Genomic DNA, 230686 nt, shown 5'->3' on the forward strand with positions numbered 1-230686 from the left:
TCTTACCTTTATAGGTCTTCTGGCGGCTGCATTTTATTTGAATTGGAAATTTTCGCTTATAGCCTTTGTGGGCTTTCCTTTGGCGGCTTTTCCTTTGGTGTCTTTTGCAAGAAAAATGCGCAGACAATCAAAAGCCGGACAACAGCAAATAGCGGAAATTTATGCATCTCTTCACCAAATGCTTAACGGGTTTTCTGTTATAAAAGCTTTCAACAGCGAACGGCACGAAGATGACAAATTTCAAAGCGACAATTTAAAATATTACGGAATAGCTTTGGGCTCGGCAAGAGTTTCTGCCCGCTCAAGCCCTACGATGAACTTCATAGGCGCCGTAGCGGTTTCCGTAATCTTATTTTTGGGCGGTAAAGACGTTATCAGCGGAGTTTGGACTGCCGGCGCGTTTATTGCCTTTGTGGCGGCTGTGGGGCAAATGTACGAGCCGGTAAAACGCTTTTCATCCGTAAATTCACAAATTCAGAGCGCAATAACGGCTTATGAAAGGGTGTTTGAAATTATGGACGCGCAGCCTTCCATACAAGATGCGCCTAACGCCGTTGCTTTGCCTATATTCAGCAGTTTTATAGAATATAAAAATGTAGATTTCGGATATTTGCCTGATAAAAACGTAATTGAGAATTTTAACGTTAAAATAAATTTCGGCGAAACGGTGGCATTTGTAGGGCATTCCGGTTCCGGAAAAACCACTATCGCAAATTTGCTTTTAAGATTTTACGATCCTAATTCCGGCGAAGTATTTATAGACGGAAACAATATAAAAAAAGTTACATTGGAATCGCTGCGTTCGCAAGTAGGAATAGTTTCGCAGGATGTTTTGCTTTTTGACGATACCGTTAAATACAATATATCTTACGGAAGTTTTGACGCGTCTATGGAAGATATAATACGCGCCGCAAAAAACGCAAATATTCACGATTTAATAACAAAACTCCCTCAAGGCTACGATACGCCCGTAGGCGAAAGGGGAATGAAACTTTCCGGCGGAGAAAAGCAAAGAATTTCAATAGCGCGGGCAATGTTGAAAAACCCTCCTATTTTAGTTTTAGACGAAGCCACCAGCGCGCTTGATTCCGAATCTGAAAAATTAGTTCAAACCGCCGTAGAAAACTTAATGAAAAACAGAACCGTAATTTTAATAGCTCACAGACTTTCAACAATAAAAAACGCGGACAAAATTATAGTTATGGATTTGGGCAAAATAGCAGAGTTCGGAACGCACGAAGAGTTAATTAAAATTGAAAACGGCGCTTATAAAAAATTAACGCAAACACAAGTTTTGTAATATGAATATTGCACATATATTAGTTGTATTTTTTTTACTGTCCGCATTTACCGTATGCAATGTTTTTGCAAAATCAGCGCCTGTTAGCGCAAACTCTTACGACGGTTTTGCGCCAAGCGCAAGAACTATGGCTATGGGCTCAGCCGGCGCCGGACTTTTATCTGCCGATAAAGATTCTTTTTATTATAACCCCGCAAATCTTGCAAATTTCCAAGGCTCGTTTTTAAACGCAAATGCAGTTTTCTCAATAAAATCAAACGCAAACTCAAATGACGTTGCAATTAACAATCCTTCGGGGCAAGGTCTTACAAGCGCATTTTTAGTTAAAGACTCCGGTTCTTTTTTCTGGGAATCGTTATCGGATAATTCCGTTATATTTGACGCTAACTCGCATGCTGAAATTTCAATAAGCCGCATAGGCGTATCTTTTGCAAAACAAGGCAGCGCGGGGGCTTCGCAGGCAATAAGTTTGTCTTATTTATACGGAAAAATCGGATATGCGTATTTAGACCCTCTAACCGGTCAAAATGCGGATATAATTTCCGGCAACGGATTTTCTATAGATTATTCTTTGTTGTTTAATCTCTCTAAAAATATAAATTTAGGGATAAACCTAAAAAATATCGTAGCCTTTATGTTTTGGAACGATTACGGTTATCAGCAGCAGCCTTTCACAATTAGAGCGGGTTTGGGATACAATTTAAAAGGTTTAAGCATGGCTTTAGACTGGGACAAAAAATATTACAGATCCGGAAATTTAGAAAAAAATGCGCTTCATTTCGGAATAGAACAATATTTGACAAATTTCTTATGCGTGCGCGCCGGCATTGAAAATAATTTTGATTTTCTTGCCGAAAACGCCAAATACTCTTTAGGACTTGGTTTTAAAATAAAAAATATTGAAATATCTTGTGCGGCTTTGCAACAAAAAATTTCAAAACAAGATTTTTATAAAGCGGCGGTTTCTGTCCGCGCGGTAATATAAAATGGAAGAATTAAAAACAGCGTTATCTTATTTAAACGAATCGGATTTTAAGCTTATTGAAAAAGCTTACGACTACGCTTCGTGCGCGCACTCTTACCAAACAAGAGCTTCCGGCGAGCCTTATTTGCGCCACCTTGTAGCGGCAGCGTTAAACCTTGCCGAAATTAAAATGGACGCGCCTACAATAGCCGCGGCGCTTTTGCACGATATTTTGGAAGATACTCTCGTTACCGAACCGGAACTTCAAAAAGAGTTTGGAAATGAAATAACTTCTCTTGTAAACGGCGTAACAAAACTTAACAAATACCAGTTTGACGATAACATAACAAAACAAGCCGAAAATTGGCGCAAAATGCTTTTAGCTGTTGTAAAAGATATCCGTATTATTATAATTAAACTTTCCGACAGACTTCACAATATGCGCACCCTGAAGTATCTTACGCCTCAACAGCAAAAAAATATTGCAAGCGAATCGCTCACGCTTTACGCTCCTTTTGCGCATAGACTCGGCATTTATAAATGGAAAAACGAGCTTGAAGATTTGGCATTTGAAATTTTACAGCCCGAAGAATATCATTTAATAAAAAACCAGCTTGAACAAAGAGCCGAAAACGACATACGAAACCTTACCGAAGTTGAAACCCAGCTTAAAAATAAACTTGCGCCGTCGCACATTGCTTTCAGAACCGCGGCAAGACCTAAAAATCTTTACGGTATTTACAAAAAAATGCAAAGGCAGAATAAACCGTTCTCGGAAATTCAAGACTTATTCGGACTTAGGGTTATTACCGACACGGTTGAAAACTGCTACGCTATTTTAAGCACAATAAATTCCAACTTTAAACTTTTGGAAAATTCATTTACCGATTATATAAACTTGCCCAAACCAAACATGTATCAGTCGCTGCACTTAACAATAATTTCCGACAAAGGCGCAATTGTTGAAACGCAAATACGCACGGAAGAAATGCACCAGCGGGCAGAATACGGAGTGGCTGCTCACTGGCGTTATAAAAAAAATGTTGAAACCGGCGCAACAGGGGCAAAAGAAGACGCAAAAAATATGACGGCGGAAGACAGATTGGACTGGCTAAAAAAGTTTTTGGAATTTAAAGGGGAAACAACGGATTCAAACGAGTTTTTAGACTCGCTGAAAACCGAATGCAACTTTGAACAAATATTTGTTTTTACTCCCGCAAAACAACTTATAAAATTACCTTTAGGAGCAACATGTCTTGATTTTGCTTACGCGGTTCATTCGGATATCGGCGATAAATTCATGGGCGCAAAAATTAACGGAAAAATAGCGCCTATTAACGCCAAGCTAAACAACGGCGACATCTGCGAAATTTTAGTAAGAAACAACATAAGACCAAGCGCAAACTGGTTAGAATTCGCCACAACCGCTCACGCCCGAGCCAGAATAAGAAAATACTTAAGAGAACACGAAACAACAAAGTGAAAAGTGACACACTTGTGTGTCATTGCCGAAATCCGTAATCGGCAATCCACGTTTGCTAAATATTAGATGTGCTCATTACATCTTTTAAAGTGAAAAGTGGAAATAAACAAAAAAAACAAACACTGAATTTTCAGTGTTTGTTTTTTTTGTTATGTTGTTGTCGTTATTTTAACTTTTCACTTTCAACTTTTCACTTTGCCGTTCTAAATTGCCTTTTTAACTTTGTTTGACTTTATGCATGAGGTGCAAACATACTCGCGGGTTTTTTTGCCGTCAAGCAAAATATTTAAGCTTTGAAGATTAGGTCTGAAAAGTCTTTTTGAAGCCTTATGTGAATGGCTGATTGTATTTCCAGATGATGAACCTTTTCCGCAAACTACGCATTTATAAGACATTTTTTACTACCTCCGATTATTGTTGCAAATAACTTTTTGAGAGTATATAAAATTTTGCCTGATTTTGCAACTTATTGTATAATGAAAGCAATGAATTTAAACAGCGATGTAAAGTATATCAAAGGAATAGGTCCTAAAAGGGCTTTGGCGTTTCTAAAACTCGGCGTTAAAAGCGCGGGAGATCTTCTTACTTTATTTCCGGCTCAATATCAGGACAGAACGCAAACAGCGCCCATTTCAGAAGCCTACTTTACGCCTCACGCATGCATATCGGGCAAAATCGGCAAATCCTACGAAAGAAAACTTTCCATGGGACTTTCTATTTTAGACGTGGAAATTTTTGATTCTTCAGGCATGACTTACGTGCGTTTTTTCAGAAAGAAAAGCTCGTATTCCAAAGTAGATGTTTTTGCTTCAATAAAAAATTCATTTGCGCAAAATAAATTTGCTTATATTTTCGGAGACGCCAAAGCGGAGATAGGCGCGCGCTACATAAACGTTCAAGATTATGAAATAACGGATTCGCCTGACGCAAAACCTGAATTTTTCAACAAAATAATTCCCGTTTACCCTGCAACGGAAGGTTTAAGCCAAAAAGTAATAAGAGCCGCCGTAAAATCTGCAGTAACTTCTCTTGCGGATATTTATTACGACATATCGGATATAATACCGCAGTTTGAGCAATGCAAAATATCCGCGCGCGAAGCTCTAAAAAAAATACATTATCCGCAAAGTATGCAAGACGCCGAAAACGCAAGACGAGCATTTGCCCTGCAGGAGTTTTTTGTTTTAGAGTCCGCGCTTGCGCTTTCAAGAGCGCACATAAAAAAAGATCCGAAAAAACAAAAATATGAAATTAAAAAAACTCTTTTAACGCCCTTTAAAAATAACCTTACATTTGAGTTTACAAAAGCGCAAAAAAAAGCCATCAATGAAATTTTTACCGACATGCAAAACGAACTGCCAGCAAACCGAATGATTATGGGAGACGTCGGTTCCGGCAAAACCGTAGTAGCTTTAAGCGCAATACTTCTTGCGGCGGAAAACGGCTACCAGTCTATGATTGCCGCGCCCACGGAAATTCTTGCCCAGCAGCATTATCTTACAATATCAAATATGTTTGAAGGTCTCGGCGTGCAAACGGTTTTAGCCACTTCTTCAACGCTTAAGAAAAAAAGCGACAGAGATAAAATTCTTTCTTCAATAATAAGCGGAGAAACAACGGTAGTCGTGGGAACGCACTCTTTAATAGAAGACAGAATAGAGTTTAAAAATCTTGCGCTCGTAGTTGTTGACGAACAGCACAGATTCGGCGTTATGCAAAAATCGCGCGCGCTTGCGAAAGCAAAAACTCCGGATACCCTAATGATGACGGCAACGCCAATACCGCGAGCTCTTGCAATGACGCTTTACGGCGAAATGGATATGACGACAATAAACGAACTTCCTCCCGGAAGAATACCGATAAAAACTTATATTGTTTCCGAATCCGCGGCTTATGCAAACGCCGTTAAAGAACTTAAAAGCGGCGGGCAGGCGTATATCGTATTTCCGTTAATAGACGAGTCCGACAAAATAGAACTTAAAGCCGCAACCGTTGAAGCCGAAAAACTATCCGAAAGCTATTTTAAAAATTTCAAAGTAGGTCTGCTGCACGGAAAAATGAAACCGGCTGAAAAAAATGCGGTTATGAAAAGTTTCAAAAACAAAGAGTTTGACGTTTTAATTGCCACAACGGTTATTGAGGTTGGCATAGACGTTCCTAACGCCACAGTTATGATAATTCAGCATGCCGACAGATTCGGGCTTTCCGCGCTTCATCAGCTTCGCGGACGCATAGGAAGAGGGAAAAAACAATCTTACTGTTATCTTGTAGGTTCGGTAAAAAGCGAAAATGCGCGCAAAAGGCTTAGCATAATGGCTCAAACAAATAATGGTTTTAAAATTGCCCAAGAAGATTTACAAATGAGAGGTCCCGGAGAGTTCATGGGCACAACTCAACACGGTTTTCCGGAATTTAAAGCCGGAGACCTTATAAAAGACGCCGATATTATAGAGTTTACAAAAGACTGCGCAAGAAAACTTATTGAAGATGATCCCAAGCTTGAAAAGAGCGAAAACCTAACCCTAAAAAAGCTGATAGCGCAAAAATTTGCCGATAAGCTGAAATTTATAAATGTCGGTTGACCGCGCGCTTAAGAATTTAATATAATTTTCAATATGAAAAACAAAAAAATTACCGCCGTATATCCCGGAAGTTTTGACCCTATTACAAACGGTCATTTAGACATTATAACAAGAGCCGCGGACATGTTTCCTAACCTTGTTGTTGCAGTTACCGAAAATGCCAGCAAAAATCACATGTTTTCTGTTGCCGAACGCGTGGAACTGCTTAAAAAATCAACTAAAAATCTAAAAAATGTAAAAGTCATTTCATTTGCCGGACTTCTTGCCGACTATTTGAAAAAAACCGACACTTTTGTTGTTATCAGAGGGCTGCGAGCCGTTTCGGATTTTGAATATGAATTTCAAATGGCTTTAATGAACAGAAAACTGTATAAGAAAATAGAAACAGTTTTTCTTATGCCAGATCAGGCATATACGTTTTTATCTTCAAGCATGGTCAAAGAAATTGCAACGCTTGGCGGAAAAACAGAAGGGCTTGTTCCTGCGCACGTATCAAAAAAATTGCAACAACACATACAACAGAGGAGTAAAAATGGATAAGAAAAACGGTTTCGGCAAAATAGAAATATGCATAGCTGTAATGATAGCGATAATTTTTGCAATTATAGTAATTCCAAAACTGTCGAGCATAATAGAAAAATCTAAAGAAGGCGCAACTAAAGGCTCGTTAGGTTCGTTAAGAAGCGCCATAGCAATGTATTACGGCGATAACAACGGCGTTTATCCGTCAACGGATATTATAAAAGAGCTTACCGACGACAGTAAATATATTGACAAAATCCCTACCGCATATACCGGACATCACCGCAAAACTAACGACATAACTACGTCGGATTTTGACAAAAATCCTGATACCGGAGGCTGGGCGTATAAATCCGACGACGCGCCGGATTCTACCGGCAAAATAAAAGGGCAAATCTGGATTAACTGCACGCACACGGATTCTCACGGAAACGTTTGGAACCAATTATAATGACATTTGCCGCCGCCATATTAACGGTTTTGGTTTTCGGACTTATCATCGGCAATTTTGCCGCAAAAGCGGCAACAGTCATATCTAAAAAAAAGAAAACTCTATATATTTTTATAGAATTAATATCAGCCGCGGCAAGCGTCGCTCTTTTTATAAAATACGGATTTTCTTTTCAGTTTCTTTTTTTTATATTTTTTGCATTTATTTTAATAGTAATATCGGCAGTAGATTACTATGTTAGAATTATACCGGACATATTTTGCATAGTGCTTATTGTTCTCGCCGGAGTGTTTTGTTTTTTTAATATTGAACTCGGCGCAAATTTACAACAGCGATTTTTGAATTCCGGCATCGGGTTGATAACCGGCGGCGCGGTTATGATAATTATGGGCGCTTTAGGCAAGCTTATTTACAAAAAAGAAACCCTCGGCGGCGGAGACGTAAAACTTATGGCAGCCGTCGGAGCGTGGATTGGGTGGGAAAAAGTTTTATTTGCCGTTTTTATAGCGGCGTGTCTTGGAAGCATTGCGGGCATAATTTTAATATTACTTAAAAAAATAAGCAGAAAAAGTTATCTGCCCTTTGCGCCGTTTCTTTCAGCGGCAACTTTTCTAACTATTTTTCTTCCGCCTGCAAATGCGCTGGCAAATGCCGTATTTTCGGCAGAAACCAATTTTTTAAACTCTGTTTTAGGAATATAAAATGCTCAAGAAACATTTTTTTAAAATACTTGCAGGCGTTATAATAAGCTCAGCGCTGATATATTTGACGTTTAGAAATATTGATTTTACGGCAACGTTTGACACTATAAAAAAAGCAAACTGCGTTTTGCTGCTGCTTGCCGCCGCGTTATACGCTTTCACATATATTTTAAGAAGCATTCGTTACTACTTCATGATTTTACCCATTAAACAAACCCGCGTTTTTGAAAATCTTCCTTATACGATTTTAGGATTTTTTATGAATAATATTATCCCTCTGCGCATAGGCGAACTTGTTCGCGCAAAAATTACCGGCGAGAGACTGAAAATTTCAAGAAGCTCAATTCTTGCCACAATTGTGGTAGAAAGACTTTTTGACATAATTATATTTGTAGCGTCTTTCTTTGTAATAATGCTTGTTATGCCGTTTCCCGAAATAATAAAAAAATCTTTTTATGTTTGCGCCGTTGTTTTCGGAATAGGGCTTGTAATTCTTTTTTTAATAACAAAGCATGAAAAAAAAGCGTTACAGCTTGTTTCAAAACTTCCGTTGCCGCACAGAATAAAAAACCTTGTCAGCGAACTTTTTGACAAGTTTACCGGCGGGCTTGCAACGCTTAAGAAACCGTCGGCTTTTTTAATTTCGTTTTTAATGTCCGCGCTGATTTGGCTTACCGAAAGCGCGGTTCTTGTCATAGCCGCGTATGCGTTCGGCATTAATTTGCCGCATGTTATTTTAGGCGGACTTTTTACCGTAATAATAATAGGAATAGGCGCCATAGTGCCTACCGCTCCCGGATATATCGGCGCATTTGAATATTTCGGAAGCAATCTTGCTCTTATACAAGGACTTTCCATAGAGGCGTCAAAAGCGGTGGCGTGTATTTTAACGTATCATTTTATACAGATCGGCGTTATATTTATTTTGGGTTCGGCAAGCATAGTGAAAACTAAAATTTCTTTTAACGATTTGTTCAAGTTTGCAAAAATTGAGGATAATAAAAATGAAAAAGAATAAAGTGATAATAGTTATGCCGGCATACAACGCGGCAAAAACTCTCAAAAAAACTTTAGACGATATTCCGAAAGGAAGTTACGACGAAATAATTCTTGTTGACGATTTATCAAAAGACGACACGGCGGAAGTTGCCAAAAATCTCGGACTTAAAGTTATATCGCACGATGTCAACAAAGGCTACGGCGGAAACCAGAAAACTTGTTATAAAGCCGCATTGGAAGACGGAGCCGATATTGTAGTTATGCTTCACCCGGACTATCAATACGACCCGCGCCTTGTTCCGTTTCTGGCAGGTCTTATAGCCGACGACGTTTGCGACATTATGATGGCAAACAGAATACGCACGCGCAAAGAAGCGCTAAAAGGCGGAATGCCGTTTTATAAATATTTTTTCAACAGATGTCTTACAATAACCGAAAATTTAGTTTTAGGATTAAACTTGGGAGAGTATCACACGGGTTACAGAGCATTTTCAAAAAAAGCGCTTGAAACTGTCCGTTTTGAACTTGATTCCGACGACTTTGTTTTTGACCAGCACATAATTGTTCAGGCGGCGGCATGCGGGCTTAGAATAGGCGATATTCCGGTTACCGCAAAGTATTTTAAAGAAGCGTCTTCAATAAATTTTATAAGAAGTTCTAAATACGGGCTTGAAACGCTTTTAATTTTATTTAGATTTGCGCTTCATAAACTGCATATACTTCCTCAAAAAATATTTAAACCGAAAGCATCGGGAGATAAAATATGAGTTCTGAAATTCTTTATTTGACGGCATTTGTTACGGCATTAATTATTTCAATACTTGCAACGCCTTTATGCAGACTGCTTGCAAAAAAACTGAATGTGTTAGATAATCCGGTAACGGCAGTTAAAACGCACAAAATAAGCACGCCTTACCTTGGCGGCGTAGCTATAGCTTTAGGCTGGCTTGTTTCTTTGTTTGCGGTCAGATATTCAACAAGTTTTCCCGACGGAACTTTAAGAAGTTTGAGAGGAATTATCATCGGAGCGCTCGTCGTTTTATTTTTAGGGCTTATAGACGACGCGAAGTTTAAAGGTCTTGGGTTTAAATCAAAATTATTTATACAATTTGCGGCGGCATGCATTGTAGTTTTTGGTTTTGACATAAGAATAAATTTTATTTCAATTTATTGGCTTTCGTGTCTTGTAAGCATTTTTTGGATAGTGGGAATAACTAACGCTTTCAACATAATAGATATTATGGACGGGCTCTCAAGCGGAATTGCAACTATCGCCGCCCTCGCATTTTTATTTATATCTCTTCCAACGGAACAAATATACGTAAATTTTTGCGCCATAGCTTTGGCGGGCGCATTGATTGGCTTTATGCCGTTTAATCTTTCAAAATCAAAAAAGATTTTCATGGGCGATACCGGAAGTCTTTTTATAGGTTTTATTCTTGCAAGTCTTGCCATGGGCACGGAATACACAAGCATCCACGAAATAGGATTATTTGCGCCGTTATTTATTCTTGCGGTGCCTATTTATGAAACGTTTCTTGTCAGCTGGTTTAGAATCCGCAAAGGAAAACTGCCTTTTATGGGCAGCAAAGATCATTACGCTCTGCGTCTTGAAATGATGGGATTAAAAAGAAAAAATATTCTTCTTATAACTTACGCGGTTTGCATAGCGCTTGCCGTATGCGCATATTTTTTTACAAAACTCAGCGGCGTTTACGCGCTTATGCTTTTTCTGTTTATTTTTATATGTTTATGGGCGGCAAGCATTAAACTTGCGTCGGTTAAGGTGGAATAATGCCAAAAACCGTTATTATAGGCGCCGGAATATCCGGTCTTACAGCGGCATATTTTTTAAAAAAGCCCTACGCGGTTTTGGAAGCAAAACCTTACGCCGGCGGACTTTGCGCATCGTTTTACGAAGACGGATTTACTTTTGACTGCTCGGGGCATTTCATTCATATTAAAGACAAAAAAATAAAAAAACTCGTAGAAAAACTTACCGGCGGCACAGATGAAATAAAAAGAAACGCCGCGATATATTTAGACAAAACGTTTGTGCCGTATCCTTTTCAGGCAAACCTGTATTATTTAAACAATAAAATAAAAAAAGAATGCGTTGACGGAATTTTAAAGAGAAAAGAAATCGCAATATCTACTTCAATGCCGTTTATAGATTGGAGCAAAGCAATGTTTGGCAGCGGCATAACAAAATACTTTATGCAACCATACAACCAAAAACTTTGGAGCTACGACTTAAAAAAAATGACTGCGGCATGGTCGGGACCTTTTGTGCCAAAACCTGACGCCAAAACAATAGTGGAATCGGCATATTCAAAAAACAAAGAGCATTACGGCTACAACAGCGTATTTTACTATCCGAAAAACAAAGGCTGTCAGGCGCTAATTAACGGAATGCTAAAAAAAGTTAAGCCCGAATATAATTCTAAAACAACAAAGATTGATATAAAAAATAAAGTTGTCCATGCAGGCTGCAAACAATACAAATATAATAAAATTATCTCAACGCAGCCTCTTACGGAACTTATAAAACAAATTTCCAACGTGCCTGCAAACGTAAAAAAAGCGGCTGCAAAACTTGTATGCAACTCTGTAAGATGCGTAAATATCGGCGTGAAAGCCGCAACGGGAATCGCGAAAAATTTAAAAGGCGTTCACTGGCTGTATCTTCCGGAATCAAAATTTCCTTTTTACAGAATCGGCGTATATTCAAACGTAAACGCAAAAACGGCTCCAAAAAACTCTTACGGTTTTTACGTGGAATTTTCAAGTTTAAACGGGAAATACAAAAGCAGCCGGAATGTGATAAAAGATTTAAAAAAAGCCGGTTTTATAGGAAACTCCGACGGGATAAGCGCAATAAATATAGTAGATATGCCCTATGGTTATGTTATTTTTGACAAAAACCGCGAACGCGCCCTGCAGGTTATAAACAGCTTTTTAGTTAAACACAATATATTTTCCATAGGCCGCTACGGCGCGTGGGAATACTCTTTTATAGAAAAAAATATAAAAGACGCAAAAGAATTGGCAGAGAAGATAAACGCGGAGAGTTTGTAAACAATGATAAAAGTCTGCTACATAATAACCAAACTTGAGCTTGGCGGCGCGCAAAAAGTTGCGCTTTACACCGCTGAAAATTTAGAAAAAGACACCTTTGAAGATTTTCTTATAACAGGCTCAGGCGGTATTTTAGACGACGAGGCGGCAAAAAAGTTAAAAGTTTTTAAAGTGCCGAGTTTAGTAAGAGAAATATCTCCTATTAAAGATTTGCGCGCATTGCTTAAAATAAGAAAAATATTAAAAAAAGAAAAACCTGAATTAGTTCACACGCATTCTTCAAAAGCGGGAATTTTAGGAAGAATAGCAGCTAAACTTGCCGGCGTTAAAACAATCGTCCACACAATTCACGGGTATGGTTTTAACGAAACTCAAAAGTGGTATGTGAAATATCTATACATATATATAGAAAAGTTTTGCACTTTATTTACCGACAAACTGATAGTTGTAGCTAAAGAAGATATGGATAAAGGGTTGCGCTACAAAATTGCAAAAGAAAATAAATTTACCTTAATACGCGCCGGCATAGACACGCATTATTATAAAACTTTTAATCCAAACCCCGATTTTAGAAAAACTCTCGCCGATGAAAATACAAAAATAATAACCACTATCGGACCGTTTAAACCTCAAAAAAATTTACAAGACTTTATTAAAGCCGCAGGCTTGGTATGCAAATCCGTCGACAATGTTAAATTTTTTATAGTCGGCGACGGAGATTTAAGACCGGAACTTGAAAAATTAATAGCAGATTTAAATTTAACAGATAAAATAATACTTCTCGGCTGGCGCACGGATATTGCCGAAATTCTTTACGCAAGCGATGTGTTTGCCATGACGTCTCTCTGGGAAGGGCTGCCACGCACAATTTTAGAGGCTATGTGCTGCTCTAAACCGGTAGTTGCAAATGCCGTTGACGGCGTGAAAGAAGTTATTCGCGAAGGCAAAAACGGTTTTAAAGTTAATCCTCACAATTATCAATATACCGCTGAAAAAATAATTTACCTTCTGCAAAACCCGACTGTTGTAAACGCTATGGGAAAATCAGCAAAACATTCTATTACAAAAGAATACGATATTAATCATATGGTTAAACAGCATGAAGATTTATACCGCAAACTTCTTCAGCACTATCTTATGGTGTGCGAACTTATTGACGAGAAGGCGCAAAAAAAACATAAAAGAAAGAAAAGAATTGTTATTACTGTTTGCGCAGCCGCTTTAATAGCCGCTTTTTACACATATACGCCATACCCCGTTGCGTATTTTTTAAGAGGGGCGTTTCACATTACAGATTATAAACTTCCCGCAGATTACGCCAACCTTAAAAAGAATGTAATTTTTTACAGAGATATAGATTATAAATCAAACTTCCCAAACGGAAATCTTGATATAATTGCTCCGAAAAGCGACCCCAACGGAAAAACAATTTTTTGGGTTCACGGCGGAGGATACGTAGGCGACGATAATAAAAAAATTGAACATTACATGGTGCAACTTGCAAACAGCAGTTTTACGGTTATAAGCATCAACTACGCTTTTGCTCCGGAACACGCCTTTCCGGTTCAGTTAAAACAAATTGAGCAAGCTTACTGTTTTATAAAAGAAAATGCGGCTAAATACGGAATTAACACGGATAAAATGTATTTCGGCGGGGATTCCGCCGGCGCGCAGCTTGTGGCGCAGTTTATCAATATACAAACTAATCCGATATACGCAGATATGTTAAATGAATATTTGGAAAATATTAAATTAAATGCCGTCGTTGACGTAAACACTCTGCACGGAGCAATTCTTTTTTGCGGCCCTTACGATCTTAAAGATTTAATAGATCCTCCCAAGGGAACGCTTGCTCTTCCGTTTAAGCAAATCGGCAAAGCGTATTTCGGCACCACCGACGAAAATAATGTTTACGTTATTTTAAGCAACGTTACAACAAGACTTTCTAAACATTTTCCGCCGGTGTTTATTACCGACGGAAACACAAGCTCTTTTGAATATCAAGCAAAAAAACTTGAAGATGCGTTAAAACAGAAAGGCGTTTACGTGCAAGGTGTTTTCTATCCAAAAACCGATGAAGAACTAAAACACGAATATCAATTTGAAATAACTACAAAATACGCCCAAAATACTTATAACTATCTTATTGAATTTTTAAACAGAAAAAAATAATATGAAAAAAATACTTGTAATTATCTCAGCCCTTATAGTTTTTGCCGCCGGATTTTATTTTTTCACGCCGTATCCAGCGGTATGGCTTGTTAAGCATGCTTTCAGTTTAACAAAATACACTCCGCCCGAAAATTATTCAGAAATTAAAAGCAACGTTATATTCCACAGAAATATAAATTACAACTCGGCGTATCCTAACGGAAAGCTTGATATTATACAGCCTAAAAACGGCAAGAATGATAAAGTTATCTTGTGGGTGCACGGCGGGGGATACGTAGGCGATGATAAAAAGAAAATAGAACATTATATGGCAATGCTTGCAAACAGCGGTTTTACCGTCGTAAGCATAAATTACGCGCTTGCTCCGAAAGATCACTACCCTGTTCAGCTCAAACAAATTGAAGAAGCTTATAATTTTATAAAAGAAAACGCCGCAACATACGATTTTAACGTAAATAAAATATACTTCGGCGGAGATTCCGCCGGCGCGCAGCTTGTGGCGCAGTTTATTAATATAGAAACAAATCCGGATTACGGCGCAAAAATAAACAGTAATATAAAAAATATGCAAATCAACGCCGTAGTAAATAGAAAAACTATTATGGGCGTAATACTTTTTTGCGGTCCTTACAATTTAAGAGAATTTTTAAACCCGCCGCCTGACGCCATGAAGCTTCCATACAAACAAATCGGCTGGGCGTATTTCGGCACAAAAAATGTTAACGATATAAACGTAAAGCTCAGCAACATTACAAATAAGCTTTCTTCAAATTATCCGCCGGTATTTATTACCGACGGAAACACAAATTCTTTTGAAGCGCAGGCAAAAAAACTTGAAGCGGCGTTAAAAGAAAACGGAATCTATGTAAGAGGCATATATTATCCCAAAAGCGACGCAATATTAGAGCACGAATATCAGTTTTATATGAACACCGAATACGCTAAAAACACATATAAACAATTACTGCAGTTTTTAAATCGTAAAAAATAATTCTTTTACCTTTGCGTTTTTTTCATAATTTTATAATGCAGCCAAATTGAAAACAGAAGAACCGCGCAGCCTATTGTAAGCGTGTAGTAATTTTCAATTTTATTCCAAAATAAAATATTTACCAAAAGCCCTGCGGGAATCAAAGCGTTATTCATAATTCCCAAAACTCCGGCGTCAACAAGCGTTGCGCCTTTGTTCCACAAAAAATAACCAACTCCCGACGCCGCAACGCCAAGCCATATTAAAACGCCCCACTGAACCGGCGTTGCCGATATCTTTGAAAAATCTCCGAAAAGCAAAAATGCCGCTATGGTTGCTATTAAAGCGCCAAAATGAAAATAACCGAAAATATCCATTTGATTTTTCTTAAAGTCCGGATATTTTTCAATAATATACTTATATCCGCTCTGCCCAAGCGCAAATAAAATATTTGCAATCTGTATCAATAAAAACCCGAATAAAAATCCGCCGCTTACATTTTCATAACGGATAATATATGCGCCCAACACGGCGACAGCCGCGCTGATAAGATAGAGGGGGTTAAAGCGCTTGCGTAAAATATCATAAATAAGAGTTACATACAACGGAGTAAATATTGTAAAAAGCAAAATTTCCGGCACGCTCAAAAAATGATAGGCATGATATAAAAATAAATACATTATGCCTATTTGTATTGCGCCTATTGCAAGCAAAGCAAGCTTTAATTTTGAAGGGACGCCTAAAAATTTAGTAAAAGGCGCAAACACGGCAGCCGCAAAAAGTATGCGGATAAACACAGCAAAATAACTGTCCAACCCGCCCAAATACTCGCCGATAAGACTAAAAGAAAACGCCCAAAGCAATGTAACGCCTATAAGATATCCCACAAAACCTCCAAATGTTTTTTATTGTATTTTATAATATATAGAAAAATTGGTCAACCTTATATATTTTACATATGGTTGACTAAAGTCTTTATATGCAATTTTTATTACAATGCGAGTTTATTGCTTCAAAAAATCATTCAAAATTGATATAATTTTCCATATATGAAATTTTTTATAGAAACCATAGGCTGTCAGATGAATATTTGCGATTCGGATGCTCTTTCGGAAACTCTTAAATCTGCCGGCGCTATCAAAGTTTCCGCTTTAACAGACGCCGACATAGCTATAATAAATACGTGTTCCGTTCGCGCGCAGGCAGAACAGAAAGCGTATTCGTGGCTTGGGCGCGCCGAAGAATTCAAAAAAGAAAATCCTCATGTAAAAATAGCCGTTATCGGTTGCATGGCAGAACGCATAGCGCCGAAAATAAAAAGACGTTTCAAGAGCGTAAATTTAATAATAGGCTCAAAAAAAATAGATAATGCCGCCGCGAAAATATTACAATTAGAAACTGCTAAAAGCCAATTGCCGGTTAACCCCGGTATAGAAGCTGTTAATTTTACGACGCCAGATACCGTAAGCTATTTGACAATTATGCGCGGCTGCGATAATTATTGCTCTTATTGCGTAGTCCCTTTTGTGCGCGGACGCGAAGTAAGTTTTGACAGCGAAAAAATTATAAACGATTGCAAAAAGTTAGCTGCAAACGGCGCTCAAGAAATAATGCTTTTAGGGCAAAACGTAAATTCATATAAATATAACGATGTTACGTTCGCAAAACTTTTGCGCGAAATAGTAAAAATTAAAGAGCTAAAACGGCTCACGTTTATGACAAGCCACCCTAAAGATTTAAGCGATGAATTAATAGACGCAATGGCAAACGAGCCTAAAATAAGAAAATACATTCACTTGCCTATGCAGTCGGGTTCCGACAAAATTCTAAACTTAATGAACAGAAAATATTCTTACGCGCATTATAAAAATCTTATAAAAAAATTAAGGGATAAAGTTGCGAATATAAACATTACATCAGACATTATAGTCGGCTTTCCGGGCGAAACAGAAGAAGATTTTTTGGAAACTTTACAAGCCGTGGAAGATATAAAATTCAACGCTCTGTATATTTTTAAATATTCTCCAAGACCAAACACAAAAGCCGCTCAAATGAAAGACGATGTTTCGCTGCAGGAGAAAAAAAGACGACATAATGTAATATTAGAACTGGCAAAGCGGCAAAATAATAACGCATAACAAAAACATGAAAAAAACTTCCGACGCTCTTACGCCGTTAATGCAGCAATTCTGGGATATTAAAGCTAAATACCCCGGAATGATACTTTTTTTCCGTCTGGGAGATTTCTATGAAATGTTCGGCGACGACGCAATTAAAGCATCGGCTGCTTTAGAAGTGGTTCTCACCCAAAGAGCCGGAACTCCCATGTGCGGCGTGCCGTACCACGCCGTAAACTCTTACATAAGAAAACTCATAAACAAAGGTTTTAAAGCGGCAATCTGCGAACAGCTTGAAGAAGCCGGCGCGTCAAAAGGCATAGTAAAACGCGGCGTTACAAGAGTTATCACTCCGGGAACCGTTTTGGAAGACACTCTTCTTGAATCAAAAGAAAATAATTTTTTAATGTCCGTTATATTTGACGAAACAAATCTTACGGCGGCTTTTGCGGCGGCAGATATTTCTACGGGCGATTTTTTTACAGCTCAAACAAACATCGGTCAAATTGAAGCTGAAATTGCAAAATACAACCCGGGAGAAATTATTTTCTCGTTGGCAAATATTCAAAATAAAAAAATATCCGCATTTATCTCAAAACTAAAAAAACCTATATCCGAAGTAAACGACAATTATTTTAATTTGGACAACTCAAAAAGTATTATTGAAGAAGTTTTTAAAACGCAAGCGTTAAAAAGTTTTGGACTTAACCAAAAAGAAACAATAGCAGCTTGCGGGGCAGTGCTGGAATACATCAAAGAAACGCAGCCTCAAAGCCTTTCAATTTTCTCTCAAATAAAAGTTTTAAGAAATTCAGATTTTATGTATTTAGACGGCGTTGCAATAAAAAATCTTGAGTTGTTGGATTCAATGTCCACCGGAAAATCGGAAAACTCGCTGCTTGACGTTTTAGATTCCACAAAAACCCCAATGGGCGCAAGAACCATAAGGCAATGGCTTATAAAGCCTCTTTTAGATATAACAAAAATTAAAAACAGACAAACAATAGTCAGCTTTTTTATAGACAACGCGCAGGTAAGAAAAGATTTAATTGAAAAATTTAAAAGTATTTCCGACATAGAAAGAATAACGGCAAGAATATCATCAGGCTCCGCAAGCCCAAGAGACATAACGGCGTTGAAAGATTCTTTAATTGTCGCCAACGAAATAGCCGCTATTATAAAATCTGCAAACGCGCTAAATATTGATATACCTGAAAACGCGAATATTATAAAAAAGATTTCCGATTTTATAGTTAACGAACCGCCTGCTGCGCTTAAAGACGGCAACGTTATTAAAAACGGCGTTCACGCAGAACTTGACGAATTAAGAAAACTTTCTACCGACACAAAAACTTATATATCCGATTTAGAAGCCAAAGAAAGAGAATCTTCCGGCATAAACAATTTAAAAATAGGATACACGTCGGTATTCGGCTACTACATAGAAATAACAAAAGCAAATATTTCGCTTGCGCCGAAGCATTACATAAGAAAACAAACTTTAACAAACTGCGAAAGATACATAACCGAAGAATTAAAAACGCTTGAAGAAAAAATCTTGTCTGCGCAAGAAAAAACTCTTCGTCTTGAAAGCGATATTTTCAACACTTTAAGACAAGATCTTTCTTTATTTACGCCGGACATATTAAAAACATCGCAAATAATTGCCGAGCTTGATATTTTCTGCGGCTTTGCCTCAAACGCTTTGGAATATAACTACTGCAAACCGGAAATTACAGACGATAAAGATCTTGCCATAGAAGAAGGCAGACACCCTGTTGTTGAGCGAATTTTAAAGCAAGGCGAGTTTGTCGCAAACGACATTTCATTTAACCAAACGTCAAGAGTTTTAATACTTACAGGGCCAAACATGTCCGGTAAATCAACATATTTAAGACAAACCGCGCTTATAGCCGTAATGGCTCAAACAGGTTCTTTTGTGCCGGCAAAAAGCGCAAAAATAGGTTTAATAGACAGAATTTTTACAAGAATCGGCGCGGGGGATAATCTCGCCGGCGGCGAATCTACTTTTATGGTTGAAATGACCGAAACCGCAAATATTTTAAATCAATACACCGACAGAAGTTTAATAATTCTTGACGAAGTCGGAAGGGGAACGTCCACTTACGACGGAATGTCTATAGCGTGGGCAATAATAGAATACATTGCCGATGCAAGTAAAAACGCAAACAAAGGCTCTAAAATTTTATTTGCCACGCATTATTTTGAACTTACCGAACTTGCGGACAAACTTGAAGGCATTAAAAATTTCAGCGTAGATGTTAAAGAATGGAATGACGACGTAGTATTTCTGCACAAAATAAAAGAAGGCAGCGCGGACAAATCTTACGGTATCCACGTCGCAAAAATAGCCGGACTTCCTCATGAAGTAATACAAAAAGCCTATAAAATTCTTACAAAGCTTGAAGCAAATCCGGTTGAACCCGGAAAGCACTCCGGCAAAGACGGGCAAATTGACCTTTTCTCTTCTGTCAAACCTCAAATTTTAGTAGAATTAGAAAAATTAGAACCCGACAACTTAAGCCCAATTGAAGCTTTTAATATTCTCAGGCAATGGAAAGAAAAATACAAATAATTTTTAAGAGGCTCAAAAAAAATGATTGAAAAAAGAAAAAGCCGCAGAATGCCCGTAATAAAATTTGAAGAACCTGTAAATTTAAACATCGGCGGGAAAAAAGTTCCCGGAGTTATTCTTGATATTTCCGCAGACGGAATACAGCTTATGACATACGCCAATATTCCGGTAGGTTCGGAAATATTTTTAGAGTTAGACACAAAATTTCTTAAACTTAAACAGCTTTCGGGAAAAGTTGTTTGGTCGCACTTAAAAGGCGACATGTATCGCACCGGCATTAATATAACTTACATAGACACATTAGACGCAAAACTTTTAAACAGAATAGCCACCGACTATAACGACTGTGAAAAGAAAATTGCCCTTGGCGCGCCCGATGTGTGCAGTAAAAAATGTTCGTATTGCAATCTGTGCGCAAAGACGCAAAAAATTTAAAGTTATTTATATGATAAACGTATTGTCTCAGGAAACCATTAATAAAATAGCCGCCGGCGAAGTTGTTGAGCGCCCGCTTAACGCCGTTAAAGAGCTTGTAGAAAACTCTTTAGACGCCTGCGCTTCTTCAATTACGGTTGAAATTTCTCAAGCCGGTAAAAAACTTATACGAGTTTCCGACAATGGTTTCGGCATGAACAAAAAAGATTTGGAACTTTCAATTTTAAGACACGCTACAAGCAAAATTGAAGATTTTAACGACCTGTCGCACATACAGTCTTTAGGTTTCAGAGGCGAGGCGTTATCATCAATAGCGGCAGTGTCAAATTTTGAAGCGATGACAAGAAAAAAAGGCGAAAGTTCCGGCTGGAAACTTTCCGCAGCGGGCGGAAAAAAAATAAAAGTTTCTCCGTGGGCAGGCGCGCAAGGGACAATTACCGAAGTAAAAGATTTATTTTTCAACACTCCCGCAAGACAAAAATTTTTAAAAAGCGACGCTACGGAACGTTCAAGAATAATTAACTCTCTCGAAGAAACCGCGCTTGCAAACTATGAAATATCTTTTAAGCTTTTATCGGAAAATAAAACTGTTTTTTCAACGCAGCAGACAAATAAAAAAACAGAAAGAATTTCAGATATTTTAGGAAAAGATTTTGCTCAAACTTTAAAAAATGTAAAAGCGGAACACCCTAAAATATTTTTAGACATTTACTTTACGGGCAGGGACAACTCTCTTTCAAACCGTAAGTATCAATATTTTTTTGTAAATTCAAGACCTGTGAATATTCCAAAATGGTTAAGCCACTGCGTATTTAACGCGTATAAAGAATCAATTCCGCACGATAAATATCCCGGATTTTTAATTTACGCCGTAATTGACCCGTCTGATATAGATGTAAACATTCATCCTACAAAAAGAGAAATAAAATTTGCCGATGAAAGCGGCATTTACGATTTAATATATAAAACATTAAAAAGCGCTCTAACAACACACTCTCACCCAAATATAAATGTCATTTCAAATCAAGCCGTTTCCTCGCCCATTGAGGGAGAGGAAATTGCAAAGCAAAACGGTGAGGGGTATGCCGTTAATTCCACCCGTCTTCATAGCTTTGCCCCTGCAGCGCGGCAAACTTTCCAATCTCTAAACGAACCCCAAAAACATTACGGCATTGATAAATACGCCACAATTTTTGCAAAGCAGGAAAATTTCAGCGATAATTTTGACAGCAACATAAAAGTATTAGGTCAGGTTTTTGACACCTATATAATAGCGGAAAACGCCGGCGAGCTTTACATTTTTGACCAACACGCAGCCGCAGAACGCGTTCGTTACGAAGCCTATCTTGCCCAAATGGATAATAAAACCTTAAAACTACAGCAAATGCTTTTACCGGAAAATTTTGAGCTTGCGGTAAGCATTGCGGAACTTCTAAAAGCAAATTTAAAATTGTTTAACGAGCTTGGCATAAGCGTTGAAGAGTTCGGCGATAATTCTTTCAGAGTTACGGCATATCCGGCTCTTCTTGGCAACATTTCAATAGAACATATAATAAAAAAAATAATTGAAGATTTAGAGTTTGAAAAAAATATAGAAATAGAAAAAAAGAGAGATAAAATAATTCGCAGCGCCTGCCGCGTCAGCATAAAAGCCGGAGATAACGTAGCGCCTCTTGAAGCAAAGAAACTAATAAACGATTTATTTAAATGCAGCCATCCGTTTACCTGCCCGCACGGAAGACCAACGGCATACAAACTATCTCAAAACGATTTAGAGAAGTTTTTTAAGCGAAAATAAATGAAAAAAATAATTGTAATATCCGGACCAACCGCTTCGGGAAAAACAAAGTATGCCGTTGAGTTTTGTAAAAAAAATAACGGTGAAATTATTTCCGCGGACTCGCGGCAAATTTACAAATATTTAGACGTCGGCACAAATAAAGAAGGGCAAGCAGGAAGCGGTAAGCAGCAAGGAGTAAGCAGAAATATCAATAATATTGCTCAGTACCTAACAGATATTATAAACCCCGACAAAACTTACAGCGCCGCAGATTTTGCAAAAGACGCAGATTTAAAAATAAAACAAATTTCAGACAGCGGAAAACTTCCCGTAATCGTTGGGGGGACAGGGCTTTACATAAAAGCTTTGCTTTACGGGCTTGACAACATGCCAAAAGCGGACGAAAAGCTTCGTGAAAAATTAAAAAATTATTCTGCCGACGAACTTTACAGGGAATTATTAAAATTAGACCCTGCGGCTGCCGAAAAAAACAAAAAAAACCCGCAAAGGCTTTTAAGAGCGTTGGAAATAAATATTTTATCCGGAAAAAAAGTCGAAGAGCATATTAAGCCGAAAAGCGCGCGCTACAATTTCAAGCATTATACAATTTTAATTCCGAATAAAACTTTATATGAACGCATAAACTCAAGGTGCGCGCAAATGCTTAAAAACGGAATGATTGAAGAGACGCAAAAAGTTTTAGACATGGGTTTTGCCGCAAATGCTCCGGCTTTAAGCGGCATAGGTTACAGAAATGTAATCAAATATCTAAATAAAGAATTTTCAAAAACAGAATTATTGGAAGAGTTTTCAAAAGATACCAGACATTACGCCAAACGTCAAAACACATGGTTTAAAGCGCAGCCTGACACTGAAATTTTAGAATTACCAAAATAACTATGGAACAAGAACATAAAACATTAACAAAAAACGCCGGCAAAACAGCATTCGGCACAACGCTGTCGCGTATTTTAGGATATGCAAGAGATATGCTTGTAGCCAACGTATTTGGCGCGGGCATGTTTGCCGACGCCTTTTACGCGGCGTTTAGAATACCTAATCTTTTCAGACGTTTATTTGGGGAAGGTTCATTCTCGGCGGCGTTTATTCCGGTGTTTAGCCAATATCTGCACGCAAAAGATAAAAGCGAAACGCAAAAAATGTTAAATGCCGTCTTTACGGCTTTGGTATTAGTGTTGGCTGCAATAACTGTTTTGGGAGTGTTTTTCTCGCCGATTCTTGTGAAAATTATCGCATGGGGGTTTACCAACGACCCCGAGAAAATGCAGCTTACAATAGAACTGACAAGAATGATGTTTCCTTTCATTCTGTTTATATGTTTAGCCGCATTTTTGCTTGCAATACTAAACACGCTCCACTCATTTTTTATTCCGGCGTTTACGCCTTCAATGCTTAGTTTTTCTGAAATATTTTACATGCTTGCAATAGCGCCGGCGCTGTATCCGCAAAATCAAATTAAGGGTCTTGCGGTAAGCGTTATAATAGGCGGCGCGCTTCATTTTGGAACGCAATATCCAAAACTAAAAAATCTTGGCTGGCATTTAAAGTTTCAACTAAATTTAAAGCATCCCGCAATAAAACAAATTGCGTTTTTAATGATTCCGTCAATGATAGGGCTTTCCGTAGATCAAATAAACGCTTTTGTAGATAACATCTGCGCGTCTTTCTTGGCAAGCGGTTCAATTACGGCGCTTTATTATTCTAACAGATTAATGCAGCTGCCGCTGGCAATTTTCGGGCTTGCGTTTGCAAGCGTTTCGCTGCCGGCAATGTCAAAAGCTTACGCGCAAAAAGATATGACAACGCTTAAAAGTTCTTTAAACTATTCCATACGTTTTAGCGTTTTCACGCTGCTTCCCGCTGCGGTGGGGTTAACTGTTATAGGGTTGCCAATAACAAAACTTCTTTTTGAACACGGAAAGTTTGACGACATTGCGTCAATAGTAACAAATAACGCTTTATTTTTTTATTCTTTAGGACTGCCGGCTTACGCAATGGCAAAAATATTTGCTAACGCTTTTTACGCTTTTCAAGACACAAAAACCCCTGTAATAACTGCGGCGATAGCTATGGTTTTACATGCTGGATTGTGTTACATCTTAATGTACCCTATGGGGGTTGGCGGGCTTGCGCTTGCAACTGCGGCGGCTTCTTATTTCAATATGATTTTATTGATAATTTATTTAAGAAGAAAAATCGGCAGGCTCGGCATTAAAAAAATTCTATTGTCCGGACTAAAATCTTTATTGGCTTCTGCAGCAACGGGCGTTGCGGCATTTTTTGCATGTAAAGTTTCAGGCAGCTTATTTATTTCGGTTCCTGCGGCAATAGCCGCGGGAGCGGTTGCGTTTTTTATAATAGCAAAACTTTTAAAATCCGAAGAGTTAAGCGTGTTTACGCGCTTATTTAATAAAAATGAACAAACATCTTGAAAACATACCTAAACTTCCGGGCGTATATATTATGCGCGACGGAATCGGTAATATTATTTATATCGGCAAGGCAAAAAGCCTTAAAGACAGAATATCTTCGTATTTTAACGCCGACAGCGAGTCTAAATCAACCGCAATAATTACTTCTATGCGCAAAATAGATTATATTTTGTGCGCGTCGGAAAGAGAAGCTCTGATCATTGAAAGACAGCTTATAAATAAAGTTCAGCCGTATTTTAACGCTATGTGGAAAGACGATAAGTCTTATCCTTACATAAAATTTTCGCTTCAGGAAGATTTTCCAAGACTTACTTTAACAAGAAAAAAACTTAAAGACGGCGCAGAGTATTTTGGTCCTTATCCGCAGATTTTTTATATCAAAAAACTTGTGCGCTGGCTTGTAAAACTTTTTAAAATACGTCCGTGCAAACTTGATTTTTCCGAAGACAAGCTTCCTGAAGAAAAAAAAGTTAAGTCGTGCATATATGTTCACACGGATATGTGTTACGGTCCGTGTCTTGGCAAAATAAGCTCGGCGGATTATAAAAATAAAATTAAAGACATAGAACTTTTTCTAAATGGAAAATTTAAAAAACTTGCCGACGAATGGGAAACTCAAATGAGCGAGTTAAGTTCTCAACTGAAATACGAGCAGGCGCAGGAAATACGCGACAGGCTTTACGCGCTGCAAAACATGTCTGAAAGAGTAATGATTAGCGAAATAACGCAGAATGATATAAATAAATCCGTAGAGCGCGCAGACAGCATCAACGAGCTTAAACAGGTTTTACATTTAAAACATATGCCCGCCGTTATAGAAGGCTTTGATAATTCAAACATTCAGGGAACTAACGCCGTGGCTTCTATGGTTCGCTTTACAAACGGTATTGCGGACAAAAAAAATTACCGCAGATTTAAAATAAAAACAGTCACAGGCGCCGATGATTTTGCAAGCATGCATGAAGTTGTTTTTCGCAGATATTCCGGCATAATAAGAAAGAATGAAAAACTGCCCGACTTAATTTTAATTGACGGCGGCAAGGGACAATTAAGCGCAGCTGCAGGCGCCTTGGAAGAATTGCAGGTGCTAACGCCGGTAATTTCGCTTGCTAAAAAAAACGAAGAAATATTTTTTCCGCAAAAAGATAAACCGCTTGTATTAAGCAAACATTCCGCAGCGCTAAAACTTTTGCAATCCGTGCGGGACGAATCTCACAGATTTGCGGTAAGTTATCACAGAAAGCTAAGAGAAAAAGAGTTTTTAAACGACAAGTAGGAGGATAAACAATGTTTCTTAAATCGTTTTTTAAAGAATTCAAAGATTTTGCCGTAAAAGGCAATGTTATTGACATGGCAGTCGGCATAATTATCGGCGCCGCGTTCAATAATATAGTAAACTCTCTTGTTAAAGATATTATAATGCCGCCGATAGGAATTCTTTTAGGCAATATAGATTTTACAAACTTATTTGTAGTTCTAAAAGACGGGAAAATTTTACCGCCATACAATACTCTTGCGTCAGCGCAATCCGCCGGAGCGGTAACATTAAACATCGGCTCGTTTATCAACTACACTATTTCGTTTATAATAGTTGCCTTTGCAGTTTTTCTAATGATTAAAGCGTTAAACAAATTTAAAGAAAAACCTGCGCCTGCTCCTATAAATACAAAAGAATGCCCGTATTGCGCAACTACAATTCCGCTAAAAGCAATAAAATGTCCAAACTGCACGGAGAATTTAAAATGAAAAAACTTTCAAAAGAAATTTTAGAAAAAATGAAAAACTACCCGCCTTTTTATGTAAAAGTTTGGAAAGAATGTTTCAATATTCCGGCGGGAAAAACATTAACCTATTTGCAGCTTGCAAAAAAGATAGGCGCCCCGAAAGCCGCAAGAGCCGTAGGCACAGCTTTAAGCAAAAATCCGTTTGCGCCTGTTGTTCCGTGCCACAGAGTTATAAGAACCGACGGAAAAATGGGCGGGTTTTCCGCAAAAGGCGGAATAAAACTTAAACTTAAAATGTTGGATTATGAAAAAAGGACGGGTAAAAATGCAAAACTTTCTTAAAGTCTTTTTAGCGTTGTTTATTACATTTTCACTTTTAAGCGCTGCAAACGCGGAAAAAACAGTTAAAGAACTTGAAGAACTCTCCGCCATGGGCGATATAGTTTCGCAATATAATCTTGGATACTATTATTATAAAGGAGAATACGGATTGCCCCAAGATTACAAAAAAGCTTTTGAATATTTTTTGCTTGCAGCTTCTCAGGATGACGCAGAAGCCCAGCTTCAAGTTGCCGTTATGTATAAAAACGGTTTAGGGACACAGCAAGACATACATAAAGCCGTTGAATTCTACGCCAAAGCTTCTTCTCATGGAATTACGTCGGCACAATATAATCTGGCAGTTATATATGAACAAGACAAAAATTATAATCAAGCTTTTAAATATTACACGCTTGCCTCAAACGCCGGCGATGCGCAGGCTCAAAATAATTTAGCTTTAATGTATGAGCAAGCAAGAGGAACTGCCCAAGATTTTGGTAAAGCTGAAAATTTATATTTAAAATCTGCGGCAAGCGGGAATGTAGCGGCACAAAATAATTTAGCGGGTCTTTACGCAATAAAACTTAAAGAACCGCAAAAAGCCATAGAGTGGTATATAAAAGCCGCAAACGCGGGAGTAGTTAGCGCGCAATATAATCTTGGAGTAATTTACGACCAGCTGCAAGATTATAAAAAAGCTTTTGAATATTATTCTTTAGCGGCAGAAAAAAATAATACAGCCGCGCAATATAATCTTGCAATTTTGTATGAAGACGGGAAAGGGGTAGAAAAAAATTACAAAAAAGCCATAGAGCTTTATGCTAAAGCCGCGCAAAGCAACGATTCTGCAGCGCAAAACAATTTGGGCGTTTTAAGCTTTCACGGCGCCGACGGGGTTGAAAAAGATTACAGCAAAGCAGCCGCATATTTTACTCTTGCGGCAAAAAACGGAAACCGGACGGCTGCAAAAAATTTAGAAGAGCTCAATAAACCGTCGCGCGTTAATGCAAATATTGTAAAAGAAAGTTCAAAAGACATAACCAGATAATGCTTTTATTTATTAAAGACAAGCCGCGCAATGCGGCAATGAATATGGCAATAGACGAGGTTATTTTTGACAATCTGCAAGACGATGCAGTCTTAAGAATTTATCTTTGGGATAAAGCTTACACAACAATCGGCTACTTTCAAAAAAATGAGGCTGAAGCCACAAGAAGGCTTACCGGCGGACTTTTGGTTAATCACAAAAATGACGTCTCTTACGGTTTCTGCGCAAACGCTCAAAGCTGGCAGCACATTTACAATCAGGAAGATACTTATAAATATATTCACACGGCAATAAAAAAAGCTCTTAAAGCCTTAGGATACAATTCAAATTTTGCACAGGTAACTTCGCAAAAACAAACGCTGTGCGTTCAAACGCTTTACACGGACGATTTAATGTATAACGGAAAAAAGATTCTCGGCTCTTGCATGCGCAGGAGAGGCAAAAAGATTTTAGTTCAAGGTTCCGTTCACTTGCAGCTGGAAGACGCTGCAATAGAAAAATTTGCAGCGGAATTTGCAAAAAATCTTGCAGAAATACTTGATACAAATTTTAAAGAAATAAAATTAACAGATGCGCATTTGCAAAAAGCAAAAGCGATTGCCGAAGAAAAATATTTAAACGATAGTTGGAATAAAAAGTTTTAACAAGGAATAAAATGAAAAAGTATCTTCTTGATTTCACCGGCGCGCAGTTTAGAGCTGCGGCAAATTCAATAATAAAGCAAGACTACAGATTAAAACAAATTATTGAGTGGGTTTACGTAAAAAAAGCCGCGTCTTTTGAAGAGTTTACAAACCTTCCGAAAGATCTGCGCGAAAAATTAAACGAAACTTTTTTTCTGCGCTCTTTAAAAATAGTAAAAAAAGAAAAATCCATAATAGACGGCACCGTGCGATATACGTTTCAAACATTAGACAAAAAATATTTTTTTGCCGTATTTTTGCCGGCAAAAGGTAAAAACTCAGTGTGTATTTCATCTCAAATAGGCTGTCCTGTTGCGTGCGCTTTTTGCTCTTCGGGTAAAGTTAAACTTGCAAGAAATTTATCGCGCGGGGAAATTATTGAGCAAATTTTGCAAATTGAAAACGACGCAAAAGAAAAAGTTTCCGGCGTCTTATTTATGGGCATGGGCGAGCCGATGTTAAACTTTAACAATCTTGATTTGGTTTTAAAATCGCTTCTCTCAAATAAAGAATTCGGTATCGGCAAAAGACACATAACAGTTTCAACCGTCGGTATTGTTCCAGCTATAGAAAAACTTGCCGACGAAAATTTCGGCGTACGTCTTGCAATTTCGCTTCATGCCGTTGACGAAAAACAGAGAAAAAAACTTATTCCAAATAATTTAGGTTTTAAAATAGAAGAAATTTTAAGCGCCGGAAAATACTATCTTAAAAAAACAAATTCGCGGCTTACAATTGAATACATTCTTGTAAAAGACATCAATGACAACGTTGCCGACGCGCACAAACTTACAAGGCTAATGCGTAAAAACGATCTTATAAATCCGGACGTTCAGGTAAACTTAATACCTTTTAATCCGGTTGCAGACGTAAACTTTAAAACTCCGGCGCAGGAATCTATTCAAAAGTTTAAAAATATTTTAAAAGTTAACGGGATTACAACGAATGTCCGGCAAGCAAAAGGCGCCGATATAAGCGCCGCCTGCGGTCAGCTTGGGTACTAAAATAAAATTTGCCGTTAACGTCTTTTTTTGGTAAAATTACACATCTCAAATATATATTTACGGGGTCTGTGAAATTATGAGCAGCAGAAGAGAAGCAAGAGAATGTTCTTTGCAGATGCTATACGCTACCGACAACTGCGCAATGGATTGCAATGCAGTGTATTCGTGTTTTGACGAATATTACCCCAAAGGCGAGCCTTACAAAGAATTTGCTCTTAAACTTTTTAAAGGCGTCTGCGATAAACGCGAAGAAATAGACGCTCTCATAAACAGCTACGCAAAAAATTGGGATCTTAAACGAATGGCGGCGGTAGATCGCAATATTATAAGACTTGCCGCCTACGAAGTTATAGATATGCCGCAAACACCCATCAATGTTATCATAGACGAAGCCGTAGAAATTTCAAAGAAATATTCCACAAAAGATTCAAGCAAGTTTGTCAACGGTATTTTAGATAAACTAAAAGCCGTCCGAAATAAATAATAAATTACCCTAAAACCTTAAAAGAGGTTTTTTTTATTTTATGAATAAAGACATAAAAAACCGCATACATTATTTAAGAGATGAAATTGAACGCCATAATAAACTTTATTACGGCGCAGATAATCCTGAAATATCAGACGCCGAATACGACATTCTGGTTAAAGAACTTGAAAAGCTTGAAAGAGAAAATCCGGAATTTGCATTAAAAAATTCTCCAACGCAAAAAGTGTCCGGCTTTGCTTCTTCGTCTTTTGAGAAAGTAAAACACGCAGTGCCGATGTTATCGCTTGATAACACTTACAACGAAGCGGAAATCGCCGCATGGTACGATAGAGTTTGCAAGAATTTAATTGCGAATTACCGGTTGCCAACTACCAACAACAATCTTGAATTCACAATAGAACCCAAAATAGACGGCGTAAGCGCAAGCCTTACCTATATCAACGGAAATTTAACAATCGGCGCTACGCGCGGCGACGGGGAAACAGGCGAAGACATTACGGAAAACATAAAAACAATTAGCGAAATTCCGCAAAAACTTAATGTTACAAACCCGCCGCTATTTTTTGAACTTCGCGGCGAAGTTTATATAAACAAAGCTGATTTTGAAAAAATAAACGAAGAAATTTTAGCAGCAGACGGACAAAAATTTGCCAACCCACGCAACGCCGCGGCCGGTTCGCTGCGTCAAAAAAATCCGCAAATTACAGCTCAACGCAAACTAAAATTTTTCGTCCACTCATACGGTAAAATAGAACAACAAAGTGCAAAGTTGAAAGTGAAAAGTGAAAATGCGGAGAAAAACAATTACATAGACCCTACGCCTTTACACAAAACGACAAATAATAACAATCCGGCAGCCGTAAATTCCCCTTTTACAAAAGGGGTGGACGCGAATGCGGACGGGGTATTTTCCGATCAAGCGAAGAGTCAAGGGGACGGTGGTAGTGACACCGCGTTATTCCAAACTCATTCTGACTTTTTAAATTACTGTCAAAAATGCGGCTTCAAGCTTCAAGCAGACATTATAACCTGCAAAACGTTAAAAGAAATTCTTACTTTTATAAATAAAATGATGCAAAAAAGGGAAGAACTTCCCTACGAAATAGACGGGCTTGTAATAAAAGTAAACTCGCAAGCGCAGCAAAAAGAACTTGGCTACACAAATAAAAGCCCGCGCTGGGCTATAGCGTATAAGTTTCCGGCAAAACAGGCTACTACAAAATTAAATAAAATAGAAGTTCACGTAGGACGAACAGGAATAATAACGCCTCGCGCAATTTTAGAGCCGGTAGCTTTGGGCGGCGTAACAATATCGCATGCAACGCTTCATAATTTTGAAGAGATAGAACGCTTAAATGTAAATGAAGGCGACACAATTTTAATAGAGCGCGCCGGCGACGTAATCCCTAAAATAATAAAGGTTGTTATAAAAAACAGCGAAAACTATTTTCAGCCGCCAAAAAATTGTCCGTCGTGCAACAGCAAAATTGTTAAAGAGGACGAGCAAGAAGTTGGCTACAGATGTATAAATCCGGAATGTCCCGCGCAGTTTAGACGCCATTTAATGCATTTTGTAAGCAGAAACGCTATGGACATAGACGGTTTCGGCGAAGCAATAATAGACCAGCTTTTAGAAAAGAAAAAACTTAAAATTTTGGCAGACATTTACCGCTTAACCTTTGAAGATTTTTTAGAACTTGAACTTTTCAAAGAAAAGAAAGCCAACAATTTAATAAAAGCAATCAACGACAGCAAAACCCGTCCGTTAAGCAGATTGTTATTTGCACTTGGCATACGCCACATAGGCGAGAAAGCCTCAGAAATAATCGTCAAACGCTTTAAAACAATTGAAGCCATATATGCCGCCACCGTTGATGACTTCACAAGAATAAACGAAATAGGCGACGTTTTAGCCATATCCTTGAAAGAGTTTTTTGAAGAGCCGGAAGTAAAACACGTAATTGATACATTAATTGCCGCCGGCGTAAACACAACCGAACCCGAAACAACGTCTGCCGGCACAAAATTTGAAGGCAAAACCTTCGTCCTGACCGGCGAACTAATAAACTATACAAGAGAAGAAGCAGGCGCAATAATAAAATCTTTAGGCGGAAAAGTAACAAACTCTGTAAGCAAAAAAACGGATTACGTGGTAACCGGAGAAAATGCAGGAAGCAAGCTGGATAAGGCAAAAGAGCTGGGTGTGAGGGTTATTGACAGTAAAAAATTTGAGGAGCTGTTGAAGTTGTAATCTCCATATTTTGTCACAGTTACAGGGGACATTAATATATAATAAAATTGTTATAAACAAACAGGCGCATAGAAATTTCAATATGCAGTTTGAAAAATAGCAGGTGAAGAAAAAGAGTGTTCCCGGGACGTGGCAAACGGCAGAAAATATTCATCCTCGCAGTTGACATACCCTCATTATTAGTATATACTTTTCATATATACATATAAATACATTGGAGGACATTATGAGCGCAACAATTGCAAAGGTTTTTACAAGCGGAAACTCGCAGGCTATAAGACTGCCTAAAAAGTTTCGTTTTAGCGTTGATGAAGTTTATATATCAAAAGAAAATAATAAATTAATAATTGTGCCTAAAAATAAGAAGTGGGAATCAAAAGAAGAAATTATAAACTTCTTTTCTGCAGTGCATTGCCCTGATTTTAAACTTTCAAGAAAAGATTCAAAACCACAGAAAAGGAATCTATTCTAATGTCAAAAACGTATATCCTTGATACCGATATTTGTAGTTACATTATAAGAGAAAATCCAAAAACAGTGATAGATAAGTTTTGGGAACATAAAAACGATGATTTTTATATAACATCTATAACTCTTGCGGAACTTATGTATGGCGTTGCGCATAAAGGTTCTGCCAAAATTGCAAAACAAGTGGAAGTATTCCTTTCCCGTATGATGATAATAGATTTTAATGATACGGCAGCAGAAGAATACGCAAAAATTCGCTACACACTTGAAAAAACAGGCAATACTATAGGTAATATGGACATGCTAATTGCAGCTTGCGCACTTGCTTGCGACGGAACTCTTATTACAAACAACAAAAAACATTTCTTAAAAATTCCCAATTTAAAAATAGAGCATTGGTTATAAAATGTCAAGCTATCACAAAGGCACATCAAACAACAGAATTTAAGTCTATTCAGATCTATAGTCAAGGAAATGAGCAAAAAACCATGAAACCGCCAATAGAAATTATTTATCAAGACGATAACATACTTGTTATAAACAAACCTCCAAAAGTGTTGGTTATTCCGGATCAGCATACGCATGAGAATAGGACGTTGGTGGGGTTGCTTAAAAAGAAGCTTAATCAAAAAATTTGGGTTGTGCATCGCATTGACCGTGATACCACCGGAGTTTTAGTGTTTGCTAAAAATGCGGAGGCTCATAGAAATTTAAGCATGCAGTTTGAAAAATCGCAGGTGAAGAAAAAATATATTGCATTGCTTTCCGGCGTGTTGGAAGAAGATGAAGGCGCTATAAATAAACCTATTTTAGTTTCCGACAGAGATGTTTCTATAGACGACGAAGGGAAAGATTCTATAACGGATTTTACAGTTTTGGAGCGTTTTAAAAGCTACACATTAGTTGAAGCGCGTCCGCAAACAGGGCGCAGACATCAGATAAGAATACATTTTTGGTCTCTCGGACATCCGCTTGCTATAGACAGCGATTACGGCGTTTACGACCCGATTCTTTTATCTGCATTTAAACGAAACTACAAAGAAAAAGACGGTCAAAAAGAAAAACCGCTTATAGACAGGCTTACGCTTCATGCGGCAGAGTTAACGCTAACGCTGCCCGCCACTAAAGAGCAAAAAACTTTCACAGCGCCGCTGCCGAAAGATTTTGAAATTACGCTCAAACAGCTTCGGAAATATTATAAATAATTATCTGTGTCATTGCCACAACACAAAACGGCATAACAATAATTTAATAGGAGCAAATACAATGTCTTCAAAAGTTTACTTTTTACCTTGGAAGAAGCGTAATGAGTTATATAAGTTTTTAAAAAAAGCAAAAGCGTTTGAACATGTAAAAGCGAGAAATTTTATTGCTATAAAAATTCATTTTGGGGAAGACGGTAATGAGGGGTATATAAAACCTCAATACGTTGCGCCGGTTGTTAAAATTGCTCGGGAAAAAACGGCGTTTCCGTTTCTTACCGACTGCAGCACAATTTATGTAGGCAAACGTTCCGACGCGTATCATCACGCGTTGCTTGCAAACAAGCATGGGTTTACAATAGAAAGCTGCGGTTGTCCTGTTATAATTGCCGACGGTATAAGAGGAAACACAAAAGAATACGTTAAAGTAAATTTAAAACATTTTAAAACAGTTTCTATAGGCAGCGATATTGCGCAGTCGGACGGTTTTATTTTTATGAACCATTTTAAAGGTCATGAAATATCCGGCTTTGGCGGAGCGTTAAAAAATATTGGCATGGGCTGCGGCAGCAAAGAAGGAAAATACGCCATGCATCATTCATCAAAGCCTGCGGTAAAAGTTTCAAAATGCACGGCATGCGGAAACTGTGTTAAACATTGCTATCAGGGCGCGCTAAAACTTGTCAACAAAAAAATAGTTATGGACAAAAAAAAATGCGTAGGCTGCGGTCAGTGTATTGTGTCGTGCGTGTTCGGCGTGTTTGAACTTAATTGGAACGAAAGCCCAAAAGCTGTTCAGGAAAAAATTGTGGAATACGCTGCAGGCGTGTTAAAAAATAAAAAAGCTTCTTACATAAATTTTTTAAATCATATAAGCAAAAACTGCGATTGTTTCTCGGTGAAAAATCCGCCGTTAATGGAAGACGTGGGCATTGTAGCCGGCGCAGACCCCGTAGCCGTAGATCAGGCAAGCTACGATTTAGTAAATAAAGCTTACGGAAAAAATTTCTTTAAGAAAATTTTCCCTGAAATAGATCCAACCGCCCAATTAGAATACGCCGAAAAAATAGGCCTTGGAACAAGGGATTACGAGTTGATTAATTACTAATTAAATATTAAAAATTTAAATGACAAGGATATTGACAAACTGATAGTTATTTCCCCAAGAAAGGTAATAAAGTGAAGAAAATAGCCATTATATCATCTCTTATTTCTTTGTGTCTTTCCTTGCCGTTATTGTTAAGTTTTTTTATAAATATTTATATTAATAATAGTATATATATTATTTTTTATACATTTATTTTAATTGCCTTGTTGATATTATTATTAATTGTAACGGTATTGCTGCTAATTAAAAAAAATAAACTTTTAAAAAATCTTATCGTTGTTATTTTTATGTCGTTTTTAGTATTTTGCATAGTATTTGCAACTGTCATTGCGTTGCCTGACAGCGTGCTTAATGGTTTACCTAAAGGCTCTAACTATCAAAAATTTGATTCATCTATTTGGATAGCGTCTGATTATTTGAGAGGGGATAGAAACAGACAATATATGTTGAAAGATTTGATTGAAAATAATTTGCAAGGAAAAACAAGAGATGAAATAAAGCAGCTTCTTGGTAAACCTGATAAAGAAGAAAAAACTTATATAAGTTACGCAACAGGACCGGAAAGAAGTTTTTTTAGCGTTGATTACGAATTATTAATAATACTTTTTAATGTAAACAACACTTTTGAACGTTATGAAATACGGCAAGGATAACAAATTTTATGTATTCTTTTCAAAAACTTGAAGATTTGATTTCAAAATATTCTAAAGTTAAAAGTTTTACGGGTGGAGTAAATGGCAAAAAAATAGCTTATATAGAAAAAGAATTAAACGTTATTTTACCTGAACAATATAAATGGTTTTTAGCAAAATATGGTTACGGAGGCGTATTAGGTATAGAAATATTAGGAGCAGCCTTAAATAATACTTATCCCGTTATTGAATATACACAAAATTGCAGAGAATATAATCTAAATAAACAATGGATAGTTATAGAAAATTGTGATGAATATTACTATTGCTTATCTTGTGAAGATGGAAAAGTTAGAGATTGGGATTTAAGAAAAAAAACTTATTATGAGTATCCAAATTTTGTAGATTTCTTATACGAAACAATAATGGATAGTGCAGAAAATTGGCAGGAATAACCAATTCTAAAACGCTTTGCAATAATAAATAGGTCGTGAAATAGGGAAAGGATTAAGCTAATAATGCATACTTATGAAGAAATAGAGCATTTAGTAGAAAAGTATAAAAGTGCAGCATTCTTTACCGGCGGAGTATGTGAAAGTAAAATAAAAGATGCTCAACAACAGTTAGGAGTATCTTTCCCTGAACAGTATAAATGGTTTCTATCAAAATACGGACATGGAGGAGTGAATGGAAGTTGGATAGAAGGTATAGGGAAAAGTTCAGAATATCCTGTAGTTGAGCAAACCAAAAGCATTAGAAAATATTCCAGAAAAAATCTCAATAATCAATGGGTTATCATATACGATGTGGATGAATATTACTATTGTTTATCTTGTGAAGATGGAAAAGTTAGAGATTGGGATTTAAGCGGCAAAACATATTATGAAATTGACAGTTTTTTAGATTTTTTATATACGATAATTATGGAATCAGTAGATAATGACGGAAACATATATAGAGATGAATGGAAAAAAATAGCGCTAAAATAATACTCTACAATATCATGTAAACAGACTATCTTATGAAAATAGAAAAACTTGAAAAAGTTCCTACAAGAAAAGAAATATTCAAACTATCCTTTGACAGCGGGGAAAACGTTATTTTATCTGCTGATATTATAGTTAAGTTTAGCCTTAATAACGGAGTTGTAATATCTAAAGAAACTTATAAAGAAGTTTTAGCGGCAGATAAAGCTTACCGCGTAACTTACGACGCGCTTAACTTAATTTCGCGCAGCTCTTACAGCTCTAAAACGCTTTGCGACAAACTCTTACAAAAAGGTTACGAACTTGAAAACGCAAAAGCTGCAGTTGCAAGACTTAAAGAATTAGGCTACATCAACGACGACAAATACGCTTTAGAATATACAAAATATCTTCTGTCAAAAGGAAAAGGGGAATTCGCAATAAAAGCCGCTCTTGCGGAAAAAGGCGCTTCAAAAGAACAAATAAGCAATGCCTTAGAACTTACAAAAACAGAAGAAGAACCTTTTGAACGCATTATAAAAATAATGAAAACCAGATTTAAAAATTTTGACGCGAAAGATCAAAATGAAATCAGGCGCGCCGCGTCATTTTTTTTAAGAAGAGGTTTCACTTCGCAAGACATAGCCAAAGCGTTAAGAGAATACAAAAATATAATAATAGAATAGGAGAACAAAATGCCTACGGCACTGCTTAGCGTTTCAGACAAAACGGGAATTGTAAAATTTGCGCAGGAATTAAAAACTTTGGGGTGGCAAATAATTTCAAGCGGCGGAACCGCAAAAACGTTAAAAGAAAATAATATTGAATGCCGGGAAATATCCGAAGTTACCGGGTTTCCTGAAATTCTTGACGGAAGGGTGAAAACTCTAAATCCTAAAATTCACGGCGGCATTCTTGCAATAAGAGAAAAATCTGAACATGCCGCGCAGCTTAAAAAACACGATATAAACGCAATAGATATTGTTGCGGTAAATCTTTATCCGTTTGAAGAAACCATCAACAAAATACCAAAACCGGAAAATAAAAAAATAAATCAGGAAGTAATTGAAAATATAGACATCGGCGGCGTTGCGCTTTTAAGAGCGGCTGCAAAAAATTATAAAGACGTTTTAGTTATTTGCGACGCAGCCGATTATGACAATGTAATTGAAAAATTAAATTCCAAATCCGCAGACGGCGAGTTTAAACTTGCCCTTGCGGCAAAAGCTTTCCGCCATACCGCTTATTATGATTCTTTAATATCTAATTATTTAACTTATGAAAAATTTCCGTCGCAGGCTTCTATACCGCTTAAAAAACTTTCCGGTTTAAGATACGGAGAAAACCCGCATCAAGGGGCGGCTCTTTACGGTAACGGAACTCAAGCAAATAAGTCTGTTGTAATATCGGCAAAACAGCTTCACGGGAAAGAGCTTTCTTATAACAACTATTTAGATTTGGAAGCGGCATGGAGACTTGTGCACGAGTTTGGCGCGCCCGCTTGCGCAATTATAAAACACAACAATCCTTGCGGCTGCGCCGAGGGAGAAAACGTTAAAGAAGCTTATTTAAAAGCCCTTGAGTGCGACCCTGTAAGCGCGTTCGGCGGCATTATAGCGTTTAACAAACCCGTTGACGCGGACACAGCGCAAGAAATTTCAAAACTTTTTGCGGAGTGCGTTATAACTTCCGAATATTCCAAAGAAGCGTTTGAAATTTTAACAAAGAAAAAAAATATCAGACTGTTGCAACAGCCAATACCTTATGCGGTTGAAAAATCCGAAACCGAATACAGAATGTTAACTTCAGGAATGCTTGTTCAAGACAGAGACAATGAGCTTTTTGCAAAAACCGAAAGCATGACAAAACGCAGCCCGACGCAAATTGAAACGCAGGCTTTAGATTTTGCGTGGAAAATTTGCAAACACGTAAAATCAAACGCAATTATTTTGGTAAGAGGAAGACAAACCGTAGGCATTGGCGCCGGACAAATGAGCAGAATAGATTCTCTTCAAATAGCCCTTAAAAAGATGAGAGAAATTGCAGCTGAAACGGCGGGAAAAGATACTCCGTTAGTTCTTGCTTCAGACGCATTCTTTCCGTTTCCCGACGTTGTTGAAGAAGCCGCAAAGGCAGGCGTTACGGCAATAATTCAGCCCGGCGGCTCTATTAAAGATCAAGATTCTATAAACGCCGCAGACAACAACGGCATAGCAATGGTAGCAACCGGCATGAGACACTTTAAACATTGATAACGGCTTGTCTTTTGCGTTTCCGCTTCGTCGCGGCAATGCCCCCGCAGAAATGCAAAATACTGCACTTAACCGCATTCTAAAATGCAATATTTGTTAAAGTTCCGTAGTTATATAGGTATAACATGGGAGGGAAAAATGAAAAAAATTAATACTATTCTCATATTGTTTGCAATTATGACGCTCTGCTCATCGCAAGTTTTAAGCGCGCGCCATAACAATAATCACCGTCATCGCGGCAATGTAAAAGTTGGCGTGTATTATGATTTTGGCTTTAGACCTTATCACGGATATTGGAATTACGATCCATATTATAATTACTACAAAAACTATTACTACGACACGCAATATCAAAAGAAAAAAGCTATCGCCGCGTTAGATGAAATAAAACTTTTAGAACAAATCAAGGCAGACAGCGCCGCGGCGGAAATTGAACTTTTCAAAATAAGAGTTGTAAAAACAAGATTTTATAAGCAGTATTTTACAGACAGAATCCCTGAATCCACCGCTGAAATTACAGTACAAAACAATAGCGACAAAGAAATAGCGAAACTTTTTTTTCACGGAAAAATTGTTACGCACATATCCGGCAACGTTCTTATAGACGACTATTTTGCTTATGATTTACAAGAACCTCTTGACCAGGGAGAAACGCAAACTTACAACATACCGTTAAACTCTTTTGGCGGATGGGCAAAAGTACAAGCTCCGGATCTTGCCGTATTTAGCGTTGACGTCAACGGATTTATGTCCACAGATGCGGAAGTATTTGCTCCGGCTTGGACTGTAGAAGATCAAAAAAAATTAGACCAGTTGAAAAGCAAATACGTGAAATGAAAACAGCAAAGAAAAAAATAATTATCGCCGACATAGCCGCGCTTAAAAAGAATTTTGCCTATAACGGATTAAACACCGTTTGCCAAAGCGCAAAATGTCCTAATATAGGCGAATGCTATAAAAATAAAACCGCAACATTTTTAATTCTTGGGAAAAACTGCACGCGCGCATGCGCTTTTTGCGGCGTGGATAAATTTACTCCAGAACCGTTAGACGCAGACGAACCTAAACGCGTTGCGCGGGCAATAAAAGATTTAGGACTTTCTTACAGCGTCATAACTTCCGTAACGCGCGATGATTTGCCCGACGGCGGCGCAGAGCATTTTGCGCGCACAATTACGGAAATAAAAAATTCAATTCCAAACGTAAAAATTGAAGTTTTAGTTCCGGATTTCAAAGGCGAGCAAAGTTCGTTAAATATAGTTTTAGCGGCAAAACCTGATGTGTTTTCTCACAATTTGGAAACTGTCGCACCGCTTTATAATATGGCGCGCAAAGGCGCCGACTACAAACGCTCGCTTGACGTGTTAAAATACGCAAAGAGAAAAGGTTTTAAAGTAAAAACGGGCATAATGACAGGGCTTGGCGAAACTTTAAGCCAAATTTTTAATTTAATTGACGACGTGAAAAACGCCGGAATAGATATTTTAACCGTAGGGCAATATCTTGCGCCTACAAAAAAACATCTTCCCGTTGTAAAAGAATACTCGCCCAAAGAGTTTGAAGAAATCGAAAAATACGCGTTAAAAATAAACATTCCTAAAATTGTCTGCGGACGTTATGTGCGCAGCTCTTATCTTGCCGAAAAACACTACAACAGCTAACCTGTTAATTGTTTCAATTTTCAATTATTTTTGACAAAAAAACCATTTTTTTTGTAAAATTACAGAGATTTATCTATAGCGTTGAGTCCGCGTTACCGGCTGGTCTCAAAATTTTCAGAAAACTACAGATAACAAATTACGTTTAAAAGAGGGGATATAATGTCCATTGTAAAAGAAGGTTATCCGTTTATTTTAATTCCGTTTATTGCGGGAGCGGCGTCAGTTTATGCCGGAACGCAAATAAGTTTTGTGTTCTATGTTATCGGCGCAATTTTACTTTTAGCGGCGTTGTTTTGCCTGTATTTTTTCAGAGACCCTAAAATTAAAATAACGGAAGGGGAAAATTTAATTCTCTCGCCGTGCAACGGCACGGTTTTAGAAGTAAGCGAAAATGAAAATGAAAAAGTTATAAGAGTTTTTTTATCTGTTTTTGACGTGCATTTGCAGCGTTCCCCTATAGCCGGAAAAGTTACAAAAGTAGAATATAAACCGGGGAAATTTTTAAAAGCCATGGAGCCCGAAGCGCATATAGTAAACGAACAAAACGTAATAACCATAGAAAATAAAAACGGAACATATCTTGTAAAACAGATAGCCGGAATTTTGGCAAGAAGATGCGTATCTTGGGTAAAAGCCGGCGACGTTTTAAAAACAGGCGACAAAATAGGCGTTATAAAATTCAGCTCGCAGGTAGATTTGCATATGCCCAAAAACATAACGATAAAAGTAAAAAAAGGCGACAAAGTAGTTTCCGCCATAACAGTTTTGGGCTCTATAAATTAAATTGTAAACGTTACGCAGAGGATAAAATGAAAACAACCAGTTTGAAAAAAGGCATTTACATTCTGCCGAGTTTATTTACATGCGGAAATATGACTTTTGGATTTTTGTCAATGTTATCGTCGGTATCGGGACATTTCACGCAGGCGGCATGGCTTTTAATTTGTTCCATAGCTTGCGATATGCTTGACGGCCGCGTTGCAAGAATGACAAAAACCACAAGCGAATTCGGCGTGCAGCTTGACTCTTTAAGCGACTTGATTTCTTTCGGATTAGCGCCGGCAATTATGATTTACATGTTAGGGCTTAAAGATATGGGTAAAATCGGCATTGCCATAGCCGTTTTATTTGTTTTGTGCAGCGCGTTGAGGCTTGCAAAATTTAACGTTAAAGCGCAAGACGGCGTAGTGCACTCGTCTTTTTCCGGACTTCCTACTCCGGCATCAGCGGGGCTTTTAATATCTTTTGTTTTAAGTTTTGAACTTTTAAATACCGGCGGGCAGTCGCTTACTTTTAAATCTATACCGCTGCTTATGAACACAATGCCCACATTTTTTAACGCAATGCCGGTGGTAATGGTTGTGCTCTCGCTTCTTATGGTTTCAAACATACCGTTTGCGTCGTTTAAGAAAATGAAACTTTCAAAACCGCAGGCGCTGCAGGTTCTTGTAATTATAATAGTGCTTTTGGTAATTGTTATAGTTTATCCGCAAAATACATTTTTTATTTTGTTCTCGCTGTATGTTTTGTCCGGCGTTGTAATTTACGCTTTGAAATATCTTAACCGCGTTAAAAATTACGCTAAAAGAAAAACCGGAAAAAGGAAACGCAAACATGAGTAAATTTTTCTTACCTTCAATATATAAAACGCTGCAAGCAGGCATGCCCGGAAATTGGCGACTTAGAAACGACAATTGAAAATTTAGATTTGAAAATTGCCGTATTTAAGGAGACAAACACTATGAAACAAGACAAGATAATATTTTTTGATACAACTTTAAGAGACGGGGAACAATCGCCCGGCGCAAGTATGAATTTTCAAGAAAAGCTGCTTGTTGCAAAACAGCTGGAAACGCTCGGCGTTGACGTTATTGAAGCCGGTTTTCCTATTTCAAGCCCCGGAGATTTTGAATCCGTAAAAGCCATAGCGAAAGCTGTAAAAAAATCGTCGGTTGCCGGGCTTGCAAGAGCTTCCGAGAAAGATATAAAAGCAGCTTGGGACGCCGTTAAATATGCAAAAAAACCGAGAATCCACATATTTTTGGCAACTTCAGATTTGCACATTGAGAAGAAACTTCAAAAAACAAGAGCTCAAATTTTGGAAATGGCCGTAAAAGCCGTTAAATACGGAAAAAGTTTGTGCAAAGACATAGAATTTTCCGCCGAAGACGCAGGACGTTCCGACATGGATTTTTTGTGCAAAGTCGTTGAAGCCGTTATTAACGCAGGGGCGTCAACGGTAAATATTCCCGATACGGTAGGTTACACAATGCCTGCGGAGTTCGGCGCAAAAATTGCGGAAATAAAAAAACGCGTTCCTAACATTAACAAGGCGATAATAAGCGTTCACTGTCATAACGATTTAGGTTTGGCTGTGGCAAACTCTCTTTCTGCAATAGAAAACGGCGCAAGACAAGTTGAATGCACAATTAACGGAATAGGCGAAAGAGCGGGAAACGCAAGCCTTGAAGAAATTGCAATGGCTATTAAAGTGCGTCCGCATTATTATAATGTGGGGCACAATATTAACACAAAAGAAATTTATAAAACCAGCAAACTTGTGTCTTCTTTAACGGGCGTTGCCGTGCAGGTAAATAAAGCCGTAGTGGGCGCAAACGCTTTTGCGCACGAATCCGGCATTCATCAGGACGGCGTTTTAAAATCAAGAGAAACTTATGAAATAATGAACCCCGCGGACGTTGGCGTTCCGGAAAGCTCGCTTGTTTTAGGCAAACATTCCGGCAGACACGCGCTATTTAACAGAATCAAATCGCTGGGATACAAACTTGAAAGCAAAGCTTTGGAGCAAATTTTTGAAAAGTTCAAAGTTTTGGCGGACAAGAAAAAAGTTATTTTTGACGACGACATAGTAGCTTTAATAGAAGAAGACGCCGCTTCCGAAAAAGAAATATTTTCTTTGGTATATCAAAGCGCCACAAGCGGAACCGCAACAATTCCTACTGCAACCGTGCGCATAACAGATAACAATAAAAAGGACAAAGTCCTTCAGGAAGCCGCCTGCGGAGTTGGCCCTGTGGACGCAACTTACAGAGCAATAGATAAAATAACAAAAATGGATATAAAGCTTACGGATTTTTCTTTGAAAGCCGTATCTTCAGGCGTGGACGCGCTGGGCGAAGTTTTCTTAAAAGCCAAACACAAAGGAATGATTTTTTCCGGCAAAGGCACTTCAACAGATATTGTTGAAGCCAGCGCAAAAGCGTATATGCAGGCAATAAATAAAGCAAAAGCGTTTGATAAAAAGAAATAATAAAAAGCTTAGAGAAGCTTGGAAGTTTGGAAGCGCAGCATATGTTTTTGTTGTTTCCAAACTTCTAAGCTGCCAAACTTCTTAACTTTTATAAGGAGCACATTCATGGGAAGCACGATTACGGAAAAAATTCTTGCGGCTCACGCAGGAAAAAAAGTTGTTGAGGCCGGGGAATTTATTGAGCCTAAAGTTGACATAGCTCTTTCTAACGACGTTACCGCGCCGCTTGCGATAAAAGAGTTTAGAAAATCCGGAGTAAAAAAAGTTTTTGACAAAAATAAAATCGCTTTGGTAATGGATCACTTCACTCCCAATAAAGATATTTTAAGCGCCGAACACGTAAAATTTGTGCGCGAATTTGCAAAAGAACAAAAAATAAAACATTACTACGAAGGCGGAAACGTAGGCGTTGAACACGCTCTGCTTCCTGAAAAAGGTATAGTAGTTCCCGGCGACGTTGTTATAGGCGCAGACAGCCACACTTGCACATACGGCGCGCTTGGCGCGTTCTCTACGGGCGTCGGTTCCACAGACGTTGCGGCGGCAATGGCTACGGGGAAAGTTTGGTTTAAAGTTCCTCAATCAATAAAATTTGTTTTAACCGGCAAGCTTAACAAATGGGTTAGCGGGAAAGATATTATTCTTTACATTATCGGTTTGATTGGCGTTGACGGCGCGCTTTACAACGCTATGGAATTTGACGGTCCGCTTGTAAAAAAACTTACAATGGCGGACAGATTTACAATTTCCAACATGGCAATAGAAGCCGGCGGAAAAAGCGGAATTTTTACGCCCGACGAAATAACGGAAAAATACGTTGCAAAAAGAGCGCTTCGCAAATATAAATTTTACAAAAGCGACAAAGACGCTCACTATCACAAAACTTTAGAAATAGACTGCGGAAAACTTTATCCGCAAATTTCTTTGCCGTTTTTGCCGTCTAACACAAAGGCGGCAAAAGACGTTAAAAGAACTTACATAGACCAGGTTGTTATAGGTTCCTGCACAAACGGGCGCATTGAAGATTTGCGCGTTGCCGCAGGAATTATAAAAGGCAAAAAAGTAAATTCTAACGTTCGCACATTAATAATTCCGGCAACGCCTGAAGTTTGGGCGCAGGCGGATAAAGAAGGTTTATTTAAAATTTTCATGGACGCAGGGTGCGTAGTTTCTGCGCCTACGTGCGGACCGTGCCTTGGCGGACATATGGGAATTCTTGCCGCAGGCGAACGCTGCGTTTCAACTACAAACAGAAATTTTGTAGGCAGAATGGGACATGTCCAATCCGAAGTAATTTTATCAAACCCCGCGGTAGCGGCGGCAAGCGCAATTAAAGGATATATTGCAACGCCGGACGAAATTTAAATTACAGAAGACAAGAAGACAAGAAGGCAGGATGTTAAGCAACAACACACCTGACCTCTTGAAACATCTTGTCCTCTTATCATCATAAACTAGGAGCATAAAAAAATGTCAGACATAATTTTAAAAGGTAAGGTTCACAAATACGGGTCTAACGTTAATACGGATGAAATAATTCCGGCAAGATATTTAAATTCTTCCGATGCTGCGGTTTTGGCTAAATATTGTATGGAAGACATAGATAAAAATTTTGTTAAAAATGTTAAAAAGGGCGACGTTATTGTTGCCGAAAATAATTTTGGCTGCGGCTCTTCGCGCGAACATGCGCCTATAGCAATTAAAGCGGCAGGCGTTTCTGCGGTTATTGCAAATTCTTTTGCGAGAATATTTTTTAGAAATGCAATAAATATAGGTCTTCCTATTTTAGAATCTCCGGAAGCTGTAAAAGCTATAAAAAACGGCGACGCAATTGAAATAAATCTTAACAAAGGCATAATAAAAAATATAACAAAAAAAGAAACATACCAAGCCCAGCCCTTTCCTGAATTTATGCAAAAAATAATTAAAGCCGGCGGGTTGCTTGGATACATTAAAAAATAGCAGAGTGCGGTGTCATTGCCGAAAGTTTTAGTCGGAAATGACGGATAAAGATAAAAAAGAATTAAAATATAAGGAGTTGTTAAAATGTCAAAATCGTATAATGTAGCTTTACTTCCCGGAGACGGAACCGGTCCTGAAGTTATTAGAGAAGGGGTAAAAGTTATTGAAGCTGCTGCGAAAAAAAATAACTTTAAATTAAATTTCACCAATTATGATTTGGGCGGCGAAAGATATATGAAAACCGGAGAAGTCTTGCCGGAAAGCGTTATTGAAGAGTTTAAAAAGTTTGACGTTATGTATTTGGGCGCAATAGGTCACCCCGATGTGAAGCCGGGGATTTTAGAAAAAGGCATTCTTTTAAAACTTCGTTTTGAGCTTGATCAATATATAAATTTACGTCCGGTAAAACTTTATCCTAACGTTGAAACTCCGTTGAAAGATAAAAAACCGGCAGACATAGATATGGTAATTGTCCGCGAAAACACCGAAGGCATTTACATTGGCGCCGGCGGGTTTTTGAGAAAAGATACGCTTCAGGAAGTTGCAACGCAGGAATCTATAAACACTCGTTTTGGCGTTGAAAGATGCGTGCGCTACGCGTTTGACCTTACAAAAAAGAGAGCAAAAAATAATAAACTTACTCTTTGCGGAAAAACAAACGTTTTAACTTTCGCTTCAGATTTATGGCAGAGAACTTTCAATGTTGCAGCAAAAGATTATCCTACAATTAAAGGCGATTATGTAAACGTTGACGCTGTTTGTATGTGGCTTGTAAAAAATCCGGAATGGTTTGACGTAATAGTTACCGACAATCTTTTCGGCGATATTATCACGGATTTGGCAGCTATGATTCAAGGCGGCATGGGCGTTGCATCCGGCGGAAATATTAACCCCGAAGGCGTTTCAATGTTTGAACCCATGGGCGGATCGGCTCCTAAATATACAGGTCAAAATATAATTAACCCTATAGCTACAATTAATGCGGGCGCGCTGCTGCTTGAAAATATCGGCGAAGCCAAAGCCGCAAAAGATGTGGATAACGCGGTTATCAAAGCGTTGGAAAGCGGAAAAATAAAAAGCATGTCCGCCGGCAAAATGGGTCTTTCAACAACCGAAGTCGGCGATTTGGTTGCTTCTTACTTATAAAAAAACAACTTTTCGCTTTGTCTTTAAAAAAGGAGTTAATATGTCGGAACATATTTGCCAAAGCTGCGGAATGCCGATGGACAGTGAAGATTTCGGAACGGATGCGGACGGCGCTAAAAACAAAGAATACTGTCACTATTGTTTTAAAAAAGGAAAATTTACCGAAGATGTTTCGCTGGAAGCTTTCATAGAACAATCTTTGCCGTTTTTTTTGAAAGAAGCAAAAACAACCGAAGAGGAAGCAAGAAAACAGCTTCAACAGTTCTTTCCTATGTTAAGACGCTGGAAAAAGAAAATATAAGTTTTACAAAATATAATATAAGGAAAAGTAAAAATGAAAAAGTATAAAGTTGCAGTTGTCGGCGCTACGGGCGCAGTTGGCCGCGAAATGATTAAAATGCTGGAAAGCAGAAATTTTCCGGTTGAAAGCATAAAGTTTTTAGCGTCCGAACGTTCGGTAGGCAAAAAATTACTGTTTAACGGTAAAGAATACCCCGTAGAACTTCTTACTCACGACGGCGGAAAAGGCGTAGATATTGCCATATACTCTGCCGGCGGAGACGTTTCAAAAGAGTTTGCGCCGTCGTTTGCTAAAGACGGCTGCTTTGTTATAGACAACTCTTCCGCGTGGAGAATGGATAAAGACGTTCCGCTTGTCGTTCCGGAAGTAAATCCCGGCGATTTGAAAAAAGATAAAAAAATTATTGCAAACCCTAACTGTTCTACAATTCAAATGGTTGTTGCGTTAAAACCGCTTCATGACGAAGCAAAAATTAAAAGAGTTATAGTTTCAACTTATCAGGCGGTTTCAGGAGCCGGTCAGAAAGGAATAAACGAACTTGACGCACAGGTTAAAGCCTGGGCAAAAGGGGAACCAATTCCCGCGGCAAGCAAATTTCAATATCAAATAGCTTTCAATTTAATTCCGCAAATAGACGTTTTTGCAGATTACGATTACACCAAAGAAGAACTTAAAATGACCAACGAAACAAAGAAAATTATGGGCGATGACAACATTTTGGTTAGCGCAACCTGCGTTCGCGTTCCTGTTTTTCGCGCGCATTCCGAAAGCGTTTGGATTGAAACTGAAAAACCTATAACGCCCGAAAAAGCTAAAGAACTGCTTTCAAAAGCCGACGGCATAGAGCTTATAGACGATATTGCAAACAAAAAATACCCAACGCCTTTATATGCTGAAAACAAGCAGACTACTTACGTAGGCAGAATCCGCAAAGATATTTCAATAAAAGATGACAAAGCCTTAACTTTTTGGGTAGTTTCAGACAATCTTTTAAAAGGCGCCGCGTTAAACGCAGTGCAAATTGCAGAAGCCCTTGTGAAAAACGGACTTGTCTAAATTTTAAAAAATTACATACAAAAACGGCATCGTTAAAAGTAAAACTGTAGTTTACCGCATACAGCAAAAGCTTCCAACGATGCCGTTTCTCATTTCAAAAGGAGATAACACATGTCCATTAGCGGAGTTTTTAAAGTAATAAGCAAAGTTGCAAAAGTTGCAGGACCGCAGATAACAAAGCTTATAGATTACAAAAGAGCCCTGTCAGACCTTAAAGCCGAAAACGAAATTTTGGCAGCCGAAATAATAAAATTAAGAAAGCTTCAGATTATTTCCACCATAGTTATAGCTGCGTTATTTACCGTTTCAGTTATATTTATAGTGCTGTATTTTTCAAAATAATGCCTAATTTCCAACTAATTATTGAGTATAACGGTACAAATTTCAACGGTTGGGGAAAACAACCCCGCTTAAGAACTGTCTGCGGCGAGCTTGAAAAAGCATTTTTTGCTATTTTTAAAACTCCGGTAAATATTACCTGTGCCGGCCGAACGGACAAAGGCGTTCACGCAACCGGTCAGTGTGCAAACATCCGCCTGCCTGATGAAATTTTACCTGAAAAATTATTATTAAGGCTCAATTCCTTGCTTCCAACAGATATAAACGTTAAAATAGTAAAGGCGGTCAACGATTGCTTTGATGCCAGAAAATCTGCAAAATCTAAAACCTACACCTATATTATATACAATTCGCCCATCAGGTCTGCACTGCAAGAAAATCGTTCATGGCATGTTGCGCAGCCGCTTGACATTAAACTAATGAAAACTGCCGCCAAATTTTTGCAAGCCAAAAGAGACTGCTCTGCCTTTGACTCTTACAACAGCGTTTTTGATTACAAAATAGTAGATTTGCAGCATGTAAGCATATCTAAAAATGGCAATTTTATAACAATTTCAGTTACGGCAGACCATTTTCTGTATAAAATGGTTCGAAAAATGGTAGGGGAAATTGTAAAAATCGGCAAAAAAGAGCTGCCTCTGGCAGAATTCAAATCTACAGTCCTGTCCAAAAACTGCAGCAAATCAACCAAACCGGCGCCGCCGCATGGGCTGTATCTAACAAAAGTAAGCTACTAAACCCAAAATTTCAAGGTACTCCAATACCCCAAAAACGCTTAAAACGCAAGCAATAAAACCTCTGTTTTTGAAATATAAAAACAGGGGATTTTTTACATTTAAATTTTAAGCAACGCAACAAGGGTAGCAATAGCCAAAATTAACAAGATAAGTTCCCGCATAATTTTATCCTTTAATTCTCAATTTTCAATTATCAATTCTAAATTGCCGTTAACCATGTGAGTGATACTTTATAACTGTTAAAGTATGAACTAATATAAATGTAAATTTATTTTATTTATAACGATTTATTTACATAAACATAACAATTAACTCAAATGTTAACAAACCTACCAAACCCCTGCTCAACTTAACATAATGTATCTTATCGGACAAATTTTTAGGTAGTTTTTAGGCAAAATTTTACGAAAAAGTTTTGAGAAATTTTTTGGATTTTTAAATTTAAGGTTTTCTTTGGCATGTTAAAATTTAATTTTCAAGGTATCAAAACTATCCGGAAAATTAAATTTCAAATTTTGATTTTTTGAAAATAAAAAAACAGCCCAAAAATTCTGAGCTGTTTTTTTATTTATTTAGTTATTGCAGATTTGCGGTTATTAACCTTAAGGTCATTGACCCCTTTCTATTTTCCCCAAAATTCGGCTAATTTTTTTGCAGCCTCAAAAGGGCTGGCGGCGCCTGCAATTGCGGACACCACAAAAAAGCCGTCAACTTTAGTTTCTTTCAAACCGGCCAAATCTTGTAATTTTACCCCCCCGCCAACAACAACAGGCAAAGGACTTAATTCTTTCAATTTCTTAATTTCGGACAAGGTGCGCTCAACTACAACGCCATCAACCAAACCGCAATCCGGCTTTGTGGCGGTTGCATGCAAAGGACCGGCGCCAAAATAATCAACGGTTCCGGATTTGAAATTTTTAATATATTCAAACAAATCTTTAGAGCGGGCAGAAAGACCTATAATAGCATCTTCACCAAGGATTTTGCGCGCCGATTCAACAGAAACGTCGCTTTGACCCAAATGGACACCATCAATTTTAACGCCATTAAGTCTTAAATCGTAAGCAACATCAACCCTGTCATCAATTACCAAGGCTATTTTGTTTTCCTTTCCGGCAAGTTTAATTTCTTCTGCCGCTATACGCCCTAAATCTGCCAACTCGGCAGCCGAAACAACTTTGGAGCGCACCTGCAAAAACGTTATTCCGCCGGCAATGGACTGTTTAACTACTTCTCTAAAGCCCAAACTGCCCACATTTTCAGGCCCTAAAACAAAATATACCGACAAATCAAACGATTTTCTCAAATGACTCATGTTTTTTTCCTTTTGATATCCCCGCAATGTGTTGCCGTGTCATTCCAGCAAAAGCTTCAATAAACAAAGACGTTGGCAATTTAGCTGTTTATATGGCTTTTCGCATACTTTTCAACTTCGTCGGCATTCAACAAACTTAAATTATCAACAAACGCCGTTTGAAATGAAAAAGTGCCCATGCCTTTTTTTGCGGCGCGTTCTGAAGCATATTTATATACAACAGAACCTGTTAAAGCCGCAGTAAGAGGGTCGGCAACTCCTGCGTAAACTGCAATTACGCCTCCAAGAGAACATCCCGCGCCTGTAATACTTTTAAGCATTGCCGAGCCGCCGCTTATGCGGTAAGTATTATTGATATCTAACACAATATCTGTTTCTCCGGAAATTGCAACAGCTCCGCCTGTCCATTTGGCAAGTTCTAAAGCTGAAGACAGCGCGGCATCTACCGTGTCGGTTGAATCTACGCCTTCAACTTTCCCCTTTTTCTCGGTTTGAATTCCCCAAAGGTTTGCCAAAGCAATAATTTCCGAAGCGTTGCCTCTTATTACTGAAGGTTTATATTGTTTTAAAGCGTTAAGAAGCTGGGTGCGAGTGTCGCCCAAACCTGCCGCCACGGGGTCTAAAACCCAAGGCTTGCCAAGTTCAACGGCAGCTTTCGCCGCTTCGGTTAAAGCTTGCAAAGCGACAGGCTGCAAAGTGCCTACATTAATGTAAGTTGATTTTGATACAAATGCGAGAGGTTTTGCTTCATCAGGTAAGAAACACATTGCGGCGCGCCCGCCAACTGCCAGCTGCGTGTTTGCAACTAAATTTATAGTTACAAAATTTGTCCACGACCCAACTAACGGACATTGAATCTTTGCATCTTTAACGGCGTTTACTACAGACGTTACTTCTTTCATTTTTCCCTCCGCCGGCATTATCCGGATCAAGTTAGAGGCATTCGCCTCTTTGCGGCACTGCCGCTTAACGGTATAATCTCAGCCCTGCTTCTTTACTAAAAGCATACAGCGCATTTCCCACGCGCGGGCACCCGTTGTAAAACAATTGATAATTGAGAATGAACAGTTGAGAATTAAGCTACAGAGACTTATTTATTTATAATTCCTATTCTTAATTTAAGAAAATCATTTCCTTTTATGAGAAGCAAGAAAAATGGTTCCACATCTTTTATTTTTTCATAATAAAAACTTCTTAAGTCTTTCCGCTTCTTGTTTTGATAAATCTTCCAAATAAATAGAAAAATTTTCAACGTTTGACGTTTTTAAAAATTCAAAATATTTGCTTCTGTCTTCCACGGGAATAATGGAAGGCGCTATGTTATGCTTTAACAACTCATAATTTATAATAAGTCTGCCGGTTCTTCCGTTGCCATCGGCAAACGGATGAATTTTTTCAAACTCTATATGGTTGTAAGCAATTTTTTCAAAAATAGACGTATGCTTTGCGTTATTATAATTGTCTATAAAATAAAGCATTTTATTTTGAACTACTTCTTTCTTTGGCGGAATATGTTCAGCGCCGCGTATAAAAACATCAACATTTCTAAAACCTGATATGTCGTTAATGTTTTTATTTATAATTTTTGCAATCTCAATAATAAAACGCTCATCTGCTTCGTTTTGTAAGTTATCTATTACAAAATTTAAAGCATATTTGTGATTTATCGCTTCGTAAATTTCTCTTGGTTTTGCCGAAACTTTAAAAGAATCATCTTTAAAAACAATAGCATAAGTATCGGCATAAGAAAGCGTTGAGCCTTCTATAGCGTTAGAATTATACGTGCTTCTTGTAATATAATCCTCAAAATAACTTTTATTGTTTTTTATGAACGCAACTATATCTAAATTTTTCATATTGAATCAGTTACTTGCTCCTTACTACTTGTTTTTAGTTCTCGGGGCTCTTTTTTTGGAATAGCTCTTTTTTATTGTTTCTGTTGGAAGACCAATATTGTTTAGCAAATCTATAAACGGATCCGGGTCTAACTCTTCAACGTTTACCATGGTTTTTGTGTCCCAGTCGCCTCTTGCAACAAGAATTGCGGCGGCAACTGCGGGCACGCCTGCGGTGTAGCTTATAGCTTGGCTTTCCACTTCTTCATAGCAAGATTTGTGGTCGCAAACGTTGTAAATGAAAAGTTCTTTTTTGCGACCGTCTTTTGTACCTACTATTAAATCGCCAATGCAGGTATTGCCCGTATAGTTTGGCGCAAGAGTTTTTGGATCCGGCAAGCACGCTTTTAAAACTTTCAGAGGAATAACTTCCAAGCCTTCTGAAGTTTTTACTGGTTTTTCAGACAACAACCCGATGTTTTTTAAAACGTTAAAAACGTTTATGTAATGGTCGCCAAAGCCCATCCAAAACCTTATGGAGTTTGCGTCTATGTTTTTTGAAAGCGAGTGAAGCTCATCGTGACCGGTTAAGTAAACGGGCTGTTTTCCCACAACGGGAAAATCGTAAACTTGCTTTTCCGCGTGAACGGCTTTTTCCACCCACTGCCTGTCTATCCACGTCCAAACTTTTTTAAACTCTCTAAAATTAATTTCAGGGTCAAAGTTTGTCGCAAAATATTTGCCATGGCTGCCGGCGTTTACATCCATAATATCTATTGTGTCTATTGTGTCAAAGAAATGTTTTTTTGCGTAAGCAACGTATGCGTTTACAACGCCGGGGTCAAAACCTGCGCCGAGTATTGCGGTTACTGATTTTTCTTTGCAGCGGTCTTTGCGTTTCCATTCGTAGTTTTCATACCATGGCGGATTTTCGCAAACTTTGTCGGGGTCTTCGTGAATTGCGGTGTCTATGTAAGCCGCGCCGGTTTCTATGCACGCTTCCAAAATAGACATATTACAAAATGCCGACGCAAGATTTATAACTATGGAAATTCCCAAATCTTTTATAAGCTTTATAGTTTCATGAACATTTAAAGCGTCAATTCTTTTTGCAGCTATTTTATTTGCAGGGTCTTTGTAATTGTTTTTACGTTCTATACTGTCTAAAATATCGCTACAAGCGTCAAGCGAGCGCGAAGCTATATAAATATTGCCGAACAAATCATTATTTTGCGCAAGTTTATGCGCCGCAACATGAGCCACACCGCCTGCCCCTACAAGTAGAACGTTTCTTTTCATTTCCCCAATATCTCCCTTGAAGACAGGTAATAAATAATAGGTAAAAAATTTTACCTGCCAACATTATCTATTACCTTTTATTTTTTATTTATTACTTGCCGCTATGATAAACTCGTCAGAAAATCATTATATGAAAATTCGCGGATAAGCTCAACTTTTCCGTTGAGCCTTTTAACAACTATAGACGGCATTTGCACGCCGTTAAACCAATTCTTTTTTACCATTGTATAACCGGCAGCGTCCGCAAAACGCACAACAGAACCCGGTTTTAATTTTTTGGAAATTTTATACGAGCCGAAAATATCGCCCGCCAAGCAAGAGCGTCCGGCAATTATGTATTCATTCTTTCCGGATTTTTCTGCAATTTTTGCAGGGATTCTATAAATAAGAAGGTCAAGCATATGAGGTTCTATAGACGCGTCAACAATTGCGGTTTCTTTTTTATTTTTAACAACATCTAAAACAGTGGTAACAAGCTGCGCGCTTTGCGTTATGGAAGATTCCCCCGGCTCAAGATAAACCTGAACGTTATATTTTTGCGAAAACTCTTTTAACTTTTTACAAAACTTATCAAGCGGGTATCCGTTTTTTGTAAAATACAACCCGCCGCCCAAACTTATCCAATTAACTTTATTTAAAACTTTTTCATATTTTGCAGATATTTTATCAAGCATTTTTGAAAAAGAGGCAAAGTCTTCGTTCTCGCAATTGTAATGAAACATAACGCCGTCAATTTTATTTAAAACAGATTCAAGCTCTTTTATATCCGTTATTCCAAGACGCGAATATTTTCTGGCAGGGTCTGCCAAATCAAAATGAGAATAACTTATTCCCGGATTAACGCGCACGCCGACTTTTAAATGTTTTACATCGTTATAAAATCTTTTAAGCTGCGATGCCGAGTTAAAAATAACTTTATCGGCAAACTTCTTAAGCTCGTTAATATCAGACTTACTATAACCCACGCTAAACGCATGCGTTTCCCCTCCAAACTTTTCCTTGCCGAGTTTTGCCTCATACAAAGAACTGCTTGTAGTGCCGTCCATATACTTAGACATTAATGGAAAAACAGACCAAGTAGAAAAACATTTCAAAGCTAAAACAGATTTAGCTCCGGAATGTTTTTTAACATAAGCAACCTTCTTCATATTTTCAAGAAGCTTCCGCTCGTCTATTAAGTAGTAAGGCGTTTTGATTTTATTTTTCATATTTCATAACTCTTCTATTTTAAATTCCGCGTAGCCTTCGTAATAATAACTGATATCTATGCCTTTCATGAAAATTTCTCTTTCGTTTATTTTATCGGTTAATGCATTTTTTAAAATGTGTTTTATTTCAATATCTTTAACTATACTTCTTTCCATTGCCGATAAATACTCTTCTTTATTTACCAAATTCCAATCTATTACTTTTTTTATTTCGCTTTTTAAAATTAAATCCAACCAAATGCGCGCGCTGCGACCGTTGCCTTCTCTAAACGGGTGAGCAATATTTATTTCAACATACTTCTCAATAATTTCGTCAAAATTAGTTTGCGGCATTTTATCAATATTTTCAAGCGATGCCTTAAGATATGTTAATGAAGCAAAACGAAAATTCCCCTTGGAAATATTCACATCGCGGATTTTACCCGCGAAATCATAAATATCCGAAAACAAAAACTTGTGAATTTGGGATAATCCGTTGAAAGTTCCAACTTCTATATCATTAATCTTACCTGTTTCAAATAATTGTTTAGCTTTTTGTTTGCTGATTTTTTCCTCAAACTTATTTAATTCTATTTGATTTGTAATATTTAATTTATTTGCCAAAACCATTTCTATACTCCTTACACAACTATATCAGCTTCAGCGCTTCCCTCACCGGCATTCCGGTTTTTATTCCTGCTTCTTGCGCGAAAGTTGTGGATTTTACTATTTTTGCGTTTAACATATCTTCAACTGTTTTCACGCCTGTGGCTATGGCGGCAATGTTTTTAAATTTTTCTGCGGTTTCAAGGTTTAGATATCCGCACATAATAAAGCCTTTGGCGCCTTTTATAAAAACTAAATTTGTTCCGGGGGCAATCTCGCCTTCAAACGCTTCAAAAGTTTTTCCGTCAACGGTAATTTGTTTTAGCTGCATTTTGCCTCTATTTTTCTATAATGATTTTATCATTTTCCGGCCAAGATTCTACTTCCTGCCCGTTTTCTTCTACTGCTACGTTAAACTCTATTTTTGCATAATCTGCGGGAATGTTAACCGCCCAAAACGGAACGGCTAATTCTATTATGCTGTCGTAAGCCGCGTTTGATAAATCTATGCTTTTTTCCTGACCGCCCGTAACGGCTGAAAATTTTATAATTTGTTTTTGCGAATTAAAAATTAACGAAACTTTAGAATTTTCAGGCGACGTAATATTTAAGTTAAACGACATATTATCAAAATTTCTGCCTATTGCCGACGCGTTTAAATCTATTCTTAAAAAAAGATTTTCATTGTCAACGCCGTAATATAAAAAGTCTATAAGTCCGGCTACTTTATGCATTGCTCCGCCGGAAGATTTTGTAACATAACATCCGGCGTTATGCCATTCCGTAAACGTAGATTCCCTACCGTCTATTTTAGGGCTTATATGCGCCACAGGTTTTAACTGCTGTCTTTTTTTTGCAAATTTATTTATAGGTTCGTAGAAACTTGCCGGAGGAGTAACGCCGAAAAGTTTATATATTTCTATTAAATGTTTTCTGTAAAGATAATCAAAAATATCGTCGCTTGAAGAGGAATGATCGTCGCCATACCACCAATTCCAGTCGGAACCTTCCGCGGCATACAAAAGATCCCACGCTTTTTTTTCCGCGGCGCTTCCTTTGCATTGTGGATTCTGCTCAATATATGTTGTTAAAAAATCTCTTGTAAGGCTTAAATAATCCCACGAAGTATTGTCCTCGCTGTGACCTATCCAAACGTAAAAATTTCCGTTTATCCACGAACCTGCGGTAAGTTTTTTTACTTCGTCTTTAGGCGGAAATTTTTCAAGATAGTCGCTTATGCGCACGGTTTCTATTGTTTCGTCGGCGCTTAATTTTTCGTAGAGTTTAGTTAAAAAATCCCAGCCGTCATTTTTGTAGTATTCCCAACAGTTTTCTCCGTCTAAAATTACGCTTACAAGAGGCGCGTCGTAGTCGTTGCCAACGTAATCGGCAATGCCTCTTATTTTTGAAAGAAAATCATTTGCGGCGTCTTCGGGATTCCATTTGGAATAAACAAAACCTATTAAATCCGAAAGTCCGTGATCTCTAAAAATTATATTCGTATTGCCGGTTTTAAAAGGTCTGAATAAAAATTTTCTGTTCGCGTTAATTTCTTTAACGCTGTTAAATAATACGGCTTCGTCGGTGGCTATCCATTTTACGCCGGCATTTTCTATAAGTTTAACGGCAGCGTCGGAAACGGAACCTTCCGACGGCCACATGCCTTTAGGTTTAAAGCCAAAAACTTTTTCGTAATATGCCGCAGATTTTTCTATCTGCGCCGCAGCATCTTCCGGATGCGTAAATCTTTGCGACGGAAGATCTATATTAGCCGCAGCCTCGCGCGCAGAATTTGTATCGCACAAAAGCGGAAGTATCGGATGATAAAAAGGCGTTACGGAAACTTCAATTTGCCCGTTGTCTTGCGCCTGTTTATATTTTTCTACTACTTTAGCGCATATTTCAATTTGCTTTTGAATAAGCTTTTGTTTTTCTTCTTCGCTGAAATTTTCGCCTTTGGCATATAAGAAAGATATAAACTCGTCGTTTTTTATCCAATACGGATCCATCCACGCCAAATTAAACCAAACCTGCAAGTCTCTGAAATCCTGCTCGGTAAAATCTTTAACGATGTTTGCAACGTGCGGTTGCGCGGTGTTAGAGCCTCTTTTGTTAAATATTTCAAGATAACGTTTATTAGGCGCTATCATATTATCCCAATTTGCCATAAAAAAACGGGTTAGAATAAAAGTTTTTTCGTGATTGTTTAAAGCTGCGGCGTCTTTAAGAGTTAAGTCCATAAAAACGTCTTTTGCTTTTCCAGACGCATATTCTTCAAGCTGAATAAGCAAAGACGGCACAAGATTAAAATTAGCTTTTACCTTCGGAAAGTTATCTAAAGCGGCAACCATATCGTAATAATCTTTAGTTGCATGAAGGCGAACCCAAGGAAGTTCGTATGTGTTGGTTTCGGGATTTTTATATATAGGCTGGTGCTGGTGCCATAAGAACGCTAAATACACTTTCTTCATTTAAAATTTCGCATTTACTTCAAATTGAATTAAATATGAATTGTCGTGATTTGCAAAAACGTTTTTCGGGTCGCTTGGAGGAGCGTAAACGGAAAAATTTAAACCTGCGTCAAAATATTTCTGATAAAAATATTTGACAAAAAAATCAAACTCGCTTCCAAGGTCTGCTTTAGCGCCAAAAACTTCCGCAAGCCCCGCGCCCGAAGCGTCCGGCGGCGCGTCTGAAGCAAAATATAAATATAATCCCGCGCCTGCCTGCAAAAACTTCCACGGAAATATGTCAAACTTTGCGCCTAAAGTATTTATTCCGGCAATGCCGTCGGGAAGAATTAAAAAAGAGTCCGCGTTATTTGCGGCAAATAAATTTCCAAAACCCACCCTGCCTATGCCGTTATATCTTCTTGCAAAAGTAGGATTAAAAACGTTTCCGTTTTTTGAGTCCGTATAAGAAAACAAAACTTCCGCGTTTGAATCCATATTAAAAATTTTTCCGGAGAGTCCGCCTTCAATTAAAATTGCCAAAGAATCATACTTAACGCTTTCGGTAGAACTTACAAACCTTTCCCCGCCCTGCTTTGCAAATTCTATATTATATTTATACTTTGCTTCCTGCGAGTAAATTCTAAAATTGTAAAAAGTTTTATCGTCATATCCTGAAGTTGTGCTTGCGCGAACGCCTTTTTCATACTCCCAGCCGGAATCGTTGTATTCGCGGTAAACTCCAAGTTCAAACGTAGGAACTGTTTTTAATTTTATATTTCCGCCGTAAACGTCAAAATTTGCGGCGTCAACTTTAGATGCAAACGCTTCAAGCGCAAAAAGATTAAAAAAATCCACCTCGCCGCGCATGCCTACAAGACCGTTATTAATTAAACCTATAATTAGTCCGCTGCCCTCGTATATATCTTGTTTGCCCACGTGCAGCGAAAACGGAATTTCAGATTTGCTGTCGCTTTTATACGTTAAATAAGCAGTTTCAAGAAAAACAGGATAGTCGTTATTTAAATAAGGAGATATAAAAACATTATTTGCTCTGCCGGAAATTCCATAGGAAGCAACTCTTGCATTCATATCTATTCTGTTGTCAAACTGTCCGTTAAATTCTAAAGCAAGATATTGCAAAAACATTGTGTCCGATAATTTATCGTTTGACGGGCGGGTGTAATCAACATTTGAATAAGATAACGCGCGAAATTTTAAATCGTAATCTATGAGAAGAGTTATTTTTGAGGAATTATCAGTTTCAACAACAGCAGGCGCAGGCGCCGCCGCTGCCGCGCTTTGGGTAGAAGCCGATTGAGCAAAAAGCTGTGAAGACAGAAATAAAAAAACAGACGCTAAAATTATATGTTTCATATGCGTTAATTATACCTATTTTACAATGAAAAAACAAAAAAAAGCCCCTGCCCAAAAGGCAGAGGCTTTTTATAAAAATACACTATTATATGTATAGTCTTAAACCGATTTCAGGAAAGTATCCCGCATAGGTTCCAAACTGTGTGAAACCGCTGCCGGTTAAAAGTCTTAAACCAAGTTCTGCCGACAATGAAAGATTGTCAACCACAAACCATTCTACGCCAAGTCCCGCGCCAATGGTAAAAAGAGAAGTTGACGAGGCGTCCTGAGCAAGCGACACATTTACAACGCCAAGATTTCCCGCCGCGTAAACATTTAAAACTTTGCTGTAATTTTTCAATACCGTTAACGCTTTTGCCTGAAAAGCAAAAGCACTGTTTCCGTCGCCTGCCGCAAAACCTATGCCGCCGTCTATTCCAAAAGTAGGGCTAATCCAGTAACGAGCTGCAATTGTGGAAAAATTTCCCGCTCCGTCAATTCCTAAATTAAAGTTGGAATACCCCAAAGCAAACATGCCTTCCATATTAACTCCGGAAGTATTTGAAGATTTATTTTGCGCTGCAAACAAAGGCGAAACAAGCAAAGACACAAACAAAAGCGTAAGAATAACTTTTTTCATCTTTACAACCTCCGTGTATTTATTTTTTCATTTCTTTTAATTTAGCTTCCGCAGCATAAGCTTCGTTAGACGCGGGATAGTTTATCAAAATATCATTATAAACGTTTACCGCATCTTCGGTAGCCCCCTGAAGCAAATAATACTCCGCTAAATTTAAATAAATATTTTTTACCATAAAATGCGTCTTATATTTTTTTATGAATTCGGTTGAATAAAGTATTGCGTTGTTGTAATCTTTTTGTCTATCGTAAAGATAAATAACTCTTACCAAAGCCAAAGGGCGCACAGCGGCAGGCTTGCCTTTTGCAATAGTTTCATTAAGAAGAAGCAAAGCCTGATCATAATATTTTTGATCAATAAGAATGTCGGCTTGTATAAGACGCGCTTCATAAGCTGCCGGAGTGTTTTTATATCCGTCTATAATGGTATTAAGCTGCGCATAACCTTCATTTGACTTTCCTGCAGCAAAAAGGTTGTAAGCGTAAGATAAATTATCGGAAGCGTCCTGTTTATTTTTTGCCAATACGTTAAATATTACAATAACCGCAATAATTGCGGCAAAAATAAAACCTATAAGAGTCAAAAAACTTGTTCTGTTTGCTTTAATCCATTTGATTACAACTTCCGCAATATCTGCAAACCTTGATTTTTTAGGCGAAAGATCTACTCCGTGTCCGTGCATTTTCACTTTTAACTCCTTTTATTTATAACTTCTTTTGCATTGCGCTGCATTATTTCATAATAATTTTCAGGAAGCCCCGAAAGAGACAACGTTTTTACAATAGTTTCTTTGTTAAGCAAATTTTCAGGAACGTGAGTGTCCGTATTTAAAACAAGTTTAGCGCCAACCTGCAGCGCAACGCTTGCCACTTCTTTATTTGTTGCGTTATGTCCTGCTCTTGTTGTAATTTCTATTTTTATATCGTTTTTAAGCGCAAACTCCGCCTCTTTAACGGATAAATGTCCGGGGTGAGCAAGCACGTCAATATCTGCCTGCGCCGCATAAAGATTAGTTTCAGGCGGAACGGTTTCCGCAGTAGTCTCGCCGTGCACAACTACAATTTTTGCGCCAAGCTTACGGACTTCTTTGGCCGCAGACGCTATAAGTTTTGGCGGAATATAAGTAAGCTCCGCCCCGGGAAATACTAAAATTTCGTAGTTATCGGTAAGAATTTTTGCCGTTTTTGTAATTTTAGTCAAAACAGATTCCATATTAGAAAAATCTATATGGTCTGTAAGAGCTATTGCCGAATAGCCCTTATATTTAGCTCTGTAAACGAGCTCCGACGCAATTAAGACTCCGTCAGAAAAAAATGTATGCGTATGCAAATCTATCATATTTGCTAATTATACAAATAAAAGAATTTTACGGCAACTGCTTTTTTGCGGAGATTGACGACAAACAAAAAGAAACGGCAGATTTTCGGTTAAGCCGGAAATCTGCCGTTTCTTTTTGTTTCTAATTTGTAATTGTTGTTTCTTGTCGTTACTTACCCTCTTATCTTCTTAACTTCTTACCATCATCGCTTCCTGTCATCATCTTAAAGCATTTTGTAACTCGTCAGGCAAATCGTTCATCTCGTATAATTGCGTTTCGGCGGCGGCTGTCGGTTCAGGGGTTGCCTGGGCTTCTTCTTTGCTTGTTATCTTGTTTGTTGCTGCGCCAAAGTTATATCTTAATCCGGCGTTGCCGTTAATGGTTGTGTAATTATCCGCTGTGTATGCGTTTGCTCCTGCTATTATTTTCAACCCTTCCGCTACTTTTACGCTTCCTCCTATTGCTACTCCCAATATCACGCCGCTCTCTTCATATCCTCGGCTTTGGAATTTTATTTCTGTTCCTTCAAATGCGCTTTCTATTTCGTATTTGTTTCCTGCAAGCAAATATTTTCCTTCCAAGTTTACATATCCTGCCCATTTCTCATTCTCGTAGTTTACTCCCGCTCCTACTCGTCCTGCGCTTCTGAAATAATTTCCTGCTTCCACATTTAAGTTTAGTCCGTTTGCTCCTGTTTCTTTAAAGCTTTCATAACTTGCGTTTTTTACTTCTGCTCCTATATATGGTTTGAAGATTGTATTGTTTGCTATTTTTATTTTTAGCGCTCCTTCCACGTCGCCGCCTATTGTCATTCCTGCGTAACTTCCTTTTGCTTCTCTATCTTCATACCCGGGGAAATATTTGCTTAGCTCTATATTTCTTGTTGTTTCATAGCTGTCTTTGCTTGCGTTTATCGTCGCTTTTATTTCATACTTCTCCGACGCGTAGCCGCCGTATATTCCTCCGCCTATTTTATTTAGCGTTGCTTTATTTGCTTCTTCTTTTATACTGTTGCCTTTATACTTTACATATGCTCCCAACGTTGTTTTATTTAATCCGCTTGTTGGTCCAAAATACACGTCAAAACCTGCCGCTACTCCGTATCCGCTGTCTTTATATTCACCTATGCTGTTTATATCTTTTCCAAACTTTGCGCTTGCCCCTATTGCCTGCACCCACATTGCTGTGGTTGTTTCTTCTACTCCATTCTCTTTCTTTATTCTCTCATACAGCTCAATATTCTCGCTGTCTAACGCTGCGCTTCTTATTACGTTGCTTACAAAATATCCTGATACTGCCGACAGAACTTCTTTCTGCTCTTTCTCTGCCAAGCCCGCTGTTTCCGACATTACATTCATCAAATCATTTCCTATTTCCGGCGCCAGCGACAACGCGTCCCACGTTCTTGCTGTTTCTTTTTGGTTATATGTTAAATTCGGCAGCTCTTGGAAATTTGCGGCGCTTGTTCCGCTTACTATTATTCTTACTATTCCTGTCCAGTCTGTTATATCGTTATATTTTATTTCATACGAAAAGCTGCTTGTTCCTACGTAATCAAACGTTGTTGTTGTAAACGTTCCAAATACTACGTTGTTGCCGGACATTATTAGTTTATATTCTCTGTTATTGTAAAAGCCAAAACGCGCTTTTATATGCAAATTCCCTCCTACTTGCGCCGAGCTTGCATATATTTGGTCGTTTTCTCCGTTTGCAAATATATCCATCAATAAGTTTGTATCGCTTTCAAACAACGTTGTTGCTGTTGCTACGTTTACATGCGTGTTGCTGTCGGTCATGTCAAATTTTGCGCCTCTAAATATCAGGTTGTTTGCCTCAAGCGTTGCGTTTTCTAACAGCGCTACTTTTCCTGCTGTTGCTGTGAAGTCGCCGTTAATTTGGTTGTTGCCGCCTATGTATAAATCGCCGGCTCCTGTTTTGTTAACCGCTATATTTGTTGCGCTGATTGCGCTTTGTATTCCGCCGACTAAACTTATTGTGTTTGTTCCTGCCGTTATTAAATTCAACAAGCTATTGTTATCAAGATATATATCGTTTGGCGCGCTGCCTGCTTTGTTGCCTGTAAATAATATATTGCCGCTTGCGGCTTCCACTGTTACTGTGCTGCCTCCGGTTACGTAGATTGCCCCTCCCGCTGTTGTTGCTTGGTTTCCTGTGAAGTTTCCTTTTCCGGACAATGTTATGCTTGAATTATTGCTTGCATATATGCTTGCGCCTATTAACGATTTATTATTCATAAATGTCATTACTGTGTTCTTGAGGGTTACTATTGCGTCGTCGGCATATACTGCTGCGCCGGTTGAACTTGCTGTGTTATAATTAAGCGCCACTTGCGAATCTTCAAATATTATTTTTGCTTGTCCTCCCGCAGCCATGTTGCCGCTGAAGAAGTCCATATAATTTCCGGCTACATATATTCCTGCGCCGGTTGTTGCTGTGTTGCCGTTTATTGTTACCGTTGAACCTTTAAAATTTATTTCCGCAACGCCGAAAAAGGCGAGATTTATAGCATTGGTCCCTATTCCTGATGACCCTGCAGACACTGAACCGCCTGCAAATATTCCTCCGCCTTCTTCCGCTGTGTTATTATTTATATTAACTTTTGAATTTGTGAAAGTTACTATTGCTGTGCCGCTGTCGGAATCATTAATTCCAACATTATATGCTCCGGCAGATACCGCTCCGCCTACAAACAATCCTCCGCCTTGCGCGGCTGTTCCGTTAATTCCTCTTGCTAACACATTGCTTGTAAAATTTATTGTTGATGATGTAAAGTTTACCACTGCTGTTCCGTTGCGGGAAATATTGTCCCCACCATTACGTATTCCGGCAGATACCGCTCCGCCTACAAATAGCCCTCCTCCTTGCGCGGCGGTTCCCCCGTTTCTACTTGTTACCGTATTGCCTATATAGTTTATTGCTGACAACATAAAGTTTACTACGGTCGTGCCGCTGCTGCTGGAATTGGTTGCTCCGTTACTATATAATCCGGCGGAAACCGCTCCGCCTACAAATAACCCTCCGCCTTGCGCGGCGTTTCCTATATATTCGCTCGTTACCGTATTGCTTGTAAAATTTATTGTTGATGATATAAAGTTTGCTATCGCTGTGTCACTGCTGGAATTGTTTGCTCCGGAATCATATGCTCCGACAGATATTGCTCCGCCTACAAATAGCCCTCCTCCTTGCGAGGCGCTTCCATTGCCTCCGCTCGTTACCGTATTGCTTGTGAAATTTATTGTTGATGATATAAAATTTACTACCGCTGTGCCGCTGCTGCTGGAATTGATTGCTCCGGAACCAGCTACTCCGGCAGAGACCGCTCCGCCTACAAATAGTCCTCCGCCTTGCGATGCGCTTCCAGTGCCTCCGCTCGTTACCGTATTGCCTATATAGTTTATTGCTGATGACGTAATGTTTACTGCCGCTGTGCCGCTGCTGGAATTGTTTGCTGTATCATCGGTATATTCTTCATATGCTCCGGCAGATACCGCTCCACCTACAAATAGCCCGCCGCCTTGTGCTGCGGTTCCATTCATTCTATTTTCTACTGTATTACTTGCAAAGTTTATTATTGACGATGTGAAATCTACTACCGCTATACCGTTGCCGGCATTGTTTGCTCCCTCATCAGATATTGCGGCAGAAACTGCCCCCCCCTACAAATAGCCCTCCTCCTTGCGAGGCGCTTCCAGTGCGTCCACCCTGTACCATATTACCTGTAAAGTCTATTATTGATGATGTAAAATTTACTACCGCTGTGCCGCTACTGGAATTGTTTATTACAGTCCTACCTACTCCGGCAGATACCGCTCCACCTACAAATAGCCCTCCGCCTTGCGCTGCATTTTCACCCGTTACTGTATTGCTTGTAAAATTTATTGTTGACGATGTAAAATTTACTACCGCTATGCCGCTACCGGAATTGTTTACTCCGGTACCCCTTGTTCCGGCAGAGACCGCTCCGCCCACAAATAATCCTCCGCCTTGCCCTACTGTTCTCACCGTTCCAATCGTGTAAGTTGACATATTGCTTGTAAAATTTATTGTTGACGATGTAAAGTTTACTACCGCTGTGCCGCTGCTGGAGTTGTTGGTTCCACCGGTAAATGCTCCGGCAGAGACTGCTCCTCCTACAAATAGCCCTCCGCCTTGCGCTACGCTTCCGATAGCTCCACTCATTAACGTATTGCTTGTAAAATTTATTATTGATGATGTAAAGTTTACTACTGCTGTGCCGCTACTGGAATTGGCTATTCCACCATATGCCCCTGCAGAGACCGCTCCGCCTACAAATAGTCCTCCGCCTTGCGCTGCGCTTCCATAGATATAATCGCTTACAGTTGTTACCGTATTGCCTGTAAAGTTTACTGTTGCATTTGTAAAATCTAACATGGTTGTGCTGTTTGAATAGGTATTATATGCCCCTGCTGCAAATAATGCTCCTCCCTGCGCTGCGCTTCCACTACTACTTATTACTTTTTTAAAATTTTGAAATGTTATGGGTCCATAAAAAAATAAACTGTTTCCGGAAGAAAGAGTAATTCCGGCGTTTGCATTTTGCCCGTCTAACACGTATCCGTTTCCGGTAATTGTTCCGCTTAATACGCTAAAGCCGCCGGTGGAAAATAAGATATTGCCGGTTAAAGATATGTTGTAATTGTTTGTTACGGTTGTTATGGCTATAAAATTGTCAAAGTTGTTTACAGACGTTTGGGCGTAGGCTTTTGGCGCTGCCAAAAACAAGGAAAAAGTAGCAAGGAGTAAGGAGAAAGTAACGGCTTTCCTGCTTCCGTTGAAAATCGGAATCCGTTTTTTATTTAACATGGATACCGTGCCAAGCACGGTATGACGGACGCATACAAAAAATGCAATGGCTGCTCGTAAAATTGTTTTCATTTTTTTCCTCTTTCAAATTGTATTTTTACTTTTTGTTTTATAAATGAAAAAACACTGACTGCCGTTTGGCATTCAGCGCATTCTATTTTATTGGAATTGACAGCAAGGATGTTTTTTTCGGATAACAACACCAACGAAGTATTTAAAGGGTGCGTCTGTCTGTCTGTCTGTCTGTCTGTCTGTCTGTCTGTCTGTCTGTCTGTCTGTCTGTCTGTCTGTAAATCATATTTTTTCTCTTTTTTTAAATGTAATAAAAAGGTTTTAGCAACTTCTTAATTTTTCCAAAAACTCTTCTTTTGTGATTTGCAAAACATTAATAATTTGTTTGCAAACGTAAAACTAAACTTCCTTACCGTGAAAAGGAATAATAATTAGTCTTGCAATTCCTTTGCGTTGAGAATTATAACACAAAAAAATACATTTCGCAATAATACCCTTTCAGTTGAAAAATGGGAATTAACGACAGTACTTTTATTTATTAATTTGTAATTGCCGTTTCGTCTTTGTTGTTATTTTCACTTTCCACTTTCCACTTTTCACTTTACCGTTAAATAATGAACACGTATAATATTTAGCAAACATGGATCCCGGATTAAGACATTCCGGGATGACACTTCGTGTCACTTTTCACTTTGCCGTTTTTGTTATTCTACAAATATTTCTACTCTTCTGTTGTTGGCTCTTCCGGCGGCTGTTTCGTTTGTGTCCACCGACATTCTGTGTCCAAATCCTATTATTCTCACTTTGCTTTCTTCTATTCCTTCTTTTACAAACTCTTCTCTCACGCTCTTTGCTCTTTTCTCAGACAACTCTTGATTTACTTCCGCTTTTCCGCTTGCGTCTGTGTGCCCTTCTATTGTTACCGACGTGTACTCATACTTCTTTATTTCTTGCGCCATCTCTTTTATATCTTCTTTCGCTTTCGGCGTTAACTCTGATTTACCTACTCCAAAACTTGCCGCCTTAATACTAAACGCTTTTATTGACGCTTTCCTTCTTGCTTTGGCTTCTTCTATATCTTTATCTTCTTTTTCTACCGCTGCCGTTGCCGTTGATTCAACAACCGCCGGCTTTGCTTTTGTTTCTACTACTGCTGCTTCCTTTCCCTTTTCCCCTATTCCTATTCTTACTCCTACGTTTGCTCCTATTGCGCTAAACTTTTCCCCGCTCTCTATATTTCCTTGTCCGTATATGTATATATTTTCGCTCACCTTTACATCTATTCCCAACGCTCCTTCAAATCCGCCTCCGCTTATGTTGCTTTCATACCCTACCCCGCTATAACTCATTTTCCCTTTCCCTGCCAGCTCATGGTTATACCCTATTTCTATATACGGCTCATACTTCACTTCCCCGTTTTTCATTACTGCGTAACCTATCAATATATTCGCTTTTCCTTTCACATAATTCGCTTTTCCATACTCCAAACTCCCTACGCCGTTGGTTACCGTTGTTTTATCGTCGCCTGCCATTAGATACTGCACTTCTAACTTCGGTTCTATTCTTATATATTTATTCTCGTCTTCCTCTACCTTGAACGTTTTTCCCGCTTCTATTCCCGTTGCCCATATGTCCCTTTCAGGTTTATACTCCAACTTATCGCCTATTGAACTGTAATTTGCCATATCAAAACTTGTTATGAAATATCTGCTTGCCAAATCTACAAACCAGCCGCTTTCTTCTATCCAGCTTCCATACAACCCTACGCTTACTCCCCTTCCGTTTCCGTTGCTGTTTTCTACACCTAACTTTGTTTTGGCTTCCAATGTTCCCGTATATCCAAACATTCCTCCAACATATATTTTATTCTTTTCCTCTCTATTTACCAAAACGTCAAAACCCGCTTCTATTCCCATTAAACTTAAATTTGTGTCCACCATATCTTTTACTTTCTCGTTTACTCCATATACCCTGCTCCACACGCCCGCTATTCCAACCCCAAAACCTCTTAAATCGCCTAAGCGTTTTTCTAAACTGTTCATTCCCGCTCGCGCCAACAGCACGTTCAATATTGGCATATTCGCCATTGTTTTATATACGTCCGTTAGCACCGGGTTTCCTCCGGCTCCGCTTACTGCTGTTCTTAGATAATAATCCCTTGGGTCTGCCGACGCGCTCCAATCGCTAAACGTTGCGTCGTCCCCTTTATACATTTTTATTTCATATGCTCCGTTATCTATTTTTCCGCCTTCTAAACTAAAATTTCCGTTTATTACTGCGTTCTCCCCGAATTCTACCGCTTTCATTCCATCGCCTGCTGTCAGCGCTCCTATTGTTCCCACTTGTTTGCCCGCTATTTCTATATTCCCTTCATATTTATCTATTATTCTTATTTTATCAGACTCGTCGTCAATTTGCCCGTTTATTTTTACATTCATATATATCTTTTGACTTCCGCTTGCGCTTGCGTCTAATTCGTTTATTGTCAACTGCCTGCCTACGCTATTGCTTCCTGCGCTGTGCAAACTTATGCTTCCTTCTTTAAATTCTAAATTGCTTAAATACGGGTTACTATAATCTAGATATACTACCCCGCTTCCCTCTTTTGTTACTTTTATATTCATGCTGCTTGTTGTCGTATTAAACCCTATTCCGCTTTTAAAATATATATCTTTTGCTCCCCCTAAATTCAACACGCCCCAATCAGCTATGTATATGTCGTTGGGGCTTCCGTTCATTTTATTATTGTCAAACGCTATGTCCCCGTTGTTTGCTATTATGCTTACGCTTGCGCTGCTTGACACGTATATTGCTCCTCCGTAACTTCCCGCTTCGTTTCCTATAAAATTCCCTGACCCTTCTAATGTTATGCTGCTTCCTGCTTGCGCAAATACTCCCCCTCCGGCTCCCGCTATTGCTTTGTTGTTTATAAAATTTATGACGCTGCCGGCTATTTCTACTACCTTATTGCTCCATATTGCTCCGCCGTTGCCGGTATTTGAGGTGTTGTTTGTAAAACTTATACTGGAAGCGTTTACTAAAAATTTACTGTTTGCCCCTTGGGTGTTTACCGCCCCGCCGTTTGTTCCTGCTTGGTTGTCAATAAAACTTATTTCTGCGTTGGTAAAATCTATAAAGCCTGTGTTTACAATTGCCCCGGCAACTGCCAGCGCTTTGTTATTTTGAAATTTCATAGTGCCGCCACTAACACTAATAGTGGAATTATTCATGTTATAAATTGCGCCGCCATTGCCAATCAACGCGTTGTTATTATCAAAAATTACGCTTAAATTAATAAATTGAATCAAAGAATTAGTATTAGTAACAGTTGCGTTTTGACTGGATATATTATTACTAAAACCCACAAATCCGCCATTAAAACTAATAATGGAATAATTGCTATTATAAATAGAGCTACCGGAGGCGTTTATACTGTTGTTACCGGCGAAAGTTACGCTTGAACCGCTAAATTCAATCAAAGAATAACTATTATTGAAAATAGCGCTGCCATTGTAAGTTGAGTTGTTACTGCTAAAATTCACAGACGCGCCAATAAAACTAACAGTGGATCTATCATTATTATAAATAGCGCCGCCGGAATTGCTGGAAATGTTATTAGCAAAAAGCACGCTTGAATTATTAAATTCAAGCAAAGAATAATTATTATTGAAAATAGCGCCGCCATAAGTGCCCACGCTGTTGTCAATAAAATTCACAATTGAATTCTTAAATTCAATTATAGAGGTACTTGAAACAGTAGAAGAATAAGTGTTATGAATAGCGCCGCCTTGAGTTGTTGCGTTATTACTGCTGAAAGTTATTGTGATTATGCCTGCTAACGCTTGAAATTTTATTACTCCGCCATAACCATTGTACACGGCTCCGCCGGCGTTATTAGATAAGTTCACAAATTGCGTGGAGACACTCACGTCAAATTCAGCATAATTGATATTATTTATGCGAGAATGACTCTGACCGTAGATATTGCCAATAAATACAAGCAAACAAGATAACACAAAAACAGAATAAACTAATGTCTTTTTCATTTTTTTCCTCTTTCAAATTGTATTTTTATTTCTTGCTTTATAAACGAAAAAACCGGTTGCATTAAAAATACAACTAGCTTTCTATTGTTGTATATGAAAAATTTACAGCAGCGTTTAAGGGAGTATGTTGTGTTGTGTTGTGTTGTGTTGTGTTGTGTTGTGTTGTGTTGTGTTGTGTTGTGTTGTGTTGTGTTGTGTTGTGTTGTGTTGTGTTGTGTTGTGTTGTGTTGTGTTGTGTTGTGTTGTGTTTTTCATTGTTCTCTCAAGGGCTTCTTCATAATAAGATTTACTTAACACTATTACATAAAATGATTATACAAAAAAGCTCCGGTTTTATCAATTATTTGCTACATGTCGCGCGCTAAAGTAAGCGCAAAAACTTTTTTGGCGCCCGCTAATTTTAAAGCTGCCGCGCAAGTTGAAAGAGTTGCGCCCGTAGTTGCAACGTCATCTATTAAAAGTATATTTTTATTTTTTATAAGCTCTATATTTTTGACCAAAAAAGAATTTTTAACATTTTCAATTCTTGCGCTCTTGGCAAGTTTAAACTGCGGCTTGGTAATTTTCTTTCTGTATAAAACATTTGTGTAAACGGGTTTAGAAATTTTTGACGCCGCGCCAAAAGCCAGAAGCTCCGCCTGATTATACCCTCTTTTAACGCGTCGGACAAAATTTAACGGAACCGGAATTATGCATTCGGTAAGATTGTGAAAATTATTTTTAACGGCGGTGTCCGCCAAAGAGTTTTCAAATTCTTTTGTAAGAAACATTCTTCCGGAATATTTAAATTTTAAAATAAGTTTGCGAACGCCGTCTTGGTAAACATACGGCGATCGCAGCGTGTCAAAAGAAAATCTTTTGCGGTCTTTTAAACACGCATAGCAGTGTTCCCCTCCGTCGGGCAAAAAAACTCCGCATTTTTTACAAATGAGTCCGTCGTTTTTTGTTAACCCCTCAAAACAAGACGGGCACACTCTTTGCTTTGCGCCGCGCGGCAAATCTGTAGAGCACAAAGAACAAGTTATAGGAAACACAAATGATACCGCATGAGAGATGATGCTTTTTATTGTTTTCATGATTTCAAAGGATAATTACGAATTAAAGGCAACAACAAAATACCCCGTCAGGCTACGCCTGCCTCCGGTGCGCTCACCCCGTATTACAACCTTACGGGGCAGGCTCGTTTTTGGATTAACATCTTACTTACAAGCGCCCGTTCGTGGCTCGTGCTCCTTATTCGTCGCACACTCACCCCCTTTGCAAAAGGGGAATTAACCGACTTACCTTTTACCTATTACTTATTCTTTATTACTTGCTCCTTACTCCTTCCTACTTTCTACTTTAACAACTTACCGTTAGAACTGAATGGTCAGTTTGCTTGAAAACGCTAAATCGTAATAATTTAAATCCGGATTGTAAGTGTATTCAAATCTGTCGTATGAAATACCGAGCAGAAATCTGAAATATTTTGAAACTTCGTAATCGGCGTTTGCGGCAATTCCGTAATTTGCATTGTTATCGGTTTCTACGTTTATTGCCGATTCCTGCGCAATATATTTTATGTTTGACAAAAATATTATTCTGTTGTTAAGAGGAATATTCAAATTTATTAAAGGAAGTTTTATTCCGCCGGGAAAAGACATGTCCGCGTTTATCTGTCCCAGATAACTTTGCTTTACAACTTTTGAAGAAAAAATATCTCTGGAATTTTTTTGCCAGTTGTTTTCGTTTTCATATCTTAAACTAAATCTCCACTTTCCAAGGTCGTATCCGCCTTGCCCGGCCCATTTCCTTGCAAAACCGCTTGAAAGAGGCGAAAGGTTTGCATAGTTGGTTTCTCCCGCGTCTGACTGCTCCAACGAAACATACAAATCAAGTTTTTTAAGAATTTTAAATCTGTAATCAAAACCAACCATTGTATTGTCCACGTAAGAAACTCCGAAAGTGGTCATATCTTTATCGGAATATTTAAAATTAATTTGCGTGTCGCTTATCCATTTTGCGCCGCCGAAAAACTTTTCTATTCCCGACATTCCTATAAGCAGTTCCGGCCATATTTTTGTGTAAACGTCCGTCATTGTTCCGGTTATATAAGAGTTTTCGCTTCCTTGCGTATAAGTAAAATTTGCCGTAATAGTATTAATAGGCGACAGATAGCCCTTGAATTTAAACGCTTCAAAAGGCATGTATCTTCCCAAAATTCTTATATCGTTTCTTTTTGAAATTGTTTTCACAATATAAGAAGACGTTGAGTAAGCCGGAAGAATTTCAAGCAGCGGGTTATCTCTTATCCAAATTTTATCCATGGTAAAACCTGTTGAACGAAAATCTTTTGAAACGTTATCGTAAGAATCGGAATCTTGAACCCTAAACAAAGCGGAAAAAGTAAGGCTTTTAAAATAAGGCAGCGAAGCAATATCATACGCGTTTAAATTCCACGAAATTTCTCCCACGCCGTTTCTTTCTATATATTTTTTCTGTCCGGGAATAATAAGATTTGCCGTGTTCGTGCTTGCGTTTATATTGTAGTTTTCTTTTGTGTTTACGCTGTATGTAAACGTAGGAGCAAACCAGTTGGCAACGCCGAATACAAGGCTTGCGCCTATAGTTTGGTTTAAAGTTTTATTGTAATCTATTTCTTCGGCAAAATCTCTGTTTTTTTCGCTTACGTTATCTATTAAATACGACGGAGAAAACGTTATGCCCTGCGAAAATCTGAAAGGAAGCTTTATGGAAAAACTGTCGGACTGCTCAAGAGTGTGGTAATCGGTTATGCCTAAATAATCGTTTATGCTTGAAAGTCCGAGGAAGTCGTTTGAAGTAGGCACAGGCGTGTCCGGATAAACTTTATAATAAGAGTTTGTTCTTCTAACGTTTGCCGTAACATTTTCAGGCAAAAGCGGAAATTCCAAAGGATTGTTATATACAACGTTTCCGCTTACGGTTTCTCTGTCTTCAAGACGTTCAATTTTGGAAGTATCTATTATGGAACGGCTGTATTGAGCGGAAACTTGAGGCAAATCCACGCCGAGATTTAAATTTGTATTAGCATACCCCGTGTAAGAAACCACTTTACCTTCGTCGTTGAGCGATATAAGATTTGAATTATTTTCCATAACCGCCGGCGTTATAGTGCGAACTCGCGAAAGCCCCGCGCTAACGGGAAGAAGCGTAAGCACGTCTGTTTTTACGCCTTCAAAATTTACGTAAGCGCTGTCTTCAAGATAATCTCTGTTGTAAACGCCGGCGGTTATTGTTTGAAAATTTCTGTCTATGGATTTTCTTGCCATGCCGGCGGTAACGGCTCCAAGAGATCTATTTCCGTTCCATCTTAAAGTTCCGTTTAATTTCCACGCCGCGCCGTCTAAAGTTTTTGAGCCTTTAAGATGTATTTCCTTAAACCATATATTATGCGCGCCCGCAGCCGAAGATTCTACGCCAACGGTCAGCTGCGAAACTTTTTCTAAAGACGGCATTCCCGCGGTAGATATTATTCCCGCAGGGTCCGACGAAGACCAGGCTGTCGCCCGCGAAGCGCCGGTTTGATTTATTGTAATAAGTTTCCACGTATTCCAGCTTGGATCTGCGTCTTTTGTTACTTTATATTCAAAATAATTTCCGTCGTTTCCGCCGGCGCGAAACACTATAACATCTCCTACTGCCGCATCTTTTGCATAAACAAAAAATCTTATGCTGTCGTATTTGGATATATCCAAATAATCGCCGGTATATACTGTTTTTACAAGAGCGTTTTCATTTAAACCGGTAAGATTATAATCTATTTTTAAAGCCTGCTCATTTTTGCGAACGCTGCCTTCTATGTCGTATAAATCGCGGTAATAAGAATTATTTAACAAAGAAACATAATTCAGGTCGGATTGTCCTATAGACGAAATGGCATAATCCTGCGAAGAAACTCCGTCCTGTTCCCATTTATTGCCGGTTATTGAAATTTTCCCTATGCTTATTCTTCCCTGCTCGCCGAGATTTTGTATCGCTCTGAAACGCACAATTTTTATATTTTTCCAGTTTTGCATATTTGCCGGCGTTATGTTTAACGGAATTCGTATCTGCTTCCAGCCGTTTGCATTTTCTTTTATTACGGTTCCGGCCGATAAGTAGAAAGTTCCGGCTACGTCTTCCGTTGTGTCTAAAAGTCCGTTGCCGTTTAAATCTTCGGTGTCAAGTTTTCCGTTATGCGCGCCGATAAGGCTTATGCTTGTGTCCGGATTTCTCCACTGTTGTCCGATATCTTCCCACGGACTTATTATTCCGTTGCCGTCTTTATCTTCGGTATCCAATAATCCGTTTCCGTCGGCGTCTTCATTTATGCTGCCGGCATAATCTATGGCAAAAGCCGCTGTTGTGCTTCCGTTATAATTTACCCAAACGTCTATATAAAGTTTCTTTGAAAAATCCAATCCGGAATTTGATATTTTCTGCGCAAACGCAACTTCGCTTCTTGCCGTTACGTTATAATTTATGTCAACAACAAGTTGTTTTTGATCCCTTATAATCTCCAGCTCCGGATCTATATCTTTTATCGGAATTTCTCTGCTTTCCCACGACAAATCGCTTAAAAATCTTTGAACAACGGACGCCGCATTTGCCGAATGAAACCAGTTTTCATTTATCATGCTTGCAAGGTTTTCAGAAACTGAATTATCCATAGACTCTATAAGAGCCTTGCCTGCGGTGTTATCGTTTTGAGAGCTGAAAGCGTATTCCGCTCCCAAATTTACGCGCATATTGAGCATATCTAAATCGTAATCCGTTATTCTTAAATCTCCCTCGCCTACCAAAAGGCTGTTTGGAGTGCTGCGCACGTCGGGTAAAGAGTTTCCTTTTGCCGTAAAATTATAAAGCAATCCGGCGCCGGCGGTAATATTATCGGCTATATTCAAAACGCTTCTTGCGCCTACAAGCGTGGACTCGGATTCCGTGCCGAACATTGAATAATCGTAAGAAACGTCTATTACGGAACTTTCGTGTATTATGCCTTCGTTTAATATTGTAAGAATTCCCAAATCGTAATCTATTATATAGTCGGAGCTTTGCATAAGCGTCCGTCCGTCCACAACAACTTTTTCAGACTGCGGAACTATTCCGGGCCGCAGCGTAAGAATTTTTGCCGTATATTGATATTCTGTTATAAAATTATATTTATGCTCGTTAGAAACGTACAACGAAGGATGCAAAGGTTCGCCGTCAACAGGAGTTAAATTGAAAATACCGTTCTCAAAATCTACGTTAATGTTGGCGGCATATCCGCCTTGCGGAGGATATTTAGGCACTGGGTTGCCTCCGTCTATTATTGAAGGCGCGTCGCCGTTTAAATCTTTCAACTCAAGAATAAAGTTTCCTCTTCCGTCGTCGCGAATAATTTTTAAATTGCCGAGATTGTAAAAAGTTTTCAATTCCTGAGAAAGAGCGTCTGTGTTATTAACATCTTTTATAACAACAGGATAAGAGGCAAAAGCAGGGTCGTCGTCGTGAAGCCACGTATTGTCGGTATATTGATAATCTACGGCCACAACGTAGTTGGAGGCAAGCGTGTTTTTAAACGTTAGAACGCCGGTGTTGTAATCAATAGTATAATCTTGTCCGGCTACAAGCAAAACAAAATTTCCTCTGTATGAAGGAGACGCCGGAGATTTTAAATATCCTAACGGCGTGCCGGTGGTTATTGAAAGATTATATTTCGGGTCAAGTTTTTGATAATCCGCGTAAACCTGCGCGCTGCCCGCTTTTATTGTTTTTGATACGCCTGATTTTAAAATGGAATAGTATTTATATTTTATATAAGAAGTATCGGCAATAGTCATTCTCTGAAGCTGCTTATTGCCGGTATAGCGCTTCATTTCCGACGAGCCTTTGGTTTTGCTAAAAAACATATTGGTCGCAAAATTTTTATATCTTGTATTTACCTTAAGACCGAAAAGTTCTTTGGAATAACTTAAAAATTCCGTGCTTGGAAGCGACACGTTAATATCCCCAAACGCAGCCTCCTGTATAAACTCTTGCGGAAGACCGTTATAAACAAGCGATATATCTTTTTTATCGGTAGTGTCGTCGTAATCTACGTTTATGGCAAGCCTGTTGCCCACTTTTCCCATTATGCGCATTTGCAATTCCTGCTGCATGGTAAAAGTGGAATCGTTCTTTCTTTTTCCGTCTTCCGGTTTGTCGTAAACCCTTGTTTTATAGTCAAAACCTATAAGCTTTCTTCCCGAAAGAGACAGCTGCGACTCAAACGGAAGGCGCGTAAGAAGCCCCGGAGGCAAGTCCGGCTGCTGCGACGGGTTTTGCGTGCTAACTTCTATTTTAAGATTTGCGCTGTCTTTTTGAAGCCATTTTGACGGGGTGTATTTGCTGTTTTTTAAAAGATTGTTTTCAAGATAGTTTATAACTTCCTGACCGGCTAACGATTGAACGCTTTCCGGTCTGCTTTGAGTTCCGTCGTCAGCGGTATAATTATCCGAGATTATGGCGCCGGACGGCTCGTAAGTTTGAATGTTGTCAAACCTGTCATATTCGTCAAATTGATTATAAACATCTTCGTGTCCCGAAAGAAACGACGGTTTTTTCTTCAAAGATTTATAGTCCGCGGCAGATACCGCGGATATTATAAGAAAAAACAATGGAAGAAGTAATTTTATACGTTTCATTTTATGCCGTAATAGTATACTCTATTTCGTTTCATTTTTCCATTATTTTTGATATAATTTTAGGCGATTTTATGATTAAAAAAATACACGCTTACATTATTAAAGAGTTTGTATATTCCTTCCTTTTCGGGTTGGCGGTATTTTCAATGCTGCTGCTTTTAGATCAGGTGTTTCAGCTTGTTGACCTTTTTTTGTCAAAAGGCGTGTCGTTGTTTCTTGTTATTAAACTTTTCGCTTTAATTTTTCCTAATATTTTAACTTTAGCCGTGCCTATGGCGGTGCTGTTTGGAGTTTTGTTGGCTTACGGAAGATTTTCCGAAGATAACGAAATTACCGCAATGAAAGCAAACTGCGTGGACTATAAAACTTTATCGGTTCCCGTAATTGTATTCGTGGCTGTTCTTTCTTTCTTTTTGATTTTTTTCAACCATTTTATTTCTCCCTCCATGCACGGAGATTTCAGAAATCTTTTTAACGAAATAATAACTAAAAGACCTCTTGTAAAACTTGACGAAAAAGCTTTAATTTCCGTGGAAGGCTACAACATTTACGCAAATAAAGTTGACAATAAAAACAATTCAATGTTCGGTATAACAATTTATAAGTTTGCAGATCAAACGAAAAAACAAAAATCTCAAGGCGCAGCTTCCCTTCAAAACGACTCGGGCGAATGGCGCATGTCGGCGTCTTCCGGAACCGTAAAAACTTACTCCAACGGAATACAGCTTACGCTTTATAAAGGATACTGGCAAAGAGCTACGCCGTCAAATATAAAGAATATGACGCACGTTGTTTTTCAATCTTACACCTTTAACATACCTTTTCAAGCAGCACAGGCAGCGCAAACGGTAACCACAAAAGAGATGTCTTCAGTGCAGCTGTTAAAAATGATAAAAGATCATAAAAAACAAGACATTCCATATACGGCATACTCAAGCGAGTATTGGCAGCGGTGGATTTTCGCTTTGGCGCCTATAGCGTTTGTTCTTGTTGCAATTCCTATAGGCATAATGTCCGGCAAAGGCGGTAAGACAATAGGTTTTGGAATGAGTCTGGGCGTGCTTTTGTTTTATTATATGTTGTTTCTTCTTGTTTTAAATCTCGGCGAAAAAGGCAGGGCGCCTTTGGGGCTTATAATTTGGCTTCCTAACATATTAACTTCGGGCATAGGCGCTTATTTGTTTACGAGAATGGTAAAAAAATGACAATTTTATATTCTTACATTTCAAAACAATTTCTTAAAATATTTTCATTTACAACCGTGGCGTTTGCTTTTGTAGTTTTTATATCCGAACTTTTCGGACGTCTTAACTATTTTATGAGCAAAGATGCGGACTTTGGCTCCGTTATGCTTTTTCTTTTGGCAAGCACGCCGTGGCTGGCGCTGCAGGCGTTGCCGGTAGCCACTCTTTTAGCGGTAATGTTTTCACTTGGAGATCTTGCAAAAAAAAATGAAATAACCGCTATAAAAGCCGCAGGAATAAATTTATGGCGCATAATAACTATTTTTCTTTTGATGGGCGTTTGCATTGGCGCTATAGACCTTGCCGCAAGAGAGTTTTTAATTCCCGTTACCGGACAATACAGTTCAAAAATAAGGCGTGAAAAAATAGACAAAAGCGACGAACAGATACAATACGAATTTGCAAATATTGTTGTGTCGCTAAATGACAGTTCGCGTCTTGCAATAGGGCATTTAAACGCAAGAGAAATGACAATGCAAAATATTGTGCTTGAAAAATACGACGAAAACTTTTACATAACAACGCTTGTTTTGGCGCCGGAAGGTTTTTGGCAAAATAACAACTGGGTATTTAAAAACGGAGTTGAAAGAGATTTTAATACAGACATGTGGGACGAAAAATATTTTTCGCAATATGATTCCGGAATACATCTTAAACCGGAAGAGCTTACTCTAAAAAGCGTCAGCTACAGAAATATGAACACAAAAGAGTTTAAAAAATACATAACGCAACTGCGGGTTTTCGGACAAACGGCTTTAAAAGAGCGAATATCTCTTAACGTTAGATACGCATCCGTATTTTGTCATGTTATAGTTATGATGGTAGGAATTCCGTTTGCTTTAGGACTTGGCGGCAAGTTTGGAAAAATACTTAGCTTTACGCTTGCATTAGGAGTGGCTTTTACTTACTGGGGACTGCAAGCCATAACGCAGTCTCTCGGAGAAAATTATTTACTATCCCCTTTCATGGCGGCCTGGGTTCCTAATTTTGTATTCATAGCTTTGGGAATTTACCTACTATCAAAAGTTAAAAAATAACCGGAACAATGGAATGATAAGAAGATAAGCAACAGCCCTTCGCCGTTACTCAACATCTCACCCTCCTAACCTCTTCCCCTCTTTAGTTCTTGTATTCTCTTACCAAATAAATAAGCTTTCCCAAAACTTTATAATCTTTAGGATAAACCGGCGGATACAATGGGTTAGTAGATATAAAAGCTACTCTTCCGGCTGACTTATTATACTGTTTTATTGCGGCTTCGCCTTCTATCATTGCTACAACTATGTCGCCGTTTGTAACCTGATTGCTTTTTGATATTACCACAGTGTCGCCCTCTACTATTCCCGAAGGCTCCATGCTGTCTCCCTTTACTTTTAGCGCAAAACACTCGCGACTTCTTGTTACATCGGTATTTATGTAAACGTAATCCTGCGCGTCTTCAACAGGTTCTAAAAAAGTTCCCGCATGCACGCTTCCTAAAATAGGAACGGGCGCAAATTTTTGGCGGCCTTTTATTTCAATGCCGCGCGCGCGTGAATCTTTTTTATCCAAATATCCTTTTTTTGTCAAAACTTCAAGATATTTTTGAACTGGACCTATAGTTATTTTAAATTTTGCGGCAATCTCTCTTATCGTAGGCATAGTGCCGTTTTCAAGAGAATATTTTTTAATGAAATCTAAAACAGCTTGTTGCTTTTGCGTAAGCTTTTCCATAAAATGCCTCCTGTGAATTTCTATACGACCAATATTTTAACATACAATTGTATTCCAAGTCAAGCGACAGGTTATTTTTTTGCTATAATTATAAATAAAATTGAGAGGTAATTTATGGATTTAAATGCGTTAACAAAACTTCACTACGGCGTTTACATTCTATCTTCCGCCGCCGATGGCAAAATGAGCGGACAAACCACAAACTCCGTCATGCAGGTAACTTCAGACCCTGTGCAAATTGCAGCATGCGTTTCAAAGCAAAACTTTACTTACGAACTTATAAACAAATCCGGAAAGTTTTCAATTTCCGCAATTTCTCAAGAAGCGCCGTTTAAATTTATAGGAAATTTCGGATTTAAATCCGGAAGAAATATAAACAAATTTGAAAATATAGAGCACTACATATCAAACGGAATTCCGGTTGTAACGCAGCATGCAACCGCGGTATTTGAACTTGAACTTGTTCAAAAAATAGATTTAGGCACGCATGAAATATTTATAGGCAAAGTTACGGAAATGAAAATTACAGACAACTCGCAAACCACAATGACATACGAACACTACCACAAAGTTAAAGGCGGTCTTACGCCAAAGAATGCGCCGACTTTCGGAAAATAAAAATTTACACAAAAAAAAGACTCCGGTAAAAAATTCGCCGGAGTCTTTTTTTTATTTATTTTTTAACGCCGCTAAATTACATTCCGGGAATTTTTAATCCGCCGGTAATTTTTTTAGCTTCTTCCGCCATAACTTCCTGAGATTTTTTTGAAGCTTCGGAAAACGCGTTTAAAACAACTTTCTCAATTTTATCTTTGCTTTCTTTAAGCAAATCATCGGGAATAGAAAGTTCTAAAAATTCATTTTTTGCGTTTACTTTAATTTTTATTCCCTTATACTCTATATCCAAAATATGCGCTTTAAGTTTTTTGTCCATTTCGCTGAATTTGCTTCTCATTGACATTGCTTCTTTTGCCATTTTAAAAAGTTCCATTTTAATTTCTCCTATATTTTTTTATTTTTCACAAATTTTTTATCTTTTATTATCAACACGCGCACTATTATCGCAAGCACCGCCCACACGCCCACCAAAATCCAGCCCAAAACCTGTATTTGCTTATACAGCATATAAACGCCCAAGGCGCCGCAAACAGTGGACACTATAAACATATACTTATACAAAACCGCTTTATCTTCCTGTCGCATTTTCGCCCGCCTTTAAAATTTTTAAAATTATAGCATAAAAGACAACGTTTATGATAAGCAATACCGACACAGTTACAATACCGGCTAAAGGGTAAAGCTTAATGCCGACGATAACGCCCGCTAAAATATCCGCAGCAAAAACAAACGCCGATAGTTTTTTGAAAAGAGAAATTCTCATTTTATTATTTTCATTAACGTAGTTCTGTGAAGAAGCGACCCTTTTTTTGACGCGCTTCCAACGTCTAAAGTTGATATAAGCACTTTATTTATAAGATATGTTTTTGAATATTTATCGGTATCTTCGCCGTATCCCCATATTGCGTGAATAACATAAGGTTTGCCGCCGTCTTGACCGGCGTAAAGCATGATATGTCCGGGAAAATAAAAAATTGTTATGCCTGCAACAGCGTTTGAAAGAATTTTTTCGGTTCTTAACTCATCGGAATCTTCTTTTGCAAACTGCGCGCCTAAAACGCCTGCTCTGCTTTGCGCCGTAGAATTTCTGGGAAGAACTATTCCGAAACACTCAAAAACCTGTTTTAAAAATCCGGAACAATCCTGCTCGCCGTTAGAACCGCCCCAGCCGTAAGGATAATTTAAATATTTAAAAGCCTGCTCTAAAACGTTGCGCTGCGTGTATTTAAGATAACCTATTGAAACGTCGCGCGACTTTATAAAAGCTTTTTGAAAACCAAGCGTTCCGTCGGGCTTTACAGCCGGCACTCTAACTTCGGCGCTGTCGCCGTCTAAATTTACCAAAGCAAGTTTTGTGCCCATTTTTACATGATCTAAAAATTTTGTCAGTTTCTCATCGGCGTATATATCCGAGTAAGCCGACACAGTAACGGCAAACACATCCCACTGCGCATAATCTTCTAAAACGTCTTTATCGCAAAACGCCAAAGACCGCGCGCGTATCCAGCCTTCGGCAATTTCAGACGAAACGTAATACCACGCATTATCTTTTGTGGCGTACAAAACCGCAAGAGGAGAACCCAAATTAAGCTGCGTAAGCTGAACTCTGTCCAAATCTAAAGTATCAAGCGAAGAAAAAAGAGGCTTGTCGGAAGGAAGAAGTCTTAACTGCGCGTAGCTTACGGTCATGGCAAACCGAACGTTAACTTTTGAATTTAAAAGTTTAAAATCTATATTATTTTCAACGTCTGAAAAATATTTTCTGCCTACCGGAGAAGGCGAAGTTCCGTCGTAATATTTTGCAAATGCCGCTATAACTTTTTTTTGTTCCAAGGCAAGACCGTTTCTGCGGTATTGCGGTTTGAATTTTAAAACGTTGTTAAGCGCCGCGCTGCCGCTGAATGTTTTTGCATTGAAAGCGTCTATCTCTTTTGCGGTTAAAATAACTTTGTCGGGGGTTGGAATTTTACCTATCCAATATCCGGCGCTTTTCATGCTTCTGTCCACGCTGTCAAAAGACAACGGCGCCGGAGAAATTATAATATTCCCGTTGCGTTCTATGTTATTTGCGGCGCATGAAAAAACAAAGCCGGATAAAACCAGCGCGTAAAAAAATTTCTTCATTTAAATAGTTTCAAAAATTTCATCAATAGGTTTTCTTTTAGGAGTTGCCGGCGACGCTTCTGTTTTGCCGACCGGAATTAATGCAATAAGATGATCCGGAGAGTTAATATTTAAAACTTTTTCAAGCTTATCTTTAGCTATTAAAGGACCCGTCATCCAACACGCGCCGTAACCTAAAGCGTGCGCGGCAAGAAGCATATTTTGTATAGCCGCCGAAGGTCCCTGCATATCCGCAGCTTCAAGAGCTTCGGGAGATATTCCGTATCTTTGCATAATTCTCATGCTAAATGAAGTGTAAGGCGTTTTAATAACCGCAATAACAAGAGGCGCGCTTGAGAAAAACGTAAAAAATCTTGAGTAGGCGTTAAACTCGTTATATGCTCTTTGCGACGTTATAAGCGCTGAATACTCTTTTATCTGCTCTTCAATTGAGCACACAAGTTCTTTTCTTTTATCTTCGGATTTAATGGCTATAAAGCGCCAATTTTGACTGTTTGTGGCGGAAGGCGCCATGGTTGCGGCTTCTATTATTGTGCGCACGTCCGTGTCGGCAACCGGCTCCGGATTAAATTTCCTAACGCTTCTGCGCTGTTTTATTATATCAAGAAGAACGTTGCTTCTTTCTTTTACAAGTTTATCAAAAATATTTTCAGACATTATTTCCCCTTTACTACGGTTCCAGCCGTTATTTTTTCTAAGCCTTTGGGCGTTTTTAAAATAAGTTTGCCGTCGCCGTCAATGCCAAGATTTACGCCTTCTATTATATCAAATCCCGTGTCTATTTTAATACTTTCATTTATAAAAACGATGTTGTCGTTATACTCTTTGACAAAAATTTTAAATCCGGACTTTTTAAAGGCCGCGTAAATTTCGTCAAAAACGCATAAAAACTGCGCAAGCAATTGAGCTCTGCCTACAAACTTATTTAAAATTTCGCCTAATGAAACGGAAATATTTTTTAACTCTTTAGGCAAAACGTTGTTAACGTTTATTCCTATGCCCGCCACAACCCAATTGACAATATCTTGTTCGGCAGACATATCTACAAGTATCCCCGACGCTTTTCTGCCTTTAAACAAAATATCGTTAGGCCATTTTATGTTTGTTTTAACGCCGTATTTTTGTTTAAACACTCTGTTTAACGCCAAACTTATAATAAGCGCAAGTTTTGAAACTTCGTCCGGGCGCAACGCCGGTTTTAAAAGCATTGAAAACCAAAGCCCGCCGTTAGACGAACTCCATTCTCTTTTCATTCTGCCGTATCCGCCCGTTTGAACGTCCGCGCAAACAATAACCCCTTCCCGCGCAACGGCGTCGGCTATTGTTTTAAGTTTTGTTTGGGTAGAATTTATTTTTTTGTAATAGAGAAGTTTTTTGAAAATGCCAAGAGGTTTTTTTACGGCAAGCAAAAGTTCCTGCTCGCTAAGAACATCATCTTTTGCGCAAAGTTTATAACCTTTAGGAGAAGACTCAATTACGTATCCGTTTCTTTTAAGCGTGTTTATCTGCTTGTGCACGGCGGCGCGCGAAATGGACAACGCTTCTGCCAAGTTTTTGCCGGACAAGTATTTTTTGTCGGAAAGTAAATTTAAAACTTTCATTTTAATTTATGGTTGTTTCTAATGTTATGTCTAAAGCGGGCGCAGAGTGGGTTATCATGCCTATAGATATTCTTTCAGCGTTAAGTTTAGCGTATTTTTTTGCGGTTGCTCTGTTTATGCCGCCGGAAAGTTCTATTTCGGGTCTGTAATCTTTTGTGGAATATTTTCTTATAAGTTCTATCATTTTTTTCGTTTGGGCATATCCCATGTTGTCAAGCATAATAATATCTGCGCGCGCCTGCAGCGCGTGACCAACCTGCGCGGAGTTTTCGCATTCAACTTCAACAAGAATATTTTTATGTTTACGTCTGAAATTATTTATTTTTTCGGTAAGATTATTTGTAAGGCTTATATGATTATCTTTTATTAGAACCATATCAAACAAACCCATTCTGTGGTTAGCGCCGCCGCCGCAGCGAACGGCATATTTGGCAAGCTCTCTGTATCCGGGAATAGTTTTTCTTGTGTCGTAAATTTTTGTTTTAGAACCTTTGGCTGCCGTTACAAATTCGTTTGTAATGCTGGCTATGCCGGACAAATGCTGCAAAAAATTTAAAGCCGTTCTTTCGCCCGACAAAATTGCATGCGCTCTGCCGCTTATCTCTAAAATTTTATCGCCTTTTTTTATCTTTGAACAGTCGCCGATATTTACTTTTATCTTACAGTTTTTATCTATAGTTTTAAAAACCTTTATAAAACATTCTACGCCGCAAAGCACTCCGCCTTTGTTTGCTATTAAAACAGCCTTAGCCTTTTTATCTTTAGAGATAAATTCTCTTGTTGTTATGTCGTTAAAAACGCCGTCTTCTTCTAATGCGGAATTGATAATGTTTTGTAGGTTCATGATTAAAAGATTTTATAAAAATTTCATACCTTTTTCAATGATTATTTACCAGCGCCGCAAAAAAAGCTCTGCCGTCGCAAACTGCGACGGCAGAGCTTGAAAACATCGGGGCGACTGGATTTGAACCAGCGGCCTCTCCCACCCCAAGGGAGTGCGCTAGCCAACTGCGCCACGCCCCGACTTTTATTTTTTTAACAGTTTTAAAATTTGCTTAAGCTCTTCTTTAAGTTCTCTTAATATTTTTGAATCCGGACTGTGTTCCGTTTCAGTGCCCGGCAAATCTATTTGCTTTTTTCGCTTATCGGCAAGCAAATATTTTTTTACGCCTTCAATTGTGTAGCGCTTATTATACAATAAATCTTTTATTTTAAAAACCAGCTCTAAATCTTCCTTGCGATATCTTCTCTGCCCGGAACTTTTCCTTGCGGGGCGCAAAAGCTTAAACTCGCTTTCCCAGTAGCGCAAAGTGTGCTTAACAACCTGCGTAATCTGGGAAACTTCGCCTATTGAAAAATATTCTTTATCCGGGATCTGAAGCGTTTCCATGAAAACTCCAAAGTATTATACTTATTTAAACCTATTTGTCAAAAAACTCTTTAGATTGTTTAAATCTTACTTTTTTCATAGGCGAGATAAGAAGGGTTTCTCCTGTTTTAGGATTTCTCCCCTTTTTTGTTTTTGTAACCAGCATATTAAAACTTCCAAAACCTGTGATAACAACTTTCTCGCCGTTTTTTAACGCCGTTTTCAACTCTTCAAAAACTCTGTTGACAGCGTTATCGGCTTCTTTTTTAGAGCTTAAAATATTAGACAATGTTTTTGCAACATCATTCTTGTTCATGTTTGGGAGCCCTTGTCATAAGTTCCGTTACTGCGTCTAAAGCTTTTTTGCCTTTAAATAAAACTTTATAAACTTCATTTATAATCGGAACTTCAACTTTTAGTTTTTTACCTACTTCATAGGCGCTTATTGCATTTTTTATGCCTTCGGCAACCATGCCCAAGCTTTTTTCCGCTTCGTCGGCGCTTTTACCCTTGCCTACCGCTTCGCCGACGGCTCTGTTTCTTGAGTGTCTTGAAAAACACGTTACCATTAAATCTCCTGCGCCGGAAAGTCCGTAAAAAGTTTCTTCTTTTCCTCCCAAAGCAACGCCTATTCTTGCAAGCTCTTTTAAACCTCTTGAAACTATTGCCGCTTTTGTATTATCGCCGAAATTTAAACCGTCAACAATACCCGAAGCTATCGCAAAAACATTTTTAAGCGCGGCGCCAGTTTCAACGCCTATTATATCGGTTTGATTGTAAACCCTGAAGTATTTGTTCATAAAAAGCTTTCTTGTTTTTTCGGCGGCTTCAGCAGATTCCGACGCAGATGTAACCGCGGTAGGCATTTTCATGCAAACCTCTTCCGCGTGGCTGGGGCCTGATAATGCGGCAATATTTTTATAAGTTCCCGGAAAAACTTCATTTATAACTTCGGACATTCTTAACAGCGTTTCGTTTTCTATGCCTTTGGTGGCGCTTATTATAAGTTTTCCGTCTAAAGAAACGCCGTTATCTTTCAAATATTTGCACGTGGAACGCATATACTGCGACGGAACTGCAAATAAAACGGTTTTGCTGTCTTTAAATGAATCTAAAGAGTTTGTCACAAGCAAGTCTTTCGGCAAATCATTTCCCGCCGCGAAAGGTTTTATTTTGCGCGACTGTAAATTTTCGGCTCTTTTTTTATCAAACTCCCAAAGAACGACATCGTTGCCGTTTTCAAACAAAAGCGCGGCAAGAGTAGCTCCCCAAGAACCTGCTCCTAAAACTGTTATTTTCATTTTTTGCCGCTCCCGAAAATTTTAAATCTGTGTTCTGTGCCGGCAATAAGCCTCTTAATATTTTCTCTGTGTTTATAAATTACAAGCGCCGCCGCAAAAAAAGCAAAAACTACATATTCAACAGAATAACTTTTTGAAATAATTGCAGAAATCGGAAGCGAAGCGGCCGCAAAAACAGAACCGAGCGCAACGTATCCTGAACATAAAAAAACCAAAGCAAACACAATTAAAGCATACGCCGCAGGCAAAGGCATAAGCGCCAAGAAAACTCCGCAGCCGGTAGCTACGCCCTTTCCGCCTTTAAATTTTAGGAAAACGGTAAACATATGTCCGGTCATAGCGGCGGCCGCAACCGCAACTAAATAATAAAACGAAGGATTGTCAAAAATAATTCTTGCTAAAAAAACCGGCAGAAAACCTTTTGCCGCATCTAATATAAAAGTTACGCTTCCCGCGCCCGCGCCGACGGTTCTAAAAACGTTTGTCGCCCCGGGATTGCCGGAACCTGCCGTTCTTATATCTATTCCTGCGGCAAGTTTTGCAATTATGTAAGCAAACGGAATTGATCCGCAAAGATAAGTTAAAACAACATAAAGAATTTTTGTAGTCATAAAAACGATGCCCTCATTTATTATAAACATCAGGACTTTCTCTTTCCCCGCAACGACAAAAGAACGGTTTTACCGCCGCTGTTGTCAATTGATATTGCTTTTGCCTGAAATTCTAAAAAACTGTCTAAATTTTAAAACTATCGGCGTTCCGTGAAAGCCAAATCTTTCTCTGAAAAAATTCTCTAAAAATCTTTCGTATGAAAAATGCAAAAGTTCCAAATCGTTGACGGAAAAAATAAATACCGGAGGTTTTACCGCAACCTGCGCGTATTCTTTAAACTTTAAAACTTTTCCTTTTCTCACAAGCGGCTTTCTTGCCACTGCATCGCGCACAAGCGCGTTAAGCTCTTCCTGCGTAAGCTGTCTGTTGTACTGACGGTAAACTATTTCGGCTTCCTGAAATATGCGCTCAAGCCTTTGTCCTGTTTTTGCGGAAATAAAAACTACGTCCGCCCAGTCCATAAATTTTACTCTTTCTCTGAACTGTTCGGTAAAATATTTTGCAGCCTGTTCTTTATCTTCAATTAAATCCCATTTATTTACGGCAACTATTACGGGTTTTCTTTTTTCGTGCAGCAGCCTTGCAATTTTTACTTCCGTTTCGCCTATTCCCTGCGAAGCGTCGGCAACCAAAACCGCAACGTCGGCGTCTTCAATTGCGTAGTCTGTGCTTAAAGTTGAAAGATATTCCATATCGTCTTTCATCTTACTGCCTCTGTGAAGACCTGCCGAATCTATGAGAATATAATCTTTATTGTTGAAGTTAACGTTTACCGTTAAAGAATCCCGCGTAGTTCCGGGAGCGTCGTGAACTATGCTTCTTTCTTCCTTGGAAACCGAATTTACAAAAGAAGATTTTCCGACGTTAGGTTTTCCCACCAAAATAATTTTTAAAACTTCCTGCGCCTGTTTAGTTGTTCTGTCGTATTTTATGTTAGACCAAACTTTATCCAACAATTCGTTTATGCTGCGTCCGTGGTTTGCCGATATAAAAACCACTTCGTCAAAACCAAGACTGTAAAATTCGTAACCTTTGGTTTCTTCAGCTTGCGTGTCTATTTTATTTACAACAAGAATAGCGGTTTTTTTGCTTTGACGTATTTGCTTTGCAATTTCGGCGTCAAACGGATGAATGCCGATTTTACCGTCAACAACAAACAAAATTATATCCGCTTGCTCTACGGCTAAATTAAGCTGGCGTTCCATATCTTTAGAAAATACGGATTCGTCCCCGCTCCACCCCGCCGTGTCTGTTACTATAAACTTTTTATCTTTCCAATTTACTTCGTAATCGTTCCTGTCGCGAGTTGTGCCGGGCGTATCGTGAATGATAGCTTTTTTACGGCCTATAAACCTATTAAATAATGTTGACTTGCCAACATTAGGTCTGCCGACAATAGCAACTTTAGTGAGCATTTTATTTCCTTAAAATTCAAAATTTTTCAAAATTGCGCTTATAACTTCCGACGCTTTAATATCTGCGACATTATCCTTTTTAACAATTGAATGTTTCTCAAGCGGCATAGGCCCCACCTGCAAGGGATCCGTATTGCCGAAAACGCCTACGCATTTTGCGCCCGCGGCAGCCGCCAAATGCATTGCGCCGGAATCTATTCCCGCAAAAAGCGCGGCTTCCTGCAAAAACGCGGCGCTGTCTAATATTCCGTTTTCCGCCGCAAAAATTTCAGGACGGTTTTTACACATTAAAGACAGTTCGGCCATACTCTCTTTTTCAAAAGCGGCTCCCGACAAAACGCACGAAAAACCTTTTGCCGACAGAGCGTCTATAATTTCAGCCCATTTGCCGTTATCAAGACGTTTGCTTTGTCTTTTCTTGCTTGCTCCGGCGGAAACGGCTATAACTTTTTTAGAATCTAAATTTTTATTTTTAAACCATTCGCGGACGCGTTCCGAATTTTCTTTCGGGATTTTTATTATTGACGTATAATCGCTCTGAATATTTTTTAAACCGAAAGCAGCGCCGAGATTTTTATTATTAAACAACGACGGCACGCCTGTTCTTGCGGTTTTATTTGTAAGAAGAAAATTCAAAGAAGCCGTATTAAAGCCGAATCTTTTTGAAATTCCGGCAAGAAACGCTGCCGATAGAGACGACGGAGATTCCGAAAAAAGCACCGCTTTAGAAAATTTTTCACTTTTTATTATTTTTACAAATCTAAAAAACGAAACGCCTTTTTCAATAGTAGCATCAGCAACGCCAGACGAAATTAAAAGAGGCGCAAGCGCAGGCTTAACAACCGAATAAATCTTAGCGCCGGTCTCTTGTTTTGCGGCTTTAAGAACCGGCAAAGAAAAAAGCAAATCACCAAGCTGGTTCATGTGAAAAAATACTATTTTTTCCATTTTTCTATTTCCGCAAAAACTTCCGTTGGAGTTACTTTGTCTATATCCGCAGGATTTTCTTTGTTTATAAGAAGCGAAAACTTCCCTATATAAGGAGCCGTTTCATTTATATCGGAAGCGCCGAAAATAAACACCGACGGAGTTTGCAAAACAGAAGCCAAATGCATAGGTCCCGTATCCGCCCCAACAGCTAAAAAACTTTTTGACAGCACAGCCGCAAGAGAAGAAATATCCGTAGCTCCGCAAAGATCGGTAATTTTATTGTGTTGAAACTTTCCAAAATCTCCGAGCGAACCTAAGACGGCAATTTTTGTATCCGGGTATTTTTCCGCAAACATATCCGTAAGTTCATAATAATTTTCCAAACTCCAATCTTTACCTTTGCCTCTTGCAAAAGGTAAGAAAGAAATAAAATCTTTTCCAAGCTGCGGCTCAAATTGCTTAAACAAAGTTTCGTCGGGAGTTATATTTATTTTAGGTTCGTATTTTTTGCCGGTTAAAAAACGAAGCGGCTCTAAATTTCGCAAAGTTGCATTCATCAACGCATTTTGCGGATAAACCTCTTTTATAAGCAAATTGCTTAACTCTTTCATTCCGGGAACGCCGAGTTTAACTTTCCCTTTTGCAAATTTTGCAAGAAACGCGCTTCGCAGCAACCCCTGCAAATCTATTATTAAATCAAAATCCGTCGCGCGCACTTTTCCTAAAACTTCAAAAAAACCGTTAAGCCCGTTTTTTCTGTCCCAAAAAATAACTTCGTCAATATCAGAGCAAAGTTTCGGCAAATCCTGCCATTGATTGAACACAACCCAGCTTATAAAACAGCCGGGATAAGCTTCCTTAAGCGCGTTTGCGCAAGGCAAAGCTTGAATTATATCTCCAAAAGAACTCGGTTTAATAATTAGTATTTTCATATTTTATTAACTTAAAAAATAAACGCTGTTGCCAAGCTTCCAACCGTCTAAACTTCCAATCTTCCATAAGTATTTTTTACCGCCTCAAAAACTTCTTCAACGCCTATATCATGCATGCAGACGGGATTTTTACAGCTTCTGTTTCTGCACGGCTGACACGAAAATTTGTGTTGTATAATCTGCGTATTTCCGCCGGCATACGGACCTGTTCTTTTTGCGTTTGTAGGACCTAAAATTGCCACTGAGGGAATATTTAAAGCCGTCGCTATATGCATTGGTCCCGCTTCGTTGCCTACAAAAACTTTGCAAAGTTTAAAGAATGCGCACAGCTCTTTAAGCGTAAACTCTCCGGTCATATCGGTTATCTTAACTTTTGACGATGAAAGAATATCTTCGCTTAAACCTTTTTCGCTTAAGCCTCCTTCTTTACCGCCTATAAGAATAATATCCGCGCCGAATTCTTTATTTAATTTTTCCGCAAGCTGCCCGAATTTTACCGCCGCCCACCTTCTTGACGTCCAGCCGCCGCCGGCATGCATTGCGATAATATTTTTTATGTCAACGCCTTTGTTTTCTAATTTTACTTTAACGCTTTCGTAAGCATGCTCGGGAATATATATGGGATATTCAATTTTACCGTCGCACTGCAAATATTTTGCGGTTTCCAAATGCCTGTCTATGCAATGCGCCTGAGCATTCGTATTTTTAATTTCTTTTGAAAAAAACCGCGAAAACTCTCTCATGCCGTTTGTTGAAGACGACGCTATTTTAAATTTTGCGCCCGCAAGCTTAACAAGCATTGCGGATTTTGCCAAACCGTGCAGGTCTATGCTTAAATCAAAACGTTCGTTGCGTAAACTCTTTCTTAATTTTTTATAGTAACCCAAACTTCTTTTGGTTCTGTCCCAAATAAAAATTTTATCAAGAAGCGGGTTGCCTTCAAGTATTTCGTAACATCTCTCGTCAACAATCCAGCTTATTTTTGCATGAGGATATTTTCTTTTAATTGCCGCAAGCGTGGGGAGAGCAAAAATAATATCGCCTATTCTTGACGGCTGCACTATTAAAATTTTAGCCGACGGATTAAGCGATAGATATCTTGAAATATCTTTTTGCCAATAAGCGCTGCTGACAAATTCAAAAATTTTATTTAATTCGTTTTCAACTTCAACCCTTTTTTGTTCTATATCGTCTTCCGGCTTAACGTAAATGGGAGCAGAATAAATCTGAATGACTTTTGTAAACGGTATAGGAATTTCCGTTCTGTCCCAAGAGCGAAGCGTTATTTTTCTTTTGGGGCAGGTTGCAACGGGATATATGGGAAGTCCGCTTTTTTGCGCGGTATAAATTATTCCTGATTTTAATTTATGATAAGGTCCTCTGGGACCGTCGGCGGCATACGCAAGTTTTTTACCTTCAAGCGCAAGACGAACCATTTCTTTTAACGCTTTTTCCGCGCCTCTGCTTGAAGACCCCCTAACGGTGTCAAAACCGAAAGATTTTACCAAGGAAGAAATTAAATCTCCGTCTTTGGAAAGACTGGTCATGATAACAATTCCGCTTTTTTGGTTGTTCATTACCATTTGAAGAGAAGTGCCGTGCCAAAAAGGATACAAAGACGGTTCAGACGCGTATGGTCTGCCGTTTATAAATTTTTTTCTTACCGTTTTATCAAACAGCCAAACGACAAGAAAAACAACTCCCGAAATTATTTTATTTTTCATTTTTAAGCTGCTGCCTTAAATTTTGTATGGTAACGCCAACCGCGCCTTTCTGAGATTTAACGGCGGCAAGCGCGTTTCCCCCCGCCTTAGCCAAAAAATCTTTATCGGAAGCAAAGCGATTTATTTCATAAGCTATATCGTCGGCATTTAACACCGTAAAAGCGCCCTTGTAACGCAGAAGAATTTCAGACTCGGTTTTAAAATTGTCCATATGCTTTCCAAACAGCACGGGCTTTGAATAAGCGGCAGGTTCTACGGGATTTTGTCCGCCCTTATCTACAAGAGAACCGCCTACATAACAAACGTCCGAAACAGAATATATGCTCTGCAATTTCCCGAAAGTATCAACTACAATAAAATTACTGCTTTTAAAACCGGGAAGAAGCGCGCCGTTTAACTCCGACAGCAAAGAATATTTTATTTCATTTTTTTCAAGAATATTTTTAACCTTGCCGATACGCGTTAAGTGTCTTGGCGCTAAAAAGAATTTTATATTCCCACTTTTAGCCGCGGCTTTTTTATAAGCCTGCGCTATAAACTCTTCCTCGCCGTCTCTAACGCTGCCGGCCGTAAAAACAAAATCTTCATCTTTTAAGCCGAAATCTTTTCTGTCGGCGTTAGCGGAAAAATCTCTGTCGTATTTAATATTGCCTGTAACAATAATTTCAGTCTTCCCGCCGCTTAAAACTTTAAAACGTTCGGCGTCGTCTTGGCTTCTTGCAAAAACAATGTCTATAAGCCCCACAAAACGCTTCCAGAAAAACCTCATTTTTTTATACATTTTAAAAGATTTTTCCGACATGCGCCCGTTTACGGTTACAACTTTAACGTTTAATTTCTTTGCCGCATAAAGCATGGAAACCCAAAGCTCCGTTTCAACTATAATAAGTATCTCCGGATTTATTTTTTTTATAGCCTTGAGCATTAACGGATATAAATCTAAAGGAAGAAGCGAAATAAAATCGGCTTTATTTAATTTCTCGGCGTATTGCCTGCCCGTTTTGGTAACTACCGTTAAGACTATAAAAAAATCTTTTCTTAAGTCGTCAATAATAGGTTCGGCGGCGCGGATTTCGCCTAAAGACGCGCAATGCAGCCACACAATTTTTTTACTTCCCCGGTTCGGAAATTTCCATTTTACAAAACGCTCCGGTAAACGATAGAAAAGTTCTTTTCTGTATTTTCCGCTGAAAAGTAAAACTATTAAAAAGAATGGAATTAGTAGAACAGCAAAAAGAGAGTTATATGCTGCCAGAAAAAATTTTGTCATTGATAAGCCCGTTTTATATGGTAAACAAAAACAGCTAAACGCTATTTTTTTGAAGACTTCTTTTTAGAAGGAATCCAGTAAAATACGCCGCAATAAGAATACTGCGGATAAAGCTTGCCGTCAAGTATTTCAACGCCTATTTTATCTATAGGCACGTGCTGCGCGGCGCTTGCATAGAGCTCCGGCGGAATTTCAACGCTTCGAGATAACTCGCAATTTTCATCTTCAGCCTCGGAAGATATAAGTCTTTGAATAAAGTTTTTACCCTGTTCCAAAGCGTCAACGGCAACCGCTGAAATTATTTTTTCGGTGTGCGTCCCGAAAGCTTCCTGATTTTTTTTATACTCTTCCTGCAAACTTGTGCCGATTGTTATAAAAAACAGGCTCTGCGCAACCCATTTTGCCGGAGCGTCTTTTTCATATGAAAAGGCAAGAGCGCCTTTTGCAAAAGCGTCGTAAATTACGCTAACCTTCAAAAGTTTTGAACAGTAATGACACCCGCGCTGAACGGCTTCTTCAAGTTCAACGGGCATATCCGGCGCATTAACGAGCTTTTTTATAACGCGCGAAATTTCTCTCACGCGCAAATTTACTTTAAAATTTTTTATTTTCTTCATTGGTTATTTAGACAATTGCGCGCGTTTACGTTTTCTGGTTTCCCACTCGTAAACAAGCGGCGCGCATATAAAAATTGTGGAGTATGCGCCTAAGACGGTGCCTATAACCATAATATAAGCAAACGTATGCAAAACGTCTCCGCCTAAAAAGAAAAGCGCGCATGCGACGATAAAAACCGTAACGGTTGTAACAACTGTTCTTAACAGAACCTGATTTATGCTGTTGTTTATTATTGTTGCGAAATTTTCTTTTGCAGAAAGCCTTAAATTTTCTCTGATTCTGTCAAATAAAACAATTGTGTCGTTTATAGAATATCCCGCAACAGTAAGAAGCGCCGCGATAACTATAACGTCTATCTCTTTGCTTACAAGCATAACCATTCCGAAAGTTATAACTACGTCGTGAATAATGCCTGCCACGCCGGCAACGCCCCACAACGTGGATTTAAATCTGAAGGCCACGTAAACAATCATACCCAAAAAAGCCAAAAGAAACGCAAGAACAGCTCGGTTTGAAATATATTCTCCTACGGAAGGTCCTACGTATTCTACTTTTTCTACGGTAAGTTTGTTACCCTTAAATGCCGACGAGAGAGCGGATGTAATTTTATTTTCAAACTCCTGCTGCGCGCCTATATTGCCTTTAGCTCTTACCATAACCGTTTTATCGGCAGTTTGAAGTTCAAAAGAAGAAAGCCCTGCGGATTCAAGAGACCCTCTAACGTCTTGAAGTTTTACGTTATTGTCAAAAGAAATCTGTATAAGCATACCGCCGGTAAAATCTATACCGTAGTTAGGACCTTTTAAAATATATGCGCCTAAAGAAACCACAAGCAAAAACACAGATATAAAAAAGAATATGCGGCGCTTGCCTATAAAATCTATGTGCGTATTGTTTATAAAATTCACAGTTTTCCCCCGATTTATATTTTAAATTTTACAATTAAATTTTCTTTAAACAGAAATTCGTATATAAGCTTTGTTACAACTATCGCCGTGAACATGCTTATTATAAGACCTATTGAAAGAGTTACGGCAAAACCTTTTATTGGTCCGGTTCCAAACTGGAATAAAAAAACCGCCGCTATCAAAGTGGTAAGATTTGCGTCAAAAATTGTCCAAAAAACTTTTTGATATCCGGCGTCAACCGCAACGCGCGAAGTTTTTCCGCTTGAAAGTTCTTCCCTGATTCTCTCAAGAATTAGAACGTTTGCGTCAACAGCCATTGCAAGAGTTAATGCTATACCCGCAACGCCCGGAAGCGTAAGCGTAAACTGAAAATATGCCATAAAAGCCATAAGCGCCACAAGGTTTATAACAAGAGCTATGCTTGCAATAACTCCCGAAGTGCGGTAATAAACAATCATAAACAATAAAACCGCCAAAACTCCGACTATTGCCGCCATAAAGCCTTTCTGTATTGAATCGTTTCCAAGAGAAGGTCCTACGGTTCTTTCTTCAATAACTTTTACCGGCGCCGGAAGCGCTCCGGCTCTTAAAACCGTTGCAAGAAGTTTAGCGTCGTCAGCGGTAAAGTTGCCTTCTATTATTGCTTTTCCGTCGGGAATTCTTGAATTAATTCTTGGCGCGGACTGAACTACGTCGTCAAGCACTATCGCAAGATTTCTTTCTCTGTATTTTCCGGTAACATCCGCAAAAGTTTTTGCGCCGTCTTTGTTAAACTCTATAGATACGTGCGGCATGCCGAACTGTCCGTTAAGTTCAACTTTAGCGTTAACCAAAGAAGCTCCGGTTAAAACAGCTTTGTCTAAAACGTAATATCCGCTTGCGTCTTTACTTTCGTAAATTGAAGAACCTGCGGGAAGAAGTTTTGTTATATCGTTATATTTTGAAGGATTGGCTCTGTATTCTTTAGGAGTAATGCCTTTGTCCGACAAAAGCGCTAAAGCCTGTCCGGCTTCTTTGCTATTATCTACTATTCTAAATTCTAACAGCGCGGTTTTACCAAGCAGCTCTTTGGCGGCTTTAGGGTCCTTAATGCCCGGCAGCTGAACCACTATCCATTTATCGCCCTGTCTTGCTATCATAGGTTCGGCAACGCCAAACTCGTCTATTCTGTTTCTGATAATTTCTATAGCTCTGTCAATAGCGTCGCTTACTTTGACGTTTTCGTCAAGCTTTGACGAGTCCACTTCCAAAAGCAAATGCGTTCCGCCTTTTAAATCTAAACCGAGCCTTATGACTCTGTTAAGAATTGTGTCTTTTTCTTTTTCTGCGGTTTCCTTCTTTTCAGCCGACATTTGCGACCATTTTACCGACGGGTAAAGCGCCCACACTGAAAACACCAACAAAACTGCGGTGACCCACAACTTAAAGTTAATCTTGCCCATTAGAGTAATTTCCTCTCGTTTATTATTAATTCAAAATTACAATCCAGAAAATTCGCCGCTCTTCTGCACATAAGCATTCTGGACATAAAAATTTCAAAGTATTCCATTACCTGCGACTTTTGCGTGTCAATTGTAAGCTGTAACGATATTATTTTTTTCTCTTTTAACACTTTCAAAAAAGAACGCTCCACTGCGTCGTTGACTCTGTCGTGAATGTCAAAATCTCCATCGGCGGCGCGGACTCTTGTTTTATGAACGTCCGATTTATCGGCTAAAATTAAAGCGGCCGCAACGGGGTTAACAGGGTCACCGACTTCTTCCTCGTGATTTCCTATTGCGGAAATTACAAGAGCCGCTTCGTCGGGAGTTGCCCCCATATCTTTAAGAAGCCTCATTGATATTAACGCCGCGGACTGCCCGTGATCTTTTCTGTTGACTACGTTTCCTATATCGTGCAGATAGCCGGCTATGGAAGCAAGCTCTTGCAGCCTTTTAGGATAATCAAGGTATAAAAGAACGTTCTCGGCAATGGACGCCACAAGGCTTACGTGCCTTATACCGTGCTCGGTGTAGCCGATTATGCCTAGATAATCGTTTGCGGATTTTATAAACGTATTGACTATGGGGTTGCTTTTAACTTCCGCAAGCGTTACGTTTGAAAATTTATATTCGTTCTCTTTCATTTTTAAACTTTATTTTTTTACAACTTCAACCTGCGCTGCGTCTTCTTCCTGTTTTGTAATTACGGTGCCTATAGACTGTTTTGCAATTTGTATATTTACTCCGTCGGCAATTTTAGCTTCAATGATGTTTCCTTTAACGGATACGACGGTTGCATAAACTCCGCCAGAGGTAATTACTCTGTCGTCTTTTTTCAACGCATTTAAAAGTTTCGCGTGTTCTTTAGCTTTTTTCTGCTGCGGTCTTAAAAGGAACAAGTAGAAAAAAACAAAAATTAAAATAAGCGGCAACAATCCGCCCATGCCGCCGCCGAAAAGTCCGCCCTGCGCCGCTTCGCCTTGCGCGAAAGCAGATGCCGCAAAAACCAATACTAAAACTGCCGAAAAAATACTCTTTTCCATGATATCTCCAATTTAGCGAGTTCCTCTTGAATAATAGTTCTCAAAAAACTCTTTTTTTGCTTCAAGAAATGTATCGTTTTCCAATGATTTTCTTATTTTAGACATCAAGTTTATCATAAAATAAATATTATGTAAAGATAAAAGTCCCAAATAAAGGCTTTCCTGCGCTCTTACCAAGTGGTTAAGATACGCTTTGGAATACCCCTTACACGTAGGACAATTGCACTGCGGGTCTAACGAAGTAAAATCTTCTTTAAACTCCGCGTTTCTTATGTTAATTTTGCCCATGCTTGTAAAAACTTGTCCGTTGCGTCCGTTTCTTGTAGGTATAACGCAGTCAAACATATCTATGCCGCGGCTGACGCCTTCCCATAAATCTTCCGGCATTCCTACGCCCATTAAATACCTTGCTTTATTTTCAGGCAAATACGGCTCTACGGTTTCTATAACTTTTTCTTTTTCTTCTTTCGGTTCTCCTACGGAAACGCCGCCGATTGCATACCCCGTAAAATTCATTTCAGTCATTTCTTGAGCGCTTATTTTTCTTAAATCTTCATAAGTTGAACCCTGAATAATTCCAAACAGCGACTGGGTTTTACAAGCGTCGTCTTTATAAAATTCTTCTCTGCATCTTTTTGCCCATCTTAAACTTAACTCCATGGAATTTTTCGCGTATTTGTAAGTTGCAGGGTAAGGAGTGCACTCGTCAAAACACATTATAATATCCGCGCCTATATCTTTTTGAATCTGCATGGATTTTTCGGGAGAAAAAAAGTGCGACGAACCGTCTATATGAGATTGAAACTTCGCGCCGTCTTCGGTAAGTTTTCTTATTTCGTTAAGGCTGAAAATTTGAAACCCGCCGGAATCGGTAAGCATGGGGCGGTTCCACGAATTAAATTTTTGTATGCCGCCGGCTTTTTTTATTATTTCCGTTCCCGGACGAAGGTATAAGTGATAGGAGTTTGCCAAAATTATCTGCGCGCCCGAATTTTGCAAGTCTTCGTTGGGCACGCCTTTTACCGTGCCTTGAGTTCCCACGGGCATAAATACGGGAGTGTCAATAACGCCTCTTGTAGTGTAAACCTGTCCCAGGCGCGCTTTGCACTGCGATGATTTTTTAATTAATTTATACGAGCCTACTTCCGCCATTACAGTAATTTATCCTCGTTAATATAGAGTTGAAAATTACATCCTAAAACGCGGCTGGCTCGCCGGCAAAAGTTGGTTCTTGCAATAAAAATTTCAAAATAATCCATAACGCTGCAAATGCCTGTGTCTATCTCTATAATCAGCGAAATAGTTTTTGCGTCTTTATCTGCAACAAGATCTGTTCTCTTACAAGCCGCTATAACTTTAGAATGTTTATCGGATTTTTTTACTTCGTCGGTTCTAAGCCTTTCGTGGCGGACGTCTGTTTTATCGCCCAAGACAATGGCTGCGGCAACCGCCGAGATAGGGTCGGTATCTTTATCTTCATGATTTCCTATTGCCGTAGCGACCGCGTAAACGTCTTCGTCAAAATCTTTTTCATCTACAAAATTCAAAAACATTATCGCGCCGCTGTGAGCGTGGTCGTGTTTGGAAATAACGTTTCCTATATCGTGAAGATAAGCGGCAACTTTTGCAAGTTCCTGATCTTTTTGGTCGTATCCGAGCTCTTTTAAAACATATTCGGCTCTTTCGGCGGCATAACGGGCGTGATTTTGCCCGTGCTCTTTATAACCCATGCGCACAAAAGCCTTATCCGTAAAATCAAGATAAGTTTTTATTTCGGGGTTTTTCTTAATGTCTTCAAAACTCATTTTACATTTCATAATTATTTATATTATATCAATTTTATAAAATTATCATAGAGTCGCCGTAAGAAAAAAATCTGTACTTTTCTTTAACGGCTTCTTTATACGCTTTAAGCATTAACTCTCTTGAAGCAAACGCGCTTGCCATCATAAGAGGAGTGGATTTAGGCAAATGCAAATTTGTTATTAAAACGTCCGGAATTTTAAATTTGTATCCCGGATAAATAAAAATTGAAGTTTCGCCGGAATATTCTTTTATTTCGCCGTTAAAAATATTTGCAAGAGTTTCAAGCGCCCTTGTGGAAGTTGTGCCTACCGAGAAAATTTTTTTATTTTCTTTTTTTGCCGCATTAATTTTTTGCGCGTTTTGCGAATCTATAGAAAATTTTTCGGACATCATTTTATGATTATCTATTTCGTCGCTTACAATAGGTTTAAAAGTTCCCCAGCCCACGTGTAAAGTAAGCGTGGCAATTTTAACGCCTTTATCTTTGAGAGCGTTTAAAATTTCTTGCGTAAAATGAAGCCCTGCGGTTGGCGCTGCAATTGCGCCCTGCTGCGCCGCATAAACCGTTTGGTAACGCTCTTTGTCAAAATTTGAAAGCTGCAGGGCAAGACCCTCTTTTCTGTTTATATAAGGAGGAAGCGGCATTACTCCCTGTTTTTGGAGAAAACTTAAAATATCGGCTTTGTTGAATTCTACAACAACTTCGCCCCGAGGCGTTTTATGTTTTATTTCGCACTCGTAACCGTTGTCAAAAAAAACTTTTTTCCCTGTTTCCAAAAAAGGTTTCATTAAAACTTTATAAGAATTTTCTTTGGAATGCGCAACCGGGTCTAAAAATAAAAGTTCAACTTTTCCGCCGGTGGCTTTTTTGCCGAAAAGCCTTGAAGGAACAACTTTAGTGGTATTTATTACAAGGCAATCGCCTTCAGAAAAATATGCGGTTATATCGGAAAAATGTCTGTGCCGAAACTTTCCGCTTTTTCTGTCAACAACAAAAAGACGCGAAGAATCTCTTCTGTCGGCGGGTTTCTGCGCAATAAGTTCCGAGGGAATATCGTAGTCGTAGTTTGTAAGAAGTTTGTCCTGCGTCATTTATATTGAACCTTTTCAAGTTTTGTGCCGGGGTAAAAATGCTTCAAAATTTTCTGATAATTTTTTCCGGATTCAGCCATACCTTTTGCGCCCCATTGGCAAAGCCCTACTTTATGCCCCCAGCCATGCCCTTTAAATATAAAATTGTCGTCGGATTTTTTTATGCCGTCAAAGGTAACGCTTTTTATTTTCCACGCGTCCACGGCAAGTCTGAATTTATAGGCGTTTATTGTAACGGTATTTTTTGAACCGTTGATTACAATTTCTTTTGCAGAACCCGCAGGCGTTTCGCCTTTAACTTTTATAGATTTTATAATTCCTACGTTAAAACCTGCCGCGGAAAGTTTTGAACGTATAAAACTTTCGTCAAGCGATTGTTCCCAAGACGAATGCGGCGCATTTTTGCAATATCCGCATTTAACGCCTTTAAGATATTCCGGCGTATCTTTGGTATCCCAAACGTATTTAGGATCTTCCGTGTGCCCGCCACAGTTAGCGTGAAAAAAAGTATTTGCGAATTTTCCGTTATATGTAAGCACTTGCCCTTCGGTTTGGCTTACGGCTTTATTTGTGGCAGCCGTTTCAACTTCCGCGCCTGCGTAAACCTGACAGTGCGTGGTGGAACACATATCAAAACCTTTATCTTTATGCTTGCCTAAATTTGCAAGAGTATATGTTCTGCTTATAACAGCCTGAGTTTTCAACGCCTCCGCGTGCCAGCCGGCGTTTGCTTCTTTCGGCAAAACGCCTTTAATATAATCTTCAACGGGCAAAACGTTTATTACGTTTACGCTATCTCCGTCTTTATTTATAACAAGACTGCCGCGATAAGCTTTTTTATTAACGTATATAACATTATTTGCGCTCTCTATTTTCACGGGAAAAGACAGAGACTCGTCGTTAAAACCAAGTTTACCGTTTGAATAATAAGAAAACTTTACGTTTCCTTTGCTTAAGGTAAGTTTCTTGCCCGAAGCGTCCGTAACGGAAATTGTTTTTGCGCTTGAAACGGTAAAATACGCAGTATTTAAAACTATGCCTATGCGAACGTATTTATTCTCAACTTCCGACGAGAAAGAAATGTTTGACTGTTTCACCTGCGTGCTTAGGCAAGATGAAAACAACACCGCAAATATAGGCAGCAACAATAAAAATATTTTTTTAATCATTTGTTATTTTTTCTTTCAAGCATTTCCTGAAAAGATTTTTCGCATCCGCAGTATTTTTGCAAGTAGTAGCCTTTAGCCCTTAACGAATTTTTGCCTTCATAAAATTTCGGACGGAAATCTTTATAAACGAAATCTATTTTATATTCTAAAGATAATTTTTGGGAAATTTGTTTTATAAGTTCGTGCTTTTGATACGGACTTGATAAAAGCGACGTTGAAAATGCGTCAAAATTATTATCTTTTGCAAATTTTGCCGTTTTTTCAAGACGGAGTTTATAGCAGTTTTCACAAATCAAAGAGCTTTCCTGTTTCCATTTTTTACCGTCGTAAATAAAACCGTCTTCCTCGTAAAAATTCACGCCAAGCTCTTTTGCGAAACGCTTGGCGTTTTCTTTTCTTATTTCGTATTCTTTTTGGTCGTAAATATTAGGGTTAAACCAGTAGAAAGACACATCAAAGTTATTTTTTAGAACATCCGCCGCGGACGCGGAACACGGCGCGCAGCAAATATGCAAAAGAAGCCGCGTCATTATAAAAGATCTCTCTGAAGATTTTTCGGCGCTTTTGCGCCCACATGTTTAAAACCTGCTTCGGTTACAACTCTTCCGCGCGGCGTGCGGGCAATAAAGCCCGACTGTATAAGATAAGGCTCGTAAACGTCCGTTATGGTGTCAACTTCTTCCGAAAGAGCTACCGAAAGAGTGTCCACACCTACCGGACCTCCGCCGAATTTTTCAATTATTGTCGTAAGCAAAAGTCTGTCCATTTTATCAAGACCGGCTTTATCTACAGCTAAAGCTTCAAGAGCGCCGCCCGCTATTTCGCGGGTAACTTTTCCGCCGGCAACTTCCGCAAAATCTCTGACTCTTTTTAAAAGTCTGTTTACAATTCTCGGCGTGCCTCTTGAGCGTCTTGCAATTTCTTCGGCGGCATCGCTTACAATTTCCACATTCATTATCAGCGCGGAACGTTTTACAATTTGCACAAGTTCCGTATCGTTATAAAAATCTAAATGCTCCACAATGCCAAACCTGTCGCGCAAAGGGCTGGAAAGAAGCCCCGTGCGGGTAGTTGCGCCCACAAGCGTAAAACGCGGAACGGGAAGTTTTATTGTTTTTGCCGACGGACCTTGCCCGATTATTATATCTAATTCAAAATCTTCCATAACGGAATAAAGCGATTCTTCAACAAGGTGATTTAATCTGTGAATTTCATCTATAAAAAACACATCGCCTTCGGATAAGTTTGTAAGAATTGCCGCAAGGTCTCCCACTTTTTTTAAAACAGGACCGGACGTCATTCTTAAATTTCCGCCCATCTCTCTTGCAATTATATGCGACAAAGTGGTTTTGCCAAGACCGGGAGGAGCGTAAAACAAGCAGTGATCAAGAGACTCTTTTCTCTTTTTAGCAGCCTCAATAAAAATTTTTAAATTCTCTTTGAGTTTATTCTGCCCTATAAAATCGTCAAGAGTTTTCGGACGAAGCGAATTTTCAATTTTATCCTCGTCTTGCAATGCTTGCGCCTCTAATATTTTATCTATTTCATCCATTTTTATTCCCTGTTTTGCTGGTTATGATTATTTTTGCTTGACTCAATTCCAACTGAAATTTCTAAATCTTTAAATTCATTGCGTAGTTCAAAAGTGTCTATATCGTCATCAAGCCAGTGCAAAATAAAACAATATGCTATACTTTCGCCTGATGCAAAATTGCCTTTTTTGTGTTCTGCCTCATAGTAAAGTTTTTGTAATTCGTTTACATATTCATAAATTATTTTTTTTAATATTTCTTTTTCAAAATCATCATTTCTAAATTTAAGTTCTGATGGCTTACGCAATGGCAATATTTGCCCGTTTTTGGAGTAATATCCCCATTATAGATATAACGAACGTTGTATTTAATTAGCAATTGTTCAATCAATGTTAATGATTTCACATCAGCAGATAATTCGCCATTTTCATAATCAGTTCTATTAGACTTTATTGCAAATTCATTGTAAAAATCACCAATTATGTCACATATATAATCAGAGAGCATTGCAAACATTACAATCCCCTATCCTTTAAATATCTTTATATAAGTTCAAAGCTTTTTTTATCAGTTTTTCCAAGGTGACGTTTTCGTCTTCGGAATATGCTTGGGAAACGGCGTTGCGCGACGGGAGCTCTTTATATCCTATAGCAATAAGCCCTGCAATTGCCTGAGAAACGACTGAAGTTTGCGAGTAATCTTTAACCCCCGACCATTTTTCCTGCCCGATAATTTGTACGCCGGATATTTTGTCTTTTAATGCTGCAATAAGTTTTTCAGCTGTTTTTTTGGTAAAACCGAAAACGCCGGTAAGAAGCGATGTGTTTTTAGTTTCAACCGCCGTCTTAAAATCCGCGAAAGATTTTGAAATTTTATCAAGATACTCAAGCGCCTTTTTTGCACCCGTTCCCGGAACTTCGTCTTTAATTAAAATGAACATATCTCTTTCTTCGCGCGTTAAAAAACCGTATAAATTTATAACGCCGCCATACATGCCGCTAACGGCTTCAAAAATATAAATTTTAACAAGCTCACCTGTTTGAGGCAGCTTTTCAAAAGTTGAAACAGGCGCATATACCGCGTAACCTACGCCGGAAACGTCAAGCGTAATCTCGTTAGTTGTTTTATGGTTAATAATTCCGTTAAGATAATCTATCATTTACTCACCTTGCAAATAAGACTCCATAAGTTTGCGATCTTGAATATCATTATGCATACGCACCAGCTGGTCAACCGCTTTTGTTCTTATTTTAGGATCTGTTATTGAGTTAATAAAGTTCTCTATGGCATTTACGGCTTGAGAATACTCTCCCGTAGCGTCTAAAAGAATTGCGGCATTGTATCCGGCGGCTTCATTTCCGGTTTCTTTGTAAACAGTTTGATAATAAGGAAGCGCCGCCGCATAGTTATTATTTTTAACGAATTTGTCCGCAATTTCCATTCTCGGATCATCGGACTTATCTTTTTCAAGTTCATAACTTGCAACCGTCTGCCGCGGATGTATTTTCCCTACTATAGTTTTCACGGATTTTTTTACAATGTCTTCCGCAATTGCATATTCCGAAGGATAATATTTGCCCGTATCTTTTTCTCCGGAACTCTTTTGTTGCGATTCTTTCAATAATATTTTACTATCGGACGAGCGCAAAACAATATAAGGAATTTCCAGAGCCACATCAGTGTAATAGTACTGAACTTTTTTCTTTTCGCCGTCTTTATTTTCTTCTGTTTCCCACTCTTTATGCTTATCAACTGAAAATGTTTTTATCTCTCCGCCAATGAAAGCATCCGGAACTCGTTTGTTTTTACTTTTATAGTTACCTTTAGATTGCAACGTATATCCGACAATGTCCGGCAGCGTATCAATATTTGCATTAGAATAATCAATAACCTCGTAAAACCCATATGCGGCAAGTTCTTTGATAATTTGCACGGTGATAAATTTTCCCAATTTATATCTATCCGCCGTATACTCCAGTCCTAAAATATCTAACGCTGCGCTTCCTGCTTTTTTCCCGAAAGTATCCGGCTTATATTGCAGCTCAAACGGCAAAACCGTAATAGTTTTTATTCCTCTCATATCAACAATCGGAGGACGTACAGTATTTACTCTTACCGTTGGTGCGGATGCGCACGAAAAAAGTATTGAGGCAAATGTAATTAAAATTAAATAACAGGAAAATTTTTTCATCTTACTCCGCGCGCTGTTTATTTTAGCATACAAAAAGTATTCTTCGTCAATTTATTGTTTACTGCGTTTTTTTAGAATTTCTAAAATTTGTTTTTCGCTGAAACGGTCGGATTGCGTTCTGTTTTTTTTATACAAATTGTTGAGAGCGTCTTTGGGCAACGCATTAGAATTGTATTTTGTTGAGTTCAAGTGGCATATTGCCATTGCAAGAGCGTCGGCAGCGTCATCGGGACGAGGAATTTCTTTTAAACCGAGAGCAGATTGAACCATTCTCTGCATTTGCTGCTTATCCGCCGAACCGTAACCCGTTAGCGAAATTTTTACGCTGCGCGGATTATATTCGTATAAAGGTAATTTATTTTGCGCTATTGTTAAAACTATTGCGCCTCTCGCCTGACCTACCTGCGCAACCGTGGCGGCGCGCTTTAAGAAAAACAACTGTTCTATTGCAACAACGTTTGGTTTGTATTTATTTATAACTTCCTGAAGCTGTTTGTTAATGCTTTGAAGTCTTTCTATTAAACTTTCTTTTGAAGTCGTAAGAATCGCCCCGTATGAAACGGGAATTATTTTTTCTCTTTCTATGGATTTTACCACTCCCCAACCGGTTGTTTCAATACCGGGGTCAATTCCTAAAACTATCATTAGTCTCCCAATTTTTCCATATCTTCCGCGGAAATATCAAAGTTTGCGTAAACGTTTTTTACGTCGTCGTGCTCTTCAAGTTCGTCCATAAGTTTAAGCATGCTTTTCGCATCGTCGCCGGTAAGCTTAACGTAGGTCTGCGGAATTAGTGAAATTTCCGCGGACTCCGAAGTTATATTTTTTTCTTTAAGCGCTGTTTTTACTTTATCCAAATCCGAAGGAGCGGTTACAATTTCATAAGTTTCGCTGTCGGGCTCGTTTTTAAAATCTTCAGCGCCTGCTTCCAACGCTATATTCATAAGAGTTTCTTCGTCGCCCGCGCTCTTTTGAACGGTTATATAACCTTTTCTGTCAAACATCCAGCCTACGGAACCTGTTTCTCCCAAATTGCCGTTATGCGATGAAAACATTTTTCTTATTTCAGACGCGGTTCTATTTTTGTTGTCGGTTGTAACTTCAACTATTAACGCAACTCCCGCCGGACCGTAACCTTCGTAATTTATTTCCTCATAAACCAAACCGGGGAGTTCGCCGGTGCCGCGCTGTATTGCTTTTTTAATATTGTCTTGAGGCATGTTGGCTACTTTAGCGTCTTCTATAACTTTTCTAAGACGGGCATTGTGCTCCAGCGCGCCGCCGCCTTCTTTTGCGGCTATAACTATTTCTCTGATAATTTTAGTAAAAACTTTACCTTTTTTTGCGTCTGTTGCGGCTTTTTTGTGTTTAATACTTGCCCACTTATTGTGACCTGACATGGTAACGCTCCTGTATTAGTTTTTTCTTTTTAAATTTATTCCCGATTTCAATTCAAAAACCGATTTTTTAAGCTGCGATTCCACCACGGACATATCAACTGAATTTTTTTTCTTTTCTTTTATTTCTTTTGCAAGTTTCATGGCTTTTTCTATTTTTTCTCTGTTTGCGTCGTCTTGAATTGCAAACTCCGCAACTATATTTGTTTTACCGTTAAAAATTTCTATAAACCCGCCGGTAACTATTATTATTTTTGCTCCCGACAATTCCGTTTGAAGAAGAATTTGCCCTTCAACAAGTTTTGTAACAAGGTTGGCATGTCCGGGCAAAACGGTAATAACGCCGCTTGCCGTAGGAAACGACGCCGACAAAACGTTGCCTTTAAAAGAACTTCCTTCAGGAGATAATATTTCAAGTTCAAAAGTATTCATTTAATTAATTTTCTTTTTTTAGATTAAGACTTTCCCGCTTTTTTAATTGCTTCTTCTATAGTTCCCACCATATAAAACGCCTGCTCCGGAAGGGCGTCGTATTTTCCTTCTATGATGTCTTTAAAACCTTTTATTGTTTCTTCGGTTTTAACGTATCTGCCTTCAAGACCCGTAAACATTTCCGCAACAAACATCGGCTGCGTTAAAAATCTTTGAACTTTTCTGGCGCGGCTTACGGTTAATTTATCTTCGTCGGAAAGCTCGTCCATTCCCAAAATTGCTATTATGTCCTGCAAATCTTTGTATTTCTGTAAAATCTTTTTAACCGACATCGCTACGTTGTAATGGTCTTCTCCGACGGTGTTAGGGTCAAGAAGCCTTGAAGAAGAGGTCAACGGATTTACAGCCGGATAAAGTCCTTGTTCCATAATAGCTCTGTCCAAAGTAAGAGTTGCGTCTAAATGGGCAAAAATCGCAACAGGCGCAGGGTCTGTATAATCGTCGGCGGGAACATAAACCGCCTGCACGGAAGTAACGGAACCTTTATTGGTTGACGTAATTCTTTCCTGCAAGTCGCCCATGTCTTTTGCAAGGTTAGGCTGATATCCCACTGCGGAAGGCATTCTTCCAAGAAGCGCGGAAACTTCGCTGCCGGCCTGCGCAAATCTAAAAATATTATCTATAAACAAAAGAACGTCTTCGCCTTTTTCGTCGCGAAAATATTCGGACATTGTAAGCGCCGTTAAAGCGACTCTCATTCTGTTTCCGGGAGGTTCGTTCATCTGCCCGAAAACCAAAACGGTTTTATCCATAACTTTAGACTCCACCATTTCCATCCACAAATCCGTTCCTTCTCTGGTTCTTTCTCCTACGCCCGCAAAGACAGAGTGTCCTTTGTGAACCGCGGCGATATTTCTTATAAGTTCTTTAACGATAACGGTTTTCCCTACGCCCGCTCCGCCGAAAATTCCTATTTTTCCGCCTTTGGTAAACGGTGAAATTAAATCTATAACTTTTATGCCGGTTTCAAGCATTTCCGGCGTAGTTTTTTGATCTATAAAAGAAGGCGCCGCTCTGTGTATGGGGTTTCTCAAAGAAGAAGCGTCTATTTTGCCAAGCGCGTCTATAGGCTCTCCCAAAACGTTAAAAATTCTGCCGAGAGTTTTTTCTCCCACGGGCACTTTTATAGGCGCGAAAGTTCTTTGAGCAATCATTCCTCTTTTCATAGCGTCGGTGGAACCCATGGCTATTGTTCGGACTTCCGAATTATCCATTTCAAACATGGTTTCAAGAACTAAAGTTTTTCCGTCGGGCATTGTAAGCGTAAGCGCTTCGTAAACTTCCGGAACGGCGCCCTCAAAACGCAAATCTACGACGGCGCCCTGAATTCTTATAACTTTTCCCTGAGAACTGTTTTTTTCATTATTTCCCATTTTAATTTTCCTGTTCCTGTTGCCCGTTGGCAAGGTCTAAAAGTTCGTTAGTAATTTTTTCCTGTCTGGACTTGTTATATATATTTGTTAAAGAATCGGATATTTCGTTTGCGTTCTCTTTTGCGTTTTTCATAGCCGTCATTCTTGCCGCCTGCTCGGAAGCGTAAGCGTTCATTACCGCGCTGTAAAAACGCACTTCAAAATAATACGGCATTAAATCTTCAAGAACTTTACCTGCAGACGGCTCAAATATGTAATCTATTCCGCTTTCCGAAAATTTTTCATTCGGCGCTATCGGGAAAATTTCTTCCGCCAAAGCTTCCTGAATAAGCATATTTTTAAACTCCGTATATACTACGGAAACCGCCGCCGCTTCTTTTGACATATAAAAATTTTTCGCAAGCTCTATCATCGGAGCAATATCTTCAAACCTTGGAAAGCTTGAACCTACGTTAAAAGAAGCTATAACGTTATAATTGTATTTCACCGCGTTATGAACGGCTTTTTTACCTATTGCCACAACGTAATCGTCTTTTGCAATATATGCGGAAAGTTTTTTAAAAAGATTTACTACAAGCCCCCCGCACAAACCTTTGTCTGGCGCAATTATAAAAATTAATTTTTTACCTTCTCTTTCTTTTGAAAACAACTCCGTTCCGTCGCTTAAATCTTTATCTGCAAGAATTTTTTGCACGATATGCGTAATTCTTTTTGCATACGGATTATGCTTTTCCACAGCGCTCTGGGCTTTGCGTATTTTAGACGCAGCAATCATCTCCATAGCTTTTGCTATTTGAGCGATGCTTTGCGACGACTTTATTCTTTTTTTAAGCTGCTGTAGATTTTGAGCCATAATTATTTATTTTTTTAAAACTCTTTATTGTATTTTCAATTTCAGATTTTAAAGCGTCGTCAATTTTTGCGCCGGTTAAAAGTTTTTTAACTTGTTCGGGCGCCGTTTTTTTAACGTAAGCAATCATTTCTTTTTCTACTTCTTTAAGTTTGCCGGCGTCTATGTCGTCAAAAAGTCCGTTTGTTACCGCAAATATTGACAAAATTTCCGAAATCTCGTCGTAAGGCGCATATTGCGGCTGTTTTAAAATTTCAGTTATTCGTTTTCCTCTTTCAAGCCTCTTGAGAGTGTCTTCGTCAAGGTCGCTTCCAAACTGAGCAAAAGACTGAAGTTCTCTAAACTGCGAAAGTTCAAGCCTTACGGGGCCTGCAAGCTGTTTCATAGATTTTGTCTGCGCCGCTCCGCCTACGCGCGAAACCGAAAGACCTACGTTAATAGCCGGACGAATTCCCGAGTTAAACAAATCCGCTTCAAGATATATCTGCCCGTCGGTAATAGAGATTACGTTTGTAGGAACATAGGCTGATAAATCGTTGCCTTGAGTTTCTATTATAGGAAGCGCGGTAAGCGTGCCGCCGCCTTTTTTGTCGGAAAGCCGCGAGGCTCTTTCAAGAAGCCTTGAGTGCAAATAAAAAATATCTCCCGGATACGCTTCGCGTCCGGCGGGTCTTTTAATTAACAAGGAAATTTGTCTGTACGCCCACGCGTGCTTTGTTAAATCGTCGTAAACAACCAAAACGTCTTCGCCTTTATCCATAAAATATTCGCCTATGGCGCACGCCGCAAGAGGCGCTATATACTGCATGGAAGCAGGGTCTGAAGCGGTTGCCGCCACGATAATTGTGTAATCCATCGCGCCCTCTTCTTTAAGCTTTGCGGTTATCGCGGCAAGGTTTGACTGTTTCTGCCCTATTGAACAATATATGCATATAACTCTTTTCAAGCCCATGTCCAACTTTTTCTGATTAATTATAGCGTCTATGGCAATAGCGGTTTTACCCGTGCTGCGGTCGCCGATTATAAGCTCTCTTTGCCCTCTGCCTATTGGCGTCATGGCGTCTATTGACGTTATTCCTGTTTTTAAAGGTCTGTCAACCGAACCTCTTTCTATAATTCCGGGAGCAATTTTCTCAACGGGATAACGCACAGGTTTTTCAATTTTAAGCTCTTTGCCGTCTATGGGGCGACCTACTGCGTTAACTACTCTTCCCACAAGAGCGTCTGAAACGGCGACGCTTAAAATATTCCCCGTAGCTTTTATTTTCATGCCGCGGGTTATATGTCCGGAATCCGTAAGCAAAACTATTGATACGTAATCTTCGTCTATATTTAAAACAAACCCGAGAGAACCGTCGTCAAACTCAACTTCTTCGTAATAACCCACGTTTGAAAGTCCGGAGGCTTTTACAATTTCGTCGCCGATAGTTTCTACCACGCCGAAATTTATAAGTTCGGCGGATACTTCTTTTGAATATAATTGTTTTTCAATTTGCTGTATTATCTCTTCGGGTTTCATATATTTTCCTTTACCGAGTCAAGCATTCTTTTTATTATTCCCGCTACGCTGTAATCCATTATAAAATCGCCGTATTCAAAACGGACTCCGGCTATTATATTTTCGTCGTCGCGCTTATAAGAAATATTTTTATTTGCAAAAAGCGCGGATATTCTTTTTTTATTTTCTTCGCTTATTTCGCCGGCAAAATTTACGTTTGCGTTTTTATCTTTTATTTCCCTTGCAAGAAACATGGAAAAAAGTTTTAAATCTTTTCTTTGAAACAAAGAAAAAACGCGCTGCAAATTGTTTTCCGACAATTCGCCGCTTTCAACTACAGCTTTTGCAAGTTCTTTAATTTGGGTTCTTTTCATATTCTTCTATTTTGTCTAAAGCTCGCGAAATTACTTTTTGCTTTTCGTCGCCGGTAAACAAATCCGACAAAACTTTTGAAACAAGTTTTCCTGAAATGTCGGCGGATATTTTGCCTATCTGCTTATTTAAATTTTCAAACTCTGCGGCGGCTTTTTGTTTTGCGTCGTCAACAATTTGCTGCGAACGTTTTTTAGCGTCGTCGGTAAGTTTGATTTTTGTTTCTTCAAGAGAAGCTTTTGCGGCAACAGCCAAAGCGTCGGCGTCTGTTTTTGCGGACGTTAAAATTTTATCTCTCTCTTGACCGGCATTTTCAAGCGCGGCTCTTGCGTCTTGCGCGTCTTGCAAAGACTGGTCAACAATGCGCTTTCTCTCGTCAAGCATTTTCTTAAGAGGTTTAAAAAGAAATTTCTTTAAGATAAACGCTATTATAAGAAAATTAGCAAGCTGAAATAAAAATAAGTTTGTTTCTAAACCGAACTTTTTTATGATTTCCATTTGGGTCTCTTTTTAAATTAGAACGCGAAAATAAGAGAATAAATAGCTATAGCTTCGGCAAACGCCATGGCTATAAGCATGTTTACCATTATTTTTCCGGAAGCTTCGGGATTTCTTCCTATAGCTTCAACGGCTTTTGCTCCGATATAACCAATGCCTAGCGCAGGTCCAAGACCTCCCAGGGCAATGATAATTCCGCCTGAAAATGAAATAGTTGTAATGTCCATTTTTTCTCCTTTGTTAATGCGATTTATCCGTCATTATATGCATAAAAGCCATTGTAAGCATTGCGAAAACTATCGCCTGTATTAATGCCACCATAAGTTCTAAAGCTATAAACGGAACGGGAAGAATTACCGGAAACAAGCCGTACATAGTGCCCATCATTCTTTCTCCGGCGTAAATATTTCCGAAAAGCCTGAACGAAAAAGAAATAAACTTTGTTATTTCGTTTGCAAACTCTAAAATGCCTACAAATAAAAAAATAGGAAACATTTTAAAAGTAATAAATCTTGTTACGTAAGCTTTTATTCCCGTATATTTAACGCTCAAATAATGCGTGACAATAACGGAAACAACTGCAAGAGCAAGAGTCAAATTTAAATCGCTCGTCGCAGCGCGCAAAAAAGGAACGCCGTGCTCGCCGGAGTGCGGCGTAATAAATCTTATAGATTCAAAACCCGGCAGCTGCGCCGCCAAATTTGAAACGACTATAAATAAAAAGAACGTTACCACCCACGGATAAATAAAAGAAACCCGAGAGCCCGCTATTTCCTCCGTAGTGCCGCGAAAGTAATCCACAACCGCTTCAACCGCGTTTTGAAACATGCCCGGTCTTAAAGATAAAACGCGTTTGAACGCAAGCGCAATTACAATAATTATTGCGTCCGTAACCAACGTTGTAACAACTGTGTTGGTTATGTTAAAGCCCGCTATGGTAAACAAAACGTCGGGACTTATCTGCATTTTATTTTAAAACTCCGGCTTTTTTCAAATAATTTATAGCATCGGCATCGTCGTAATCTATCTGATATATTTCTTTCCACTGCTGCAAAGCATTGTTTTTTTCACCGAGTTTTGCGTAAGCAAGCGCAAGATTTTTCTTCATAACAATATATGCGGGAACTAATTTCAGCCCTTTAACGTAAGCGTCCACGGCCGCCTTAATTTGCCCGTGCGACTGATAGAAATTTCCAAGCTGCAAATAAGTTTCGGCGTAATCGCCGTCTCTTCTTTTTGCCCAGCCGCCGTCGGGGGAGTTTCTGTCTTCAACCCAAAGGCTGTGCGGAGGTTTGCTTAAATTCTGCGGATACGCCAAATGCGCGTAGTAAGCTTCTTCCGCGGTTTTTAAATCTCCGACGCTTTCAAAAAGTTTTGCAACTCCGTAGTAAGTAAGCGGATATATCGGGTCTATTGCAATATACTCTTTATAATATTTTACTGCGTTGAAAAATGCGTTTTCTATAACTCTGTTTTGCTGCTCTATAACTTCTTGGGATTTTCCCGAATTTATAAACTCTTGTCTTAATTTTCTGGCGTCGTCAAATATTTTTGAATACATAACGCCCGCAAGATATTTTGACTGCACGTAATTCGGCGCAAGGTGCCACAATCCGATTATTTCAGACCCGCTTCTTAACGGATCTCCGGCATAACCTTTAAACATGCGTTCAGCCATCATAGGGTCGCCGGCTTGCCATCTGTCTATGTAAACGTTAGTTTTAAAATATTTAGACATCGGATACGACGGGTTATTTTTATTTACCGCGTCGTACGTTGCAAGCGCCTTGTTCCAGTTATTCATTTTTGAAAACTGTATAGCCTGCGAGTGAAGAATATCGGCTTTAAAATATCCCGCAAAATATACTATTGCGTAAATAAAAATTACGGCAATAATTATCTGCAAAATGATTTTTACCGGCGAGCTTAAAACATTTTTTAATTTTTCACAATCGCCTTTATTTTTAGCAAGGTGAACAGCTATAGATATAGTTATTCCTATAAGCAGCCACAACATAACGCCCGACGAAACAAACCTTAACGAAACGCAGACGAAATCGTGCGAAAGTTTTGCCGCAAACGCCGATATAACGCCAAGCTGTATGTAAGCTAAAGGTCCGTCGCGGGTTTTATTGGACGAGTTCAAATACAGCGTGTTTTTATATCCGAGAGTAAATACAAACACTATCAAAAGCAGAAATATGCTTATGCCTAATATTCCTTCATCAAACCACACTTCAAGATATTCGTTTTCCGGGTGGTCGCTTTCGGTGTTATGCTTGCCTTCTATAAAAAATATTTGCGGTCTTCTGTATGCCGGATATGTTACGTAAAACGAGCCTATGCCTGTTCCCAAAACGGGGTTTGTGTTTATCATCTCCCAGCACGACATCCATGTAAACACTCTGAAAGATACGCTGTCGGTTCTCTCTTTTGCTTTGGCTATTACGCCGTAAAATGCAATTCCCACAAAAACGCAGACTATAACGCCTATTGCTATAAGAGCTTCTTTTTTTATTTTATCTCTTAAAAATATCAAAACGTAAACGGCGGCAAATGTGAACGTGCCTACGGCAAAACCTATCCATGCGCCTTTGGAGAAAGTAGCTATAACGTTAACAACTATCAGCGCCCACAAAAACAACAGGTAAAACTTTTTTTTGCGCATAAAAAGCGCAAGCACTATAGGGTTCATAACTATAAGAAAATCGCCGAAAAAGTTCGGGTTTCCGAATGTGGACATAACTCTGTATCCGAACGCCTGTCTCCACAAAAACGGATCAAGCCCGCTGCGCGCCGGCACGGGAAACAGCCAGTAATCCAACAGCTGTATAACGCCGTAAACGCACGCCACGTAAGCGGCAAAAATAAGCCAATTTTTTATTCTCAAAAGTTTATTCTCGTCGTCAAACTCGGTTATTACTATTATTGCCAAAAAGCAGTATATAAATCTTCTTGTAAATTCGTTAAAGCTGGTAAGTTTGAAAGGCGAGATTGCATAAGACAAAAGCCCCGACGCAAGAAAAAGCAAAATAGGAAGCAAGTATATTAAGTTGTCTTTGAAAAAACTAAAATCGTTCTCTTCAATTTTTAAAATAAGCCAGTTCATTATAAGAAACAAACCGCCCATCTGCAAAAGAGTTATTTTTATCTGCGCGGAATCGTAAGTTTTAAGATAAAAAGAAACCGCAATAAGAAAATAAAGAATAGGCAAACCGTATAAAATTACTTTCTTTAAAATGTTTTGAAAAAACGTTGGAGAAGAGTTCATTAGACCATCCTTTTTTGATATAAAAATATTGCATAAATTATACTTTTTAGAGACTATTTAGTCAAATAAAATAAGCATTCAAAAGTCAATTAATTAAAAGGCGGAAAAGTTGAAAGTTTGAGCAGTGTTTTTATAAAATATTTTGAATCGGTATTTTACGATAGCGAACAAAAATTTAGGACACATTAATACTAACATAACCGCGTAAATATATACAAACTTCCAGCCACACGAGCATTTCGGCGTTGTAAACCGTATAAATATTGATGTAAAAAAGCCAAAGGTTTGATTTGTGATTAATTTGCAAGCATGGCGCGAATATACCCGATAACAACTGAATACCTTTGACCGCTTTAAAAACAGAAAAACACCGTCGTGGTTTTAAGCTTTTCAACTTTCCCATACGGTGTTTTATTTTCTTCTATTTAGCCGACGATAGGATTTGAACCTACGACCCATTGCTTACGAAGCAATTGCTCTACCAGCTGAGCTACGTCGGCATATAAGAAATTTAAGAGGTTAAAGACAAAGAGATAGGAAAGCTATATTTATCATTTATAAAAACTTTAGTCAAGTTTTAACTTCTCGGGTGAAACTTTTTGTGTTGGGATTTAATTTTAGCATTATCTAAATGGGTATAAATTTGAGTTGTTGAAATGGAGCTGTGCCCAAGCATTTCCTGGACGAAACGTATGTCTGCTCCTCCCGAAAGAAGATGACTGGCAAAAGAGTGTCTAAGCGTGTGCGGCGTAATATTTTTAACGATCCCCGCATTTTTTGCTATGTTTTTAAGTTGGCGCCAAAATTCAATTCTTGATATTTTTTTACCCAGCCGCGTTATAAAAATATTATCTTCCTCGCCGGATTTCGGCTTTCTTTTTTTAAGATAAACGTTTATAAAATCTTTGGCTTTATTGCCAAAAGGTATAAGCCTTTCTTTAGAACCTTTTCCTAAAACCTTCAAAAAACATTCTTCAAGATTTATGTTTGAAAATTTTAAATTTATAAGTTCGGAAACTCTTAAGCCCGTTGCGTATAAAAGTTCAAGCATAGCTCTGTTTCTTATATTTGTTTCGTCCGTTGCGGATACCGAAGTTAAAAGCGCGTCAACCTCTTCGGAAGAAAGCATTCCGGGAAGATGTTCCGGAATTTTCGGAGCCGTAAGATATACAGTAGGGTTTGTTTTTATAAGTTCTTCTACAATTAAAAATTTATAAAACTGCCGCAGCGTTTCCATCATTCTGTATAAAGAACGCGGCTTTAAACCTTCGTTTTTTATTTCCCACAAAAAATCGGTTATGTCGTTATGTTCAAAATTTTCTACGGCAATATTTTTCTTTTGCGCGTAAACAAAAAATTTAGAAAGGTCTGATTTGTAGGCAAGCGCAGTATTTTTCGCCAATCCTTTTTCAATAATTATGTATGAGATAAAATCAGCGATGGTTTTTTTTAAATCAATCATTTTTTAAATACGGGTTATGACGAAGTTCGTTTGCTATTGTAGTTTGACTGCCGTGTCCGGGGTAAACCACTGTTGACGGCGGAAGTTTTTTAAGTTTTTCAAGCGAGCGCGTCATATCTTCATAACTGCTGCCCGGAAAATCAGTTCTGCCTATTGTGCCTGCAAAAAGCGTATCGCCGGTTATTACAAAGCCGTCAAACAAAAGACTCATCCCCCCCGCGGTATGCCCGGGAGTGTGAATAACTTTAAAAACCGTAAAAGAAAGTTTAACTTCCTGACCGTCTAAAAAAAGAATATCGGCTTTTGCCGACTGCGCGGCTGAAAACAATGCCGAAGCATTTATATTAGGGTTAGCAACCATTTCCGCTTCGTCTTTGTAAACGGCAAGAGGAACGGCAAACTCTTTTTTTATTTCATTATCCGACAACATGTGGTCATAATGTCCGTGCGTGTTGATAAGCATCTCGGGAGAAAACCCCGCCGCTTTAACTTCTTTTATAATTTTTGCGCCGTCTTCGCCCGGGTCTATTATTGCGGATTTTAATGTTTGATCGTCGTAAACTATATAACAGTTTACTTCAAGCGGTCCTGAAATTATTTTTTTTACTTTAAGCATTTTGCGATATAACCCTTATAGCCTGTAAAATTAAATTTGCAAAAACTCCGGCAAAAATATCGTCAACGGTTATTCCGAAACCGCCGCGAAAAATTTGCGCTTTTTTTATAAACAGCGGTTTTGTTATGTCAAAAATTCTAAACAAAACAAAAGCGGCAACCAAATACGCAACCGTCTGCGGCAGAAATGCGGCAGCAACCCAAACTCCGGCGACTTCGTCTATAACTATGCGCTGATCGTCTTTGGATTGATAAATATCTTCCGCAAGATGCGAAATAACAACCGAAACAAAAAACATGCATACGACTACAGGAATTTGCGCGTAATAATTTGCCGGCGCAAAAAACGCCCACAGCAAAATTCCTATAATGCTGCCGAAAGTTCCGGGAGCATCTTTAATGTAGCCTACGCCGAAAACAGACGAGAAAAAAAGAGTAATTTTATTCATTTTCTATTAACAATTTCCTGTGTTTAAGTATATAATGCAAGCCGGAATATATTGTAAGAATTGCCGCAATTAAAACAGACCACATAGGCAAAGCGCACAAGAAAGCTCCAAGCGAATGGTAATCTGCAGTATATCTTAAAGATTCTATGGACACGCCGTAAAACTTCAAAAGAGTTTCGTTTAAAATTATAATCAACAAAAGAAGTATTATAACCACAATCTGCGACGTAGTTTTAAATTTTCCGGACTTATCCGCAGGTATTATCACATTTTTTGCCGCCGCAATGCTGCGAAGCCCCGTAATTAAAAACTCTCTTGCGATAATTGCCACAACCATCCACGCGGGAACGTTTAAATACGCAATATTTACAAAACATATAAATGCAGCCGATATTAAAAGTTTGTCCGCAAGAGGATCTAAAAAAATCCCTAAAGACGTTATTGTGTTCTGCTTTCTGGCTATTTTTCCGTCAAAATAATCCGTTATTGACGCCGCGGAAAAAATAATGAGCGCCAGTATTGCAAACCAAAACCCGTCAAGTTCCATAAATAAAATAAAAAACGGAACCATTATAATTCTTGCCACCGTAAGCCTGTTTGCCAAATTCATAGTTTTTGTCGTCATAATAATTCCGCTTGAATGCTGTATCCTTTTATTGTCTTAATTTTTACGCTGCAAAAACTGCCGGACTTTACCGGTTTTAAACTTTCGCATATTACATTGCCGTCAATATCCGGCGCCTGAAAAGGCGCGCGCCCCGTTACGGTATAATTATTTCCCTTCTTAACGCAGCTTTCAACTAAAATTTCAGTCTGCGAGCCCGTTAAAGATTTCATATCTTTCTTAAAAACTTCATATTGAGCGTTTTCAACAAGCACTCTTCTTAAAGACGACGTTTTGCCGTCTATATGTTTTTTTAATTTTGATGAAGCCGCCGTTTTCTGATTAGAATATTCAAACACGCCCGCATAACGAAAATAACCTTTTTGCAAAAAATCCGTAAGAGCCTGCACGTCTTTGTCTGTTTCCCCCGGAAAACCGGTGATTACCGAAGTTCTTAGAATTATATCGGGGTATTTATTTTTTATTTTTTCAATTACTTTCAATGTTGCAAGAGGGCGGTTCATGCTATTTAAAATTTTTTCGCTTGCGTGCTGAATCGGAATATCTATATATTTGCAAATATTTTCACGTGAATTTATTTCTTGAAGCAACGCGTCCGTAACGCTTACGGGATAAGCGTACATAAGCCTTATCCATTTTAGTTTGTCCGTTTTTGAAATTTCAGCCAAAAGCTTGTTTAATGAAAACTTCCCGTAAATATCTATTCCGTAGCTTGTTGTGTCTTGAGCGATAAGAGAAAGTTCTTTAACGCCCGAAGCCGCCAAAGCTTGAACTTCGCTTTTTAATGACGATAAGCTTCTGCTTTTATATTTTCCGCGCAAATTTGGAATGATACAAAAACTGCATTTGTGGTTGCAGCCCTCGGCAATCTTCAGGTATGCACATGGAAGCGTTGAAGATAAAAGTCGGAATTTTGAATCGTTGAGTCCGCCGGCTTCAAGCAAAACGTCTCCGGCATTTTTATTTTGAAGCAAAAGCGGCAGTTTATTTAAAGAACCCGTACCGACAAAACCGTCTATTTCCGGAAAGCATTTTATAAAATCTTCTTTTAAAAGCTGCGGCAAACATCCGCTAACAAAAACTTTTACGTTTTTCTTACGTTTTATTTTCAACGCATCGCTTATACTTTTTTCAGATTCTCTGCGAGCCGCGTCTATAAAAGAACAAGTGTGAATTACTATAACATCGGCGTCATTTGTATCGGCGCAAACGGCAAAATTTTTACTTTGCAGTATTCCCAGCAGATACTCTGCTTCCACCGTGTTTTTAGGACATCCTAAAACTATAACCGCTACTTTTAACATTATTTGCTGCCAACGCGTTTTTTAAGAACAACTGTTTTAACGTCCTGAATTGAACCTGTTTTAACGTCTATTTCCTGCCCGTTAAAAAACACTCTGACTCCGGGAGTATATCCTATTCTTAACACAAAAGAATCGTCGGCAAACAACTCTTGGCGCGCGCCTTTTATTAAAGTGCCCTCAAAAATTTCTTTACCGTCGCCGTCAACTTTAACCCAAACCGTATCTACGGCTTCTAACACAACTTTTTGACGCAAAACATCTGGAGGAGTTATAACGTTTTGAGGCTCTGCCTTTTCTTCAATTTTAACAACTGCCGCCGCAGAAAAGGCGGAAGAGCTTGATATTTTTTTATTAAGATACATAAACGCGCCTAAAAGAACCGCAGCCACAAGCAAAGCCGCAACGGGTTTTTTAATGTCGGTTTTTTTTCTTTCGGGAGTATTCTGCGCATCTTGTTTTGCCGCGTTTTTTTCAGGAGTATTTTTTGACAACTCCTGAATGGGCTGTTGCTGCAAAGAGTCTAAAGGCGGAATTTTTGTCAAATTATGCTCTTTAAGCAAAGCATCTGCGTCAAAACCTAAAAATTTTGCATAAGATCTTACAAAACTTTTATAATAAACTTCCGCGACAAAAACAGTATCGTCGCCGTCTTCAATGGCCTGAAGGTATTTTTCCTGAATTTTAACGGCTTTATGAACCGCGTCAAAAGTAAGCCCTTTTGACAAACGTTTTTCTTTTAACAACTTTCCCAATTCTTTCATTTTGCTTTCTCTTCTAATTAAGTTTTATTACTTCAACGCTCGCAGGCGCCTTAAACTTGAATAAATTTTTATTTAACTCAGGATTTATTTTGTAATTTTTTATTTCCACGGTTACCTGCGCGCCTTCCGAAAGAACTACGGCTTTTGAAGGACGAAGATTTTCTTTAGACACAAAAAGTTTCATGCTCCAATCTTTATTTGTTTTAGGATACACTTCTAAAACGTACGAACTCTCATCTTCGCTTAAATATTTCACAATATTATTTTTGCTTATATTTTTATAATTTGCGCCGAAGTTTACAATAGCTGCAGGAGAAAAATTAGCGTTTATTACATTTTCGTAATTATCTTCCAGCGCCTGAAAATTTTCAGGAGTATAAATTATTATTTTTCTGCCGTTAATATAAATTCTCTGTTCTTGCGGAGTTTTTTGAACTATAACCGCATTGTCGGGCTTCAAATATTTAACGTTGCCGGATATTTTTTGTTTTTCATTTGTTGACGTAAAAAGCAGCTCTTGAATAAAGTCAGCCTCAAGCGTATTTACCTGCGCGTCGTTTTCCTGCATTTTAGAAATAACTCCCTGCGTTTTGTCCGCGTCTTGCGCAAACACAGGATAAATTAAAAACATCATAATAAAAGAGATTAATATTTTTTTCATCTAATTTTCTTTTTCACCTTTACCCCTTGCTTGTCCTTACTACTTTTTACTTATGCCGTTCTAATATACTCTTCTATTTTATCATAATTTATCTGCCACTTGTTAGTGCCTTCCGGTTTTGTTATAAAACCTTTCATCTCCAAAATACTTAAAATGTTAGTGGCTCTTGCCGAACTTCCGAAATTTGCCTTAAGCAAATCTTGCGAAACGCGCCGGCGCTCGTTAATAAGTTTTAACGCCGGAAGCAAATCTTTCATGCTCTTTTCTTCGGCGGCATTAAAACCGGAAGAAACTTCCGCCGCAACGGCAAGCGGCTCGTAAATTCTCGGAAAATTTTGATCGTTAATAAAATCTATAATTTTCTGGGCTTCTTTAAGAGAAACAAACGCTCCCTGCAAACGCACCGGACGGGCCTCCCCCGGAGGTAAAAACAGCATATCGCCCTTACCCATTAAATTCTCCGCGCCCAGCATATCTAAAATAACTCGCGAATCTATAGCCGACGTAGTTTGAAAAGAAAGCCTTGCCGGAAAATTGGCTTTGATTATACCTGTAATAACGTTAACAGAGGGTCTTTGCGTTGCAAGTATCAAGTGAATTCCCACAGCGCGCGCCATTTGCGCTAAACGCTGAATAGAATCTTCTATCTCTTTTTTTGCCACAAGCATTAAATCGGCAAGCTCGTCTATAACTACAACAATGTAGAACTCTTTTTCACCGCCGGTTTCCGACATTTTTGCGTTATACTCTTCAATATTTCTAACTGTCGCCGCCGCAAATTTTGTGTAACGTCCTTCCATAACAGTAACAAGTTTTTTTAAAGCGCTGGCGGCTTCTCTGGGGTTTGTTATTATGTCCGCATCGGCAGCAGACGTTGACGGATTATAAAGATGCGGAATGTCTTTGTATATAGGCATTTCCACCCTTTTAGGATCTATAATCATAAACTTTACTTCGTCCGGACGCGCTTTAAATAAAACCGAAAGTATTATGGTGTGTATTCCTACGCTTTTTCCCGAGCCCGTTGCGCCGGCTATAAGAAGATGCGGCATAGACGCCAAATTTGTTACGTAACCCTCGCCGTCAGTAGTTTTACCAAGCGCCAAAGTTAAAAGAGATTTTGAATTTATAAAAGACGAATGTTCCACTATGCCGCGCAAGCCTACGGTAACGCTGTCGGGGTTAGGCACTTCAACGCCCACGGCTGCTTTTTCGGGAATAGGCACAACTCTTATAGACGCCGTGCGCATTGTAAGTGAAATATTTTCTATTATGTTTGTTACGGATTGAATTTTTATTCCTGGAGCAAGTATTAAATCGTACCTTGTTACTACAGGCCCCGGAATAATGTCTTTTACCTCGGCAGGTATGCCGAAATCCGCAAGAGTGCTTCTTAGAAGCTCTGCCCGTCTTAAAAGCTCATCTTTATTTGTATGAAAACTTTTTGTTTCGTCGTTTTTTAAAATTGTCGAATGAGGGAATTTATAGTCAAAACTTTTGCTGTCAAGTTTTACCTGCGGCTTTTGCGGCTCTGACGGCGTTGCCTGTTTTTCAGCCGCGGAATTTTCTTTTTTTTGCTTGTTTACAATATTCGGAACAAACGGTTCCAGCTTTTTTATTTCGGGAAGCAAGCCGGATTTATTTTCAAAAATTTTAGGAGCTTTCAGCGCCGCAGCCTCTTTTTCTTCTTTGCGTTTTTTAATGTCTTCTTTAATATTTTTAAGAAAATTATAAACAACTTTGCTTATGCATATACGTAAAAGACGCGCTGTAAAAAATAAAAACAGAATTACGATAACGGCAAAACCGAACGCTTCTCCGAAAAGTTCTTTAAAAAAAGGATAAAAAGTTTTGCCTATCCAGCCGCCGGAAACGTTTGCAGCCGCAAACAAAACGCTTGCCGCCTCAAATGCCAGAGAGCCGAATATCAACAAAGCCACAGACCAAATAAAATCCGTTCTTTCTTTAAGTTCTGCGGATTTTTTTATGTGTATTATAAAATACCATAAAAGTATAAACGGTAAAATATAAGTCGCGCTTCCGAAAATTCCGTTTACAAAAATATTATTAAAAGCTCTGCCGATAATTCCCGCGTTTTGCGGAACAACGCACAAAAACGCTGCAATAAAAGACGCCAAAATAAAAAACAGGGCAGAAACTTCCCTGTTTCTATCCTGATGATTTTGTTTTTTTCTTTTATTTTCGTTTTTAGATTTTTTGTTGTTCTTTTTTTTCTTCCCCATTAGGAACCTCTTAGGACGTCGGATGGAGATTAACTCATTTACTGCGGTTAAAACTTTTTCTGCCGGCGTAAAACGCCGGCAGAAAAAACGAAGCGCTTATTTTTTTAACGAAATTTTGTATGTAAAATCCACCTGCTCTACATTTACTTTATTTTCTCTTGAAAGCCAGCCTAAAGCAAGGTAAAGCATAGTGTTTGACAAGCCTAAATTAGCTTTTATTTTTATAGGAGAAGACTCGCCGTTTTCGTTGAGGTATTTCCATATTTCGCCTGCGGCAAAACCTATTCTTGTTATCATATCGCTCATTTTATTTTACCTGTTTGCGGCATTTTAAACTTTTTCAATTTCAAATAAATCCTGACCGGAATTTACGGGTTTTCCGTTTTCGGCAATAACTTTTACTATTTTTGCTTTAAAAGTTGCTTTTATTTCGTTCATAACTTTCATGGCTTCTATAATACAAACCGTTTTACCCGCGTCCACAATGTCTCCCTCTTTTGCAAAAACGGGAGAAGACGGAGACGGAGACTGATAAAAAACGCCCATAATAGGCGATTTTATAGTTTCGCCTTTTGATGCAGGCGCCGCATCTTGTTTTACTTTTGCCGCAGTAGCCGCCGCCGCGACAGCCGGCTGGCGAACAACGTCTTTCTGCACGTAAACGCCCGCGTTAGGGTCTTTACGCTTAATAGCTACGCTATAATCTTTGGAGTTAACTTCAAGCTCCTGAATTTTTTCGTCTTTCATTATCTCGTAAAGAGATTTTACCGTATCTTTAATTTCTTTGTTAGCCATTTCTATTCCTTAAATATGGGATAAAAAACTACTAACTGCATTTTACTTTCCTTCGTTTACCGCCTTAATGCTTAAGTTTACGCGTCCCTGCTTGTCTATTTCTAAAACTTTCACCGTAACGGTATCGCCTTCGCTTACCGCATCTTCAACTTTGGCAACGCGTTTTTCCGAAAGCTGCGAAATGTGAATTAATCCCTCTTTTCCGGGAAGCACTTCGGCAAACGCTCCGAAAGCCATTATTTTTGTAATTCTGCCCTCATATATTTTACCTACTTCAACTTCAACGGTTAAAGATTCAACGTACGCTTTTGCGCTGAGAACGCCGTCGTTATCTATTCCCGAAATATAAACCGTTCCGTCTTCGTCAATATCAACTTTTGCGCCGGTAGCTTCCTGAAGTTTTCTGATGTTTTTCCCACCGGGGCCGATAAGTTCGCCGATTTTATTTTGAGGAATTTTAAGCGTTTCCATTCTCGGAGCATATACAGAAAGGTCGCTGCTTGGCGCGGAAATTGCGGAATCCATTTTATCTAAAATGAAGAATCTGCCGCGTTTTGCCTGGTCTAACGCTTTTGTTAAAATATCGTGCGTAAGTCCTGAAATTTTTATATCCATCTGCAAAGCGGTAATACCGTTTTTTGTTCCTGCAACTTTAAAATCCATATCGCCGAGATGATCTTCCATACCCATAATGTCGGTAAGAACAACGTAATTGTCGCCTTCTTTTATAAGCCCCATTGCAACGCCCGCAACGGCAGCTTTTACGGGAACGCCGGCGTTAAAAAGCGCAAGCGAGCCGCCGCAAACAGACGCCATTGACGACGAACCGTTGGATTCTAAAATATCCGAAACTATTCTTATTGTATAACCGAAATCTTCTTCTTTGGGAAGAACCGCTCTCAACGCTCTTTTTGCAAGGTTGCCGTGACCGATTTCTCTTCTGCTGGTAGAACGTTCGCCTCTTGGTTCGCCGGTAGAAAATCCGGGGAAGTTGTAGTGAAGAAGAAATCTGTCTTTAGATTCTCCGGCAAGCTCGTCCAAAATCTGTTTGTCGCCGGGAGTTCCGAGGGTAACGCTTACAAGAGCCTGCGTTTGACCTCTTGTAAACAATGCTGAACCGTGAGCTCTGGGAAGAAATCCAGTTTCGCAGGTTATGGAGCGTATTTCTTCAAAGCCGCGCCCGTCGGTGCGGACTTTTTTATTTAATACAAGCTCTCTTGCTTTAACATAATATATGTCTTCAAGTATGGCGCTTATTGCAGACGCCGGTTCTTCCGGATATTTTTCAAGAAGTCTCTTGGTTAAATCTTTCTTATAATTTGACCAAAAAGATTCTCTTTCGTCTTTATCTTTTATCGTTACGCCTTCTTCGGCTTTTGCAATTGCTTCAGCGTCTATATCAGCTTTGAGCGCCGCGTTGTAAACGGGAGCGGCAGCTTCAATTTTCTTTTTCTGAGGGAAAGCTTTCTGAACTTCGCAAATAGCTTTAACCGTATTTCTTGCAAGCTCTAAAGCTTCAAGCATTTCGGTTTCCGAAATTTCCAAAGACGCGGCTTCAACCATGGTAACGGCTTCGTCGGTTCCGCTTACAAGCAAATCTAAATCGCTTGTTTTTTGTTCTTCTTTTGTGGGGTTTATTACGAATTTTCCGTCAACTCTGCCGATTCTCACGCAAGCTATAGGCGTTGTGAAAGGAATGTCGGAAGTTATAAGCGCTACGGAAGTTCCTATTACGGAAGCTATTTCGGTGTCGTTTACTCCGTCGTAAGAAAGAACTATCGCAGAAATCTGCGTGTCGTTTCTCCAATATTCGGGAAACAAAGGTCTTATGCTTCTGTCTATAATTCTGCTTACTAAAATTTCGCTGTCTCTGGGTTTTGCTTCTCTTTTGAAAAATCCTCCGGGAATTTTTCCGGCGGCGTAAGTTCTTTCTCTGTAGTCAACCGTTAACGGCATAAAATCTATGCCTACTTTAGGCTCTTTAGACGAAACAGCCGTAACCAAAACTACGGTTTCGCCGATTGTTACCGTGCAAGCGCCACTTGCCTGTTTTGCAACTTTCCCTGATTCTACGACGAATTTTTTTCCCGCTACTTCAATTTCTTTTTTAAAATATTGCATCTTTTCTCCGTTTGCGACTCACGCGCAAAAGATCCAAACAAATTCCGCAAAACGGAATCTCTTTGCATCCTTTGGGCTTTTTTGCCGCTTTTTTTGTATAAATGCCCTTACCTTTGAAAGTCAAAGATAAGGGCAATATTTTTTACTTTCTTAAATCTAATTTTTTAATCAATGTTGCGTAGCCGTCTTTATCGTGTTTCTTAATATAGTCAAGAAGTCTTCTTCTCTGACCTATCATTTTCAAAAAACCCACTCTTGACGCAAAATCTTTCGGGAATTTCTGAAAATGGTCTGAAAGATATTTAATTCTTGAAGTAAGCAATGCAACCTGAACCTCAGGCGAACCGGTGTCGGTCGCGTGCGTTTTAAACTGTTCCACAACTTCTTTTTTTACCAAAGCCATCTTTTGTAACGCTCCTTATTGTTTTTATGAAAATTAGTTTTTAAACAACTTAAAAATTGTATCAAATTTTAATTAAAAAAACAATTAGAAGACTGTGCGGCAAATGTAATTAGATTTGCGAATACAAACTTGCCATTTCAATAGCGCTTAATGCGGCGTCGGCGCCTTTGTTTCCGGATTTTGTACCGGCGCGTTCAACAGCCTGTTCTATTGTTTCAGTGGTTAATACGCCAAAAATTACGGGAGCTTTGCTTGAAAGCCCTACATTGGCAACGCCTTTTGAAACTTCCGACGCAACATAATCAAAATGAGGAGTAGCTCCTCTTATAACGCAGCCCAAACAAATAATAGCGTCAACTTTTCCGCTTTCGGCTATTTTCTTTGCAACAGCCGGAATTTCAAACGCGCCCGGAACCCAAGTAAGCGAAATATCCGCGTCCGCAGCTCCGTGCCTTTTTAAAATATCTTCCGCGCCGCCGATAAGTTTATTTGTTATAAACTCGTTAAACCTTGACGCCACAATAGCAAACTTCTTCCCGTCGGCCTTCAACTGTCCGTTAATAACTTTCATGTAAAACTCCTTTTTGTAATTTTTAATTGCCGGTCTAAACTGTTTTTAAAATGTGTCCCATTTTTTCTTTCTTCGTTTTCAAATATTTTTTATTGGATTTTGTCGGACAAATTTCTACCGGAACTCTTTTTGCAATTTTCAAACCGTATCCTTCAAGCCCTACTATTTTTCTCGGATTGTTCGTCATAAGGTTAATGCTTTTCATGCCGAGTTCGGACAAAATTTGCGCGCCTATTCCGTAATCCCTTAAATCAGGAGCAAAACCAAGAGCAACGTTTGCCTCAACGGTGTCAAGACCTTGTTCCTGCAATTGATACGCTTTCAGTTTATTTGCAAGCCCTATGCCTCTTCCCTCTTGGTGCATATACAAAACAACGCCGACACCCGCATTTTCAATAGCTTTAAGCGCCGTCTCAAGCTGGTCGCCGCAATCGCATCTTAACGAGTGAAAAATATCGCCGGTTTCGCACGACGAATGCACGCGCACCAAAACGTTTTGCTTGCCTTTAACATTTCCTTTTATTATCGCAAGATGCGAATCTTTCGTAACGGTATCTTCAAAAAGAGTCAGCTTAAATTCGCCGTGCTTTGTAGGAAAATTTACGCTTACGATTTCTTTTACAAGTTTTTCATTTTGACGGCGATAATTTATAAGTTCCGCTATAGTTACAATTTTTAATTTATGTTTTTTTGCAAAGTTTATAAGGTCCGGCATTCTGGACATTGTTCCGTCGTCATTCATTATTTCGCAAATTGTTCCAGCGGGTTTGAGTCCGGCAAGTTCCATTAAATCTACCGCCGCTTCCGTGTGTCCGGTTCTCACTAAAACGCCTCCGTCTTTATAACGCAGAGGAAATATATGACCGGGACGCGCAAAATCTTGCGGTTTGGCATTTTTGTCTATAAGTTTTCTAACCGTAAGAGACCTGTCGCAAGCGGAAATTCCGGTAGTGGTTCCCAAACGATAATCTACGGAAACCGTAAAAGAACAGCCCTTCTTTTCCGTAGGATTATCCACCATATTTTCTATTTTTAATTCTTCAAGCCTCTCGTGTTTCATTGGCACGCATATAAGTCCGCGCGCATATTTCGTCATAAAATTAATAATTTCCGGAGTAGTTTTTTGCGCGGCGCAAACCAAATCCCCCTCGTTTTCCCGCCCTGGGTCGTCCACAACAATAACCATTTTTCCGGATTGAATGTCTTTAACGGCGCTTTCAACCGACGTAAAAACTTTATCTTTTTCTGTTTTCATATTTAGCCCTTTACTTTTAAAAATTTTTTAACATTTCCAAAGTCAAACCTTCGGAACCTTTATTTTTTGAAAACTTTTCCAAATACTTTGCAAAAACGTCCGTCTCAACATTTACAAAATCTCCCGCTTTTTTTAATTTTAAAATTGTATTATTAAAAGTTTCCGGAATTATAAAAATTTCAAAACCCGCTTCATTTACCGCCGCAAGCGTTAAACTTATTCCGTCTATGGCTATAGAACCTTTATCAACGCAATAATTTGTAATATTTTTTCCTGCTGAAAATTTTAACTTATAAAATCCGCCGACTTTTTCAACGCTTGAAATTTTAGCCGTAGCGTCAACATGCCCGCTTACAATGTGTCCGCCAAGGCGCGAAGAAAGCCGCAAAGCCCTTTCCAAATTTACTTTTGAATTTTGCTTCAGCAAAGACATAGTTGTAAGTTTATCGGTATTGGGACTGTAATCCGCGCTAAAAACTCCAGGCAAAATATGCACAGCTGTTAAACAAACCCCGTTAACGCTGACGCTGTCGCCTACTTTTATATCGCCAAGCTTTGTCTCAATAACAATTTCCGACGACGATATAGATTTTACTATGCCGATATCTTCAATAATTCCCGTAAACATTTATCACTCCGTAAAATTATAATCCGCGTTAATCGCACAATGACAAACAAAAACATCATACTTATTGCTTATTTTTCAGCTTCCCTGTTATCAACAAATCTCCGCCGATTTTTTTCACGCGCATATCTTCTACATTTACGGCGTCGGCTATTTTCTTTACGCCTTTACCGCCGACAACAGAAATTGCATTTTTTCCGCCGATAATTTTAGGAGCCACAAACAAATATATATCGTCAACGCATTTTGAAAATATTGCGGATGAAATTATACCGCTTCCGCCCTCAATAAGAATTGTTTTAAGCCCTATATCATTTAATTTTTTTATAATAACCTTAAAATTTTTCTTAGCCGCTCCAAAATCAACACCCCCGTCCCCTTGACCGGAAATAATTATGGTGGGGGCAGATGAATTGAATATGTTGTAATTTTTGGGGATGTTGGAATTTTCGTCTATAACGACTCTTACGGGATTTTTTCCTTTGCCGTGCGACGTAAGTTTTGGGTTATCCTGTAATGCCGTATTAAAGCCTACCAAAACGGCGTCGTATTTGCTTCTTAAACTGTGGACAAAATTTCGCGATTTTTGCGACGTTATCCATTTAGAATCAAAAGTTTCGGTTGCAATTTTACCGTCAAGAGTCATAGCGGCTTTCACGCTAACGCGCGGTTTTATTTTCAAATGATTTAAATAATCTTTTATAAGAACTTTAGCTTGAGCATTGCAAAGCCCGCCGCAAACTTCAATGCCGTTTTTTTCAAGAATCTCGCGGCTTTTAGAAACGTTAGGATCTTTTACTGCAAAGAAAACGCGCTTTATTGCAGCTTTAATAATTGCCTGCGTGCACGGAGGACGTTTGCCGAAGCTGTTGCACGGTTCAAGGGTAACGTATAAATCCGCGCCGCGCGCCGCGCTGCCGGCGTCCGTCAAGGCGTTTATTTCCGCGTGGTTGCCGCCAAAATATTGATGCCAGCCCTTGCCTACTATTTTATTATCTTTAACAATAACGCAGCCAACCAAAGGATTCGGATAAACTTTTCCTTTCCCTTTTTTAGCAAGCTCTATAGCAATTTTCATGTATTTTTTGTTCATAAATAAAAAAACCCGTAAGCATATGAATGCTTCGGGGGTTGCGCAATTATACAATATTTTATCTTCTCTCATCCGGACTTTACCGTCGGTATCAGAGTTTCACTGATTCAGTCCGCTTTGGAACATTGTTCCGGCGGAGTCGCAGACTTAAAACTTCGTTTCATTTACAAACAACGATGTTTTTCACTGCCGGTAAGGAGTTGAAAGACCTTCTGTCTTTCTCACCTTCCCCGAAGACTATTAAGTTATAAGTATATTATAAAATTTTACAATAAACGTCAAATTAGTTTTTATTTTATTGACCAAGCAAGTAAGCAGCGGCGTCAAAATCTTCGGCTTTTTCTTCTTCGTCGGCTTTCTTTTGCGCTTCTTGCTGCTCTGATTGAACTTCTTCCGGTTTTTTAACTCTTTCCGGCTCTTTGTTACTGCCGAATCTGTAGCCTAAACTAAAAAAGTGAGAACCTATGGTTTCTTGAACGTCAAGCGGCATACCGAAAGCGTAGTCTATAAGCAAAGCTTCTTCCCCAAGCTTTAATTCGTATCCAAGCCCGAGGTTTATTTGGTCGCCCCAGCTACCTGCCCTTAAAGCCAAAGCTCCGTCTATAACTCTTGTTTCGGCGCCAAACATTAATATGTCTTCGCCGCCTCTAACCTGATAATCTACGGCAATTGTAAATTTCGGAAGCGACAACAGCGGCAAAACTTCGTTATAATACGCCAAACCCAAAACGTCGGCGTTAAGTATGTGATACTCTTCAAAAAAGCCCATGTCAGGTCTGTTGAGGTGTTTCCCGCTGTAGCCTATAGAGAATCCGTTAGAAAATTTTGCAATGATTCCGGCGTCAACAGCTATTGCGCCGTTTGTTAAAGTGTCGCCGTGATAATTGTTGGACTGTTTCAAATATTTTGCGCTTACGCCTATTGCAATTTTAACCCAGTCTGATTCCAATATATCGTTTAAATTTCTTGCATAGCCCGCGTAAAACGTATCTTCGCTTCGCACGCCTACGCCGCCGAAATGTCCCCAGCCAGCCGCAAGAGTGCCGACAGCCTGACTTATAGGCACAACCGCGCCGAGATAATTATCGTTTATTTCTACGCCGCTCATGCCGGCAAAAAGTTTTGACGTCATTCCGGTAACTTCAACGGCTCTCATAAGCCCTGCGCCGGCAATGTTGTAAATAGGCGCGCTGGCATCGTTAGAAACCGCCGTAAAAGCGCCGCCCATACCAAGAGCTCTAACGCCCCAATACGTTGTAGAAAACCACGCAAAGCCTTCGGATGCGCTAAATAAAAGCGCTATGGACAATAATGTTAATATTTTTATTTTTTTCATTTTATTTTTACTTATCTAATAATACCTATTGTAGCGTCTGCAATATGACCCCATGGGTTAACATATATTTGACATATATATGAGGTGCTTTCAACATATGAGCCCGAATTATTAGTCCCTTTTTTTCCATACCATATATATGGAGGAGCTGTCAATCTTGCAACTTCGGAACCGGATGTTTTAAATATAACTACAATATCTCCGGACTCAAGATTGTTAAATTGTATGGCGCTTCCCGCTATATAATTCCTGCCTGCAGGTTTATAGCTATCACCGGAAAGGCGGATTCTGTCGGCATTGTGATAAGGAAACGTATTATTTAACACGGTTTTTGTTTTATCAAAAGAACTATCGCCGGCTGCAACAGGCGTATATGCTTTAGATTCGCTAACCCAGCGAACGTTTTCAGCAAGCGCGCAAACGCTAAAAATGGAAACTATGAATAATAACGCAAAAACTCTTATTGTGTTCATTTTATTTCCCATGCGTTTTAACATCAACTCGCTTCGTGCCATTGAGACGGAGCATCTTACCATAATGTCTGTCCAGCTCCGCTGCCACACTGAACATACGCTAACAATCCGCTTAAAACTATTAAATTTCTTCGCACCGTAAATTCGGGTCAATACCCCCGTCTCCAATTATCTTATGAAGGATATTACGCCGCTGATTATTTTGCCGTTTACTCTTATCTGATACAGATACATATCGGGTTCTACGTAAGAGCCGCTGTCGTTTTTGCCGTCCCAAATAAACGGCGGGGCGGACAAGGTTCTTATAATTTTTGCTCTCATGTTAAATATTGTAACCGTATCGCCTTCCTGAAGATTTTTAAACTGCATTTCGTCGCCGGGCTTTATTGTATTCTCGTCCGGTCTGTAATCGTTGTCGGTAAGCTGAACTTTGTCTAAAATTGCGTAATGTCCAAAAGCCGTGCCGGTAAGCGCTAAATTTACAGTTACTGTTTTATTTGTCGTATCGTTTGTAAAGTTTACGTTTTTCCATTTATTGTTACCGTCAAGAAACATAACCTGAATATCGTTTACGTTTTTAGGCAAATCGCCGTAATACAAAGTTACGCTTGGCATAAGCGCCGGATTTGCCACGGTAAAATTTGTCGGCTGTAAATGATAAGTAATTACAGGCTTATGAGGCTCGTTTGTAACGCTGTGAATTTCGCTTACGTGAATATCGCTGTCGGAATATATTTCTTTAATAGAAAAATTGGTAGTTCCCGTAAGCGCTCCCGCGGGAAACGATATTTTAGAATCGGCTCTTGTTTGGTCGCCGTGCTGCTGAACAAGCGTGCCGTCCGCGGCATGAAGCAATTTAGGTTCCGTAGTATATAATTTTGCCGTTTGATACGCAGACGCGGAACTTGTGCTTGGAAAATACGCAAAAGCTCCGTCGGTAGTTTCCGCGACAAGTCTGTAATAAATTTCATCTTCGTTTTCCGGCACTGCAAGAGGAATTTCCACGGCCGGAGCAACAAAAGCCCACGTAGTTGCATCTGAACGTTTAATATTGCTAACAGGCACATAATAAACAGTAGCGTCGTATTTTGTGTAATATTCAAGAGCAATGCTTGAAATATACGCGCCGCCGCCAACAACAACGCTGCCCGCGGCAACAAGTTTACGCATGTTTACCGCAATTCTTGTTACGGGAGTATAATTGAAATTAATAGTCGTAGAAGTAGCCGGAACAAGCGCAAAAGAAATTTCCGCTTTGTAAGTGTCAATTGTGCTTGTCTGAGCAAAAGCCGCTCCGCAAACAGTAAACATTGCTATTAGAATAAATGATAAAAGTTTTTTATTCATGTTTTTATTCTATTATAAAATCTAAAGTTATAGTATTGCACACATAATTGGCCATTGACGTAAGCCCCATATCAACAGCAAAATACAAAAATAATTTTTTCCCCAAATGAACGGAAAAAACGCTTGACCAAGATACGGAATTTGCTTCAAACTGATTATCATACCAACGCCACTTAAAACCTTGCGCAGAACTCCAGCCTATTGCAGGATTAGCCGCGCCGTATGTTGTAGAAAATAGAGTTGATGTTTTATCCATCATTCCATACCAACCTGCATCCCAAAGCAAATCTACGTTATCGTTTTGGCTTGTAGGATAATAAACTTTCTTTATGCTCCACAACATAGGAGCTATTTTTTGTCCGTTTTCAGACACCATTCCGGAGTTTTTCGGAATGACGCCGTTAAACGGGTAAGAAGGAGGTCCCGCTATGTCGGCGGACGGACCTGTATAAACTATACTTGAAGAAGGCGACGTTACGTCTGTATAAACCATAAGATACCAAGAATCCGCGGGATTAAAATCTGAAAATTCAAGTTCAATATACTGATCCGCAACCTGAAAACCAGTCGGAATATTTTGAGAATTAATATTTTTCCAAGTAATTACGCTTGAAGTGGACAAACTTTGATCTTCCCTTTCTTTCATGACAACAGAAAGCGTGGTTGTTTCCCCTGTTGTAGGCGCACCCGGTTTTTTCCATAAAACGTTATCTACTAAAACTGTGCCGCCGCCAACAGACCATGCAAACAAAACATATTGGACGCTTTGTAAACTTGTCGCAGTCAATCCGGTAAAAACCGTTGAATCTAAAGGAAGAATAACCTTATGCCAAGCGTCGTCCTGCCAGCCCGCGGGAAGATAACCGTTAGTTTCAAGCCAATCAAAAGTTACAACTCTATTGCCGCCTGCGGTAAACCCTATTTGGGTGCCTACAAGATTTTGCGCTGAATCCGCTTTTACATAAAACTCGTATGTTCCGCCATAATATTCAGACATATCTTGATTAGAGGAAAAGCTGACCCCGCCGCCGTTTGCGCCGCCGGTAATTCTGAACCAATAAGCGCCTTCATATCCGTCTCCTCCTTGCGAGCCAGTGTTTCCGTTACCGGACCACGACGACAGCTTATCCCCCCCGACATCGCTGCTAACTTGATTAGTCCAGTTAAAAGTTCCGCCCGGAATAAAATCGGAAAACGCGCCGTAAACATCTCTGCCGATATTAACGGTATAAGCATATTGCGAGTGTGCAAAAGTAACAAATGCGCACATAAATAATAATAAGAATAATATTTTTTTAAACATTTTTAGGTTTTCTTTTTAATTAATTTTTTATCGCTGCCAATTGCCGTTTATTGCGTAACGCTTCCGTCTTTTTTCAATCTGAATTGCGTTTTTTTTGTTACAGTTATGCCTGAATTTTCTAAAACAATTTCAGCTGTATATTTTCCGGGTTTTATATTTACGTCCGGTATTTCTGCGTGGAAACCGCCTCTTTCGCTTTCGGCGTAAATTGGGTATGTTGAAATTATTTTTGTTGTTTGAACAAGGTTATTTTTATTGTCATATATATTTACAAGACCTTGAGGGCGAAGATGAATATTTCCGTTATTTTTTATGGCAAACTGAAGTTTTATTTCTTTGTCGGAAAGCTGTGATTTATAAAATGATATTTTACCTATTTCGTAGTCTATTTTTTCCGTGCCGTGTATGGTTAAATACACAGGGAAACTCATTCTCATGTTAAGCATTTCATTTCCGGGCTGCATGTAAGAAAAAGACACTTGTCCGGAAACAGAGCCTTTCATTGAGCTGTTTGTTTTTATAATGTATTTTACTTTGGCGGCGCCGCCTTGTTTAATTTTTATAGTTTTAGGAGAAACAGTAAGCCAAGAATTAATATCTAACTCACCGTTGCCTTTATAGGTATTCCAGTCTTGAGTAGCAACGGTAACTTCAATGTCGCCGTCATAATTATTGGTAATAGTAAACTCTGAAGAAAGCGTATCGTTTTGGGCAACTTTTGCGTCAATTCTTGACGGATACACACTTAAAGTGGCGTGAGCGGAACAAACAAATAACATTAACAGAGAAAAACACAATAACTTTTTCAATTTTACTCCCTTTGTGTCACTTAGTCGTTTTTTGTCTTTTGTTCTAAACTTGTTTTAACACCCGCAAAGCTGCAGATGCTGAAATAAATTTGGCATAACAATAAATAACCACAATTAGATTTGTCATTCCGATGAAAATCGGAATCCATTTTTAGTTAACTTGGATATCGTGTCAAGCACGGTATGACAAAAAGTGCAATATCTGACCTCTTTCAGAGGCGGGTAAACCCGCCTCTGAAAAGAGAAACAAAAACTTATTCTGTGATAACTTCCAAAGTCAACTTATCTGTTCCGTATCTGTGAGCAACTTTCGCGTCAAATGCAGATGTCGCGAAGAAGAAATACGCATCACCGGTAGGATAAGCATAATGAATTTCGCCCGGAAGCGCACCATAACCTGTTCTAAGACCCTGGTCAGTCGCTATGATAGCATACTCGCCGGCATCAGCTGTGAAAGTAGGGTTCTTTTTGTCAACAGTTGCATATAGACCATAAATGATTTGACCAATGTTCAAATCAATCTGATCAATACTTGTAATAGTATTATATGCCACTCCTGCTGAAGGTGTTGCGGTTGTAAGAGCAATGTTTTTAGAAGAATCTACAACTCTGTAAGCCAAAGGAAGACCCGGAGCGTCTATAGGAACCGATCCTTTCATAACTGTCAACGGAAACGCCATGGTTGAAAGTAATGTGGCGTTAGCTTTGTAAGTTGTTGCGCTGGCAGTTCCATTCTGGTTATCAGTATAGAACTTTACAGTTGTTCCCGGAGCCAAACTTTTCACAGTGAGTTTTGCATACACTTTAGAGTTTGAGAACCATGTCTGAGGCTGTCCTGGTCCATAGGTAATACCATCACTGTTTCCTGGCTGAAGAGCTCTAAAGCCGGGTTCCCAGTCAATTTTTGGAGCTACTGCATCGCCTGCCGCAGGTTTGTTGCCAGCCATTTTCAAAAGCTGAAAACCAAACGCTGTGTAGGTTGATGCGAACGATAATTCCGCTTTAAAGAAAGTGGAAGAACTTGCAGCAAACACAGAAGACGCTGCGGTTGCTACAAATGCTACTGCTACAAACAATCCTAACAATTTACGCATCCTTTTTCTCCTTTTTTTAAGATGGGGTTGCCATCTTCCATCTTCTTCAGATGAGCCTGCCATCTGTTTTTTATTTAATCAAACTGCCGCCTGCACAATGCAGAACAGTTGATTTTCTATATTGCAACAAAATTTTCAAAAATGGATTCCGTATCAAGCACGGAATGACAGATTGAAAGGATACAGCAAACGGCGCCTTTAGGAGGAGTGTTAGTAGAGTAGAGTAGAGTAGAGTAGAGTAGAGTAGAGTAGAGTAGAGTAGAGTAGAGTAGAGTAGAGTAGAGTAGAGTAGAGTAGAGTAGAGTAGAGTAGAGTAGAGTAGAGTAGAGTAGAGTAGAGTAGAGTAGAGTAGAGTTGAGTTGCTGAATATTTTTTTCATTTTGTTCTCTTTTTTTACAGCTGCAATTTCCATGGGAAATTTTTTATTTGCTGCTGCCCGCAAATAATTATACTTCCTAAAGTCTAATATGTGTTTGAGTTTTCGCAACCATGCAACTATTACAAGCAATACCGCTTTTTTACTATTTATGAGTATAGCTCGTTGTTAATTTCTGCCATACTTACAATAATCAAACACTATAGCCTAAACATATTTGTAGAAGTATAATCGCCACAACAATTTTCCGCAAGGGCTTTTTTACAAAACTCACTCTACGCTATGATATATATATTAGATTATAGATGGGCTATTTGTTACAGTTTATTATCTTTCAACTGCAATCTTTATAACTTTCTTATTACCGGATAGGTCTTTTATTAACGCCATGTAAACTCCGCTGGCTACAAATTCTCCATTAGAGTTTTTGCCGTCCCAAATAGCAATAGCGCCGGCAAGCTGTAATGCTGTTATCTTTTCGCCGGAGCTTGTGTATATTGTTATTTGCGCTCCGTCGGGTAAATTTGTGAAAGTCGCCTGCGACCACGCTTGCCCTTTGTGCGGTTTTAACGGGTTAGGATAACCTATAACGTTATCTAAATTTGTTGTGTGGGCAAAAGACATCAGCGCGAAAATTGAAAGGTGGTCTAACTGCGCTGAAACGTATTTATTTTGTTTATCAACAACGGAAGACACTACCGGCAGCCACGAGCCGTTTTGATATCTTGCTATTACAAGGGAATCTTCGTCAAGACCGGCAATATCCGCAACAGTGTAAGGTATTTTCAAAAGAATGGTTTTTGCGGGTTGATGCCCCGACGCTGAAAAATCTACGCCTAAATTGGTGTGTTTTAATTTTATACCGTTTAAATTTTCCGCAGGCAGATTTTTATTCTGACTTACAGACACTACAACGCCCGGGTTAAAAGTTGCAGACCTTATAAGCGCGCTGCCGGTGCCGACGGCGCCGTTTGAGAACTCTACGGGAAACGGAATTTCAACATCATAAAGCGGGTCAATAGGCTGACCTGCGCTGGACATGCCTATGTAAAAATTAAGAGCGGGCGCGGCAGAAACGCCGGGATAGGGCGACATGTAAACAGTCCACGTGCCGATATTTGCCATGTAAGCCTGAAAATTTAAATTGATTTGATTTGAATTTGCAAAAGACGCCGTAGAATTTAACACGCTGCCGTTATTATCGTTTTTTATATAAAAACTTGTGTATGAATTTACAAAATTGCTTCCGTTGACGTCTATGTAAATAGTCTCGGTTGCAGTGCCGCTTAAAAGCACGTAATTTGCAGAAAGCGACGTAACTTGCGGATATGCGTAAACCGTCATAACGCCGGTTTTGGTTTCAGAATCTCCGGAGACGTTGTCTATAATTTGCAAGCCGTATAAACCGCTTGCGGCGCTTGACGCAAACGTTACGGAAGCGCTTATTGCGCTTGAACTTAAAACGCTTACGTTTGAGGCGTAAATCTGATTTGCTCCGTTTATTAATTTAACCGTTGCCGACGACGGAAAATCATTCCCCGTTATACTGAAATTTACGGGAACGGTTTTTACGGCAACGTTTTGAGTTACGCTTGATATGGTTATTTTTCGAGAAGCTTTAAACGTCATGGTGGAGCCGGTTGCTGAAATTTGGCTTATTGCAATATCCGCCGGATAACCGTCCCAGCCTATGCTTGACGGGTTTGAAGTATTTGTAAATTGCGGATTATTATTGTTACGGTAATAAAAACTGTCCCTGCCTTTGCTTAAATTTACAGCTAAACCGTTAGACCCGTCGGCTTCCTGCAAATCTAACAAATAATGAGAAGGGTCATTGTTGTCGCCGTTGTTTAATTTCCGCTCGTCAACGTGCCAAATAAGCACGCCTCTTGAGCTGCCGGGAAGATATTGGTCAAAGCCTATGCCTTGCCTGTTTTCTATGAGGTAATACTCGTTAAAACGAAACTGCGGGCCGCTGAATTTGTAAAAAGCGGTTTGATCTGTAGCCGCCGCGGGAAGCGAAAAGTAAGACGATGAACTTATTTCAACAGGGTCTATAAAACCTGAAAAATATTTAGTCCACGCGCTAAATAACGCCGGAGAACTGCCGTCGCTTCCGGGACCGTTCCAGCTGCCGCCGCCCATAATGTCGTAATTTCCCACGCCGTAGCTGGCGTAAGTTGTATCGTATAAATCCGGAAGATGAAGCATTGCGTGTCCAAGTTCGTGAGCGGCTACGCCTATTCTTGAAATTTGCGCGGCAGATTCGTTAGAACCTCTTAATTCCGGAATTGTGTTATAGGAGGAAATTCTTTTGCCGTCCCATGTCGTAAAAAAAGGAGATATATTCCACTTATGCGACCATATTGCGTCGCTGACGCCCGCTTCCATACCGCCGCCGGCATGCACTACAGTTATAAAATCTATGCGCCCGTCGCCGTCTTGATCAAACTGGGCAAAATCAAAAGTGTGTGAAGCGTCTAGTAAAACAAGCGCCTGCTGAACCATTTGACGGGCATATAAAGTACCGCTTGCGCCCGCGTAATAACCCGATGTGCTGCTTAAAGTGATAACGGGCGAAACAACGCTTTCAACCTGAAGCTGACCGTAAGACGACGCGTTATAAAAATCGTTAACCGAACCCAACGCGCCGTAATCGGTGTAATTTGCTTTATCAAAAAAATCTAAAAAAACTTGCTCGGGGTTTGACAATCTGAAAGGTTTATCGGAGAAAGCCACAAGCAGCACAAGGTGTTTAAAAACCGTCGGACTACCCGAAAGCTGCGGCGAAGATTTTAAAAGATTTGCTTTTGTTGCGGCAGATTTTTTTAGAGATTCTTTGTAAACGTTTTTGTCGTCGGAGAGCATTAAAGCTCTGCGGGAATTTGCAATATTTTGAAACCCTTCGGCTTTAACATGCTTGTTAAAACTAAGCGACGCCGGATTTACCCTCCCGCTCACTTTGTATTGCGTTTTTTCAAGTTTGCCGTTTACGCCGCGGCGCGCGTAACGCCACTCTTTGGTGGGAGTATCTTGTATAACAGTGTATCCGTCTTTGTCTTCAGTCCAGTGATAAAATTCATCGCCTTGAACTCTCAAAGAAACTTTTTCTCCGTCCGGCTGCAGCGCGTCAAACAACGCCGGAGACGCGGAAACCGCAAAAATTTCTCCGCAAAAAAGAAAAGATAAAACAGCTGTTAAAATAATTTTTCTCATCTTATATAGTATAGCTATTTTTTGCTATATAAGAAAGGTTTTTATATAATAAAGAAAAATAAAATGAAAAAAATATTTTTGACTATGCTTTTATTTTCCATAGCGGCGGCGGCTTGCGCTGACACTTCAAACAAAAATAAAACTTTCTCGCGAAACGCGCAGGATAATTCTATTTTAGAAGTTAAACTTGCCGGCGCCAATTTAAAGTTGTTTACCGTTAAAAGCCCCGAAGCCAAACGTAAAGGTTTATCCGGCAGAGATACAATTCCTAACGATGGAATGATTTTCTTTTTTGATTACCCGTCGCCGTTGGCTTTTTGGATGAAAGATATGAAGTTTGCCATAGATATTATCTGGATTAACGCCGACAAAGTTGTATCGGTTACAAAAAACGCGCAGCCCCAGCCCGGAGCAAAAGACGATAAACTTAAAATTTATTCCCCCGCGTTTTATGCGGACACAGTTATAGAATTAAGCGCCGGCGACGCCGACAAATATAATATTGAAGCAGGCTCTGCTTTTACTATAAGGAGAATTATAAATGATTAACAAACTTAAAGAAGATTTAAAAATTTACATGAAAGCCCAAGATATTGAAAAGCTCAACGTGGTTCGCGGAATTTTAAACGAAATTAATATTCGCGATATGAAAAATATCAAAATTACCGACGATGAAATTTTAAAAGTTTTAAGAAGCGAACTTAAAAAAAGAAAAGAATCCATTGAGAGTTTTGAAAAAGGCGGCAGACAAGATTTAATTGACAAAGAAAAACGAGAGATTGACGTTATTAATAAATATCTTCCCTCAGAAATTACCGACGACGACCTTTTCGCAAAAGTTAAAGCGGCAGCCGACGCCAGCGCAGACAAAAGTTTTGGCGTCGTTATGAAAGCCGCAATCGCCGCCCTAAACGGCGCCGCCGACGGAAAACGAATTTCCGCCGCCGTCAAAAAAGTTTTGGAAAACAAATGATCAAATAAAATGGATATCGTTTTCCAACGGTATGACAAATGAAAATAGGTCAAGGGGACGGGGGAAATAGTTATTTTTTTACCAACTACAGTGAGAGAATATATTATGATTTTGTCATACCGGCGAAAGCCGGTATCCATTTTCATTTGATTATAACGTCATTTTCAATTAAATCATTCCAATTAGAATTTGATTGTTCAATTAACTCAATTTTCCAAACCCTTTTCCATTCTTTTAAGATCTTTTCTCTTCTAAGTGCCGAGTTGATATCATCGCAAATTTCACAATAAACCAATTTGTCCAATGAATATTTTTTACTAAAACCTTCTATTAATTTATTTTTATGCTCATACATTCTTCTTGCTATGTCGTTAGTTACACCAATATATAATGTTCCCCTTAGTCTGTTTTTAATGATATAAACATAATATTGTTTTGTCATATTAGTAAACATGGATTGCGATTTTCATCGCAATGACACAGCATTTTGTTACGCAATGCATGATATTAAAAGCTATATATTAATTTACTATTAAAGAAAAATCAATAAAACCGTCAAAAACTGATTTTACTGAATTTAACAGGGCAAATCTGTTTTTCTTTATTGTTTCGTCTTCCGCCATTACCATTACTTTTGCAAAAAAATTATCTATGTCCGGCTTTATTTCAAGAACCTTGTCAAAAACTTTATCGTAATTTTTTGCAGATATATATTCCTGCGTTTGAGAATTAATTTTTTGCGACGATGCGTAAAGAGCGTTTTCCGCGTCATCGCGTAAAAGTTCCCGATTAACGGAATTTGAAATTTCAATGTTTTGTTTTTTTGCCTGCGCTAAAATGTTGTTGATTCTTTTAAAAACCTCGGCTATTGAAACAAAATCGCCTTTTTGTTTTGCGGTTTTCAAAGCGTCAAGCTTAAGCTGTAAATTTCCCAAATATTGAAGTCCTGAATTCTTTGCGGCTGAAGAAACCGCTTTAATGTCGCCGGAAAGGTAGCCGAGACCTTCAAAAATACTTTCTATTCTCTGCCACAAAAAATTTACAAATCTTTCTTTTGCCTGCGCGAACTTTTGATTATTTTTAACTTTTTCCGGAAGAAGTTCAAAAGATTTATTTACAACATCGTTTAAATTTACATTTGGAAATTTATCAAATATCATTCTTATAAGACCTATCGCCGCACGGCGTAAACCGTAAGGGTCTGCCGAGCCGGAAGGTTCAAGACCTACGGCAAAATTTGCGGCAAGAGTATCAAGTTTATCGGCAATTGAAATAATAAGCGCGATATTATTTTTAGGAAGTTCCCCGCTTGCGCTAAGCGGCCAGTAGTGTTGTTCAACGGCATCCGCCACGTCGTTGTTTTCGCCGGTTTTTTTAGCGTAGATTTTACCCATAACGCCCTGAAGTTCGCCGTATTCAAAAACCATTTCGCTTACTAAATCCGCCTTTGATAAAACGACGGCTCTGTCTAAAAGTTTTCCGTCAACTTGCGCGCAGAACTCTTTATTTATAAAAACGGACAATATTCTAACGCGTTCGTTTTTTTCGTAAACCGTTCCTATTTCTTTGTGGAATACAACGCCTTTAAGTTTTTCCGCATTTGCGTCTAAACCTTTTTTTAAATCGTTTTTATAAAAGAATTCAGCGTCGGAAAGACGCGCGCCTACGACTTTTTCATACCCTTCGCGGGCTACTTCCTGATATTTTGAAACGCCGTTTTTAACGTCTATAAAATAATTTGAAAATTTTCCGTTTTTATCGTTTACGGCAAAACATTTTTGGCTTTTCTTTATGCACACCGTAAGCGCTTCCGGCGGAAGTTCAAGATAACGTTTGTCAAATTCGCACAAAACGGCCGTAGGAAATTCTACGAGATAATTTACTTCGTCCGTAAGATTATCGTCGTAAATAACGCTGCCCGCGCTTTTAACGGACTCTTCAAGAGACTTTTTTAGAGTTTCTTTTCTCTCGTTTTGGTCTGCCAAAACGTGTTTATTTTTTAGTTTAACAAGATAATTTTTAGGTAAATCTATTTTTATTTTAGATTTATCAACAGCGTGCAAACCTATAGTCCAGTTGCCGCTTGCAACGTCGGCAATTTTAAATTTAACTGTTTTTTTACCGTATAAAGCTATAATGTTTCGCACGGGTCTTGCAAATTTGAAACCGGAGCTTTCCCAAATCATAGTTTTTGGAAAATATATGTTTTTTATTATTTCGGGAAAAATATTTAGAAGAAGTTTTTCTGTTTTCTCGCCTTTCAATTTTTTAACAAAACATAATCTGTCGCCTTTGTCGGTTTTTTTAATTTCAAGGTTATCCGGCTTTACTCCGTTTTTTGCGGCAAACCCCGTTGCCGCCTGCGTCCAATTGCCGGCGGCGTCTTTTGCCGCCAAAAGCGCAGGTCCTAATAATTCTTCCGTTTTGTCTTCGCTTTTTGCGGCAAGATCTGAAACGTAAAGAACAAGCCTTCTCGGCGTGGCGTAAGTTTTTATATCAGTATATTTTAAACCCGCGGCTGCAAACTTTTTTTGCGCAAGTTCGCCGATTTGTTTTAAGGCAGGTTCAATATATGACGAAGGAATTTCTTCCGTTCCTATTTCAAGCAAAGCGTCGTTGAGTTCCTGACGGTTCATTTTACGTCTCCTTCAATCATTTTCAGGTAGCCTTCGGCAACGAGTTTTGCGATTGTTCTTACTCTTAAAACATAAGCTACTCGCTCGGAAACGCTTATTGCGCCTCTTGCCTGAAGCAAATTAAACAGATGCGAACATTTCATAACAGCGTCGTAAGCGGGCAAGGGCAAATTGTCCGTCGCAAGCGCTTGCGCCTGTTTTTCCCAATCGTTGAAATGTCTTTTGAGCATTTCCGTATCCGCTTTTTCAAAATTATACGACGACCACTGTTTTTCGTCTTCAAGATGAACGTCGCCGTATGTTACATCATCAGTCCACTGCAAATCGTAAACGCTGTTTTTCTTTTGAACATACATGGCAAGGCGTTCGGTTCCGTAAGTTATTTCAACGGATATCGGGTTTAAATTAATTCCGCCAACCTGCTGAAAATACGTAAACTGAGTTGCTTCCATTCCGTCTATCCAAACTTCCCAGCCAAGCCCCCACGCGCCAAGCGTCGGAGATTCCCAGTCGTCTTCAACAAATCTTATATCGTGTTTTTTAGGGTCAAGACCTATGGCTTTTAAACTTTCAAGATAAATTTGCTGAATATCTTTCGGAGCAGGTTTCATAACTACCTGAAACTGATAATAGTGCTGAAGCCTGTTAGGATTTTCGCCGTATCTTCCGTCGGTAGGACGCCTTGACGGCTCAACATATGCTACATTCCAAGGTTTCGGTCCAAGCGTTTTTAGAAAAGTTGCAGGGTTAAAAGTTCCCGCGCCTTTTTCCAAATCATACGGCTGCCATATAAGACATCCTTGTTTCGCCCAAAACTTATGCAAAGTCATAATTATGTCTTGAAAATTCATAAAATCTCCGGATATTTATATTGTGCGATTAGTCAATAATTATAGCAATTTTAAACGGCAAAGGCAGCTACGTTAAATTTATTTTTTTAAGAAAAACCCCAACGGACGGGCGTTTAACGTAGTTTGTCAGGTATGTTTCAACGTAGAGCCATATTTTATTGTCGTCTATGTCGCCGATGTTATCTACATCTTCTCCGCGGCAGTTTGAAAGTTTTCTTATCAGCAATTCCGTATTTTTATCTAAAGATGCATTATTTTTAAGGTAGTCGGCAAAGCCGTATCCCGAAAGTTTTAAAAATCTTAAAACAAACGCCACTACCGCTCTTTGCGGAAATTTACAGTCGGCGAGAACTTCCCAAACGCGGGCGAGAAGTTCGTATTTATCGGAATTTTCAAAGTTAAACGGCGCGAGTTTATCGCACACTTCGCAAGCATACAACGCGTATAAATTTCTTTTAAAATCCGTTTTTATTTTTGAATTATTATTTATAATTTGCGCTCCGGTAACTTTAGGACGAACAGACTGATGATTTTGAAAAACCATCAGCTCGCTCTCGGTAAGAGGTTCTGTTGCGGCGTTAAGTTTAGCGGCTATTTTTTTTGCGCTTGGAACAACGGCTTTTACTTTTCCCCACTGATAAGTGTAGAGAGTAACATGCTTGTCCGATTCGCTGCTTTGCGAAGAGTTTAAAACTAAAGCTTTAATTTGGTAATACACTTAATTTTTAACTCCCGACTTTCTTATAACAACCACGTTAATTTTTTTATTATCGGCGTCCTGAATTTCTATCTCGTAGTTATTCCACGCCGTTTTCTCGCCGCGTTTTGGAATTTTGCCGAAAACTTCCAAAAGCCAACCGCCAAGAGTAGAATAACTTTCTTCTTCGGGAATATTTATATCTATTTCTTTATTTATGTTCAACACCGATTCCTGCGCTTGCACAAGGTATGCGTTGTCGCCGTAAGGCATAATATTTTTTTCATAAATATCGCTGTCGTATTCGTCAAAAACTTCGCCTACTATTTCTTCAAGCAAATCTTCAATGGAAACTATGCCCACGGTAGAACCGAACTCGTCAACGACGACGGCAATATGCTGGTGTCCGGTTTTAAACTCTTTTAAAACTTCGCTTACCTGCGCGCTTTCGGGCACGTAATAAACGGGTCTTATCAAATCTTCAAAAACTATAACTTCGGAATTTCGCAGCGCAACGGCTAAATCTTTGCTGTATATAATACCTAAAATATTATTAAGATTTTCTCTGTGAATAGGAATTCGCGAATATTTATTTTCTACAATTTTGTTTATTAGGTCTTCTTTTTTCTCCGCAATGTCCACGGCGAAAATTCCCTGACGGGGAATCATAACCTGAGAGACTCTTCTCTCGGCAAAATCCATAATATTGCTTACAAGCTTTCTTGCGTCTTTTTCAAGCGGAGACGTGTTTTCATTTGAAAGAAGAAAATCTATTTCATCTGCTTTTACGGAACGGCTTTCTTTTCTTTTAGGCAAAAACTTCATAATTTCATTTGAAATTCCGGATAAAAATCTGACGACAACAGCAAATACTTTTGCAAACCGAACAATTAACGGAAGAGTTGCGGCGCTTACTTTTTCAGCGTTGTAACGGGCGTAAGTTTTAGGAAAAATGTTTCCAAGCACAAGCGCCAAAATTATGGAAACTGCCGGCAGCGCAACATTTACCGCGCGCAAACTTATTTTATAAGTTCTGCTTATTTCCGGAGCCAGCGACGCGCAGACAACGCCCATGCCTACAACGATAAGATTTATGCCTATAATTACGGCGGTCATAACTTCGTAAGTATTTGTTTCCCAAAAAGCTATAAAAGACGCGCTTTTCGGGCGGCTGATTTTAAGCCTTTTTAAATGGGCTCCGGAAAGCGAAGTGATAGCGGTTTCCGAGCCGTTAAAAACGCCCAAAGTTATTAAAAGCAAAACAAATAAAATGATTTTTAAAATAATAATTATACTCATCGCGCAAACTCGTATTCGTCTATAATTCCGCCTACAACTTCCTCTAAAACGTCTTCAAGAGTAACTATTCCTGTTATGTTTTCGGTTTTAGATTTAACAAAAGCCATATGCGTTTTTCCGGTTTTAAACTCTTTAAGCAAATCGCTTATTTTTTTATTTTCGTCAACAAAATACGGAGGTTTTATAAGAGATTTAACGGAACGCCCTTTATGGTTTTTAAGCGCTTCAAGAATATCTTTAATATGAATGTAACCTATTATATTTTCTTTGCTTTCATTATATACCGGAATTCTGCTGCGCGACGTTTCAACGGCTCTGTCTATAAAATCTTCCTCGTCAAGAGCTAAATCTACCGATTCTATTTCGTTTATCGGCGTTACTATTCTTTTTACCGACAGCGCGCCGAAAGTTAAAGTTCTCTCAAGCATGCCGCTTGTTTCTTTATCTATTACGCCGGTATTATCGCCCTCGGAAAGAATGTATTTAATTTCTTCTTCGCTTAATTCGTAAGACGAAATATCCGTAGTTTTAGGAGATATTATTTCGGTAAGCTTTATTATAGGGTATAAAAACGGTTTTGAAATTTGCCATATTTTAGACAAAATGGGAATTGAAAAAAGAGTTATTTTTTCGGAGTTGGCGCGCGCGTAAAATTTAGGAACGATTTCCGCAAAAACCAAAAGCACAAAAGAGGTTAATATCCACGTTACGGCTTCAACGACATATTTATTTACCATGTAAAAAGAATCTCTAAGCACCGACGCGGAGAGATAGCTTATAAGCATATCGGAAACAACGTTGACCGTAAGTATAATGGTTAAAAGGTAATACGGAGATTTAAGCCACGACAAAAGAAGTTTTGAAAGATTGGGTTTTTGCGCTATAAGTTTTTTTACTCTGTATTTTGAAAGGCTTGTAATGCCGATTTCCGCCGCGGAAATCCACGACGACACCACAATTAAAAATAGTAAAGATATACCGCCTAAAAAAATAAACATTTAAAAATTTTATCCTGTTTTGCAAACATTTCAGTTTTGTTTTTGGGGTCGTAATCCGTATAGCCGCACAAATGCAAAACTCCGTGAATTACAAGATACGCAAGCTCCTGACGCCATGTGTTGCCGTATTTTTTAGCGTTTTTTTGAGAGCGTCCGCGCGAAATATAAACATCGCCCGCAAAATTTTGAGGAACTACAAGAAATGAAATTACGTCGGTAATGCGGCGCACTTTTCTGTATTTTATATTTAACTTTTTTATCTGCGCGTCAGAAACCATTATAAAATTAATATTATAATTTTTTACTTTTTCAAATTTCAAAGCGGAAAGAGCCGCTTTTTTTAAAACAGCAGTTTCATTTACAGGGAAATTAATAAACTGCAATTGAGAATTATTTTTCACTTTATTTCCAATTTTAATTTTGTTGTTTTAACAATTGAAGACAACGATTTAACAAGTTCGTTACAACAATTCCAATAGATATTATTACAATCCGGCTTCAAATATTCCATTCTCAATTTTATTTGTTTTCTTTATACTCAATTCTTGCGTGGTATATGCCGGTTACCGTTGATGTTACGCTGTCTCTTATGGTTTGTAAATCTTTAAGCGTAATAGGGCAGTCGTCAAATTGACCCTCGGTGAATTTGTTGTTTATAATTTTTTCCACTGTTTCTTTAATTCGGACAACCGTCGGGTCTTCAAGCGCGCGGCATGCGGCTTCCGCGGAATCTGCAATCATTATTATTGCGGCAACTTTGGTTTTAGGTTTTGGACCCGGATATTTAAAATTTTCAATGCTAACCTCGCTGCCGGCTTCTAAAGCTTTAAGATAAAAAGAACGTATTATAGTAGTGCCGTGGTGCTGCTGAATGCTATCAAGAATGGCTTTATCAATATTATTTTTTTTAGCTAAAAACACGCCGTCTTTAACGTGCGAAATTAAAATTAAACTTGACATTGCCGGCGTAAGCGGGTCATGGGGATTAGAGCCCTGCGCTTGGTTTTCTATAAAGTACTCCGGATTTTTCAGTTTTCCTATATCATGATAATACGCGCCGACTCTTGCAAGAATGGAGTTTGCGCCGATAGCATCCGCCGCTTGTTCGGCGATAACCGCCGTCATAAGCGAGTGATGATACGTTCCCGGGGCGTCAAGCATAAGATTTTTAAGCAGACTGTTGTTAAAATCCGAAAGTTCTATAAGTTTTATGTTTGTTGTTCTTGAAAAAAGTTTTTCAAACAGCGGCATAAAAACTAAAATTACAAGAACCGAAAGCGCTCCGCCGAATACTCCGTTGACGAGATTTTGCGCATATTGCGCAGTAGTATATTCGTCAAGAAGATAGAACATGGTTATTGTAAGCGCATTTGCAAAAACAATTTTTATTCCCGTAGTTAAAAAGTCTGATCTTTTTCTTATGCGGCTTATCCCGGGAATAACTACAAGCCCGCTGCAGATAATAAAGAAAAATATATCAAGTCTTTTATTTACCAAAAGTCCGGCGATAACGCTAAATAAAAATGTGTATAAAATAGCAATTCTTACAGACAACAGCATTGCAGCCATTACGATAAAAGCGGATACGGGGAAGATAAGCGGCGAGCCGTATTCTTTGGATATTTGAAGCGTAAGTATTCCGGTTATAACAAGAACGCACATCAAAGAAACGGCGTCGTTATCGCAATAAATCTCTTTTTCTTCGGGTTCACGCGTAAGCGCCGCAAAAAATAACGCTAAAATAACCACAAAAATTGCGACGGAAAGAAATGCCTCGTTATCTGCGCCCAAATCCATAACAAGCATAAAATAAACCGCAATAACGGTTAGCGCCACCGATAAAAAAATAGGAATTTTTATGTCGGTCATAAGAAAACTTGTAATGTTTCTTGTAGCCGGCGCTTCTTCTTTTTCTTCGCCGAGTTTTCTTGCAAAGCCAAGCGCCAGCCTTCTTGCCGCCGTCTTTAACTTCTCAAAAAAACTCGTATTGTCTTGTTTATCCATTTTACCTCTTAAAAAATTATGCTTCTTTTTTGTCGGGCGCCGCCGCAGGCTGTTGTTTTACAACAACTCTAACGCCAAGCTCTTTAAGCTGTTTTTCGCTTACCGCCGCAGGAGCGTTAGACATAGGGTCAACTGCTTTTTGCGTTTTAGGAAACGCTATGACTTCTCTTATTGATTCTTCGCCCGCAAGAAGCGCGCAAAGTCTGTCAAAACCCAAAGCTACCCCGCCGTGCGGAGGCGCGCCGTACGTAAGCGCGTCAAGCAAAAATCCGAATTTTTCTTTTGCCGCGTCGTCGGTAATATTTAAAAGATCAAACACTTGTTTTTGAACTTCGCTTCTGTGTATTCTTATTGAACCGCCGCCAAGCTCTACGCCGTTTAAAACAACGTCGTAAGCTTTAGCTTTTGCGTTTTTAGCGTTATCTTGAGTAAGCGCTTCTCCGTCTTTGGGCGAAGTAAACGGATGATGAAGCGCCTGCCATCTGCGCTCTTCTTTGTCCCACTCAAACATAGGAAAATCTACAACCCACAAAAAGTTGAATTTATTTTTATCTATAAGCCCTAACTCTTTTCCCATTTTAAGCCTTAACGCGCCAAGCCCCTGCGCGACAACTTTTTCTTCGTCGGCTAAAAACACTACCAAGTCTCCGCTTTTTGCGCCGAGTTTTGAAATGATGGTTTGTATCTCTTCTTCTTTAAAATATTTTACTATGTTAGATTCCGCGCCGGCGTCGGTAATTTTCATCCACGCCAAGCCCCTTGCGCCGTATTCGCCCACAAATTTTGTAAGCGCGTCTATTTCAGAACGCGAAAAGCTTGCGCCTTTGGGAATGCTTAAGCCCCTAACAATGCCGCCTTTTGCCAAAACGTTTGCAAAAACGCTAAACCCGGAATTTTTAAGCTCCGCGCTGAAATCTTTTATTTCCATTTCAAATCTTGTGTCCGGCTTATCGGAACCGAAACGCAGCATAGCGTCGGCGTAAGACATTCTTTCAAAAGGCGTTTTAATGTCGGCGTTAACCGCGGTTTTAAACACTCTTTTAAGCAATCCTTCAATTACGCCCATTACGTCTTCTTCTTCAACAAAAGACATTTCAAGATCAACCTGCGTAAACTCAAGCTGTCTGTCGGCTCTTAAATCTTCGTCGCGAAAACATCTTGCAATCTGGTAATATTTATCAAAACCGGCAACCATTAAAATTTGTTTGAAAATCTGCGGAGACTGCGGCAGCGCGTAAAAACTTCCGTGGTGAAGACGAGCCGGCACCAAAAAATCTCTTGCGCCCTCCGGCGTAGATTTACCCAAAAACGGAGTTTCTATTTCCAGAAAACCTTCATCGTTAAGATAGTTTCTTATCTCTTTTGAAACGTTGTGGCGCATTATAAAATTTTTCTGAAACGCGGGACGGCGCAAATCCAAATAACGGTATTTAAGCCTTAACTCTTCCGAAGTTTCAACATAATCGGATATTTCAAAAGGAAGCGCCGGAGAAGCGTTTAAAATTTCTAATTTAGAAACTACAAGCTCTACTTTTCCCGTTGGCATATTAGGGTTTATTGTGCCCTCCGGTCTTTGCCTTAAAACGCCGGTTACGGACAAAACGTATTCGCTGCGAATGTGCTCCGCTGCGCAAAAAGTTTCTTTATTTTCCGGCTGAAAAACTATTTGCAAAATTCCGGATCTGTCTCTTAAATCTATAAAAATAACTCCGCCGTGATCTCTTCTGGAATGCACCCAGCCGAAAACAGAAAGTTCTTTTCCGATGCTTGCTTCTCTAAAATCGCCGCAATAACCGCTTCTCTTCATGATTTTCCTCTTACTTTAATATGTTGTCAAACATTAATAACGCTATTATGGTTTTTGAATCTATTATTGCGCCGCTGCGCGTCATTTCCAGAGCGTCTTTAAAATTTACTATTATTTTTTCAACAAATTCGTCTTCGTCGGGATTTACTTTTCCTTTTTTTACTCCGAACGCCGCAAAAATATGCAGCACCTCGTTTGAAAATGCCGTGGACGGATAAAAAGATATCAGTTTTTCAAGCCTTTTGGCTTTAAGACCAGTTTCTTCTTCAAGCTCTCTTTGAGCGCACTCTATGGGCGTTTCGCCCTCGTCCATTTTGCCTGCGGGTATTTCGTAAGTAATCTGCCCCGCAACGTATCTGTACTGCTTCACAAGAACTATATTGTTTTTATCTATAAAAGGAAGAACCGCCGCCGCACCCGGGTGATTTAAATATTCCCTTGTAGCGGTTTTACCGTTTGGAAGCTTCACTTCATCGCAATAAAAATCTAAAACCTTACCTTTGTGAATCAAATTTTTCTTAATAAGTTTTTCAATCATTTAAGTATTTTATCATAAAATGCTTATAAAATAAATAAGAAGCGGCAAATTTTACCGCTTCTTGCTTATTGGTTTTATAAATTATTAAAAAATTTTTATTTATTTTTATTGGAGTCTGTTTTGATTTGTATTGGCTTTTTGTTTGATTTCGTCTTTTTTGCAGTCTTAAGCGTTTCTTTTTGAAATAATTTATATGAAACCGACTCTTTTTCAAAAGCCAAAGGGTTAAATGCGGATAAAACTAAATACCACCACGTTGTTGAAGACATAGAACTAACCGTATTATTGCCTTTGCCTCTTGCAATTTCCCAACCGCCGTCTTCAAAAGTTTCAACAACCTCTTTCTCTCCGACTTTTGCAGAAGTATATGGAAGCACGCCTTCATTAGTCGCCGCTTTCTTTACTTCATTTGTGAAAAATACGGCTTTATCCCTGTAATATTTAAACATTTTTTGATCGCCCTGCTTTTTTGCATATTCCGACATAATCTGCATGGCAATTATATGAAAGTTAGTTCCTTCAAACCAAATTACTCCCTTTCTGCTGCCTCTTCCCGCCGAAGACGTTAAATCGTAGCCTTTTACGTTAACTCCTTCCATCTTTGTTTCAACTAAAAAGTTTTTATCTACAAATTCCATCATCTTATACGGATCCGCGCCCATTTTTGCAAGATTTGACGGTCCCATTGCTAAAATTGTCCATGAGGTAGTGTCCAAAGGGTCAACGGTGTCAACGCCGGATTCATTGTAGCCTCTTACAAAAGTTTTTTTATTATTATCATATACAACTTTCATCATAAAATTTTCTATATTTTCCATCTCCGCGTTTATAGCGGCTAATGTGTATTTTTTATTTTTAAATATTTTAAGTATTTCTTTGTCGTTAAGTTCGTAAAGATCTTTAAGCATGTTCTTTAAAGCATAATCGTCTATAATATTTTCAGTTGAGAAAGTTTTAGAGAAATCAAGCCCCCAGCCGGAGCCCATTGATACCCCCCCCCGTGAACCGTCGGCGAATGTAAAGTGGTTTAAAGAATCTATCCACTTGCTCATATCTATTACAAACGGCAAAAATTCCAACGACCCCGTCATTGCAGTATATTGAAGCGCCGCAACCGCAATCCATGCATTAGGCCCTACATGAATTTTATCGCCGTCAATACCAATAATAAGATTTTCATTGTAACCGAAATCGTCGGTTCTATAGCTTGTAAACAAACCTATATAGCCGTTTTTCTCTACATAAAACTCTTTTTGATAAACCCTTAAAATTTTAGCGGCTTTTTCATAGTTGAAACTTGCAACATATGCCAAAACAGCCATTGCATTGTCATAAGTAAAACCCTGATTATCCAAAAGCCCCGCCTTAACATTGCCGTCAAGAGCATAAGAAGACGTACCTTTGTAACTTTGAAGAAGTTTTGTCCAATCATCCGTTTGATTTTTCAAATATTTAGTTATATTTTCGGTATCTTTATAATGACTTTTGACATAATCTAATCCATACATGGATTGAGACAAAAATTGCTTTCTATATTGAACATCTACAACGCTTGCTTCCTGCGCCATATTTTTTTGCAAATTGCGATAGTTTTTTGTATAATACATGCGCTTTAAGTTTAAATTGGAGCATAATTTTAACTTTGCGGCATCGGCAAAATATTTTTTTGCAAAATGCTGCAATTTTTTATATGTCTAAAAGGAGACAATAAATGGCAATTGAACAGTTGTTGATTTTAATTAAACCCGACGGCGTAAAAAAATCTTTAACCGGAAATATTCTTACGAAACTTTCTGAAGCAAGAATGGTTATTATAGGCGCAAAAGCTGTAAAAGTAAGCAAAGAGCTTGCCGAGCAGCACTACTACCACTTGAAAGATAAACCGTTTTTCGGCGAACTTGTAGATTACATTCAAGGCAAAGTTTACGGCGAACCGTGGGACAGAGTTTTGGCATTTGTTTATCAGGGCGAAGACGCAATTGCAAGAATGAGAAAAATCGCAGGCGCCACAAACCCGGAAGAAGCCGACCCTATTTCCATAAGAGGCGCTTACGGAAGAATAACAACTAAAGGCGTTTACGAAAACGTTGTTCACTGTTCTTCAGACCCGAAAGAAGCCGAAAGAGAAATAAAACTCTGGTTCAAACCCGAAGAAATAGTAAATAAAATATACCCTACAAAAGAAGTTACCGTCACAAATAAAAAAGAAGTTGTTTGGGCGTAGAAAAACAATTGAAAATTGAAAATTAACAACGGTTTCAAAAAGCTTTTTTAAATTCTCAATTGCCATTATCAGTAAGCCCGTAAAGCTTGTCAAGACGGCGCGCCGTCTCGGGGGCAAGAAACTATATAATATTTACGGAGTATCGCAAGAGATGTCAACACCATTTGAGCAGTTTGTAAAAGAAATGCAGGAGTTTTTCACGCCGGACAAAGTTTACATAATGGACGGCTCCGAAAAAGAAGCAAAACAACTTGCAAAAGAAGCCCAAGAAACCGAATCGGACGGTAAAAAAGTATTAAAAGAGTTAAACGGAAAAGTTTACCCTAACTCTTACTATCACCGTTCAAACCCAAACGACGTAGCAAGAACCGAACACCTTACATTTGTCTGCACGCCTACAAAAGAGCAGGCAGGCCCCAACAATAACTGGCTTGATCCCAAAGAAGCCAAAGAAAAAATGAACGCTCTGATGAAGGGCTCCATGAAAGGCAGAACTATGTATGTAATTGCTTTCGTCATGGGCGACCCTAAATCCAAATACGCTAAAAACTGCGTGGAAGTTACAGATTCCGTTTACGTGGCGTTAAGCATGCGCATAATGTCGCGCGTAGGAAAAGACGCAATCGCAAGAATAGGCAACTCAAAAGATTTTTTCAGAGGATTGCATTCTATCGGCGATGTAAACCCCGACAGAAGATTTGTTATGCATTTCCCGCAGGAAAATTTAGTTATGAGTTTCGGCTCTGGTTACGGCGGCAACGCTCTACTCGGAAAAAAATGTTACTCGCTTAGAATAGCGTCTTACCTCGGTTATAACGAAGGCTGGCTTGCCGAACATATGATTGTTATAGGCGTTCAATCGCCCGACGGAAAAATTACGTATTTTCTGGCGGCGTTTCCTTCGGCGTGCGGAAAAACAAATCTCGCGCTTTTGCAGCCCGTATTTCCCGGATATAAAGTTTGGACTTTGGGCGACGATATTGCGTGGCTTAACATTGGCGAAGACGGACAGCTTTACGCTATAAACCCCGAAGCCGGAATGTTCGGCGTAGCACCCGGAACAGGCGACAAAACAAACCCCGTAATGATAGACACGCTTAAAAACGATAAATTTTTCCCCACTCTTTTTACAAACACTGCGGTAAACGATGCGGATAATTCTCCTTGGTGGGAAGGTTTGTCTAAAGAAACCCCGTCTGATTTAACCGACTGGCAAGGGCAAAAATATAATGCAAGCGCCGGCAAACCTGCAGCGCACCCTAATTCAAGATTTACGGTTTCAATATACAATTGCCCCACATTGTCGCCGGAATACGATAATCCCAACGGAGTGCCGATTTCAGGAATTATTTTCGGCGGACGCAGAGCTTCCACAATTCCTCTTGTTTACGAATGCAAAGACTGGAACGCAGGCGTTTTCACGGCTTCAATAATAGGTTCCGAAACCACAGCGGCGGCAGGCGGCGCGCAGGGCGTAGTTAGAAGAGACCCTATGGCAATGCTTCCTTTCTGCGGATACAATATGGGAGACTACTTTCAACACTGGCTTAACATGGGCAAGAAAGTTAAAAAATTGCCGAAAGTATTTATGGTCAACTGGTTTAGAAAAGACGAAAACGGAAAATTTATGTGGCCGGGCTTTAGAGACAATTCAAGAGTTATCAAATGGATGATAGATAGAATTGAAGGCAAAGCCGGCGCAAAAGAAAGCGAAATAGGATTGCTTCCCGAAGAAGGCGCGTTAGATACAACCGGTCTTGACGTATCAAAAGAAACCATGGACAAACTTTTGAGCGTAAACAAAGAAGACTGGAAAAAAGAAGTTGCAATGGTAGAAGAGTTCTACGCAAAATTCGGAGATAAAATTCCCAAAGACTTAAGAACCCACTTGGAAGAACTTAAACAGGCAGTTAACAAATAATAGGTAAAAGGTAAAAAACAAAAAAGGCTGACACATAAAATGTGTCAGCCTTTTTTTATATATTTGTTGCGCCGTTACTTACTCCTTACTCCTTTCTACTTACTACTTTTTTGTTTGTTCATACTGCAGCGTTTTTGTAGTTAAATCCGTTACTTCAGTTGGGCCGAAATACTGTATGGGACCCGGAAATATGTAGCTTTCGGTTACTGCCCATGTATCTCTTTTCTTTGCAAATTCTTTGAAAGGTTTGCCTTTTAAATCTACCAGCGCTTTCTGTATAACGGGTTTGTCTTTGCCGTGTCTTTTTTCTATGTTCATCATCATGGTTAACGGAATTCCGCCGCATATCCACTTTTTTGGAGCCTGCGTAAGATTTCGCACCGACGACAAATATCCGGTAAAGTTGTTAAGCGCTAAAACCGCGGCGTTATAACCTAACGCATAGCAGTAATTTGCGTCAAAGTTTGAAGGAATTCCGCAGCGTCCTTCGTAGCCGAAGAAATGCGTAATGGCAGAAAATTTGCCTTTATAGCTTCCCTCTTTTTTAAGTTCTACAAGTTTTTTCTGAACCATTTCTATTAAAAGTTTCTCAGTTTCAATTAAAGAAACCTGAACGTTGCCGTGCGGGTCTCTGTCTAACATAAGCTGCGAAGCAATGCCCGCCGGAAGAGACTGCATAAGAGCGGAAAGGTTTGCGGGAAGTTTATTAAACACGTATTCTTTTTTCTCTTCTATTGAGTCAAAGCCCGCAATGGCGGACGCGTGCTCGGCAAGGGTATCGTTAAGAGCGGAAATTAACTTTTTCATTTCCGGAATAAATTCAATTAACCCTTCCGGAACTAAAGCAACGCCGAAATTTTTTCCGTCTGCCGCGCGTTTTTTTATAACGCTTACAATATTATCTACAACTTTCGCAAGCGTTAAATTTTTCGCTAAAATTTCTTCGCCCACCAAAACTATGTTGGGCTGCGTTTTAAAACCTACTTCCAAAGTTATATGCGACGCGCTTCTTCCCATAAGGCGCACAAAGTGCCAATATTTCTGCGCAGAGTTTACGTCTCTGCAGATGTTTCCCACAAGTTCCGCGTAAATTTTTGTTGCGGTATCAAAGCCGAAAGAAGTTTCAATATTTTTATTTTTCAAATCGCCGTCAATGGTTTTAGGAACGCCCACCACGCACATGCCCATATTTTCTTTTTTAGAATATTCGGCAATAAGCGCGGCATTAGTGTTGGAGTCGTCCCCGCCCACAACAACCAAAGCGTCTAATTTCTGCGACGTGCAATTATCTTTTGTTGAGCAAAACTGTTGGTCGGTTTCAATTTTTGTTCTGCCGGATTGTATAAAATCAAAACCGCCGGTGTTGCGGTAATCGTCCAAAACTTTTTCGGATATAACTTTATATTTATTTTCAAGAATTCCCGAAGGTCCGCCCAAGAAACCTATTAAAACGTTTTTTTTGTTCGCTTTTTTAAGCCCGTCAAAAAGTCCGGCAATAACGTTGTGCCCTCCGGGAGCCTGCCCTCCGGAAAGAACTACGCCTACGCGCACGGCTTTATTTTTTATTTTAGCGTTTGCGCCTTTAACAAAAGTAACTTCCGGTAAACCGTAAGTGTTTGGGAAAATTTCTTTGACTTTTTCTCTGTCGGCTATAGAATGCGTAAGTTTGCCCTCTTTAGCTTTTACTGCGGCGGCTCCCGCTTGTAAAACTTCCGGCAGAACCGGCTGGTATTTGCGTCTTTGAATTTGAAGTTCCGAAACGTTTGTTTGCGGCATTTTTATCTCCTTAAAATATAATTTTAAAACTAAAATTTGCGTATTATACTGAAAAAAGACTGCGGCTTGAATATGCCGCAGTCTTTTTTACTATAAATTATTATTCATACATTATATTGTCAAGATAAAATACGCAGCCAGCAGGGTTTGACTGTCTTGTAACGGTAAAACCAAACCCGCCTATAATGTTGCTTAAATCCGCATCGCTAAGCCAAATTATATACTGCTCCCACTCAGCGGTAAGTTCAATAGGCCCTATAGAGCGCGAGTCGGAATCTTCAGAATTTGATCCCTGAATGCCGCCGACAATAAAAGCGTTAATTGTTTCTCCGCCGTTTTCGCCTCTTGCCCAAAATGATAATCTTTCCGAGCCGGTAATATTAAAGCCGTAGCCGTTGCCGTTACCCCAGTTGTTGGCGGGCTCTTGCCAATACATGCCCGACCACGCAACGCCGTCGCTATATGCGTTGTAAACAACTTGTATGCAAGTTTCTCCTACTTTAGGATTGCCTTTCCATGCCTGATTTATTTGCAACGCTCCCATATTGCCCATCTTTCCCGACGGGTAATAGTGATTGTATTTATTTCCTATTGAGTGATAAACGTAAAAAGGTCTAAATCCCGAACTGTTTTTAAACTGCGCGTTTTCTTCAGGATTTGATTTTGCCTCAAGCGGTTCTTCTTTTACAACAGCCGGTTTAGACACGGCTCTTTTAGGAGAAGGCTTTGAAACTTTTTTCTTTTTGGTTTTTTTTGGTTTAGCCTTTTTTTTCGCAACAGGTTTTGGCGCCACGGCAGGCTTAACTTCTTTTTTTACCGTTTGTACCACGTTCTCAACTTGAGCCGGCTGACGGTGCAAAACGCGTTTCAAATATCTTTTCGCCGTCGGAAACCCAACGCAAGACCTTAACAAAAGCAATAATATTAAAATTATAAGAATTATTACTAACAACGCCGTAGTTTTTTTGCTTCGCATTGTTTTAAATCTCCATTCTTGCCGCTTACAAGCATTTAAAATACTTATAAATTATACATTATTACATTTGCTTTGCAAATAGTTTATAGTTGATGTGCGCTCTGTCAAACGCTAACGGATTAAACCCGGAAAGAGCGATAATATACCATCCGGTGGAAGAAGCCGAGGCTACCCACTGCCCGTTTTTACCTCTGGGAATTTCCCAGTCGTCTTTAAAAGTGGTAACAATTTCTTTCTCCCCGAGTTTTTTTGAAACATAAGGAAGAGCGCCGTCTATCATTGCGCAAAGCTGCGACGCTTTTTGCATTTCGTTTAAAAAGAATTTAGATTTCTGGCGGAAATATTCGGCTCTCTTTGGGTTTGCGTTATTGCGCGAATATTGCGACATAATTTGCATTGCCACAATGTGAAAAGCGGTTCCTTCAAACCAAATCATTTTATAATTTTTCTGTCTGCTGCGCTGATTTGTGAAATCGTAACCTTTAACTTTTACGCCCTCAATAGCATCCTCAACAAGATAATTCTTGTCGGCATAATTCATAAGATAATAGGGATCCACGCCCATTTTCGCAAGTCTGCTTGGCCCCACTGCGGCTACAGCCCAGCTTACAGTATCAAGCGCGTCTATTTTATCTACGCCGTGTTCGTTATAGCCTACGTTAAAAGTTTTTTTATGTTTATCATAAACAACTTGCATAAGCCATCTTTCAATATTCAAAATTTCTTTTTTCATATCCTGCAAATTATATCCGCTTTGCGCAAATATTTTTTTTATTTCACTATTATCAATTGCGTAAATTTCCGTAAGCATTTTTTTAAGCGCATAATCGTCAAGTATGTTTTCAGTGGAAAAAACCGTGCTCCAGTCCGGACCCCAGCCCGAGCCCATTGAAACGCCGCCGCGCTGACCGTCGGGAAAAGCGTAATGCGTAAGCCCGTCTGTCCATTTGCTTATATCTATCGCAAGTTTTAAAAAATCAAGTTTTCCGGTAATAGCGGTGTATTGCAAAGCCGCTATGGCAACCCACACGTTAGGGCCTACGTGCATTCTGTCGCCGTCAATACCTATAACCATTCCCCAATTGGTGCCTTCTTTGTCCGAACGGTAACTGTTAAAAATTCCGTAATTCTCATTTTTAAGCATGTAAAATTCTTTCTGGTAAATGCTTAAAATTTTTTCGGCTTTATACGACTGATCGCAAAGCATATAAGTTATAGCGGCAATAGCTCCGTCGTAAGTAAAGGATTGCGCATCTAACGCCCCCCCCCCGTCCGTAAGCAAAAGAGTTTGTAAAAATATCATAACTGTAAATTGAAGTTCCTCTGAAACTTTCTACAAGCCCGTTTACTGCGGAAGTTTGTCTTGAAAAGAAATCTGCAACTCTCATTTGATTGCGGTAATAATTTCGGTTTGCGCCGTCGGTAAGAAACTGCTCGCGGTATTTTTTATTTACAACATCCGCCGCATTAACAGAAGCGCAGAAAACAAAAAACGACATCACTATAGATAGGCTCTCTCTAATTCGCATTAACATTTTCCCCATAGTATTGTAATAGAATTTTTGTAGTATAGCTATTAATAATTTTTATGTCAATAAAAATTCTTTTCGGCATACGTCCTCAATTCATTTTAAGGCATTTTTTACTTTATCTAAAATTTTACTTGCAAGTTTTAAATTAAGCGCTGTTTTTTTTGCGACTTTTAATATATTGTCATCGCCGGGGTTTAACGCTTCGCCGTCAACGGCAGTTGCATGTTCGCCGCCAAAACCTTGTCCTTCGCTATAAACCAAATCATAAGCAGGTGAAAGTTTCCATTTTCCGTCTGCAAACCGGCCAATATCATATTCAAATATGCTGAAAGTATCTTTTTGCGCTACCGTTCCCATCTTCTTATTGCAGAAATTTTTCCTACTACCCTGTTTTATCTGTTTTAACGGTTAGCTTGAATTTTTGTAATAAAAAAAACACACCTTAAAGAAAGATGCGCTTTTTTTATTTGTATCTAAAAAACATTTATTTACTCTTCAAAATAAACATAATCATAATCTATATACTCAGGAGGCACAGGGATAGGCAGACCAAGCTGTAGTACAAGATCAACTTGAGCAAAAACTATGTTTACAGGAACTACAACCATAGGATTAATTGCAATTAGGTCGGATATGTCCATTTCATACTTTTGCCAACTGCTTGTAAGCGGCGGCCACGCTCCAATACCTGTCATCCATTTTCTATAACCGGCAGCGGTTGCAAATTCTACTTGTATTGCAGCGTTGGGAGTAGGCGACTTCAACCAAATAACCAATTTAGTAAAGCCAGACAAATTAACAGGAACATCAACATGCGTGTCAGGGACATAAGTTCCTGTTCCGTAATTATAAAACCACCCTGACCAAGCTTCAATATTGTCAAAGTATATACGCTGATATGAAGCTGAATCTCCGGGAGCCCCCCCACCTATCATATGAGTATTTACTGAAGTCGTCCCGCCATTTTGACCATACAATCCAAGGTCTGTCATCAAGTCCGGCCCCACGCCGGCATCGCTTAATATATATCTTCTATTCCCCGGCGCCGGAGAATTAATACCAAGAATTATAGAGTTGCTCATCACTCCGGCAACTGAAGCGTTTACCGTTATATTTCCAACAACAGCGTTAGCCGTAAACGAAATTGTTGATGAATTAACATTTATGTAATTTCCATATCCGCCGGGCGTTATTGTCCAATTAACAGCAGGCATACCCGACATTGGTGCGCCTGCGGTGTCTAAAGCTACAGCATATATGATTGCAGATTCTCCTGCGGAGAGTGTGTTTGTTGACGTATAAATTGCAACGCTTCCTATAGGCGCTGCGTTAACTACTATAGGAAAAGAAGCGGTAACACCGCCGCATTCAGCAATTATTTGACCATAAACCTGACCCGCCAACGCTGAAACTTCAAACGTTGTTTCTTTAGCTTCTGAATTTGAGAACGTGCCTATTATAGTTTGGTCTGTATCGTTTTTGATGCTCCAATGAACATCTGAAGTAATTTCTTCACCACGAGAGTTAAGAAGAATAGCTTTTAAATCAACAACATCGCTGTTTAAAAGGCTTCCGTTACTGGCAGTTAAAAATTGAGATTCAATTTTCACTCTCAAGGTGTTTTGTGTTAGTCTTTTTAATTTTTCAGGAGCGCATGCAATAAGAATTGCACCGGATACTAAAAATAGGGTTGCTAATATTAAGATTTTTTTCATATTCTATTTGCTCCTTATTTTACGACTATATTGAATTGAAATTTTAATTTACAAAACTTGAATTCCAGACTACAAATTGCGAAAATAACAGGCAAAGAGTAAAAACAAACTTGCTCCGAATTGCTTCCCGTCTTCGTTACACTACAACGCGGCAAACTTCCCCGTAAACTACAGATGCCGAAACATTTATCTTCGGCGCTTCGCTTCTACAGCGCGGTATAAATCAAATATTGTGGCGTAGAGACGCAGTCCCAAAGAAGCAAGTTCGGCATGAAAAGTATTGCAAATGCTATTCGTAAACTACGTTGTCTAAATAGAATACAGCGCCGTTTGGATTGCCGTCTCTTGTTATGGTAAAACCAAAGCCGCCGATTACATTGTTTAAATCTGCGCCGGTAAGATGTATTGTATATTGCTTCCATTCTTTTGTAAGTTCAATTGGACCAATGGCTCTTGAGTCTGAATCTTCAGAATCTTTTCCTTGAATTCCGCCAATTATAAAGTTGGTAATTTCTTCGCCGCCATTTTCACCTCTTGCCCAAAAAGAAAGCCTTTCAGAACCGGTAAGATTAAATCCGTAGCCCTTATCGCCCCAGTTGTTTGCGGGTTCCTGCCAGTAAACGCCTGCCCAAGCCGTGCCGGCTTTTAACGCATTATAAGTAATTCTTACACAAGTTTTTCCGAACTTATTATCTTTTTCCCACGCCTGATTAATGTTTATAGCGCCGACATTTCCCATCATGCCTGAAGGATAATAATGGTTATTTTTATCTCCGATTTCCGAATATATATAAAAAGGTTTAAAACCTGACTTATTTGAATATACAGGCGATTCTTCTTTAACAGATTTTTGCGCAGGCACAGGCTCAACAGTTTTTTTATCTTGTGTTTTGGAAACTGAAGATTGTTTTGTCACAACCCGCACTTTGGGAGATGGCGCTTTAACCGGAACTTCATCTTCTGCAATAATTTCTTCGGTCTGTTCTATTGCAACAGGTCTTTGAAATCTCTGCTGAAATTTTTCTAAAATTCCGCAAGGCTTCAAAAACAAAAGAATTAAAATTATTATTAATGTTATAGACAACAAAAATGTCGTCTTTTTACTTTCCATTTATATATACCAAGAGTTTAGATTTTATGACTGTAGTTAAACATATACGCCGAACGGTTTTGATCGTAACCTACGTTAAATGCAGATTTTTTTGCTGCCCCGCCTTCTGCAATTTGGCTTTGGCATGTAAAATAAGCGTCTATAACAGCATAAAGCCAAACAGCTATTGCACCGTAAGTAAAGTATGTAGAAGTGTTATAATTTGTTTCGTAATCATTGTATAAGTTACCGTCTATTGCTCCAAGAGTTTTGTATTCGTTATATTTATTGTTTGCCTGACCGTTAAAATAGAAAGCTCCGCCAACGGCAGCAGCAAACAATCCAAAAGTAATCCAGCCTTTTACAGGTTGCTCATTCCAGCCTTGTCCCCAGCCGGGCATTAAAACTGAACGCAACGCCGCGTTAAACGGTTTTGCCTCAGAAAAATCTAATTCAAAATTTCCGGCAAATGCGTTAGCGTTAAAAAACAAAACAGATACAACAACAAGCGCCGCTATAATTTTTTTCATTTATCTTACCAGCCTTATATCGTCAATATATATGGTTCCGCCATTTGTAACATTTCCCGCAATAGGAGACATTTGCACAGTAATATACGTGTAAGTTAGCGCAGGCGAAGGAGACAAAGGAATTTCATAATATGTCCAATCCTGCAAAGCAGTTATTGACGTTACGGCATATGGAGAATTTCCGCTATTATCATTATTCAAAACTTTTATACTAACTTGGGCATTTGTATATAAATTAGCTTTTACCCAAAAACTTATTTTTGTGTATGCGCCGGGAGTTAAATCTTTTCCGCTTGTGCCGGCAGATGTAGGCAGCCAAAAAGTAGCTAAATAAACAGTGTTCCCATTATCAAAAACCTGACTTGGACTTCCGTCCCAACCCATTTTTATAGATTTATGACGCGTATGAGATTCGCCATCGTACTGCGCTTCAAGAACGTTTGTGGCATTCGCATAGGCTTCCCAAATATTTGTATAAGCCCCGACAGATTTAGAAAAAGGAAGAACTCTTGTCATTATATCGCCATTGGCATAAATGACAAACGGACTTGCCCATGAGGCGGGGTCTGTGTCATTTACTCCGTTATAAATAAGAGCGCCTGCAGGATTGTTTTCACAACCGGCGGTAAAAAACATTATTAATGGGAGTGCAAGTAAAAGTAGTTTTTTCATTTTATTTTTCCATTTCGTATCTTATTTCGTCTAAATAGAACGTTGCGCCATTGGGATTATCTTTTTTTGTTACCGTAAAGCTAAATCCGCCGGCAATACGCGTTAAATCCGTTTTCCTTAAATCTATGTGATACAGTTTCCAATCTTGAGTAAGTTTTATGTTTTTCTTGAAAGCAGAGCCGGAATCCGGATAATCGCCTTTAAACCCGCCGATTTTTACTTCGGATATAACTTCACTGCCTGTTTCGCCTTTAGCCCAAAAAGTTATAAAAGTCGCTTTGTTTAAATCGTAACCATCAGGGTTTGAACCCCAGTTGTTTGCAGGTTGCTGCCAATAAATTCCCACCCAGCGATTGCCGCCTTTGGGCGTATATTTTACCTGAATACAAGTTTTTCCGGCATAAACGTCTTTCCTATATTCCTGATTAAAAATTAAATCTTTACTGTCGCCCATCCAGCCTGACGGAGAGTAGTGATTTAAAACGGATTTATTATCTGCGTAAACGTAAAAAGCAAGCTCCGCTCTTTCTTGCGGCGAAAGATTAGTTGACACGGTCTTAGTTTTAGCCGCGCTTACGGAAGAAACGTGGATACAAATAAAACCGAATGCTAATACCGATAAAATTAAGAGTTTTGCTTTTTTCATTTTTAAACCTTTCATTTTTTGTCGCTCTGAATTTATTTCAGAGCCTGGTGTTTATTAATAATCTAATTATTCAGCGCCTTGCCCTTCACAATAACGGACTTCATGACTCTTGCGACAAATTCTGAAAAGCAATTGCCCTCAAGATGACAAATTAAAAACACTTATACGGACAACTGTTTTAGATTTTCCACTGCGTTCAAAATAGCAAGCATAATTACAATGATAATAAGAACATTGAAACCAAAACTATTTACGCAACCCCTCACCCTGCCCTATCCCCTTGCGGGGATAGGATTGAGTTAGGGTATTTATTTATTCGTAAATAATGTCGTCAATGTAGATTACAAATCCGTTCGGATTGTCGTCTTTGCTTGCTGCAAAGCAAAATCCGCCGATTATGTGCGTCAAATCTTTGCCTTTCAAGTCTATCGTGAATTTCTGCCATTCTTTTGTCAACACTACTGGCCCTATTGACTGTGAATCTGAATCAGGAAATTCTCCCGTGATTCCTCCTACTTTAAACTCTGCTATCTTTTCTCCGCCCTGCTCGCCTCTTGCCCAGAATGTCAATTTTGTTGCTCCGGTTAAATTGTAGCCGCCTTTCTTTTCTCCCCAATTGTTTGCTGGCTGCTGCCAATATATTCCCGACCATCCTGCTCCTTGCGCCATTTTTGCTGTATAGGTTATTTTAAAGGCCGTATTTCCGCTTCTCGGTTTGTCTGTTGACGCCTGTGATATTTTCAAATCGCCGTAATCGCCCATCCATCCGGAAGGCGCAAAGTGATTTGCTTTTGACGCGTTTTCTACGTACACTGCAAACGGTTTGAACGCCGGCGCTTTTGCCTGCCCGAACGCTGCTGCCGCTCCCGTTGCTACAAAAGCTGCTGCCATTACTAATGTCATTGCTTTTTTCATTTTTCTTCTCCTGGTTTTACTTACCGCAATTGCTGTTTAATTATTAGGAACAGTATCTTTTACTTCTTTTGACTGATTTTCATCTACAACTATCGCGTTATTGAGAACTATAATTTCAACGCGTCTGTTCTGCTCTCTTCCTTTAGCCGTGTTATTGTCCGCCACGGGTTTAAGTTTTCCAAATCCGGTTATTTGCATTCTATCCGCTGCAACGCCCTGTTTAACAAGGAAGTTTTTAACGGATTTCGCTCTGTCTTCAGATAACTTCTGATTGTAAGCTACCTTTCCTACCCAATCGGTATGACCTTCAATTGCTATGTTGTTGTCAGGGTATTTGTTAAGCAATACCGCTACTTCCTGCAATGTTTTTGTAGCGCCGGATTTCAAAGCAAACTTACCGCTGTCAAACAACACTTTCGCGCCGAGAGAAATTACAAGACCTCTTTCTGTTTCTTTTACGTCGGCATTGGCTATTTTAGGTCTTGTTGCAACTATTATTTTAGCAGGTTCGGTAATATCTTTATTGCCGTAATTATCTATACCTTCCAAGGTTGCAAAATATTCGCCGTCAGGACATATTTGTCCGTTTCTTTCATTTCTGCCGTCCCACTTAAGTTCTTCAGGGGTCTCAATTTCGCCGTCAAAATGTTTAACCGTATTTCCGTTAACGTCTTTAATGTTAATTGACCATTTTTCTATGCCGGAATGATCTGAAGCCCACGGTTCAAGAGACGCTTTGCCGCCGTCGGCAGGGTAAATTGTATCCGGATAAGCTTTTAAAGCAATTTGAGGAGCGGTTTTATCAAACTCTACGCCAAAAGGCATTCCGCCCTCTTCGCCTCTGTCGCCGAATTTAAATACTCCGTCAAAATATATTTTAACAAAAACTCTTATTTCGTCAAAAGTCCCAAGTTCGTTGCTTAACTCTTGATCCACAAAAGCAGGATCGCTTAAAAGAGCTGAATTTGTTTTTCTTCCGCCTACATATTCTACGCCAAAGTTAAACCATTTGCCAAGGTCTCTGCTTATGTGAGCAAGATAAAGCTCGTCAAAAGTAGCGCCGAAGTTTCTGTGCCAATCTTCAGGTCCCCAGAAATTTTTCAAATAAGCAACTTTGAAAAGATAAGGTTTTGTATCAACTTTTAAACTTGTCTTAAAGTATCCTATAAAAGAAGAAGTGTATGGGTCGCGTCCGCTTCCGCCGGAAGTATCAGAATACGGATAGCTTAAAGTTGCCAAATCTTCACCAACTTCAAAATCATAAAGTATTTTTGTATTATTTTTAATAAATTGAGTTAACAAATATAAAGAACCTATGTATCTATCCGGCACATTTGTTCCGTTAGCATAAGCATCTTCCCAAGCGGTAGAGCCGTCATATTCCCAATACTGCTGCCTGTCAAGCGGACCGCTGTATTTTGCCAAGTTAACTTTTGCAGCAAAAGAAAACGGCGCGTCTTCTTCAGGATTTAAATTGTATTCAACAGGCTCGTTCGGCATATAATTATAGAACCACGTTGAAGGCGTTGGATCGTAAGTGAAAACAAAGGATAAAGCGCTTGTTTCTCTGTTGTCAAAACCTGTTATAGGATTTCTCCACCAAACCCAAAAAGGACTTTCGGGACCTCTTGCAGATATTGATACAGGGCCTGATCCGCCGCCTGAATAAACCAAAGGCATTGCGGAAAGCAATGGTTTCTGATAAGAGTATCCCAAAAAAGTATTTATATATTTTGTCAAAGATTTTTCTACGGACGCGTTAACTTTTTGTCTGTTGCCCGCAACTAAACCTCTGTATTCATAACCAACATTAATAAGGTCAAGCAAGAATTTTTTACGAAGCTGCCACTGAAGAGACCCGCCAAGCGCGTCTTTTTCGGTTGTTTTGTCTGTTTTTACTTCATATTTAGAACCGTTTAATCCGTTTCCAATACCAACATCTTCAACGTATTGATATTCTTTGTTAAGTCTAAAAGGTCTGTATAAAGCCCCTACCTGAAGGGTTGTATTCAAGAATGTAAAATCTGTATTAAGTTGGAAATTTCTCATTCTTTCGTCTTCAAAACCATAAGGTATTACATGATCTGAATAAAAGAAATTTATGTTAGAATGGAATATATTTTTATACTTTACATATATACCTTTCTTATAATCTTGAAGAACTTCTTCGCCGTAAATAACATCTAAATCGCCGTAGAATCCTTTAATTTTTAATTGCCAATAGTCCGGCGTATGGTGTCCTGAATATCTTAAATAATTGTCGGCGTTATCTTGCCTTGGAAGCATATCAAACAAGTCGCCTTCATAAACCCAGCCCTGATGTCCGTAATTTTTATGGTATGCAAGATAAATCCAGTCTGTTTTTATACCGATTCTGGCGTTGTTCCAATTTAAATGATAGAAAGGACTTGTAAGACTTTTAAAGCGGTGTTCTTCGTTTATAGGCATCCAGAATTTATCGGCATAATCGCCAAGAAATTCAACGCCGAACTCGGCAAAAAACCATTCAGTAGGTTTTATTCCCAAATTCAAAAGAAGAGTTTGTCCGTATGTGTCTGTCCATTTATTATTATGTGTGGCAGGGTTTGACGGGGTATAACTCATAAACTTGCCAAGACCGGATCTGTCCGGATAAACAATCCAACCGTCGCCGGGTTTGTGGAAATAGGAATCAAAGGTTAATTCGCCTTTAAGTTCAATTGTCCCAGGTTCTAAAATGTCTGTGTTAATTCTGTTGTAATGCGCGTATGGTGAAAAAAGATCGGCATACGAAGAGGTGCGAAATGCGAGAAGAGATAAGAAAACTGTTGCTGCTATGAGGATTGATTTTAATCTCATTAGGGTTTCCTATTGTTTATTTATGCTGAATTCTACCATTAAATATAAATTTTGTCAACAACTTTATATGCGATATGTTATACGCGCAAACTTTTATTTGGTTATATCGTTTTTCCAAAGCACTTCTTGATAGACGTAGTAAACATCTCTTAAGCGTCTTTCAAACGGGCTGTGTTTACCGTTTCCCTGAGAAGACATGCCAAACCATTCGTCGTGAAAAGTATTGTCGTTTTTTGGACCCGCCCACGAGCCGAGCTCAGTGTCATGAACTTTTGCAGAACCTACAAGCCACCATTTATCTAACCAGCAATAAACCACTCCGCCGACAGCGTTTCCCGCGCCGGCGTCGTTGTAGGCGCTGTTTTTTTCAATATCGCGCCACGCGCCGATATGATATTTAGACTGAAATCTTTCGTCTTCTCTTTTCAATTTTGAATTGTAAGCGTCGCAGCCGAACTCCGATATTAAAACCGGCAAATCATTATCAGTTTTTACTCTGTTAAATAAAGAACCGAATCCATATGGTCCCGAGTATTGGTTAAATCCTAAAAAATCTAAAGCGGGAGAAAATTTTTTATAGTAAGGCAAAAATTTTGTCGTTGCGTTGCAGACGCCTACCGGATGATTTTGATCTATGGACTTAATTAAAATTGCGGCTTCGTTTACAAACTTTGCGAAAGCTTCAGGGTTTCCTACGGCGTTTGTATTTGTTTTTGTAGAGTTTGCCTGCGAACCGCCGGAATCGTTTTCGTTGCCAAGCATCCACATTAAAACGTAAGGTTCGTCTTTGTGTTCTAAAACCATTTTTCGGACGCTTTCTTTCATTTTTATGCGCTGCTCTTGATTTGTGTAGTCGGTGCCAACGTCCCAATGAGCGCCGCTGCCTTTTGTGTAAGCGCCCAAATAGTTGCCCATTATAACGCGTATGCCGTATGTGTAATATAAATCTCTTAACAGATCTTTATTAATTTTTTCAGCGTGATAAATTCTTATTGTATTTACGCCCATAGCTTTTAAAAGAGCAAAATCTCCGACGGTTTTTTCGCTTATATCCTGAAAACCGTCGCCGTTTAAATCTACCCACGCGTTGTATGGTCCGTCCGCTCTTCCGTTGTAGTTAGAATCTTCCCACATCCATTCGTTTGCGTCGGGGCGCTCGCCGATTTTATCTGCGGAATAAGCCATGCCTTTTATAAAATAATCTTTATCGTCAACCGTAAGTTTCCAGTTTCCGTTGTTTGTTTTAACAAATGTTACAATAGACGTCTCGGCAAAAACAACAGAGGAAACCAAAAACAAAATCGCAATGCAAATAGAAAGCGGTCTCAAATGTTTTATCATTTTTTAACTCTGTATTTCTCCCAAAGATCTTTATACATAAAGTAAGCTTTTCTTAACTGGCGTTTAAACGGACTATTTTCTCCGTTGCCCTGCGAAGTTAAACCAAACCATTCTTCATACGCGCCGCCGTCAAGGAAAGGGCCTACCCATTGCGAAGTTATGTCGTGGGCTTTGGGGTCGTATTCCGGCGGAGGCCCGGCTTTCCACCATTCGTCGGTCCATTCAAAAATTACGCCGCCTAAAGCGTTTCCTACGCCGCCGGCAACGCCTGCGACATTTGCTTCAAGATCCGTCCATGCGCCGTAATGATAGCTTGCTTGACCTGCTTCCGCTCTTGCGGCTGTCCAATCTTTCGCGTAAGCCGGGCAGCCGAATTCCGTTACAAGAACGGGTTTTTCGTAAACGTCCATAACGTCCTGCCAAAGCGGTCCGAAACCTGCTTCGCCGCGATATGCGTTTGCGCCGTAAATATCAAGATCTGGCGCATTTTTTGCGCAGTATTCCAATAAATAAGTGTCGCCGTTACATATTGCAACGGGACGCTGCTGCGGATCTAACTCTTTAATGAGTTTAACGCACTCGTTTACAAACGCGTAATATGCGTCCGGCTGGCTTTGCGCTTGGTTGCTTGTTCCCGCAAAAACGCCCATAGTGCCGACGGTGCCGTAATTATTTTCGTTGCCGAGTATCCAAAGTAAAACGTAAGGTTCGTTTTTATAATCTTCAACCATTTTTCTAACGCTTGCAAGCATTCTTTCTTTCTGAACGGGGTCTGTGTAATCCGTTCCTTTATACCATTCCGCGCCGGAATCTACCGCATACATTCCCAGCAAATTTCCAACCATATACATAAGTCCGTAGTTTTCATAACCGTCTTTTAACAAATCTTTGTTGAAGTTAGGATAGTGGTAAAGTCTTATTGTGTTTATGCCCATTTCTTTCATGAGCGCAAAATCACCGACCGTTTTTTCGTTGGCGTCTTGTATTTCGTTTCTGTTTATATCTACCCAAGCCTCGTAAGCGCCGTCAACAATTCCGTTTTTGTTGTAATCCGCCACAGACCAGTCTCTGTCGGTATTTACGGAACCGTTATCAGGGGTAAGCCCGACGGGTGTAGGCGAATAGCATATTGAACGTATTACATAAGGTTTGCCGTCAACCGTAAGCTGAAAGTGATTATTTTCGTATTGGGTAAGTTTAACTTTTCCCGTGCCGGTAACTTTTTTAACGCCGACTTTTGAAAGGTCTATATATTTTTTCTCAAAATCTTTTTTAGCAGTTTTTACAAGTTTGCCGGGGTTAACTATAAATATGTCGTTATTTTTATCGTTGTCAAATCTGTTTTTAATTGTTACTTTTGCGCCGTCAAGTTTTACGCCGAGCTCCGGATGCATTTTTGTAAGATAGTTTATTCTGTCTATGCAGCTTGGAGCTATATACCACGGAGTTTTCCACTGAGTGTATCCTATGGATTTAGGAAAGAAAACAAGACACGCGTAATAAGCTTTTACGGCGTGCGCCCAGTTGCCGGCTTTATCTAAAGCGTAAGCCGTATAATAAAGTTTTACGCCCGGATCTTCTTTTGCAAGAGCCCATTTGTAAAAATTAACTTGTCTGTCGTCGGTGTCAACAAATTTCCATTTATCGCCTTCAAGTTTTTTTTCTTTAATGAATTTTGCGTAATCCGGAGATTTGTAAATGCTTTGCGTGTTAGGATAAATTCCCTCGCCGGACGCTTTTTTAAGCGCGTCATATTCTTTCACGACGTATTTATAATTTTCAGTGCCTGCGTTTTGGAATTCGCCGTATTTAGCGTAATCTATCCACTTGTCAGTGCCGGCGTCGTAAATAGGAAAAGGTTTCGGCGCGGCATATGTCATTGAGTTGTCAAATTTTTTTGCGGCGGTTAAAACGGATGTTATGTCTTTTTGGGGAGCTCTGTAAGTTTTAAATTCGGACGGTTGTTCTTGTTGCTGCGCCTGCGCAAAAGCATTTGCAGAGTTTGCAAGGCAAAATACGGCTGCCATTAAAAGCGATAAACTTTTTTTCATCGTATGCTCCGGTATTAAATTTTTTATTAATTGATTTGTTTTTGGTGGGCGGTGAGGGATTTGAACCCCCGACCTCTTCCTTGTAAGGGAAATGCTCTTCCAGCTGAGCTAACCGCCCGTCTGCGGATTTCTGCAAAGGTTAATTTGCGAAGTCCGCATAAAATATCAAATTTAACGAATTGTGTCAATTACTAACTTTAATAATTAGACTGTTTTTTGATGATTTTGTTACTTTATTTAAAAACGGCTTGTCATGCAAAATTATTTATTCCACAAGTCCATATACAAAAAATAAGCTTTTCTCAACTGGCGTTCAAACGGACTGTTTTTTCCGTTGCCCTGAGAAGTTATTCCATACCATTCTTCATAGCCGCCGCCGTCCAAAAATGCGCCTTGCGTTTGCAAGTGCGTGTCATGAACCGCAGGGTCTGAATCGCCTTCGGCTTTCCACCATTCGTCAACCCACTGAAATATTACTCCGCCAAGAGAATTGCCCCAGCCGCCTTCAACGCCGCCTAAATTATTCTCTATATCAGTCCAATATCCCTTGTGGTAAGACGCCTGTCCTTCTTCGGTTCTTGCAACGCTCCAGCCTTTGGCGTAAGCGGGAGTTCCGTATTCGGTAACAAGCGCGGCTTTGCCCGAAACGTTTGCAATGTCCTGCCAAATGTTTCCAAAACCCTGCTCGCCTCTGTAAGAATTAAATCCGAAAATATCTATGTCCGGAGAATTTTTGGCAAAAATATCCAAATATAACGTGTCGCCGTTATTTATTGCAACCGGTCTTTTTTGAGGGTCAAGTTTTTTTATAAGTTTTGCGGCTTTGTTTGCAAACTTATAAAAAGCTTCGGGATTTTTATTGGCGTTATTTGCCACTCCGTAATTATTTTCGTTGCCCAAAACCCACATTAAAATGTAAGGTTCGTCTTTGTAATCTTCAACCATTTTGCGAATGCTTGCAAGCATATTTTTTTGATGAACGGGGTTGGAATAATCCGTGCCTTCCGCCCACGTTGCGCCGGAATCTACGGCGTATGCGCCCAAGAAATCCGTCATCATATACATAAATCCGTATTTTTCATAACCTTCTTTCAGCGCTTCTTTATTAAGTTCATAGTGATGAAACACTCTTAAAGTATTTGCGCCCATGGCTTTTAGAAGAGCAAAATCTCCGACGGGTTTTTCGTAAGATTCCTGTTTATCGTTTCTGTTTGTGTCCACCCACGCGTCAAAAGGCGCGTCTGTTTTGCCGTTGGAATTTGCATCTTCCCACGACCAGTCTCTGTTGTTTTTCAAAGTGCCGTTTACCGGAGAAACGCCAACTTTATTGGCGTCATAACTTACGCCTTTAACGGTAAACTGTTTTCCGTCAACTATAAGCTGAAAATTATTGTTTTTATATTGAACAAGTTTTACTTTGCCTTTACCGACGGTTTTTTTGATTTTAATTTTTGACAAGTCTATAGTTTTTGTTTCAAAATCTTTCGCAGTCGCGGGCACAAGCCAGCCCGGGTCTATAATAAAAACATCGTTTTTAACGTCGTTATCGTAAACGTTTTCAATTATAATTTTTGCACCCACAAGTTTAACGCCTATTTCAGGGTGAAGAGCCGTAAGATATTTAATTCTTGAAATTGCAACCGGACTTATATACCACGGAGTTTGCCACTGTGTCCAGCCTATGGTTTTCGGGAAAAAAACCAAAATTGCATAATATGCTTTTATAGCCTGCTCCCAATTTCCCGCTCTGTCCAAAGCTACGGCGGTAAAATACTGTTTCACTCCCGGATCTTCTCTTGTTGTAGCCCATTTGTAGAAATTTGCCTGATAATCGTCGTTATTTACAAAATCCCAATATTTTCCTTCAAGTTTTTTAGAGTTTAAATATTTTTTGTATTGCGGATCATTTAAAACGTTTTGGGTATTCGGAAAAACGCCTTCGCCGCTTGCCGCTCTTAGACCTTCGGAATCGCTGATAACGTATTTGTAATCTTTTGTGCCGACATTTTGAAACTCGCCGTATTTTTGATAGTTAACCCACTTCTCGGTTCCGGCATCCGCAAGTTTAAAAGGTTTAGGAGGAACGTAAATCATTTTATCGTTAAACGCTTTTGCGCGCTTAAGCTCGTCGCTTAAAACAGCGTCGGAATTTACATCATCCGCAGCAAAAACATTTGCAGTTACGGAAAATAAAAATACCGCCGGTAAAACAATTTTTAAAAATTTCATGTTTCCTCCGATATTAACTATCAGTTTTTCACTTCATTCCAAACGTTCATATACATAAAGTAAGCTTTGCGAAGCTGGCGCTCAAACGGACTGCGTCCGCCGGAACCCTGCGACGTTATGCCAAACCATTCTTCATATGCGCTACCGTCAAGGAAAGGCCCTGCCCATTGAGAATCCGTATCGTGAATGCCTGCGTCATACTTATATCCGGCCTTCCACCATTCGTCAACCCATTCAAAAATAACTCCGCCTAACGCATTGCCTATACCGCCGGAAATTCCGCCCAAATTATCTTCAATGTCGCCCCAGTTGCCTTTATGATATGCCGCTTGAGCTTTTTCAATTCTTGCAGCGCTCCAGCCCTTGGCGTAAGCAGGGCAGCCGTATTCGGTTATCAAAACAGGTTTGCCGCCGAACTCTCTTTGAACGTCTCTCCAAATTGCGCCAAAGCCGTAATCTCCTCTGTATGCATTTGCGCCGTACACATCTATTTCGGGAGCGTATTTTGCGGCGTAATCTAACATATACGTGTCGCCGTTGCACAAAACGACAGGTCTTTTTTTCGGGTCAAGTTTTTTAATAAGTTTTGCCGCTTCGTTTACAAATTTATAGTAAGCTTCGGGCTGCTGTTGCGTTTTGTTTGCGGAACCTAAAGATTCACCCTCAACTCCAACGGAACCGTAATTATTTTCATTTCCCAAAACCCACGCCAAAACGTAAGGCTCGTCTTTGAATTCATTTACCATGTCGCGCACGCTGTCAAGCATATTTTCAATCTGCGTGTTGTCGGCGTAATCGGTTCCGTCATACCAATATGCGCCGGAATCTACGCCGTACATTCCTATAAGATTGCCGACAAGAGACATAAATCCGTAATTGTTATATCCTTCCCGCAAAAGTTTTTTATTGACGCCTTTATGATGATAAACCCTCAAAGTATTTACGCCCATAGCTTTCATTAAAGCGAAATCTCCCACGCGGTATTCGTCGCGGTCTTTTTTATCGTTTCTGTTTGCGTCCACCCAAGCGTCAAAAGGTCCGTCAATTCTGCCGTTTTTATCGTAGTCGTCAAGAGTCCAGTCTTTTAAGTTATCAAGCGTGCCGAAATCCGGAGAAAGGCCTACCTTGCTGGGGCTGTAAGAAACGGCTTTAATTGTAAAAGGTTCGCCGTTTACGGTAAGTTTAAAGTGATTGTTTTTGTATTGAATAAGTTTTACTCTGCCGGCGCCCGTTATATTTTTAACGCCGACTTTTGCAAGGTCTATATATTTTTTCTCAAAATCTTTTTTAGTAGCTTTTACAAGTTTGCCGGGATTTATTATAAAAACGTCATTTTTATAATCGTTATCAAAAACGTTTTGTATTGTAATATCTTCGCCGACAAGGCGCACGCCTATTTCGGGATAAGTTTTTGTAAGATACTTTATTTTTGCAACGCAAACCGGAGCTATGTACCATGGAGTTTGCATCTGCGTCCAACCTACGGCTTTTGGAAAAAGAACCATACACGCGTAATAGGCTTTAACGGCATGCTTATAATTTCCCGCTTTTTCCAATGCAAATGCGGCGTAATAAAGTTTGAGCCCGGGATTTTCGTCAACAGTAGCCCATTTGTAAAAATTTGCCTGATAATCGTCGGAATATATAAATTTAAATTTATCGCCGTTTAATTTTTTAACGTATTTCTTGTAATCCGGAGAGTTTAAAACGCTTTGTTGGTTAGGATAAATTCCTTCTCCGCTTGCCGCCGCCAACGCCGTGGAATTAGTTATTACGTAAGAATAATACGCAGTGCCCGTTGCTTCCATCACGCCGTATTTTGAATAATCTATCCATTCCTCATTTCCGGCGTCGTAAATTTTAAAAGGTTTTGGTTCCTCATATGTCATAGTTCTGTTAAATTCAGATGCAGATAACAATGCGTCGGTTAACTCCTGCCTGTCGGACAATTTTGCCCAAGCAGTAAAAGAAAAACCAACGGTTAGCATAAGTGTAAGAATTGTTTTCAGTGTGTTCATTGAGTCCTCGTTAATAATATAATGTTATGCTTTTTGCCAAAACGTCTCTTACTTTTTGCGCGGCTTGCGACGCAATAACGCTTCCGTTAATAATTTGTTTGCTGTTATCTTTCCAGACTATTTCTATTTTTTTAATTTTCGCGTCTTTGGAATACGTGCTTAATTTTTTAGGGTTTACATAAGTTACGTCGGTGCTGCAGAAAAGTTTAAAAGAAAACTTTCCGTCTTTTGTAAAAAACGAAGAATGTATTACGGGCTTAAATTCAAGAGAAAGCTTGCCGTTTTCAAAAGAAAAAGGTTTATCGCCAACGGTCATTCTAAGCCACATATCTATAAGCTCCGCCGCAGAACCGGACAAGCGCGCAACAAAACCTCTTCCGTGGTTTTTTGCGTCAGCAAAAGCGCTTGAACAAATGAATGAAGAATTTTCAAGTATGCTTCTGCCGTAAACTTTAGGGTCGGTAAAACAAACAAGCCCCGTTTTTATCTCTTTAAAGAATTCGTCGTAATGCCCCGACTTTAAAATTTCAAGAAGATATTTGTAAGCCATGTGCATAAAAACAGATTCGTTTTCAAGCCAGCCGGGCAAAAACACTCTTGTTCTTCCTATTTCCAAAGATTCTGGTTTTAACGATTCGTTTACTTTAAACATTCCAAGCTTCTTGTCGTAAACGTTGCTGGCTCTCATTTTCTGAATATGTTTGAGAATTGTTTCTTTATTTTTTTCGGATTTTAAATAATGAACTTCCCCTTCCAAAAACAACGGAAGCGGCGAACGTTGAAATTTTAAAACTTTAACGCACGGCAGCCCGTTTGCGTTTTTAGAATTTATCTGCCGATATTTAACGGCTTCGTATCTGAAGTATGTAAAATAGAGTCCGCTTTTCGGGTCAAGAGCTTTTTTCAAGCCTTCGTTTATTTTTTTAATTCCCGCGTTTAAAAACAAAATTATGTCTTGAGCGTTGAAAGTTTTTTCCGCTCCCGATATACCCGTAAAAACTTTAGCGCGGTAATTTTCTTTAAGCGTTTCGGCTTCATTCCAAAAACTAAAAGCGTCAAGTTTTGTATTGAGAAGTTTAGCCAAACCGTAAACAAGTCGCGCCGTTTCTTCTGGAATTGAAACTTTTTCCGACGGATTTTTTTCAAGAACGCTTTTAAAGTATTCAATAAATCTTTTAAGCTCAAAAGTTTCGCATACCGACGAGCCGAATATTCCGGGAAGTCCGTTAAGAGAATCATACCAGCCCGGCTTGTCCGATTCCATTTCTATGCCTATTCCGTCGGGGTCAAGGCAGGAAAGTTTTACGGAAATCATCGTTAAAAATTTTGAGGCAAGATTATTTTGATATACGCTGCCTGTGCCGTTTTTTGTTCTTAAAGCGTTGGGGTTAACTTTTCGGGATTTAATTAAAGCCGTTTTCTCGTCGCTTTTTACAACGGCTGCGTATCTTCTAACTTTACCGTCTGAAGTCAAAACGTGTTTTTTATCCCTTGGAACAACGTAATGATTGCAATCGTAATACGTATAAGTTTTATCTTTAAAAACTACGTCGCTTTCTTTTTCCGGATAAATTGCAAGGAAGCTGTCTAATAAATCTAAATTATACGTCCAATGATCTACCCAAAAACCTTCTCCGTGTTCCGCGTCGTTTATAACCTGCGCGTTAACTACGGCTTTGGCTACAAACTCTTCAAGCGATACTTTTATCTTGATTTTTTCGCCGGTCAAAAACATGGCAAGCTGCCCGGGTTCAAAACCTTTTTTGAAAAACTCTTCAACTTTCTTTTTATCGGAATTATTTACAATCTGCGCGGCAATATTTTTGTAATAAGGGTTTTTAACGTCAATAATGTAGTAAGCGCCTTTTACCACAAGCGGATTGTTTGCGTCTATTTGTATAAGGTTATAAAAAATCTTTACCGCGCTTGCGCCCATTTTAGGATTAAAGAAAATATCTTTTCTTCTGTTTTGATTTACATCGCGAAAATTTCCGTTGCCTTGAGAATAATAGTTCGGCGAAACCTGAAACTCGTTGTAATCTCTTTCAAGGTCGCCGTGCTTTCTTGAATACACATAATAAGACGCGGATTTATCGCCGTCTTTAAAAGTTATCGGATACCCGCCTCTCATAACGTTGTCAAGATAAGTTTGGCGGATATATTTGTCAAAATTATTTGACGCGGATTTTGTCGCCACGTTATCGGTAATAGAGTTAATAAGTTTTTTATTGTCCGCAATTTTATTTTCAAAATATTTCGGCGTAGCCTTGTTAACAAAAGCATTCAAAGCCGCAACGCTTTCAATATGCCCCGCCGCAGAGTAAAGAGTAAAACTTTTTTTAGCCGCAAGTTTAACCGAGGCGTAACTAAACGCGCACGGATATTTATTGTCGGCAAACTGATGTTTGGGATATTGAAATTTCTTATCGTAAGAGAAGAATTCCCTAGGATATTCAAAACTTAAATCGCTTCCGAACAAAACCTGCGGGTCTATTATAACGCCTGCTTTTTTTTCAGATTTTCCGTCCGAAACTTTTCCGAAATAAAAATTTCCCTCGTGAATTTCAACAACTTCCGCGCTGTCTGCGGTATCTACTCTTAAACGAAAAAACGGATTTCCGGTTTTTTCAAAATTATCCACAGTAGTCCAAGCCTGAATTGTGGTGCTCATAAATTTCTGCGCCCACTGGCTTACAAAGTAAGGAATAAGTTTCGGCATACCGTCGGCAATTTCTATTTCAAGATTTGCTTTTGAGATATTTTCCACGTTCACGCTTCTAAGCAGCGCGGCGACGGGCTCGTTGGGAAGAGTCGCGTATCTGACGGTTATTTTTATTCCCAATGTTTCGTTTACTTCTTCAATAGACATATCCGACGACGTTATAAACATTGTCTGTTTAACGGGGTAACATGGGTTTACTTTAAACGCTTCGTAATTTATTGTTTTGCCGGATTTTTTTATTTTAAGAAAAGTTCTAAAACCTAAAGTTGAAACAAGCGTGTAGGCGGTATTTGCGGGATAAAATTCCATTATCGCCTGATTTTTATTTTTTATGCCGAATGTAGAAACGCCCTGCGCGCGGTTGACGTAATACGCCCACATGGGTATGCCCTTAAGCCCTGCAATTCCCGGGAAGAAACTTGCAAAAGAAGGAGCCGCATTATAATTTTCAATAACAAACGTTCCGTCGTCTTTTAAATAGTAATTAACTTTTTGCCCGCTCATTTTACACCTCATAATATAAATTAAGATTTATTTACTATGCAATTAAAATCAACTTGTAAATTATAGCAAAAATAATTATGCAAATTCTATGATAAAGCTAAAAAAACAATGGTAAAAATACCATTTTTTATACTAATTAGGAGCATGATAGGCAAACATTTAAATTACCAAGTAAAATTTATTATAATTTTGTTTATGAAAAAACTCGGACGAATTATTATTCCGTTAAAACATTTGCCTCAACAACATGAGTTGGAAACGGCTCAATTCTTTGCTAATCATGGAAAAATAGTTGAATTTATTATGCCAAACCGTTCCAAAGGTATAAAAAATGCCGATATAAAAATGGATTCTATTTTATGGGAAATTAAATCTCCGTTTAATGACAGCCAACGCACAATAGAACATCTTTTAAGAAAAGCTCTTAAACAATCTAAAAATATTATCTTTGATTTGCGCAGACTCAAGGTATCAGATGCTAAATGTATTACCCAAATAAAATATCAGTTTAAACTTATTAAAGGTATAAACCGTATAATTATTATTACAAAGTATCACAATATTCTTGACTTTAAGAAATGATTTTACTATACTTCCACTCAAGAGGGCGTCACCTTTGCTGGATAGCTTAGGTCACGCCTTCACTTTTTATAAACCCAGTAAAATTTTAACACATTCATTTTAAGCATTGACGGAGCGCAAAAGTTGCGCTTCGTTTTTTAAATCCCTGATTTTCTGCGGTTACAATCCTTGCAAAGCATTTGGCAATTTACAGAAGTCGTCTTACCGCCTTCATGCCAAGGAGTAATATGGTCTGCTTCCATTTCATTTATTTCAAAATGGGTTTTGCATTTCTGACAAATACCTTTTTGCTTCTCATATACTTCGCGTTTTTGATTATCTGTAAATGAACGAATGTTTAAATATTTTTCTTCGCCGCTTAAAACATAAGGATAAATCCCTGATTTTTTTGTAACATCATCATCCATCATTAGCTTGACAATTTCTTTTTCTAACTCATTAGCATCTAATTTTTTATCTTTATAATTATTATAAAGCTCTCCCCAAGCCACTCCTTTCATTTCTTTTCTGTATTTTGGAAATATGATTTTTACCCAATTAATAACATTTTGAAAATACAGCCATAACTCGTTTGCATTTGAATCGTGTTGATGATTTGACATATAAGCTTCAATACTTCTTTTAGAAATCCAACTGATAGCTGTTTCCAAATATTCTTGACGATTTGCCGAACCGCTTAAATAATCATCTCCAATTTTTGGACGACTGTTTTTAGAAAAATATCTTTTAGCGTCAGAAATCCACGAACCTGCATATACTGCATTTCTCAATTCTTGTTCCGTCAGTTTTTCCCCTGCAATATTTATAGTTTCAAACCATTTCAATTTTTCGGAATCCGAACCGCTGCAAATATAAACCATCAATTTATAATTTAAAATTTTCTCTTTTTCGTCATCTTGTAAACTGTGAAAATATTTAAACATATAAGAAAAATCGCCATTGACATATTGGCAAACGGAAATCGTTCTTTGCTGACCGTCTATAACCTCGTAATTTCCGTCTTCACGAACTGACCAATACATAACATTTAAAGGGAAATCTTTTGTAATTGTATCAATAACCGCATCGCGCTGCTTATCTTTATAAATAAATTCTCGTTGATAAGGTGGGCGAATATCTAATTTGCCACCAAACCCTACAACTCCGTTTTCGGCATTGTCTTTATAACCATTTGATAATTCTTTAACAGTGATTTCTTTAAGTTCTATTTTCATTTTAGCTTGCTCCTATTCTTTTGTTTCTAATATAAATTCTTCGATATAAAGTTTTACCGTTTACAACATTATCCAAATTTCCCAATATCCCCCAATGATCCAATTGTATAATCTCAAACTGTTCAGGGTTATATTTATCAAGAAAAGTTATTGGTACGCCCATAACGCCTGAATAATCAACAGGGATATTGGCTGTTTTTGAAACTTCAATGGCGTCATAATTATCATAATTGGGATAATCTGTTGTGTTGTATCTTTTATAGAGAATTAAATCTTCGTGACGCTTTGTAGTGTCAAGATTTGTAAACCAAAAACTTCTCGCTCCTTCAGCAAGACCATTATTAGTATTAAACCAACGAACGCAATTATACCCAAGCCATACTTTATTTTCTTTAATTAATTTAAATATTTCTTTATAACTAATAGAATTATTATTTCCAATAATCAAAAATTTCTTATTGTATTCAACAAGTTGAGCGACATATTCTCTAAAAAGAGAAAACGGTGGGTTTGTTACTACGATATCTGCTTGTTTTAACAGTTCAATGCATTCTTCACTTCTAAAATCTCCATCACCTTTTAGGCATTTTATTCCAATTTCTAATGGATCAGGGACATTGTTCCCGTTTTTATCACCGTAATACTCTAAATAAATGGCTTTTTCAGAGTTATTTTTACTGAATAAATCCATATCTTGATTTTTATAACAGATAGCAATGAGTTTTTTTAATTTGAATTTTTCAAAATTGTAGGAAAAGAAATGGAAGAAATTACTTACTCGCGGGTCGTCGCAATTGCATAAAACAACTTTATCTTTAAATTGCCCTTTATAATGTTTAAGTTCTTTTTCTATATCAGAAAGTTGAGTATAAAATTCATCATTTTTGGCATTTTTGGCATTGTGGAGATTGGAATTTAAGTTCTTGGAAGCCATATTGTCCCCTCTGTGTGTAATTTGGTATTGGGGACAAAAAAAACGGCGAACTTACCCATGATGTCTTACTCCCATGAATAAAGTTCGCCGTAGGTCGCCCTATGTCAAAATGACATAGGACTCCCTATATGAGGCGAACTTTTTTGGGGTAAGACATTGTCTATGCTTTCACATAGACAGGATTGGGGCATTACCCCAACACCAAAAAAGTATCAAGTTATTTAAGCGTTTTTCAACACCGACATTTACTAATATTCCCTTTTATTTTTTTATCTTTTAAAATAACAAACAAAAACAGCTTGCTGTTTTTATTACTTGTTACTTGTTCTTAAACGTTCTTTTAAAAATATAATTTACATTTTTATACTGCTGGTTTAAATCGCAGTCTCTTTTAATTTCTGCGGCGGAAAGATATTTTTTAATATCCGGACTATTCAAACAAACTTCTTCAAGAGAAACTTTACCGGCTCTTGCGGCAAATGCCGCAGCCTGCACCATAGCGTAAGCGGCTTCTCTTGAAAGACCTTTGTCAACAAGAGAAAGAAGCAAAGTTCCCGAAAAAATTACGTCTTTTGTTTTATTGAGATTTGCCGTCATATTTTCAGGGTAAACGTTAAGCCCTTCCAAAAGATACTGCATTCTTTTAAGCATATAATGCGCAACCGTTGAAGCGTCGGGAAGCATTATTCTTTCCGTGGAGGAATGACTGATATCTCTCTCGTGCCATAACGCACAGTTTTCAAGCGCAGTTACCGCGTATCCGCGGAGAAGTCTTGCAAGTCCGCAAATATTTTCTGAAATTATCGGGTTTCTTTTGTGCGGCATTGCGGAAGAACCTTTCTGACCTTTTGTAAAAGGCTCTTCGGCTTCGGCAACTTCGGTTCTTTGCAAATGTCTTATTTCTACCGCAATTCTTTCAAGCGCCGCGCCAAGCTGCGCTATTGTTGAAAAATAAACGCTGTGTCTGTCGCGGGGAACTATCTGCGTGGAAACAGGCTCGGGCTTTAATCCTAATTTTTGGCAAACGTATTTTTCTACCCGAGGGTCTAAATGCGCCATGGTGCCTACGGCTCCGGAAATTTTTCCGTAACTTACGGTTTCAAGGGCAAATTTTAATCTTTCAACCGTTCTTTGAATTTCCGTGTACCAACCTGCGACTTTTAAGCCAAACGTTGTTGGTTCGGCGTGCACGCCGTGAGTTCTTCCCATTATCGGCGTCATCTTATATTTTTTTGCGAGTTTTGCAAGTATTACGGCAAGCTTTTTTGTTTCGTCTATCAAAAGAATAGTCGCCTGTCTCATTTGAGCGCCGGTGGCGGTATCAAGCACATCGGAAGACGTCATTCCCAAATGCAAAAATCTTCCGGCGGGGCCTGTGGTTTCAACAACCGCAGATAAAAAAGCTATAACGTCGTGCTTAACGGTAAGCTCTATCTCGTTAATTCTTGCAACATTTATTTTTGCTTTTTTCTTAACGGTATCAACCGCTTTTTTAGGAACCGCGCCAAGCTTAGACATGGCTTCCGCAGCAAAAATTTCAACATTTAACATCTGCTGAAATCTGTTTTCGTCAGACCAAATAGCCGCCATTTCCGGCTTTGTGTATCTTGGAATCATTTACTTTTCCGCCTTTTCCATATTTTCAATTACTTTTTTTATAGCTTCGGGATAAATCTGATGTTCTATTGCTAAAACTTTTTTCGCAACAGCCTGAGAAGTATCTTTCGGCAGCAGTTCAACTTCACGCTGTAAAATTATTTTCCCCGTATCGTAAGTTTCGTCGGCAAAATGAACCGTTGCGCCGGATTTCGTTTCTTTTGCAGACACAACGGCTTCATGCACGTGATGACCAAACATTCCCTGCCCGCCGTATTTAGGAAGCAGCGCCGGATGAATATTTAAAATTTTTTCCGGATAAGCGTCTAAAATATTTTTGCCGATAATTCTCATATATCCGGCAAGACAAATTAAATCAGCTTCTGCTTCTTTAAGTTTTTTCAAAATATCCGCGTTATAAGTTTTGTCGTCGCTGTAATAATTTCTTTCTATGCAAAAAACTTTTATTTTTTCTTTTTCGGCGCGCTCCACGGCATAAGCGGTAACATTATTTGAAACGACAAGCGCAACTTTCGCAAGCCCTTTCAAAATTCCTTTTTTTGTAGAATCTATTATAGACTGCATATTAGACCCGCCGCCGGAAACCAAAACCGCAATTCTTATCATATAAATATCCTTAAGAGAGTTGTCCTGTTTGTTTAAAATATTTTTCCAGCACTAAAACCGAAATTAAATCTTCGCGTTTTTTATCTTTAAACTGCTTTACCCATTGGTGCGCGTTTTCTACTATTTTAATAGCTTCGCTTGTGTTGCGCATGTAATATTCCAAACGTTCCTGCAAGTCTGAATAATCTTGTTTTATTTCAATATAGTGGACGTTCGCAATTAAGCGCCCTTCCATATACCACGTTTCATACTTAGGTTTCGGCATTACCGCTATGGAATTTGAAGACATTACCCATTTTAAATTACTCGCTACGTCGTTGCCTTCAAGACATAAAATAAATTTATAATCCATATGCTCATCGTAAGTCATTCTTTTTACAAGCCACTCGGGATGTAAATCGCTGACGTTTACTTTGCCTAAATCGCACATGGGATGTCCGAAATATTTCTCATAAAAAATCGCTCTGTTAGCCTGCCATACCGCGCATCTTCCGACAAGCATATTTTTTTTTGCTTCAAACTTTTTCTTATCTTTAACAAAAACAAAGTGATGCGATTTATCTAAATTTAAAAGAACGTTATTTATATTGCCGTCGTCAAGAGGGCGGCTTTTTGTTATAGCCGGAGTTTCAACGTTCCAGTTAACATCGCCGAAACTAAAAGCCATTTTAAGATTTTTTTGAAAATATCTTGTATATTCGTACGAATCAAAGAAATAAGCGCTGTTGCGCTGTCCCGTATATTTGAATTTGCTCAAAGGTTTCATATTTCCGTCAATTTTTGCGACGCCGAGTTTATTGTAATAATTTACTCTGTCAAAAATATATTCGCGATCGTATTTATCTAATCGCGCCAAAATGCGTTTATAATAAATATTGCATACAAATTTCGGAGTCAAATATCTGACGACGCTTTTTATATAAAATACAAACTTACTGTTATTATATTTATACCTGCCGAACAAACTCATTATTTTTACAATCCCTTTATGCTTTCATAAATAGCTTTCGCCGCTTCCGCAGGGTTTGAAGCTTCCAAAATCGGTCTGCCTACAACTATAAAATCCGCTCCGTCTTTTACCGCAAGCTCCGGAGTGGCTACTCTTTTTTGATCGTCGTCGACTTTTGCCGGTCTTATTCCCGGAGTAACAACCTGAAAATCTTTTCCGCATTCTTTTTTTATAAGCGCTATTTCAAGAGGCGACGAGATAACCCCGTCAACTCCGCAAAATTTAGAAAGCTTCGCTCTTTTTATTACTTCTTCAGGCGAAGTTGCTTGGCTTGTTAAAACGGTTACCGCCCAAATCTTTGGTCTGTTTTCCACAGACACCGCAGCCTTAAGCATTTCTTCCCCGCCGACGGAATGCACGGTTAAACTGTAAACGCCGAGTTCTTTTGCGGATTCTACGGAACGTTTAACGGTTGCCGGAATATCATGAAATTTTAAATCAAGAAAAATTTCTTTTCCGTTGTCTTTAATCATCTTGATTATTTCTTTTCCGGACTGCAAAAAAAGTATGGGGCCGACTTTATAAATATCTATATATTCGCTTGTGTCTTTAACAAGTTTTTCGGCTTTCTTAAAATTGTAAACGTCAAGCGCTAAAATAGTTTTCTTCATACTAATAATCCCTTTATTTTTTTATCTGTCACTGCATATCATAGACCCCGCAACTTCACACAGGGTGACACGCTATGCTAACATGCATTGCGCGTTGTATTCAAAAACCCTATTATTTCTTTTACGGATTTAACTTTCTTTTCTTTTAAGATGTTTTCTATACCGTCAATAACTTTTATCAAATTTTCCGGAGAAACCAAACTTGCCGTGCCTACGCTTACAAGCGTTGCGCCGGCAAGAAGAAATTCAAGAGCGTCTTCGCCCGTCATTATTCCGCCGCAACCGATTATCGGGATTTTTATATTTTGATATGCGTCGTAAACGCATCTGACAGACATCGGCTTTACGCATGCGCCGGACATTCCGCCTTTTACGGTAGAAAGTTTCGGTTTAAAAGTTTTCACGTCTATCGCCATGGCAGGATAAGTGTTTGCAAGCGTTACCGCGTCTGCGCCTGATTTTTGCGCGGCTAAAGCAAGTTCGGAAATATCCGTTACAAGCGGCGACAACTTTGCAATAACCGGAACTTTTGAAACTTTTTTAACGCCCTTTATAACATCCTGCATCAAGGGCAAATCGTGGCATACTATTTTCTTTTTTAGATTAGGACAAGACAAGTTAAGTTCTATCCCGTCAATGCCTTTAAATTTGGATAATATTTTTACGGTTTCAATATATTCGTTTAACGCGGCGCCGGCAACGCTTACAATAACAGGCACGCCTATTTTTTTCAAATTCTCAAGAGGTTCTTCAACAAAAGCTTTAACGCCTATATTTTGTAAACCTATTGTGTTAAGCATTCCGCCTTCAACTTCAGCAATTCTCGGTTGAGCATTGCCGGGTTTTGGTTCAAGCGTAATAGTTTTAGTAACAATACCGCCGAGCTTTTTTAAAGAAATCAAATCCGCAAGCTCATAGCCATAACCAAAAGTCCCCGACGCCGTAAGCACGGGATTTTTTAACTTTATTCCTGCAAAATTTATGTTTAAATTTGGTTTCATTTTAATTCAATATCCTATTTATCTGTTATCCTGAACTCGTTTCAGCATGACAATCTGCATTGAGTTGACCACAGACAGCTACAATTCAATTTCTTCAATTTTAAATACGGGACCGTCTTTGCATGTCATTTTGGTTTTGCCGTTTATTTTTACCGCGCAGCCCTGACAGTTGCCTACGCCGCACGCCATTTTTTCTTCCAAAGATGCGTAACCTGAAATATTTTTTTCTTTTGCAATTTTAAGAACTGTTTTCATCATAGGAGTAGGTCCGCAAACATATATGACAGTCTGGATTGCCGCGTCGGATTGCTTTGCAATCCTCCTCGCAATGACATCCGTTATAAATCCTTTATGTCCTTTTGAACCGTCTTCGGTGGAAACAACAACTTTCCAGCCGAGTTTTTGAAATTTATCTAAACACAATAAATCTTTTTTTGTGCGGGCGCCGTAATACAAAGTTCCTTTGTTTTTTAGTTTAGCCGCAAGATAGTAAACGGAAGCTATGCCTGTGCCGCCGGCAACGATAATATTACGGCAATTAGAAATTAAGAATGAGGAATTAGGAATTAAAGGATAGCCGGCGCCTAACGGCCCTAAAAGATTAATTTCGCCTGATTCTATTTCCGATAGAATTTTTGTGCCTTTGCCTACGACTTTATATAAAAAAGAAATTATGTTTCCTTTAATATCGTGAACGCTTATTGGACGACGCAAAAAAACTCCGGGGATTGTGAGCATAAAAAATTGTCCCGGGGAACAGTTTTTTACAATAACCGCATCGGCTTTTACTTGAAGTTCAAAGTATCCTGCGCAGATTTCTTTATTTGATATGATTTTATATGTTTTATCTTGTCGTTTATTCATAATATTTTTTAACTTACGGCGTGACCGTAGCTTGCGTAAATTTCTAATTCATCATTCCTAATCCCTAATTGCCGTATAAACTATTTTTCCGTTAACTATTGTAATCGCCGCTCCGCCTTGAAACTTTCTTCCGATAAACGGCGAATTTTTGCTTTTTGAAAGTATGCTTTCTTTTGTAAACTCATATGAATATTTCGGATCTATTATAGTTATGTCGGCAATAGCGCCTTCTTTAAGAGTCCCTCTGCCTTCAAGGTTAAAAATCAACGCCGGATTGTGAGTCATTTTTTCTATAGCGCCGGAGAGACTTAAAACTTTTTTATCTACAAGTTCGTTTAACACAAGACTTAAAAGAGTTTCAAAACCTATAATTCCAAACGGCGCCAAATCAAACTCTTTATTTTTTTCTTCCGCAGTATGAGGCGCATGGTCTGTGGCTATACAGTCAATAGTTCCGTCGGCAAGACCGACTTTTACGGCTTCAACGTCTTTTATTTCTCTCAACGGAGGGTTCATTTTTGTATTTGCGTCGTAAACTCTGACAACGTCGTCGGTAAGAGTAAAGTAATGCGGGCAAGTTTCCGCGGTAACTTTTATTCCTTTCTTTTTTGCCTGACGCACAAGTTCCACGGAACCCGCCGTAGAAACGTGCGCTATATGAAGATATCCGCCGGTAAGTTCCGCAAGCATTATGTCGCGGGCAACCATAACTTCTTCGGCTTGTTTTGGTATGCCTCTAAGACCCAAAATCATGGAATTTTTACTTTCGTTCATAACGCCGCTTTTACTGAGCTCTTTATCTTCGGAATGCGAAATTACCGGAAGCTTAAACATTTTAGTGTATTCAAGCGCCCTGCGCATAATTTGAGAGTTTGATACGGGAGAACCGTCGTCGGAAACTGCGACTATTCCGGCTTTTTTCAAAACGCCTATTTCGGAAAGTTCTTCCCCTGCGGAACTTTTTGTAACGCACCCTACGGGGAAAACGTTTACAATCCCTTCTTTTTGCGCTTTCAATAAAATAAATTCTACCGTCGGAGCGTTATCAATTGCGGGCTTCGTGTTGGGCATGCATAAAACGCTTGTTATGCCGCCTTTTGCCGCTGCGCGCGTTCCGGTTTTTATGGTTTCTTTCCCTTCCTGCCCGGGCTCTCTCAAATGAGAATGAACGTCTATTAAACCGGGAACCGCTATTTTATTTTTTCCGTCAATAACTTTGTCCGCCGAGCTGGATAATTTAGAAACTATCCGCCCGTTTTCTGCAAAAATATCGCCGACAGAATCTTTCTTTTGCGAAGGGTCAACAATTCGGATATTTTTAATTTGAAGACGCATATTTCCTCGCCTTGTTCGGTTTTAGTAAATATAAGACCGCCATTCTCACGGCAATCCCGTTTGTTACCTGCTCGTTTATTACGGCATTGGGACTGTCTGCCACTTCGGAAGAAATTTCTATTCCTCTGTTCATCGGTCCGGGATGCATTATTAAAACGTTTGGTTTTGCTTTTGCGAGACGATCTTTTGTAAGCTGGTAAAGCTCAACATATTCGTGCACCGACGGAAACAAATTTTCCTGTTGGCGCTCAAGCTGTATTCTTAAAATATTTACTACATCTGCTTCTTTTATAGCCTCGTCAAGATTGTAATAAACTTTTACGCCGAGCTCTTCAATTTTAGAAGGCATAAGCGTAGGAGGTCCGGCAACGGCAACCTGCGCGCCCATTTTTGTAAGCGCCCAAATATTTGATTTTGCAACTCTTGAATGTAGAATATCTCCGACGAGAAGAACTTTTAAACCTTCAATTTTTTTCTTTTTTTCATACATCGTGTAAAGGTCTAATAAGCCCTGGGTGGGGTGTTCGTGGAAACCGTCGCCTGCGTTAATTATTGAAGCGTTTAGGTTTCTTGCCAAAATATCCGGAGCTCCGGCGAGAGAATGTCTGATAATTATGTAGTCCGCTTTCATTGCTTCAAGGGTTTTGCCCGTGTCTATAAGGCTTTCTCCCTTGACCACGCTTGAAGCGTTTACGGCGATGTTTACAACGTCTGCAGATAATCTTTTTGCCGCGATTTCAAATGAAGTTCTTGTTCTTGTGGAAGGTTCGTAAAAAAGGGTTACTACCGTTTTACCTATAAGCGTCGGAGCTTTCTTAACGGAACGGGTAAAAAGACTTTTAAAAGGTTTGACCGAATCTAAAACTGTTTGCAAGTCTTTTTTGTCCAAATGTTCCAAACCAAGCAAATCTTTGCGGTTAAGAGACATGCTTTCCCCTCATCCTGAGAAAATTTTATTTACAAAACAAAGACTTTATCTTCCCCTTCAATTTCTTTACATTCTACTTTTACTTTCCCGTCAATAACGCGCCTTATTCCCGCGTATCCGGCCTCTATGGGAAGCTCCCTGTGGCCTCTGTCAACAAGCACGGCAAGCTGTATGGATTTCGGTCTTCCGAAATCCATAAGCACGTCAAGAGACGCGCGGACGGTTCTTCCCGTGTAGAGAACATCGTCAACGAGAATTATTTTTTTCTGGCTTATGTCAAAAGGTATTTCAGTATCTTTAATAACGGGCATATCCGCGCCGAAATCGTCAAGGTCGTCTCTGTAAAGCGTTATATCAAGCGTGCCGAAGTTAATACTTGCCTCGCCAACGTTTGCAAGTTTTGCAAGCTCGGACAAAATTCTTTTTGCAATACATACGCCTTTGTTGTGAACGCCTACTATGGCAAGTTCCGAAATATTTTTATTATCTTTAAAAATATCTCCGGCAACTTTTTTAACGGCGTTTTGAAACGCCTGCGAATCTAAAATTATTTCTGACATTATTTTTCCTTTGCCGTAACCTGCTGCTTGCGAATGTTATTTCCCCGCTTGTTGCTGCAAGTATTTTTCTATTCCGTCTTTTTGAAGTTTCAAATCTTCTTTTACCACAGACTCCGCCTGTTTCTTTTTATATTCAACAAGTTTTTCTTTTAACGCGTCGTTTGAAACCGCTATTATCTGCGCCGCAAGAACCGCCGCATTTACCGCTCCGGCTTTGCCAACCGCAACAGTTGCAACCGGCACGCCTTTAGGCATTTGAACTATTGCAAAAAGCGCGTCTAAACTTGCAAGATTTTTTCCTTCCATCGGCACGCCTATTACCGGCACGATTGTTTCCGAAGCTACAACTCCGGGCAGCGCCGCCGCCATTCCCGCGGCAGTTATAAAAACTTTTGCGCCGGAAGACTCTGCGCCTTGAATGCTCTGTTTCAAATGCTGCGTCGTTCTGTGAGCGGAAGCAATATTAATGCTGTATGCCAAACCGAATTCTTTCAACATTTTGACAGTCTCATTTATAACGGGCAAATCCGAAGCCGAACCGACAATTATCGCTACATCCGTTCTGTTGTCCATTTTTAACTCCTGATTGCTTTATGCGCAATATCTTTGCGGTAATGCATGTTTTCAAAAGATATTAGTTTTACCTGCGAATAAACTTTATCAATTGCGCTTTTTATATCTGCCGCCGTTGAAGTAACTCCTAAAACTCTTCCGCCCGACGTTACAGCTTTGCCGTTTTCAACTTTTGTGCCCGCGTGAAAAATTATTGTGTCTTTATCGGTTATACTTTCAAGACCTTTGATTTCAAAACCTTTTTGAAAACTTCCCGGATAACCGCCGGACGCTAAAACAACGCAGACTGCAAACTCTTTTTTCCATTCAATTTTTATATCCGAAAGTTTCTTATTTAAAAGAGCTTCGCAAATATCCGTTAAATTTGTTTTAAGAAGCGGCAGCACGGCTTGCGTTTCAGGGTCGCCGAAGCGGCAGTTAAATTCTAAAACATAAGGCTCTTGTCCGTTCATTATAACGCCCACATACAGCACGCCTTTATAATTTAATTTTTCGTTCCGAATGCCTTTTATAACTTTTTGAATAATATTTGTTTCAACTTTTTTATTTAAATTTTCCGTCGCAAGCGGAGCCGGAGCATACGCGCCCATTCCGCCCGTGTTTAAACCTTCATCGTTATCGTTTACTCTTTTATGATCTTGAGACGCAGGCATCATTGCGTAAGAAACGCCGTCGGTAAAAATTAAATATGAAAGTTCCTGACCGTTGATAAATTCTTCTATTACAACAGTTGCGCCGGCGGCGCCTAAAACTTTTTCGCTCATTATTTGCTTAACAGCATTTATTGCGTCCACTCTGCCGTTGCACATATAAACGCCTTTTCCGGCGGCAAGACCGTCCGCTTTTACTACGACTTTTTTATTTTCTTCCCAATTTTCAAGATATTTTAACGCGTCGTCTATATTTGAAAAACTTTCATATTTCGCCGTGGGCACATTATATTTTTGCATGAATTCTTTTGAATAAGTTTTGCTTGCTTCAAGACGAGCCGCGGCTTTTGAAGGCCCTGCTATTTTTAAACCTTCGGCTTCAAAAAAATCTACTATTCCCTCGGAAAGAGGAACTTCGGGACCGACAAAAGTTAAATCTATATTATTTTCTTTAACAAACGTCGCAAGTTTTTCAAACTCGCTGACGCCGATATTTGTATTTTGCGCCACAGAAGCAATTCCGCCGTTTCCCGGAGCGCAATAAATTTTTTCAATATTGGAACTCTGTGCAAACTGCCGGCAAATTGCATGTTCTCTGCCGCCTGAACCTATCACCAAAACTTTCATTTACTCTCCAAAAAGGCGTAGTTTTACGGCATTATTCTACAAAATATATAAAAAAATGTAAATTATATTGTTATTTCAATTGATTTTAACAGCAAAACCCGCCTTAGTTAAAAAGCGGGTTTTATTATTGTATTTTAGTTTTATTTTAGGTAAGTTTTAAATGTAATCAACGGCATTTTGGAATATTATTTTTCCCCAGCCATGCTCGCCGTCAAAACCTTCTTTTCCCGGATGCTGCAGAGCAAAAACATATCTTTCAGGATGCGGCATAAGCCCGAAAACATTGCCTTTTGCATTGCAAATTCCTGCAATTTGCTCCGTTGAACCGTTGGGATCAAGCGGATACTTCGGATTTTTTCCGTCTTTAGAAGAATATCTGAAAACAACTTGATTATTCTTATTAAGATCGTCAAGAAGTTTTTTATCCGCAGGAATAAACTTTCCCTCGCCGTGCGCTACAGGCAAAGATATAATGTTAGGAAGATTTTGCACCCAAAGAGATTTACTTACTCCTTTTTGTTTTTCCGTCTTCAAATAAACCCAGCGGCATTCAAATTTATCCGAATCGTTGTATGAAAGCGTAGAAATTTGTTTGAAAAGTTTTGAGTCGGGAAGAAGTCCCATTTTTACCAACACCTGAAAACCGTTGCAAATACCTATTACCGGTTTTCCGCTTAAAGCAAATTTTTGCACTTTTTCGCCGAGTTTATTTTTCACTTCATTTGACAAAATTTTTCCGGAAGCAATGTCGTCGCCGTAAGAAAACCCGCCCGGAAAAGCTAAAATATCGTATTCAAAAATTTTGTCTCTTTTTTCTATAAGCTCGTTTACATGGAGCTTTTCCGCAGACGCTCCGCACAACTCAAAAGCAGCCTGAGTTTCAAAATCACAATTTGTCCCCGCAGTCCTTAAAATCAACGCCTTAACTTTTTTCATATTTTTTACCTATTACCTATAGTTAATCTACCAATTAATTGTATTTTTCCAGCTGTTTAGCAGTTCTTCCGGTTTTGCCTGAATTTTCACTTTTTCTTTTGCGCTTTCAAAAATTACTTTATCTGCGCCCACAACGCCGACTTCCGCAAATGAGCTGCCTTTAAATATTGCGGCAGCGGCTTTTTCATTTTCAGGTTTAACTTCAATTACAAATCTTCCGTTGGATTGCGAAAATAAAATTTCCGCCGCGGTAAGAGTTCCTTCTGTTTTTATTGCATTAATATTTATTTTTACGCCCAGCTGCGACGAGAAAGCCATTTCGCTTATTGCTACGGCCAAACCGCCTTCCGACGCGTCGTGAGCGGCTTCAATTAAACCTTTATTTATAGCTTCATAAAGTTTTTTCATTAACGGTCTTGATTCTTTAGGATAAACATCCGCAACTATGCCGCCTGAAATTTTATTTATTTTTGCAAAAACAGAACCGCCAAGCTCGTTTCTTGTAAGCCCCAAAACAAAAACTTTATTTCCTTTCTGCTTGAAAGGCATTGTAACGGTATTTGCCGCATTATCTATAACGCCCATCGCTGAAATTAAAAGCGCAGGGGGTATGGAATATTTTTTACCGCCTATTGAATACTCGTTATGCAAACTGTCTTTACCGGAAATAAACGGAACGTCAAAAGCTTTAGACATATCGTAACACGCGTTTGCGGCGCGCACTAAACTGCCGAGAATTTCCGGTTTATTTGGATTTCCCCAGCAGAAATTATCAAGCACCGACATTCTGTCTATGTTTGCTCCGACAGCGGCGGCATTTCTCAAAGACTCTTCTATAGCCGAAGCTGCCATTTTATAAGTATTAATTTTTCCGTACTGCGGATTTAAACCGTTTGAAAGAACTATTCCTTTTTTTGTTCCCTTGACGGACGCGTAAGGCCAAATTACTGCAGCGTCGCCGGGGCCGGAAACTTCAATACCGTTTCCCTGAAGAGGTTTTATAACCGTTTGCCCCTGAACTTCGTGATCGTATTGACGTATAATCCATTCTTTAGAACAAACGTTCAAATCGCTAAGCGCGGCTTTTAAAGATTTTAAAAGTTTTGCTCCGTTAAATTTAACCGGCTTCTGCTTTTTCTCTTGAACTATTTTATAAACCGCCGGACGTGTCGGTTTTGGAACTCCGTCGTGCAAAAACTCCATGCTCATATCGGCGACAACTTCGCCGTTATAGGTGAGAGTAAGTTTTTTATCGTTTGTAAATTCGCCTATAAACGTAGCTTCAACGTTTTCTTTTTTAAATATTTCTAAAATTTTCTTTTTGTTTTTAGCGGGCACTGCAAAAACCATTCTTTCCTGCGCTTCGGATATCCAAATTTCCCACGGGCTTAAGCCTTCGTATTTTAAAGGAATTTTTGAAAGTTCAACGCGAACGCCCGTTTTTTCGCCAAGTTCCCCGACAGCCGACGACAAACCGCCCGCTCCGCAATCCGTAACGCCTCTGTAAAGTCTTAAATCTCTGGCTTTAAGCATTGTGTCTAAAACTTTTTTTTCTATTATCGGGTTGCCTATTTGAACCGCGCTTACGTCCGATTCTTTATCAAGCTGCACCGACGAGAAAGTAGCTCCGTGAATTCCGTCTCTTCCGGTTCTTCCGCCGACAACCAAAACCAAATCTTTCGGTTTTACCTGCTTATCAATCATATTTTTAGGAATAATTCCCATTGTGCCGCAATAGACCAAAGGGTTTGCCATATAGCCGTCGTCAAAATAAACCGCGCCGTTTACCGTAGGAATGCCCATTCTGTTGCCGTAATCGCGCACGCCCGACACAACGCCTTTTGCAATTCTTTTAGGATGATGCATTCCGTCCGGCACCTGCGACGCTTTTGTGTTCGGGTTGCCGAAACAAAACACATCGGTATTTGCCAGCGGCTTTGCGCCAAGCCCAACGCCTAAAATATCTCTTATAACTCCGCCGATGCCCGTTGCCGAACCTCCGTAAGGCTCAAGCGCCGACGGGTGATTATGCGTTTCCACTTTAAACGCCGCGCCGTTTTTAGAATCAAATTCTATAACGCCGGCATTGTCTTTGAAAACAGACCAGCACCATTTTTTGTTAAGCTCAACGGTGGCTTTAAAAATTGTTTCCTTTAAAAGGTTGTTATATTTTCTTTTTGATTTTTTTCCGTTTTTTTCTTCGCTGTATTCAATAACTCCGGTAAGAGTTTTATGTTTGCAGTGTTCGCTCCATGTTTGAGCTACGGTTTCAAGTTCAACGTCGGTAGGATTTCTTTTAAGTTTTTTAAAATAACTCTGAACGGATTTCATCTCTTCAAGAGAAAGAGAAAGAACATTTTTTTTGCTCAGTTCAACAAGCTGATTGTCGGACAAATTTAAGATTTCAATAATATTACAGTTAATTTTAGATTTCATTTTTCCGCCGTTTATTATTTCCGTGTTTGGCACGAAATTTGTTTTTACAATTACTTAACTTTATAATCCTGTATTATGGTGTTTGCAAGAAGCTTTGTCGCAATTGTATCCAAAGTTTTTTTAGAAAGCTTTCCTGACAAATAATATCTGTGTCCGGTTTTAACCGTAATACTCTTTTTTATTCCCAAATCTTTAACCGCCTTAACAACGCTTTCCGCAACGGTATCGGTAACGCCCTTTTTATACCAAACTTCTATTACGGACGGTTCCCCGAGGGAAACAGGTTCGTTCGCAGTGGGGTTAACAAAACTTTTCACGCTGTAGGTTTCGGTAATCTTATCGCTCAAAAGTTCGCTTGCGGCAAGATTGGCGTCGGCGGCGTTTACATCTGCGTCTATCAAATAAATCTGCGAATAAGCTACTTTTGAAACTCCTGCAACGGATATCCCTCGTATATCGGAAAGTACATGCTCCCCGCGAGAATCTTTAAACCCTTTTTTCGTTGATATTTCTATTTCAAACATTAGAATTTCCTTCCGGTCAGTTTTTCGTATGCGTCTGTGTATTTCTCAAGAGTTTTTTCAACTATGTCTTTTGGAAGTTCGGGCGCGGGAGAAGATTTATCCCACTTAATTTTTTCAAGATAATCGCGGACGTATTGTTTATCAAGACTGTCCTGCGACACGCCTTGCGCATATTTTTCTACTTCCCAAAATCTTGAAGAATCCGGCGTAAATATTTCGTCTATTAAAATAAGATGTCCGTCGTAAAAACCAAATTCCAGTTTTGTATCGGCAAGAATTATTCCTTTTGTTAACGCGTAGTCTGCAACTTTTTTATAAAGGCTTATTGAAAGTTCCTGAAGTTTTTCCGCCGTATCTTTTCCGGTTCTTTTTACGGTTTCTTCAAAAGATATATTCTCATCGTGCTTTCCGTTTTCTTCTTTGCTTGACGGCGTAAAAATAGGCTGCGGAAGTTTTGAAGATTCTTGCAGCCCGTCGGGAAGTTTAATGCCGCAGACGGTTTTTGACTTTTGATACTCTTTCCAGCCGGAGCCCGCCAAATAACCTCTGATTATGCATTCAATATCAACTCTGTTTGCTTTTTTAACAATCATTGAGCGGTCGCGGAGATATTCGTATTTTTTAAGTTCCGCCGGAAACTCTTCAAAATTTCCGGTTATTATATGGTTTGGAACAATATCTTTAACGAAATCAAACCAAAACATTGAAAGCTTATGCAAAACTTTTCCTTTATTTGGAATTAACGTCGGAATAACCCAGTCAAACGCCGAAATTCTGTCGGAAGCGACTATTAAATAGTTGCCGTTAAAATCATAAACATTGCGAACTTTTCCTTTATGCACCAAGGGAAGATTAATATTTTCTTCTTGATTACTCATTTTTTTTATTTTCTCCTGTCTTATTATTTGCAATTTACGGTTCTCGGATGACGTATGTCTTTTCCGTGCACCATGAAAATAACATCTTCGCTTATATTTGTGGCATGATCGCCTATTCTCTCAAAACTTCTTGCTATTATAATTAAATCCACCGCGCGTTGAATTGTTTCGGGATCGGAAGATTTTACCATGTACTCTTTCAAATCTTTTAAAACCACGTCCCTTAAATCATCAACTTCATCGTCTTTTTCCAAAACGCTTTTTGCAAGATGCGCATCGCTTGTATTAAAAGCTTCTATGCAGTCTTTAACCATCTGCGTAACGATATCAGCCATTTTAGGAATATCAATAAGCGGCTTAAGTTCCGGGTATTTTATAAGATCCGACGCTTTCTCGCTTATATTTACGGCTTCGTCCGCCATTCTTTCCAAATCGCTGTTAATTCTCATTGCCGACGTTATAAATCTTAAATCTGCGCCGACGGGCTGGTTTAAAGCGATAAGTTTAAGACACGTATCGTCAATAACTATTTCTTCTATATTTACTTCTTTTTCAAAACCGAGAATTATTGCGGCAGATTTCTCTTTTCTTTCAACAAGCTGCGCAATAGTCTCTTTAATCATCTTCTGGACAAGCCCCGCCATATCAACAAGACGGCTTTTTAAATCGTTCATTTCAATTTCAAAATGGCGCATAATGTTTCCTCCGGAAACAGAAGTTAAGAAGATAGGAAGTTAGGCAGCTAAGCAAGAAGATTAACGAATATTTCCGTTTTAGTTTATAAACTTCTTAACCGCTAAACCTCTAAACTTCATTATTTTATATTTATCCAAACTTACCTGATACGTAATCGTCCGTTTCTTTTTTTGACGGGTTGGTGAATATTTTTTCTGTCTTATCAAACTCTATGAGTTCGCCTAAAAGCATAAACGCCGTGTCTTGTGAAATTCTGGCTGCTTGCTGCATGTTGTGCGTTACTATTACTATTGTGTATTTGTCTTTAAGCGCAAGCATTAACTCTTCTATTTTTTGCGTTGAAACAGGGTCAAGCGACGAGCACGGCTCGTCCAGCAAGATAATTTGAGGACGCACCGCTATAACGCGCGCTATGCAAAGACGCTGCTGCTGCTCAAGCGTTAAACTCAAAGCATTTTTTTTGAGCTTATCTTTAATGTCGTCCCAAAGCAAAACCGCTTTTAAGCTTTTTTCAACAATCGCGTCAATGCTGCTTTTTTTAGATTCTATTCTGTTTACTTTTAAACCGAACGCAACATTTTCATAGACGGAAATAGGAAACGGATTAGGTCTTTGAAAAACCATGCCTACGTTTCTGCGAAGTTTGTCTATATCGGTTTTTTCCGAATAAATATTTTTGCCCTGTATATTAATTTCGCCGCTTGTGCGTACGCCTTCAATGGTATCGTTAATTCTGTTCATTGAGCGCAAAAGCGTTGACTTGCCGCACCCCGACGGACCAATCATGGCGGTAATGCGTTTTTCCTGAATAGACATATTGATATCTTTCAACGCGTGAAAGTTTGTATAGTAAAGATTGAAATTTTTTATATCAATTTTTGACAATGTTATCTCCTGCATCTTTTCCGTTTCTAAATTTCATAACTTCTATTTTTCTTAACTTCGGCGTTTCGGATTTACCCGAAACGTCCCGTTATGTAATCTTCAGTCCGCTTATTTTTCGGCGCTACAAAAAGTTCCGCCGTTTTGCCGAGCTCTATTAGTTTTCCCATCAGGAAAAATGCCGTTCTGTCGCCAACGCGCGACGCCTGCTTAACGTTATTTGTAACTAAAACTATCGTATATCTTTCTTTAAGTTCTATCATCGACTCTTCAACTTTTGCCGTAGAAATAGGGTCAAGTCCGGAGCACGGCTCGTCAAACAAAATAACTTCCGGATTTATGGCAAGAATTCTGGCTATGCAAAGACGCTGCTGCTGCCCGCCGGAAAGTTTCATCGCCGACGAATCAAGTCTGTCTTTAACTTCATTCCAAAGCGACGCGTCTTTTAACGCTTGTTCTACTATTGCGTCTTGGTCTGCTTTTCTTGACAGCAAACCTAATCTTTTAGGAGCGTAAATTATATTTTCATAAATGGACATTGGCAGAGGAATAGGCATTGCAAAAAGCATTCCCACGCGTTTGCGCAATTTTTCCATATTCATGTCAAAAATATTTTTATCGTCAAGATAAATCTCGCCCTTGCGGGAATAGTTTGCGTCAAAATCGTTCATTCTGTTGAGGGTTCTTAAAAAAGTTGTTTTTCCGCTGTTTGCAGGGCCAATAATAGAAAGAATTTCATTTTCTTCAACGTTAATATTTAACGATTCAAGAACCTGTTTCCCGTTATAAAAACAACTTAAATTATTTACTCTTATTTTATCTGCCATTTTATTCCTGTTGTTTTACGTCGTTAATTCGCAATTGGTAATTTTAGTAATTGCCGTTCCTACTACCATTTTCTTTTCTTACGGAAGTAAAGTCTTGCAACAATCGCAATTAAACTCATTGTAAGAACCATCATTAAAAGAACAAGCGCCGTGCCGAAAATTATATTTTTAGGCATGTTAGGTATTTGCGTGGCAATAATATATAAATGATACGGCAACGCCATAACCTGATCAAACACCGACGACGGAAGATGCGGAACGTAAAAAGCCGCCGCGGTAAAAAGTATAGGCGCCGTTTCGCCGGAAATTCTTGCAATGCTAAGTATTGCTCCGGTTAAAATTCCCGGAAGCGCATTCGGCAAAACTATATACCTTATGGTTTGCCAGCGGCTAACGCCCAGCGAAAGGCTTGCCTCTCTGAAAGAATACGGAACGCTTCTGAGAGCCCCTCGCGAAGTGGTAATTATTACGGGGAGTTCCATTATAGATAAAGTTAAAGCGCCGGCAATAATTGAAACGCCGAGTTTTAAAAACATAACAAAAATACCCAACCCGAAAAGCCCGTAAACCACCGACGGAACGCCCGCCAAATTTACAATCGCAAGATTTATTATTCTTGTAAGCATATTGTCTTTTGCATATTCGTTTAAATATATCGCCGCGCACACTCCTATAGGAAGCGTTATGGATATTGCGCATAAAACTATTGAAAGCGTTCCGAGTATTGCCGGAAGAATTCCGCCGGCTCTCATTCCGTCTTTAGGCATGGATGTTAAAAATTCCCAAGTTATTGCCGATGCGCCGTTTTTAATAATTATAAAAATAACTACCACCACGGGCACTATTGCAAGAATAGTAGCGCAAAAAAGTAAAGTGTATGAAAGCTTCTGTGATAATTTAGGACTGAGTTTTATCATTTATTTTTGCTCTTGCCGAGAAATAAATCCGCCACGAAATTTACCAAAAATGTTATTACAAAAAGAACAAGCCCTATGCCGAAAAGCGCTTTATAATGTATTCCCCCGCGAACAGTTTCGCCCATTTCCGCGGCAATTGTAGCCGTCATTGTGCGCACGGGTTCAAAAATAGAACCCGGTATTTGCGCGGCGTTTCCGGTAATCATCATTACCGCCATAGTTTCGCCGATAACTCTGCCTATTCCAAGCATTACCGCGGCAATAATTCCGGGCATTGCCGCTTTCAAAACTATTCTGCGAAGCGTCTGCCATTTGGTTGCGCCCAAAGCAAGCGCGCCTTCTTTATACGACCACGGAACCGAACGTATTGCATCTTCCGAAATAGTTACTATCGTCGGCATTGCCATAAAAGCAAGCATTATAGAACCTGAAAAAGCCGTAAGCCCCGTAGGAACATCAAAAAGCGTTCTCACAAGAGGCACTAAAGTTACAAGCCCAACAAAACCTATAACAACGCTCGGTATAGCCGCCATAAGCTCTACAATAGATTTAAGAACATCTTTAACGCCCTTAGGCGCAATTTCGGATATGTAAAGCGCCGCCATTACGCCTATAGGCACCGCTATTACACACGCGCCCACGGTAACAAGCAGCGAGCCCATTATAAGAGGCAGAATTCCAAACTGCGCCGGCGACGAACTTGGATACCAAAATTTGCCTGCAATAAATTTTATAATTCCGAAATCCTGAAAAAATCCCAAGCCTTCTTTCAAAAGAAATCCGAAAATTAAGACGACAAATACTATTGCAAGTATTCCGCAGACAAAAATTATTTTCTCAATGATTGCGTCTATTATTTTTCTTTTCATTTTAATTTATGAAGTTTGGAAGTTTAGATGCTTAAAAGTTTGGCAACTGCAAAAACGCTAAGCTTCCAAACTTCAAAACTTCTTGCCTTCCGCCGTTTTAACCGGCACAAAATCTGTTTCCAAAACTATTTTTTGCCCTTCTGCGGACAGCGCGTAATCTATAAACATTTTAACAACGCCCGTCGGTTCTCCGTCGGTATAAAGATACAGAGGTCTTGAAATAGGATATTTCCCGCTCATCACATTTTCCGTATTAGGGTAAACGTAAGAACTTTTAGCGTTAACGGCTACGGAAATTGTTTTTACGTTATTGTTGATATAACCCATGCCCACATACCCCAAAGCGTGCGGGTTTTGTAAAACCTCGTCGTAAATTGCCTGAGAAGACGGCATTAAAAGAGATTTCGGCGAGAATTCGTCGTTTGATTTTTTATCGCCGAGACGTAAAACATGCTCTTTAAAAAACATATGCGTGCCGGAATTGCTTTCTCTTGACAGTATCACTATTTCCAAATCGTCGCCGCCGACCTCTTTCCAATTTGTAATTTTTGCCATAAAAATATCCCGCAGCTGCTGTAAAGTTAATTTTTCCACGGGGTTATTTTTATTTATAAGTATCGCAAGCCCGTCAAGCCCTATCATAAACTCGCGGGGGTTCACGTCTTTACTTTTTGCAAGAACGGTTTCTTTCTTTTCAATTTCCCGCGAAGACATTGCAATATCGCACGTTTTATTCATAAGCGCCGCAAACCCCGTGCCCGAGCCGCCGCCCGTTACGCCTATATTATATGTAGAATTAACTTCTACAAATCTCTCAGCCCAAACCTGCACAAGATTTACTATTGTGTCCGACCCTTTAATTTGAATTGAAGAATGAAAAGCCCCGCCCTTCCCCTGCGAGCGAGCACAGGAAGCAATAACAACCGCTATAAAAAACAAAATTAAGATTTTGATATTATTTTTCATAAAATATAATTAGTTTTATCCGATAAAAAATGCGCCCGTTCCGCCGTTATTTAACATATCTATAGCAAAATCATTTCCTTGCTTTGCAGCTTTTTGTAACCAGAATAAACCTTCACGACTATCATTTACCGAATATCTGCCGTTACGAATATATTCTCCATAATAATATCCGGCAAGTCCGACTTGCGCTTTTGCATATCCGTCATCAGCAAGCAGTTGCGTCAAATCTCTATACGTTAAAGGTAAATTAAAAACCTCAAAATATATGCTGCCTAAATTGTATGCATATTTTAAATATCCGGCTTTTATAACTTCAGATATCAGCGGCAATGCTTTCGTCTTATACTCTTTTATTCCCAAATTACAATACATTAAACTTAACTCGCCTTTTGCAGGCAAATATCCTTGTTTAGAAGATAACTCTAACATTTCTATACTTTTTGGAGATCTGTAATCAAATCTTTTATAAACCATTGCACACATATACTGCGCGATTTTATCGGCGCTATTAGCCTTATGTAAAATTTCATCAAATAAACTTTCAAAAATTATATTGTCCTTTGTAATCCAGCCAACAGCTCCATCGCCTGAAACTCTAACCCAGTCTTTTTCTTTATACTCTATATTTACCACTGCCCCTTCATAAAGTTTCCCTATTGATTCTCCGTTAGGAGCATCTTTTAACTCAATATTATTCTTCAAAATATTGACAGACGCAAACAAAGATTGAGCATTAATATAAGGCAAAGTGTCATTATATCCTGTTTCTTTTAAACGTTTATCAACAATACTTAATGTTTTCTTTTGTTCGTCAATACATTTTTCAGGCAGCAAACTTTCTTTGAGGAAAATATCTGCTTTTATGCTATTTTTATCGTTATAATACGCAACTATTATAAAATAATTTGTCCCGACAACGCGAACAAAATCATAGTAATCATACTTACTCCGCTCAAGACCAAATTTACAGTTTTCTATTTCTTTAGTTACAGCATCATAACTTATTAAATTTTTACCGTTTGTTAAATAAAGTTTTCTTTTTTCTTTATCATAATAACAAAAGTTCCCGATATTATCTTGAACTTTTTCAACATTGCCTTCTTTTACATGAAACAACGAGTATTGACTATAATTTGTCTCTTTATAAAGCAAATATTCATATTCACTTATTATAAACTTTACAAGTGAATCCTGTCTTAGTATTTGATTTTTATAATCGGTAAAAAAACTTAAGTCTGCGTTATCCGTATCTTGTTTTATCAGTTTTTCATTTTCGTAAAGATAAATAGCAGTATTCCCTATGGGATTTGAAACAACAACATAAAATTTACCGTTTTTAACAACATAACTTATCGGCTGCTCAAGAAGCGAAACATTACTTAAACTTTCTATAGTCGCAAGCAGTGCATATTTATCGCTCTCATCGCCAGTTTTGCATGCAAGTCCATTAAAACTTAAAAACAACATTACGATAGCAATAAATATTCTCATAAGCCCTTACTTGATTCTATTGTAAAAGAAATCCGTATTATTGACAGTAAAACTTCCCGTCAGCTGCCGGCATTTTCAGTTGGTCACAATTTGTGACCAACTGGCTGCCTTCTTTGTTTAAACGCTCTTTTAATGTACTCCAATAACTTTTAGCCCTTTTATAATCAGCTTGCTGCGTTAATACCATAACAATATCAATAACAGAAAAATACCACTTTTCTTTCTGCTCATCATAAACTCTGCGTATCTTAAAGTTCTCAAAAATTGCCAAAGAATTACTTGAAGACATTTTTTATTTTTTACCTATTACCTTTTACTTGCCGTTCAAACTATTCCCACTCAATTGTCGCAGGCGGTTTATTTGAAATATCGTAAACAACTCTGTTTGCGCCTTTAACTTCATTGATAATTCTTGAGGATATCGTTCCAAGCAAATCGTAAGGCAGTTTTACCCAGTCTGCGGTCATTGCGTCAACGGAATTTACGGCGCGCAAAACTATTACGTGCTCATAAGTTCTTGCGTCGCCCATAACGCCTACTGTTTTTACGGGAAGTATTATGGCAAAGGACTGCCAGATTTTTTCATAAAGTCCGGCTTTTATTATTTCCTGCGTTACAATATCGTCGGCTTCCTTTAAAATTCTTAATTTCTCGTCGGTAATTTCTCCGAGACATCTTATTGCAAGTCCCGGACCCGGGAAAGGCTGCCTGTCTATTATTTCGTTTGGAATTTTTAGTTCTCTTCCCAAAACACGAACTTCGTCTTTAAATAAAAATTTTAAAGGCTCCACAAGCTGCATCTTCATTTTTGCCGGAAGTCCGCCGACGTTGTGATGGCTTTTAATAGGCTGTTTGGAACCTTTAATTGAAACGCTTTCTATAACGTCCGGATATATTGTTCCCTGCAAAAGAAAATTTATGCCTTTAAGCTGTTTTGCGTATTTATCAAAAACTTCTATAAAAGTATGACCTATAATTTTTCTTTTTGTTTCAGGGTCCGTTACGCCTTTTAGTTTGCCCAAAAATACCTTTTTAGCGTCAACAATAAATAAATTTTTGCCGAAAGTTTTACCAAAAACTTTTCTGACTCTTTCTGTTTCCCCGAGCTTCTGCAAACCGTGATCAACATAAACGCAGAAAAGATTTTTACCTATCGCTCTATGAAGCAAAACCGCCGCGACGGAAGAATCTACTCCGCCCGACAATGCGCACAAAACCTTGCCCTTGCCAACCTGCGCGCGCACTCTTTTAATTTCTTCGGAAATATAAGACTTCATAGTCCAATCTTGTTTTTCTTTGCAGATATTAAAAATAAAATTTTGAAGGATTTTACGACCGTGAACGGAATGTTTAACTTCGGGGTGGAACTGAACGCCGTATATATTTTTTTTAGTATTTTCTATCGCTGCATAAGGCGAATTCGGCGATTTTGCGGTAATTTTAAAATCTTTTGGAAGTTTGGAAAGTTTATCCCCGTGGCTCATCCACAGAGTTTCTCTGTTTTTTAGCCCTTTTAATAATTCGCATTTAGGATTGACGGAAACCTCGGCTAAACCGAATTCTCTCTTATTTGACGGAGAAACTTTGCCGCCCAAAAGCTCTGCTATCAACTGCATTCCGTAACATATACCTAAAACAGGAATGCCAAGCTCCCAAATTTTCTTATCAGGGTGCGGCGCTCCTTTTGCATAAACGCTGTCATAACCGCCGGATAAAATGATACCTTTTAAATTATTAAGTTCCGAAAATTCCGATAAAGGTTTATTTCCGGGATAAATTTCGCAATAAACTTTTTCTTCTCTGATTCTTCTTGCTATAAGCTGGGTATATTGCGAACCGAAATCCAAGATTAAAATCATAAAAACCCCAAAATAAGTTTATAGTTAATCGTCGTTAAGTATCAGCCGATATATTATACTAAATTTTTGCCTGCGTTATTGTTTTTTGAGCTTGATATTTGCCTTTTCTGTCGGCGTATGAAATTTCGCACACTTCGTCTGCGCCTAAAAATAATACCTGCGCTATGCCTTCGTTTGCGTAAACTTTCACCGGCAAATTTATTGTGTTTGCTATTGAAAGCGTTACATAGCCTTCCCATTCCGGCTCAAACGGCGTAACGTTTACAAAAATTCCGCAGCGCGCGTAAGTGGATTTGCCGAAAGCTATCGTTACAACATCGCGCGGAATTCTGAAATATTCTATGGTTTTTCCAAGCACTATTGAGTTTGGCGGTATAACTATATAATCTTTAACTTTTACGGGTTCAAATAAATCGTTTGAATTTTTCGGGTCAAGAATAAAACCGGAAGTTGGGAAGTTTGGAAGTTGGGAGGTTGAGCAATGACTAACAACCGGCTGTTCAATCATAGCGTTGTATTGTTTTTGCTCAACTTCCGATTTAATAACCATAAACTCGTCGGATAAACGCATATCGTAGCCGTATGAGGAAGTTCCGTAAGAAATAACGCCGCGCCCGTCAACTTTTTTTACCTGTCCGGCTTCAAACGGTTCTATAATTTTATTCTCTTGCGCGTTTTTAATAATCCACTTATCGCTTTTGACCATTTATTTATCCTTGCACTATTAATATTCCCATTGCGGAATTTCTTGTATCCAAACTTCCATTCCGCGAATTTCCTTAACAGCAAACTCTGAAGAATCTACAGGATATCCGCCTAAACTAAAAGTATGATATATTAAATATTTTGTATTAGGTATTCTTATCGGATCAGTAAAAGTTTTTCTATATGGACTATCCCGTTTCTCTACTCTAACTCTGGAGAATTGTTCTGTTTTTATATCGCATACAAATATACCAATAACGTCTTCTAAAACATCTTTTTTTGTACGCTTGCCTATTATACCTGAAATTTCAAATCCATAAAAATATATTTTCTCATTTTGAGAATCTATATAAATGTTGTTGCCGGCTGCTATACATCTATAATTTTTTGAAATAATTTTTTTTATTCCATTACTATTATCAACCAATTTAAAAAGTTTATCAACGTCTGAAACATCAATACCTCTATGCAATTTAGCAACTCTTTCTTGTTCGGTATAATAGGGAACAAGCTCAATATATTTATCTTTGTTTATTATTAATTTATTATCAAAATTTTCATAATCTCTTCCGTCTCTTCGCGAATTATCTACAATTGTTCCCGGATATTGTCTAACGTTAAGTTTTTCAAGCGTCGCATTACGAAATTGATACACGGCATCAGCGCTAATAACATAAAAATTATCATTTTCAATTACATAACCGCTAAAAGAACTTGTAGTAGATAATAACAATTTAGGAGGTAAAAAAGTTCCTTCTTTTCCAAATGCGTAATTAGATACAAACAGTATAAATAAAATTAATATGTTCTTTTTTAATTTAAACATTATTTAATTATCTTTTGTATTTTTTTCTTTAAATAAAAAAATCTCCGGATTGCCGCCAGTCTTCGGGCACTTTAAGGATTGTGTGCTCACTCCGTATTACAACTTTACATGGAAGGCTCGCTTTCGGATTAATATCTTACTTACAAACACACACTCACAGACCTGCGCTCATTATTTATCGCGCGTTCGCCAACACAACAAGCTTTGCCGCCATGGCGCGTCTTTTTTTTACCTTTTACCTATTACTTATTACCTGCCATCTGTCACCAGCATTTTGAATAGCCGCAGGAATTGCACTTTTGGCAGCCTTCTTCAAAAGTCAGCATTTCGCCGCACTCGGGGCATTGCGGGCATGAGCCTGAAAAATTTTGTTTGGAATCTTTAGAATAAGCCGACTTTTTTTCCGGCGACGCTTCCGGATAGGGATCTGCGGCAGTTACTACGGCGTTATCAAAAAGCGCCGGCGCCTGTTTTTCTTTGGCGTAAGCTTCCATAGCTTTTGCAACGGCGTCCGCGCATGAAAGAATTGCTCCGCCTTCGGCAAGCGTCGGCGACGGGCATCTTATTCCTTTAAGCTGGCTGATAATTTCGTCCTGATTTACGCCGGAGCGCAACGCAAGGGAAATAAGTCTTGCTATAGCTTCAGACTGCGACGAAGTGCACCCGCCGGATTTTCCAAGCTGGGTAAACAATTCGCACGCGCCGTTTTCATCTTCATTTATAGTTACATACATTTTACCGCAGCCCGTATGCATTAAGAAAGTAAAACCCGATGTTTTTCTGGGTCTTGTTCTTGGTTTTTTCTCTTTAACTTCCGCGGCAACAGCGGTTTCTTTTTTCTCGCCGGTAATAAGCACGCCTTCGCGGCTTCCGTCGCGGTAAACCGTTACGCCTTTGCAGCCCATTTTATAAGAAAGAATGTAAACTTTTTTTACATCTTCCTTTGTTGCGGAATTTTGGAAATTTACGGTTTTTGACACGGCGTTATCGGTAAATTTTTGGAAAGCCGCCTGCATTCTTATGTGGTCGTCGGGAGAAATATCCTGAGCCGTCACAAAAATTTTTCTGTATTTTTCCGGAATTTCTTTCAGCCCGTGAACGCTTCCGGTTTTTGAAACTTTGTCCATAAGTTCCGTTGAATAAAAACCATGCTCTTTTGCAAATTTTTCAAAATACGGATTTATAACAAACATATCTTCGTTGTCCAAACAATTTGCTCTTCTGTAAACAAGCGCAAAAATAGGCTCTATTCCGCCGGAAGCAGAAGCTATTATGCCGATAGTTCCCGTAGGCGCTATAGTTGTTGTGGTTGCGTTTCTTATAGGACTGCCTTTAACATAAACGCTCTTTTTGAAGTTGGGAAACGCTCCGCGTTTTAGCGCAAGCTCTTGTGAAAACTCATGGGACTTTGTTTGAATAAAGCCCATAAGTTTTTCCGCAAGCATTAAAGAATCGTGCGAACCGTAAGAAATATTTAAATACATAAGCAAATCCGCCCAGCCCATAACGCCAAGACCTATTTTGCGGTTAGAACGCGTAGTCTCGCCGATTTTCTGTATCGGATAGTTGTTCATGTCTATAACATTGTCTAAAAAGTGAACGGCGGTCCGGACGGTTTTTTCAAGTTTTTCCCAGTCAACGTCGCCGTCTTTTACAAAATGCCCTAAATTTATAGAGCCCAAATTGCAAGACTCGTAAGGAAGAAGCGGCTGCTCTCCGCAAGGGTTTGTAGATTCTATTAAACCGACCTCCGGCGTAGGATTTCCGTCGTTCATTCTGTCTATAAAAACTATTCCGGGTTCGCCGTTTTTCCACGCCTGATCTACTATTTTATTGAAAACTTCTTTCGCGTTAAGTTTGCCGGCAACTTCGCCGTTGCGCGGATTATAAAGATTGTAATCTTCGTCGTCTTCAACAGCGTCCATAAATTCTTTGGTAACGGCTACGGAAATATTAAAGTTAGTCAAATTTTTTGTGTCGTCTTTGCATGAAATAAATTCCAAGATATCCGGATGATCTACGCGCAGCATTCCCATATTTGCGCCGCGGCGCGTTCCGCCCTGTTTAATAGCTTCGGTTGCGGAATTAAAAACCTGCATAAAAGAAACGGGGCCAGAAGAAACTCCGCTTGTAGTTTTTACCTGATCGGATTTCGGGCGAAGCCTTGAAAAAGAAAAACCGGTTCCGCCGCCGGACTTGTGTATAAGCGCGGTATTTTTTAACGTTTCAAAAATGGAATCCATTGAGTCTTCTATTGGCAAAACAAAGCATGCGGAAAGCTGCTGCAAATGTCTTCCCGCGTTCATAAGCGTAGGAGAGTTCGGCAAAAAATCTAACGACGACATTGCCAAGTAAAATTCTTTTGCCAAAGAATCCGTATCGGCGTCTTTATCGTATATTTTGTCCGCCTGGGATATATTTTCAGCAACTCTGTAAAACAAATCTTCCGGAGTCTCGTTAATATTTCCGTTTTCGTCTTTTTGCAAATATCTCTTTTCCAAAACCGTAAGCGCGTTTTTTTCTAAAGCCGCCGGGGTTTGCGAGATAAGTTCCTCTTTTTTGCTGATTGCCATACTTCCTCCTGTCGCCGTCCGTTTCTTTGTTTTTTATTTTTTATAACGTTTTAGTTTTTGCGGTTTTCTTCTGACTTTTTAAATGTTCTTTTTTAAGTTTTTTAAGTTCGTCGGTAAAATCGTCTATATCGCTGAATTTTCTATACACCGACGCAAAACGAATGTAAGCCACCAAATCTACGTCGTAAAGCTTATTTAAAATTTTTTGTCCTATAATATTTGACGGAATTTCCATTACGTATTCGTCCATAAGTTCGTTCTCTATGGAACTTGCCATTTTATCTATGGTTTCCGCCGCTATAGGACGTTTGCGGCACGCGCGGTCAACTCCCGCCCAAATTTTTTGTCTGTCAAACGGTTCTCTTCTGTTGTCGGATTTTACAACCGTAAGCGCAACGTCTTCAGGACGTTCAAAAGTTGTGTATCTTTTTTTGCATTCCAAACATTCTCTGCGCCGCCTGATAGCTGAAGTATCTTCAACAGGGCGCGAATCAAGCACCTGATCTTCCAGGCTTCCGCAAAAAGGACATTTCATGTTACGCCTCTTGTTTTTGAGCCGACAAAAATAGCGTAAAAAAAGCGCCGGCCGGTGAACTATATTGATTATATAAGGTAAAATCGGATATCTACCCGTTGTGGCGATACCTATATTACAACATACATATAGAGTTGTCAATAAAAATTTTTTAAGGGCTTGACTTTGCTTTTCTAATTCTACCTGTTTGAAGTTTTAGGACGAGAAATACTACATATTGAGGTTTAAGCGGAAGTTTACAAATTATTTTTTCTTGAATCTTTTGAAATAATGTATTTCAAAATTATAGGGGTTACAAAAGTGGTAAGCATTACAACTGCAACCAAAGCGCTATATTCTGTTTTTGCAAAAACGTTATTTGCAAGACCGATGCCTGCGAAAATTAAACCGACTTCCCCTCGCGGAACCATAGCCGTGCCCACGAGCAATTTATTTATTTTCTTCTTTAACACCACAAAACCGGAAAGCGCTTTGCCGACAAACGCCGCAACAAAAAGAACCGCAGTTAAAATTAAAACCGGAATATTTGCCGCAACAAAAGGATTAAAAACTTTTACGTCCACGTTCGTGCCCATAAGAACAAAAAACACCGGCACCAAAAACGCATACAACGGAGAAATTTCTCTTTTTATGTCCGCTTTATAAGATGTGTTAGACAAAACAAGCCCTGCGGCAAACGCGCCGACTATTGTGGCAAGCCCTGCTTTGGAAGCAAGCGCCGCCGTCAATAAACAAAAAACTAAAGCCGCAAGAAAAACAATATACGGCTGCTTCATTTTAGAAATAAATTTTAAAATTGCAGGAATTATCAGAAGACCAACGCCAACAGCCGCGGCTAAAAACGCAAGAGCAACGCCCGTTACTTTTGCAATAGAGCCGAAAGTTACCGATGCGCCGCTTACAAGCTGCAAAACAACCGCCAAAATCACAAGACCTATAACGTCGTCAATAACAGCTGCGCCCAAAACTATTTTAGATTCTTGGCTGTCCATCTTTTTTAAATCCATAAAAACTCTTGCGGTAATCCCTACGGAAGTTGCGGTAAGCACGGCGCCGGCAAAAATTGCCTGCGTGTTAGTTAAGCCAAAATGTAAAAATATAAAATACCCAAACAGGTAAGGAAAAATTACTCCGGCAACGGCAACAAGCGCTGCCCAGCCGCCGGCTTTTACAAACTCTTTAATATCGGTGGAAAGCCCTGCTTCAAAAAGAAGAACTATCGCGCCAAGCTCGCCGATATTTTTTAAAATTTCAGTTTCCGCTACAAAACCCAAAACCGCCGGACCTATTACAACGCCCGCAATAAGCTCGCCGATAATTGCGCTCTGCCCACAGCGCACGGCAACTTCGCCGAATATTTTCGCAGCGGTAAGTATTGCAACTATAGAAATTAAAAATGAGAACGTTTCGTGCACGAAAACTCCTTACAACAGGTAACAAGTAATAGGTAAAATATAAATCAACGCGCTATGTTTTTGTTTGTCGTTCTGCGGGGACAAAGTCCATTGCAGAATCTATAGATTAAACCGGTTTTACCGGTTACGGGGTGACGCTTCGCGTCACTTTATCTTTTCCAAGGTTTTCCGCAGGGTTTGTCTTCGCGACATCCGTCGCGCGCGCAGTCGGGGCCGGCGTCTGAAAAAAGAATCGGAGCTTCTTTGCGCGCAAGATTTAGCATGCGGCAAGCCATATCTCTTATTTCCCACTGCGCTCTGTTGCAGCATCTTAAAGAAAAAAAGTGTCTCAACTCTCTTGCGTTCATGGTAATTACTATTTTGGTTGCCGAGGCGTTAGGAAGAATATATCTTGCGTCTTCGGCGGGAATACCGCCGTCAAGAAGCTCTTTATAAAAATTTTCTATATTTTTTAAAAACTCATTAAACTTTTTTAACGCGTTTTTATCTTTTTTAACCGTGTCTGGAATTACAAACTCCACGCCTTTATCAAACTTAACGTATCGCTGACTTTGCACGCTAAAAGACGCCACTCTATGACGAGTAAGCTGCGCAAGCAGCGCACGCGAAACGCCCTCAACGCCGAAAGAAAAAGAAGCGTGTTCCAAAACGGAATGATGCCCCGACGAAATAACTCTTGCAAGCAAATCTTTAATTTTTTCTTTGGTAAGTTTTTGTGAAATTTCGTCTATGCCGACGGAACTATAACAAAGCCTTGCCGCTATGGCGCAAGTTTTTTCAGGTTCCTGCGTAAACTTTAAAAGTTTTACTTTCACATTATGCCTCAAAATAAGAAGTTTGGAAGCTTAGAGGGCTTAAAAGCTTGGCAAAAGCTTGACTAAACTTCCAAGCCGCCAAACTTCTAAACCTCTGCAGTTATTAAAACCATTTGACGTTGTTAACGGGAATGGTCTCTTCTCTTTTTCTTCCGAGTGAAATCAAATCTATTTTTGCGCCTACAAGCTCTTCAAGGCGTCTTACGTATTTTTGCGCGTTTATTGGAAGTTTTTTGAAATCCGTTATGCCTCTGATTTTTCCTTTAAACGCAGGAAAAGTTTCGTAAACAGGTTTTGCGTCGCGCTGCACAATTCTTGACGCAGGAAACTCTTTATAAATTTTGCCTTTGTATTTATACGCTACGCAAATTTTTATTTCGTCCAACTCTTCCATGCAGTCAAGTTTTGTGAGTATTAAATGTTTAATTCCGCTTACGCGCACGCTGTGGCGGACAACAACCGCGTCAAACCAGCCGCAGCGGCGGGGTCTGCCGGTAGTCGCTCCGTATTCGCCGCCTTTTTCTCTTAAAAATTCTCCGTATTTATCAAAAAGTTCTACGGTAAAAGGTCCTTCGCCAACGCGGGTTGTGTAAGCTTTTACAACTCCTAAAACAGAATCTATATCGGAAGGTCCAACGCCTGCGCCTGTGCAAACGCCGCCGGCTATCGGGTTGGATGAAGTTACAAAAGGATACGTTCCGAAATCCAAATCTAAAAGCGTGCCCTGAGCGCTTTCAAACAAAATTTTCTTGTTTTTCTTTACGGCTTCGGCAATCATTAAACTTGTATCAACTACAAACGGTTTAATAAAAGGCGCCAGTTTTTTTCTGTCGTTTAAAATTTCGGTTTTTAATTTTTTTATGTTAACGCCCGCCTTTTTCAAGATGGGCTCTTTTTCTATTAAGTTTTTTTCAAGCAAATCTTCAAACACTTCTTTTTCAAGATAGTCCGCAATTCTTATTCCTATTCTTTTTACTTTATCGGAATACGCAGGCCCTATGCCGCGTTTTGTTGTGCCTATTTTTACGTTGCCTTCTTCAAGGTATCCGTCAATAATTTTGTGATACGGAAGAATTATATGCGCAAGTTCGCTTACAAAAAGATTTCCTTTGTAAGAAATTTTTGTTTTCTTTAAAAATTCAACTTCCTCTTTAAACGCTTTTGGGTCAATAACTACACCGTTGGCTATTAAACATTTTTTACCGGGAAATAAAATTCCCGACGGAATTAAATGAAGAACAAAAGGTTTGTTCTGATATATTAACGTGTGCCCCGCGTTATTGCCGCCCTGATAGCGCACAATATAATCTGCCTGTTTTGCAAGATAGTGAACTACTTTACCTTTACCTTCATCTCCCCACTGGGTGCCCAAAACAACTAATGTTGACATAGTAACCTCTTTTTAACGGCAATTAATAATTAAGAATTTAGAATTAAAAATTAACAAACAACCGCGCTACACATATAAAAACCGTTTAGGCCTGTCAGGCGACAATGCCCGGCTTAAACGGTTAAAGATTTTCACTTATATTATTATAGTATATTTTTACAATATTGTGACTACGACGCCAGCTTTTTGCGAAGTATAAATTCAAAAAATGTAAGCCTAACAAAAGTTTTTACAAAGCATTTGGAGTTTTTGCGACGCCTGCGACGGCGTAGCGTGTTTAACACACGTAAGCCGGAGTATAAGGAAGCAAAAACTTCAAAGGCGTAAATACGCCCCCAACGAGATTTGAACTCGTGTCGCATGATTGAAAATCATGTGTCCTAGACCCCTAGACGATGGGGGCATGTAAAAAAATCCGCAAAAAAAATGAGCCCGGTGCGGCTCGAACGCACGACAACCTCATTAAAAGTGAGGTGCTCTACCGGCTGAGCTACGGGCCCTTTGATTTTTCAAGGATTAACGACATAAAACGTAAAAAGAACAATGTAACAACCTACGTAGTATATAAAAATTTAATTTTTTTGTCAAGAAAAAAAACATCTGACTACTTAATTACGAATTGAAAAACAACAATATCGTGGTATCGCAATCGTATGTTGCGGTTGTGTCATTTCAGCGAAAGCTGGAATTTATTTTTACTGAATATTTCTTTTAACAACTCATGCTTTCAGTGCGTAAGGAAATATTTATTTTTATAAACGTGGATTCCGGCTTTCGCCGGAATGACAAACAATGACAAACATGGGCAATGGGCATTGTTTTTACAATTTACAATTAACGTTTTGTCTCTGTAGCTATTTTGCACTTTGAACTTTTTCGTTTGAAAAACTACTCAACAAAAACTTCGGCTCTGCGGTTCATTGCTCTTCCGGCTTTCGTTTTGTTTGTGGCTACAGGGCGCCATGACGAATAGCCTTTATATGTCAGTTTCTCTTTTGGCACGCCGTTTTTTATCAGCTCGCTGTAAACCGCTTTGGCTCTGTTTTTAGCTAACGGGATATTTATTCTGTCGTTGCCCGTTGCGTCCGTGTGTCCTTCTATTCTTATTGTATTATACTCTCTGGTTTTCAAACCTTCTGCGAAATCTTTTATGGCTTTCTTGTCTTTTTCCGACAAATTATATTTGTTTGTTCTAAAGTACGACGGCGCTATTTCTAACGGAAATGCCGGTATTCTTAAATCCATCTTATAATCTTTTACTTTCTCAAACTCAAAGGCTTTGTTGTAAAACTCTATTAAAACTACCGCGTGCTCTTTATTGTTTAACGCTAACTCTTTTAAGTCTTGCGTGCTTACCGTAAGACTTGACGATATTTCTATTTTACGTTTATGCTCGTCTTGCAAATTTACTCCGGCGTTTGCAAATCTCTGCTCAAATTCCTTTAATACCTCTTTGTTTTTGAACATAAATATTCGTCCGGAAAAAGCTATTACATCAAAACTGTCGCCCGGATTTATTTCGTGTTCCTCTTGCAATTGCTTATCTATTTGCGCTTGCCCGGATGTTATGGCTAATTTCCATACCGTTTTCACATGCTCGTCTGCAATAACGTTCAGTTCTTGCGACTCCAATTTCCCCAAGCAAAACAAAGTTATAAGACACAGACTTAAAACAATTTTTCTTGCGAATTTTCCGTTTGTCATAATTTATCTGCTCCTATTTTGTTTTTACTTTTATTATTTCTTTCACGTTATAGCTTACCGGCACTACCGTTTCATCGGCTACAAATTTTTCTTTTATTGACGTTGTGCTTATCTCCGCTCCCGCTTTATTCATTTTTGCTATGAAATCTTGCGCTGCCTGCGTGTCCCTGAAATAGAAGTTTTTGTCGTTATATGTTACTACATATACTTGCGTTGGCTCTTTGTGCGTTATTCCGCAGAAGTTGTATCTTAATCCCGCGTTGGCATACATATTCGTAAAGTTTTCCGCCGTGTATGCGCTTGCGTTTACAAAGAATTTTAAGCCGTCATATACTCGGACGCTTCCGCCCATTCCCAAACCGCCCATTATTACGCCTTCGCTGTAACCTCTGCTGTTAAACTCTGCATCAGTTTTTTCAAACACGCTTGTTATCTCAGGCTTTGCTCCGGTTATTAACGCTTTTCCTTCTAAATTTACATACCATGCCCACGTTTTATCGTCATAACCTATTCCTGCGCCCAATCTTCCTGCGCTTCTCAAATAGCTTCCGCTGCGAACATCTAAATTAAACCCGGGCGCGCCCGTTTCTTTAAATGCTCCAATTTGCACATTTTTAGCTTCTACTCCCACGTATGGTCTGAAATTCATGTTATTTGCAACTTCAATTTTTAGCGCGCCTTCTACGTCTGCGCCTATGCTAAACCCGCCGTATTCTCCGGCTGCCGTTTGATCTGCCCACGGTATGTATCGTTTTGTGTCATAACTATCATAGCTTCCCGACAACATCGCTTTAATTTCCCATTTATCTAATATATAACCGCCATACAATCCGGCGCCCATATTATTTACTTTCGCGCTTGAACCGTTTTGGTTTATATCATGACCTTTATATCTTGCATATACTCCAAACATCATCTTTTTGTCGGCGCGGTATATGTCGTATCCTGCCATTACTCCGGATCCGCCGTCGTTAAACTCGTTTAGCGAATTGTCGTCCCCGCCGTATTTTGTGCTGCCGCCGGTTAGCTGCGCCCATATTGCATCGTTGGTGTGTTCCGTTTTGCAGTGATTTTTTATTCTGTCGTACAACTCGTTGTTTTCACTGTCTAACGCCGACGCTCTTAACACGTTGCTTAAGAAATATCCGGACACTTCCGATAAAAACTGTTTCTGCTCGTCGGGCGTTTTTAGCATCACAATGTTTATTGCGTCTATTATCTCCGTATCAACTTTCATTGATATGTCATCTAACGCCCTTGCCGCTTCGCTTTGGTTATACGTCAACGGAGTTAATCCGCTAAAGTCGCTTTGGAAAAAGCCGTTGATTATTAACCTTACAACGTTGCTTGACGAATAATCCAACACATATCTTAAATCCGACGGAATTATTGAACTTGTTGTAAATACGCCGAATACCGGGTTTAATCCTGTTGATATTATTAAATCATAATACACATTACGATACGTTCCTACGCCGGCTCTTATATATATGTTTCCGTCAATTGTTGCGCTGTCGGCGTATATTTTGTCGTTTGTGCCGTTTGCAAATATATCAAGACTTAAGTCCGTTAAGCTTGTAAACTCTTTCACGTTTATTTCGTTTAGATGGTCGTTTACCATGTCTAAACCGGCTCCGTTAAACGCTAATCTGTTTCCGCTGTAGGACGCGCTTCCTACCAACACTACGTTTCCGGCGCTTGCGTTAAAGTCGCCCCATACTTCGTTTGTTCCGCCTAAATATAAGTTTCCTACTCCCGTTTTGTTTACTTCCATTGCGCTGCCCGCTGCGTTGCTTAATATTCCGCCTTCAAGCTTTATGCTGTTTGTGCTGTCTGTTATTATGTTTAGCTGTCCGCCGTTGTCTAAATATATATCGTTTTCTATGCCGGCTGCTTTGTTGCCGCTAAACAATATATCGCCGTTTAATGTTTCCAATGTTACCGTGGACATCAATATGCTTATTGCGCCGCCGGAAGCATTCGCTTCGTTATTTGTTATATTTGCCGACCCTGTGATATTTATCTGAGCGTTGTTTGCCGATATCGCTCCGCCGTTTATTGCTATATTATTAGCTATTGTTATCAGCGCGCTTCTTAAGTCTATCAGCGCGTTATCCGCGTATATTGCTCCTCCGCTTCCTGCTGTTGTTGTGTTGCTTGTTATATTTATATTTCCTGCGTTTATTATTCCGCCTAACGCCGCTATTGCTCCTCCGTTTCCTGCCGCTTCGTTATTTGTTATTACTACGCTTGATATATTTACTTCTCCCGCGCTTAACCATATTGCCCCTCCTGCTCCGTAGGCTTGGTTATCTCTTATTATTACATTTTGTATTGTTGCCGTTGACGCTGCGTCTAACATTCTTAATACTGATCCGTTCGTATCTGTTCTTCCTATTGTTGGGTCGCTTGTGTAATCGCCGTTGGCTTGCGCGTTTTCTACTATTAAATCTTGCAATGTGAAGTTTACGTTTGTGTTATTTTCTATATTAAAGAACGTTCCTCTTCCCGTTGTTGTGTTTGTGCTCCAATACAGCGTTCCAGACAATATGCTCTTTGTTACGTCGCTGTCGTATCCTGCTACCGTAAACGTTCCGCTGCTCATTTTGTGCAGGCTGTTTCCTTCTCTATATTGCGCTACTCCTCCTGTTAATATTGAAAATAAAAACGCTCTGTTGTTGTATTTCATGTTTTGTCTGTCCAAGCTGTATTCGTCGGTCGGCGCGCTTGCTATCAACACTATATAATGATAGTCGTCCGTGGCTACGCTTACCGTGTATTCATACGCGCTCGTCGCTATGTTTTCGCTTTCGCCGCCGTTAAATGTTATTCCTTCCAACACTTTTACACGATGCGTCTTATTTAATCCTGCGTCTTGGTCATCGCGAATTCTCACTAATCCTAAATCTAACGTTCCTGTTGAATTGATTGCTCTCAATATGTCGCTTTCTGCATACGGCATGTTGTTAAACGCTACCGCAAAATTCAACGCTACGCTTGACACCTGCAGACTGCCGAATGTGAATGTCATTGTTGTTAACAGCGGCACATCGCTCATTAAGTCTATTACGCCGTTGTTAAACTTATATGTTGTGCCTCCTGCAAAGTCCGTTGACTGCAGCACCACATACGAATTATTAAACGTTACCGTATTAATTTGTCCGTTGTCTATTTTGTTTGTCAAGTTGTAATTTGCAAGCAACGGCACAAGGCTTGTGTCCCTGTCAAACACTGCGTTTGCTCCGCTTGCCGTAAACTTTATGTTGCTGCCTACGTTTCCGCTTGACAGGCTGGTTGCGTAGTGGTTTAACTCGCCGTTGCTGCTTAAGTTTACATTGTAATATACTCCGTCGGCTGAATATACTTCTAACAGGCTGTTGCTTATTGTATTTGTTCCTGCAAACATTTTTCCTGCCGACGTTACCGTTGTTGTTCCCGCTTTTTGCGTGAAGTTGCCGTTGAATGCGCTGTTGTCGCCGGTTAATGTCAACGTTCCTGTTGAACTTAGCTCTTTATTTATGTAGCCGTTTCCTATTACGTTTCCTGCAAATGTTAAATCTGCGTCGGTTGTTATTTCTAACGTGCCCGTGGAATTCCACAAGCCTATTGTTCCGTTAGTTATGCTTGCGCCGTTGGCAAGTTCTACAGTGCCGCCGGTTATGCTTGATATACCCGTAAAGTAGCTGCCGGTTACTTTTGTGTAGCCTGCTGTTTGGTTGAACAAGCCGTTATAACTATTGTTTATTCCCGCAAGATAAATATTTGCGCTGTTGTTGATTATTCCGTTACCTGCAATTCCGCTGCTTATTACTACGTCGCCTGTTCCTGTTACGTTTATTGTTCCTACGTTATATATATCGTGTCCGTTTGCGTCCGCTGCCGCTTTGTTTCCTATAAACGTTACGCTGCTTCCGGCTGTTGTTGCTAAATTTAATGCTCCTGCGTTATATATTGCTCCGCCGTATGCTGCGCTGCTTTCTTTTATTGTTACTTTTCCGCTTAACGTTACCGTTGAATTGTTTATGTTCATTACTCCGCCGTTTCCTGTGCCTGCGAAGTTTGTAAACGTTACGCTTGCTATATTTATATTCTTATTCGTCAACGTCATCGCTTTATTTGCTAACCCTGACGAATTGATTACGTGGTCGGCGGCGTCTATTGTGAAGTTGTTTCCACTCGTGTTTCCAAACGCGTCGTCGTCCATGTTTTCCCACGCAAATATATCTTGCGCTAATGTTATTGTGCTTCCTGCTACCGCGTTCTGATACTGTCCTACAAACGTGTTCCACGGTAATGCGCCGTAAACTAACCAGCCTACGTAGTTGCCGGCTGTTCCGCTCCACACGTATCTGTATCCGTATTGGTCGCCCGTTATATTACTTGTGCTAAATCCTACTCCGTTATTATACTGCGCAAATATTACTGCCGCTGAACTTCCTACTACTTTGTTTACTGCCGTCGTTACGTCGTTTACCAACAATTTGCTGGCTGCGTTTATATTTATTGTGCTTACCGTTACGCTTGTTGTGTTTGCGCTGTATGCGCTTGCAAAATCTGTTCTTAACGCAAGCTCGCCGGTTGCTCCTATGTTCAATCTTCTCACGTAGCTTGATGTTGCCGCTTTTACTGTTCCTGCTGTTACGTTTAATTCCCCTACAAATACGCCGCCTGTCAACGTTGTTGTTGCTGCGTTTTGATTATATATTCCGCTAAACGTTGCGAAGTTGCTGTTGTTTAATGCAAACTCATTTGCCGCATTCTTGTTTATTGTTCCGTTTCCTGTTGCTGTTACTCCTGCTAAATTTTCTATTGCTGCTGCGTTTATATTTAATGTTCCTGCTGCATTCCACAAGCCTATTGTTCCTGTTGATACGCTTGCGCCGTTTGCTAATTCTACTACTCCAGCTGTTATGCTTGACACGCCTGCGAAGTAGCTGCCTGTTACTGTTGTTGTTCCTGCGTTTTGTTTAAACAGTCCTGTAAATCCACTGTTGTTTCCGCTTAATGCTAATACTCCTGTTGCTGTTGCTTCTTTATATACGTTTCCGTTTCCTGTTATGCTTCCTGCAAATGCTAAGTTTCCGTTTGTTGTTATGTCTAATGTTCCTGCTGCATTCCACAAGCCTATTGTTCCTGTTGATACGCTTGAGCCTGTTGCTAATTCCACTACGCCGGCTGTTATGCTTGACACGCCTGCGAAGTAGCTGCCTGTTACTGTTGTTGTTCCTGCGTTTTGTTTGAACAGTCCTGTAAATCCACTGTTGTTTCCGCTTAATGCTAATACTCCTGTTGCTGTTGCTTCTTTATATACGTTTCCGTTTCCTGTTATGCTTCCTGCAAATGCTAAGTTTCCGTTTGTTGTTATGTCTAATGTTCCTGCTGCATTCCACAAGCCTATTGTTCCTGTTGACACGCTTGAACCGTTTGCTAATTCTACTACTCCGGCTGTTATGCTGCTTACCCCTGCGAAGTAGCTGCCTGTTACATACGTTTTACCTGCTGTTTGTTTGAACAATCCGGCGTATCCGTTATTTGCTCCGCCTAAATATATGTTTGCGCTGTTGTTTATTACGCCTGCTGCTGTTCCTGCTATTCCGCTGCTTATTACTACGTCGCCGGCTCCTGTTACGTTTATTGTTCCTATATTATATATATCGTGTCCGTTTGCGTCCGCTGCCGCTTTGTTTCCTTTAAACGTTATGCTGCTTCCGGCTGTTGTTGCTAAATTTAATGCTCCGGCATTGTATATTGCTCCGCCGTATGCTGCGCTGCTTTCTTTTATTGTTACTTTTCCGCTTAACGTTACCGTTGAATTGTTTATGTTCATTACTCCGCCGTTTCCTGTGCCTGCGAAGTTTGTAAACGTTACGCTTGCTATATTTATATTCTTATTCGTCAACGTCATCGCTTTATTTGCTAACCCTGACGAATTGATTACGTGGTCGGCGGCGTCTATTGTGAAGTTGTTTCCACTCGTATTTCCAAACGCGTCGTCGTCCATGTTTTCCCACGCAAATATATCTTGCGCTAATGTTATTGTGCTTCCTGCTACCGCGTTCTGATACTGTCCTACAAACGTGTTCCACGGTAATGCGCCGTAAACTAACCAGCCTATGTAGTTGCCGGCTGTTCCGCTCCACACGTATCTGTATCCGTACTGGTCGCCCGTTATATTACTTGTGCTAAATCCTACTCCGTTATTATACTGCGCAAATATTACTGCCGCTGAACTTCCTACTACTTTGTTTACTGCCGTCGTTACGTCGTTTACCAACAATTTGCTGGCTGCGTTTATATTTATTGTGCTTACCGTTACGCTTGTTGTGTTTGCGCTGTATGCGCTTGCGAAATCTGTTCTTAACGCAAGCTCCCCGGTTGCTCCTATGTTCAATCTTCTCACGTAGCTTGATGTTGCCGCTTTTACTGTTCCTGCCGTTACGTTTAATTCCCCTACAAATACGCCGCCTGTCAACGTTGTTGTTGCTGCGTTTTGATTATATATTCCGCTAAACGTTGCGAAGTTGCTGTTGTTTAATGCAAACTCATTTGCCGCATTCTTGTTTATTGTTCCGTTTCCTGTTGCTGTTACTCCTGCTAAATTTTCTATTGCTGCTGCGTTTATATTTAATGTTCCTGCTGCATTCCACAAGCCTATTGTTCCTGTTGACACGCTTGAACCGTTTGCTAATTCTACTACCCCGGCTGTTATGCTGCTTACGCCTGCGAAGTAATTTCCGGTTACTGTTGTTGTTCCTGCGTTTTGTTTAAACAAGCCCGTAAATCCGCTGTTGTTTCCGCTTAATGCTAATACTCCTGTTGCTGTTGCTTCTTTATATACGTTTCCGTTTCCTGTTATGCTTCCTGCAAATGCTAAGTTTCCGTTTGTTGTTATGTCTAATGTTCCTGCTGCATTCCACAAGCCTATTGTTCCTGTTGATACGCTTGAGCCTGTTGCTAATTCCACTACGCCGGCTGTTATGCTGCTTACGCCCGCGAAGTAGTTTCCGGTTACTGTTGTTGTTCCTGCGTTTTGTTTGAACAGTCCTGTAAATCCACTGTTGTTTCCGCTTAATGCTAATACTCCTGTTGCTGTTGCTTCTTTATATACGTTTCCGTTTCCTGTTATGCTTCCTGCAAATGCTAAATTTCCGTTTGTTGTTATATCTAATGTTCCTGCTGCATTCCACAAGCCTATTGTTCCTGTTGATACGCTTGAACCGTTTGCTAATTCTACTACTCCGGCTGTTATGCTGCTTATTCCTGCGAAGTAGTTTCCGGTTACCGTTGTTGTTCCTGCGTTTTGTTTGAACAGTCCTGTAAATCCGCTGTTGTTTCCGCTTAATGCTAATATTCCTGTTGCCGTTGCTTCTTTATATACGTTTCCGTTTCCTGTTATGCTTCCTGCAAATGCTAAATTTCCGTTTGTTGTTATGTCTAATGTTCCTGCTGCATTCCACAAGCCTATTGTTCCTGTTGATAAGCTTGAACCGTTTGCTAATTCTACTACACCGGCTGTTATGCTGCTTACGCCTGCGAAGTAGCTTCCGGTTACATACGTTTTGCCTGCTGTTTGTTTGAACAAACCTACGTATCCGCTATTTGCTCCGCCTAAATATATGTTTGCGCTGTTGTTTATTACGCCTGCTGCTGTTCCTGCAATTCCGCTGCTTATTACTACGTCGCCTGTTCCTGTTACGTTTATTGTTCCTACGTTATATATATCGTGTCCGTTTGCGTCCGCTGCCGCTTTGTTTCCTTTAAACGTTATGCTGCTTCCTGCTGTTGTTACTAAATTTAATGCTCCTGCGTTATATATTGCTCCGCCGCTGCTTGTTGCTACGTTGCCTGTAAATTTAAATCCCCCGTTTATTGTTGCGCTTCCAACATATATTGCTCCGCCGTTTGCCGCGATGTTGTTTGTAAAATCTACTGCGCTTCCGGTTAATACGCTTGCGTCGGCGTATATTGCTCCGCCGTCTGCCGCGCTGCTTCCGTTGTTTGCAAATAATACGTTTCCGTTAAAGTTCAATACGGAATTTACTGCTCCTATCGCTCCGCCTTTGGTTGCGCTGTTTGACGTAAATATCACATTATTAAAATTAATCGTATTTCCCTGCGCGTAAACCGCTCCGCCCATATAACCCGTGTTTCCCGTAAACGTTACGCTGTCTATTTCCATCTTGCCTGCTATCGTCGCTATTGCTCCTCCCGACGATGCCGCCGCATTATACGTTAAATATACGTTTCTTACCGTTGCCGTTGAATTGGGCGCCGTCTGCAATATTACCGAGCCGCTTCCGCTGTGCGACGCACTTGTAGCCGCGCTTGTTACCGCTACGTTTCTCAACGTAAACTCCGTTGCGCTTGACAACGTAAATAAATAACTGTTTGTTCCGTCATACGGTTCAATTACGTTATCTATTACGCCTGATATTATCCATTTTGCCGCGTCTGTATCATTTCCTTCTACTATAAACCTGCCCCAGCTTGTGTCCGTAAACGGCTGGTCTATGTGATATACGTTTGCCGTGTCAACTATATAGTCCCTGTCGCTTGTTTCAAGGTTAGCGTCATATAAACTTCTTCCGCCTAAAACTAATACCGATATGCTCTGCAAGTCCGGCATTGACCACACTATAAACGTGTGCGTTGCCATTATTATCGTTACGCTTGATACCGCATTGTCAAACTTCAACCCTCCAAACAACACCTGCGTTGAATACATGCCGTGTAGCTTCATGTACTGATCGCCGTTATATACGCGCAGTCCGAACATATCTAAACTTCCTGCCGACGATGTGCTTGTGTATAATTTATCGCTTGTAAAATCGTATGAAGAATTTGCAACTATTTCGTTAAACGTTATTCCGAAATTTAATCCGCTGTTTCCCGTTACGAAAACGTCGCCGAATGTTATTGTTCTTGTGCTTTGCGCCGCGTAATTGGAAATATCTAACACTGAATCATTGAAATTATACGCCGTTGCCCCTGCGTAATTGTCCGAAGATATTTCTACGTAGCCGTTGTTAAATATTACCGTGTTTGCCTGTCCGTTTTCTATTCTGTTTGCCAATGTGTAATACGCGTAACTGTCGCCCGTTAAATTATTAAACGTCGCCGTTGCTCCGCTTGCTATAAACTTTATTGCGTTCCCGTTTACCGTTGCCGACGATGCGTTGTTGTTTGTATTCTGTCTTAATATTCCGTTGGTGCTTAAATTTACCGTATAGTAAACATCTTCTCCCGTTATATTCAACAAGCTGTTGCTTATTGTGTTTGTTCCGGCAAACATTTTTCCTGCCGACGTTACTGTTGTTGTTCCCGCTTTTTGCGTGAAGTTGCCGTTGAATGCGCTGTTGTCGCCGGTTAGTGTCAACGTTCCCGTTGATGACAGCTCTTTATTTATGTAGCCGTTTCCTATTACGTTGCCTGTAAATGTTAAGTTGTCGGCTGTTGTTATTTTCAACTCTCCTGCTGCATTCCATAAGCCTATTGTTCCTCCGCTTATGCTTGAGCCTGTTGAAAGTTCTACTACGCCGGCTGTTATGCTTGACACGCCCGCGAAGTAGCTGCCGGTTACATACGTTTTTCCTGCTGTTTGTTTGAACAAACCTACGTAGCCGCTATTTGCTCCGCCTAAATATATGTTTGCGCTGTTGTTTATTACGCCTGCTGCCGTTCCCGCTATTCCGCTGCTTATTACTACGTCGCCGGCTCCGGTTACGTTTATTGTTCCTACATTATATATATCGTGTCCGTTTGCCGCGCTGCTTGCTCTGTTTCCTTTAAACGTTACAGAACTGCCCGTTACCGTATTAAAATTGATTATCCCTGCCGCCGCATTGTATATTGCTCCGCCTTGCGTTCCCGCTTTATTGCTTTCGAAACTCGTCGCTCCGCTTATCGTTATTGTTGAACCTATCGCATATATTGCTCCGCCGTTTGCGGTTGCGCTGTTGCTTGTAAATGCTACGCTTCCAGCTCCGCTAAAATCTACTATTCCGCTTGCGCTGCTTACATATATCGCTCCGCCGTCTGTTGCGCTGTTGCTTGTAAATGTTACCGCTCCTGCCCCTGCAAATTCTATGTTCGCTCCTGCCGCCAAAAACATAGCTCCGCCATTGTTTGATACCGACTTATTACCTTCAAAATTTACCGTGCCAAACGTTATTGTTGAATTTGTCGCATATATTGCTCCGCCGGCATATGTTGATGTATTACTTGTAAAACTCACTATCGTTGCCAAGCTTAAATCTATTCGCCCGTTATTTGCAAAAATCGCGCCTCCTTGCGACGTTGCATTGTTTCTGTCAAATATCGCCGTATCCGTTATCGTTATGCTTGACGCTCCTAACACGGCAATTGCTCCGCCGTTTCCCGTTGCGCTGTTGCTGCTAAACCATATTTTGGTTGCTGTTAAATTACTGCCAATGTTCCCGGAGTATGCTCCGCCTGACGCTGTCGTTTTATTGCCTACAAATGTTACTGAGCTTGCTCCAACAAAACCGTACGTATTGTATATTGCTCCGCCGTTATATGTCGCGCTGTTGCTTGCAAATACTACGTTTTCCCCGGTTATATATATTTTTGCCAAATCATAATACGACGCTATTGCTCCTCCGTTTCCTGCCGTCGTATTTCCTATAAACTTCACGTTATCGTTTACGTTTATTATTCCTCTGTCGTTAACTATCGCTCCGCCTCCGTAGGCGACTCCTAACGATGTATTAGATGTAAACGCTACGTTTGCCAGCGTTACGTTTGCCGTAGCGCCGGTATTATATATCGCTCCCGCGTTCCCGCCGTTTGTCGCCGAATTCTTGTCAAACGCCGCCCCGTCTATTATCAGCCACCCGCTGTTTAGTATCGCTCCGCCTCCCACCGTTGCCGACGACGACGTGTTCGTTGTAAACTTCGTTCCTCCGCCTATCGTTACCGTTGAGTTTGCTACGTTAAATATTGCTCCCCCTGAATTTGCCGAACGGTTACTTTCAAACGTTGCGCTGTTTATTATTACTTTTCCACTCGCATTGTTATATATCGCTCCGCCGCCCACGCCCGTTGATTTCGTCGCGTTATATGCAAACGTTACATTATTTATATTTGTCTGCGAACCGCCTGTGTTATATATTACTCCGCCCTCTACTAATGTGCTTATAAAATTTTCATATCGCGCATTCTTTATCCATATATTCTTATTGTTTAGCATCATCGCTTTATTTGCTAATCCTGACGAATTGATTACGTGGTCGGCGGCGTCTATTGTGAAGTTGTTTCCACTCGTATTTCCAAACGCGTCGTCGTCCATGTTTTCCCACGCAAATATATCTTGCGCTAATGTTATTGTGCTTCCTGCTACCGCGTTCTGATACTGTCCTACAAACGTGTTCCACGGTAATGCGCCGTAAACTAACCAGCCTATGTAGTTGCCGGCTGTTCCGCTCCACACGTATCTGTATCCGTACTGGTCGCCCGTTATATTACTTGTGCTAAATCCTACTCCGTTATTATACTGCGCAAATATTACTGCCGCTGAACTTCCTACTACTTTGTTTACTGCCGTCGTTACGTCGTTTACCAACAATTTGCTGGCTGCGTTTATATTTATTGTGCTTACCGTTACGCTTGTTGTGTTTGCGCTGTATGCGCTTGCGAAATCTGTTCTTAACGCAAGCTCCCCGGTTGCTCCTATGTTCAATCTTCTCACGTAGCTTGATGTTGCCGCTTTTACTGTTCCTGCCGTTACGTTTAATTCCCCTACAAATACGCCGCCTGTCAACGTTGTTGTTGCTGCGTTTTGATTATATATTCCGCTAAACGTTGCGAAGTTGCTGTTGTTTAATGCAAACTCATTTGCCGCATTCTTGTTTATTGTTCCGTTTCCTGTTGCTGTTACTCCCGCTAAATTTTCTATTGCTGCTGCGTTTATATTTAATGTTCCTGCTGCATTCCACAAGCCTATTGTTCCTGTTGATACGCTTGCGCCTGTTGCTAATTCTAACACGCCGGCTGTTATGCTGCTTACGCCTGCGAAGTAATTTCCGGTTACTGTTGTTGTTCCTGCGTTTTGTTTAAATAATCCTGTAAATCCACTGTTGTTTCCGCTTAATGCTAATACTCCTGTTGCTGTTGCTTCTTTATATACGTTTCCGTTTCCTGTTATGCTTCCTGCAAACGCTAAGTTTCCGTTTGTTGTTATGTCTAATGTTCCTGCTGCATTCCACAAGCCTATTGTTCCTGTTGATACGCTTGCGCCGTTTGCTAATTCTACTACGCCGGCTGTTATGCTGCTTACGCCTGCGAAGTAATTTCCGGTTACTGTTGTTGTTCCTGCGTTTTGTTTGAATAATCCTGTAAATCCGCTGTTGTTTCCGCTTAATGCTAATACTCCTGTTGCTGTTGCTTCTTTATATACGTTTCCGTTTCCTGTTATGCTTCCTGCAAACGCTAAGTTTCCGTTTGTTGTTATGTCTAATGTTCCTGCTGCATTCCACAAGCCTATTGTTCCTGTTGACACGCTTGAACCGTTTGCTAATTCTACTACTCCGGCTGTTATTGACGACACGCCTGCGAAGTAGTTTCCGGTTACCGTTGTTGTTCCTGCGTTTTGTTTGAACAAGCCCGTAAATCCGCTGTTGTTTCCGCTTAATGCTAATATTCCTGTTGCCGTTGCTTCTTTATATACGTTTCCGTTTCCTGTTATGCTTCCTGCAAATGCTAAGTTTCCGTTTGTTGTTATGTCTAACAATCCTGCTCCATATACCCCTATTGTTCCTGTTGATACGCTTGAACCGTTTGCTAATTCTACTACGCCGGCTGTTATTGACGACACGCCTGCGAAGTAGTTTCCGGTTACATACGTTTTGCCTGCTGTTTGTTTGAACAAACCTACGTAGCCGTTATTTGCTCCGCCTAAATATATGTTTGCGCTGTTGTTTATTACGCCTGCTGCCGTTCCTGCTATTCCGCTGCTTATTACTACGTCGCCGGCTCCGGTTACGTTTATTGTTCCTATATTATATATATCGTGTCCGTTTGCGTCCGCTGCCGCTTTGTTTCCTATAAACGTTACGCTGCTTCCGGCTGTTGTTGCTAAATTTAATGCTCCTGCGTTATATATTGCTCCGCCGTATGCTGCGCTGCTTTCTTTTATTGTTACTTTTCCGCTTAACGTTACCGTTGAATTGTTTATGTTCATTACTCCGCCGTTTCCTGTGCCTGCGAAGTTTGTAAACGTTACGCTTGCTATATTTATATTCTTATTCGTCAACGTCATCGCTTTATTTGCTAATCCCGACGAATTGATTACGTGGTCGGCGGCGTCTATTGTGAAATTATTTCCCGTCGTGTTTCCAAACGCGTCGTCGTCCATGTTTTCCCACGCAAATATATCTTGCGCTAATGTTATTGTGCTTCCTGCTACCGCGTTCTGATACTGTCCTACAAACGTGTTCCACGGTAATGCGCCGTAAACTAACCAGCCTATGTAGTTGCCGGCTGTTCCGCTCCATACGTATCTGTATCCGTATTGGTCGCCCGTTATATTACTTGTGCTAAATCCTACCCCATTATTATACTGCGCAAATATTACTGCCGCTGAGCTTCCTACTACTTTGTTTACTGCCGTCGTTACGTCGTTTACCAACAATTTGCTGGCTGCGTTTATATTTATTGTGCTTACCGTTACGCTTGTTGTGTTTGCGCTGTATGCGCTTGCGAAATCTGTTCTTAACGCAAGCTCCCCGGTTGCTCCTATGTTCAATCTTCTCACGTAGCTTGATGTTGCCGCTTTTACTGTTCCTGCCGTTACGTTTAATTCCCCTACAAATACGCCGCCTGTCAACGTTGTTGTTGCTGCGTTTTGATTATATATTCCGCTAAACGTTGCGAAGTTGCTGTTGTTTAATGCAAACTCATTTGCCGCATTCTTGTTTATTGTTCCGTTTCCTGTTGCTGTTACTCCTGCTAAATTTTCTATTGCTGCTGCGTTTATATTTAATGTTCCTGCTGCATTCCACAAGCCTATTGTTCCTGTTGATACGCTTGCGCCTGTTGCTAATTCTAACACGCCGGCTGTTATGCTGCTTACGCCTGCGAAGTAATTTCCGGTTACTGTTGTTGTTCCTGCGTTTTGTTTAAACAAGCCCGTAAATCCGCTGTTGTTTCCGCTTAATGCTAATACTCCTGTTGCTGTTGCTTCTTTATATACGTTTCCGTTTCCTGTTATGCTTCCTGCAAATGCTAAGTTTCCGTTTGTTGTTATGTCTAACAATCCTGCTCCATATACCCCTATTGTTCCTGTTGATACGCTTGCGCCGTTTGCTAATTCTACTACCCCGGCTGTTATGCTGCTTATTCCCGCGAAGTAGCTGCCGGTTACGTATGTTTTGCCTGCTGTTTGTTTGAACAAACCTACGTATCCGTTATTTGCTCCGCCTAAATATATGTTTGCGCTGTTGTTTATTACGCCTGCTGCCGTTCCTGCTATTCCGCTGCTTATTACTACGTCGCCTGTTCCTGTTACGTTTATTGTTCCTACGTTATATATATCGTGTCCGTTTGCGTCCGCTGCCGCTTTGTTTCCTTTAAACGTTATGCTGCTTCCTGCTGTTGTTGCGAAGTTTAATGCTCCTGCGTTATATATTGCTC

The 230686-nt window shown here is 39.3% G+C and carries 202 protein-coding genes, 5 tRNA genes and 1 riboswitch (2 of these 208 only partly in view); of the genes, 56 read left to right on the forward strand and 151 right to left on the reverse strand.

Annotation, left to right across the window (positions count from 1 at the left end; all coding sequences use genetic code 11):
- The 3 genes in view from Epro_RS02375 to Epro_RS02385 are tightly spaced (at most 1 nt apart) and all read left to right on the forward strand, a layout consistent with a single transcriptional unit that may run on beyond the window.
- Positions 1 to 1300: the 3' portion of an ABC transporter ATP-binding protein gene (locus Epro_RS02375; RefSeq protein WP_052570232.1), read on the forward strand. The gene continues 437 nt to the left of window position 1, outside the view; 1300 of the gene's 1737 nt are visible here — the last part of the coding sequence; the start codon falls outside the window, past its left edge; it ends in the stop codon at positions 1298 to 1300.
- Between the two features lies 1 nt (position 1301).
- The gene (locus Epro_RS02380; protein WP_052570234.1) at positions 1302 to 2285 is read left to right on the forward strand and encodes a PorV/PorQ family protein; all 984 of its coding nucleotides are present in this window, start codon (positions 1302 to 1304) and stop codon (positions 2283 to 2285) included.
- 1 nt (position 2286) lies between these two features.
- Positions 2287 to 3747 (forward strand): RelA/SpoT family protein, encoded by a 1461-nt coding sequence (locus tag Epro_RS02385; protein ID WP_052570237.1) that lies wholly within the window; start codon positions 2287 to 2289, stop codon positions 3745 to 3747.
- A 203-nt stretch (positions 3748 to 3950) separates the two neighbouring features.
- Here the strand turns inward: Epro_RS02385 and rpmB are convergent, their stop codons facing one another.
- Entirely contained in the window at positions 3951 to 4142 is a 192-nt protein-coding gene (gene rpmB, locus Epro_RS02390; protein WP_052570239.1) for a 50S ribosomal protein L28, read from the reverse strand.
- Positions 4143 to 4223: 81 nt separating this feature from the next.
- Here rpmB and recG point away from each other — a divergent pair, with 81 nt between their 5' ends.
- The 10 genes from recG to Epro_RS02440 are packed head-to-tail and all read left to right on the forward strand — an operon-like array spanning position 4224 to position 15243.
- The gene (gene recG, locus Epro_RS02395; protein WP_144412027.1) at positions 4224 to 6329 is read left to right on the forward strand and encodes an ATP-dependent DNA helicase RecG; all 2106 of its coding nucleotides are present in this window, start codon (positions 4224 to 4226) and stop codon (positions 6327 to 6329) included.
- Between the two features lie 33 nt (positions 6330 to 6362).
- On the forward strand, positions 6363 to 6869 hold the full coding sequence (coaD, locus tag Epro_RS02400) for a pantetheine-phosphate adenylyltransferase (RefSeq protein WP_052570243.1): 507 nt from the start codon (positions 6363 to 6365) through the stop codon (positions 6867 to 6869).
- The gene (locus tag Epro_RS02405; RefSeq protein WP_052570244.1) at positions 6862 to 7302 is read left to right on the forward strand and encodes a type II secretion system protein; all 441 of its coding nucleotides are present in this window, start codon (positions 6862 to 6864) and stop codon (positions 7300 to 7302) included. The genes coaD and Epro_RS02405 overlap by 8 nt, the downstream gene beginning before the upstream one ends.
- Positions 7287 to 8003, forward strand: a complete 717-nt coding sequence (locus Epro_RS02410; protein WP_144412028.1) for a prepilin peptidase — start codon at positions 7287 to 7289, stop codon at positions 8001 to 8003. The genes Epro_RS02405 and Epro_RS02410 overlap by 16 nt, the downstream gene beginning before the upstream one ends.
- Before the next feature lies 1 nt (position 8004).
- Positions 8005 to 9021, forward strand: a complete 1017-nt coding sequence (locus Epro_RS02415) for a lysylphosphatidylglycerol synthase transmembrane domain-containing protein (RefSeq protein ID WP_052570249.1) — start codon at positions 8005 to 8007, stop codon at positions 9019 to 9021.
- Entirely contained in the window at positions 9008 to 9769 is a 762-nt protein-coding gene (locus Epro_RS02420) for a glycosyltransferase family 2 protein (protein ID WP_052570251.1), read from the forward strand. Before Epro_RS02415 ends, Epro_RS02420 begins: the two co-directional genes overlap by 14 nt.
- Complete coding sequence (locus Epro_RS02425) at positions 9766 to 10797, forward strand: glycosyltransferase family 4 protein (protein WP_052570253.1); 1032 nt, start codon at positions 9766 to 9768, stop codon at positions 10795 to 10797. Before Epro_RS02420 ends, Epro_RS02425 begins: the two co-directional genes overlap by 4 nt.
- A complete protein-coding gene (locus Epro_RS02430) occupies positions 10797 to 12080 on the forward strand; it encodes a protoporphyrinogen/coproporphyrinogen oxidase (RefSeq protein ID WP_052570254.1) in 1284 nt (427 codons plus the stop codon). The genes Epro_RS02425 and Epro_RS02430 overlap by 1 nt, the downstream gene beginning before the upstream one ends.
- 3 nt (positions 12081 to 12083) lie before the next feature.
- Positions 12084 to 14252: a glycosyltransferase gene (locus tag Epro_RS02435; RefSeq protein ID WP_052570256.1), complete on the forward strand. Its 2169-nt coding sequence runs from the start codon at positions 12084 to 12086 to the stop codon at positions 14250 to 14252.
- A gap of 1 nt (position 14253) precedes the next feature.
- Positions 14254 to 15243 carry an alpha/beta hydrolase gene (locus Epro_RS02440; RefSeq protein ID WP_052570258.1) on the forward strand — a complete coding sequence of 330 codons (990 nt, stop codon included), beginning with the start codon at positions 14254 to 14256 and terminating at the stop codon, positions 15241 to 15243.
- Positions 15244 to 15248: 5 nt separating this feature from the next.
- On the opposite strand, the gene Epro_RS02445 is transcribed toward Epro_RS02440, so the two are convergent.
- Positions 15249 to 16109, reverse strand: coding sequence for an EamA family transporter (locus tag Epro_RS02445; protein WP_052570259.1), 861 nt, complete (start codon positions 16107 to 16109; stop codon positions 15249 to 15251).
- Positions 16110 to 16271: 162 nt separating this feature from the next.
- Here Epro_RS02445 and miaB point away from each other — a divergent pair, with 162 nt between their 5' ends.
- The 35 genes from miaB to truA all read left to right on the forward strand — a co-directional run bounded on the left by miaB (position 16272) and on the right by truA (position 49221).
- Positions 16272 to 17360 (forward strand): tRNA (N6-isopentenyl adenosine(37)-C2)-methylthiotransferase MiaB, encoded by a 1089-nt coding sequence (gene miaB, locus Epro_RS02450; protein WP_082121470.1) that lies wholly within the window; start codon positions 16272 to 16274, stop codon positions 17358 to 17360.
- Between the two features lie 7 nt (positions 17361 to 17367).
- Complete coding sequence (mutS, locus tag Epro_RS02455) at positions 17368 to 19935, forward strand: DNA mismatch repair protein MutS (protein WP_052570264.1); 2568 nt, start codon at positions 17368 to 17370, stop codon at positions 19933 to 19935.
- A 21-nt stretch (positions 19936 to 19956) separates the two neighbouring features.
- A complete protein-coding gene (locus tag Epro_RS02460; protein ID WP_052570265.1) occupies positions 19957 to 20370 on the forward strand; it encodes a PilZ domain-containing protein in 414 nt (137 codons plus the stop codon).
- A 10-nt stretch (positions 20371 to 20380) separates the two neighbouring features.
- Positions 20381 to 22168: a DNA mismatch repair endonuclease MutL gene (gene mutL / locus Epro_RS02465; RefSeq protein ID WP_052570267.1), complete on the forward strand. Its 1788-nt coding sequence runs from the start codon at positions 20381 to 20383 to the stop codon at positions 22166 to 22168.
- Positions 22169 to 23047, forward strand: a complete 879-nt coding sequence (miaA, locus tag Epro_RS02470) for a tRNA (adenosine(37)-N6)-dimethylallyltransferase MiaA (RefSeq protein ID WP_052570269.1) — start codon at positions 22169 to 22171, stop codon at positions 23045 to 23047.
- Positions 23048 to 23049: 2 nt separating this feature from the next.
- Positions 23050 to 24603 (forward strand): murein biosynthesis integral membrane protein MurJ, encoded by a 1554-nt coding sequence (gene murJ / locus Epro_RS02475; protein ID WP_052570270.1) that lies wholly within the window; start codon positions 23050 to 23052, stop codon positions 24601 to 24603.
- On the forward strand, positions 24587 to 25879 hold the full coding sequence (locus Epro_RS02480) for an excinuclease ABC subunit UvrC (protein ID WP_052570272.1): 1293 nt from the start codon (positions 24587 to 24589) through the stop codon (positions 25877 to 25879). Before murJ ends, Epro_RS02480 begins: the two co-directional genes overlap by 17 nt.
- A gap of 11 nt (positions 25880 to 25890) precedes the next feature.
- Positions 25891 to 26349: a large-conductance mechanosensitive channel protein MscL gene (mscL, locus tag Epro_RS02485; RefSeq protein ID WP_052570274.1), complete on the forward strand. Its 459-nt coding sequence runs from the start codon at positions 25891 to 25893 to the stop codon at positions 26347 to 26349.
- Positions 26346 to 26669: a methylated-DNA--[protein]-cysteine S-methyltransferase gene (locus Epro_RS02490; protein ID WP_202812882.1), complete on the forward strand. Its 324-nt coding sequence runs from the start codon at positions 26346 to 26348 to the stop codon at positions 26667 to 26669. The genes mscL and Epro_RS02490 overlap by 4 nt, the downstream gene beginning before the upstream one ends.
- Positions 26653 to 27696 carry an SEL1-like repeat protein gene (locus tag Epro_RS02495; protein WP_158408988.1) on the forward strand — a complete coding sequence of 348 codons (1044 nt, stop codon included), beginning with the start codon at positions 26653 to 26655 and terminating at the stop codon, positions 27694 to 27696. Before Epro_RS02490 ends, Epro_RS02495 begins: the two co-directional genes overlap by 17 nt.
- The gene (locus Epro_RS02500) at positions 27696 to 28340 is read left to right on the forward strand and encodes a lipoate--protein ligase family protein (RefSeq protein ID WP_052570277.1); all 645 of its coding nucleotides are present in this window, start codon (positions 27696 to 27698) and stop codon (positions 28338 to 28340) included. The genes Epro_RS02495 and Epro_RS02500 overlap by 1 nt, the downstream gene beginning before the upstream one ends.
- A gap of 11 nt (positions 28341 to 28351) precedes the next feature.
- The gene (rlmN, locus tag Epro_RS02505) at positions 28352 to 29383 is read left to right on the forward strand and encodes a dual-specificity RNA methyltransferase RlmN (protein ID WP_082121472.1); all 1032 of its coding nucleotides are present in this window, start codon (positions 28352 to 28354) and stop codon (positions 29381 to 29383) included.
- 76 nt (positions 29384 to 29459) lie between these two features.
- On the forward strand, positions 29460 to 29867 hold the full coding sequence (gene nusB / locus Epro_RS02510; RefSeq protein WP_052570279.1) for a transcription antitermination factor NusB: 408 nt from the start codon (positions 29460 to 29462) through the stop codon (positions 29865 to 29867).
- Positions 29868 to 29907: 40 nt separating this feature from the next.
- Positions 29908 to 32121, forward strand: a complete 2214-nt coding sequence (gene ligA / locus Epro_RS02515) for an NAD-dependent DNA ligase LigA (RefSeq protein ID WP_052570281.1) — start codon at positions 29908 to 29910, stop codon at positions 32119 to 32121.
- Between the two features lie 226 nt (positions 32122 to 32347).
- Entirely contained in the window at positions 32348 to 32593 is a 246-nt protein-coding gene (locus Epro_RS02520; RefSeq protein ID WP_052570282.1) for an antitoxin, read from the forward strand.
- Entirely contained in the window at positions 32593 to 32994 is a 402-nt protein-coding gene (vapC, locus tag Epro_RS02525; protein ID WP_052570284.1) for a type II toxin-antitoxin system tRNA(fMet)-specific endonuclease VapC, read from the forward strand. The genes Epro_RS02520 and vapC overlap by 1 nt, the downstream gene beginning before the upstream one ends.
- On the forward strand, positions 32985 to 33794 hold the full coding sequence (locus Epro_RS02530) for an RluA family pseudouridine synthase (RefSeq protein WP_158408990.1): 810 nt from the start codon (positions 32985 to 32987) through the stop codon (positions 33792 to 33794). Before vapC ends, Epro_RS02530 begins: the two co-directional genes overlap by 10 nt.
- A 61-nt stretch (positions 33795 to 33855) precedes the next feature.
- Positions 33856 to 34899, forward strand: a complete 1044-nt coding sequence (locus tag Epro_RS02535; protein WP_052570287.1) for a DUF362 domain-containing protein — start codon at positions 33856 to 33858, stop codon at positions 34897 to 34899.
- Positions 34900 to 34970: 71 nt separating this feature from the next.
- Positions 34971 to 35552 (forward strand): PIN domain-containing protein, encoded by a 582-nt coding sequence (locus Epro_RS02540; RefSeq protein WP_052570289.1) that lies wholly within the window; start codon positions 34971 to 34973, stop codon positions 35550 to 35552.
- An 8-nt stretch (positions 35553 to 35560) separates the two neighbouring features.
- On the forward strand, positions 35561 to 35986 hold the full coding sequence (locus Epro_RS02545; protein ID WP_052570290.1) for an SMI1/KNR4 family protein: 426 nt from the start codon (positions 35561 to 35563) through the stop codon (positions 35984 to 35986).
- Between the two features lie 63 nt (positions 35987 to 36049).
- Positions 36050 to 36520: an SMI1/KNR4 family protein gene (locus Epro_RS02550; protein ID WP_052570292.1), complete on the forward strand. Its 471-nt coding sequence runs from the start codon at positions 36050 to 36052 to the stop codon at positions 36518 to 36520.
- A 32-nt stretch (positions 36521 to 36552) separates the two neighbouring features.
- Positions 36553 to 37182: a regulatory protein RecX gene (locus Epro_RS02555; RefSeq protein WP_052570293.1), complete on the forward strand. Its 630-nt coding sequence runs from the start codon at positions 36553 to 36555 to the stop codon at positions 37180 to 37182.
- A gap of 9 nt (positions 37183 to 37191) precedes the next feature.
- Entirely contained in the window at positions 37192 to 38748 is a 1557-nt protein-coding gene (gene purH / locus Epro_RS02560) for a bifunctional phosphoribosylaminoimidazolecarboxamide formyltransferase/IMP cyclohydrolase (protein WP_052570294.1), read from the forward strand.
- A 138-nt stretch (positions 38749 to 38886) separates the two neighbouring features.
- Positions 38887 to 39585 carry a hypothetical protein gene (locus Epro_RS02565; RefSeq protein WP_052570296.1) on the forward strand — a complete coding sequence of 233 codons (699 nt, stop codon included), beginning with the start codon at positions 38887 to 38889 and terminating at the stop codon, positions 39583 to 39585.
- Positions 39582 to 40409, forward strand: coding sequence for a lipoyl synthase (gene lipA, locus Epro_RS02570; protein WP_052570297.1), 828 nt, complete (start codon positions 39582 to 39584; stop codon positions 40407 to 40409). Before Epro_RS02565 ends, lipA begins: the two co-directional genes overlap by 4 nt.
- A gap of 159 nt (positions 40410 to 40568) precedes the next feature.
- Positions 40569 to 41192, forward strand: a complete 624-nt coding sequence (locus Epro_RS02575; RefSeq protein ID WP_052570299.1) for a phosphatidylserine decarboxylase — start codon at positions 40569 to 40571, stop codon at positions 41190 to 41192.
- 26 nt (positions 41193 to 41218) lie between these two features.
- Entirely contained in the window at positions 41219 to 42031 is an 813-nt protein-coding gene (gene pssA / locus Epro_RS02580; RefSeq protein WP_052570300.1) for a CDP-diacylglycerol--serine O-phosphatidyltransferase, read from the forward strand.
- 119 nt (positions 42032 to 42150) lie between these two features.
- Positions 42151 to 43680 (forward strand): 2-isopropylmalate synthase, encoded by a 1530-nt coding sequence (locus Epro_RS02585; protein WP_052570302.1) that lies wholly within the window; start codon positions 42151 to 42153, stop codon positions 43678 to 43680.
- A 105-nt stretch (positions 43681 to 43785) separates the two neighbouring features.
- A complete protein-coding gene (gene leuC, locus Epro_RS02590) occupies positions 43786 to 45045 on the forward strand; it encodes a 3-isopropylmalate dehydratase large subunit (protein WP_052570303.1) in 1260 nt (419 codons plus the stop codon).
- 114 nt (positions 45046 to 45159) lie between these two features.
- Entirely contained in the window at positions 45160 to 45642 is a 483-nt protein-coding gene (leuD, locus tag Epro_RS02595) for a 3-isopropylmalate dehydratase small subunit (RefSeq protein ID WP_169745516.1), read from the forward strand.
- 84 nt (positions 45643 to 45726) lie between these two features.
- Complete coding sequence (locus Epro_RS02600) at positions 45727 to 46788, forward strand: 3-isopropylmalate dehydrogenase (RefSeq protein ID WP_052570307.1); 1062 nt, start codon at positions 45727 to 45729, stop codon at positions 46786 to 46788.
- Between the two features lie 40 nt (positions 46789 to 46828).
- Positions 46829 to 47089 (forward strand): zinc ribbon domain-containing protein, encoded by a 261-nt coding sequence (locus Epro_RS02605; protein ID WP_052571568.1) that lies wholly within the window; start codon positions 46829 to 46831, stop codon positions 47087 to 47089.
- A gap of 33 nt (positions 47090 to 47122) precedes the next feature.
- Positions 47123 to 48145, forward strand: a complete 1023-nt coding sequence (locus Epro_RS02610; protein WP_052570309.1) for an aspartate-semialdehyde dehydrogenase — start codon at positions 47123 to 47125, stop codon at positions 48143 to 48145.
- A 111-nt stretch (positions 48146 to 48256) separates the two neighbouring features.
- Positions 48257 to 48487, forward strand: a complete 231-nt coding sequence (locus tag Epro_RS02615; protein WP_052570312.1) for a hypothetical protein — start codon at positions 48257 to 48259, stop codon at positions 48485 to 48487.
- Positions 48487 to 49221, forward strand: a complete 735-nt coding sequence (truA, locus tag Epro_RS02620; protein ID WP_052570314.1) for a tRNA pseudouridine(38-40) synthase TruA — start codon at positions 48487 to 48489, stop codon at positions 49219 to 49221. The genes Epro_RS02615 and truA overlap by 1 nt, the downstream gene beginning before the upstream one ends.
- Positions 49222 to 49843: 622 nt before the next feature.
- Here the strand turns inward: truA and Epro_RS02625 are convergent.
- The 17 genes from Epro_RS02625 to Epro_RS02705 form a co-directional block, all read right to left on the reverse strand.
- Positions 49844 to 50536 carry a thiamine phosphate synthase gene (locus Epro_RS02625; protein WP_052570315.1) on the reverse strand — a complete coding sequence of 231 codons (693 nt, stop codon included), beginning with the start codon at positions 50534 to 50536 and terminating at the stop codon, positions 49844 to 49846.
- An 80-nt stretch (positions 50537 to 50616) separates the two neighbouring features.
- Entirely contained in the window at positions 50617 to 51438 is an 822-nt protein-coding gene (gene thiM / locus Epro_RS02630) for a hydroxyethylthiazole kinase (protein ID WP_202812883.1), read from the reverse strand.
- A gap of 276 nt (positions 51439 to 51714) precedes the next feature.
- A complete protein-coding gene (locus tag Epro_RS02635) occupies positions 51715 to 52392 on the reverse strand; it encodes a Fic family protein (protein WP_052570319.1) in 678 nt (225 codons plus the stop codon).
- 24 nt (positions 52393 to 52416) lie between these two features.
- Positions 52417 to 53670: a saccharopine dehydrogenase family protein gene (locus Epro_RS02640; protein WP_052570321.1), complete on the reverse strand. Its 1254-nt coding sequence runs from the start codon at positions 53668 to 53670 to the stop codon at positions 52417 to 52419.
- Positions 53671 to 53771: 101 nt separating this feature from the next.
- On the reverse strand, positions 53772 to 54878 hold the full coding sequence (gene nspC, locus Epro_RS02645) for a carboxynorspermidine decarboxylase (RefSeq protein WP_052570323.1): 1107 nt from the start codon (positions 54876 to 54878) through the stop codon (positions 53772 to 53774).
- 3 nt (positions 54879 to 54881) lie between these two features.
- Entirely contained in the window at positions 54882 to 55487 is a 606-nt protein-coding gene (gene fic, locus Epro_RS02650) for a protein adenylyltransferase Fic (protein ID WP_052570325.1), read from the reverse strand.
- A gap of 19 nt (positions 55488 to 55506) precedes the next feature.
- Positions 55507 to 55794: a YunC family protein gene (locus Epro_RS02655; protein WP_052570327.1), complete on the reverse strand. Its 288-nt coding sequence runs from the start codon at positions 55792 to 55794 to the stop codon at positions 55507 to 55509.
- 7 nt (positions 55795 to 55801) lie between these two features.
- Complete coding sequence (locus Epro_RS02660; RefSeq protein WP_052570329.1) at positions 55802 to 57934, reverse strand: glycoside hydrolase family 57 protein; 2133 nt, start codon at positions 57932 to 57934, stop codon at positions 55802 to 55804.
- Positions 57935 to 59290: a hypothetical protein gene (locus tag Epro_RS02665; protein WP_052570331.1), complete on the reverse strand. Its 1356-nt coding sequence runs from the start codon at positions 59288 to 59290 to the stop codon at positions 57935 to 57937.
- Between the two features lie 85 nt (positions 59291 to 59375).
- Complete coding sequence (locus tag Epro_RS02670) at positions 59376 to 59909, reverse strand: hypothetical protein (RefSeq protein ID WP_052570333.1); 534 nt, start codon at positions 59907 to 59909, stop codon at positions 59376 to 59378.
- Positions 59910 to 59928: 19 nt separating this feature from the next.
- Entirely contained in the window at positions 59929 to 60591 is a 663-nt protein-coding gene (locus tag Epro_RS02675; protein WP_237754519.1) for a tetratricopeptide repeat protein, read from the reverse strand.
- Between the two features lie 8 nt (positions 60592 to 60599).
- The gene (locus tag Epro_RS02680; RefSeq protein ID WP_052570337.1) at positions 60600 to 61247 is read right to left on the reverse strand and encodes a histidinol phosphate phosphatase domain-containing protein; all 648 of its coding nucleotides are present in this window, start codon (positions 61245 to 61247) and stop codon (positions 60600 to 60602) included.
- A 198-nt stretch (positions 61248 to 61445) separates the two neighbouring features.
- Positions 61446 to 64784 (reverse strand): autotransporter domain-containing protein, encoded by a 3339-nt coding sequence (locus tag Epro_RS02685; RefSeq protein WP_052569643.1) that lies wholly within the window; start codon positions 64782 to 64784, stop codon positions 61446 to 61448.
- 91 nt (positions 64785 to 64875) lie between these two features.
- On the reverse strand, positions 64876 to 66144 hold the full coding sequence (locus Epro_RS02690; protein ID WP_052570339.1) for a hypothetical protein: 1269 nt from the start codon (positions 66142 to 66144) through the stop codon (positions 64876 to 64878).
- Between the two features lie 644 nt (positions 66145 to 66788).
- The gene (locus Epro_RS02695) at positions 66789 to 70130 is read right to left on the reverse strand and encodes an autotransporter outer membrane beta-barrel domain-containing protein (protein WP_052570340.1); all 3342 of its coding nucleotides are present in this window, start codon (positions 70128 to 70130) and stop codon (positions 66789 to 66791) included.
- Positions 70131 to 70477: 347 nt separating this feature from the next.
- Positions 70478 to 71206, reverse strand: coding sequence for a ComF family protein (locus tag Epro_RS02700; protein WP_082121475.1), 729 nt, complete (start codon positions 71204 to 71206; stop codon positions 70478 to 70480).
- A gap of 279 nt (positions 71207 to 71485) precedes the next feature.
- Positions 71486 to 76798, reverse strand: coding sequence for a hypothetical protein (locus Epro_RS02705; protein WP_144412029.1), 5313 nt, complete (start codon positions 76796 to 76798; stop codon positions 71486 to 71488).
- Positions 76799 to 76869: 71 nt separating this feature from the next.
- Between Epro_RS02705 and Epro_RS02710 the strand changes: the two genes are divergently transcribed.
- Entirely contained in the window at positions 76870 to 78003 is a 1134-nt protein-coding gene (locus tag Epro_RS02710) for an LptF/LptG family permease (protein ID WP_158408992.1), read from the forward strand.
- A complete protein-coding gene (locus tag Epro_RS02715; RefSeq protein WP_052570344.1) occupies positions 78000 to 79079 on the forward strand; it encodes an LptF/LptG family permease in 1080 nt (359 codons plus the stop codon). The genes Epro_RS02710 and Epro_RS02715 overlap by 4 nt, the downstream gene beginning before the upstream one ends.
- 82 nt (positions 79080 to 79161) lie before the next feature.
- Here Epro_RS02715 and lexA read toward each other — a convergent pair whose 3' ends face one another.
- Positions 79162 to 79755, reverse strand: coding sequence for a transcriptional repressor LexA (gene lexA / locus Epro_RS02720; RefSeq protein WP_052570345.1), 594 nt, complete (start codon positions 79753 to 79755; stop codon positions 79162 to 79164).
- Between the two features lie 114 nt (positions 79756 to 79869).
- On the opposite strand from lexA, the gene Epro_RS02725 reads away from it, so the two are divergent.
- Complete coding sequence (locus Epro_RS02725; protein ID WP_052570347.1) at positions 79870 to 80373, forward strand: flavin reductase family protein; 504 nt, start codon at positions 79870 to 79872, stop codon at positions 80371 to 80373.
- 76 nt (positions 80374 to 80449) lie between these two features.
- Here the strand turns inward: Epro_RS02725 and Epro_RS02730 are convergent, their stop codons facing one another.
- The 66 genes from Epro_RS02730 to Epro_RS03055 form a co-directional block, all read right to left on the reverse strand.
- Positions 80450 to 80746: a YbaB/EbfC family nucleoid-associated protein gene (locus tag Epro_RS02730; protein WP_052570350.1), complete on the reverse strand. Its 297-nt coding sequence runs from the start codon at positions 80744 to 80746 to the stop codon at positions 80450 to 80452.
- 11 nt (positions 80747 to 80757) lie between these two features.
- On the reverse strand, positions 80758 to 80958 hold the full coding sequence (locus tag Epro_RS02735) for a hypothetical protein (protein ID WP_052570352.1): 201 nt from the start codon (positions 80956 to 80958) through the stop codon (positions 80758 to 80760).
- Positions 80942 to 81136, reverse strand: a complete 195-nt coding sequence (locus tag Epro_RS02740) for a hypothetical protein (RefSeq protein WP_052570355.1) — start codon at positions 81134 to 81136, stop codon at positions 80942 to 80944. Before Epro_RS02740 ends, Epro_RS02735 begins: the two co-directional genes overlap by 17 nt.
- Complete coding sequence (locus Epro_RS02745; protein ID WP_052570357.1) at positions 81133 to 82497, reverse strand: SH3 domain-containing protein; 1365 nt, start codon at positions 82495 to 82497, stop codon at positions 81133 to 81135. The genes Epro_RS02740 and Epro_RS02745 overlap by 4 nt, the downstream gene beginning before the upstream one ends.
- The gene (locus tag Epro_RS02750; RefSeq protein ID WP_052570359.1) at positions 82498 to 83154 is read right to left on the reverse strand and encodes a nitroreductase family protein; all 657 of its coding nucleotides are present in this window, start codon (positions 83152 to 83154) and stop codon (positions 82498 to 82500) included.
- Positions 83154 to 84098: a biotin--[acetyl-CoA-carboxylase] ligase gene (locus Epro_RS02755; protein ID WP_052570360.1), complete on the reverse strand. Its 945-nt coding sequence runs from the start codon at positions 84096 to 84098 to the stop codon at positions 83154 to 83156. Before Epro_RS02755 ends, Epro_RS02750 begins: the two co-directional genes overlap by 1 nt.
- Before the next feature lies 1 nt (position 84099).
- Positions 84100 to 84942, reverse strand: coding sequence for a carboxylating nicotinate-nucleotide diphosphorylase (gene nadC / locus Epro_RS02760; protein WP_052570363.1), 843 nt, complete (start codon positions 84940 to 84942; stop codon positions 84100 to 84102).
- Positions 84943 to 85047: 105 nt separating this feature from the next.
- A tRNA-Pro gene (locus Epro_RS02765) sits at positions 85048 to 85121 on the reverse strand.
- Positions 85122 to 85125: 4 nt separating this feature from the next.
- Positions 85126 to 85488: a MerR family transcriptional regulator gene (locus Epro_RS02770; RefSeq protein WP_052570365.1), complete on the reverse strand. Its 363-nt coding sequence runs from the start codon at positions 85486 to 85488 to the stop codon at positions 85126 to 85128.
- 31 nt (positions 85489 to 85519) lie between these two features.
- Positions 85520 to 85783 carry an HU family DNA-binding protein gene (locus tag Epro_RS02775; protein WP_052570367.1) on the reverse strand — a complete coding sequence of 88 codons (264 nt, stop codon included), beginning with the start codon at positions 85781 to 85783 and terminating at the stop codon, positions 85520 to 85522.
- Positions 85770 to 86768 (reverse strand): NAD(P)H-dependent glycerol-3-phosphate dehydrogenase, encoded by a 999-nt coding sequence (locus tag Epro_RS02780; RefSeq protein WP_052570368.1) that lies wholly within the window; start codon positions 86766 to 86768, stop codon positions 85770 to 85772. Before Epro_RS02780 ends, Epro_RS02775 begins: the two co-directional genes overlap by 14 nt.
- Positions 86765 to 87409, reverse strand: coding sequence for a glycerol-3-phosphate 1-O-acyltransferase PlsY (gene plsY / locus Epro_RS02785; protein WP_052570370.1), 645 nt, complete (start codon positions 87407 to 87409; stop codon positions 86765 to 86767). The genes Epro_RS02780 and plsY overlap by 4 nt, the downstream gene beginning before the upstream one ends.
- A 54-nt stretch (positions 87410 to 87463) precedes the next feature.
- Complete coding sequence (gene der, locus Epro_RS02790; protein WP_052570372.1) at positions 87464 to 88795, reverse strand: ribosome biogenesis GTPase Der; 1332 nt, start codon at positions 88793 to 88795, stop codon at positions 87464 to 87466.
- Between the two features lie 9 nt (positions 88796 to 88804).
- Complete coding sequence (locus tag Epro_RS02795) at positions 88805 to 89743, reverse strand: glycosyltransferase family 9 protein (protein ID WP_052570374.1); 939 nt, start codon at positions 89741 to 89743, stop codon at positions 88805 to 88807.
- A complete protein-coding gene (locus Epro_RS02800) occupies positions 89731 to 90657 on the reverse strand; it encodes a glycosyltransferase family 9 protein (RefSeq protein ID WP_052570376.1) in 927 nt (308 codons plus the stop codon). Before Epro_RS02800 ends, Epro_RS02795 begins: the two co-directional genes overlap by 13 nt.
- A gap of 47 nt (positions 90658 to 90704) precedes the next feature.
- Entirely contained in the window at positions 90705 to 92381 is a 1677-nt protein-coding gene (locus tag Epro_RS02805; protein ID WP_052570378.1) for a glycosyltransferase family 9 protein, read from the reverse strand.
- A complete protein-coding gene (locus Epro_RS02810; RefSeq protein WP_052570380.1) occupies positions 92371 to 93651 on the reverse strand; it encodes a 3-deoxy-D-manno-octulosonic acid transferase in 1281 nt (426 codons plus the stop codon). Before Epro_RS02810 ends, Epro_RS02805 begins: the two co-directional genes overlap by 11 nt.
- A 41-nt stretch (positions 93652 to 93692) precedes the next feature.
- A complete protein-coding gene (locus tag Epro_RS02815) occupies positions 93693 to 94268 on the reverse strand; it encodes a hypothetical protein (RefSeq protein WP_052570382.1) in 576 nt (191 codons plus the stop codon).
- A 3-nt stretch (positions 94269 to 94271) separates the two neighbouring features.
- Positions 94272 to 95177: a protein translocase subunit SecF gene (gene secF / locus Epro_RS02820; RefSeq protein WP_052570384.1), complete on the reverse strand. Its 906-nt coding sequence runs from the start codon at positions 95175 to 95177 to the stop codon at positions 94272 to 94274.
- Positions 95178 to 95191: 14 nt separating this feature from the next.
- A complete protein-coding gene (gene secD, locus Epro_RS02825; protein WP_052570386.1) occupies positions 95192 to 96619 on the reverse strand; it encodes a protein translocase subunit SecD in 1428 nt (475 codons plus the stop codon).
- On the reverse strand, positions 96619 to 97302 hold the full coding sequence (locus Epro_RS02830) for an HD domain-containing protein (RefSeq protein ID WP_052570388.1): 684 nt from the start codon (positions 97300 to 97302) through the stop codon (positions 96619 to 96621). Before Epro_RS02830 ends, secD begins: the two co-directional genes overlap by 1 nt.
- Positions 97303 to 97311: 9 nt before the next feature.
- Entirely contained in the window at positions 97312 to 97701 is a 390-nt protein-coding gene (yajC, locus tag Epro_RS02835; protein WP_052570390.1) for a preprotein translocase subunit YajC, read from the reverse strand.
- A gap of 12 nt (positions 97702 to 97713) precedes the next feature.
- The gene (gene tgt, locus Epro_RS02840; protein WP_052570391.1) at positions 97714 to 98853 is read right to left on the reverse strand and encodes a tRNA guanosine(34) transglycosylase Tgt; all 1140 of its coding nucleotides are present in this window, start codon (positions 98851 to 98853) and stop codon (positions 97714 to 97716) included.
- Positions 98853 to 99506 (reverse strand): HD domain-containing protein, encoded by a 654-nt coding sequence (locus Epro_RS02845; protein WP_052570393.1) that lies wholly within the window; start codon positions 99504 to 99506, stop codon positions 98853 to 98855. The genes tgt and Epro_RS02845 overlap by 1 nt, the downstream gene beginning before the upstream one ends.
- 34 nt (positions 99507 to 99540) lie before the next feature.
- Positions 99541 to 100599 carry a tRNA preQ1(34) S-adenosylmethionine ribosyltransferase-isomerase QueA gene (gene queA, locus Epro_RS02850; RefSeq protein ID WP_052570396.1) on the reverse strand — a complete coding sequence of 353 codons (1059 nt, stop codon included), beginning with the start codon at positions 100597 to 100599 and terminating at the stop codon, positions 99541 to 99543.
- Complete coding sequence (locus Epro_RS02855) at positions 100596 to 101768, reverse strand: SpoIID/LytB domain-containing protein (RefSeq protein WP_052570398.1); 1173 nt, start codon at positions 101766 to 101768, stop codon at positions 100596 to 100598. The genes queA and Epro_RS02855 overlap by 4 nt, the downstream gene beginning before the upstream one ends.
- Entirely contained in the window at positions 101765 to 102298 is a 534-nt protein-coding gene (locus tag Epro_RS02860; protein ID WP_052570399.1) for an epoxyqueuosine reductase QueH, read from the reverse strand. Before Epro_RS02860 ends, Epro_RS02855 begins: the two co-directional genes overlap by 4 nt.
- The gene (ruvB, locus tag Epro_RS02865; RefSeq protein ID WP_052570401.1) at positions 102298 to 103320 is read right to left on the reverse strand and encodes a Holliday junction branch migration DNA helicase RuvB; all 1023 of its coding nucleotides are present in this window, start codon (positions 103318 to 103320) and stop codon (positions 102298 to 102300) included. The genes Epro_RS02860 and ruvB overlap by 1 nt, the downstream gene beginning before the upstream one ends.
- Before the next feature lie 2 nt (positions 103321 to 103322).
- On the reverse strand, positions 103323 to 103613 hold the full coding sequence (locus Epro_RS02870; RefSeq protein WP_144412030.1) for a hypothetical protein: 291 nt from the start codon (positions 103611 to 103613) through the stop codon (positions 103323 to 103325).
- A gap of 219 nt (positions 103614 to 103832) precedes the next feature.
- Positions 103833 to 104459 (reverse strand): Holliday junction branch migration protein RuvA, encoded by a 627-nt coding sequence (gene ruvA / locus Epro_RS02875; protein WP_052570406.1) that lies wholly within the window; start codon positions 104457 to 104459, stop codon positions 103833 to 103835.
- Positions 104460 to 105380: a tetratricopeptide repeat protein gene (locus Epro_RS02880; protein ID WP_144412031.1), complete on the reverse strand. Its 921-nt coding sequence runs from the start codon at positions 105378 to 105380 to the stop codon at positions 104460 to 104462. It lies immediately after the preceding gene.
- A gap of 162 nt (positions 105381 to 105542) precedes the next feature.
- On the reverse strand, positions 105543 to 106136 hold the full coding sequence (gene ruvC, locus Epro_RS02885) for a crossover junction endodeoxyribonuclease RuvC (RefSeq protein WP_082121477.1): 594 nt from the start codon (positions 106134 to 106136) through the stop codon (positions 105543 to 105545).
- A complete protein-coding gene (locus Epro_RS02890; RefSeq protein ID WP_052570411.1) occupies positions 106136 to 106891 on the reverse strand; it encodes a YebC/PmpR family DNA-binding transcriptional regulator in 756 nt (251 codons plus the stop codon). Before Epro_RS02890 ends, ruvC begins: the two co-directional genes overlap by 1 nt.
- A 15-nt stretch (positions 106892 to 106906) precedes the next feature.
- Entirely contained in the window at positions 106907 to 107320 is a 414-nt protein-coding gene (atpC, locus tag Epro_RS02895; RefSeq protein WP_052570413.1) for an ATP synthase F1 subunit epsilon, read from the reverse strand.
- Between the two features lie 23 nt (positions 107321 to 107343).
- Positions 107344 to 108753, reverse strand: coding sequence for a F0F1 ATP synthase subunit beta (atpD, locus tag Epro_RS02900; protein WP_052570415.1), 1410 nt, complete (start codon positions 108751 to 108753; stop codon positions 107344 to 107346).
- Position 108754: 1 nt separating this feature from the next.
- Positions 108755 to 109606 (reverse strand): ATP synthase F1 subunit gamma, encoded by an 852-nt coding sequence (atpG, locus tag Epro_RS02905; RefSeq protein ID WP_052570416.1) that lies wholly within the window; start codon positions 109604 to 109606, stop codon positions 108755 to 108757.
- A complete protein-coding gene (gene atpA, locus Epro_RS02910; RefSeq protein ID WP_052570418.1) occupies positions 109581 to 111122 on the reverse strand; it encodes a F0F1 ATP synthase subunit alpha in 1542 nt (513 codons plus the stop codon). Before atpA ends, atpG begins: the two co-directional genes overlap by 26 nt.
- A complete protein-coding gene (locus Epro_RS02915) occupies positions 111119 to 111475 on the reverse strand; it encodes a F0F1 ATP synthase subunit delta (RefSeq protein ID WP_052570421.1) in 357 nt (118 codons plus the stop codon). The genes atpA and Epro_RS02915 overlap by 4 nt, the downstream gene beginning before the upstream one ends.
- Positions 111456 to 111971: a F0F1 ATP synthase subunit B family protein gene (locus Epro_RS02920; RefSeq protein WP_052570423.1), complete on the reverse strand. Its 516-nt coding sequence runs from the start codon at positions 111969 to 111971 to the stop codon at positions 111456 to 111458. Before Epro_RS02920 ends, Epro_RS02915 begins: the two co-directional genes overlap by 20 nt.
- A 17-nt stretch (positions 111972 to 111988) precedes the next feature.
- A complete protein-coding gene (gene atpE / locus Epro_RS02925) occupies positions 111989 to 112198 on the reverse strand; it encodes an ATP synthase F0 subunit C (RefSeq protein WP_052570425.1) in 210 nt (69 codons plus the stop codon).
- A gap of 13 nt (positions 112199 to 112211) precedes the next feature.
- Positions 112212 to 112937, reverse strand: coding sequence for a F0F1 ATP synthase subunit A (locus tag Epro_RS02930; protein ID WP_052570427.1), 726 nt, complete (start codon positions 112935 to 112937; stop codon positions 112212 to 112214).
- Position 112938: 1 nt separating this feature from the next.
- Complete coding sequence (locus Epro_RS02935; RefSeq protein WP_052570429.1) at positions 112939 to 115242, reverse strand: O-antigen ligase family protein; 2304 nt, start codon at positions 115240 to 115242, stop codon at positions 112939 to 112941.
- 427 nt (positions 115243 to 115669) lie between these two features.
- A tRNA-Thr gene (locus tag Epro_RS02940) sits at positions 115670 to 115742 on the reverse strand.
- A gap of 77 nt (positions 115743 to 115819) precedes the next feature.
- Positions 115820 to 116704, reverse strand: a complete 885-nt coding sequence (gene xerD, locus Epro_RS02945) for a site-specific tyrosine recombinase XerD (RefSeq protein ID WP_052570432.1) — start codon at positions 116702 to 116704, stop codon at positions 115820 to 115822.
- Positions 116697 to 117320, reverse strand: a complete 624-nt coding sequence (locus Epro_RS02950) for an MBL fold metallo-hydrolase (protein WP_052570434.1) — start codon at positions 117318 to 117320, stop codon at positions 116697 to 116699. The genes xerD and Epro_RS02950 overlap by 8 nt, the downstream gene beginning before the upstream one ends.
- On the reverse strand, positions 117313 to 117768 hold the full coding sequence (locus Epro_RS02955) for a phosphatidylglycerophosphatase A family protein (RefSeq protein WP_052570436.1): 456 nt from the start codon (positions 117766 to 117768) through the stop codon (positions 117313 to 117315). The genes Epro_RS02950 and Epro_RS02955 overlap by 8 nt, the downstream gene beginning before the upstream one ends.
- Positions 117761 to 118393: a CDP-diacylglycerol--glycerol-3-phosphate 3-phosphatidyltransferase gene (gene pgsA, locus Epro_RS02960; RefSeq protein WP_052570438.1), complete on the reverse strand. Its 633-nt coding sequence runs from the start codon at positions 118391 to 118393 to the stop codon at positions 117761 to 117763. Before pgsA ends, Epro_RS02955 begins: the two co-directional genes overlap by 8 nt.
- Positions 118390 to 119697, reverse strand: a complete 1308-nt coding sequence (gene rimO, locus Epro_RS02965; protein ID WP_052570440.1) for a 30S ribosomal protein S12 methylthiotransferase RimO — start codon at positions 119695 to 119697, stop codon at positions 118390 to 118392. Before rimO ends, pgsA begins: the two co-directional genes overlap by 4 nt.
- Positions 119697 to 120458, reverse strand: coding sequence for a helix-turn-helix domain-containing protein (locus Epro_RS02970; protein ID WP_052570442.1), 762 nt, complete (start codon positions 120456 to 120458; stop codon positions 119697 to 119699). Before Epro_RS02970 ends, rimO begins: the two co-directional genes overlap by 1 nt.
- Positions 120459 to 120471: 13 nt before the next feature.
- A complete protein-coding gene (locus Epro_RS02975) occupies positions 120472 to 121119 on the reverse strand; it encodes a LolA family protein (protein WP_052570444.1) in 648 nt (215 codons plus the stop codon).
- A 50-nt stretch (positions 121120 to 121169) separates the two neighbouring features.
- Positions 121170 to 123362 carry an FtsK/SpoIIIE family DNA translocase gene (locus tag Epro_RS02980; protein ID WP_052570446.1) on the reverse strand — a complete coding sequence of 731 codons (2193 nt, stop codon included), beginning with the start codon at positions 123360 to 123362 and terminating at the stop codon, positions 121170 to 121172.
- A gap of 96 nt (positions 123363 to 123458) precedes the next feature.
- Positions 123459 to 123668: a winged helix-turn-helix domain-containing protein gene (locus Epro_RS02985; RefSeq protein WP_052570449.1), complete on the reverse strand. Its 210-nt coding sequence runs from the start codon at positions 123666 to 123668 to the stop codon at positions 123459 to 123461.
- Between the two features lie 24 nt (positions 123669 to 123692).
- The gene (locus tag Epro_RS02990) at positions 123693 to 124157 is read right to left on the reverse strand and encodes an acetyl-CoA carboxylase biotin carboxyl carrier protein (RefSeq protein WP_052570451.1); all 465 of its coding nucleotides are present in this window, start codon (positions 124155 to 124157) and stop codon (positions 123693 to 123695) included.
- A gap of 42 nt (positions 124158 to 124199) precedes the next feature.
- Positions 124200 to 126278 (reverse strand): polyribonucleotide nucleotidyltransferase, encoded by a 2079-nt coding sequence (gene pnp / locus Epro_RS02995; protein ID WP_052570453.1) that lies wholly within the window; start codon positions 126276 to 126278, stop codon positions 124200 to 124202.
- 142 nt (positions 126279 to 126420) lie between these two features.
- On the reverse strand, positions 126421 to 126681 hold the full coding sequence (gene rpsO, locus Epro_RS03000) for a 30S ribosomal protein S15 (RefSeq protein WP_052570455.1): 261 nt from the start codon (positions 126679 to 126681) through the stop codon (positions 126421 to 126423).
- A 109-nt stretch (positions 126682 to 126790) separates the two neighbouring features.
- On the reverse strand, positions 126791 to 127252 hold the full coding sequence (gene ribH, locus Epro_RS03005) for a 6,7-dimethyl-8-ribityllumazine synthase (protein WP_052570457.1): 462 nt from the start codon (positions 127250 to 127252) through the stop codon (positions 126791 to 126793).
- A 34-nt stretch (positions 127253 to 127286) separates the two neighbouring features.
- Complete coding sequence (locus Epro_RS03010; RefSeq protein WP_052570459.1) at positions 127287 to 128507, reverse strand: bifunctional 3,4-dihydroxy-2-butanone-4-phosphate synthase/GTP cyclohydrolase II; 1221 nt, start codon at positions 128505 to 128507, stop codon at positions 127287 to 127289.
- A 16-nt stretch (positions 128508 to 128523) separates the two neighbouring features.
- Complete coding sequence (locus Epro_RS03015; RefSeq protein WP_052570461.1) at positions 128524 to 129135, reverse strand: riboflavin synthase; 612 nt, start codon at positions 129133 to 129135, stop codon at positions 128524 to 128526.
- A 61-nt stretch (positions 129136 to 129196) separates the two neighbouring features.
- Positions 129197 to 130225 carry a bifunctional diaminohydroxyphosphoribosylaminopyrimidine deaminase/5-amino-6-(5-phosphoribosylamino)uracil reductase RibD gene (gene ribD, locus Epro_RS03020; protein WP_082121478.1) on the reverse strand — a complete coding sequence of 343 codons (1029 nt, stop codon included), beginning with the start codon at positions 130223 to 130225 and terminating at the stop codon, positions 129197 to 129199.
- A 56-nt stretch (positions 130226 to 130281) separates the two neighbouring features.
- Positions 130282 to 130467, reverse strand: a riboswitch (FMN riboswitch).
- A gap of 53 nt (positions 130468 to 130520) precedes the next feature.
- Positions 130521 to 131561 (reverse strand): hypothetical protein, encoded by a 1041-nt coding sequence (locus Epro_RS03025; protein WP_052570465.1) that lies wholly within the window; start codon positions 131559 to 131561, stop codon positions 130521 to 130523.
- An 11-nt stretch (positions 131562 to 131572) separates the two neighbouring features.
- A complete protein-coding gene (locus Epro_RS03030; protein ID WP_144412032.1) occupies positions 131573 to 132034 on the reverse strand; it encodes a hypothetical protein in 462 nt (153 codons plus the stop codon).
- Positions 132035 to 132202: 168 nt separating this feature from the next.
- Positions 132203 to 133381 (reverse strand): hypothetical protein, encoded by a 1179-nt coding sequence (locus tag Epro_RS03035; protein WP_052570470.1) that lies wholly within the window; start codon positions 133379 to 133381, stop codon positions 132203 to 132205.
- Positions 133382 to 133385: 4 nt separating this feature from the next.
- Positions 133386 to 134684, reverse strand: coding sequence for a hypothetical protein (locus Epro_RS03040; RefSeq protein WP_052570472.1), 1299 nt, complete (start codon positions 134682 to 134684; stop codon positions 133386 to 133388).
- A gap of 47 nt (positions 134685 to 134731) precedes the next feature.
- The gene (locus Epro_RS03045; RefSeq protein ID WP_052570474.1) at positions 134732 to 135493 is read right to left on the reverse strand and encodes a fimbrial biogenesis chaperone; all 762 of its coding nucleotides are present in this window, start codon (positions 135491 to 135493) and stop codon (positions 134732 to 134734) included.
- 254 nt (positions 135494 to 135747) lie between these two features.
- Entirely contained in the window at positions 135748 to 136650 is a 903-nt protein-coding gene (locus tag Epro_RS03050) for a hypothetical protein (RefSeq protein ID WP_052570475.1), read from the reverse strand.
- A gap of 640 nt (positions 136651 to 137290) precedes the next feature.
- Positions 137291 to 140179, reverse strand: coding sequence for a M6 family metalloprotease domain-containing protein (locus Epro_RS03055; RefSeq protein ID WP_052570477.1), 2889 nt, complete (start codon positions 140177 to 140179; stop codon positions 137291 to 137293).
- A gap of 63 nt (positions 140180 to 140242) precedes the next feature.
- Between Epro_RS03055 and Epro_RS03060 the strand changes: the two genes are divergently transcribed.
- Positions 140243 to 140728, forward strand: a complete 486-nt coding sequence (locus Epro_RS03060; RefSeq protein ID WP_052570479.1) for a DUF192 domain-containing protein — start codon at positions 140243 to 140245, stop codon at positions 140726 to 140728.
- Positions 140721 to 141152: a GatB/YqeY domain-containing protein gene (locus tag Epro_RS03065; protein WP_052570481.1), complete on the forward strand. Its 432-nt coding sequence runs from the start codon at positions 140721 to 140723 to the stop codon at positions 141150 to 141152. The genes Epro_RS03060 and Epro_RS03065 overlap by 8 nt, the downstream gene beginning before the upstream one ends.
- A gap of 142 nt (positions 141153 to 141294) precedes the next feature.
- Here Epro_RS03065 and Epro_RS03070 read toward each other — a convergent pair whose 3' ends face one another.
- The 11 genes from Epro_RS03070 to Epro_RS03120 form a co-directional block, all read right to left on the reverse strand.
- Complete coding sequence (locus tag Epro_RS03070; RefSeq protein ID WP_052571570.1) at positions 141295 to 141594, reverse strand: GIY-YIG nuclease family protein; 300 nt, start codon at positions 141592 to 141594, stop codon at positions 141295 to 141297.
- Positions 141595 to 141673: 79 nt separating this feature from the next.
- Positions 141674 to 143788 (reverse strand): glycine--tRNA ligase subunit beta, encoded by a 2115-nt coding sequence (glyS, locus tag Epro_RS03075; RefSeq protein ID WP_052570483.1) that lies wholly within the window; start codon positions 143786 to 143788, stop codon positions 141674 to 141676.
- Entirely contained in the window at positions 143785 to 144639 is an 855-nt protein-coding gene (locus Epro_RS03080) for a glycine--tRNA ligase subunit alpha (protein WP_052570485.1), read from the reverse strand. The genes glyS and Epro_RS03080 overlap by 4 nt, the downstream gene beginning before the upstream one ends.
- Positions 144640 to 144706: 67 nt before the next feature.
- The gene (gene recO / locus Epro_RS03085) at positions 144707 to 145357 is read right to left on the reverse strand and encodes a DNA repair protein RecO (protein ID WP_052570487.1); all 651 of its coding nucleotides are present in this window, start codon (positions 145355 to 145357) and stop codon (positions 144707 to 144709) included.
- Positions 145358 to 146635: a hemolysin family protein gene (locus Epro_RS03090; RefSeq protein ID WP_052570489.1), complete on the reverse strand. Its 1278-nt coding sequence runs from the start codon at positions 146633 to 146635 to the stop codon at positions 145358 to 145360.
- Positions 146632 to 147633, reverse strand: a complete 1002-nt coding sequence (locus Epro_RS03095; RefSeq protein WP_052570491.1) for a hemolysin family protein — start codon at positions 147631 to 147633, stop codon at positions 146632 to 146634. Before Epro_RS03095 ends, Epro_RS03090 begins: the two co-directional genes overlap by 4 nt.
- Positions 147618 to 148034, reverse strand: a complete 417-nt coding sequence (gene ybeY, locus Epro_RS03100; RefSeq protein WP_052570493.1) for an rRNA maturation RNase YbeY — start codon at positions 148032 to 148034, stop codon at positions 147618 to 147620. Before ybeY ends, Epro_RS03095 begins: the two co-directional genes overlap by 16 nt.
- 118 nt (positions 148035 to 148152) lie before the next feature.
- Positions 148153 to 149637: an HD family phosphohydrolase gene (locus Epro_RS03105; protein WP_052570495.1), complete on the reverse strand. Its 1485-nt coding sequence runs from the start codon at positions 149635 to 149637 to the stop codon at positions 148153 to 148155.
- Between the two features lie 16 nt (positions 149638 to 149653).
- Positions 149654 to 151444, reverse strand: a complete 1791-nt coding sequence (gene aspS / locus Epro_RS03110) for an aspartate--tRNA ligase (protein WP_052570498.1) — start codon at positions 151442 to 151444, stop codon at positions 149654 to 149656.
- Between the two features lie 10 nt (positions 151445 to 151454).
- Positions 151455 to 151982: an NUDIX domain-containing protein gene (locus tag Epro_RS03115; protein ID WP_052570500.1), complete on the reverse strand. Its 528-nt coding sequence runs from the start codon at positions 151980 to 151982 to the stop codon at positions 151455 to 151457.
- A gap of 95 nt (positions 151983 to 152077) precedes the next feature.
- Positions 152078 to 153589, reverse strand: coding sequence for a hypothetical protein (locus tag Epro_RS03120; protein ID WP_144412033.1), 1512 nt, complete (start codon positions 153587 to 153589; stop codon positions 152078 to 152080).
- A 104-nt stretch (positions 153590 to 153693) separates the two neighbouring features.
- Between Epro_RS03120 and Epro_RS03125 the strand changes: the two genes are divergently transcribed.
- Both Epro_RS03125 and Epro_RS03130 read left to right on the forward strand, forming a co-directional pair.
- A complete protein-coding gene (locus Epro_RS03125) occupies positions 153694 to 154206 on the forward strand; it encodes a nucleoside-diphosphate kinase (protein ID WP_052570503.1) in 513 nt (170 codons plus the stop codon).
- Positions 154207 to 154357: 151 nt separating this feature from the next.
- Positions 154358 to 156127, forward strand: a complete 1770-nt coding sequence (locus Epro_RS03130; protein ID WP_052570504.1) for a phosphoenolpyruvate carboxykinase (GTP) — start codon at positions 154358 to 154360, stop codon at positions 156125 to 156127.
- Between the two features lie 102 nt (positions 156128 to 156229).
- Here the strand turns inward: Epro_RS03130 and Epro_RS03135 are convergent, their stop codons facing one another.
- The 17 genes from Epro_RS03135 to Epro_RS03215 all read right to left on the reverse strand — a co-directional run bounded on the left by Epro_RS03135 (position 156230) and on the right by Epro_RS03215 (position 179682).
- Complete coding sequence (locus tag Epro_RS03135; protein ID WP_052570506.1) at positions 156230 to 157903, reverse strand: diphosphate--fructose-6-phosphate 1-phosphotransferase; 1674 nt, start codon at positions 157901 to 157903, stop codon at positions 156230 to 156232.
- Positions 157904 to 158003: 100 nt separating this feature from the next.
- Positions 158004 to 158879: a hypothetical protein gene (locus Epro_RS03140; protein WP_052570507.1), complete on the reverse strand. Its 876-nt coding sequence runs from the start codon at positions 158877 to 158879 to the stop codon at positions 158004 to 158006.
- A gap of 61 nt (positions 158880 to 158940) precedes the next feature.
- Complete coding sequence (locus Epro_RS03145) at positions 158941 to 160182, reverse strand: hypothetical protein (RefSeq protein ID WP_052570508.1); 1242 nt, start codon at positions 160180 to 160182, stop codon at positions 158941 to 158943.
- Between the two features lie 322 nt (positions 160183 to 160504).
- On the reverse strand, positions 160505 to 160768 hold the full coding sequence (locus Epro_RS03150; RefSeq protein ID WP_052570510.1) for a hypothetical protein: 264 nt from the start codon (positions 160766 to 160768) through the stop codon (positions 160505 to 160507).
- Positions 160769 to 160899: 131 nt separating this feature from the next.
- Positions 160900 to 162021 (reverse strand): hypothetical protein, encoded by a 1122-nt coding sequence (locus Epro_RS03155; protein WP_144412034.1) that lies wholly within the window; start codon positions 162019 to 162021, stop codon positions 160900 to 160902.
- Between the two features lie 394 nt (positions 162022 to 162415).
- Positions 162416 to 163237: a hypothetical protein gene (locus tag Epro_RS03160; protein WP_052570513.1), complete on the reverse strand. Its 822-nt coding sequence runs from the start codon at positions 163235 to 163237 to the stop codon at positions 162416 to 162418.
- A 17-nt stretch (positions 163238 to 163254) separates the two neighbouring features.
- Positions 163255 to 163746 (reverse strand): DUF5683 domain-containing protein, encoded by a 492-nt coding sequence (locus tag Epro_RS03165; protein WP_052570514.1) that lies wholly within the window; start codon positions 163744 to 163746, stop codon positions 163255 to 163257.
- The gene (locus tag Epro_RS03170; RefSeq protein WP_052570516.1) at positions 163747 to 164418 is read right to left on the reverse strand and encodes a carbohydrate binding domain-containing protein; all 672 of its coding nucleotides are present in this window, start codon (positions 164416 to 164418) and stop codon (positions 163747 to 163749) included.
- A 1-nt stretch (position 164419) separates the two neighbouring features.
- Positions 164420 to 165079, reverse strand: a complete 660-nt coding sequence (locus Epro_RS03175) for a hypothetical protein (RefSeq protein ID WP_052570517.1) — start codon at positions 165077 to 165079, stop codon at positions 164420 to 164422.
- Between the two features lie 297 nt (positions 165080 to 165376).
- The gene (locus tag Epro_RS03180; RefSeq protein WP_052570519.1) at positions 165377 to 165979 is read right to left on the reverse strand and encodes a hypothetical protein; all 603 of its coding nucleotides are present in this window, start codon (positions 165977 to 165979) and stop codon (positions 165377 to 165379) included.
- A gap of 36 nt (positions 165980 to 166015) precedes the next feature.
- The gene (locus Epro_RS03185; protein WP_052570521.1) at positions 166016 to 168817 is read right to left on the reverse strand and encodes an OmpA family protein; all 2802 of its coding nucleotides are present in this window, start codon (positions 168815 to 168817) and stop codon (positions 166016 to 166018) included.
- Positions 168818 to 168910: 93 nt separating this feature from the next.
- Entirely contained in the window at positions 168911 to 170158 is a 1248-nt protein-coding gene (locus Epro_RS03190) for a glycoside hydrolase family 2 TIM barrel-domain containing protein (RefSeq protein WP_052570523.1), read from the reverse strand.
- On the reverse strand, positions 170155 to 172209 hold the full coding sequence (locus Epro_RS03195; RefSeq protein WP_052570524.1) for a glycoside hydrolase family 2 TIM barrel-domain containing protein: 2055 nt from the start codon (positions 172207 to 172209) through the stop codon (positions 170155 to 170157). The genes Epro_RS03190 and Epro_RS03195 overlap by 4 nt, the downstream gene beginning before the upstream one ends.
- Positions 172210 to 172251: 42 nt before the next feature.
- Positions 172252 to 172327 (reverse strand) — tRNA-Val (locus tag Epro_RS03200).
- A 143-nt stretch (positions 172328 to 172470) separates the two neighbouring features.
- Positions 172471 to 174438 carry a glycoside hydrolase family 2 TIM barrel-domain containing protein gene (locus Epro_RS03205; RefSeq protein WP_052570526.1) on the reverse strand — a complete coding sequence of 656 codons (1968 nt, stop codon included), beginning with the start codon at positions 174436 to 174438 and terminating at the stop codon, positions 172471 to 172473.
- Between the two features lie 20 nt (positions 174439 to 174458).
- Entirely contained in the window at positions 174459 to 176456 is a 1998-nt protein-coding gene (locus tag Epro_RS03210) for a glycoside hydrolase family 2 TIM barrel-domain containing protein (protein ID WP_144412035.1), read from the reverse strand.
- A gap of 10 nt (positions 176457 to 176466) precedes the next feature.
- On the reverse strand, positions 176467 to 179682 hold the full coding sequence (locus tag Epro_RS03215) for a hypothetical protein (RefSeq protein WP_052570529.1): 3216 nt from the start codon (positions 179680 to 179682) through the stop codon (positions 176467 to 176469).
- Between the two features lie 144 nt (positions 179683 to 179826).
- On the opposite strand from Epro_RS03215, the gene Epro_RS03220 reads away from it, so the two are divergent.
- Positions 179827 to 180264, forward strand: coding sequence for a CdiA C-terminal domain-containing protein (locus tag Epro_RS03220; RefSeq protein WP_052570531.1), 438 nt, complete (start codon positions 179827 to 179829; stop codon positions 180262 to 180264).
- Between the two features lie 137 nt (positions 180265 to 180401).
- On the opposite strand, the gene Epro_RS03225 is transcribed toward Epro_RS03220, so the two are convergent.
- From Epro_RS03225 to Epro_RS03405, 37 genes are all read right to left on the reverse strand, one after another.
- Complete coding sequence (locus tag Epro_RS03225; protein WP_052570532.1) at positions 180402 to 181478, reverse strand: GmrSD restriction endonuclease domain-containing protein; 1077 nt, start codon at positions 181476 to 181478, stop codon at positions 180402 to 180404.
- Position 181479: 1 nt separating this feature from the next.
- Positions 181480 to 182412, reverse strand: coding sequence for an adenine-specific methyltransferase EcoRI family protein (locus Epro_RS03230; RefSeq protein WP_052570534.1), 933 nt, complete (start codon positions 182410 to 182412; stop codon positions 181480 to 181482).
- Positions 182413 to 182730: 318 nt separating this feature from the next.
- Positions 182731 to 184029 carry an adenylosuccinate lyase gene (purB, locus tag Epro_RS03235; protein ID WP_052570535.1) on the reverse strand — a complete coding sequence of 433 codons (1299 nt, stop codon included), beginning with the start codon at positions 184027 to 184029 and terminating at the stop codon, positions 182731 to 182733.
- Positions 184030 to 184635, reverse strand: a complete 606-nt coding sequence (gene purN, locus Epro_RS03240; protein WP_052570537.1) for a phosphoribosylglycinamide formyltransferase — start codon at positions 184633 to 184635, stop codon at positions 184030 to 184032. It abuts the gene before it with no gap.
- Between the two features lie 10 nt (positions 184636 to 184645).
- Positions 184646 to 185491, reverse strand: coding sequence for a glycosyl transferase family 90 (locus Epro_RS03245; protein ID WP_202812884.1), 846 nt, complete (start codon positions 185489 to 185491; stop codon positions 184646 to 184648).
- Positions 185492 to 185610: 119 nt separating this feature from the next.
- Entirely contained in the window at positions 185611 to 186255 is a 645-nt protein-coding gene (gene pyrF, locus Epro_RS03250) for an orotidine-5'-phosphate decarboxylase (RefSeq protein ID WP_082121480.1), read from the reverse strand.
- A 77-nt stretch (positions 186256 to 186332) separates the two neighbouring features.
- The gene (locus Epro_RS03255; protein ID WP_052570542.1) at positions 186333 to 187256 is read right to left on the reverse strand and encodes a dihydroorotate dehydrogenase; all 924 of its coding nucleotides are present in this window, start codon (positions 187254 to 187256) and stop codon (positions 186333 to 186335) included.
- Positions 187257 to 187334: 78 nt separating this feature from the next.
- Positions 187335 to 188120, reverse strand: a complete 786-nt coding sequence (locus Epro_RS03260) for a dihydroorotate dehydrogenase electron transfer subunit (protein WP_052570544.1) — start codon at positions 188118 to 188120, stop codon at positions 187335 to 187337.
- 57 nt (positions 188121 to 188177) lie between these two features.
- Entirely contained in the window at positions 188178 to 189455 is a 1278-nt protein-coding gene (locus Epro_RS03265; RefSeq protein ID WP_052570545.1) for a dihydroorotase, read from the reverse strand.
- Positions 189439 to 190383 carry an aspartate carbamoyltransferase catalytic subunit gene (locus tag Epro_RS03270; protein ID WP_052570547.1) on the reverse strand — a complete coding sequence of 315 codons (945 nt, stop codon included), beginning with the start codon at positions 190381 to 190383 and terminating at the stop codon, positions 189439 to 189441. The genes Epro_RS03265 and Epro_RS03270 overlap by 17 nt, the downstream gene beginning before the upstream one ends.
- Positions 190384 to 190412: 29 nt before the next feature.
- Positions 190413 to 190943, reverse strand: coding sequence for a bifunctional pyr operon transcriptional regulator/uracil phosphoribosyltransferase PyrR (gene pyrR, locus Epro_RS03275; protein WP_052570549.1), 531 nt, complete (start codon positions 190941 to 190943; stop codon positions 190413 to 190415).
- A gap of 36 nt (positions 190944 to 190979) precedes the next feature.
- Positions 190980 to 191516, reverse strand: coding sequence for a 5-(carboxyamino)imidazole ribonucleotide mutase (gene purE / locus Epro_RS03280; protein ID WP_052570550.1), 537 nt, complete (start codon positions 191514 to 191516; stop codon positions 190980 to 190982).
- A gap of 2 nt (positions 191517 to 191518) precedes the next feature.
- Positions 191519 to 192793: a phosphoribosylamine--glycine ligase gene (gene purD / locus Epro_RS03285; RefSeq protein ID WP_052570552.1), complete on the reverse strand. Its 1275-nt coding sequence runs from the start codon at positions 192791 to 192793 to the stop codon at positions 191519 to 191521.
- A gap of 156 nt (positions 192794 to 192949) precedes the next feature.
- Positions 192950 to 193729 carry a phosphoribosylformylglycinamidine synthase I gene (gene purQ / locus Epro_RS03290; RefSeq protein WP_052570553.1) on the reverse strand — a complete coding sequence of 260 codons (780 nt, stop codon included), beginning with the start codon at positions 193727 to 193729 and terminating at the stop codon, positions 192950 to 192952.
- 27 nt (positions 193730 to 193756) lie between these two features.
- A complete protein-coding gene (gene purL / locus Epro_RS03295) occupies positions 193757 to 196165 on the reverse strand; it encodes a phosphoribosylformylglycinamidine synthase subunit PurL (RefSeq protein ID WP_144412036.1) in 2409 nt (802 codons plus the stop codon).
- 50 nt (positions 196166 to 196215) lie between these two features.
- Positions 196216 to 196689, reverse strand: a complete 474-nt coding sequence (locus Epro_RS03300; protein ID WP_052570556.1) for a phosphoribosylformylglycinamidine synthase subunit PurS — start codon at positions 196687 to 196689, stop codon at positions 196216 to 196218.
- Positions 196689 to 197567, reverse strand: coding sequence for a phosphoribosylaminoimidazolesuccinocarboxamide synthase (locus Epro_RS03305; RefSeq protein WP_052571571.1), 879 nt, complete (start codon positions 197565 to 197567; stop codon positions 196689 to 196691). Before Epro_RS03305 ends, Epro_RS03300 begins: the two co-directional genes overlap by 1 nt.
- 23 nt (positions 197568 to 197590) lie before the next feature.
- Complete coding sequence (phoU, locus tag Epro_RS03310) at positions 197591 to 198262, reverse strand: phosphate signaling complex protein PhoU (protein WP_052570558.1); 672 nt, start codon at positions 198260 to 198262, stop codon at positions 197591 to 197593.
- 130 nt (positions 198263 to 198392) lie between these two features.
- A complete protein-coding gene (gene pstB / locus Epro_RS03315; RefSeq protein ID WP_144412066.1) occupies positions 198393 to 199154 on the reverse strand; it encodes a phosphate ABC transporter ATP-binding protein PstB in 762 nt (253 codons plus the stop codon).
- A 65-nt stretch (positions 199155 to 199219) separates the two neighbouring features.
- Positions 199220 to 199972 carry a phosphate ABC transporter ATP-binding protein gene (locus tag Epro_RS03320; protein ID WP_052570562.1) on the reverse strand — a complete coding sequence of 251 codons (753 nt, stop codon included), beginning with the start codon at positions 199970 to 199972 and terminating at the stop codon, positions 199220 to 199222.
- Between the two features lie 62 nt (positions 199973 to 200034).
- Positions 200035 to 200889: a phosphate ABC transporter permease PstA gene (gene pstA, locus Epro_RS03325; protein ID WP_052570564.1), complete on the reverse strand. Its 855-nt coding sequence runs from the start codon at positions 200887 to 200889 to the stop codon at positions 200035 to 200037.
- Positions 200886 to 201758, reverse strand: coding sequence for a phosphate ABC transporter permease subunit PstC (gene pstC, locus Epro_RS03330; protein ID WP_052570565.1), 873 nt, complete (start codon positions 201756 to 201758; stop codon positions 200886 to 200888). The genes pstA and pstC overlap by 4 nt, the downstream gene beginning before the upstream one ends.
- Before the next feature lie 72 nt (positions 201759 to 201830).
- The gene (locus Epro_RS03335; RefSeq protein WP_052570567.1) at positions 201831 to 202724 is read right to left on the reverse strand and encodes a phosphate ABC transporter substrate-binding protein; all 894 of its coding nucleotides are present in this window, start codon (positions 202722 to 202724) and stop codon (positions 201831 to 201833) included.
- Positions 202725 to 202739: 15 nt separating this feature from the next.
- Positions 202740 to 204215: an SH3 domain-containing protein gene (locus Epro_RS03340; RefSeq protein ID WP_052570569.1), complete on the reverse strand. Its 1476-nt coding sequence runs from the start codon at positions 204213 to 204215 to the stop codon at positions 202740 to 202742.
- 37 nt (positions 204216 to 204252) lie between these two features.
- On the reverse strand, positions 204253 to 204504 hold the full coding sequence (locus Epro_RS03345; RefSeq protein ID WP_052570570.1) for a BRO-N domain-containing protein: 252 nt from the start codon (positions 204502 to 204504) through the stop codon (positions 204253 to 204255).
- A gap of 40 nt (positions 204505 to 204544) precedes the next feature.
- Positions 204545 to 206074, reverse strand: a complete 1530-nt coding sequence (gene guaA / locus Epro_RS03350) for a glutamine-hydrolyzing GMP synthase (protein ID WP_052570572.1) — start codon at positions 206072 to 206074, stop codon at positions 204545 to 204547.
- Between the two features lie 58 nt (positions 206075 to 206132).
- Entirely contained in the window at positions 206133 to 206780 is a 648-nt protein-coding gene (gene dcd / locus Epro_RS03355) for a dCTP deaminase (protein WP_052570574.1), read from the reverse strand.
- Positions 206781 to 206798: 18 nt separating this feature from the next.
- Positions 206799 to 207605: a hypothetical protein gene (locus tag Epro_RS03360; RefSeq protein WP_052570575.1), complete on the reverse strand. Its 807-nt coding sequence runs from the start codon at positions 207603 to 207605 to the stop codon at positions 206799 to 206801.
- Positions 207606 to 207868: 263 nt separating this feature from the next.
- On the reverse strand, positions 207869 to 210178 hold the full coding sequence (locus tag Epro_RS03365) for a vitamin B12-dependent ribonucleotide reductase (protein ID WP_052570577.1): 2310 nt from the start codon (positions 210176 to 210178) through the stop codon (positions 207869 to 207871).
- A 40-nt stretch (positions 210179 to 210218) separates the two neighbouring features.
- Positions 210219 to 210713 (reverse strand): transcriptional regulator NrdR, encoded by a 495-nt coding sequence (gene nrdR, locus Epro_RS03370; protein WP_052570578.1) that lies wholly within the window; start codon positions 210711 to 210713, stop codon positions 210219 to 210221.
- A 236-nt stretch (positions 210714 to 210949) separates the two neighbouring features.
- Complete coding sequence (locus Epro_RS03375; protein WP_052570580.1) at positions 210950 to 212128, reverse strand: cation:proton antiporter; 1179 nt, start codon at positions 212126 to 212128, stop codon at positions 210950 to 210952.
- Between the two features lie 149 nt (positions 212129 to 212277).
- Positions 212278 to 212943 (reverse strand): FAD-dependent thymidylate synthase, encoded by a 666-nt coding sequence (gene thyX, locus Epro_RS03380; protein ID WP_052570582.1) that lies wholly within the window; start codon positions 212941 to 212943, stop codon positions 212278 to 212280.
- Positions 212944 to 213046: 103 nt separating this feature from the next.
- Positions 213047 to 214333, reverse strand: coding sequence for an adenylosuccinate synthase (locus Epro_RS03385; protein ID WP_052570584.1), 1287 nt, complete (start codon positions 214331 to 214333; stop codon positions 213047 to 213049).
- Positions 214334 to 214663: 330 nt separating this feature from the next.
- Positions 214664 to 214736, reverse strand: a tRNA-Glu gene (locus tag Epro_RS03390).
- A 24-nt stretch (positions 214737 to 214760) separates the two neighbouring features.
- Positions 214761 to 214833: transfer RNA gene (locus tag Epro_RS03395), tRNA-Lys, on the reverse strand.
- A gap of 388 nt (positions 214834 to 215221) precedes the next feature.
- Entirely contained in the window at positions 215222 to 216037 is an 816-nt protein-coding gene (locus Epro_RS03400) for an OmpA family protein (protein WP_052570586.1), read from the reverse strand.
- 13 nt (positions 216038 to 216050) lie between these two features.
- Positions 216051 to 230686, reverse strand: the 3' portion of a protein-coding gene (locus Epro_RS03405; protein WP_144412037.1) for a hypothetical protein. Its footprint extends 9385 nt past the window's final position; 14636 of the gene's 24021 nt are visible here — the last part of the coding sequence; its start codon lies beyond the right edge, outside the window; the stop codon is at positions 216051 to 216053.

The sequence above is a fragment of the Endomicrobium proavitum genome (genome assembly GCF_001027545.1).
In the GTDB taxonomy this organism is placed as follows: Bacteria; Elusimicrobiota; Endomicrobiia; order Endomicrobiales; family Endomicrobiaceae; genus Endomicrobium; species Endomicrobium proavitum.

What these genes read in the sequence shown, in the direction of transcription:
- Epro_RS02380 (WP_052570234.1), top strand. Translation starts at nt 1,302, where the DNA reads ATGAATATTGCACATATATTAGTTGTATTTTTTTTACTGTCCGCATTT.
- Epro_RS02385 (WP_052570237.1), top strand. Translation starts at nt 2,287, where the DNA reads ATGGAAGAATTAAAAACAGCGTTATCTTATTTAAACGAATCGGATTTT.
- rpmB (WP_052570239.1), bottom strand. Translation starts at nt 4,142, where the DNA reads ATGTCTTATAAATGCGTAGTTTGCGGAAAAGGTTCATCATCTGGAAAT.
- recG (WP_144412027.1), top strand. Translation starts at nt 4,224, where the DNA reads ATGAAAGCAATGAATTTAAACAGCGATGTAAAGTATATCAAAGGAATA.
- coaD (WP_052570243.1), top strand. Translation starts at nt 6,363, where the DNA reads ATGAAAAACAAAAAAATTACCGCCGTATATCCCGGAAGTTTTGACCCT.
- Epro_RS02405 (WP_052570244.1), top strand. Translation starts at nt 6,862, where the DNA reads ATGGATAAGAAAAACGGTTTCGGCAAAATAGAAATATGCATAGCTGTA.
- Epro_RS02415 (WP_052570249.1), top strand. Translation starts at nt 8,005, where the DNA reads ATGCTCAAGAAACATTTTTTTAAAATACTTGCAGGCGTTATAATAAGC.
- Epro_RS02420 (WP_052570251.1), top strand. Translation starts at nt 9,008, where the DNA reads ATGAAAAAGAATAAAGTGATAATAGTTATGCCGGCATACAACGCGGCA.
- Epro_RS02425 (WP_052570253.1), top strand. Translation starts at nt 9,766, where the DNA reads ATGAGTTCTGAAATTCTTTATTTGACGGCATTTGTTACGGCATTAATT.
- Epro_RS02430 (WP_052570254.1), top strand. Translation starts at nt 10,797, where the DNA reads ATGCCAAAAACCGTTATTATAGGCGCCGGAATATCCGGTCTTACAGCG.
- Epro_RS02435 (WP_052570256.1), top strand. Translation starts at nt 12,084, where the DNA reads ATGATAAAAGTCTGCTACATAATAACCAAACTTGAGCTTGGCGGCGCG.
- Epro_RS02440 (WP_052570258.1), top strand. Translation starts at nt 14,254, where the DNA reads ATGAAAAAAATACTTGTAATTATCTCAGCCCTTATAGTTTTTGCCGCC.
- miaB (WP_082121470.1), top strand. Translation starts at nt 16,272, where the DNA reads ATGAAATTTTTTATAGAAACCATAGGCTGTCAGATGAATATTTGCGAT.
- mutS (WP_052570264.1), top strand. Translation starts at nt 17,368, where the DNA reads ATGAAAAAAACTTCCGACGCTCTTACGCCGTTAATGCAGCAATTCTGG.
- Epro_RS02460 (WP_052570265.1), top strand. Translation starts at nt 19,957, where the DNA reads ATGATTGAAAAAAGAAAAAGCCGCAGAATGCCCGTAATAAAATTTGAA.
- mutL (WP_052570267.1), top strand. Translation starts at nt 20,381, where the DNA reads ATGATAAACGTATTGTCTCAGGAAACCATTAATAAAATAGCCGCCGGC.
- miaA (WP_052570269.1), top strand. Translation starts at nt 22,169, where the DNA reads ATGAAAAAAATAATTGTAATATCCGGACCAACCGCTTCGGGAAAAACA.
- murJ (WP_052570270.1), top strand. Translation starts at nt 23,050, where the DNA reads ATGGAACAAGAACATAAAACATTAACAAAAAACGCCGGCAAAACAGCA.
- Epro_RS02480 (WP_052570272.1), top strand. Translation starts at nt 24,587, where the DNA reads ATGAACAAACATCTTGAAAACATACCTAAACTTCCGGGCGTATATATT.
- mscL (WP_052570274.1), top strand. Translation starts at nt 25,891, where the DNA reads ATGTTTCTTAAATCGTTTTTTAAAGAATTCAAAGATTTTGCCGTAAAA.
- Epro_RS02490 (WP_202812882.1), top strand. Translation starts at nt 26,346, where the DNA reads ATGAAAAAACTTTCAAAAGAAATTTTAGAAAAAATGAAAAACTACCCG.
- Epro_RS02495 (WP_158408988.1), top strand. Translation starts at nt 26,653, where the DNA reads ATGCAAAACTTTCTTAAAGTCTTTTTAGCGTTGTTTATTACATTTTCA.
- Epro_RS02500 (WP_052570277.1), top strand. Translation starts at nt 27,696, where the DNA reads ATGCTTTTATTTATTAAAGACAAGCCGCGCAATGCGGCAATGAATATG.
- rlmN (WP_082121472.1), top strand. Translation starts at nt 28,352, where the DNA reads ATGAAAAAGTATCTTCTTGATTTCACCGGCGCGCAGTTTAGAGCTGCG.
- nusB (WP_052570279.1), top strand. Translation starts at nt 29,460, where the DNA reads ATGAGCAGCAGAAGAGAAGCAAGAGAATGTTCTTTGCAGATGCTATAC.
- ligA (WP_052570281.1), top strand. Translation starts at nt 29,908, where the DNA reads ATGAATAAAGACATAAAAAACCGCATACATTATTTAAGAGATGAAATT.
- Epro_RS02520 (WP_052570282.1), top strand. Translation starts at nt 32,348, where the DNA reads ATGAGCGCAACAATTGCAAAGGTTTTTACAAGCGGAAACTCGCAGGCT.
- vapC (WP_052570284.1), top strand. Translation starts at nt 32,593, where the DNA reads ATGTCAAAAACGTATATCCTTGATACCGATATTTGTAGTTACATTATA.
- Epro_RS02535 (WP_052570287.1), top strand. Translation starts at nt 33,856, where the DNA reads ATGTCTTCAAAAGTTTACTTTTTACCTTGGAAGAAGCGTAATGAGTTA.
- Epro_RS02545 (WP_052570290.1), top strand. Translation starts at nt 35,561, where the DNA reads ATGTATTCTTTTCAAAAACTTGAAGATTTGATTTCAAAATATTCTAAA.
- Epro_RS02550 (WP_052570292.1), top strand. Translation starts at nt 36,050, where the DNA reads ATGCATACTTATGAAGAAATAGAGCATTTAGTAGAAAAGTATAAAAGT.
- Epro_RS02555 (WP_052570293.1), top strand. Translation starts at nt 36,553, where the DNA reads ATGAAAATAGAAAAACTTGAAAAAGTTCCTACAAGAAAAGAAATATTC.
- purH (WP_052570294.1), top strand. Translation starts at nt 37,192, where the DNA reads ATGCCTACGGCACTGCTTAGCGTTTCAGACAAAACGGGAATTGTAAAA.
- Epro_RS02565 (WP_052570296.1), top strand. Translation starts at nt 38,887, where the DNA reads ATGAAAAAAATTAATACTATTCTCATATTGTTTGCAATTATGACGCTC.
- lipA (WP_052570297.1), top strand. Translation starts at nt 39,582, where the DNA reads ATGAAAACAGCAAAGAAAAAAATAATTATCGCCGACATAGCCGCGCTT.
- Epro_RS02575 (WP_052570299.1), top strand. Translation starts at nt 40,569, where the DNA reads ATGTCCATTGTAAAAGAAGGTTATCCGTTTATTTTAATTCCGTTTATT.
- pssA (WP_052570300.1), top strand. Translation starts at nt 41,219, where the DNA reads ATGAAAACAACCAGTTTGAAAAAAGGCATTTACATTCTGCCGAGTTTA.
- Epro_RS02585 (WP_052570302.1), top strand. Translation starts at nt 42,151, where the DNA reads ATGAAACAAGACAAGATAATATTTTTTGATACAACTTTAAGAGACGGG.
- leuC (WP_052570303.1), top strand. Translation starts at nt 43,786, where the DNA reads ATGGGAAGCACGATTACGGAAAAAATTCTTGCGGCTCACGCAGGAAAA.
- Epro_RS02600 (WP_052570307.1), top strand. Translation starts at nt 45,727, where the DNA reads ATGTCAAAATCGTATAATGTAGCTTTACTTCCCGGAGACGGAACCGGT.
- Epro_RS02605 (WP_052571568.1), top strand. Translation starts at nt 46,829, where the DNA reads ATGTCGGAACATATTTGCCAAAGCTGCGGAATGCCGATGGACAGTGAA.
- Epro_RS02610 (WP_052570309.1), top strand. Translation starts at nt 47,123, where the DNA reads ATGAAAAAGTATAAAGTTGCAGTTGTCGGCGCTACGGGCGCAGTTGGC.
- Epro_RS02615 (WP_052570312.1), top strand. Translation starts at nt 48,257, where the DNA reads ATGTCCATTAGCGGAGTTTTTAAAGTAATAAGCAAAGTTGCAAAAGTT.
- truA (WP_052570314.1), top strand. Translation starts at nt 48,487, where the DNA reads ATGCCTAATTTCCAACTAATTATTGAGTATAACGGTACAAATTTCAAC.
- Epro_RS02625 (WP_052570315.1), bottom strand. Translation starts at nt 50,536, where the DNA reads ATGAGTCATTTGAGAAAATCGTTTGATTTGTCGGTATATTTTGTTTTA.
- thiM (WP_202812883.1), bottom strand. Translation starts at nt 51,438, where the DNA reads ATGAAAGAAGTAACGTCTGTAGTAAACGCCGTTAAAGATGCAAAGATT.
- Epro_RS02635 (WP_052570319.1), bottom strand. Translation starts at nt 52,392, where the DNA reads ATGAAAAATTTAGATATAGTTGCGTTCATAAAAAACAATAAAAGTTAT.
- Epro_RS02640 (WP_052570321.1), bottom strand. Translation starts at nt 53,670, where the DNA reads ATGAAAAGAAACGTTCTACTTGTAGGGGCAGGCGGTGTGGCTCATGTT.
- nspC (WP_052570323.1), bottom strand. Translation starts at nt 54,878, where the DNA reads ATGAAAAATAAAATCAAAACGCCTTACTACTTAATAGACGAGCGGAAG.
- fic (WP_052570325.1), bottom strand. Translation starts at nt 55,487, where the DNA reads ATGGTTTTGGCAAATAAATTAAATATTACAAATCAAATAGAATTAAAT.
- Epro_RS02655 (WP_052570327.1), bottom strand. Translation starts at nt 55,794, where the DNA reads ATGCAGCTAAAACAAATTACCGTTGACGGAAAAACTTTTGAAGCGTTT.
- Epro_RS02660 (WP_052570329.1), bottom strand. Translation starts at nt 57,934, where the DNA reads ATGAAGAAAGTGTATTTAGCGTTCTTATGGCACCAGCACCAGCCTATA.
- Epro_RS02665 (WP_052570331.1), bottom strand. Translation starts at nt 59,290, where the DNA reads ATGAAACATATAATTTTAGCGTCTGTTTTTTTATTTCTGTCTTCACAG.
- Epro_RS02670 (WP_052570333.1), bottom strand. Translation starts at nt 59,909, where the DNA reads ATGAAAAAAGTTATTCTTACGCTTTTGTTTGTGTCTTTGCTTGTTTCG.
- Epro_RS02675 (WP_237754519.1), bottom strand. Translation starts at nt 60,591, where the DNA reads ATGCACGGACACGGAGTAGATCTTTCGCCTAAAAAATCAAGGTTTGCA.
- Epro_RS02680 (WP_052570337.1), bottom strand. Translation starts at nt 61,247, where the DNA reads ATGATAGATTTGCATACGCATACATTTTTTTCTGACGGAGTCTTAATT.
- Epro_RS02685 (WP_052569643.1), bottom strand. Translation starts at nt 64,784, where the DNA reads ATGAATGGAACCGCAGCACAAGGCGGCGGGCTATTTGTAGGTGGAGCG.
- Epro_RS02690 (WP_052570339.1), bottom strand. Translation starts at nt 66,144, where the DNA reads ATGAAAACAATTTTACGAGCAGCCATTGCATTTTTTGTATGCGTCCGT.
- Epro_RS02695 (WP_052570340.1), bottom strand. Translation starts at nt 70,130, where the DNA reads ATGAAAAAGACATTAGTTTATTCTGTTTTTGTGTTATCTTGTTTGCTT.
- Epro_RS02700 (WP_082121475.1), bottom strand. Translation starts at nt 71,206, where the DNA reads ATGAAAACAATAAAAAGCATCATCTCTCATGCGGTATCATTTGTGTTT.
- Epro_RS02705 (WP_144412029.1), bottom strand. Translation starts at nt 76,798, where the DNA reads ATGAAACGTATAAAATTACTTCTTCCATTGTTTTTTCTTATAATATCC.
- Epro_RS02710 (WP_158408992.1), top strand. Translation starts at nt 76,870, where the DNA reads ATGATTAAAAAAATACACGCTTACATTATTAAAGAGTTTGTATATTCC.
- Epro_RS02715 (WP_052570344.1), top strand. Translation starts at nt 78,000, where the DNA reads ATGACAATTTTATATTCTTACATTTCAAAACAATTTCTTAAAATATTT.
- lexA (WP_052570345.1), bottom strand. Translation starts at nt 79,755, where the DNA reads ATGGAAAAGCTTACGCAAAAGCAACAAGCTGTTTTAGATTTCATTAAA.
- Epro_RS02725 (WP_052570347.1), top strand. Translation starts at nt 79,870, where the DNA reads ATGGATTTAAATGCGTTAACAAAACTTCACTACGGCGTTTACATTCTA.
- Epro_RS02730 (WP_052570350.1), bottom strand. Translation starts at nt 80,746, where the DNA reads ATGGAACTTTTTAAAATGGCAAAAGAAGCAATGTCAATGAGAAGCAAA.
- Epro_RS02735 (WP_052570352.1), bottom strand. Translation starts at nt 80,958, where the DNA reads ATGCGACAGGAAGATAAAGCGGTTTTGTATAAGTATATGTTTATAGTG.
- Epro_RS02740 (WP_052570355.1), bottom strand. Translation starts at nt 81,136, where the DNA reads ATGAGAATTTCTCTTTTCAAAAAACTATCGGCGTTTGTTTTTGCTGCG.
- Epro_RS02745 (WP_052570357.1), bottom strand. Translation starts at nt 82,497, where the DNA reads ATGAAGAAATTTTTTTACGCGCTGGTTTTATCCGGCTTTGTTTTTTCA.
- Epro_RS02750 (WP_052570359.1), bottom strand. Translation starts at nt 83,154, where the DNA reads ATGTCTGAAAATATTTTTGATAAACTTGTAAAAGAAAGAAGCAACGTT.
- Epro_RS02755 (WP_052570360.1), bottom strand. Translation starts at nt 84,098, where the DNA reads ATGAAAGTTTTAAATTTACTTTCCGACAAAAAATACTTGTCCGGCAAA.
- nadC (WP_052570363.1), bottom strand. Translation starts at nt 84,942, where the DNA reads ATGAACCTACAAAACATTATCAATTCCGCATTAGAAGAAGACGGCGTT.
- Epro_RS02770 (WP_052570365.1), bottom strand. Translation starts at nt 85,488, where the DNA reads ATGGAAACGCTTCAGATCCCGGATAAAGAATATTTTTCAATAGGCGAA.
- Epro_RS02775 (WP_052570367.1), bottom strand. Translation starts at nt 85,783, where the DNA reads ATGAACAAGAATGATGTTGCAAAAACATTGTCTAATATTTTAAGCTCT.
- Epro_RS02780 (WP_052570368.1), bottom strand. Translation starts at nt 86,768, where the DNA reads ATGAAAATAACAGTTTTAGGAGCAGGTTCTTGGGGAGCTACTCTTGCC.
- plsY (WP_052570370.1), bottom strand. Translation starts at nt 87,409, where the DNA reads ATGTTTATAATAAATGAGGGCATCGTTTTTATGACTACAAAAATTCTT.
- der (WP_052570372.1), bottom strand. Translation starts at nt 88,795, where the DNA reads ATGCTCACTAAAGTTGCTATTGTCGGCAGACCTAATGTTGGCAAGTCA.
- Epro_RS02795 (WP_052570374.1), bottom strand. Translation starts at nt 89,743, where the DNA reads ATGGAAAAAATAGTATTTTTTCACATGAACCAGCTTGGTGATTTGCTT.
- Epro_RS02800 (WP_052570376.1), bottom strand. Translation starts at nt 90,657, where the DNA reads ATGAAAATACTAATTATTAAACCGAGTTCTTTTGGAGATATAATTCAA.
- Epro_RS02805 (WP_052570378.1), bottom strand. Translation starts at nt 92,381, where the DNA reads ATGAAAAATAAAATAATTTCGGGAGTTGTTTTTCTTGTCGTTTGGCTG.
- Epro_RS02810 (WP_052570380.1), bottom strand. Translation starts at nt 93,651, where the DNA reads ATGACAAAATTTTTTCTGGCAGCATATAACTCTCTTTTTGCTGTTCTA.
- Epro_RS02815 (WP_052570382.1), bottom strand. Translation starts at nt 94,268, where the DNA reads ATGAAGAAAATAAAAAATTTTAAAGTAAATTTGCGCGTGAGAGAAATT.
- secD (WP_052570386.1), bottom strand. Translation starts at nt 96,619, where the DNA reads ATGGGCAAGATTAACTTTAAGTTGTGGGTCACCGCAGTTTTGTTGGTG.
- Epro_RS02830 (WP_052570388.1), bottom strand. Translation starts at nt 97,302, where the DNA reads ATGAAAGAGAACGAATATAAATTTTCAAACGTAACGCTTGCGGAAGTT.
- yajC (WP_052570390.1), bottom strand. Translation starts at nt 97,701, where the DNA reads ATGGAAAAGAGTATTTTTTCGGCAGTTTTAGTATTGGTTTTTGCGGCA.
- tgt (WP_052570391.1), bottom strand. Translation starts at nt 98,853, where the DNA reads ATGGCGGAAGTAGGCTCGTATAAATTAATTAAAAAATCATCGCAGTGC.
- Epro_RS02845 (WP_052570393.1), bottom strand. Translation starts at nt 99,506, where the DNA reads ATGAGTTTTGAAGACATTAAGAAAAACCCCGAAATAAAAACTTATCTT.
- queA (WP_052570396.1), bottom strand. Translation starts at nt 100,599, where the DNA reads ATGACGCAGGACAAACTTCTTACAAACTACGACTACGATATTCCCTCG.
- Epro_RS02855 (WP_052570398.1), bottom strand. Translation starts at nt 101,768, where the DNA reads ATGATTAAAAAAATATTTTTATTGTTGCTGCCTATATTTGCGGTGTTG.
- Epro_RS02860 (WP_052570399.1), bottom strand. Translation starts at nt 102,298, where the DNA reads ATGACGCGGCTTCTTTTGCATATTTGCTGCGCGCCGTGTTCCGCGTCC.
- ruvB (WP_052570401.1), bottom strand. Translation starts at nt 103,320, where the DNA reads ATGGATGAAATAGATAAAATATTAGAGGCGCAAGCATTGCAAGACGAG.
- ruvA (WP_052570406.1), bottom strand. Translation starts at nt 104,459, where the DNA reads ATGATAGATTATCTTAACGGAATTATTAACCATAAAACAACTAACGAG.
- Epro_RS02880 (WP_144412031.1), bottom strand. Translation starts at nt 105,380, where the DNA reads ATGAGAGGAATAAAAACTATTACGGTTTTGCCGTTTGAGCTGCAATAT.
- ruvC (WP_082121477.1), bottom strand. Translation starts at nt 106,136, where the DNA reads ATGATAGTTTTAGGAATTGACCCCGGTATTGAAACAACCGGTTGGGGA.
- Epro_RS02890 (WP_052570411.1), bottom strand. Translation starts at nt 106,891, where the DNA reads ATGTCAGGTCACAATAAGTGGGCAAGTATTAAACACAAAAAAGCCGCA.
- atpC (WP_052570413.1), bottom strand. Translation starts at nt 107,320, where the DNA reads ATGAATACTTTTGAACTTGAAATATTATCTCCTGAAGGAAGTTCTTTT.
- atpD (WP_052570415.1), bottom strand. Translation starts at nt 108,753, where the DNA reads ATGGGAAATAATGAAAAAAACAGTTCTCAGGGAAAAGTTATAAGAATT.
- atpG (WP_052570416.1), bottom strand. Translation starts at nt 109,606, where the DNA reads ATGGCTCAAAATCTACAGCAGCTTAAAAAAAGAATAAAGTCGTCGCAA.
- atpA (WP_052570418.1), bottom strand. Translation starts at nt 111,122, where the DNA reads ATGAAACCCGAAGAGATAATACAGCAAATTGAAAAACAATTATATTCA.
- Epro_RS02915 (WP_052570421.1), bottom strand. Translation starts at nt 111,475, where the DNA reads ATGAAAAGAACCCAAATTAAAGAACTTGCAAAAGCTGTAGTTGAAAGC.
- Epro_RS02920 (WP_052570423.1), bottom strand. Translation starts at nt 111,971, where the DNA reads ATGGAAATCATAAAAAAGTTCGGTTTAGAAACAAACTTATTTTTATTT.
- atpE (WP_052570425.1), bottom strand. Translation starts at nt 112,198, where the DNA reads ATGGACATTACAACTATTTCATTTTCAGGCGGAATTATCATTGCCCTG.
- Epro_RS02930 (WP_052570427.1), bottom strand. Translation starts at nt 112,937, where the DNA reads ATGCAGATAAGTCCCGACGTTTTGTTTACCATAGCGGGCTTTAACATA.
- Epro_RS02935 (WP_052570429.1), bottom strand. Translation starts at nt 115,242, where the DNA reads ATGAACTCTTCTCCAACGTTTTTTCAAAACATTTTAAAGAAAGTAATT.
- xerD (WP_052570432.1), bottom strand. Translation starts at nt 116,704, where the DNA reads ATGATTGATTTAAAAAAAACCATCGCTGATTTTATCTCATACATAATT.
- Epro_RS02950 (WP_052570434.1), bottom strand. Translation starts at nt 117,320, where the DNA reads ATGCTTAAAGTAAAAAAAATAATTTCAGGACCGCTTGAAGTAAACTGT.
- Epro_RS02955 (WP_052570436.1), bottom strand. Translation starts at nt 117,768, where the DNA reads ATGAATAAAATTACTCTTTTTTTCTCGTCTGTTTTCGGCGTAGGCTAC.
- pgsA (WP_052570438.1), bottom strand. Translation starts at nt 118,393, where the DNA reads ATGACGACAAAAACTATGAATTTGGCAAACAGGCTTACGGTGGCAAGA.
- rimO (WP_052570440.1), bottom strand. Translation starts at nt 119,697, where the DNA reads ATGTTAAAAGTAGCGGTTATAGTTTTAGGATGTCCTAAAAACACGGTG.
- Epro_RS02970 (WP_052570442.1), bottom strand. Translation starts at nt 120,458, where the DNA reads ATGAAAGAATTGGGAAAGTTGTTAAAAGAAAAACGTTTGTCAAAAGGG.
- Epro_RS02975 (WP_052570444.1), bottom strand. Translation starts at nt 121,119, where the DNA reads ATGAAAAAAATATTAATCTCTTTTATTATGATGTTTTTAATTTATCCT.
- Epro_RS02980 (WP_052570446.1), bottom strand. Translation starts at nt 123,362, where the DNA reads ATGGGGAAGAAAAAAAAGAACAACAAAAAATCTAAAAACGAAAATAAA.
- Epro_RS02985 (WP_052570449.1), bottom strand. Translation starts at nt 123,668, where the DNA reads ATGAGCGATATGATAACAAGAATAGGTTTTGCCGCAGGCGAAATATGG.
- Epro_RS02990 (WP_052570451.1), bottom strand. Translation starts at nt 124,157, where the DNA reads ATGGCTAACAAAGAAATTAAAGATACGGTAAAATCTCTTTACGAGATA.
- pnp (WP_052570453.1), bottom strand. Translation starts at nt 126,278, where the DNA reads ATGCAATATTTTAAAAAAGAAATTGAAGTAGCGGGAAAAAAATTCGTC.
- rpsO (WP_052570455.1), bottom strand. Translation starts at nt 126,681, where the DNA reads ATGGCTTTGGTAAAAAAAGAAGTTGTGGAACAGTTTAAAACGCACGCG.
- ribH (WP_052570457.1), bottom strand. Translation starts at nt 127,252, where the DNA reads ATGAAAGTTATTAACGGACAGTTGAAGGCCGACGGGAAGAAGTTTGCT.
- Epro_RS03010 (WP_052570459.1), bottom strand. Translation starts at nt 128,507, where the DNA reads ATGAAAACAGAAAAAGATAAAGTTTTTACGTCGGTTGAAAGCGCCGTT.
- Epro_RS03015 (WP_052570461.1), bottom strand. Translation starts at nt 129,135, where the DNA reads ATGTTTACGGGAATTATTGAAGATATCGGCATAGTAAAATCTATATCG.
- ribD (WP_082121478.1), bottom strand. Translation starts at nt 130,225, where the DNA reads ATGAACAAAAAATACATGAAAATTGCTATAGAGCTTGCTAAAAAAGGG.
- Epro_RS03025 (WP_052570465.1), bottom strand. Translation starts at nt 131,561, where the DNA reads ATGAAAAAAATAAAAATATTAACATTATTGTCCATAGCGCTTTTATTT.
- Epro_RS03030 (WP_144412032.1), bottom strand. Translation starts at nt 132,034, where the DNA reads ATGAACACAATAAGAGTTTTTGCGTTATTATTCATAGTTTCCATTTTT.
- Epro_RS03035 (WP_052570470.1), bottom strand. Translation starts at nt 133,381, where the DNA reads ATGAATAAAAAACTTTTATCATTTATTCTAATAGCAATGTTTACTGTT.
- Epro_RS03040 (WP_052570472.1), bottom strand. Translation starts at nt 134,684, where the DNA reads ATGTTTAAAAAAATATTATTCTTATTATTATTTATGTGCGCATTTGTT.
- Epro_RS03050 (WP_052570475.1), bottom strand. Translation starts at nt 136,650, where the DNA reads ATGGCAGGCTCATCTGAAGAAGATGGAAGATGGCAACCCCATCTTAAA.
- Epro_RS03055 (WP_052570477.1), bottom strand. Translation starts at nt 140,179, where the DNA reads ATGAGAAAAATTATTTTAACAGCTGTTTTATCTTTTCTTTTTTGCGGA.
- Epro_RS03060 (WP_052570479.1), top strand. Translation starts at nt 140,243, where the DNA reads ATGAAAAAAATATTTTTGACTATGCTTTTATTTTCCATAGCGGCGGCG.
- Epro_RS03065 (WP_052570481.1), top strand. Translation starts at nt 140,721, where the DNA reads ATGATTAACAAACTTAAAGAAGATTTAAAAATTTACATGAAAGCCCAA.
- Epro_RS03070 (WP_052571570.1), bottom strand. Translation starts at nt 141,594, where the DNA reads ATGACAAAACAATATTATGTTTATATCATTAAAAACAGACTAAGGGGA.
- glyS (WP_052570483.1), bottom strand. Translation starts at nt 143,788, where the DNA reads ATGAACCGTCAGGAACTCAACGACGCTTTGCTTGAAATAGGAACGGAA.
- Epro_RS03080 (WP_052570485.1), bottom strand. Translation starts at nt 144,639, where the DNA reads ATGAATTTTCAAGACATAATTATGACTTTGCATAAGTTTTGGGCGAAA.
- Epro_RS03090 (WP_052570489.1), bottom strand. Translation starts at nt 146,635, where the DNA reads ATGAGTATAATTATTATTTTAAAAATCATTTTATTTGTTTTGCTTTTA.
- Epro_RS03095 (WP_052570491.1), bottom strand. Translation starts at nt 147,633, where the DNA reads ATGTTTATTTTTTTAGGCGGTATATCTTTACTATTTTTAATTGTGGTG.
- Epro_RS03105 (WP_052570495.1), bottom strand. Translation starts at nt 149,637, where the DNA reads ATGGATAAACAAGACAATACGAGTTTTTTTGAGAAGTTAAAGACGGCG.
- aspS (WP_052570498.1), bottom strand. Translation starts at nt 151,444, where the DNA reads ATGAAGAGAAGCGGTTATTGCGGCGATTTTAGAGAAGCAAGCATCGGA.
- Epro_RS03115 (WP_052570500.1), bottom strand. Translation starts at nt 151,982, where the DNA reads ATGATTGAAAAACTTATTAAGAAAAATTTGATTCACAAAGGTAAGGTT.
- Epro_RS03120 (WP_144412033.1), bottom strand. Translation starts at nt 153,589, where the DNA reads ATGTATTATACAAAAAACTATCGCAATTTGCAAAAAAATATGGCGCAG.
- Epro_RS03125 (WP_052570503.1), top strand. Translation starts at nt 153,694, where the DNA reads ATGGCAATTGAACAGTTGTTGATTTTAATTAAACCCGACGGCGTAAAA.
- Epro_RS03130 (WP_052570504.1), top strand. Translation starts at nt 154,358, where the DNA reads ATGTCAACACCATTTGAGCAGTTTGTAAAAGAAATGCAGGAGTTTTTC.
- Epro_RS03135 (WP_052570506.1), bottom strand. Translation starts at nt 157,903, where the DNA reads ATGCCGCAAACAAACGTTTCGGAACTTCAAATTCAAAGACGCAAATAC.
- Epro_RS03140 (WP_052570507.1), bottom strand. Translation starts at nt 158,879, where the DNA reads ATGCGAAGCAAAAAAACTACGGCGTTGTTAGTAATAATTCTTATAATT.
- Epro_RS03145 (WP_052570508.1), bottom strand. Translation starts at nt 160,182, where the DNA reads ATGATATTTTTACAAACTCTTTTGCTTACGGACGGGGGGGGGGCGTTA.
- Epro_RS03150 (WP_052570510.1), bottom strand. Translation starts at nt 160,768, where the DNA reads ATGGGAACGGTAGCGCAAAAAGATACTTTCAGCATATTTGAATATGAT.
- Epro_RS03160 (WP_052570513.1), bottom strand. Translation starts at nt 163,237, where the DNA reads ATGGAAAGTAAAAAGACGACATTTTTGTTGTCTATAACATTAATAATA.
- Epro_RS03165 (WP_052570514.1), bottom strand. Translation starts at nt 163,746, where the DNA reads ATGAAAAAAATTATAGCGGCGCTTGTTGTTGTATCTGTTTTGTTTTTT.
- Epro_RS03170 (WP_052570516.1), bottom strand. Translation starts at nt 164,418, where the DNA reads ATGAAAAAACTACTTTTACTTGCACTCCCATTAATAATGTTTTTTACC.
- Epro_RS03175 (WP_052570517.1), bottom strand. Translation starts at nt 165,079, where the DNA reads ATGAAAGGTTTAAAAATGAAAAAAGCAAAACTCTTAATTTTATCGGTA.
- Epro_RS03180 (WP_052570519.1), bottom strand. Translation starts at nt 165,979, where the DNA reads ATGAAAAAAGCAATGACATTAGTAATGGCAGCAGCTTTTGTAGCAACG.
- Epro_RS03185 (WP_052570521.1), bottom strand. Translation starts at nt 168,817, where the DNA reads ATGAGATTAAAATCAATCCTCATAGCAGCAACAGTTTTCTTATCTCTT.
- Epro_RS03190 (WP_052570523.1), bottom strand. Translation starts at nt 170,158, where the DNA reads ATGATAAAACATTTGAGACCGCTTTCTATTTGCATTGCGATTTTGTTT.
- Epro_RS03195 (WP_052570524.1), bottom strand. Translation starts at nt 172,209, where the DNA reads ATGAAAAAAAGTTTATCGCTTTTAATGGCAGCCGTATTTTGCCTTGCA.
- Epro_RS03205 (WP_052570526.1), bottom strand. Translation starts at nt 174,438, where the DNA reads ATGAAATTTTTAAAAATTGTTTTACCGGCGGTATTTTTATTTTCCGTA.
- Epro_RS03210 (WP_144412035.1), bottom strand. Translation starts at nt 176,456, where the DNA reads ATGAACACACTGAAAACAATTCTTACACTTATGCTAACCGTTGGTTTT.
- Epro_RS03215 (WP_052570529.1), bottom strand. Translation starts at nt 179,682, where the DNA reads ATGAGCGGGCAAAAAGTTAATTACTATTTAAAAGACGACGGAACGTTT.
- Epro_RS03220 (WP_052570531.1), top strand. Translation starts at nt 179,827, where the DNA reads ATGATAGGCAAACATTTAAATTACCAAGTAAAATTTATTATAATTTTG.
- Epro_RS03225 (WP_052570532.1), bottom strand. Translation starts at nt 181,478, where the DNA reads ATGAAAATAGAACTTAAAGAAATCACTGTTAAAGAATTATCAAATGGT.
- Epro_RS03230 (WP_052570534.1), bottom strand. Translation starts at nt 182,412, where the DNA reads ATGGCTTCCAAGAACTTAAATTCCAATCTCCACAATGCCAAAAATGCC.
- purB (WP_052570535.1), bottom strand. Translation starts at nt 184,029, where the DNA reads ATGATTCCAAGATACACAAAGCCGGAAATGGCGGCTATTTGGTCTGAC.
- purN (WP_052570537.1), bottom strand. Translation starts at nt 184,635, where the DNA reads ATGATAAGAATTGCGGTTTTGGTTTCCGGCGGCGGGTCTAATATGCAG.
- pyrF (WP_082121480.1), bottom strand. Translation starts at nt 186,255, where the DNA reads ATGAAGAAAACTATTTTAGCGCTTGACGTTTACAATTTTAAGAAAGCC.
- Epro_RS03255 (WP_052570542.1), bottom strand. Translation starts at nt 187,256, where the DNA reads ATGAAACCAAATTTAAACATAAATTTTGCAGGAATAAAGTTAAAAAAT.
- Epro_RS03260 (WP_052570544.1), bottom strand. Translation starts at nt 188,120, where the DNA reads ATGAATAAACGACAAGATAAAACATATAAAATCATATCAAATAAAGAA.
- Epro_RS03265 (WP_052570545.1), bottom strand. Translation starts at nt 189,455, where the DNA reads ATGCGTCTTCAAATTAAAAATATCCGAATTGTTGACCCTTCGCAAAAG.
- Epro_RS03270 (WP_052570547.1), bottom strand. Translation starts at nt 190,383, where the DNA reads ATGTCTCTTAACCGCAAAGATTTGCTTGGTTTGGAACATTTGGACAAA.
- pyrR (WP_052570549.1), bottom strand. Translation starts at nt 190,943, where the DNA reads ATGTCAGAAATAATTTTAGATTCGCAGGCGTTTCAAAACGCCGTTAAA.
- purE (WP_052570550.1), bottom strand. Translation starts at nt 191,516, where the DNA reads ATGGACAACAGAACGGATGTAGCGATAATTGTCGGTTCGGCTTCGGAT.
- purD (WP_052570552.1), bottom strand. Translation starts at nt 192,793, where the DNA reads ATGAAAGTTTTGGTGATAGGTTCAGGCGGCAGAGAACATGCAATTTGC.
- purQ (WP_052570553.1), bottom strand. Translation starts at nt 193,729, where the DNA reads ATGAAAAAAGTTAAGGCGTTGATTTTAAGGACTGCGGGGACAAATTGT.
- purL (WP_144412036.1), bottom strand. Translation starts at nt 196,165, where the DNA reads ATGAAATCTAAAATTAACTGTAATATTATTGAAATCTTAAATTTGTCC.
- Epro_RS03300 (WP_052570556.1), bottom strand. Translation starts at nt 196,689, where the DNA reads ATGTTTGAAATAGAAATATCAACGAAAAAAGGGTTTAAAGATTCTCGC.
- Epro_RS03305 (WP_052571571.1), bottom strand. Translation starts at nt 197,567, where the DNA reads ATGAGTAATCAAGAAGAAAATATTAATCTTCCCTTGGTGCATAAAGGA.
- phoU (WP_052570558.1), bottom strand. Translation starts at nt 198,262, where the DNA reads ATGCGCCATTTTGAAATTGAAATGAACGATTTAAAAAGCCGTCTTGTT.
- Epro_RS03320 (WP_052570562.1), bottom strand. Translation starts at nt 199,972, where the DNA reads ATGGCAGATAAAATAAGAGTAAATAATTTAAGTTGTTTTTATAACGGG.
- pstA (WP_052570564.1), bottom strand. Translation starts at nt 200,889, where the DNA reads ATGATAAAACTCAGTCCTAAATTATCACAGAAGCTTTCATACACTTTA.
- pstC (WP_052570565.1), bottom strand. Translation starts at nt 201,758, where the DNA reads ATGAAAAGAAAAATAATAGACGCAATCATTGAGAAAATAATTTTTGTC.
- Epro_RS03335 (WP_052570567.1), bottom strand. Translation starts at nt 202,724, where the DNA reads ATGAAAAATAATATCAAAATCTTAATTTTGTTTTTTATAGCGGTTGTT.
- Epro_RS03340 (WP_052570569.1), bottom strand. Translation starts at nt 204,215, where the DNA reads ATGAGAATATTTATTGCTATCGTAATGTTGTTTTTAAGTTTTAATGGA.
- Epro_RS03345 (WP_052570570.1), bottom strand. Translation starts at nt 204,504, where the DNA reads ATGTCTTCAAGTAATTCTTTGGCAATTTTTGAGAACTTTAAGATACGC.
- guaA (WP_052570572.1), bottom strand. Translation starts at nt 206,074, where the DNA reads ATGATTTTAATCTTGGATTTCGGTTCGCAATATACCCAGCTTATAGCA.
- dcd (WP_052570574.1), bottom strand. Translation starts at nt 206,780, where the DNA reads ATGGTCAAAAGCGATAAGTGGATTATTAAAAACGCGCAAGAGAATAAA.
- Epro_RS03360 (WP_052570575.1), bottom strand. Translation starts at nt 207,605, where the DNA reads ATGTTTAAATTAAAAAAGAACATATTAATTTTATTTATACTGTTTGTA.
- Epro_RS03365 (WP_052570577.1), bottom strand. Translation starts at nt 210,178, where the DNA reads ATGGCAATCAGCAAAAAAGAGGAACTTATCTCGCAAACCCCGGCGGCT.
- nrdR (WP_052570578.1), bottom strand. Translation starts at nt 210,713, where the DNA reads ATGAAATGTCCTTTTTGCGGAAGCCTGGAAGATCAGGTGCTTGATTCG.
- Epro_RS03385 (WP_052570584.1), bottom strand. Translation starts at nt 214,333, where the DNA reads ATGTCAACATTAGTTGTTTTGGGCACCCAGTGGGGAGATGAAGGTAAA.
- Epro_RS03400 (WP_052570586.1), bottom strand. Translation starts at nt 216,037, where the DNA reads ATGACAAACGGAAAATTCGCAAGAAAAATTGTTTTAAGTCTGTGTCTT.